At 53.9% G+C, this 215,382-nt stretch carries 181 protein-coding genes, 5 tRNA genes, 1 other RNA gene, 1 pseudogene and 1 riboswitch; of the genes and pseudogenes, 89 read left to right on the top strand and 99 right to left on the bottom strand.

The window, feature by feature from the left end; all coding sequences use genetic code 11:
* Positions 1–2,186: 2,186 nt before the first annotated feature.
* Positions 2,187–3,194 carry a medium chain dehydrogenase/reductase family protein gene (locus tag WHS46_10235; GenBank protein ID MEJ5349050.1) on the top strand — a complete coding sequence of 336 codons (1,008 nt, stop codon included), beginning with the start codon at positions 2,187–2,189 and terminating at the stop codon, positions 3,192–3,194.
* Between the two features lie 79 nt (positions 3,195–3,273).
* A complete protein-coding gene (locus WHS46_10230; protein MEJ5349049.1) occupies positions 3,274–4,143 on the top strand; it encodes a DUF6544 family protein in 870 nt (289 codons plus the stop codon).
* 317 nt (positions 4,144–4,460) lie between these two features.
* Here WHS46_10230 and WHS46_10225 read toward each other — a convergent pair whose 3' ends face one another.
* Positions 4,461–4,925, bottom strand: coding sequence for a hypothetical protein (locus tag WHS46_10225; GenBank protein ID MEJ5349048.1), 465 nt, complete (start codon positions 4,923–4,925; stop codon positions 4,461–4,463).
* A gap of 622 nt (positions 4,926–5,547) precedes the next feature.
* Positions 5,548–6,519, bottom strand: coding sequence for a biotin synthase BioB (bioB, locus tag WHS46_10220; GenBank protein ID MEJ5349047.1), 972 nt, complete (start codon positions 6,517–6,519; stop codon positions 5,548–5,550).
* A gap of 289 nt (positions 6,520–6,808) precedes the next feature.
* On the opposite strand from bioB, the gene WHS46_10215 reads away from it, so the two are divergent.
* On the top strand, positions 6,809–7,102 hold the full coding sequence (locus tag WHS46_10215) for a hypothetical protein (GenBank protein MEJ5349046.1): 294 nt from the start codon (positions 6,809–6,811) through the stop codon (positions 7,100–7,102).
* A 212-nt stretch (positions 7,103–7,314) separates the two neighbouring features.
* Here the strand turns inward: WHS46_10215 and WHS46_10210 are convergent, their stop codons facing one another.
* The 3 genes from WHS46_10210 to WHS46_10200 form a co-directional block, all read right to left on the bottom strand.
* The gene (locus WHS46_10210) at positions 7,315–8,079 is read right to left on the bottom strand and encodes a class I SAM-dependent methyltransferase (protein ID MEJ5349045.1); all 765 of its coding nucleotides are present in this window, start codon (positions 8,077–8,079) and stop codon (positions 7,315–7,317) included.
* A gap of 1,079 nt (positions 8,080–9,158) precedes the next feature.
* Complete coding sequence (locus WHS46_10205; GenBank protein ID MEJ5349044.1) at positions 9,159–9,563, bottom strand: hypothetical protein; 405 nt, start codon at positions 9,561–9,563, stop codon at positions 9,159–9,161.
* Between the two features lie 1,348 nt (positions 9,564–10,911).
* Positions 10,912–11,061, bottom strand: a complete 150-nt coding sequence (locus WHS46_10200; protein MEJ5349043.1) for a hypothetical protein — start codon at positions 11,059–11,061, stop codon at positions 10,912–10,914.
* Between the two features lie 1,029 nt (positions 11,062–12,090).
* Here WHS46_10200 and WHS46_10195 point away from each other — a divergent pair.
* From WHS46_10195 to WHS46_10175, 5 genes are all read left to right on the top strand, one after another.
* The gene (locus WHS46_10195; protein ID MEJ5349042.1) at positions 12,091–12,411 is read left to right on the top strand and encodes a hypothetical protein; all 321 of its coding nucleotides are present in this window, start codon (positions 12,091–12,093) and stop codon (positions 12,409–12,411) included.
* 1,824 nt (positions 12,412–14,235) lie between these two features.
* On the top strand, positions 14,236–14,880 hold the full coding sequence (locus WHS46_10190) for an RDD family protein (protein MEJ5349041.1): 645 nt from the start codon (positions 14,236–14,238) through the stop codon (positions 14,878–14,880).
* Positions 14,881–15,421: 541 nt separating this feature from the next.
* A complete protein-coding gene (locus tag WHS46_10185; GenBank protein ID MEJ5349040.1) occupies positions 15,422–15,661 on the top strand; it encodes a hypothetical protein in 240 nt (79 codons plus the stop codon).
* Between the two features lie 96 nt (positions 15,662–15,757).
* Positions 15,758–16,393, top strand: a complete 636-nt coding sequence (locus tag WHS46_10180; GenBank protein MEJ5349039.1) for a hypothetical protein — start codon at positions 15,758–15,760, stop codon at positions 16,391–16,393.
* 102 nt (positions 16,394–16,495) lie between these two features.
* Complete coding sequence (locus WHS46_10175) at positions 16,496–16,765, top strand: hypothetical protein (protein ID MEJ5349038.1); 270 nt, start codon at positions 16,496–16,498, stop codon at positions 16,763–16,765.
* 1 nt (position 16,766) lies between these two features.
* Here WHS46_10175 and WHS46_10170 read toward each other — a convergent pair whose 3' ends face one another.
* Together WHS46_10170 and WHS46_10165 are read right to left on the bottom strand one after the other, a co-directional pair.
* Entirely contained in the window at positions 16,767–16,988 is a 222-nt protein-coding gene (locus WHS46_10170) for a hypothetical protein (GenBank protein ID MEJ5349037.1), read from the bottom strand.
* A 1,142-nt stretch (positions 16,989–18,130) separates the two neighbouring features.
* On the bottom strand, positions 18,131–18,691 hold the full coding sequence (locus WHS46_10165; GenBank protein ID MEJ5349036.1) for a hypothetical protein: 561 nt from the start codon (positions 18,689–18,691) through the stop codon (positions 18,131–18,133).
* A 385-nt stretch (positions 18,692–19,076) separates the two neighbouring features.
* On the opposite strand from WHS46_10165, the gene WHS46_10160 reads away from it, so the two are divergent.
* Positions 19,077–19,382, top strand: coding sequence for a hypothetical protein (locus tag WHS46_10160; GenBank protein ID MEJ5349035.1), 306 nt, complete (start codon positions 19,077–19,079; stop codon positions 19,380–19,382).
* 668 nt (positions 19,383–20,050) lie between these two features.
* On the opposite strand, the gene WHS46_10155 is transcribed toward WHS46_10160, so the two are convergent.
* The 25 genes and pseudogenes from WHS46_10155 to tadA form a co-directional block, all read right to left on the bottom strand.
* The gene (locus WHS46_10155; GenBank protein MEJ5349034.1) at positions 20,051–23,269 is read right to left on the bottom strand and encodes a type I restriction endonuclease subunit R; all 3,219 of its coding nucleotides are present in this window, start codon (positions 23,267–23,269) and stop codon (positions 20,051–20,053) included.
* Positions 23,257–23,826, bottom strand: a pseudogene (locus WHS46_10150) (transposase). Before WHS46_10150 ends, WHS46_10155 begins: the two are co-directional and overlap by 13 nt.
* Positions 23,827–23,906: 80 nt before the next feature.
* Positions 23,907–24,146: a hypothetical protein gene (locus WHS46_10145; protein ID MEJ5349033.1), complete on the bottom strand. Its 240-nt coding sequence runs from the start codon at positions 24,144–24,146 to the stop codon at positions 23,907–23,909.
* On the bottom strand, positions 24,143–25,039 hold the full coding sequence (locus WHS46_10140) for a DUF3800 domain-containing protein (GenBank protein MEJ5349032.1): 897 nt from the start codon (positions 25,037–25,039) through the stop codon (positions 24,143–24,145). The genes WHS46_10145 and WHS46_10140 overlap by 4 nt, the downstream gene beginning before the upstream one ends.
* Positions 25,036–26,364 carry a restriction endonuclease subunit S gene (locus tag WHS46_10135; GenBank protein MEJ5349031.1) on the bottom strand — a complete coding sequence of 443 codons (1,329 nt, stop codon included), beginning with the start codon at positions 26,362–26,364 and terminating at the stop codon, positions 25,036–25,038. Before WHS46_10135 ends, WHS46_10140 begins: the two co-directional genes overlap by 4 nt.
* Before the next feature lie 84 nt (positions 26,365–26,448).
* Positions 26,449–26,790, bottom strand: a complete 342-nt coding sequence (locus WHS46_10130) for a DUF86 domain-containing protein (GenBank protein ID MEJ5349030.1) — start codon at positions 26,788–26,790, stop codon at positions 26,449–26,451.
* On the bottom strand, positions 26,787–27,077 hold the full coding sequence (locus tag WHS46_10125; GenBank protein ID MEJ5349029.1) for a nucleotidyltransferase family protein: 291 nt from the start codon (positions 27,075–27,077) through the stop codon (positions 26,787–26,789). Before WHS46_10125 ends, WHS46_10130 begins: the two co-directional genes overlap by 4 nt.
* Positions 27,078–27,153: 76 nt before the next feature.
* Complete coding sequence (locus WHS46_10120; protein MEJ5349028.1) at positions 27,154–27,492, bottom strand: DUF86 domain-containing protein; 339 nt, start codon at positions 27,490–27,492, stop codon at positions 27,154–27,156.
* Complete coding sequence (locus tag WHS46_10115; protein ID MEJ5349027.1) at positions 27,489–27,776, bottom strand: nucleotidyltransferase family protein; 288 nt, start codon at positions 27,774–27,776, stop codon at positions 27,489–27,491. The genes WHS46_10120 and WHS46_10115 overlap by 4 nt, the downstream gene beginning before the upstream one ends.
* Positions 27,766–27,951 (bottom strand): hypothetical protein, encoded by a 186-nt coding sequence (locus WHS46_10110; GenBank protein MEJ5349026.1) that lies wholly within the window; start codon positions 27,949–27,951, stop codon positions 27,766–27,768. Before WHS46_10110 ends, WHS46_10115 begins: the two co-directional genes overlap by 11 nt.
* Positions 27,948–28,637, bottom strand: a complete 690-nt coding sequence (locus WHS46_10105) for an ATP-binding protein (protein ID MEJ5349025.1) — start codon at positions 28,635–28,637, stop codon at positions 27,948–27,950. The genes WHS46_10110 and WHS46_10105 overlap by 4 nt, the downstream gene beginning before the upstream one ends.
* A 9-nt stretch (positions 28,638–28,646) precedes the next feature.
* Positions 28,647–29,645 carry an RNA-binding domain-containing protein gene (locus WHS46_10100; protein MEJ5349024.1) on the bottom strand — a complete coding sequence of 333 codons (999 nt, stop codon included), beginning with the start codon at positions 29,643–29,645 and terminating at the stop codon, positions 28,647–28,649.
* Positions 29,642–31,198, bottom strand: a complete 1,557-nt coding sequence (locus tag WHS46_10095; protein MEJ5349023.1) for a class I SAM-dependent DNA methyltransferase — start codon at positions 31,196–31,198, stop codon at positions 29,642–29,644. Before WHS46_10095 ends, WHS46_10100 begins: the two co-directional genes overlap by 4 nt.
* A gap of 470 nt (positions 31,199–31,668) precedes the next feature.
* Positions 31,669–32,094 (bottom strand): gamma-glutamylcyclotransferase family protein, encoded by a 426-nt coding sequence (locus WHS46_10090; protein MEJ5349022.1) that lies wholly within the window; start codon positions 32,092–32,094, stop codon positions 31,669–31,671.
* A 532-nt stretch (positions 32,095–32,626) separates the two neighbouring features.
* Positions 32,627–32,702: transfer RNA gene (locus tag WHS46_10085), tRNA-Asn, on the bottom strand.
* Between the two features lie 309 nt (positions 32,703–33,011).
* Complete coding sequence (porB, locus tag WHS46_10080) at positions 33,012–34,001, bottom strand: pyruvate synthase subunit PorB (GenBank protein MEJ5349021.1); 990 nt, start codon at positions 33,999–34,001, stop codon at positions 33,012–33,014.
* Positions 34,002–35,177, bottom strand: a complete 1,176-nt coding sequence (locus tag WHS46_10075) for a transketolase C-terminal domain-containing protein (GenBank protein ID MEJ5349020.1) — start codon at positions 35,175–35,177, stop codon at positions 34,002–34,004.
* Between the two features lies 1 nt (position 35,178).
* On the bottom strand, positions 35,179–35,451 hold the full coding sequence (locus WHS46_10070; GenBank protein ID MEJ5349019.1) for a 4Fe-4S binding protein: 273 nt from the start codon (positions 35,449–35,451) through the stop codon (positions 35,179–35,181).
* Between the two features lie 24 nt (positions 35,452–35,475).
* Complete coding sequence (locus tag WHS46_10065) at positions 35,476–36,024, bottom strand: pyruvate ferredoxin oxidoreductase subunit gamma (protein MEJ5349018.1); 549 nt, start codon at positions 36,022–36,024, stop codon at positions 35,476–35,478.
* A gap of 170 nt (positions 36,025–36,194) precedes the next feature.
* Complete coding sequence (gene recR, locus WHS46_10060; protein ID MEJ5349017.1) at positions 36,195–36,803, bottom strand: recombination mediator RecR; 609 nt, start codon at positions 36,801–36,803, stop codon at positions 36,195–36,197.
* A gap of 47 nt (positions 36,804–36,850) precedes the next feature.
* A complete protein-coding gene (locus tag WHS46_10055) occupies positions 36,851–37,177 on the bottom strand; it encodes a YbaB/EbfC family nucleoid-associated protein (GenBank protein MEJ5349016.1) in 327 nt (108 codons plus the stop codon).
* A 16-nt stretch (positions 37,178–37,193) separates the two neighbouring features.
* Positions 37,194–39,092, bottom strand: a complete 1,899-nt coding sequence (gene dnaX, locus WHS46_10050) for a DNA polymerase III subunit gamma/tau (GenBank protein MEJ5349015.1) — start codon at positions 39,090–39,092, stop codon at positions 37,194–37,196.
* Positions 39,093–39,129: 37 nt separating this feature from the next.
* Positions 39,130–39,223, bottom strand: a tRNA-Ser gene (locus WHS46_10045).
* Between the two features lie 68 nt (positions 39,224–39,291).
* A tRNA-Ser gene (locus WHS46_10040) sits at positions 39,292–39,387 on the bottom strand.
* The gene (tadA, locus tag WHS46_10035; GenBank protein ID MEJ5349014.1) at positions 39,364–39,867 is read right to left on the bottom strand and encodes a tRNA adenosine(34) deaminase TadA; all 504 of its coding nucleotides are present in this window, start codon (positions 39,865–39,867) and stop codon (positions 39,364–39,366) included. The genes WHS46_10040 and tadA overlap by 24 nt, the downstream gene beginning before the upstream one ends.
* A 712-nt stretch (positions 39,868–40,579) precedes the next feature.
* Between tadA and WHS46_10030 the strand changes: the two genes are divergently transcribed.
* The 5 genes from WHS46_10030 (at position 40,580) to queF (ending at position 47,011) form a co-directional block, all read left to right on the top strand.
* A complete protein-coding gene (locus tag WHS46_10030) occupies positions 40,580–42,397 on the top strand; it encodes a penicillin-insensitive murein endopeptidase (protein MEJ5349013.1) in 1,818 nt (605 codons plus the stop codon).
* A gap of 317 nt (positions 42,398–42,714) precedes the next feature.
* Entirely contained in the window at positions 42,715–44,799 is a 2,085-nt protein-coding gene (gene fusA / locus WHS46_10025) for an elongation factor G (GenBank protein MEJ5349012.1), read from the top strand.
* 112 nt (positions 44,800–44,911) lie between these two features.
* The gene (locus WHS46_10020) at positions 44,912–45,649 is read left to right on the top strand and encodes a hypothetical protein (GenBank protein MEJ5349011.1); all 738 of its coding nucleotides are present in this window, start codon (positions 44,912–44,914) and stop codon (positions 45,647–45,649) included.
* A gap of 71 nt (positions 45,650–45,720) precedes the next feature.
* Positions 45,721–46,464 (top strand): hypothetical protein, encoded by a 744-nt coding sequence (locus WHS46_10015; GenBank protein MEJ5349010.1) that lies wholly within the window; start codon positions 45,721–45,723, stop codon positions 46,462–46,464.
* Between the two features lie 79 nt (positions 46,465–46,543).
* Complete coding sequence (queF, locus tag WHS46_10010) at positions 46,544–47,011, top strand: preQ(1) synthase (protein ID MEJ5349009.1); 468 nt, start codon at positions 46,544–46,546, stop codon at positions 47,009–47,011.
* Between the two features lie 24 nt (positions 47,012–47,035).
* Here the strand turns inward: queF and WHS46_10005 are convergent, their stop codons facing one another.
* From WHS46_10005 to WHS46_09945, 13 genes are all read right to left on the bottom strand, one after another.
* Positions 47,036–48,394, bottom strand: a complete 1,359-nt coding sequence (locus tag WHS46_10005; protein MEJ5349008.1) for a DUF4340 domain-containing protein — start codon at positions 48,392–48,394, stop codon at positions 47,036–47,038.
* Positions 48,391–49,848 (bottom strand): Gldg family protein, encoded by a 1,458-nt coding sequence (locus WHS46_10000; GenBank protein MEJ5349007.1) that lies wholly within the window; start codon positions 49,846–49,848, stop codon positions 48,391–48,393. Before WHS46_10000 ends, WHS46_10005 begins: the two co-directional genes overlap by 4 nt.
* A 38-nt stretch (positions 49,849–49,886) precedes the next feature.
* A complete protein-coding gene (locus WHS46_09995; protein MEJ5349006.1) occupies positions 49,887–50,657 on the bottom strand; it encodes an ABC transporter permease in 771 nt (256 codons plus the stop codon).
* Complete coding sequence (locus tag WHS46_09990; GenBank protein ID MEJ5349005.1) at positions 50,654–51,649, bottom strand: ATP-binding cassette domain-containing protein; 996 nt, start codon at positions 51,647–51,649, stop codon at positions 50,654–50,656. Before WHS46_09990 ends, WHS46_09995 begins: the two co-directional genes overlap by 4 nt.
* A gap of 63 nt (positions 51,650–51,712) precedes the next feature.
* Positions 51,713–51,925: a hypothetical protein gene (locus WHS46_09985; GenBank protein MEJ5349004.1), complete on the bottom strand. Its 213-nt coding sequence runs from the start codon at positions 51,923–51,925 to the stop codon at positions 51,713–51,715.
* Between the two features lie 43 nt (positions 51,926–51,968).
* On the bottom strand, positions 51,969–52,214 hold the full coding sequence (locus tag WHS46_09980; GenBank protein ID MEJ5349003.1) for a hypothetical protein: 246 nt from the start codon (positions 52,212–52,214) through the stop codon (positions 51,969–51,971).
* Between the two features lie 109 nt (positions 52,215–52,323).
* Positions 52,324–53,469: a molecular chaperone DnaJ gene (gene dnaJ, locus WHS46_09975; protein ID MEJ5349002.1), complete on the bottom strand. Its 1,146-nt coding sequence runs from the start codon at positions 53,467–53,469 to the stop codon at positions 52,324–52,326.
* 91 nt (positions 53,470–53,560) lie between these two features.
* Positions 53,561–53,896 carry a hypothetical protein gene (locus tag WHS46_09970; GenBank protein MEJ5349001.1) on the bottom strand — a complete coding sequence of 112 codons (336 nt, stop codon included), beginning with the start codon at positions 53,894–53,896 and terminating at the stop codon, positions 53,561–53,563.
* Positions 53,897–53,931: 35 nt separating this feature from the next.
* Positions 53,932–54,300, bottom strand: coding sequence for a DNA-directed RNA polymerase subunit omega (gene rpoZ / locus WHS46_09965; protein MEJ5349000.1), 369 nt, complete (start codon positions 54,298–54,300; stop codon positions 53,932–53,934).
* A 142-nt stretch (positions 54,301–54,442) separates the two neighbouring features.
* Positions 54,443–56,062: a chaperonin GroEL gene (groL, locus tag WHS46_09960; protein MEJ5348999.1), complete on the bottom strand. Its 1,620-nt coding sequence runs from the start codon at positions 56,060–56,062 to the stop codon at positions 54,443–54,445.
* 24 nt (positions 56,063–56,086) lie between these two features.
* A complete protein-coding gene (gene groES, locus WHS46_09955) occupies positions 56,087–56,374 on the bottom strand; it encodes a co-chaperone GroES (protein MEJ5348998.1) in 288 nt (95 codons plus the stop codon).
* Positions 56,375–56,611: 237 nt separating this feature from the next.
* The gene (locus tag WHS46_09950) at positions 56,612–57,130 is read right to left on the bottom strand and encodes a cob(I)yrinic acid a,c-diamide adenosyltransferase (protein ID MEJ5348997.1); all 519 of its coding nucleotides are present in this window, start codon (positions 57,128–57,130) and stop codon (positions 56,612–56,614) included.
* An 86-nt stretch (positions 57,131–57,216) separates the two neighbouring features.
* Positions 57,217–59,799 carry a PAS domain S-box protein gene (locus tag WHS46_09945; protein MEJ5348996.1) on the bottom strand — a complete coding sequence of 861 codons (2,583 nt, stop codon included), beginning with the start codon at positions 59,797–59,799 and terminating at the stop codon, positions 57,217–57,219.
* 103 nt (positions 59,800–59,902) lie between these two features.
* On the opposite strand from WHS46_09945, the gene WHS46_09940 reads away from it, so the two are divergent.
* Positions 59,903–61,240, top strand: a complete 1,338-nt coding sequence (locus WHS46_09940) for a UDP-glucose/GDP-mannose dehydrogenase family protein (protein MEJ5348995.1) — start codon at positions 59,903–59,905, stop codon at positions 61,238–61,240.
* 36 nt (positions 61,241–61,276) lie between these two features.
* Here WHS46_09940 and mraY read toward each other — a convergent pair whose 3' ends face one another.
* The 13 genes from mraY to WHS46_09875 all read right to left on the bottom strand — a co-directional run bounded on the left by mraY (position 61,277) and on the right by WHS46_09875 (position 74,539).
* Positions 61,277–62,383 (bottom strand): phospho-N-acetylmuramoyl-pentapeptide-transferase, encoded by a 1,107-nt coding sequence (gene mraY / locus WHS46_09935; GenBank protein MEJ5348994.1) that lies wholly within the window; start codon positions 62,381–62,383, stop codon positions 61,277–61,279.
* Entirely contained in the window at positions 62,380–64,545 is a 2,166-nt protein-coding gene (locus WHS46_09930; GenBank protein ID MEJ5348993.1) for a glycosyltransferase, read from the bottom strand. The genes mraY and WHS46_09930 overlap by 4 nt, the downstream gene beginning before the upstream one ends.
* A complete protein-coding gene (locus tag WHS46_09925; GenBank protein ID MEJ5348992.1) occupies positions 64,542–65,213 on the bottom strand; it encodes an L-threonylcarbamoyladenylate synthase in 672 nt (223 codons plus the stop codon). The genes WHS46_09930 and WHS46_09925 overlap by 4 nt, the downstream gene beginning before the upstream one ends.
* Positions 65,210–65,734, bottom strand: coding sequence for a 5-(carboxyamino)imidazole ribonucleotide mutase (purE, locus tag WHS46_09920; protein ID MEJ5348991.1), 525 nt, complete (start codon positions 65,732–65,734; stop codon positions 65,210–65,212). Before purE ends, WHS46_09925 begins: the two co-directional genes overlap by 4 nt.
* Before the next feature lie 52 nt (positions 65,735–65,786).
* Entirely contained in the window at positions 65,787–67,082 is a 1,296-nt protein-coding gene (purD, locus tag WHS46_09915; protein MEJ5348990.1) for a phosphoribosylamine--glycine ligase, read from the bottom strand.
* A gap of 88 nt (positions 67,083–67,170) precedes the next feature.
* Complete coding sequence (locus WHS46_09910) at positions 67,171–67,761, bottom strand: IMP cyclohydrolase (protein ID MEJ5348989.1); 591 nt, start codon at positions 67,759–67,761, stop codon at positions 67,171–67,173.
* Positions 67,762–67,811: 50 nt separating this feature from the next.
* Positions 67,812–68,570: an AAA family ATPase gene (locus WHS46_09905; protein MEJ5348988.1), complete on the bottom strand. Its 759-nt coding sequence runs from the start codon at positions 68,568–68,570 to the stop codon at positions 67,812–67,814.
* A gap of 184 nt (positions 68,571–68,754) precedes the next feature.
* The gene (locus tag WHS46_09900; GenBank protein MEJ5348987.1) at positions 68,755–69,681 is read right to left on the bottom strand and encodes a methylenetetrahydrofolate reductase; all 927 of its coding nucleotides are present in this window, start codon (positions 69,679–69,681) and stop codon (positions 68,755–68,757) included.
* Entirely contained in the window at positions 69,678–70,349 is a 672-nt protein-coding gene (locus WHS46_09895) for a methylenetetrahydrofolate reductase C-terminal domain-containing protein (GenBank protein MEJ5348986.1), read from the bottom strand. Before WHS46_09895 ends, WHS46_09900 begins: the two co-directional genes overlap by 4 nt.
* A gap of 131 nt (positions 70,350–70,480) precedes the next feature.
* Positions 70,481–70,924 (bottom strand): hydrogenase iron-sulfur subunit, encoded by a 444-nt coding sequence (locus tag WHS46_09890; protein ID MEJ5348985.1) that lies wholly within the window; start codon positions 70,922–70,924, stop codon positions 70,481–70,483.
* Between the two features lie 155 nt (positions 70,925–71,079).
* Positions 71,080–71,685: an archaemetzincin family Zn-dependent metalloprotease gene (locus WHS46_09885; GenBank protein ID MEJ5348984.1), complete on the bottom strand. Its 606-nt coding sequence runs from the start codon at positions 71,683–71,685 to the stop codon at positions 71,080–71,082.
* A complete protein-coding gene (locus tag WHS46_09880; protein ID MEJ5348983.1) occupies positions 71,682–73,031 on the bottom strand; it encodes a sigma-54 dependent transcriptional regulator in 1,350 nt (449 codons plus the stop codon). Before WHS46_09880 ends, WHS46_09885 begins: the two co-directional genes overlap by 4 nt.
* Entirely contained in the window at positions 73,031–74,539 is a 1,509-nt protein-coding gene (locus WHS46_09875) for an ATP-binding protein (GenBank protein ID MEJ5348982.1), read from the bottom strand. Before WHS46_09875 ends, WHS46_09880 begins: the two co-directional genes overlap by 1 nt.
* A 298-nt stretch (positions 74,540–74,837) precedes the next feature.
* Here WHS46_09875 and WHS46_09870 point away from each other — a divergent pair, with 298 nt between their 5' ends.
* The 6 genes from WHS46_09870 (at position 74,838) to WHS46_09845 (ending at position 85,371) form a co-directional block, all read left to right on the top strand.
* Positions 74,838–75,746 carry a glycine cleavage system protein H gene (locus WHS46_09870; GenBank protein MEJ5348981.1) on the top strand — a complete coding sequence of 303 codons (909 nt, stop codon included), beginning with the start codon at positions 74,838–74,840 and terminating at the stop codon, positions 75,744–75,746.
* Between the two features lie 104 nt (positions 75,747–75,850).
* A complete protein-coding gene (locus tag WHS46_09865; protein MEJ5348980.1) occupies positions 75,851–76,471 on the top strand; it encodes a 4Fe-4S dicluster domain-containing protein in 621 nt (206 codons plus the stop codon).
* 20 nt (positions 76,472–76,491) lie between these two features.
* Positions 76,492–77,346 (top strand): CoB--CoM heterodisulfide reductase iron-sulfur subunit B family protein, encoded by an 855-nt coding sequence (locus WHS46_09860; protein MEJ5348979.1) that lies wholly within the window; start codon positions 76,492–76,494, stop codon positions 77,344–77,346.
* Between the two features lie 61 nt (positions 77,347–77,407).
* Positions 77,408–81,889: an NAD(P)-binding protein gene (locus WHS46_09855; GenBank protein ID MEJ5348978.1), complete on the top strand. Its 4,482-nt coding sequence runs from the start codon at positions 77,408–77,410 to the stop codon at positions 81,887–81,889.
* Positions 81,890–82,148: 259 nt separating this feature from the next.
* Complete coding sequence (locus WHS46_09850; protein ID MEJ5348977.1) at positions 82,149–84,914, top strand: FAD-dependent oxidoreductase; 2,766 nt, start codon at positions 82,149–82,151, stop codon at positions 84,912–84,914.
* A 46-nt stretch (positions 84,915–84,960) separates the two neighbouring features.
* Entirely contained in the window at positions 84,961–85,371 is a 411-nt protein-coding gene (locus WHS46_09845; GenBank protein MEJ5348976.1) for a hydrogenase iron-sulfur subunit, read from the top strand.
* 524 nt (positions 85,372–85,895) lie between these two features.
* Here the strand turns inward: WHS46_09845 and WHS46_09840 are convergent.
* Both WHS46_09840 and WHS46_09835 read right to left on the bottom strand, forming a co-directional pair.
* On the bottom strand, positions 85,896–86,786 hold the full coding sequence (locus WHS46_09840; GenBank protein MEJ5348975.1) for a tetrahydrofolate dehydrogenase/cyclohydrolase catalytic domain-containing protein: 891 nt from the start codon (positions 86,784–86,786) through the stop codon (positions 85,896–85,898).
* A gap of 74 nt (positions 86,787–86,860) precedes the next feature.
* Positions 86,861–88,624: a formate--tetrahydrofolate ligase gene (locus WHS46_09835; protein MEJ5348974.1), complete on the bottom strand. Its 1,764-nt coding sequence runs from the start codon at positions 88,622–88,624 to the stop codon at positions 86,861–86,863.
* A 546-nt stretch (positions 88,625–89,170) separates the two neighbouring features.
* Here WHS46_09835 and dnaN point away from each other — a divergent pair.
* The 5 genes from dnaN to WHS46_09810 all read left to right on the top strand — a co-directional run bounded on the left by dnaN (position 89,171) and on the right by WHS46_09810 (position 97,938).
* Positions 89,171–90,283 (top strand): DNA polymerase III subunit beta, encoded by a 1,113-nt coding sequence (gene dnaN / locus WHS46_09830; protein ID MEJ5348973.1) that lies wholly within the window; start codon positions 89,171–89,173, stop codon positions 90,281–90,283.
* 253 nt (positions 90,284–90,536) lie between these two features.
* On the top strand, positions 90,537–92,978 hold the full coding sequence (gene gyrB, locus WHS46_09825; protein MEJ5348972.1) for a DNA topoisomerase (ATP-hydrolyzing) subunit B: 2,442 nt from the start codon (positions 90,537–90,539) through the stop codon (positions 92,976–92,978).
* 80 nt (positions 92,979–93,058) lie between these two features.
* Complete coding sequence (gene gyrA, locus WHS46_09820) at positions 93,059–95,482, top strand: DNA gyrase subunit A (protein ID MEJ5348971.1); 2,424 nt, start codon at positions 93,059–93,061, stop codon at positions 95,480–95,482.
* Complete coding sequence (locus WHS46_09815; protein MEJ5348970.1) at positions 95,479–96,504, top strand: NAD(P)H-dependent glycerol-3-phosphate dehydrogenase; 1,026 nt, start codon at positions 95,479–95,481, stop codon at positions 96,502–96,504. The genes gyrA and WHS46_09815 overlap by 4 nt, the downstream gene beginning before the upstream one ends.
* 36 nt (positions 96,505–96,540) lie before the next feature.
* Positions 96,541–97,938, top strand: coding sequence for a HAMP domain-containing sensor histidine kinase (locus tag WHS46_09810; GenBank protein ID MEJ5348969.1), 1,398 nt, complete (start codon positions 96,541–96,543; stop codon positions 97,936–97,938).
* A gap of 26 nt (positions 97,939–97,964) precedes the next feature.
* Here WHS46_09810 and WHS46_09805 read toward each other — a convergent pair whose 3' ends face one another.
* Positions 97,965–102,671: a hypothetical protein gene (locus WHS46_09805; protein MEJ5348968.1), complete on the bottom strand. Its 4,707-nt coding sequence runs from the start codon at positions 102,669–102,671 to the stop codon at positions 97,965–97,967.
* Positions 102,672–102,766: 95 nt separating this feature from the next.
* On the opposite strand from WHS46_09805, the gene WHS46_09800 reads away from it, so the two are divergent.
* Positions 102,767–103,249: a phosphatidylglycerophosphatase A gene (locus tag WHS46_09800; GenBank protein MEJ5348967.1), complete on the top strand. Its 483-nt coding sequence runs from the start codon at positions 102,767–102,769 to the stop codon at positions 103,247–103,249.
* Here WHS46_09800 and WHS46_09795 read toward each other — a convergent pair.
* Positions 103,207–103,938, bottom strand: coding sequence for a VanZ family protein (locus WHS46_09795; GenBank protein ID MEJ5348966.1), 732 nt, complete (start codon positions 103,936–103,938; stop codon positions 103,207–103,209). The genes WHS46_09800 and WHS46_09795 overlap by 43 nt on opposite strands.
* Before the next feature lie 502 nt (positions 103,939–104,440).
* Between WHS46_09795 and WHS46_09790 the strand changes: the two genes are divergently transcribed.
* The 10 genes from WHS46_09790 (at position 104,441) to WHS46_09745 (ending at position 115,347) form a co-directional block, all read left to right on the top strand.
* Positions 104,441–105,529 (top strand): trypsin-like peptidase domain-containing protein, encoded by a 1,089-nt coding sequence (locus tag WHS46_09790; GenBank protein ID MEJ5348965.1) that lies wholly within the window; start codon positions 104,441–104,443, stop codon positions 105,527–105,529.
* A gap of 126 nt (positions 105,530–105,655) precedes the next feature.
* Positions 105,656–106,435 (top strand): enoyl-CoA hydratase-related protein, encoded by a 780-nt coding sequence (locus tag WHS46_09785; protein MEJ5348964.1) that lies wholly within the window; start codon positions 105,656–105,658, stop codon positions 106,433–106,435.
* A gap of 92 nt (positions 106,436–106,527) precedes the next feature.
* Positions 106,528–108,186, top strand: coding sequence for a 2,3-bisphosphoglycerate-independent phosphoglycerate mutase (gpmI, locus tag WHS46_09780; protein ID MEJ5348963.1), 1,659 nt, complete (start codon positions 106,528–106,530; stop codon positions 108,184–108,186).
* Positions 108,187–108,249: 63 nt separating this feature from the next.
* Positions 108,250–110,478, top strand: a complete 2,229-nt coding sequence (gene malQ, locus WHS46_09775) for a 4-alpha-glucanotransferase (protein ID MEJ5348962.1) — start codon at positions 108,250–108,252, stop codon at positions 110,476–110,478.
* A 168-nt stretch (positions 110,479–110,646) separates the two neighbouring features.
* A complete protein-coding gene (locus WHS46_09770; protein ID MEJ5348961.1) occupies positions 110,647–111,102 on the top strand; it encodes a phosphate-starvation-inducible PsiE family protein in 456 nt (151 codons plus the stop codon).
* A 168-nt stretch (positions 111,103–111,270) separates the two neighbouring features.
* Positions 111,271–111,654 (top strand): hypothetical protein, encoded by a 384-nt coding sequence (locus tag WHS46_09765; protein ID MEJ5348960.1) that lies wholly within the window; start codon positions 111,271–111,273, stop codon positions 111,652–111,654.
* Positions 111,651–112,856: a hypothetical protein gene (locus WHS46_09760; protein MEJ5348959.1), complete on the top strand. Its 1,206-nt coding sequence runs from the start codon at positions 111,651–111,653 to the stop codon at positions 112,854–112,856. Before WHS46_09765 ends, WHS46_09760 begins: the two co-directional genes overlap by 4 nt.
* Before the next feature lie 137 nt (positions 112,857–112,993).
* Entirely contained in the window at positions 112,994–113,449 is a 456-nt protein-coding gene (locus tag WHS46_09755) for a hypothetical protein (GenBank protein ID MEJ5348958.1), read from the top strand.
* Positions 113,427–114,530, top strand: coding sequence for an AAA family ATPase (locus WHS46_09750; GenBank protein ID MEJ5348957.1), 1,104 nt, complete (start codon positions 113,427–113,429; stop codon positions 114,528–114,530). The genes WHS46_09755 and WHS46_09750 overlap by 23 nt, the downstream gene beginning before the upstream one ends.
* Before the next feature lie 16 nt (positions 114,531–114,546).
* Positions 114,547–115,347: a hypothetical protein gene (locus WHS46_09745; GenBank protein ID MEJ5348956.1), complete on the top strand. Its 801-nt coding sequence runs from the start codon at positions 114,547–114,549 to the stop codon at positions 115,345–115,347.
* A gap of 386 nt (positions 115,348–115,733) precedes the next feature.
* Here WHS46_09745 and WHS46_09740 read toward each other — a convergent pair whose 3' ends face one another.
* Entirely contained in the window at positions 115,734–116,153 is a 420-nt protein-coding gene (locus tag WHS46_09740) for a secondary thiamine-phosphate synthase enzyme YjbQ (GenBank protein MEJ5348955.1), read from the bottom strand.
* Positions 116,154–116,517: 364 nt separating this feature from the next.
* On the opposite strand from WHS46_09740, the gene WHS46_09735 reads away from it, so the two are divergent.
* The 8 genes from WHS46_09735 to rsmG all read left to right on the top strand — a co-directional run bounded on the left by WHS46_09735 (position 116,518) and on the right by rsmG (position 122,923).
* A complete protein-coding gene (locus WHS46_09735; protein ID MEJ5348954.1) occupies positions 116,518–117,378 on the top strand; it encodes an SDR family oxidoreductase in 861 nt (286 codons plus the stop codon).
* Between the two features lie 146 nt (positions 117,379–117,524).
* Positions 117,525–117,659 (top strand): 50S ribosomal protein L34, encoded by a 135-nt coding sequence (rpmH, locus tag WHS46_09730; protein MEJ5348953.1) that lies wholly within the window; start codon positions 117,525–117,527, stop codon positions 117,657–117,659.
* A 23-nt stretch (positions 117,660–117,682) separates the two neighbouring features.
* Positions 117,683–118,057: a ribonuclease P protein component gene (rnpA, locus tag WHS46_09725; GenBank protein MEJ5348952.1), complete on the top strand. Its 375-nt coding sequence runs from the start codon at positions 117,683–117,685 to the stop codon at positions 118,055–118,057.
* On the top strand, positions 118,054–118,290 hold the full coding sequence (yidD, locus tag WHS46_09720; protein MEJ5348951.1) for a membrane protein insertion efficiency factor YidD: 237 nt from the start codon (positions 118,054–118,056) through the stop codon (positions 118,288–118,290). The genes rnpA and yidD overlap by 4 nt, the downstream gene beginning before the upstream one ends.
* A 5-nt stretch (positions 118,291–118,295) precedes the next feature.
* The gene (yidC, locus tag WHS46_09715; protein ID MEJ5348950.1) at positions 118,296–119,972 is read left to right on the top strand and encodes a membrane protein insertase YidC; all 1,677 of its coding nucleotides are present in this window, start codon (positions 118,296–118,298) and stop codon (positions 119,970–119,972) included.
* 65 nt (positions 119,973–120,037) lie between these two features.
* Positions 120,038–120,721: an RNA-binding cell elongation regulator Jag/EloR gene (gene jag, locus WHS46_09710; GenBank protein MEJ5348949.1), complete on the top strand. Its 684-nt coding sequence runs from the start codon at positions 120,038–120,040 to the stop codon at positions 120,719–120,721.
* A gap of 22 nt (positions 120,722–120,743) precedes the next feature.
* Positions 120,744–122,147, top strand: a complete 1,404-nt coding sequence (mnmE, locus tag WHS46_09705; protein ID MEJ5348948.1) for a tRNA uridine-5-carboxymethylaminomethyl(34) synthesis GTPase MnmE — start codon at positions 120,744–120,746, stop codon at positions 122,145–122,147.
* Between the two features lie 20 nt (positions 122,148–122,167).
* Positions 122,168–122,923: a 16S rRNA (guanine(527)-N(7))-methyltransferase RsmG gene (gene rsmG, locus WHS46_09700; GenBank protein ID MEJ5348947.1), complete on the top strand. Its 756-nt coding sequence runs from the start codon at positions 122,168–122,170 to the stop codon at positions 122,921–122,923.
* Here rsmG and WHS46_09695 read toward each other — a convergent pair.
* On the bottom strand, positions 122,918–124,285 hold the full coding sequence (locus WHS46_09695; GenBank protein ID MEJ5348946.1) for a nicotinate phosphoribosyltransferase: 1,368 nt from the start codon (positions 124,283–124,285) through the stop codon (positions 122,918–122,920). The genes rsmG and WHS46_09695 overlap by 6 nt on opposite strands.
* A 36-nt stretch (positions 124,286–124,321) precedes the next feature.
* The gene (locus WHS46_09690; GenBank protein ID MEJ5348945.1) at positions 124,322–124,843 is read right to left on the bottom strand and encodes an isochorismatase family cysteine hydrolase; all 522 of its coding nucleotides are present in this window, start codon (positions 124,841–124,843) and stop codon (positions 124,322–124,324) included.
* Between the two features lie 98 nt (positions 124,844–124,941).
* On the opposite strand from WHS46_09690, the gene WHS46_09685 reads away from it, so the two are divergent.
* The 6 genes from WHS46_09685 to WHS46_09660 are packed head-to-tail and all read left to right on the top strand — an operon-like array spanning position 124,942 to position 129,208.
* Positions 124,942–125,205, top strand: a complete 264-nt coding sequence (locus tag WHS46_09685) for a hypothetical protein (GenBank protein MEJ5348944.1) — start codon at positions 124,942–124,944, stop codon at positions 125,203–125,205.
* A complete protein-coding gene (locus WHS46_09680) occupies positions 125,202–125,972 on the top strand; it encodes a ParA family protein (GenBank protein MEJ5348943.1) in 771 nt (256 codons plus the stop codon). Before WHS46_09685 ends, WHS46_09680 begins: the two co-directional genes overlap by 4 nt.
* Complete coding sequence (locus WHS46_09675; protein MEJ5348942.1) at positions 125,965–126,852, top strand: ParB/RepB/Spo0J family partition protein; 888 nt, start codon at positions 125,965–125,967, stop codon at positions 126,850–126,852. The genes WHS46_09680 and WHS46_09675 overlap by 8 nt, the downstream gene beginning before the upstream one ends.
* Positions 126,849–127,379, top strand: coding sequence for a bifunctional adenosylcobinamide kinase/adenosylcobinamide-phosphate guanylyltransferase (gene cobU / locus WHS46_09670; GenBank protein ID MEJ5348941.1), 531 nt, complete (start codon positions 126,849–126,851; stop codon positions 127,377–127,379). The genes WHS46_09675 and cobU overlap by 4 nt, the downstream gene beginning before the upstream one ends.
* A gap of 12 nt (positions 127,380–127,391) precedes the next feature.
* Positions 127,392–128,153: an adenosylcobinamide-GDP ribazoletransferase gene (gene cobS / locus WHS46_09665; protein MEJ5348940.1), complete on the top strand. Its 762-nt coding sequence runs from the start codon at positions 127,392–127,394 to the stop codon at positions 128,151–128,153.
* Positions 128,150–129,208 carry a biotin--[acetyl-CoA-carboxylase] ligase gene (locus tag WHS46_09660; protein ID MEJ5348939.1) on the top strand — a complete coding sequence of 353 codons (1,059 nt, stop codon included), beginning with the start codon at positions 128,150–128,152 and terminating at the stop codon, positions 129,206–129,208. Before cobS ends, WHS46_09660 begins: the two co-directional genes overlap by 4 nt.
* On the opposite strand, the gene dksA is transcribed toward WHS46_09660, so the two are convergent.
* From dksA to WHS46_09640, 4 genes are all read right to left on the bottom strand, one after another.
* Positions 129,205–129,567 carry an RNA polymerase-binding protein DksA gene (gene dksA / locus WHS46_09655; GenBank protein MEJ5348938.1) on the bottom strand — a complete coding sequence of 121 codons (363 nt, stop codon included), beginning with the start codon at positions 129,565–129,567 and terminating at the stop codon, positions 129,205–129,207. The genes WHS46_09660 and dksA overlap by 4 nt on opposite strands.
* A gap of 121 nt (positions 129,568–129,688) precedes the next feature.
* Positions 129,689–130,198: a cyclic pyranopterin monophosphate synthase MoaC gene (gene moaC, locus WHS46_09650; protein MEJ5348937.1), complete on the bottom strand. Its 510-nt coding sequence runs from the start codon at positions 130,196–130,198 to the stop codon at positions 129,689–129,691.
* Between the two features lie 115 nt (positions 130,199–130,313).
* Positions 130,314–130,406 (bottom strand) — tRNA-Ser (locus WHS46_09645).
* A gap of 15 nt (positions 130,407–130,421) precedes the next feature.
* Positions 130,422–130,514: transfer RNA gene (locus tag WHS46_09640), tRNA-Ser, on the bottom strand.
* 256 nt (positions 130,515–130,770) lie between these two features.
* On the opposite strand from WHS46_09640, the gene lon reads away from it, so the two are divergent.
* From lon to WHS46_09600, 8 genes are all read left to right on the top strand, one after another.
* Positions 130,771–133,125, top strand: a complete 2,355-nt coding sequence (lon, locus tag WHS46_09635) for an endopeptidase La (protein ID MEJ5348936.1) — start codon at positions 130,771–130,773, stop codon at positions 133,123–133,125.
* Positions 133,116–134,312: a nickel pincer cofactor biosynthesis protein LarC gene (gene larC / locus WHS46_09630; GenBank protein MEJ5348935.1), complete on the top strand. Its 1,197-nt coding sequence runs from the start codon at positions 133,116–133,118 to the stop codon at positions 134,310–134,312. The genes lon and larC overlap by 10 nt, the downstream gene beginning before the upstream one ends.
* Positions 134,312–135,574 carry a nicotinamide-nucleotide amidohydrolase family protein gene (locus tag WHS46_09625; GenBank protein ID MEJ5348934.1) on the top strand — a complete coding sequence of 421 codons (1,263 nt, stop codon included), beginning with the start codon at positions 134,312–134,314 and terminating at the stop codon, positions 135,572–135,574. Before larC ends, WHS46_09625 begins: the two co-directional genes overlap by 1 nt.
* Positions 135,571–136,152, top strand: a complete 582-nt coding sequence (gene thpR, locus WHS46_09620; protein ID MEJ5348933.1) for an RNA 2',3'-cyclic phosphodiesterase — start codon at positions 135,571–135,573, stop codon at positions 136,150–136,152. Before WHS46_09625 ends, thpR begins: the two co-directional genes overlap by 4 nt.
* 32 nt (positions 136,153–136,184) lie before the next feature.
* The gene (gene recA / locus WHS46_09615) at positions 136,185–137,219 is read left to right on the top strand and encodes a recombinase RecA (GenBank protein ID MEJ5348932.1); all 1,035 of its coding nucleotides are present in this window, start codon (positions 136,185–136,187) and stop codon (positions 137,217–137,219) included.
* Positions 137,220–137,514: 295 nt separating this feature from the next.
* Positions 137,515–140,178 carry an alanine--tRNA ligase gene (alaS, locus tag WHS46_09610; protein ID MEJ5348931.1) on the top strand — a complete coding sequence of 888 codons (2,664 nt, stop codon included), beginning with the start codon at positions 137,515–137,517 and terminating at the stop codon, positions 140,176–140,178.
* Between the two features lie 382 nt (positions 140,179–140,560).
* Positions 140,561–141,547, top strand: coding sequence for a GTPase (locus WHS46_09605; GenBank protein MEJ5348930.1), 987 nt, complete (start codon positions 140,561–140,563; stop codon positions 141,545–141,547).
* Between the two features lie 280 nt (positions 141,548–141,827).
* Positions 141,828–143,156, top strand: a complete 1,329-nt coding sequence (locus WHS46_09600; protein MEJ5348929.1) for a sigma-70 family RNA polymerase sigma factor — start codon at positions 141,828–141,830, stop codon at positions 143,154–143,156.
* A 149-nt stretch (positions 143,157–143,305) separates the two neighbouring features.
* Here WHS46_09600 and WHS46_09595 read toward each other — a convergent pair whose 3' ends face one another.
* The 3 genes from WHS46_09595 to WHS46_09585 all read right to left on the bottom strand — a co-directional run bounded on the left by WHS46_09595 (position 143,306) and on the right by WHS46_09585 (position 145,708).
* Positions 143,306–143,794: an NAD(P)H-dependent oxidoreductase gene (locus WHS46_09595; GenBank protein ID MEJ5348928.1), complete on the bottom strand. Its 489-nt coding sequence runs from the start codon at positions 143,792–143,794 to the stop codon at positions 143,306–143,308.
* 22 nt (positions 143,795–143,816) lie between these two features.
* Complete coding sequence (locus WHS46_09590; GenBank protein MEJ5348927.1) at positions 143,817–144,602, bottom strand: AMP nucleosidase; 786 nt, start codon at positions 144,600–144,602, stop codon at positions 143,817–143,819.
* 74 nt (positions 144,603–144,676) lie between these two features.
* Positions 144,677–145,708, bottom strand: coding sequence for a peptidoglycan-binding domain-containing protein (locus tag WHS46_09585; GenBank protein ID MEJ5348926.1), 1,032 nt, complete (start codon positions 145,706–145,708; stop codon positions 144,677–144,679).
* 276 nt (positions 145,709–145,984) lie between these two features.
* Here WHS46_09585 and WHS46_09580 point away from each other — a divergent pair, with 276 nt between their 5' ends.
* Positions 145,985–146,209, top strand: a complete 225-nt coding sequence (locus WHS46_09580; protein ID MEJ5348925.1) for a hypothetical protein — start codon at positions 145,985–145,987, stop codon at positions 146,207–146,209.
* A gap of 632 nt (positions 146,210–146,841) precedes the next feature.
* On the opposite strand, the gene WHS46_09575 is transcribed toward WHS46_09580, so the two are convergent.
* Positions 146,842–148,128 carry a TIGR04013 family B12-binding domain/radical SAM domain-containing protein gene (locus WHS46_09575; protein MEJ5348924.1) on the bottom strand — a complete coding sequence of 429 codons (1,287 nt, stop codon included), beginning with the start codon at positions 148,126–148,128 and terminating at the stop codon, positions 146,842–146,844.
* A gap of 50 nt (positions 148,129–148,178) precedes the next feature.
* On the opposite strand from WHS46_09575, the gene WHS46_09570 reads away from it, so the two are divergent.
* From WHS46_09570 to WHS46_09560, 3 genes are read left to right on the top strand one after another with little or no spacing between them, the layout of a single operon-like run.
* Positions 148,179–149,603 carry a CDP-archaeol synthase gene (locus tag WHS46_09570; GenBank protein ID MEJ5348923.1) on the top strand — a complete coding sequence of 475 codons (1,425 nt, stop codon included), beginning with the start codon at positions 148,179–148,181 and terminating at the stop codon, positions 149,601–149,603.
* 28 nt (positions 149,604–149,631) lie between these two features.
* Positions 149,632–155,001: an excinuclease ABC subunit UvrA gene (gene uvrA / locus WHS46_09565; GenBank protein MEJ5348922.1), complete on the top strand. Its 5,370-nt coding sequence runs from the start codon at positions 149,632–149,634 to the stop codon at positions 154,999–155,001.
* 14 nt (positions 155,002–155,015) lie between these two features.
* On the top strand, positions 155,016–155,897 hold the full coding sequence (locus tag WHS46_09560; GenBank protein ID MEJ5348921.1) for a hypothetical protein: 882 nt from the start codon (positions 155,016–155,018) through the stop codon (positions 155,895–155,897).
* On the opposite strand, the gene WHS46_09555 is transcribed toward WHS46_09560, so the two are convergent.
* The 12 genes from WHS46_09555 to WHS46_09500 all read right to left on the bottom strand — a co-directional run bounded on the left by WHS46_09555 (position 155,849) and on the right by WHS46_09500 (position 168,891).
* The gene (locus tag WHS46_09555; GenBank protein MEJ5348920.1) at positions 155,849–156,088 is read right to left on the bottom strand and encodes a MoaD/ThiS family protein; all 240 of its coding nucleotides are present in this window, start codon (positions 156,086–156,088) and stop codon (positions 155,849–155,851) included. The genes WHS46_09560 and WHS46_09555 overlap by 49 nt on opposite strands.
* A gap of 71 nt (positions 156,089–156,159) precedes the next feature.
* Positions 156,160–156,429, bottom strand: a complete 270-nt coding sequence (minE, locus tag WHS46_09550; protein ID MEJ5348919.1) for a cell division topological specificity factor MinE — start codon at positions 156,427–156,429, stop codon at positions 156,160–156,162.
* Positions 156,430–156,443: 14 nt separating this feature from the next.
* Positions 156,444–157,235, bottom strand: coding sequence for a septum site-determining protein MinD (gene minD / locus WHS46_09545; GenBank protein MEJ5348918.1), 792 nt, complete (start codon positions 157,233–157,235; stop codon positions 156,444–156,446).
* 34 nt (positions 157,236–157,269) lie between these two features.
* Positions 157,270–157,986: a septum site-determining protein MinC gene (gene minC / locus WHS46_09540; GenBank protein MEJ5348917.1), complete on the bottom strand. Its 717-nt coding sequence runs from the start codon at positions 157,984–157,986 to the stop codon at positions 157,270–157,272.
* A gap of 4 nt (positions 157,987–157,990) precedes the next feature.
* The gene (locus tag WHS46_09535; protein MEJ5348916.1) at positions 157,991–158,611 is read right to left on the bottom strand and encodes a hypothetical protein; all 621 of its coding nucleotides are present in this window, start codon (positions 158,609–158,611) and stop codon (positions 157,991–157,993) included.
* 107 nt (positions 158,612–158,718) lie between these two features.
* Positions 158,719–160,614, bottom strand: a complete 1,896-nt coding sequence (locus tag WHS46_09530) for a GNAT family N-acetyltransferase (protein MEJ5348915.1) — start codon at positions 160,612–160,614, stop codon at positions 158,719–158,721.
* Between the two features lie 94 nt (positions 160,615–160,708).
* On the bottom strand, positions 160,709–161,614 hold the full coding sequence (locus tag WHS46_09525) for a formate dehydrogenase accessory protein FdhE (protein ID MEJ5348914.1): 906 nt from the start codon (positions 161,612–161,614) through the stop codon (positions 160,709–160,711).
* A 100-nt stretch (positions 161,615–161,714) separates the two neighbouring features.
* Positions 161,715–162,446, bottom strand: a complete 732-nt coding sequence (locus WHS46_09520) for a 4Fe-4S dicluster domain-containing protein (protein MEJ5348913.1) — start codon at positions 162,444–162,446, stop codon at positions 161,715–161,717.
* A gap of 3 nt (positions 162,447–162,449) precedes the next feature.
* A complete protein-coding gene (gene fdnG, locus WHS46_09515) occupies positions 162,450–165,533 on the bottom strand; it encodes a formate dehydrogenase-N subunit alpha (GenBank protein MEJ5348912.1) in 3,084 nt (1,027 codons plus the stop codon).
* Between the two features lie 533 nt (positions 165,534–166,066).
* On the bottom strand, positions 166,067–167,362 hold the full coding sequence (locus tag WHS46_09510) for an adenylosuccinate synthase (protein ID MEJ5348911.1): 1,296 nt from the start codon (positions 167,360–167,362) through the stop codon (positions 166,067–166,069).
* A gap of 200 nt (positions 167,363–167,562) precedes the next feature.
* Positions 167,563–168,420 (bottom strand): zinc metalloprotease HtpX, encoded by an 858-nt coding sequence (gene htpX / locus WHS46_09505; GenBank protein ID MEJ5348910.1) that lies wholly within the window; start codon positions 168,418–168,420, stop codon positions 167,563–167,565.
* Between the two features lie 21 nt (positions 168,421–168,441).
* Positions 168,442–168,891, bottom strand: a complete 450-nt coding sequence (locus tag WHS46_09500) for an Hsp20/alpha crystallin family protein (GenBank protein ID MEJ5348909.1) — start codon at positions 168,889–168,891, stop codon at positions 168,442–168,444.
* A gap of 343 nt (positions 168,892–169,234) precedes the next feature.
* Here WHS46_09500 and WHS46_09495 point away from each other — a divergent pair, with 343 nt between their 5' ends.
* A complete protein-coding gene (locus tag WHS46_09495; protein ID MEJ5348908.1) occupies positions 169,235–170,089 on the top strand; it encodes a DUF3786 domain-containing protein in 855 nt (284 codons plus the stop codon).
* Positions 170,090–170,224: 135 nt separating this feature from the next.
* Here WHS46_09495 and WHS46_09490 read toward each other — a convergent pair whose 3' ends face one another.
* The gene (locus tag WHS46_09490) at positions 170,225–171,106 is read right to left on the bottom strand and encodes a hypothetical protein (GenBank protein MEJ5348907.1); all 882 of its coding nucleotides are present in this window, start codon (positions 171,104–171,106) and stop codon (positions 170,225–170,227) included.
* A gap of 329 nt (positions 171,107–171,435) precedes the next feature.
* Between WHS46_09490 and WHS46_09485 the strand changes: the two genes are divergently transcribed.
* Entirely contained in the window at positions 171,436–171,687 is a 252-nt protein-coding gene (locus tag WHS46_09485) for a zinc ribbon domain-containing protein (GenBank protein ID MEJ5348906.1), read from the top strand.
* A gap of 47 nt (positions 171,688–171,734) precedes the next feature.
* On the opposite strand, the gene WHS46_09480 is transcribed toward WHS46_09485, so the two are convergent.
* Entirely contained in the window at positions 171,735–172,913 is a 1,179-nt protein-coding gene (locus WHS46_09480) for a CaiB/BaiF CoA-transferase family protein (protein ID MEJ5348905.1), read from the bottom strand.
* Positions 172,914–173,016: 103 nt separating this feature from the next.
* On the bottom strand, positions 173,017–174,069 hold the full coding sequence (gene ftsY, locus WHS46_09475) for a signal recognition particle-docking protein FtsY (GenBank protein ID MEJ5348904.1): 1,053 nt from the start codon (positions 174,067–174,069) through the stop codon (positions 173,017–173,019).
* Between the two features lie 123 nt (positions 174,070–174,192).
* Between ftsY and WHS46_09470 the strand changes: the two genes are divergently transcribed.
* Positions 174,193–174,831: a class II aldolase/adducin family protein gene (locus WHS46_09470; GenBank protein ID MEJ5348903.1), complete on the top strand. Its 639-nt coding sequence runs from the start codon at positions 174,193–174,195 to the stop codon at positions 174,829–174,831.
* Here WHS46_09470 and WHS46_09465 read toward each other — a convergent pair.
* A complete protein-coding gene (locus WHS46_09465; protein MEJ5348902.1) occupies positions 174,826–176,841 on the bottom strand; it encodes an acetate--CoA ligase family protein in 2,016 nt (671 codons plus the stop codon). The genes WHS46_09470 and WHS46_09465 overlap by 6 nt on opposite strands.
* 19 nt (positions 176,842–176,860) lie before the next feature.
* Positions 176,861–177,271 (bottom strand): thioesterase family protein, encoded by a 411-nt coding sequence (locus tag WHS46_09460; GenBank protein ID MEJ5348901.1) that lies wholly within the window; start codon positions 177,269–177,271, stop codon positions 176,861–176,863.
* Positions 177,272–177,692: 421 nt separating this feature from the next.
* On the opposite strand from WHS46_09460, the gene WHS46_09455 reads away from it, so the two are divergent.
* The gene (locus tag WHS46_09455) at positions 177,693–178,187 is read left to right on the top strand and encodes a rubrerythrin family protein (protein MEJ5348900.1); all 495 of its coding nucleotides are present in this window, start codon (positions 177,693–177,695) and stop codon (positions 178,185–178,187) included.
* A 162-nt stretch (positions 178,188–178,349) separates the two neighbouring features.
* Here WHS46_09455 and WHS46_09450 read toward each other — a convergent pair whose 3' ends face one another.
* The 8 genes from WHS46_09450 to WHS46_09415 form a co-directional block, all read right to left on the bottom strand.
* Positions 178,350–179,264 carry a beta-1,6-N-acetylglucosaminyltransferase gene (locus WHS46_09450; GenBank protein MEJ5348899.1) on the bottom strand — a complete coding sequence of 305 codons (915 nt, stop codon included), beginning with the start codon at positions 179,262–179,264 and terminating at the stop codon, positions 178,350–178,352.
* 373 nt (positions 179,265–179,637) lie between these two features.
* The gene (locus tag WHS46_09445) at positions 179,638–180,465 is read right to left on the bottom strand and encodes a CoA-transferase (GenBank protein ID MEJ5348898.1); all 828 of its coding nucleotides are present in this window, start codon (positions 180,463–180,465) and stop codon (positions 179,638–179,640) included.
* 13 nt (positions 180,466–180,478) lie between these two features.
* The gene (locus tag WHS46_09440; GenBank protein MEJ5348897.1) at positions 180,479–181,456 is read right to left on the bottom strand and encodes a CoA transferase; all 978 of its coding nucleotides are present in this window, start codon (positions 181,454–181,456) and stop codon (positions 180,479–180,481) included.
* A 189-nt stretch (positions 181,457–181,645) separates the two neighbouring features.
* The gene (locus WHS46_09435) at positions 181,646–182,089 is read right to left on the bottom strand and encodes a DUF4442 domain-containing protein (protein MEJ5348896.1); all 444 of its coding nucleotides are present in this window, start codon (positions 182,087–182,089) and stop codon (positions 181,646–181,648) included.
* An 84-nt stretch (positions 182,090–182,173) separates the two neighbouring features.
* Positions 182,174–183,145, bottom strand: coding sequence for a universal stress protein (locus WHS46_09430; protein ID MEJ5348895.1), 972 nt, complete (start codon positions 183,143–183,145; stop codon positions 182,174–182,176).
* Positions 183,146–183,453: 308 nt separating this feature from the next.
* On the bottom strand, positions 183,454–185,460 hold the full coding sequence (locus WHS46_09425; protein ID MEJ5348894.1) for an ATP-dependent DNA helicase: 2,007 nt from the start codon (positions 185,458–185,460) through the stop codon (positions 183,454–183,456).
* An 8-nt stretch (positions 185,461–185,468) separates the two neighbouring features.
* Positions 185,469–187,886, bottom strand: a complete 2,418-nt coding sequence (locus WHS46_09420) for a PBP1A family penicillin-binding protein (GenBank protein MEJ5348893.1) — start codon at positions 187,884–187,886, stop codon at positions 185,469–185,471.
* Between the two features lie 100 nt (positions 187,887–187,986).
* Complete coding sequence (locus WHS46_09415) at positions 187,987–189,516, bottom strand: YifB family Mg chelatase-like AAA ATPase (protein ID MEJ5348892.1); 1,530 nt, start codon at positions 189,514–189,516, stop codon at positions 187,987–187,989.
* Positions 189,517–189,652: 136 nt separating this feature from the next.
* Between WHS46_09415 and WHS46_09410 the strand changes: the two genes are divergently transcribed.
* The 6 genes from WHS46_09410 (at position 189,653) to WHS46_09385 (ending at position 195,696) form a co-directional block, all read left to right on the top strand.
* Positions 189,653–190,297 carry a DnaJ domain-containing protein gene (locus WHS46_09410; GenBank protein ID MEJ5348891.1) on the top strand — a complete coding sequence of 215 codons (645 nt, stop codon included), beginning with the start codon at positions 189,653–189,655 and terminating at the stop codon, positions 190,295–190,297.
* A 71-nt stretch (positions 190,298–190,368) separates the two neighbouring features.
* Positions 190,369–190,944 (top strand): NUDIX hydrolase, encoded by a 576-nt coding sequence (locus WHS46_09405; protein ID MEJ5348890.1) that lies wholly within the window; start codon positions 190,369–190,371, stop codon positions 190,942–190,944.
* Between the two features lie 7 nt (positions 190,945–190,951).
* On the top strand, positions 190,952–192,673 hold the full coding sequence (locus tag WHS46_09400; GenBank protein ID MEJ5348889.1) for a glutamine--tRNA ligase/YqeY domain fusion protein: 1,722 nt from the start codon (positions 190,952–190,954) through the stop codon (positions 192,671–192,673).
* Positions 192,670–193,362 (top strand): DUF166 family (seleno)protein DfsP, encoded by a 693-nt coding sequence (gene dfsP / locus WHS46_09395; protein MEJ5348888.1) that lies wholly within the window; start codon positions 192,670–192,672, stop codon positions 193,360–193,362. Before WHS46_09400 ends, dfsP begins: the two co-directional genes overlap by 4 nt.
* 29 nt (positions 193,363–193,391) lie before the next feature.
* Positions 193,392–193,493: riboswitch (TPP riboswitch) on the top strand.
* 108 nt (positions 193,494–193,601) lie between these two features.
* On the top strand, positions 193,602–194,912 hold the full coding sequence (gene thiC, locus WHS46_09390; GenBank protein ID MEJ5348887.1) for a phosphomethylpyrimidine synthase ThiC: 1,311 nt from the start codon (positions 193,602–193,604) through the stop codon (positions 194,910–194,912).
* Positions 194,899–195,696 (top strand): sulfide-dependent adenosine diphosphate thiazole synthase, encoded by a 798-nt coding sequence (locus WHS46_09385; protein ID MEJ5348886.1) that lies wholly within the window; start codon positions 194,899–194,901, stop codon positions 195,694–195,696. The genes thiC and WHS46_09385 overlap by 14 nt, the downstream gene beginning before the upstream one ends.
* Positions 195,697–195,775: 79 nt before the next feature.
* Here WHS46_09385 and WHS46_09380 read toward each other — a convergent pair whose 3' ends face one another.
* Positions 195,776–197,680: a radical SAM protein gene (locus WHS46_09380; GenBank protein ID MEJ5348885.1), complete on the bottom strand. Its 1,905-nt coding sequence runs from the start codon at positions 197,678–197,680 to the stop codon at positions 195,776–195,778.
* Between the two features lie 98 nt (positions 197,681–197,778).
* Between WHS46_09380 and WHS46_09375 the strand changes: the two genes are divergently transcribed.
* The 16 genes from WHS46_09375 to tyrS all read left to right on the top strand — a co-directional run bounded on the left by WHS46_09375 (position 197,779) and on the right by tyrS (position 215,215).
* On the top strand, positions 197,779–198,810 hold the full coding sequence (locus WHS46_09375; protein ID MEJ5348884.1) for a rod shape-determining protein: 1,032 nt from the start codon (positions 197,779–197,781) through the stop codon (positions 198,808–198,810).
* A gap of 95 nt (positions 198,811–198,905) precedes the next feature.
* Positions 198,906–199,763 carry a rod shape-determining protein MreC gene (mreC, locus tag WHS46_09370; protein MEJ5348883.1) on the top strand — a complete coding sequence of 286 codons (858 nt, stop codon included), beginning with the start codon at positions 198,906–198,908 and terminating at the stop codon, positions 199,761–199,763.
* Between the two features lie 5 nt (positions 199,764–199,768).
* Complete coding sequence (locus WHS46_09365; GenBank protein MEJ5348882.1) at positions 199,769–200,287, top strand: hypothetical protein; 519 nt, start codon at positions 199,769–199,771, stop codon at positions 200,285–200,287.
* 11 nt (positions 200,288–200,298) lie between these two features.
* Positions 200,299–202,281 (top strand): penicillin-binding protein 2, encoded by a 1,983-nt coding sequence (gene mrdA / locus WHS46_09360; GenBank protein ID MEJ5348881.1) that lies wholly within the window; start codon positions 200,299–200,301, stop codon positions 202,279–202,281.
* A 4-nt stretch (positions 202,282–202,285) separates the two neighbouring features.
* The gene (gene rodA, locus WHS46_09355) at positions 202,286–203,401 is read left to right on the top strand and encodes a rod shape-determining protein RodA (protein MEJ5348880.1); all 1,116 of its coding nucleotides are present in this window, start codon (positions 202,286–202,288) and stop codon (positions 203,399–203,401) included.
* 242 nt (positions 203,402–203,643) lie between these two features.
* Positions 203,644–204,069, top strand: coding sequence for a hypothetical protein (locus tag WHS46_09350; protein MEJ5348879.1), 426 nt, complete (start codon positions 203,644–203,646; stop codon positions 204,067–204,069).
* 45 nt (positions 204,070–204,114) lie between these two features.
* Positions 204,115–204,693, top strand: coding sequence for a F0F1 ATP synthase subunit B (gene atpF, locus WHS46_09345; protein MEJ5348878.1), 579 nt, complete (start codon positions 204,115–204,117; stop codon positions 204,691–204,693).
* Positions 204,690–205,241, top strand: coding sequence for an ATP synthase F1 subunit delta (gene atpH / locus WHS46_09340; GenBank protein ID MEJ5348877.1), 552 nt, complete (start codon positions 204,690–204,692; stop codon positions 205,239–205,241). The genes atpF and atpH overlap by 4 nt, the downstream gene beginning before the upstream one ends.
* The gene (gene atpA / locus WHS46_09335) at positions 205,241–206,758 is read left to right on the top strand and encodes a F0F1 ATP synthase subunit alpha (GenBank protein MEJ5348876.1); all 1,518 of its coding nucleotides are present in this window, start codon (positions 205,241–205,243) and stop codon (positions 206,756–206,758) included. The genes atpH and atpA overlap by 1 nt, the downstream gene beginning before the upstream one ends.
* 34 nt (positions 206,759–206,792) lie before the next feature.
* Positions 206,793–207,662, top strand: coding sequence for an ATP synthase F1 subunit gamma (atpG, locus tag WHS46_09330; GenBank protein MEJ5348875.1), 870 nt, complete (start codon positions 206,793–206,795; stop codon positions 207,660–207,662).
* 39 nt (positions 207,663–207,701) lie between these two features.
* On the top strand, positions 207,702–209,111 hold the full coding sequence (atpD, locus tag WHS46_09325) for a F0F1 ATP synthase subunit beta (protein ID MEJ5348874.1): 1,410 nt from the start codon (positions 207,702–207,704) through the stop codon (positions 209,109–209,111).
* Between the two features lie 24 nt (positions 209,112–209,135).
* Entirely contained in the window at positions 209,136–209,540 is a 405-nt protein-coding gene (locus WHS46_09320; GenBank protein MEJ5348873.1) for a F0F1 ATP synthase subunit epsilon, read from the top strand.
* Between the two features lie 132 nt (positions 209,541–209,672).
* Positions 209,673–211,505 carry a glutamine--fructose-6-phosphate transaminase (isomerizing) gene (gene glmS, locus WHS46_09315; protein MEJ5348872.1) on the top strand — a complete coding sequence of 611 codons (1,833 nt, stop codon included), beginning with the start codon at positions 209,673–209,675 and terminating at the stop codon, positions 211,503–211,505.
* Positions 211,506–211,908: 403 nt separating this feature from the next.
* Positions 211,909–212,087: non-coding RNA, 6S RNA (gene ssrS, locus WHS46_09310), on the top strand.
* Between the two features lie 240 nt (positions 212,088–212,327).
* Positions 212,328–213,890, top strand: coding sequence for a ribonuclease Y (gene rny, locus WHS46_09305; GenBank protein MEJ5348871.1), 1,563 nt, complete (start codon positions 212,328–212,330; stop codon positions 213,888–213,890).
* A 38-nt stretch (positions 213,891–213,928) separates the two neighbouring features.
* Entirely contained in the window at positions 213,929–215,215 is a 1,287-nt protein-coding gene (gene tyrS, locus WHS46_09300; protein MEJ5348870.1) for a tyrosine--tRNA ligase, read from the top strand.
* The last annotated feature ends 167 nt before the right edge of the window (positions 215,216–215,382 follow it).

Here is a 215,382-nt window from a genome sequence, read left to right as displayed (position 1 = left end):
GCTGTCGCCTAGCCCACAACTTAGGTCGCTCCACCACACGTCACGGATTCAGGTAAGAGAGAATTCTTCTGCAAGACTATTCAACAATTCTTGGAGAGAATGCTCGTTTCCATCACTAAAAAAACGTAATAGTGGAAGCATAATTGTTTGAAAATCAGGAACTGCCATCTTTTCCTCAACTTTCTCACGGCTGACTAAGATGATAGGAATCTGCTTTCAGACAAATTATAAATAGCATATAGCGTAATTGTGTGTCAAAAAAAACAGATTCAAGATGTTGGGTGTGCCTGGGCCGGGGTAAGGAGGCGTGGAGGCTGGGTGGACATGTTACGGACAAGTCGGATGCGAGAACGAGAAGAGCACGCCAATTCCCCGGAAAAGAGAAAGACGGGTGCGGCAGGAGGAGAAGGCACGTTCCGCCCGCCGGAGTGGCTCAAGAGTCCAAGTAGGTTGAAGGGGCCTGAGAGTCGTCCTCTTCCTCCAGAGCCGGCAGTTGGGAACAGGACTCCTTCTAGAAATCCTCGGGTAACGGCCGCAGCCCGGGAGGCGAATGGGCCCTGGGTTGAGGTCTCGCATTAGCGAGCCAGAGGCCCAAGTGTTCGAAGATCTTTCGGATCGTAAGGCCAACAAAAAGTTCCGGCTGCATGTCTGGCGGAAAAGGGGGCAAACCTCCCTGCAGCTCGCCACACTCGAGATACCCTCATATCACCTCCTTAAGATACGGTCGCCGGAAGCCGTACCGCTTACACCTACAGGGTAGCGATCAGTAACGGCAGGACCATTTTCACGGAGAGGGAAGAAGTAAGATTCATCTACAGGGACTACAGTGCGATGTTTTGCCGAAAAAGTCATAGGCAAATCATACCGACACTGAGGCGCTACCAGGATAGGAGCCAAAAAAAGTAGTGAACTTTATGAAAAGTCAGAATACTGATAAAATGGAAAGTAAAGGATGGCTTCGGCTTTTATTCTGCCCTGCGCTGCAAGACTGATATTCACCATAATCAGGGTTTTTACTCGAACCGATCGTTCAAGCTGAAAACAGGCACGACATTGCCTTTTGAGTTCCTCCGCTTCGAAGACGCTCTATGGAGATACAAACAGGGGAAACTCCGAATGCCGGTTTCAGCTCAATTCAGGCGTTTAGGGGTAGACTAATGATAATCAGGAGTTAGAGCTCTCCAATGTTCCAACCCCAAGGGAGCCCTCGTTCACGAGGCTTTGGCGAGACCGCGGCCAGGTAGGCGGATCGAGGCGAGGTAGAGCCAGCTTTCGGAGTGACGTGGGTTATGGTCATACTGACGGCTCAACGGGTGGTTGCCGCTCAGCCAGGCATGAGTCCGCTCGACGACCCAGCGCTTCTGCTGCACCGCAAAGCCACGTTGGCCCTGCAGTCGCTCCACAATCTCCAACTCGCCCATGCCGCTGGTTGCCAACCATGGCCCAATACGCCACGAGAGGTCTGGTCCGCCCACACCTTCTTCAAGCTGATGCTGCGCGCTTTGTTCATCGCAAACCTCTGCTCGGCGCCGACGCCGTCGTACAGCTGTGCCGAATGAACCATGGCAGTAATAAGAAGCCCAGGGTGTCGGTCAGCAGATGCCGCTTGCGCCCACAGTCCTTTTTGCCACCGTCGAAGCCTCGCTCTGGCCCGTCCGCAACGCTATTCTTGGCACCCTGGGTGTCGATCACCCCTCAGGTCACCTCGACGTACTCCCAAGCCTCGACCTCGACCCGAACCCCCGCCGGCGCAATGCGTCTTTGATGTGCGCCCAGATCCCTTGCTTGGTCCATCTCTGGAAGTCATAGTGGACCGTGCTCTTGGCCGAGAACGAGCGCGGCAGCAACGGCCACCGGCACCCTCTCTTCAGTTTGTAGAGCCACCCGTTGAGCATCACACGCAGGTTCACGCGCCGCTTCGGTCCCGTCTTGGTTTGCACCTCGACATAGGATCGGATCACCCCCACTGCGCATCGGTCAGGTCGGTCGAATCGGTTTCGGGCTGGACAGCCGGTGTCGTCGGCGCTAACATGGCGCCACCCCTTCCTACTGGCTAGACTGTCGGCCTCAGGAACCACAGTTGACCATCGGTGGAAAGACATTGCCGCATTAGGACGGGCTAGGCGCCTCCTTGAATGGAACCCTTGACCTCCACTGTTCGAACATAGGAGAGCTTCCAAAAACGCATGAGTTACAAACGAGTAATAATTACGAGCTTTGGAGGACCCGATGTCCTCAAACTGGAGGATGTGTCGGCTTTGCCGGTTCCCAAGCCCGGTGAAGTGCGCGTCAAGGTGATGGTCGTCGGTGCCAATTTCACTGACGTGATGATTCGCAGAGGGATGTATCCCGATGTCAAAGAGAAGCCACCCTTTTCACCGGGATACGATATGGTCGGCGTCGTGGACAAACTGGGTGAAGGCGTCACTCGAGTCAGGGTCGGGCAGACCGTAGCAGACCTTACAGTCATCGGCGCCTATTCCGAGTACATCTGTTTGCCCGAGAGCAGATTGATCCCAGTTCCGGAAGGTCTCGATCCTGCGGAAGCGGTCAGCCTCGTCTTGTCTTATATGACCGCCTATCAATTGTTGCATAGAATCGCCAAGATCAAGGAAGGGCAGCGTATTCTGGTGCACGGTGCGGCCGGAGCGGTCGGAACAGCGATGCTGCAGTTGGGAAAGTTGCTTGACTTGGAAATGTACGGAACGGCTTCTAGACCAAAGCAGGATTTGGTTGCGGCGTTAGGTGCAACACCGATCGACTACAAAAGAGGGAATTGGCTCGACCGCATACGTGCTTTGGCGGAAGATGGAGTCGACGCCGTTTTTGATCCCATAGGCGGAGAGAGTTTCCGGAAATCCTTCCATGCTCTTCGGCGGGAGGGGATACTGGCGGCATACGGCTTCTATAACGCTGTGATGGGCAGAGGCGGCAGCATACCACTTGATTTCATCCGTCTCAAATTGTGGAACCTTCTTCCCAACGGCCGCTCTACGGTGTTCTATTCCATCGGCGCCTTGCGGAAAAAGCACCCGAAATGGTTCATCGAAGATTTGACCAATCTGTTCAATTTGCTGGCGCAGGGCAAGATCAAGCCGGTGATCGCTGCACGCCTGCCGTTGACCGAGGTCAAACGTGCTCACGAACTCATCGAAACGGCAGCGGTTCAAGGCAAGATCGTGCTGACCATGTAGAAAAAAGGCGTGCTTCATGTAAGAAATCAGCAGGGGTGCCTTCGTTCAGTTCATTCGTCAATCAGCGAAAGAGTCGGACATGTTGGGGAAAGTAGTTGTCGTTGGATTCGCTGCCCTACTCCTTATGATGGCCGCGGCAATTCTTTACGGTATCCGTCGGTGGGAATCGGAGACGAAAGAGCTTTATGCGAAAATGGAGGCGGTCCGGGTGCCGATCGTCCAGGCGTACTTTGATCCAGGCGAATTGGAGGGGCTGCCTGCGCCGGTTCAGCGCTATTTTCGTATCGTCTTGAAAAAAGGACAGCCGTTGATTAGGGCCGTCAACGTAGAACACGCCGGAACCTTCAACATGAGTGAGACCGGCGAGCAATGGAAGTCCTTCCGATCATCCCAGCGCGTCATTGTCCGGCGACCCGGTTTCGTTTGGGACGCCCGTATTCGTATGACGCCGGGAATAAACGTGCACGTCCACGATGCCTATGTTGCAGGCGAGGGTGTACTGACCGCCAAGCTGTTCGGGCTTGTAACCGTGATGAAACAGCCCGGCTCTTCGGAACTGGCACGAGGAGAGTTGATGCGGTTTTTCGCTGAAGCCGCATGGTATCCGACGGCTCTGCTGCCCAGTCAAGGAGTGTGTTGGGAGGAAGTCGATGCTGGCTCAGCGCGAGCGACGCTTGTCGATGGTGAGCTCAGCCTTACGATGCTGTTTACCTTCAGCAATGAAGGGTTGATCGAAACGGTGCGAACTGAGGATCGTGGGCGCATCAGCGGCGATCAAATCATTTTCACGCCTTGGCAAGGACGCTTTTGGGATTATCACGACTATAACGGAATGCTGATTCCCCTCGATGGCGAGGCGGCTTGGCTGATGCCGGAAGGAGCCAAACCCTACTGGCGCGGACGGATTCAGCGGATCGAGCATGAAATGAGTCATAGCAAATCCCAGTGAACGCGTCGCTCACTTCTATGAGGTCCATGTCAAAGAAAAAGATGGCGGCGCCATCGATCATCGTAGGGGCGACCGGCCGGTCGCCCCTACAGGATAGGTCCGCCTTCCATGAGGTACGAGGTTGGTGATCATCACCGCACCTCCCCAAAATTCACCACGACCGCACCGAATGCGAAAATAGCGTCCCAATTGGGGTCGACCCCTACCGCCGTCGGGTTTTCGTGATCCAGATGCCAGCGCAGGGGGTTTTCGGCGATGTATCGGCGGATGCGAATCAGGGATTCGTCATCACGGATGATGTGTTCGTAATAATTGCGTTACCAGACGGGAATACCCGGGGTAGCGCGAAGGTGATTGATACGTTTAGCGACAACGGATTTGAAACCGGCCATGAACGATGCCAAAGACCGTGGTGCCGGTCCCTTCGGCGCTAGGGACGATCCGCATCGTAGGGGCGCCCCACATGGTAGGGGCGACCGGCCGGTCGCCCCTACAAGGCTGGTCGCCCCTACCATATCGTGTATCCACACAATACCGTGAATGTGGTTGGGCATGACCACAAATTCAGCCGGGTTCAATTTCATTTCACGGCGAATTTCCGCTGACCGGAACCATTCTTCGCGAACAATTTGTCCCAAATCATTCAGCCGCATTTCGCCCTTCACCACTTCGCCAAACAAACATTCACGGTTGTGAGTGCAAAGGGTTACGAAATACGCGCCGGGTTGGGCGTAATCGTGTCCCTTCAACCGGATGCTGCGACGGTCGTGTTCTTTGACCATGGCTTTTCTCTCCTAAAAGCCTTTCCAAAAACGGCCCCTTCGGCGCTACGAACGATCCGCATCGTAGGGGCGCCCCACATGGTAGGGGCGACCGGCCGGTCGCCCCTACAAGGCTGGTCGCCCCTACTTCCGGGTTCGGGAGGTAGCCAGGCTGATGGCATGCCCGACACACCAGGAAAGGGATTCGCTCGCTGTCGCGAAGTTCCAAGGCCGGCTATCACTCCCATCGCACCCGTCTTATCGTCACCGGTCGGCTTCCAACACGACGCGAAGCGAGGCGGGCAGGGCGTCGAATTTGTAAATCCTCTTCGAACAGCTCGCAGTTCTTCTTGCCTAGATTCCCGCATACGGGCTTGTACTACTGCGTGACTGCGTGTGCGTGGAGGGTCGATGAGCTGCACGCGGCCTTTGGAAGGCTTGAACTCCGACTTCGATCCTATCTATGGATAAATCAATAAAATCCGGTCTGTCGTACGTTCCCTTAGACGCACTAACGTCTCCGGCAATACAGCCTCGATGTCATAAAACGGCACATTGCGCCGGGCGTCCGAGATGTGCCTGCCGGAAAACCATGCACGCATCCTTGCACTGAAAAGGTCTTAACCAGACATGCCGCATGCCCCTATACAGACAAACCCAGGTCATGCACCATCTGAAGGTCGGCTTCCGGGTCGAGTCCTGCCCTCGTAAGATAGTTGCCGATCATAAAACCGTCTGCGCCTGCCATCAATATCATTGGATGGAGTTGCCTCAAGGCGGTCGAACGTCCCGCGCAGACTCTTATCTCTTTGTCAGGCAGGATAAACCGGAACAAGGCTATGGAATGGAGCGCCTCGAGCGGAGATATTTCTCTGACGTTCTCGAGAGGTGTGCCCTTTATGGGCATGAGAAAATTGATCGGCACGGAATCGACGCCGATCTCCTTCAGGGTAAAGGCCATGCTTATGCGGTCCTTCATACTCTCGCCCATACCGAGAATGCCCCCACTGCAAGTCGAAAGACCGATAGAACGCGCATTGTCCAGTACCTCGAGCCTCTCCTCGAACGAATGCGTCGTGCAAACATTTGAAAAGAATTCGCGGGACGTCTCTATATTATGGTGATAACGTTGAAGACCTGCGTCCCTGAGGTATGCAAGCTGCTCTCTTCTCAGCGTGCCGAGTGAGGCACACGGTGTGAGCCCGATTTCTTTGACACGCCTTATGCCGTCGGCGATCATTCTGAGGTCGCGATCCGAGTTTATACCCCTACCGCTCGTTACGAGGCTAAACCGTTGCGCCATATTCTTCTTTGCACCTTCTGCCGCACGCGCCATGTCATCGACGCTGATGAGAGGATACACCGGCGCACCCGTCCTGTAATGTGCAGACTGAGCGCAGAAGGCGCAGTCCTCGCTGCATGCCCCGGACTTTGCGTTGACTATCGAGCAGAGCTCGACCCTGTTTCCCCTGAATGCCTCACGAATCTTCTGCGCGGCAGCAAAAAGAAACGTCCTGTCCGCATCAGAAACGACTGAAAGCTCTACCGCCGTGTCGTGGTCTATCGCCTCTCCAGAAAGAACTCTGTCCATTGCCCTGATGATTCTGTCGCCCATGGCGTCTCCTTTCGAGACACCCTTTTATGCTTGACGGGCCTGAAAAGTCAACCTCGTGATTTATGTTGGGTTGACAATGCAAAATAGCCTTCGAGTGGAAGCCTTGATAATCAGGAAGCAATGCACATCCGCAGCAGTGGACTCAGGTATTCTAAGGATAATGAAGGCTGCTCTAAAGGATGAGCGTTTTCACGGAAGTTGCAAAACTTCGTATCCGGCTCGTCTTTCAGAACGTGGGCGTTTTGTTGAAAAGGGTCGAAGGCTTGAGGCCGCCCTCACGATGATGTAGGTGATCTGGTTCGAGAAAATCCCGCTCAAGCTCGCCTCGGTGATCCTCACGCCGCCATATTTTATGTTCCCTGGAGAAAGCGCCGATGCCGCGCCATGGGCTCACCCGCTCGGCAAGGCACTGCGCTTTGGCCGCCTCCCATTCGGCGGTGAACTCACCGTTGAAGGCGCTTTTTGCTGGACTTGCAAAAGTCGATTTTGTCTCTCGAAAGGCAAGAGCGTATTTTGGGCGCACTTCATAAAGCTGTCTAGCCTGCTTAACGAAATGATCCTGATTCCTCAGGGGTGGAACTGAATAACCAACTTGTGCTGGGTTCGATGTCTTAAGCAACCACTGGCCTGCGCTTGTATGAAAGCATTCTGATTCTGTTTCTGAAATTTTATGGATTTCCTGTATCGGCCTTTGATTCGTAAGGCTTGGATATTTAACGAGTTATCAAAGAACAAGCCGTTCCCGGTGGACACGAAGCGGCGTTGAATCATGTTTCCCCGGCACTCTGGGTTCCCTCACTCCACCCGACGCGCGACAAAGAACTCATAGGCATAGAAGTCCGAAGACCTTCGGTGCATTTCAGGCTCTTGTGCAAGTAGGTCAAGAGCCGCCAGCGCTTCGACGTCGGCTTCATATTTAGCGCGCAGTTCCTCGATGCGAATTTCCATCGGTGTATAGAAATCTTCCCACCAGGCCTCGTCCGGCAAGGTGAAGTGGCCGATGAGCGAAAAGCCGCCTCTTTCGATTGCCGCCAGGACATCCGAAATCCGGCCCATGGCCGGATAGTCGGCATCGAAGCTCGCTTTGACCTCGGGGGGAGGGTCGTCCTTGCGCCAGACCGGCTCGGTGAAAGCGAGGTAGGCTCTGGGTCGCAGCAGCCGGCTGCAAACTCCAAGGGCTTTATCTATGCCGATGTTGTAGAGCGCTCCCTCGGACCAGACGAGGTCGAAGCTTGCAGGCGGCAGCATGGGTTCAGCCATGTCACCGACCATAGGCTGAATCCGCTCTGCCAGGCCTCTCTGAGTGACCGTCACGCGCAGACGCTCGATGCTCGGAGCATGGCAGTCCAGGGCCACGATGGACCCGGATGTTAGCTCTGCGAGCTGGAGTGTCTGCCCGCCGACGCCGCAGCCCAGATCGAGGACCGCCGGCGTGGGCGGCAGATCGCGACAAAGAGCAAGAGCCCTAGCGGCGCAGGCGCGGTTGCCCGGACCCTGGCGGGGGAGCGACTCGAAAACTTCAAAGAATATTCGCCGGAAACGTGGCATCAGCTCACTCATGTCTTAGCCCCTTTACCCGTAATCCTGCTGATGGAACACGCGTAATCGCTCCGCCGGCTCCAGTGCGTCCACAGGCCGAAAACACTCGGGCCGAGGATGGCGCACATTCGGCTGTCCCGCTGCAAGACGGCAATCGAGCAGGAATTGGCTCCAAATTGTAGATGACCACCTGTCCAAGGACCTGGTTCTTTGCGGTTTCCTCGGCACGGTTGACCGGATCCGCTTTTATGTCGTGCTTGCTCACCTTTCTGGATGCCTTTACCTCTCCTCATCCTTGGAAAGCTTCTGAACCCCGCAAGGAAACGAGTGGATGATTTTACGAAAAAACCGTTTTTAATGACAGTAGAAACGGCAAGTCTTTTTGGATGCTCAAAAGTGATGAAACTTTTCGCAACGAGTTTTTCGGTCGTTATCAGATTCGACCTTATCGAACGAACCTTTAATAGACAACTTTCGAAGCTTTACAAGATGCTGACACAGCTTGAGGCTTCCTCTCGAAGTCTCGTGCACGAGGTCGAATTTCCGGTCGTCAGAAGAGACCAGACCATCGCTGAGGCCGGTCGTATTAGCGAACGGAAAAGCTGACGCGACATCCGGAAGCATAACCTTTTCCGCCCCTAGTTCCCCGCCTGCTCCTACAAACCATCGCGGAGTTTACCTGGGCTTTTGCCGATACTTCCTGAAAACTCGCGGTGGGAATTTTCCATGGGTTTTATACGCAAGTCCGAAAGACCGCAAAACCTTTCAAAAACTAAGAGCTCCCGAGGGATGCTCCGAAGCGATCGAGCAGATTGACCTTCGCCTCGCCGTCATGGCCAAGATCCGTGAACACGAAGATAAATTGGCTCATCGTTTCAACCGTGCAACCAGTTTGTTACAGGCTATTGTCGTCCGCACGCCCTAAAGCTCTCTCCAGTGCCTTGAAGATTCCCTAAGCTATTCCGGCGATATCCGCTTCCGAAGTTGTTCCCGGTGCTGTAAAGGTCTGCTGTATACCTGGAGGAAGCCAAAACAACAACCGCAAAGACCGCCACAACGATTAATGTGCTAATTGTCTGGATAGCCGAGTACCACCCTTTTTACTCCCGATCATCTCCATGCGAATGCTTCCATCCCTTCGGCGAGATGTCGAAAGCCACGGATACCGCAAATCCTATCGGACCGCACGCGAATCCACCGAAGTTGATCGTAAGACAAAACACGGATTCTTTCCCTTTGAAGAGTTTTAAAGCCTTCTTCACCCAGTTTGAGGGGTCAGCCCTTGCAGTGATTTTTTCAAGGGCTTCCCGATACGCCGACGCCATTGTAGAAAACTCGTCGGCCTCGGAAACATAGCTGAAAAGAACATGCTCACACGTGTTCTCCTGGTCGTTACCGAGGATCAGGGTGCCACAGACAGGGCAATAGATGGACGGAGGATCCTGGCCGAAGTCTTGGCTTATGACGACGTGAGGTATGGGCTTTTCGCGTCTTGCCGATTTCATGGATTGTTCCTTTCTCTATAGGTTTGGATTCGCATCACACTTTGTGCGAACATTATAGTTTTGGCATTGTTTTACGAATGGATCTCTCCACTCCACGATCCAGATTTAAACGGAAGAGCCGCACCGTCAGCAAGGTTCCGGTGTTTCGCGCAGACCTCTATGACTTAGGTTCTTGCCCTGCATCTATAAGTTCGTTGATCGTCTCCAACGGACGGGGTCTTAGGTTGGGCCATTTTTGGTGCCTAATCCTTTTTGGTCATGAGGATTCGGTTGGTTGAATTACTGCCTAAAACCTAAACAGCGAATGTGCTTGGAAATCAGTCGCTTCAATGATGCACCTCAGTTAAACGGCCGTCAGAATGTGGTTCCGACAGAAAAGAGAGCATCAGCTCCGTGCCCATTACGGTTCTTCCCCTGCGGACGGGCGGCCAGTATTCACGTATCGTAAAGTCGTAGACCAGGGGATCCCGACGCGCCGTAAACAGGAAAAGCAGTTCCGTGAAAACACGCCCCGGCAGTCCTGACCAAGCACATTTTGAAGAATCCGCGCCGGTTTGTCGCTGGGTTGTGGGAAACGCGGTGCGAAAACTCTCCTTACGACGTCGCGTGTTCTGTAGGCGGTGGAGTTGGCAAGCAGTCCTTCGGTCTGAAGCCTGCGCGTGAAGTCATCGAGCGGTTCACCGGGACGCCAGTGTTCGAAGAGACGCCGAGTCTCTTCAATCATTCCGGCACCTTTGCTGATCGCGGTCGAGTCTTTCCGTTGCACTTCTTCATCCCTGGTCATGGTCATTCACGGCCTCCCTACGTCTCGGCCATGAAATAGGGGAAGCCGGGCTTATGCCTCGCAAACGCCGTATGGTAGACAGCGGCGGTTTTCCTGATCCCCGCTGCTGTCATCATGTCCTTGTCGGCGCCGATCCTTCTGGCTCCCGCAGCGGCTTAGCTCACGGCAAGTCGCCGGGCCAGCTCTTCCTGGCTCAAGGAAAACCGACGTCGTCTCTCATAAAAACGTTGAAAGGCTTCGACCTTCTGTGTCCATTCGCTGCACCTCTTGTTTGGACGGCAGACAGCGGTTTTTGCTCGAATATTAGAATATCTCAGATGAAAAGCAAGCGAAATCCACGGGTTGACAGAGACTGGTTTCAGGAGCGCCACCTGCCGGACTGAAGCCGTTGGAATCTGCGATTACTTTTCACTTCAACAACACAAAGCCGAGATGGGAAGCTGGGTTCCTTCGGACCCCGCCGAAACGGGGACGCGGCGGAAGAGGCAATGGGCACTGGGAACGGTGCCGTCCGTGGTGTGCCTCCATGTCCAATCCGCCAACTTCCGCTTCGAGCTGAGGAAGTTAGTTATGGACTTGGGCCGCTTTTCCGGCGAAGGCTTCTGCGGCGGCCGCCTCGGCCTCAGCATGGAGTGCCCCGAAATCCAGTTCCAGGGCGGCGTCCGGCTCCAGAAGGAACGCCAGTCTGTAACGGTCGGTTGCAAAAAGCTCCATTCGGTTCTCCCGTCATGTCGCGACAACTCCGGTTGATGCCGGGAAAACAGACGGCCGGTATTCGGGCGCGAACCTCGAACTCAGGCGGATAACCCTTTGGTTGGAATAACGACCGGAGACCCTCAAAAAGTGTCGAAGGGGAGCCATTTCGAAGAGGGGTGGACGAAACTAATATCAGATTTGACAAAATCATCTTGTGTGAAGAAAATTACTCGAACTCAAAATACGTTACTCGATAGACGAACGGACCTTTCGGAAAGAGATTTCTGAAACCAAGTGACTGACAGTCATCGAAGCGGCGTGGTACCTGAGGAGGGGTAGATTGATCGCCTTAGAAGGCGGCTCAGGAAGGGTAGCTACCCACCCACAAGGTCGGACGGTAGCGGCGGTTCGATGTGAGGGAAATCGATAAACGGTTGAAATCGGGGAAGCCGGCCTGGACCGAGGATAAGACCCCATGGCATCTTTGCCCGGACCGAGGTGATCGTTCGAGACGACAAGGGTGTGAAGGATCCTATCAGCATGCCGCCGAACTCCCTCAAAGCCCCCTGCAGAAGCGCACCAAGCGTGTCAAGGCGATTTACGAGCGCGATCCCGCCGACGGCTGGGTTCGGATTCCGATGCCTAACGCACTGGACCGCCGAAACCCGAACGCACCAAAGGAGAGGAGGGGGCGCGGGTTTATCTACAGGAACCGGCCGTCCGCTCGAAGGCGGCTACGACATTCGCTCCATACGGGAACCGCCAGGCCGTAACCATGTGAAGACGACCGTGACCCACACTCAAGTTCTGAACCTCGGGCCGGCGGGGGGCTGCAGCCCGGTTGACACGCTTGTCGAGGGAGCTTCTTATGCCGATCCGTACTAGACACCGAGTTCAATTCAGTTCTTGCCCGAAACCTGCGACCATGCCCAGAGTTTTTGGCTTTTTGCGCTATGTTTCGGGCGCGTATTGAGCGGACACCACGAGTCATGTTGGGGGTTTTATACGGCTCGGTTTAAACAACATTAGGCGAGAAGAGGGATAACATTGAAATGGCTCATTGTGATCATCATGATTTCGGCGTTTCTATGTCTTCCGTCAATTGCGCTGGCCGTAAAGGGTGTGGTGGTCTATGTCAAGAGCGGTTGCAGCTACTACATTGTTGAAACACCTTTGGGGTACACCCTGCTTCAGTGGTTCGGCGGTAGTATTCCATCACGGGGGGATGTTCTCGTTGGCGACTATGAATCCTATGGCATGAAGGATATTTACAACATTACTCAGGATTCTGAAACAAAAGTCTGGGTCGATAGTTTTTGGATGTCAAAAGACCATGTCATTGAGCGCTTTTTTGAGAAATGTCATTGAACCTTCTCACTCACAACTTGCTGTTCACTCCAGCGGCTGTCTGGTTTGCACGGCCAAAGCGGATGAGTAAAAGGTGCATGTGTGACGATAATTCCTGGTGTACTTTGGTACATCCAGGCTGGCAAAAACAAGGACATCTCTGGTCGTTGCCCGTTTGTCACAGTTGAGTCTTGTCCCCGATATTACCAGAGCGTTTCTCTGCTTGGGGAGGCGGGGAGTACGAAGATTGAACTCCACGAGGACGCGAGATCTTTTTGCATATCTGCACGCAAGCGATCTATGGCCGAGAACGGATGAGTATGCGACATCGGTCTCTGGGCCAGGGGACGATTCGCACCGGTTTATTAACTTCTGCCCCGAGGTGGCCTTTGACCGATTCGGGTACTTTGGCAGCTTCCTTGCGTCTTACAGTGATGAGGTTCACGCTAGTGTAGCACACACTCAACTCTCCAAAGAGCATGCACCTGGAAAGGATTGGCGGTGTGGGCCGCTGTGTCACCAGAACACCACACTGATTGTGGCCTCTATTCCGTTTTCACTTACTGGTCGAGCAATGTTACCCATTCTTCGTCAAGTGCTGAGCTACCTTGGTGGAGAAAGAACCTTGTCGAGCTTATAGTCGGACTTATGGTGACCATCATCGGTGGCCTGCTTCTCAAACTATGATGTGATCGTTCGAGATGGCAAGGGTCTGAAGGACCTTATCAAAATGCTGTCGACCTTCCTTAAGGCTCCTTTGCAGAAGCACCTCAAGCGTGTTAAGGCGCTTTACAAGCGCGATCCAGCCGACGGCTAGGTTCGGATTCAGATGCCTAACGCACTGGACCGCCGAAACCCGAACGCACCAAACGTCAGTAGGTGGCGCGGGTTTATCCGCAGGAGAACCTCTGGAAGAATAGCAGGAGGGATGAATATGGACGACATCACTAGAGGAATCACTCGTTCAGAGGGGGGTTCGTAAGACTGGCACAAGAATTTGACTGGGCAATCGGGTCACATGCCGCACTTTTCGACACCTTTTCGCTGGTCGTCGGCTCGAAGGCGGCTGCGACATTTGCTTCCGTTAGAAACAGCCAGTCCATTGCGAAGTCAAGACAAACCTGACCTACACTCACATTCTAAGCCTCCGGTCAGCGGGAGTCCGTAGCTTGGTTGACTCGCTTGTCTAAAGAGGTTGTTATGCCCATGCGTATTAAGACACAAAAATAAACCCAGTGTTTGCCCGGAACCTGAGACCATGCCATGAGTTTCTCCGCTTTTTGCGCTACGTTCCGGGCGCTTATTAGAAATGAGTAGTACGAGTCATGTTGGCAGTGTAATTAAGGATCCGCTTAAACATTTTTAGACATATTCCACGGGAAGCGAGCATGAAATTAAAAAGATTGGCGTTTTCATTGACAATCATAACTATGTTCGCTGCATCGGCAGCGTCGGCACAGGTTATGTGCCCAGACGGAAGTTTTGTGTCGCGAGGGCCATGCGTGATGTGTCCCGACGGTAGTTTCATCGGCGGTGGAGAGCGTTGCCAGATGGCGCCGAATGGACGGTTCGTTCCTCAAACACGGCAGGGGCCTCAAATGGCCCCTGATGGAACTTTCCTACCCGGGGGCCGCGGAATGACCATGTGTCCTGACGGTTCCTTTGTCGCAGGCTCACGTTGCGTCATGACACCGAACGGAAAGTTCGTTGGTCAATAAAGGTCAGGGGCGGCGCGACGGCGTTGGTCGTCGCGGCGCATTGTCTAACGATGCATTCCTAAAAAAGCTAGCGATAAAGTCGCGCAGCGCCCCTAAACTTTGACGTCAGACATTTTGGGGAGAAAGAATGTACTGCACTCAGTGTGGCTCGCCCGTACCGAATGGCGCAAGGTTTTGTGGCTCATGCGGTGCCCCACTGCAGCATGCATCCGCGGCCTTCAGTTCCGTTACGCCTGCGTCAATAACACCGTCTAAAAAGGTAGTACCACAAATTCGCCCTTGGGTACGGTATTGGGCGCGGATGCTCGACTTAGACCTGTTTTCTCTTGTCGGTGGCTATGTTATTGGCATATTTGCGCCGCAAGCTTACCTGGCAAAGAGGAGTGAATATCTAATTGGATTAACATTGCTCTTTATTTGGACATTTGTGGAATCGGCCTTGATAACAACCTTTGGGACTACCCCCGGAAAATGGCTGTTGAAGGTCCGGCTGACACGGGCGGACGGCTTGCCTATCTCATACTCAGAAGCGTTGTCCCGTAGCATTAAAGTCTGGTGGCGCGGCTTGGGAACGGGTTTCCCCATTGCCGTCTTGATCACGCTCATCATCGCGCATAGACGGCTTAAACGTAATGGTGTCACTTCTTGGGACAAGGAAGGTGGGTTCGTTGTAATGCATGAAAAAATAGGGGTAGGTAGGGCTCTTGCAACAATCGTACTCATCATTGCCTTCACTGTCCTCTGGGTGCTTGGAAGTATTGAAAATGTCTAACACCATGTTGGAGCTGGCGTCCCCCACTTCGCGGGGCCATGGCTAGACTTGGGCGCTAACCAGATCTCATCTTCACCTGTTTCTCCTTTTCGGCCAGTTTCCCAATTTGGGTTGCAGCTTGATCCTCATCGATGGAAAGAGGCGTCCGTCAACCCTCCAGCGTGCTATCGGGCTGGATCAGCCTATGTCACTTGGCATCCGAGATGCTCTCGGTGCCCCGGATCACCAGCCACAGCCGAGAACTTTTCCCTCCATAGTGTCGTGTCACCTAGGTGCTTAAGATCGCCACTTTCTTGCCGGGCCGGGCCTGCGTCACACGGCCGTCCCTGAAGGCCCGATCACGCCAAGAAAGGTGGTCCGCCCCGCGTGGATTCCATTGGATGATGCAGTTCACCTTAGGGTGTCGGCGAAGCTTCAGAAGCGTTTCCAGAGCATCGTGAGCCGAGTCGGTTCGCACCAGCAGGGGCTTTCGGGTAACCTTAAAAAGGGTGACTGCCAGGACATAGAATTAATCGGCAAATTCGGCGCGGACAGGACCATCATGGACCAGACCGTGCAGAACCTTTGCGCCAAGGGCAAGACCCCCATCGTTGACGCCCTGACTCAGGCCGGGGAGTTGCTGGCCAAAAACGAAAACGATACCACTGTGGTCCTTGTGAGCGACGGCCTGGAAACTTGCGGCGGCGACCCCTGCCAAGTGGCCGCTGACCTACGGGCCAGGGGCCTGAGGCTGGTCATCCACGTGGTGGGGTTTGACGTGAACCAGACCGAGGCTTCCTAACTCAAGTGCATCGCCACCGCCGGAGGCGGCCAGTATTTTCAGGCTGATAGCCTTGCCCAGCTCAGGGAGGCCCTAGGCAAGATCAAGGTCTCGGTGGTGGAACAGAAGCCCCTGCCTCCGGCTCTCGAGGCCGCGGAAGCTCCCTCGGTCCAGGCCAAGTCAAAGATCGTCAAGATCGCTGGGCCTGGCACCGTCAAATTGAACCTGGCCTCCTGGGCCAGGTTGCCCCGTTCCTGGAGCCTGGTGGAAGCGGAATCAGGCCAGGAGGTAGCCCAGGGCAACCTCGACCAGCTGAAGGGGAAAGCCGGCGAGTACCAGATCATATGGTTGCAAAGCGAGCACAAGCACAAACCGGTGCTGCTTACCGAGGTGGTGCGGGTGGAGAGTGGCAAAACCGTCGAGGCGGCCATCGACACCGGCATCAGAATCATCGCTCCCAAGGAGGTCAAGCCTTCCAAGCTCTGGTATCTGACCGAACCCGACGCAAAGGACAAAGTGTATTCGGTAGCAGAGAGCCTGGAACCCCAGGTAGCTCCGGCCGGAGTCTATGATCTTTGGTGGTGGCAGGACGAGCACAAGGCCACCCCGATGCGCCTGGCCCGGATCACGGTGGAAAGCGGCAAACTCAACGATCTGCTGGTGGATCATGGCATCAACCTGCAGCCGGCTGATTGGCTCAAGGAGCCTTACTTCTATGCCTTGGAGGATGACAAGGTTCTGCGCTTCACCTAAAAATGGAGCTCTTTCGGCCCCCAGATCGCGCCGCCTGGCAAATGCCGGCTGGTGTTGAGGCCCTCCGAGCATGGCAATGATGACTTGGTATGGGGAGAGATCGTGGTGCCTGATCACGGCTTTGCAGCCGTTCCCATCAACTCCGGGGTCAGGTTTCTGCACCGGAAGGATGCCAAGCCCCCCTATCGGATCATCTTCGTCAATCTAGAGAACAATCGGGAGTACATCGCCAAGGAGACCTGGGCCCCTCTGCCCCTACCGCCCGGGCGCTACCGTTTGGACTGGTGGGAAAAGGAACACGGCAGCAAGCGGCAGACATTGGCCGAGGATATGACGGTCGAGGCCGGAGTCATGCTCGAAGTAGAAATATAGGTCATCTCAACAGACCAGAAGGGGATGCGTCTGAGCCCAACGCAGAGGCGGCCCGCGCGTCGGGTGCCTTGATTTCTTCCACTCGTTGCCGCAAGCTGGTCGTCCCGCTCGATAAACCTTTAAGCTCTGCGCGCAGGGTATCCAGACGAAAGGAAGCGGCTGGTTCAGACGCGCCGGAACCGCGCCAACCCGGCCCTCCATGAGCACCGGCGGTACCGCTCATGTCTTTCCTCCTTCATAAGCATCATAGAAGACTAGGAAATAGGCACAAAGATTCTCAGGCACCTGGGTTTACGACGCATAGAGTCCCGGCCCCCGCCCAAAGCCACCGGCCCAACAAAGATCGAGAAATACGGCACCGACTATTCAGTGCCCCAGCTCGCCGCTTTCCAGAAGGGCTTTATGTCGCCCCGAGCCTGCCAATACATAACGGGAGCTGAATATCCGGAGGTTTTACCCGCCTTAGGCGTAGGGTACACATCTCTGGAGGGCCACGCGTTCGCCCTTGAACCTCTCGAAAGATCTTCGGGATTTTTCAAAAGGGGAGGCGAATTAAGGGAAGATGAAAATCATCAGCCTGATTGATGCCCCCCTCTGTCATAGAACGCATGCTCCGCCGTCTCGGGCTCTGCAAACCGCAAACAGTCCCATTCGGCAGCAAACCAAAAACACCGGAACATGGGCCGGTTGTCAGCGAACACTTCGACGACGGTCGGCCCGAATATGAAGAGCCCGCCATTGTTTGCCACTAGGCTTCGGCAGTGAAGACAGTCCCTGCAAGCCCTTACAGGAGCAGTTTGCCTGCGTTTCCGCCGGGTCCACGAATCCGAAGGCCCGCGCCGACACCTTGCCGTCCCCTTCGCACAAACAAGCGATTCCCGTAAACCACTTGCTTCATGTTTGGTGCATATTCGCCTCGACCCTGTCAAAGAATCGAGACTCGATTGCGCTTGACCCACCTCAGTACGCCTGCTACACAACAACGGTCAAAAAGCAATTTCCTATGACCATACCTTACGGCGAGGCCCGAAAAGGCTTTTCGCCCGGCGCTTTACCTGAACAACAAGTGCGAGCTGGACGGGCGCGACCCGAGCGGGTTTGCGAGTGGCGTGTGGTGCTTCGGGAAGCACGATCGCCTCTGGGGGAAAGGCCCGTTTTCGTTTCGGTGAGATCCATAAACGAAAACGGGTTTCGGCACATATTCGATGCCCGCTCTTACGTTCCGAAGATACAACATCTTGTAAAAGGCCGGTCTTAAAAGGAAGGAATCCATGCCAAGCCTGAAATCGTTCTTCACCAATATGTCCGCACCCATGCCCTGGCCTACCAAGATTCGGCTTCTCCTGCGGAATAACTTTATCAAGTTCAAGACACGCAAGAACTGCTGCGGGCATCACGGTGAGCCGGGATGCTGAGAAACCCGCAAATGATCTCCCGTGACGGAGTGAACAGCTGAAGATAGCCTGCCGGAGTTCTTTCATCGACAAACTGATGAACCGGCACCACAGCGGCCTCAGTGGGCATGAGTGAAACCCGATTACCCGTGACGGCTGCGACTTTGAAAGAGCGCCGGCCGAAGACATCCTGGGTAACGCCTTCTCTGGACCACGGTTTCCCATTTTCCTTACTGCTTTTCAGCTTGAGATCGAACTGTTTCCAAACGGCTCCTTGGAACACGCGAAGCAAAGCGGCATGCCAGCTTCTCATCTCCTCGGAAAGGCTAAAAGGAAAATGTCGGCCATGGAGCCGTTCTTTAATCCTTCGGGCCAAAATCGCAAGCTCTTTGGAGTCGAGATCCAGCTTTCCCAAATTAAAGAGGATTCTGTGCTTGGATCCTTTGGAAGTCCGGTAGGACTCGACCAATTCATGATAGAAATAGGTGGACCCTGATCGGGGATCTTTTCCTATGGTTTTTCGAATGAACATAGTCCTCGACGATTACCGTAACGTGTATCTCGACAGCAGTAGTGCCTTAATCCTTGAGATTGCGTCTATACATACAAGTATCGTTCCGGATGTATCATATTGAATTTCATTCGCTTTTGCGCTCTAGGGTCTCCTGTCCCAATTTCACTCGGCAGCTGCCCTCATAAAAAGCATCGAGATCAAACAATCTTCGAAGAGCTTCTCCAGCGGCCACTCGGCCCTGGTTCTTGTGGGCCATCGGATCAACAGGTGCACGGACCTCTACCAATAGGTGGAAACGCTTGTGGAGCTTCGCCGACACCCTAAGGTGAACTTCATCATCCAATGGAATCCACGCGGGGCGGACCGCCTTTCTTGGCGTGATCGGGCCTTCAGGGAGGGCCGTGTGACGGAGCCCCGGCCCGGCAAGAAAGTAGCGATCCTCAGCACATGGGTGACACGACACTATGGAGGGAATAGTTCTCGGTTTCGCCTGATGATCCGGGTCACCGAGAGCATCTCGGATGCCAAGGGGCATAGGCTGATCCAGCCCGATATCACGCTGGAGGGTTGGTGGACGTCCCTTTCCATCGATGAGGATCAAGGGATTCGGTTGTATGAAAAGCTGGGTCTGAGCGAACAGTTTCCCAGTGAGATCAAGACTTGGAGCGATTGCCCTCTGGAAGGTTTGCGACCAATACTCTGGTGTTGACCCTGGGCGGACTGGCTGACAACATCTTGCGCATTCTGAGGCAAAACGGGCTCCTTTCCCGTTTTTCGCCCGCTCGAATCGGGCCAAGCGGCGTCCCATAAAAACCGTGATCCAGAAACGGATCTCGCTAGCAGGACGCGTGATCCGAAGCGGTCGTCGGCTGAAGCTCCCGTTTGGTCGCCATTGTCCCGCCTTTCAAGCATTTCGGAACGTCTTTCTTAATTTTCGCCCAGGGCAAGACAATAACAAGTCTCTGCAAGTTCATGACTTAATGACTCAATGACTTAATGACCTAATGACTCAATGACTTAATGACTTAGTGACTCATTTTTCCCCTGGGTGAGGCAAGAGGGAGTCGATGCAAGAGCCTGGATCTATTCAATGCTCACGTTGAACGGGGACTCGGTATGCCCGAAAACAGCTCAATGATCCCAGTCATGACCACTTTTCTGCCACTGAAGAGTCGATGATTCGGGCCATCGGCTGAAACAGGGCATCGTCGACTGCTCAAAACGCGGTCATCATGCCCAAAGCTCAGTTAGCTCCACCACACCTCACGGATTCAGGGACGAGGCATTTGTCGCCCTGCCAGATAAGGTGCTCCTGGTTCCGCGAGCAGTGCCTCTGCTGCTGGGCGGTTTCGAAGCAGACGGATGAGAGAAGGCGTTTCAAATTGGGCATCGGGGTTGCCCCGAATGTGGGGCCGCGCGTAATGGAAGAATCTGGCTATTCCTTCGTTGGTCATTCTTTTCCGTCCAATCCTTGCAGAGGACTTCCGCCTGTTCCAAAACGAGCTCCGTGGCGCGAGCCTGCTTGTCCGGCGGATAGCCGTATTTTCGAAGAATGCGCTTGATGATCACCCGCATCTGGGCGCGGACGTTTTCCCTGACGGTCCAGTCGATGGTGATGTTGTTTCGCACCGCTTTGACAAGTTCTTGAGCGATCAGCCGCAGTGTCTTATCGCCGAGGACGGCTACCGCGCTATCGTTGGCCTCCAGCGCGTCGTAGAAGGCTACCTCGTCCTCGGTGAGCCCCAACTTCTCGCCTCGCCGGTCCGCCTCGCGCAGTTCCTTCGCCAACGCGATTAATTCTTCGATCACCTGTGCTGTCTCAATGGCCCGGTTCTGGTATTTCTTAATGGCATTCTCAAGGAGCTCTGCGAACGACCGGGCCTGGACGACGTTCTTTCTTCCGCGTGCCTTGATCTCGCCTTCCAAAAACTTGCGCAGCAACTCGACCGCCAAGTTCCTTTGCGGCATGCCGCGCACTTCCGCCAGGAACTCATCGGACAGGATCGAGATGTCCGGCTTCTTTAGTCCAGCGGCAGCGAAGATATCGATAACCTCATCCGAAGACACCGCCTTTGAGATGATCTGCCGGATAGCGTGTTCAATTTCTTCCGGGCTCCGTCGATCGTCTCTTGTGCTCTTGGTCAGCACGGACTTCACCGCCTGGAAGAAGGCCACATCGTCCCGAATCTCCAACGCCTTCTCATGCGGAACGGCCAGCGCAAACGCTTTCGACAATTCGCCAACCGCCCTCACCAGCCGGTTCTTGCCGTCATCTTGGGCCAGGACGTGCTCCTGCGCTGCCGGAAGCACCGAGAGCCGGTCCTGAGGCCCGCTGGTTTTCCAAATCGACCAGTCGAAACCAAAGAAAATGCCGCAGCAGATCTCGTACTTCTCCAGCATGACGGCCACAGCCTCTTCCTGATCGATGGCTGTCCGGCCCTTGCCGCCGCTCTCCGTATAGGTAGCCAATGCCTGTTTCAGCTCGTGCGCAAGGCCAAGGTAATCCACCACGAGCCCGCCCGGCTTGTCCTTGAACACACGGTTCACCCGCGCAATCGCCTGCATCAGGCCGTGGCCGCGCATCGGCTTGTCTACATACATCGTGTGCAGGCAGGGGGCGTCAAACCCGGTCAACCACATGTCGCGGACGATAACCACCTTGAAGGGATCCTTCGGGTCCTTGAAGCGCTTTGCCAGCTCCTCGCGGCGCGACTTGTTGCGGATGTGCGGCTGCCATTCAACAGGGTCCGATGCCGAGCCGGTCATTACGATTTTAAGGGTTCCTTTGCGATCGTCATCATCGTGCCAGTCCGGACGGATCGCCGTAATGGCCTTGTAGAGTTCGACACAGATGCGACGGCTCATGCAGACAATCATCGCCTTGCCATCCATCGCCTCCAGCCGTCGCTCGAAATGCTTTACCAAATCCTTGGCAATCAGCTTCAGTCGCTTCTCCGTGCCCACCAATGCCTCGAGTTGCGCCCACTTGGTCTTGAGCTTCTCCTTGTGCTCGATTTCCTCACCTTCGGTAACTTCTTCGAATTCCTCGTCGATACGCGGCTTCAGTTCCTCGGGCAGATCTAATTTTGCGAGTCGGCTTTCGTAGTAGATGGGCACCGTCGCTCCGTCTTTTACTGCGCGCTCGATATCATAGATGCTGATGTAGTCGCCGAAGACGGCACGGGTGTTTTTGTCGTTAAGTTCGATGGGGGTGCCGGTGAACCCGATGAACGAGGCGTTCGGCAATGCCTCGCGCATATGCCGCGCGAACCCATCGATGAAGTCGTATTGGCTGCGATGCGCTTCGTCAGCGATTACGACGATGTTACGGCGGTCCGATAGCAGCGGGTGTCGATCTTCACTATCGGTCGGGAAGAACTTGTGAACCGTCGTGAAAATGACGCCTCCTGAAGCGGTCTTCAGCAACTCCCGCAGGTGTGCCCTGCTTGCGGCCTGCACGGGCTGCTGTCGAAGCAATTCGTGACAGCGAGCGAACGTGGCGTAAAGTTGGTCGTCCAGGTCGTTGCGGTCAGTGATCACCACCAGCGTTGGGTTTTCCATCGCTGGATGCAGTACGATTTTGCCGGCGTAGAACGCCATCGTCAGGCTCTTGCCCGATCCCTGAGTGTGCCACACAACACCGACACGGCGGTCACCGAGCTTGGCGTCTTTCGGACTCTTGGAAAAATAGGTTCCTTCGCTCTCTCGCACCTCCCAAGGGGAAGTGGGAGGCACACAGGCGCGAATCGTCTCCTGCACCGCCACATTCACGGCATGGTACTGGTGATACCCGGCCATCTTCTTGACCAGAATACCGCCGCCCACATCCTCGAACACAATAAAGTGCCGGATCAAGTCCAGAAACCTGCGCTTCTCGAACACGCCCTCAATCACGACCTGAAGCTGAGGCAACCGGTTGTCTGCCAGTTCTTCGCCTTCAATAGTCCGCCAAGGCATGAACCATTCGCCGGTGGCCGTAAGCGTACCGATTCGCGCCTCCACGCCGTCTGAAATCACCATCGCCTCATTGAACACAAACAGCGAAGGAATCTGCATTTTATAGGTCTGAAGTTGGTTGAAGGCCGACCAGATTGTGGCGTTTTCGGTGGCGGCGTTCTTAAGTTCCATCACCGCAATGGGCAGGCCGTTGATGAACAGTACCAAGTCTGGCCGTCGTTCGTGTTGGTTCTCGACCACGGTGAACTGATTCACGGCGAGAAATTCGTTGTTCTCAGGATCATCATAATCGAGCACGCGGACCAGATCGCCGCCGATCGAGCCGTCTTTTCTCTGATACTCGACCGGCACACCCTCGACCAGGTACTTGTGGATGGCGTGGTTGTTCGCCACGAGCGACGGCGAGTCGGGGCTGGTCAGCTTGCGGAAGGCTTCCTCCAACGCATCTGCCGGCACCTGCGGGTTGAGCCGCTGGAGCGCCTGCCGCAGCCGATATTCAAGCACGACTTGGTGGTAATTCTCGCGCTCCGCTGCGGGCATGCCGGGGGCGATGTCCGGACCGAAGAGGGTTTCCCACCCCATGGCTTTCAGCCAATCAAGGGCAGCGGATTCGATGGTGGATTCGGTCATTGCGCCCATACGTTCTCCGGTTCTGGTGCGAGGGATTGGGGATTCTCCCGATCGAATGCCCAGCGGGCAGGGTTGTCGAGAATGTATTGCGGGATACGGTTCAGCGCATCCTCGGTGCGGATAACGTGTTCGTAATAATTGCGTTGCCATAGGCGGCCGTTTACGGGCAGCCAACCCGATGTTTTAACGCCGGGGATATACCCATTGGTCGTCATCGTTTTAAACCATTGGACGATTTCCGGTAGGGGCGCACACGTTGGGGCAGACCTACGTGTCTGCCCTAATGACGGGACGGTCGCGCCCCCAACGGGTGCACCCGGTAGGGGCGCACCTGCGTGTGCGCCCAAATTATTGGGGCAGACACACAGGTCTGCCCCTACGGGGGTTATCACGATAATACCGTGGAAATGGTTGGGCATAACAATGTATTCATCGGTTTGTACGTTTGGAAATTTGCGATTCAATTCCGCCCACCATTTTTTTACCATCCGCCCCGCCTCGTTCAACCGCATGTTTCCATCCACCACCTCGCCGAACAGGCACGACCGATCCTGGGTGCATATGGTAACGAAATACGCGCTCGGGTGCGAATAATCTTATCCCTGCAGGCGGATAGAACGGCCATGATGTTTCTGCGGATCATATTTCATAACCCGCGCTCCTTCAGAAACCGCTCCGCATCCTTCACCCGCAACTTGCCGGAGATCAGCTTGGGCAGCAGCGCATCGCGCAACCGCTGCGCCAGCACCACCTCACCGTAGTCGCGCCGCTCGGGTCCCGGTGCATCGGGGGCGATGTCGCGGCCATGCACGGCCCGCCAGCCGATAGCCTGCAGCCAGGCGAGGGCGGCGGATTCGACGTCGGATTCGGTAAACAATGTTTTCATCGTTGCACCTTTGTAGGAGCCTTATCTTCTGGGTGCTGCGGCTCGTACATCCAGAAGTTGATGGGATTCTTCGGGTCGGGAGTCCACAGGCCCCGCTTTCGCCTTAGGCTCACCCCAAGTTTGCGCTTCTTGCAGCCTTCGTCGAGATGTTGCAACACCAAAAACCTCTCCATAGAGCTAGGCGACGCATCCGATGACTCGTTGCAATCGTCAAAAAGCCGAAGTTGCGGTTCCCTCACAACCAGCCACTTCTGATAAGCATCGAACTGATATCTTGAGAACACTGCCATGCCCGCGAAAAGGTCTGCTAGCTGAAGCAGTGGTTGTTCTTGAGACGAAACCGAGCTTATCTCTTCCAAGCCGAACTCACGGCGGAGTCCGATACGAAACTGACCTGCGGTGAAAACCGATCGTTCGACTTCCAGGCGATCAGCGACATTATCAAGGCAGTCCTGTAGGGTCTTCCAGTCCATCGCGGTGTGTTCGTCGGGATGAAGCCGCCACACTGCGTCGTCTGGCCATCGGCTCCGCAGAACGTTACGAAAGAGGTGATAGTACATCCGCTGAAGGTTGGCGATATCGTCGCGGCCGGGTATGTCATGGCGGCTATCTTGGATATCCCATATCATGACATCTACCCGGAGTCTTCGATTAAGCGCATGTTTTATCGTGAAGTCACACATCCTCTGGGCGCAGAACCGCTCTCTCGCCTGGCGAAGCTTCGCCCATTTGAACTCGCTAATAGTTGATTGGACAAGAACATCATTTAACTCCCTGTTAAGATCATCCAAGGCATCAACCGGTACCGTTACCAATCCCAGGCTTCTGAAGCGCCCCTTGTTCCAATTGGACTCGTCGCTGAAACCGACGTGCGTGACGCCTAGGCTAGTCATAACCCGCGCTCCTTCAAAAACCGCTCCGCATCCTTCACCCGCAGCTCGCCGGAGATGAGCTTGGGCAGCAGCGCATCGCGCAGGGTGGCGAGGGTGCGGGATTCGCGCTCGTTGGCGACAATGCGCTCATACAATGGACGCGTTTGGGTGTCAAATGCTTGCATCACAGCGACAGGTGGCAGCACAAAAGGTATCGGTCGAAAACTCGCCTTGCTGATTTCTTGGAAGGTCGAGCCGTTTGCTCGACTCACAATGTCATCGTAAGCGAAGCTAGCCCAGAGCAGGAGAAATAGATTCGACACACCTTTTCTGGGTTTCATAGCGATGAACCCTTGGTTAATAGCGACTGGCACTTCTGCAATTGCGAGGTAACCAATAGGCGCACGTGAGGAAAGCAGAACGGTGCCTCGCGGTAACAAGCCGGAGCTGATTTGGGCAAGGCCGGCGTCTGTGATCTTGCGCTCCGTTTCAAGCAAAACAGGCACTGACAGCCTCGATAAGTCTTTGGGAGTGGCCCAGTAATGGGTTCCGCCTTCCCAGTATGCAGGTTCCTTTGTGCTCGGCGTACTACCGCCGACCACATCCGCAACCTCCCCGATTGTCCGCACCCCCCACCCCTCCGGAATCTCCCCCAGCTCCGAATCCACCAGCCGGTCGGGGAAGAGGTCGGCGTAGGGGCGGGTTGAGAACCCGCCCGTACCGGGGAGGCCGGGGTCGCGGCCTTCCATCTTGGCGCGCACGGGCTCGAAGTCCACGAACCACGCCTTGAACAGCGCCCGGGCCATCGCCTCCAGCGTCTCGCTCATCCGCCGGTTCAACTCGATCTTGTCGTCCAGCGTGCCGAGGATGTGGGCGATGGCGCGTTGTTCGGGGAGGGGGGGAATAGGGATCATCCAGTGCTCAAATGTTTGGGTAGTGATCGTCTCAAAGACGGTACCATAGCTAAGCGCCCGCATCTCTGCTAATGTGCCCTTCAAGGCATAGAATAGAAAATCATTATCTAGACCTTCCCCTGGAAGAAGGGCATAGCAAGTCTGATTAAATGCCATCGCTTGGCCGAGTTGGGCAAGGGCGCCAACTGTGCCGCGAGCCGTTATGACCACAGTACCCTTGGGCATTAGCTTCGCCGCGCTTCTATTCAAGCCCTCTTCGCTGATAAACTCTTGAGCATGAAATAGGTAACGGCCCGAAACTGCCGCAACATCTTTAGCCGTGGCCCACGGGATGCTCCCATTCCAGTATTCAGGCACATAACGGCTCGGTGTTCCGCCTATAACCGGGGTTGCGACCTTGGAGACCGAAGCCCTTTTCCACTCACCCGCCATACCCAAGCTCCTCCATGTTCCTGACGATCGCCGCATCCAGCTCTGCCGCCTCGGACTGCTGCTTGCCAGCGGTCCGGACCGGATTCATTCCTGCCCCTCCAGCTGCCGCAGGAGCCCCTCGACATGCGGCCTGAGCGCAGGAGCGTCGCGGCTCGCGGCTTGCCAGACAATCTCGGTGTCGATTTCGAAGTATCCATGCACTAAGACGTTGCGCATCCCGATCATCTTCGTCCACTCGATGTCCGGAGCGAGCGCGCGCACGTCCTCCGGCAGGGCACGGGCCGCCTCGCCAATGATCTGTAGGTTGCGTATGAACCATCCCTGCAGCAACTCGTCGCTCTCGAACTCTGCCCTGCCCCGGAGGTGGCGCTCGATGGCGGCAATAGCTTCCAGAATGTCCCGCAGGCGCTCCTTCGGGTCTCTCATAGGGGCACAGCCTCCTTGAGCACCCGGTCGCGGACGCGCGCCTTGAGGCCGCGCTCGGTCACCACGTCCACCCGGCGTCCCACCAGGCGCTCCAGTTCGTATTGGAGCCCCCCAAGATCGAACAGGCTGCGTCCCGGTTCGAATTCGACAACCAGGTCGATGTCGCTTTCCTCGTCCGCTTCGCCGCGGGCTACAGAGCCAAACACGCGCACGTTGTGGGCGCCGTGCTTGGCGGCAATCTGCAGGATCTCGTCCCGTTTCTCCTTCAGCAACTGCTCAAGGGTCATAGCCCAGCTCCTTAAGGTTCTTGACAATGGCGGCGTCTGACCTGTCAGCCACCAGCGCACGCGACGGATCTCATGTCTACTCCTCCAGCTGCCGCAGGAGCGCCTCGACGGCGCCCTTGAAAGCGGGCAGATCGCGCTCCACGGTCTTCCAGACCTCCCCGAGGTCTACTCCGAAGTACTCGTGAACCAGCACGTTGCGCATGGCGACGATCTGAGACCAGGGAACCTCAGGGTGCGCCTCGTGAAAGGTCCGGCCCAGGTTGGCCGCCGCCTCACCGATGATCTGAATGTGGTGGAAGATCCAGACCTGGATGAGCTCGTCCTGCTCGAAGGCCTCGCGGCCTCGGGAGGCGTAGCGCTCGATCCGAGCGATGGCATCCAGGATGTCCCGCAGGCGCTCCTTCGGGTCTCTCATAGGGGCACGGCCTCCTTGAGCACCCGATCCCGGATGCGGGGCTTGATGCCGCGATCGCTCACCACGTCCACCTTGCGGCCGAGCAGCTCCTGCAGTTCGAGCCAGAGCGCCGCGTGGTCGAGCAGGCTGCGTCCGGGCTCGAATTCGACAATGAGATCGATGTCGCTTTCCTCGTCCGCTTCGCCGCGGGCCACAGAGCCAAACACGCGCACGTTGCGGGCGCCGTGCTTGGCGGCGATCCGCAGGATCTCCTCCCGTCTCTCCATTAGCTGCTCAAAGGTCATAGCCCAGCTCCTTGAGGTTCCTAGCGATGGCCGCATCCAGCCGCGCGGCCTCGGCCTGCTGCCACCCCGTACCTGCCGAGAAACACACGCACCGCACAAATAAACGCACACGTGCATTTTTATCGACGGCGCTCAAATATATGAGCGGTTCTCCAAAACTTATGAGCGCGCTCATATTTTTTGCCCCCGCTCATATCTGGCCGCCTTTCGCTCGCCGTGACGGATGAGGCGTCCATCCTCAACGAGCCTGGCTAGCAAACGCGTCGCTTGGTACGGGCCGATCCGGCACAGCTCCGCCGCCACCTTGCGCGTGATACGCCTGTGCTTTTCCACATACTGCAGTACCATCTGCTCCTGCTGCAGCGGTTCGAAGCCCCGCTGGCGCACATAAGCCGCAGGCTTGCCTAGGCGGCGGTAGGTGGTGGCCGAAAGGTGCCAAGAGCGCCCCTTGCGCTCGCCCCGCGCCTCAATAAGACCCATTTCCACGAGGCGGTTGAGCACAGCCCTGACTTCGGCTGCCGGTTTCTGGGTGAAACACACAGCTTCCTCGGTGGTCAGACGCCGGTCCTGCCAAAGGGCATTCAGGATGAGCAGGTCATCCAGTCCAAGTCCACGTCCGGCTCGGGATTCCTCAACTACCAGACGAACAAAATCGAGATTGGCCTCGCCGCCTGGGAGAAGGAGCACCACCCCGCTTTCATTGCTGCGTTCATAAGACGGCACGGGCCGGCCATTGCGTAGCTGCTCGTAAAAGATGGTATCGATGCCCCGGGCGGTGCGCTCGACGATGCACGCCCGCTTGAATGCGTCGGCGAGCAAGGGGTTACGCGGCCGAGGCTGCGTCACCAGCAAGTTGTCCAACCTGACACCCTAGGGGAATCCGCCTGGGTTTGAGATTTCCATGTGGTCAGGGTGCCATTGCACGTGCACAGCCCCAAGACGAGTATAGTCGCGATGCACCAGCGCATTGGCCAATCCCTCTCGAAAAGCCGCCGGAGAATAATCCGGAACACCGATCCGGAAAAGTCCTACCTGGATTTCCTCTTCTCGGTTCCGAGCGGCAAAGCGCTGTTCGAACTCTTCCAGGACGCGCAGGAGCGGCCAGCGGAAAAAGTCGTTGACCTCCACTTTTTGCCCCTTGAGAACTTGGAAGGCAACTTCGTGGGTAGGGAGGAGCCGTCGCAGCGCCTCTTCCTTGCCAAAGAGCAAAAGGCCTAGCACCCGAATGGCGTGGACTTGGTCGTTGGCTTCCACCGCTCCCAGCGCCTTGGCTAGATCTAAGTCGGAGAGCTGGAGGAGCGTCACGTCGCCGTTTCGGCGTTCGCGGATACTCCGGCGAAAGCGCTCAAATGCCAGCGGATCTAAATCCCCCCAGCGGGCCTCGGGTATCACCAGAGCCGAGTAGTCCTCAACGCCCCGGTCTGCTTGCCGCGCGTGCATTTCGTGGAAGTACATCGGGACGCAGCAGGGTTTGCCATCACTGCCCAAGGCGCGGCGGAGATACTTCCCGCCTGTGGTAGCCACGGGGGTTGGAGATGTAGGCACTTCGATGGCTAAAACCTCTTTGTCTTCCCAAGGCACGACGAAAACACGAACGCTCAGCGATGGACGCGTGCGATTGGCGATGAGTGCAGCAAGCCGTAAGGGATCGGTGCGACCAGATTCTTGTCTGGGGCGGGCACCGGTCACGCGCCCGTCATCCTCGACCCCAATGAGGAGCCAGCCGGGGGTGCTGGCCGAACGGTTCGCTAGGCACACAATGGCTTCCACCAACTCGTTGTCCGAGAGAGCATTGCGCTCTTCTCCTTTGAACTCAACGTCCAGCGCCTCGCCACACTGAAGAAGCTCTTGAAGCTGTTCCGGCGTCATCGTCCCAGATTCCAAAATCCAAGTTTTTTTAAATTTGCCTCAATCGCTGCCTCCAACCGCGTCGCCTCGACCTGTTGATCGCGCAGTTGGGCCACGAGCCGTTGCATCTTTTCCTCGAAGGGCTCATCGTCGTCCTTGACCGCTTCGGTTCCGACGTAGCGGCCCGGCGTGAGCACATAGCCGTGCTTGCGGATCTCCTCCAACGTGGCGCTCTTGCAAAAGCCGGGCACGTCCTTGTACTCACCCACCGCCTTCTCCCCTCTCCAGGCGTGGTAGGTGCCGGTTATCCTTGCGATGTCCTCATCGGTGAGTTCGCGGTGGGTGCGGTCCACCATGCGGCCCATTTTGCGCGCATCAATGAAAAGTACCTCGCCGCGCCGGTCCCGGAAGCGGCCGTTCTTCTTATCCCGGGCCAGAAACCACAGACAGGCAGGGATCTGCGTTGAGTAAAAGAGCTGCCCCGGCAGCGCCACCATACAATCCACCAGATCGGCCTCGATGATGTTCTTGCGGATTTCGCCCTCGCCCGATTGGTTGGAGGACATCGAGCCGTTGGCGAGTACAAAGCCAGCCACGCCGGTTGGGGCGAGATGATGGATGATGTGCTGCACCCAAGCAAAGTTGGCGTTGCCCGCAGGCGGTATGCCGTATTTCCAGCGTTTGTCGTCCTTGAGGTATTCGAGCCCCCAATCGGACATGTTAAAAGGCGGATTGGCAAGGATGAAATCGGCTTTGAGGTCGGGGTGCAGGTCGCGGCGAAAGGTGTCGGCGTGTTCCTTGCCGAGATTGCCGTCGATGCCGCGAATGGCCAGGTTCATCTTGGCCAGTCGCCATGTGGTATGGTTGGACTCTTGGCCGTAGATGCTGATGTCACCGATTTTGCCGCCGTGGGATTCGACGAACTTTTCTGACTGGACGAACATGCCGCCTGAGCCGCAACAGGGGTCATACACGCGGCCTTTGTAGGGACTGAGCATCTCGACAAGGAGTCGAACGACGCAGCGGGGCGTGTAGAACTGACCACCCTTTTTCCCCTCGGCACTGGCGAACTGAGAAAGGAAGTACTCGTACACCCGGCCGAGAATATCCTTTGACCGATTTGCCTTGTCGCCCAATCCGATGTTGCCGATCAAGTCAATCAGTTGGCCGAGCCGCTGCTTGTCGAGACGCGGGTGGGCGTAGTCCTTGGGCAGCACGCCCTTGAGTGAGGGGTTTTCGCGTTCGATGGCGAGCATGGCGTCGTCGATGACCTTGCCGATGGTCGGCTGCTTGGCGTTGGCCTTGAGGTTCGACCAGCGCGCCTCTTTGGGCACCCAAAATATGTTGACGGCGCGGTACTCGTCGGGATCTTCCGGGTCGGCTCCCTGGGCTCGTTCCGCTTCCAACCTGGCGCGTTGTTCCTCGAAGGCGTCTGAGATGTATTTGAGGAAGATCAAACCGAGCACGACATGCTTGTACTCGGCGGCGTCCATGTTGGAGCGCAGCGCATCGGCGGCACGCCAAAGCTCAGACTCAAAGCCGAGATTCGCGCCGTTGTTCGTGTCTTTGGCCATGTCAGCTCTCCTCTCCGGGGAAGAATTCCTGTAAGAGGCACTTGCCCCGCTCGCCCAGAGCCCGGGCCAATTCCTCAATCTGTTTAAGTGCCAGCGGTGGTTTATGTTTTTCGAGTTCGCTCGTCATCTGTGCTCACCCTCCGGAAACGTCAACTTGCCCTGACCGGATATCTTCTTACAAAAGCTCTACAGTTGGGTCTTTGCGAGCTTGGCAGGCTCGGATAGACCGTTCTCCCATCGGTTGACGGTCGCTTAACTGACGCCGAGCTGCCGCGCCAGGTCTTCCTGGCTCAAGGAAAGCTCACGTCGTATCTCTTTTACCAATGCCGAAAGACTTCGACCGTCTGTGTCCGTTCGCTGCACCTCTCGTCTGAATAACAGACTACGGCTCCTGCTCGAATTTAATGACGTATGTTATATCGTTGGCAAGAGAAAAGCAAAGGAAATCCGTGGGTTGATCGAGTCGGCTTTCACGATCGCCATTTGCCTGACGGAAGCGGATTGAAACCGAGATATTCAGTTACATCAGCAACATAGAGCCATGCCGGAACCACGATTCCGTGGACCTGCGCCGAAGTCAGGATGCGCCGGTACAGGCAGGGGCCGTCGGGATGAAATCCCTCCAGTCGGTCAATGGCCGGAAGGCGGGTCTCTGGGTCGTCGAAGCTCAGAAGCTCCCCGTACACGGGCCCCCAGGGCGGGCCTGTGCCCTTCTTCGGAGGCCGGTTGGGGATTAACTCGGGATTGGGCGTGTGGGCCACGACGCGCGCTTGCGTGGCCGCGTCGGCGGGCGGATTGTTGGTCCCGACGGTGAGGATGTCCTCCTCCGGAACAATCAGGACGGGGATTCCGGAGGGTGTCTCGAAGAGGCGGCCGCGGACCACGACGTCATCCACGGTCAAGACGCCTCGGCAGAAGCGGTCGTGGTTCCAGAAACCGTGCTTCGGTATGCCGTGGACGAAGAGTCTTAGCATTCCGTTTGTGTTTGCGTTCGAGGGTTCTGTTGGATTCATTGCTAGGTGTCAGGTTCCGGATGATGAAAGCGAACCTCTTCAACGGCCTCCTTGTGCACCCCTAAAATCAGATTGTGCCCCCTTCAGCGACGTGTTTTGAGGGACTTACTGGACTAAAATCGGTCAGTGTGGGCTCTTTTACGACAAACTTCCGCTAACTCGCGAATGAAGGCTTCGCGCGGGCACGGAGCAGTAAAGCTTCTTTCCGTAAACGCCTCAGGGTCTTCAACTAGCGCTACATTGCAGCGGCTCGGTATGCGATTGGCGCAAATCGGCGGGAAGTCATGTCGAATCGGGTCAATGAGCTCGCGGGCGTCAGGCGGCACGGTCATGCCGGAAACGACAAGACCCCGAAGGGATCACCCCACGGGGTCTTACGTTCGCGAAAAACCGCTGAAATTCACGGATGAATTCTTGGCTCCCCGGGACGGACTCGAACCGCCAACCTAGTGGTTAACAGCCACCCGCTCTGCCGATTGAGCTACCGGGGAATGGAGGCGCTTTCAAAAAGGTCTTCCCGAAAGCGCCGCGCATCAGTAGCAAAGGCAGGGCTTTTTGTCAAGGGCAAACCCAACCGCTACCACAAGATGTCCGAAATCCTCTCAAACCGCTGCATCGAAGACCGTTTCGAACCAGGGGCGAGGCGATACATCGCCCCGCCAAACTGGAACCTGGAGTTTTTTCCGGAACGTCGGCTTTCGGCCGGCAAGTCGTGCAACCTGAAGGCCCTCGCTTCCAGGAAGACAACCGCTTTCGAACACCGTTCCGGGACGCCGAAAACCACATGCGCCCTTCAACACTCAGTCTTCCTTGGCTTCCTCGGCTTCCTTCTTTTCGGGCTCACCGCTCATGGCACAGCGTCGCAGCAGCTCTTCGTATTCTTCGTCCACGCGACGCTGAATCTCTTCAATGTCCTTTTCCGTCAGGTGCCGAAAGCGGCGCTGCACCTTGAAGTATTCACTGACCGGCTTGGGTTTCGCGATCTTTCGTGACAAAATCCATTTGCCGTCAATGACTTCATAAAGCGGAAAGACTTTGCTTTGCACCGCCAACCGAGCCACCTCGATGGCCAAATCCGTTTCATGACGCCATCCCGTCGGGCACGGTGAATAGATGTGCAAATACGCCGGTCCCGGAATCATGGCCGCCTTTTTGACCTTGTTCATGAGATCCAGAGCAAAGGCGGGTGACGCGGTGGCCACGTACGGAATGCCGTGAGCCGCCGCAATGTAGGCCACGTTCTTTTTCCAGGTGCGCTGCCCGATGCTTTTCTTACCCGGAGGTGACGTGGTGGTCATGGCTCCGTAAGGGGTCGACGAAGAACGCTGAATTCCCGTGTTCATGTAGGCTTCGTTGTCCAAACAAACATAGATGAAATTATGTCCCCGTTCCAGAGCCCCGCTCAAGGCCTGCAAGCCGATGTCCGCCGTGCCGCCGTCCCCCCCGTAGGCCAAAAAGACCACATCGGGTTGATTGATTCTCCCCTTGCGGTTCAGCGCCTTGTAAGCCGATTCCACACCGCTTATAACCGCTGCGGCGTTTTCAAAGGCCACATGAATCCAAGGCACCCGCCACGCCGTCTGCGGAAAGGGCGAGGTGACGATTTCCATGCACCCTGTGGCACTGGCTACAATGACGTTTTCTCCCAAAGCCTTAAGCACTTGACGCAGCGCCAGAATCTCGCCGCACCCCTGACAGGCTCGATGGCCGGGAGAAAGCGGTTCCACTTCGGGGAGCTTCTTCGGGTTGAAGCCCTTGAAATCCTTGAGTGCTTCCGCTGCGATGCCCATTTATTCCCTCACATTCACGATTTCGTATCCCATGGGAAGGCCCTTGGCGAGTCCATCACTCGTCTTGGCCGCCATCATCTCAAAGTCTTCTACCGTCACATCCCGACCGCCCAAGCCGGCAATATAATTCTGCACATAGGGCGATACTCCGTGATCGTAAAGAGCCGCTTTGACTTCCGTGCACAGAGGGCCGCTTCGCGTGCTGAAGGCCATGGCACGATCCACCACGGCCACCGCTTTGGCCGTCTTCAAAACATTGACCAGTTCTTTGGCCGGAAAAGGCCGCCATAGTCTCAAACGCACCAGCCCCACATTCCGGCCTTGGGCGCGCATCTTGTCCACGGCCGTCATGGCCGTCTCGGACACGCTGCCTACGGTCAAAAGCAGAATCTCGGCACCTTCGGTCTTATAGGTTTCCACCGGGTGATACGACCGCCCGAACTGCTTTTCAAATTCCTGCCACGCTTCCACAATCACGGGCAAGGCCCCGTTCATGGCCTCATCCTGAGCCTTCTTGGCTTCCGTGTAAACCTCCGGCATGCCCACAGGCCCGAAGGTCATGGGATTTCGAGGATCCAGCCGAATTTGCGGCTTATACGGCGGAAGATACCGTTGCACTTCGTCCTTGTCCGGAAGCCAGATAGGCTCGATCATGTGCGTCAAGGTAAAACCGTCCAGATTCACCATCACAGGAAGAAGCACGCGAGGATCTTCAGCCACACGGTAAGCGTGCAACAAAAGGTCCACCACTTCCTGACCGTTTTCGGCCACCGTTTGAATCCAGCCCGTATCCCGGGCCATCATCATGTCCGAATGGTCGTTCCAGATGTTGATGGGGGCGCTCAAAGCCCGGTTCGCCACCGCCATGACGATGGGCAGTCGAAGGCTCGAAGCAATGTAGCAGATTTCGGCCATCAGAGCGTAACCCTGAGAGCTCGTGGACGTGAAGGTGCGCGCGCCGGCCGCCGCCGCTCCCACACAGGTGCTCATGGCACTGTGCTCCGATTCCACGGGCACAAATTCCGCATCCAGATGTCCGTCCGCCACCAATTCCGAAAGGTGTTCCACAATGTGCGTCTGCGGCGTGATGGGATACGCCGCGATCACGTCCACATCGCATAACCCGACCACTTCGGCCGCGGCGATGGAGACTTCCATTCCCACTCTCTTGCCCATCTTACTTTTCCTCCTGTACCATTTGGATGGCGTCCTTGGGACATTCTCGAGCACAAATGCCGCAGCCCTTACAGTAGAAATAATTCGCCTCGTAATATCCCTCGGCCGTCCGAGAGTACACCATATCCGGGCAAAAGATGTAACACTGGCCGCATTTATTGCACAGCTCGTAATTGGTCACAGGGCGCATGGAGCGCCAGTCTCCCGTTCTGAGCCGAGCCGCCGTGCCGGGCTCCGTCAAGGTGCACCCTAACGCCAGGTCCTTCCAACTCACGATTCCCGTTTCCTTGGCCACCGTTTATCCCTCCACCACCGTCTCTTCGTAGGCTCTTTGACAGGCTTTGAGATTCTTTTCCGCAATGGGTCCGAAACGCTTTTCCATAGGGCTCCTGAGAGCCTCCATGGAAATCACTTGTGTGGCCTTGATGAGCGCCCCCAGCATGGTTGTGTTGGTGATAGGCACCCTGAGGGTTTCCACGGCGATGGTACTGGCATCCACCACGGCCAGACGTCTTTTCAAACCCAGGGATTGCCGAATGTCTGCGGGACTGAATTTGGTGTTGACAATAACGATGCCGTCCTCGGGAACCCCGGCTTCCACATCGACGATCTGTAACAAGGTCGGATCCAACACCACCACGATATTGGGGCTGTAGACCTTTTCCCGTGTTCGAATCTGCTGATCGCTCACCCTCACAAAAGCCATGACGGGAGCCCCTCGACGCTCCGGGCCGAAACTGGGAAAAGCCTGGGCAAATTTGCCCTGTTCAATGGCAGCCAGGGCTGTCAGCTCCGCAGACGTCACGCCTCCCTGTCCGCCTCGACCGTGAAATCGAATCTCCACCATAGACATACTCCATATTCTTCGCTGGTTCAGGGCAGGACCGCTTACGCGGCGGTGTCTTGTGGGGGGAGCGGCGAAACGGCCCCGAACGCGTCTTTTCGTTCCCGCTCACCCCACGACCACTCAGGCCTTTATATCGAGTCGATTCCTTGAGGGTCAAGCCATTTTGTGCTTCATTGCACGTGCCGACGCCCCTGCAGGGCTCTTTCCAAAGTGACCTTATCTGCGTATTTGACATCCCCTCCCATGGGAATGCCGGAAGCGATACGAGAAACCCGCACGGGAACCTTTTCGAGCAGCTTCATCAGATAATGCGCCGTCGCTTCCCCTTCACCCGTGGGGTTGGTGGCCAGAATGACCTCCTGAACCTTTTCCTGTTCCAAGCGTTTGAGAAGTTCAGGAATACGCAGATCATCGGGGCCGATTCCGTCCAGGGGGGCCAAAGCCCCTTGCAGCACATGATAACGCCCTTTAAAGGCTCCCGATTCTTCAATGGCCAAAAGGTCGGCGCTGGTTTCCACGACACAGATTTCCCCCGTTTGACGGGAAGCATCGGCGCATATACCGCACAAGGATCCGTCCGTGAAATGGAAACACACGGGGCAGGTGCGAATCTCCCTCTTCAAACGTTGCAGATTTTCCGCCAACCCATGCACGTAGTCGTCGGATGCCTTCAAAAGAAACATGGCCATCCGTGTGGCGCTCTTTTCCCCTATCCCCGGCAACTTCGTCAGCCTCTGGACCAGTTCCCGCAACACGGGCGGATGGGCCTTGGTCACCATACACACAAACCCTTTCTTGATACCGGCACTGTGACTTTTTCAAAAAGCTAGAACAAGCCGGGAATGTTCAGCCCCGGTGGCAGATTGACGCCTCCGGCCAGTTTGCCGATTTCTTCGGCCATCATCTGCTGTGATCTTTTCAAAGCCTCGTTGACCGCGGCCGTGACAAGATCTTCCAGCATTTCCACATCCTGAGGGTCCACCACCTGAGGATCGATCCGGATCTTCAAAATTTCCTGACGCCCATTGGCCACCGCCGTCACCATGCCCCCTCCGGAAGACGCTTCCACCGTGCGATGAGACAATTCCTCTTGGACTTCGGCAAGTCGTTTTTGAAAATTTTTGAGCTGTTGTAACGGATTGAATCCTTTCATCCTCTGTTTCGCCTCCTTACGTCTTTTGGTCGCCCGGCTCGGGGCGGCGTCGAGCGGACTTGTGCGGCCGAACCGGTCGTATTTCGACCAGTTCCCCCCCCAAGATTTCCAAAGCCTGTTGCACCACCGGATGACGCAACACCGAAGCCGCCGTATGGGGGGATTCCTTTCGAGTCCGCGCACTTGTCTGGGGTCGAGTTTTCTTTATGGAAAACTTGATCCGCCAATTCGGCCGTCTCCCTTGAAAGTACTGGGTCAAATACCGTAGAAGCACCTGCTCCGTTTCGCCGTTCTTCACGCTTTCTTCGTAGATTTCCAAAACCTCCACCGTCATCTGGTTCGGCGATGAGACCCTCGCCGTGCTCTGGGTAAGCTTCGCCCCGATGACGGGATCCCTCTGCGACAGCCATCGGCAAAAATCTTCCCAACTCTGAACCGCCTCTTCCAGAACCGGGCCCGCACCTCCCTCCAACAAGCCTTCCTCAAACTTTTCTTGATCCATGATCTCGTTCAAGGGCTCAGAAAAGGGACTTTCAACGGGTGGCAGGGAAGTCTCGACGGAGTCCCTGGAAGGCTGTTCAAGAACGTGAGAAAGTGATGGTTTTTCCGGGAGCATGGGCTTCCGGGATGGTGTTTGTGCGGGCTCAACGGTCGCGCTTCCAGGAAGAAATCCCTCCTCAGACACGCTGCTGGGTTCCCGCAGGCTTTCGAAACCCTTTTCTCGGCTCAAAGCTGAATCGGCCAGCGAAGGTTCCGGCTTTCGATGGGGACCTTCTCGATCGCCTTCTTCCAGCCGCCTTAAAATGTTTTCCAGAGTTTCCGCTTTCGGAAGACAGGCCAGCCGAAGAAGCAACATTTCCAGGGTGACTCGAGGAAGCGAGGCCCTTCGAATATCCTCTTCTCCGGATACGAGAACTTGAAAATACTGGAAGAGATCTTCCACCGTGGTGCGATCCACCAGGCGTTGCAGTCTTTCTTGTTCCCGAGTCAAGCTTTGCGGCGAAGTTTTCGAGGCTTTCGATCCAAAAGACAGCACCAAAAGATCTCGAAACACTTCGCACAGCCTCTGACAAAACCGACGGCTGTCCATCCCACGCCGATAGATACGCTCCACCACATCCAAACACGCCAGGGGATCTCGACCCACAACAGCCTCGGCCGCTTCCAGAACGCTTTCTCGATCCACAATGCCTAAAAGATCCAGAAGTTCCCCGTCTTCCTGATCTTCCCCTTTGAGGGCCAGAAGCTGCTCCATGAGGCTCTGAGCATCCCGCATGCTGCCGTCGGCTTCTCGAGCCACCGCATCCAGAACCGAGGGCGATAAATCCACACCTTCTTGCTGCGCGATTTTGAGCAAATGAGCGAGGATTTCCTCGGTGGTGATCCTTCGAAAATCATATCGCTGACAGCGGCTGAGAATGGTGGCCGGTATTTTGTGCGGTTCCGTGGTGGCAAAGATGAAAACCACGTGGGACGGCGGTTCTTCAAGAGTTTTCAACAAGGCATTGAAGGCTTCCGGCGTGAGCATGTGGACTTCGTCAATGATGTAAACCTTGTAGGCGCTCTTGGCCGGCCGGTATCGAACCGTTTCCCTCAGCTCTCGAATGGAATCGATACCCCGGTTGCTGGCCCCGTCGATTTCCAGCACATCCACCGCTTTGCCTTGAGCGATTTCCAGGCAGTTGGAACAGCGGTTACACGGAACCGGAGTCACCCCAGTTTCGCAATTCAAGGCTTTGGCAAGAATGCGGGCCACCGAGGTTTTGCCGACGCCTCGAGCTCCCGTGAAAAGGTAGGCATGGGCAATGCGACCAGATTGGACGGCATTTTTGAGGGTTCGGGTCACATGGGGTTGCCCGACCACTTCCTCAAAGGTTTGAGGCCGCCATTTTCGGGCCAGAACCAAATAGGACATGGGGATGTCGGGGGCATGGGTTCGTGGAACACAAAAGTGGCGGAGAGAGAGGGATTCGAACCCTCGGTTCCGCTTTTGACGGAACACACGATTTCCAGTCGTGCCCCTTCGGCCAGCTCGGGCATCTCTCCGCAGCGCACTCCATCACATGATGGCAAAGAACAATGGAACCTTCGCAAGCTTTATCGATCCGCGAAACTGGCGGAGAGGGTGGGATTCGAACCCACGTGCCCTGCTCTTCACAGGACAAGTCGATTTCGAGTCGACCCCGTTACGGCCACTTCGGTACCTCTCCGCATCCACGGCGGCTGTCTTTCCGCCGCTGCTGAAAAAACCGGGCAAGGCGTTGCGCACATTCCTCGCTTCGAACCCCACCCAAAGCCGAAACACTATGCTGGAAACACCCTGGCCTTGTCAAGTCCACAACACCACCGGCAGCTCCCGCCTTGGAATCCGAGGCTCCAAAGACCACCGCATCCACCCGTGCCTGGATCAAAGCCCCAAGACACATGGGACAGGGTTCCAGGGTCACGTACAGAATTGTGCCTGAAAGTCGGTAGTTGCGTAGCAAGGCCGAGGCTCGCCGGAGCACCACCATTTCCGCATGGGCCGTGGCATCCCTTAGAGTCACCGTGAGGTTATGGCCACGCGCCCACACCACCCCGTCCCTCCCCACCAAAACGGCCCCCACCGGCACTTCCCCACAGGCCGCCGCTCGATCCGCTTCCTGAAGACTTAAGCCCATGAAATACTCATGATCCAAAACGTCCTGCACCCGTCTTGCCCTTTTCAACCCCGCCCCGTTCTCTTGGAAATATTCCGAAACATTCCCGCTCGCTTGCTTTGGGTCGCCTTGCTTCTTAGTGTAGCTTCAAGACAGGAGCAACTCAAACGCCGGAGGTTCCCCATGACTTTCAAAGATGCCGATCGCGTCCTGCCTTTTTCCCATCGCTGCGGTCTGTCCCAGGTGTATCAGCCCACTCACGCCCATGAAACCCCTAAGAAAAATCCTTGTCCCGACTGCCATTTCTGCCAGCAATGTTCTGAAACTCGCTGCCACGCGTGCCGGAGAAAGGGCTCCCCGAAACGGCGTTTGAGCTTTTCCGAACAAATCGCCCTCTACGAGAGCCTTAACGCTCAACATTCTTCTAAAAAATCCTCCTAAAAACACCCGCTTCATGGAACGGGACAAGGAAAATCTTGAAAACGCAGGAGGGCTTTCAAATTAGGCCAAGCTTACTTTTTCCATGTGATGGAGCGGACTTGCATTTTTTCTTTGACAGATCCTTTCGCCTTTTTTAAGTAAGGAATTGTTTTCACGAACTGTGGCGCGCCGCAGGATGTTCCGTGGGAAGGTGCGCCCATCGAGGTTTCACCGTGGTGGACATGGGTTCCGCCATACGATAAGAGGCGACTCGACGCGTAGATAGGTAAACCCCGAGTCAAGGAGGGACATCCTGGAACGGTCAGCCCACTTTAGGAAAGGCATGAGTTCCGCCGGCCAACACCCATTTCAGGCGCGCCGGCGTTGGTTTGTCAACCTCTTTGCAACCGCGGCCACCCTGTGCACCTGTCTCGCATGGACTTCCTGCTCAGAAGCCCTCACCGTTTCCATCGGAGAACCTTATCGCGGTCGTCTGGTTAACGGTATCCCCTTCCCCTTGGACATGGGGGGATACAAGGTTCGGGATCCGGAGTTATCCTACGCCACCCCTGAACTGATCGGGAGCCTTTTGGACGCCATTGAAGTTGTTCGGGAGAGGTATCCCAACACTGTAGATCTTTTCATCGGTGATTTCTCGGCCGCCGATGGAGGACGTCTGAAGGGCCACAAGTCCCATCAAAACGGGCGGGATGTGGACCTGGGCATGTATGCTCTCGGAAACCAGCCTCTAGACCAGTTCATTCCCATGCATGCCGGGAACCTGGATGTGCCCAAGACATGGACACTCATCGAAGGCCTGATCCGCACGGGACGGGTTCAGTACCTTTTCGTGGATCGAAGAATTCAGAAAATGCTCTTTGAATATGCTCTATCCCGAGGGTTTGACGAGGATCTTCTGAACCGGCTGTTCAACGATGTGGGTCACGGTTCGGCGGACGCCGCCATTCGCCATGAGCCTCGTCACAACGACCATATTCACGTGCGCTTTGATGCTCCGTGGTCTTCTTTGGCAGCCCAGATAGACCCTTCAGACATCGAAAAAAGAAATATTATCGAACTGGCTCAGGCCGGCTTTCTTCCCAAGAAGGTTCTCTATTATGTAGACAAGCACCAGAGCGATCTGCCGACTCTGGCTCAAAGTTTCGGAGTGCGTCCGGAAGACCTCGCCCGCTGGAATCATCTTCCTGCCCATGCCCGTCTGGCCCCTGGAACACCGTTAGTCTATTATCGTCGTGCCTTTGAACTGGAACCGGTGCACCTTGCGGAAAGCTTAAGACTCCGTCACCTTATCCCTCTTGAACCCGTGCGGGTCGCTTCGGTAGCTTCCTTGCCTCCCGTCGATGTCAGTTCCTGGGTGCGTTCCGAAGTTCCAAAGTCCTATGAAAAGACACACACGGTCCGTCGTGGAGAAACCCTGCAGTCCGTCGCTCGCCTCCATGGGCTTACCCGCGCTCAACTGGCTCGCATGAACAACCTTAACGAAAAGCAGGCTCTGCGACCAGGATCAAAACTCATTGTGGCCCGAACCCACTCCGGCGTGGATAACCTTAACAAATGGGCGTCGTCACCCAGCTCTCGGACTCTGCAAGGCAACCCAAGTGCCGCGGCATCTTCCGAAAAGAGCCTGCAAAAGAGTGCCCGCACCCATGTCGTTCAAAAGGGGGACACGCTTGCTGCCATTGCCAAGAAGTATGGCGTAACTGTGAGCGATCTTCTGGAATGGAACAAGCTTTCCAGCAAAATCAAGCTTACCACCGGCATGTCTCTAACGGTTTCCCCGCCTGAAAAGGAAACCAAGGTCGCACCGCAGCCAGCGTCAAAGACTGCCTCGCAAAAGGAAAATTCCAACACAGCCAAAGAAAAGGCAGCCCCACAAAAAGCTCCCCAGGCGGTCCCCCTGCAGAAAACGACAACGGAAAAAGGAACCTCTTCAAGAGATGCTGCGCAAAACCCCGACACCAAAGCTTCCAACGTCAAGAAAAACCAACCGGCGGTGCATACGGTGGCTCCCGGTGACACCCTCAATGCCATCAGTCGAAAATACAACGTTGAGATGAAAGACATCCTTTCTGCGAACAAAATCAGCGATGCAAAGAAGCTCAAACCCGGACTCAAATTAAAAATTCCCGAACGCTCCTAGCCTAACCTGTCCGGGAACCGGCCCCCAAGGTCTCTAAAGCCGTTTCAGGGTAGGGGCGAGGCGGCGCCTTAGCCCTTCAATCCTGAAACCGTGTTTTTTCTTGGATCGCGGTCGTCCGGTGCGTGATGTGTGGGCGGCATGCCGCACTCCAGTGGGGAAATTCGTTTTTAGACAACCTGATAGGGCTCGACTTTTTTCTTCCCTTTCCGATTAAATTTTGATACCCACGGTCTCCCCCGGCGGGCACGAAGCCTTGTGTGCCCGTTTTTGTTTTCTTTGGGGCGGGAAACCTTTGAAAGGCTTGTCTGGAGAGATTGATGATGAAGGATCTGACGAAGCTAAGAAACATCGGCATCAGCGCTCACATTGATTCGGGAAAAACCACCTTGACGGAGCGTATTCTCTTTTACACTCGGAAAATTCACGCCATTCATGAGGTCAAGGGCAAAGACGGCGTGGGCGCCACCATGGATTCCATGGAACTGGAAAAAGAGCGCGGTATCACCATTCAGTCTGCAGCCACGCATTGCCTGTGGAAAGACCATGCCATCAATATCATCGATACGCCTGGGCATGTGGATTTTACCATTGAAGTGGAACGGGCCTTGAGGGTCTTGGATGGAGCCGTTCTGGTGCTGTGCGGCGTGGGCGGCGTGCAAAGTCAGTCCGTAACTGTAGACCGGCAGATGAGACGTTACAATGTGCCAAGGATCGCCTTTGTGAACAAGTGTGACCGCGCCGGCGCCAACCCGCTCAAGGTGGCTGACCAGCTTCGAGAAAAACTTGGGCATGTGCCTGTTCTGTTGCAGATTCCCTTGGGTTTGGAAGCGGAGCATCAAGGTGTTGTGGACCTGATTCGCATGAAGGCCGTGACTTTTGAAGGTCCCAACGGTGAAGACGTTCGCGAACACGATATCCCTTCAGAATTGCAGGCTCTGGCCCTGGAAAAGCGCGAGGAGATGCTGGACACTCTGTCGCTCTTTTCCGATGAACTCACAGAAGCCATTCTGGAAGAAACGGTTACCGAAGACATCATTCACCAGGCCGTGCGCCAGGCGACTTTGAATCTTCGAATCACCCCCGTTCTTATGGGTTCCGCTTACAAGAACAAGGGTGTGCAGCCGCTGCTGGATGCGGTGCTGCGTTATTTGCCCGGTCCAGCCGATGTGCAGAACACGGCTCTGGACGCGGACCGGGACAACGAAGAAGTCCCCTTGAAATCCAGCCCGGATCTGCCTCTTGTCATGTTGGCCTTTAAACTGGAAGTCACCCGCTACGGTCAATTGACCTATGTGCGTCTTTATCAGGGATCCATCGAGAAAGGTTCCACCATTGTCAACACCCGCACCGGCAAGGTGTCCAAGGTCGGGCGCCTTTGTCGCATGCATGCCGATGAAATGGAAGATATTGAATCCGCTTCCGCCGGCGACATTGTCGCCCTTTTCGGCATCGACTGCGCTTCAGGGGACACCTTTACGGACGGAAGCCGACGTCTGACCATGACTTCCATCTACGTTCCGGAGCCCGTCATTTCCTTGGCTATCAAGCCCAAAGACAAAAAGGCCGAAATGAACCTGAGCAAGGCTCTCACGCGTTTCACCAAGGAAGATCCCACTTTTCGTTCCTATCTGGACGAAGAAACGGGAGAAACCCTCATTTGCGGCATGGGGGAACTGCATCTGGACGTGTATGTGGAGCGCATGCGACGGGAGTACGGGGCCGAGGTGTCCACCGGTCAGCCCAAGGTAGCTTATCGTGAAACCATTACCCAAAAGGCGGATTTCGATTACACCCACAAGAAACAGACGGGAGGTGCAGGGCAATACGGTCGTGTGGCCGGATTCATTGAACCTTTGGAAGAAGGCGATTATGAATTCGTCAACCGCATCACCGGGGGCGTGATTCCTCAGGAATTTATTCCGTCCTGTGACAAGGGATTCCGCGCCTGCCTTAAAAAGGGGTCTCTTGGAGGCTTTCCCGTCACGGGGGTTCGAGTGACGATTCATGACGGCAACACCCATCCTGTGGATTCTTCGGACCTGGCTTTTCAGCAGGCAGCCATCGGAGCCTTCCGCCAAGCGTATGAAAAGGCCAAGCCGCAACTCATGGAACCCCTCATGCGCGTCGTGGTGGAAACCCCTTCCGAATTCCAAGGCGCGGTTCTGGGCACCTTGAACCAACGCCGAGGCATGATTATCAGCACGGCGGAAGACGGCACTTTTTCAAGTATCGAAGCCGAAGTGCCTCTTTCGGAAATGTTCGGCTATTCCACCGTGCTTCGGTCCGCAACCCAAGGCAAGGCGGAATTCACCATGGAATTTGCTCGCTACAGCCCTGTGCCTAAAGGCATCGCCGAGGAGATCATACGAGCACGGAAAGAGGAACTGGGCCGGAAAAACTAACCTGCTTTCTTGACTACCCTTTAACCGGTCTTGTGGGGTAATATGGATTGGCTGGGCCGACATGCAGGGACATGGACCCGTCTCCTCAGACATTATCAAAGGAGTGTTTTTCATGACAGCTTTTGACGGATCATCGTCTTTTCCGGCAGGACTGATTCACTCTTGCCTTGGAGATTCACTGCGTTCCGGGCAAATGGGCGTGCTTCTCGCCCGGGCGGGTGTGGGCAAAACCGCCTGTCTGACCCTTATCGCCCTGGAAGGGCTTGCTCGGAACGAAAAGGTCTTGCACATCTGCATTGACGAACTGCCTGACAAAATCAAGATTTGGTATGAAGAGTTGTATCGAAACTTCAGGAGCACCGTGAAGGACGAAACACTGCTGAAGAACCTCAAAGAAAACATGGTTTCTTCAAGGTTTATCATGTCGTATCTGCATCACACGTTCACTCCGGCCAAGCTGGAGGAAAGTATTCAGAATTTGCGGGACCAGGTGATGTTTCATCCGACTCTGATCGTTTTGGATGGGCTGGACTTTGAGCGGGTTTCCCGCAAGCAACTGGAATCCATTCAACAGACGGCCGAAAACCATGGTGCCGCGGTCTGGTTTTCATGCCGTATTCACCGGCACATCGACATCACCAACGACAAGGGCGTGCCGTACCCGTGCCATGAACTGGATGATCTTTTTCAGGCCATTGTTCTTCTGGAACCGAAAGCGCACGGCATTTCCATGGTTGTTCTGAAACACGGTGAGGACTACCAACCGGCGCATCCGGCTCTGACCATCAACCCTCGGACTTTTCTCGTCACTCAAGCGCAGGAAGGCACGATGGCTCAACGCTCCCTGTAAGCCCGACGTCTTTTTTCTCCTCATGCGTTCATCCAGTCCCTACACAGCCGCCAATCGGGGTGGGAACCAGGATGACACACAGGGGCCCGGGAGGTATTTTGGTGGAAGACGATCTCATCACATGTCTCACGCGACAGGTCAAAGAGGAAGTTCTTGAAAACTACCTGACCCAAAGACGCCTCATCGAGCTGGAAACGGAAGACCTGGAGGCTCAAGCGGAAAAAGTGCGCGCTTTGGCCCAGGAAGTGGGCAAACGCTTCACGCGCCTCGGTTACCTGACCATGGATTCCGAATTGCTGGAACACCTTGCAGGTCTTCTGGAAATCCCTCGGAATTCATACTGGCATGAATGCCTGCAAAAACCTTTTGCCCCCGGTGTGCGATTCATCAAGGTGATCGCCCTGACTCACAAGGGTAAGTTTCGAAAACTGTATTTGGAATCCTACAACCGATTGCTCACCTGGATGGGCAAATACCGGGATGCTTTTAACGACCTGGAGTTGGAAGTGCGGGCTTTGAACATTAATATTCAGGCTTTCCAATCCAATTTCGACCTTTTGACGATTCTCAACTTTCTCAAAAGCCTGGATGTGTGCGGCCTGGAACACAAGCATTTTCTGGGAAGCAACTTTACCGCGGAAGAAATCATGTCCGTAGAGAAAAAACTTTACATTCATCCTCAAAAAATCGAACGATTCCAGCTGCCGTCTCCTCTCGATCTTCCACCGGCATCACTGGTTCAAGAAGATTTAAGCAAGCTGGCCGAAGAGGTGTTTCGCAGGCACCATAACCAAATCAAACGCCTGATACGATGAAGCTTCCGTCTTCAGAAGTCGGGACGCACAGAAACTCGATGCATGGTCAAACTCTTCAAAAAGGCTGAGAGATTCAGAGATGCCTCAAGACGATCTGGACCAACTGACCCTTCTGGGACGCCCCTCACCACTTCCAAAACATCCCGACGAAGCGGTTTTGGAAACCTTTGCCAACCCGCATCCAGACGTGGACTACGTGGTGCGGCTTACAGCCCCCGAATTCACAACCTTATGCCCACTGACGGGTCAACCTGACTTTGCCGTGATCATCGTCGACTATGTGCCTCGAGAAAGGCTCGTGGAAAGCAAATCCTACAAGCTCTTTCTCGGAAGTTTTCGCAATTACGGAACATTTCATGAAGCCTGCACGGTGACCATTCTCAAGAGATTGCAACAGGCCATGAATCCCAAGTATTTGCGTGTGGTGGGCCTTTGGTATGCTCGCGGAGGGATTCCCATCGACGTTGTGGTGGAAACAGGACAGATTCCTCAAGGATGCCGTCCCCTGCCGCTGGAAAAAACCAGCTACAGGGGAGGTCGTGAATAGCCTTTAGCTTTTTTGAACCTTTCTTTATGGGCTTTTCAAGACTTCTCGAAATTTTCTTTCGATTTCTTTGATTTTTTCAGCTTTGACAAGAAAAGCCGTGCCGGAATCGACACAGAGCGGCAGGGTGTCATCCTTGTCATTCGGCTGTCTTTGGAGCCAGGTCAACACGCCGAGCCCCTTGTCCTTTTGGAAAAAGGCCATGCGGTTCATGTCCTGACTTTGTCCGCAAGCTTCCTCAGTGGGAACCTTTTCCTCGTATTCCAAATCCTCCCATTCCCAAAACAGGGGACGAACACGCCAGGATTCCTTGAATCGGCGCCGGGTACCATCGGCTTTCACCTGGACCCACGTGCCGCCGTCTTCAAGGATCAGTTCACCTTTTTCTTCACCCACGTTGTATTCCACACGTGTGACGTCTTTGGAGTTCAAAGCCACGAGGGATCGATCTTCCACATCGCGCACCGTCTTAGGCAGTTCCTTGAAGATGGAGGCATCGACGGTCACCGGAGTCTTGAGCTGGGAACTCAGGGCCACATAGGTTTCCGGTTGATCTTTTTTGCGTCCCAGCTGAATGGATTGTTCGGAACCATCGAAGCCTCGCAGAATCACCTGGACCTCGAAAGCCTCCCCTTGCCATGGAGCCTCTTGACCGGCAGAATCCAAAAAGGTTTTGGCCCGTAACCACCGTAACTGGTTCAGAACGTTTTCCACCTTGGTGTTCTTCACACGCCTTTCAGGCTCTTCCACACAGCGCCATGTCTCTTTATTTTTTTCCTCTCGAACCAGCTCCACACGGCGTCCGTCAGCCCAAGACACTTTGAGGCCTTCAATGTTATCATCGTCAAAGGTCAAAAGATCTCGACGACGAAGATCTTCCGGCGTTTTACTTAAACCCTGTACCTGGCCTGCAGCCACAAGAAAAACAGCATTTTCGTCTTCTTTAACGGCATAGCGGCTTTCCCCTGAAGGGTTTTGGGACCCGAACCGCAGACGATGCCACGTGTCTGCGGAACGAAACCGCACTGTAAGGTGAGGGGCCGCAAGCCCGTAAAGGGCCACGTCCTTGGCGGCTGTGTCCACCTCACGGCTTTTTTCCAATTCCACCAGAACATGAACCAAGGTGTCTACAGCGCCTTGATCGGCTTCGGTGTCGAGGGGCTCTTCCAAAACCCATGTCCCGTCCTTTTTGACCAGGTGCACCCTCGGCTTGCCTTCGGCCTCGAGGAAGAGTTCCTCCACGTTTTCCGCTTTCACCGTATAAAGTTTGTTCTTAACCCTCTCCGCCTCGTCCTTTTCCCGCTTTTTGACGACTTCAAACCAATAATAGTAGCCGCCCAGAACAATCAACACGAGCAGGTAAATGATCGAATGACGCCACTTCATCGCTGCGACCTCCGCACACGGTAAACCCCGAATCCTGCAAGCAACACCATCATAGGAACCGCGACCACGGATGTCCAAAAAACCATTCGAGCTTGGTTTGCCGTGAGCATCAAGGTCTGAGCTTTTTGCTTTCTTGGTTCTATCGTGATGAGGGTTTCCTCATCGGCCAGAAAATGCATCATGTTGAGGAACAAATCCGCATTGCCGGAAACACCGAAATGAGTGTTGTCCACAAAGTCCGAATCCCCAAATGCGACCAGGTATCCCAAGGTCGGCTTGGACTTTAGGGGGTCTTTGTCGCCGGTTTCTTTGTCGAAACCCTGAGTGCCTTCTTCAGCTTTGAAGGATGCCGTCTCTTTGCCGCCAAATTGGCTGATGTCCACGGCCGCCAACACGCCAAGGGACACGGGACCGGGTTTGTCTATGCCTTGTTCAAAACTCGCCTCCCCTCGATAGAGCCGTTCCAGATCCGTTTCCGCCCATGCATTTTCCGATGTGGAGGCTAGGGTCACCAGGGTCACGCCGTTCGGGGGAGGATCGGCGGCGGACACGGACCGTGCCTCGGAGTAAAAGGTAGCCACATTGAACCCTTGTGTGATCTTGTGCGCCCCATAGTGGGTCACGACGGGCATAAGGTAACTGCCTCCAAAGACGCGACTGAGTTTATCGATGATCATGTCGTTTCCGAGAACAATACCGTATTTTTCCAGCAGAGAGCGCACACCGCCGTCTTTTTCGGGATCGAGAAAGAAAACCGCCTTGCCGCCTCGCAGCACATACTCTTCCAAGGACGCCACCTCTTCGGGAAACAGGGTTTTTTCAGGACCCGCCACGATCACCACAGCGGCATCCTCGGGCACCCGAGGCTGCTGCATCAAGTTGAGCGGCTTCACCTGAAAGTTTTCCTTCAGCAATGCTGATTTGGCTGAAGAATATCCCCCTTTGTGCATTTCCTCCGGGGATCGCTCCCCATGCCCCGTGAGAAAATAAATGACCTTGTCCTCGTCCCGGCTAAGTTTAAAAAGCGCGTTGGTCAAAGCCTCTTCATCGGCGCGAGGGGCGATTTCCTTACGTCCCTGACCTTCAACCACCAACACCCCGTAGTCGCGAATTTCGTATTGGCGGGCCAGTTGTGGTTCTCTGTCGGGATCGATGAATTCATAGTGAAGGTTCTTGTTGTAGTAACGGTAGGTTTCCAGCAGGTCCTTAGCACGTGAGGCGTCGGAAGCACCGGAGGCAAAAAAAGCCTTGATGGTCACAGGCTCTTTGATGGACGCCACCACTTTTCGGCTCTGTTCCGATAAACTGAACTGTCCGGTTTCCGTAAGGTCCGCTCGAAGAGGATGTCTTTCGGCAATAAGAGCGACCAGCACCAAAATGGCCAAAAAAACCAAGGTGGAAAAAACCGCGCTGGATCCGTAATGCAGCCGCCGCGATTTTATAGTCTTCGGCATCTTTCAAGGCCTCCATCGTGTCTTGTGGGTTCTTTCGATCAACCACGCCACCGGTAGGATTCGATCTGGCGCACGGTGAGAAAAAGGAAAAAGCTTATAAAGATCCCGTAATAGAGCAGGTCTCGAGAATCCAGCACCCCTTTGGAAAAATTGTCGAAATGGCGAATGATGGAAAGATACTCCGCCAGCCGCACGGATGTGGGCCCCATGATGGAACTCAGCCAGCCGATCACCCAAAAAAGCAACAAGGCGCCGAAGGAGATTACCGCCGCCACGATCTGGTTTCTGGTCAAAGCCGATGAGAACATACCCAACGACAGAAAAGCCGCTCCCATCAAAAACAAACCTGCATAGGCGCATAGCATCACTTTCCAATTGGGATCAGCCAAAAACCCCAACAAGGCCATGGACGGCAGGGTTCCCAGAAGCAAAAGGAACAAGGTCGTGAGCACTCCCGCAAATTTGGCCGCCAACACTCCCTTGTCAGTGACGGGCAGAGTGAAAAGTAGTTCCATGGTGCCTGAACGCCTCTCTTCAGCGTAGGTTCGCATGGTGAGCAAAGGCGCCGTGAGCAAAAGAACGACGGCAAGATCCATCAGCACGGGACGCACCACCATATCCATCAGGTTCATCTGGTGGGCCATAAAAGGGTTTTGGGCGGCTTGAAAGCTCACCATGCTGTAATAAGCCAAAGCCGTATAGAAAAAGTAGCCGTTCAACACGAGAAAGATAAAGGCCACCACGTAAAAGATAGGGGAGGCAAAAAGCACATATAGTTCCTTGCGATAAACGGCCCAAATACCTCTCATGATTCCATCGCCTCCTCATGCTGGGATACCCGAGTTGTTTCGGCGACCACACCCTGTTCCTGCGAGGGTTCTTCTGTCACCAAATGCATAAAGATATCTTCAAGGCTCAAATCCACGGTTTTCAATTCCAAAAGATCCGCGCCGTGCTGCACCACCGTGCGCGCCAAAGCAGGTCGAAGGTCGGCGTGACGATCCGTTTCCACAATGAGCCGTGACGGTTCGCCCCCTTCCACGACAACGTTCAGCACTCCGTCCAAACGACGTAAGGATTCGGCCAATCCCGTGCCATCCCCACAAACCGTCAGATGAACCGTGGCCGACTTTTGCAATTGGGACGTGAGGGCTTGCGGAGCATCCGTGGCCACGATGCGGCCCTTGTTGATAATGAGCACCCTTTGGCAAATTTGAGCCACTTCAGGCAAAATATGGCTGCTCAGCAGCACCGTGTGGTCTTGTCCCAAATCCTGAATGAGTTTTCGAATTTCCACGATCTGGGTGGGATCCAACCCAATGGTGGGTTCATCTAAGATGAGCACCGGGGGGTTTCCCACCAACGCCTGGGCCAATCCCACCCTTTGTCGGTAGCCTTTGGAAAGATTTCCGATGATCCGGTTGCGGACTGCTTCCAAGCCGCACACGGCCACGACCCGTTCCACTTCCTTTGTCATGCTTTTCCAAGGAACCCCTTTGACTTGGGCTACAAAGGAAAGGAACCGACACACCGTCATTTCGTTATATAAAGGAACGTTTTCTGGCAGATATCCAATGCGCCGGCGGACTTCCAAAGAGTTTTCCAGGCAGTCCAAGCCGTCCACCTTGGCGGATCCGGCTGTAGGCGGCATGAAACACGTGAGAATGCGAATGGTGGTGGATTTACCGGCACCATTGGGACCCAAAAACCCTACCACCTCGCCCTTGGCGATTTCAAAACTCACATCCTGAATGGCCGGAACCGTTCCATACCACTTGGTCAAACCTTGGGCTTCAATCATCCTTGTTCACCTCTTTGCACATTCAGGCTCATGAAATGATTCGAGCTATTTAACGCGGCTTGATTAGGCCACATAGATGCGAGCTTCACGCTCTTGTCTGACAGTCTTCGTGCCTACGGAAGTAGCACACACCGCACACAAGTATTCGTGAAGTTCCCCGTCAGGAAGAATCAAAAGAAGGCGACTTCGCACCGGCATGGCCTGCCGACATCGCGGACAATAGAGGGCTGTGGCATGAAAATCTCGGTATTGGGCGGATTGACGGTCACCCCACACGATCGGCACTCCTTACCTCTTGGCCCATAAGCAGCCGCCGGTTTCAGCGGCACACCAAGGACTTGCTGTGGCACCATAAGATCTTATCCGCCAAAACGACACCAAAATCGACGTCTTCAGATTCTTTGGAACCCGTCAAGGCGCAACAATATAGCCACCCAAAATCATTGCCCTGTAGGGACGGATCCATGGATCCGCCCAAAACCAACACCCTGTAGGGGCGAACCATGAGTCCGCCCCACAACTTTTCAGAAAAGCCGCACCCTCTTTTTCCGTCAATCGTCCCCACAGATTCCGCCTCTCACTGTCCTTACCCTTCGGCAACCCGAACGGACGCTCCTACGCGTCCCCCTAGGAAAGGCGGCATCCTCAGCATCGATCTTAACGGTACTCGAACCTTAGCGGGCGGCTTCCCCTGCGACTCGGTTCTTGTCTTGATGTCGCTTGGTCCACGGCCACTTACGACCTTTTTTTTCGGCCTTTTCTTCCTCAATGGCCAGAAATTCCTGAAGAAGCTCTTTTTGGCGGGGCGTGATTTTGGAGGGAATGGTGACATCCACTTGGACAAAGAGGTCGCCTCGTCCGTAACCTCGAAGAGAAGGCACCCCTTCCCCATGAAACTTAAGCACTGTTCCGGGCTGTGTGCCCGGTTCAATCTTGATGATCTTTTCGCCATCCAAAGTCTTCAAGAGAACCTGGTCGCCCAGGATGGCTTGCACGAAAGAGACGGAGATCTTGGCATAGAGGTCGTTGCCGTCCCGTTCAAAAATTTCGTGAGGCCGTACTTTCAGCCGCACGTACAGATCCCCCGCCATACCCCCGCGATAACCGCTTTCGCCTTCACCACGCAAACGGAGCCGTGTTCCGGAATCCACACCCGGCGGCACTTTTACATGCACTTTTTTCACGCATCGGAGTCGTCCTTGCCCGCCACAATCGCGACAAGGGGTTGTGATCACACGGCCGGCGCCATGGCAGCGCGTGCATGTGGTGGCAATACGGAAAAACCCTTGACTTTGCACCACCTGTCCCCGCCCTCGACACAAGGGGCATGTGCTTTCCGAAGATCCCGGCTCCGATCCGTTGCCTCCGCAGCGTTCGCACTGCCGGTACGTATCGATTTCCAAATCCTTTTCGGTGCCAAAAACAGCTTCTTCAAAGGAAATTTCCAGCTCGTAAAGGAGATCGTTTCCAGGTCGAGCGCTGGTTCTCGGCCTTTGAGACGTCCCAAAATTGAAGGAAAAAAACTCCTGAAAGATGTCCCCGAAGGAACTGAAAATATCCTCAAATCCTTGAAAACCTTGAAAGCCGGCCCCACGTAGTCCTTCATGACCGAATTGGTCGTATAATTGACGTTTTTGAGGATCTCGAAGCACTTCGTAAGCTTCCGCCGCTTCCTTGAACCGTTCCTCCGCTTCCTTGTCCCCCGGATTGCGATCGGGGTGGTATTGAAGGGCCAGCTTTCGATAAGCCTTCTTGATTTCTTCTTCGCTGGCGTTGCGAGAAACACCAAGGATCTCGTAATAGTCCCGGGTCGATGCCATCGTCGCCATCACCTGTGTTTGAAAAGCTCTTTAGGGTTTCTTTCAAAGGACGGCAAAACCGAAGGTTCCATAAGCATGGTGGGGCCGCTTGTCAAGCAAGGTGCTGCCGTGCACGCTGTGCATAAAGGTTTTTTCCCAGTGCTTCCGCCCGTTGCGCCAGGATTTCCCACTGTTCAGGGGAAGGATCCTTTTTCAGAAGCCGGTGCAGGCGAACAAAAAGAAAAGCATCCCCTTCCTCTAGGGCCAAGGGCAACAGTCGTTCCAGTTCACTCCTCGCCTGAGCCTTTTCATAAAAATCCACGGCATCGTGAATCAGCCCCGCTTCTTCCAGAGCTCGACCCCGGGAGAGAAGATCGTCCAAAGCCACCGCCGTTCGATTGAGCCATTCCCGCTTTTCCAAACAAGTCATGACGCTCCGGTTTCCCATTCCAGCTTCACTCCATGGGCTTTGACGGCGACGCTTCAATCGAGCTCTTCGTCCTGTTTTCGACTTTCCTCGGCTACGGCCTCTTCCATGGTCTCTTCCAACGACCCGCTCTGAGCCGACTCTTCCAGGACTTCCTGAATCTCTTCGGAACTGGAAGCAATGCGACGACGCCGAGCAAGCTCACCGGTTTGGTCTTCTTGAGCTTCAAGTTCCAGAATGTTCTGGGGTGTCACTTTTCCGGCGGCAATCTCGCGAAGGGCGATGACCACTTCTTTGTTTTTCGGGGCATCGATAAGGGGGGGCGCCCCTTTGCGAAGCTGAAGAACGCGACGGACCGCCAAATGCACCAAGGCGAACCGATTTTCTACTTGTTTGAGGCAATCTTCTACTGTGACGCGAGCCATGGCGGCTCCTCCTTTCATGCTTTTCAGCACGGATTTGGGTGTGCAGCGTTCCGTTGCTTAGCAAAATCGACGCCGAAGGTGCAACAAAAAAGAACCCGGACAGAGTCCGGGTTCTTGGGAGTGCCCAGGAATAGCCCTGGGATTAATACATGTCATCCATGGGCGGGGTCGGGCTTTCCTTCTTTTCCTTGGGTTTTTCGGCGATCATCGCTTCGGTGGTGAGCAGCAGGGACGCGACGCTGGCGGCATTTTGCAGAGCAAAACGCACCACTTTGGTGGGATCGATAACCCCGGCTGCAATCAGGTCTTCATAAATTTCTTTTTCTGCATTGAAGCCAAAGGCTCCTTCACCTTCGCGCACCCTTTCCACCACCACGGAACCTTCATGGCCGGCATTGTCGGCAATCTGGCGCAACGGCGCCTCCAAAGCCTTGCGCACGATGTCCAGGCCGAATTTTTCCTCACCCTCGAGCTTCAGATCTTCCAAGGCCTTTTGGCAGCGCAGCAAGGCCACACCACCACCCGGCACGATGCCTTCTTCCACGGCGGCGCGGGTGGCGTTCAGAGCGTCTTCCACACGGGCCTTCTTTTCCTTCATCTCCGTTTCCGTAGCCGCCCCCACACGAATCACGGCCACGCCACCCACCAGCTTGGCCAAGCGTTCCTGGAGTTTTTCGCGATCATAATCGCTGGTGGTTTCTTCGATCTGCACACGGATCTGCTTGACCCGCGCCTCGATAGCTTCCTTGGATCCAGCCCCATCCACAATCGTGGTGTTGTCTTTGTCCACCACCACACGTTTGGCGGATCCCAAATCCTTCAAGGTCACATTTTCCAACTTGACGCCCAGGTCTTCGGACACCACCTGACCGCCGGTCAAAATGGCAATGTCCTGCAACATGGCCTTGCGACGATCCCCAAAGCCTGGAGCCTTCACGGCGCATACCTTTAAGGTGCCGCGCAGTTTGTTCACCACCAAGGTGGCCAGGGCTTCGCCTTCCACATCCTCGGCAATAATGAGCAGCGGCTTGCCCATCTTGGCGATCTGCTCCAGAATGGGCAGCAAATCCTTCATGCCGCTGATCTTCTTTTCATGGCAGAGGATGTAAGCATCTTCCAGGATCACTTCCATCTTTTCGGGATCGGTGACAAAGTACGGGGAAATATAGCCCCGGTCGAACTGCATACCTTCCACCACATCCAGAGTGGTTTCCATGCCCTTGGCTTCTTCCACCGTGATGACACCTTCTTTGCCGACCTTGTTCATGGCTTCGGCAATGATGTCTCCGATGGTGGCGTCATTGTTGGCGGAAATGGTCCCTACCTGAGCGATTTCCCTCTGGTCCTTGGTGGGCTTGCTCATTTCCTTGAGGGCCTCAACGGCTTTGGCCACCGCCTTTTCAATGCCGCGCTTTAAAGCCATGGGATTATGGCCGGCCGCCACCAACTTGAAACCTTCATGCGCAATGGCCTGCGCCAAAATGGTGGCCGTGGTGGTACCATCTCCCGCCACATCACTGGTCTTGCTGGCCACTTCTTTGACCATTTGCGCGCCCATGTTGAGGAACTTGTCCTCAAGCTCGATTTCCTTGGCGACCGTGACACCATCCTTCGTTACCGTGGGCGATCCAAAGGTTTTCTCAATGACCACATTACGGCCCTTGGGACCCAAAGTCACCTTGACCGCATCGGCCAAGATGTCAACGCCCTTTAAAATCTTGGAACGGGCTTCACCGTAGTATTTGATTTCCTTCGCTGCCATGATGCCTCCTCCTCATCCATGCGATCAGTCGAGAATGGCCAGAATGTCGTCTTCACGCATAATGAGAAGCTCTTCGCCTTCCACCTTGACTTCCGTGCCGGCATACTTGGAAAAGAGCACTCGGTCACCTTCCTTGACCATCAAGGGAACCACATCGCCCTTGTCCAAGAGCTTCCCTTTACCCACGGCCAAAACCTTGCCTTGCTGAGGCTTTTCCTTGGCCGTGTCAGGGATGATGATACCGCCTTGGGTCCGTTCCTCTTCCTCCAAACGTTTGACGATCACTCGGTCATGCAGTGGACGTAACTTCATGGCTTCTCACTCCTTGTAAACCTTGAAATGATGTTAGCACTCGCTTCCGCCGAGTGCTAACATTTCATAAAGATCTTTGAGCCGTATGGCAAGTTCGAAAAAGGAAAATTTCGGGGAAGGAAAAGGAATTTATGAAAAAAGAGGGAAAACGTCGGCCTTTGATCTCTTGGTTTTTTTCGTTTTTTTTCTCTTTCTTTTATGATTTTTTGTGGCACAAGCTTTCATGAACCGGGGCACTCAAGGATGTTTTTCGGCGTATCGGGCCAAGGTGAACAACAGGTCGGCCAAGCGGTTCAGGTAAGCCTGGACGAGCGGGTCTTCCAGCATGCCGGCTTCCTTCATGCCTGCTGCACGGCGTTCGGCGCGCCGCACAACGGTCCGCGCCATGTCCAGAGCGGCGCTGACGGCGTTGGTTCCTGGCAGCACGAAATGCCGCGGAAGAGGCACTTCTCGCTGCAGGTCTTCGATCCATTGTTCCAGCCGATGCACATGGTGGTTTTCCACCTTCCACTTACAGCGTTCTTCGGCGCTGCAGGCCAGTTGAGCTCCAAGAAGGATCAAATCCTCCTGAATGGTGTGCACCAGATGGCGCACCGTGTCATTGGTGCTCAAAGCCTTGGCCAGTCCCAAAACGGAACTGGCCTCATCCAAGGTGCCGTAGGTCTCTGGTCTTAGACTTGCCTTGGAAACCCTTTCCCCGGTCAACAGGCTTGTCTCTCCACCGTCGCCTTTCTTGGAAAATGTAAAAATTTCCACCGTCAACTCCCTTCCCTCATGAGCTACATGATGTGCCCTTGAACCGCACCCGGTCGAACCAATCATCCTGAAGTTCTCACGACGTTTCACGACGATGTCTGGTTCCGGTCATTCTGAGAATCCCCCAGCACGGGAAAAGTGATGGCAAAGATGCTTCCTACACCCAGGGTGCTTTGTACATCCAGCTGGGCGTTATGCAGATGCACCAATTCCTTCACCACAGCCAACCCGATACCGGAACCCCTCACAACCGATCCGCTTGCGTCCACGCGGTAAAAGTCGTCAAAAATGCGCCGCAAATCTTCTTGGGGAATGCCGATCCCCGTATCTTCCACAGCCACACGAAAACGTTCAAGACCTTCCCACGTGCCTCGAACCGTCACATGGCCTCCCGGTCGGTTGTATTTGACCGCGTTGGAAAAGAGATTATGAAAAATGCGCAGCAACTTGTTGTAATCCCCCAGGATTGGAACGGGCTCCAAAGGGATGTCCACGGCAATGGTCAGGCGATTGGTTTGGGCCAAGATTTTGAGAAGGAAAAGGCTTGTTCGAAGAACTTCCTGTAGGTCCACCCTTTCTTGACGCAGGGTCAATTTTCCCGATTTCAGTCGCGTGTAGTCCAGCAATTCATCCACAAGGATCATTTCTCGACTCACGCCGATCAAACAGTAACGAAGGAACTCTTCCTGCCTAGGTGTCAACGGTCCCCATTTGCCTTGAAGCAACTTTTCGAGAAAAGCCCTTACAGGAATGAGGGGTGTGCGTAGATCGTGACTGACTCCGGCCAAAAACTTATCCTTCAACTCATCCAAACTCTTAAGATCCTGGTAGGCCCTTTCCAATTTTTCCAAAAAGCCTTCTCGTTCGCTAACGTCGCGAATCACGCGCACATAGCCGAGCCAATGATCCTTGGCATTTTTGAGGGTGCTTAAGGTGGCCTCGCCTTGAAAGAGGGATCCATCTTTGCGACGCCATTTGACGGTAACGCGGTCTGCTTCTTTCGTGGCCTCCGGAAAAGGCGCCGTTGAAGCTCTGGATTCTTCGGCCATGAGATCAATGATGGAACGCCCCAGAATTTCTTGGCGTGTGTATCCGAAAATACAGGGAAAAGCGGGCTCGTTGACATCCACAATGATTTCTGAAGGATCGGTCACCACAATGGCATCGCGGCTGGTTCGAAACAGGGTTCGGTAGTATTCTTCAGCCGTGCGCAAAGCTTCTTCCGTCGCCTTTCGATCGGTAATATCCCGAATGATGGCGTAGACAAAATTAGGTTCACCGGTGCCTTCGGGAACCACTCCTGCTCGAAGCCATCCCACCTGAACTTTTCCATCCTGACGACAAAAATGGACTTCCCCTTCCCATGGCCCTTGAAGCATGAGCGGCCAGACGGTGTTTTCAAATCGTTCTCGATCCACGGTGCAGACTCGGTCGTGAAGTCTCGTGAGGACGATGTCTTCTCGACGTTGAAAACCGAAAAACTCGTAAGCCGAGGGGTTCGCATAAACGAAGCTTCCTTTTGAAGAACACAGAACCACGGCATCCTGAGCATGATGCACCACGGTTTGAAATCTCTTGAGCTTTCGGTGCTGGGTGTTCAGAAACACCACCCCTTGGTTGAACCCGTCGGTCAATTCGGCGATTTCGTCCCCGGACGTCACCGGCACTTGAACATTCCAATGTCCTTGGCTGAATTCGTGAAAAGCCTCCTGAAGACGTCGAAGAGGTTGCATGAGGCGCGAAGCGGCAAGCCAGGCCACCACCAGGGAAAGCAGGACACTCAAGGAGCAAGCCCAGGCCACACCCGAAAGCAGGGCCGAGGAAGGAAGGCCGGCATGGGATGAGGGCACGGCCATGGCAAGAGGCCACCGAACCTTGGGCAAGTGGCTGAATGCCACCAAGATTTCTTGGGCTTCAACCGTTATGGAACCGGGATCCGGCTTTCGAGCGCCCAGAAAGATCTGTCCGAGCCTCACAGCCAAATCCTCTTGAAGTTTCTTGTCCGCCCATGATGCTGACTTGACCACCAGGGTGTCGGCACGGCCCAGTTTGCCTAAAACCACCACGAGGTCGTTGAAAAGTCTTTGAGGCACAGGAGCCGTTTCCGTCAAGGATGACATATCCACAACAAAGGTCCAAGGGCTCCCCCCTTCAATTCGGCTCAACCCCAGCTCCACATACACCTTTCCCGCATCCGCCTGTTCAAAAGCTCGAATGAAACAACCTTTGGGAAAAAGAGCCAAAGGCTCGCATGCCTCTAAAGACGTCGCAAGAAGGCGTTCATCACCATGGCTGAGAAGGATTTGTCCGTTGGTATCTCGATACGCCGTCGCCACGATCCAGGGGAAAGTGTGAAAAAGATGACGGGAAACCGCCAAAAACGACGGCTTTAGGGAGACATCTGTGCCTTGTTCAGGATTTGTCTCTGTATCTGAACGTTTTTGCAAGCCAGGCGCGGCGCATGTTTCCAGCTGACGCAAAGCGTCTTCCAGATTATGTTCCACAAAATGAGCCACGGTAGCGGATGCCGTGGAGAGTTCGTCGATGGTTTTCGACCGAACCAACCGGGTTGCATGCCGAAAGAGAAAGCCGGCCGTGATCGTGAGGCTCACCGCGGTGACGCCCACGATGGCCGCAAAGATTTTCGTCCTTAAAGACCACCGGCGCATGGCTTCGCTCTTCACTTCTCAAACGGCTGTGCTAAAGTGGCGCACGCTAATGTTTGTTAGTTTCTTTCATAAAAAGCTTACAGCATTCGAAGACGAGGAGACAATGAAAATAGCGGTCATCGGGACGGGCTACGTGGGCTTGGTAAGCGGGACCTGTTTTGCGGAATTTGGACATCAGGTCTCCTGCATCGATATTGACATCCAGAAAATTCAGCGACTACGCGAAGGCCAGGTGCCCATCTACGAACCGGGGCTTCAACCCATGGTGGAAAAAAACAGCGCCGCCGGAAGGCTAACCTTTGACTTTGAGTTCGATCCCTATATCGGGGAGGCCGATGTGATCTTTATTGCCGTGGGTACTCCGGCTTCGCGTCGAGGCGACGGCTATGCGGATCTGAGCTATGTGTTCGAGGCAGCTCGAGCCATCGCCCCGCGCCTGAGGGATTACACCGTGGTGGTCAACAAAAGCACGGTGCCCGTGGGAACCGCTCGGCAAGTGGCACGCATCATTGCTCAGGAAAACCCCAAGGCCGATTTCGATGTGGCCAGTAATCCTGAGTTCTTGAGGGAAGGAGCGGCCATCGCTGATTTTATGCGCCCCGACAGGGTTGTTCTCGGCGTGGAAAGCCCTCGAGCCGAGGAAAGGCTTCGAGCCATCTATCGGCCGCTTTATCTGATTGAAACCCCTTTTGTGATCACCACCATTGAAACAGCGGAACTCATCAAATACGCTTCCAACGCCTTTTTGGCCACCAAGATCAGTTTCATTAATGAAATGGCCAACCTATGCGAAGAAGTGGGAGCCGACGTGCATGCCGTGGCCAAAGGCATGGGCCTGGACGGAAGGATCGGGAAAAAGTTCCTGCATCCCGGTCCCGGTTACGGTGGATCCTGTTTTCCAAAGGACACTTTGGCGCTTCTAAGAATTGCGCAGGAACATGGCGTGGCCTGTCGCATCGTAGAAGCGGTGGTGGAAGTCAACGCGGCGCAAAAAGCGCGTATGGTTCGAAAGATTCGTGCCGCTCTGGGCGGCTCGGAGGCAGGAAAAGTCATCGCGGTTCTGGGATTGGCCTTTAAACCGGAAACCGACGACATGCGAGAAGCCCCCGCCTTGACCATTATTCCGGCGCTCATGGAACACGGAGCCATCGTGCGTGCTCACGATCCCCAGGCCATGAAGGAAGCCGCCAAACTGCTTCCGGAAGTCATCTATTGTTCATCCCCATATGAGGCCTGCAAGGGAGCCCACTGTGTGGTTTTATTGACGGAGTGGAACGAGTATCGGGCTTTGGATCTGCCTCGCCTGAAGTCTCTTTTGGCCGAACCCGTTTTTGTGGATCTACGCAACGTGTATGAACCCGACCAGATGAAGGCTCTGGGATTCCGCTATGATTGCGTGGGCCGAAGAGTGCCGGAGTCAAGAAACCCTGGTAGGCATTGAAATCATGCTCGAGTCCCAAGTCTCCTAAGTGGTTTTTCAGCGGATCTTTAGGGTGGCTAAAGCCACAAGGGCCAGAAGACCGGAGATGATCCAAAGTCGAATAACCACTTTGGTTTCTGCGATCCCTCGGTGTTGCAAATCATGGTGAAGAGGCGCTCTGTAAAAAATACGGCGCCCCAGCCATCGAACCCCAATCTTGTCCTGAATCTGACTACTTAAAGCTTCAGCAACGAAAAGCCCCCCGAGAATGGGAAAGAGGAATTCCTGTTTCAGCAGCACCGAAACGACCGCCATCGTCCCTCCGATGGCCAAAGATCCTGTATCCCCCATGAAAATCTGGGCCGGATAGGCGTTGTACCAAAGAAATCCCAAACCCGCTCCGATGAAAGCCGCTCCGAAAACCGTAAGTTCCCCCACACCTTTGAGATAAGGATAAAAAAGGTAGGCGGAATAGATGGTGTTGCCCTGCACGTAAGCAAACACGCCAAGCACGCCCATGACGAACAAGGACGGTGTGATGGCCAACCCGTCCAGGCCGTCGGTGATATTGACGGCATTGGAAACGAAAATGACGAACAGAAAAATGAACAACGCGTAGACGAGAGGATGCAGGGTGAAGAGAGGAACCTTGACAAAAGGAACATAGAGGCGCACAGCCATGTCCTGTCCCACGGGAGATAGGGGACCGACCATGATCCAAGCGAAACCTCCACTGAAAAGGCTCTGCAACGCCAGTTTCGTGCGCTCCGATAATCCTCTGTTTCCGCTTTTTTTGACGATTTTTCGGTAATCATCGGCAAAACCCATGAGAGCATGCCAGAGCATGGCCAGCATAGGCCATTGCAGAAAAGGATTCCGCCAATTACCCCATAGGCCCATGGAAAAGACCACGGCCCCCACAATCAAGACGCCGCCCATGGTGGGCGTACCGCTCTTGTCGTGAGTGGCCAGGCCCGTTTCCCGATGCTGATCCTGAAAACCCTTTCTATGCATGTGCAGGATAAAAGGTCGGCTGAAAACGAACACGAAAGCCGCTCCGGTCAGGGCCGCCATGATCGCCCGAAAGGTAAGGTAATTGATCAGCCTTAAAAAGGAAAAGACCTGCCATGATTCCAGAATCGCATTAGCCAGTTCGTAAATCATGTCTTTTTCCTGACAACAATTCCGGGTTCGGTCTCGTCGGCGGCCCGGCTCATGGAACCGCGACGACGGCACAGCTGCATCACCGCATTGAAGTTTTCTCGAATGACGAAATGGGGACGAAAGTCAGGAGCGGTCAAAATAAATCGGCTCAATTTTTGAGAAAGCTCTTCGCACGGCCAAATCACCTGCCTTTCCATAAGTCGGCGTACGCCCATCAAAGCGGCATTACGCACTTGCCAATGGAAGGCCTCCCCGAGCTTCAAAAGCGCTTCCAGAGCTCGGCCGTCGGTTCCCACTTCCCCCAAAGCCCGTGCCGCTTCCACCTTGACTTCAAAACATCGATCGTCAAGCTTTTTCAGGAGGACCTTGAGCCAGGGTTCCTTCCCCGCCAAATACCTGCCGAAATGAGAAACGGCACGGCACGCCTGAGCCCTCACTTCATAGTAGGGATCTTCCATGGCGGTCATAAGCGCCTGCTCCACCGAAGGGTCCAGACGGTTCAACACCATCAGGGCAGCGATCACGTTGCGGCGAATGAAGCCCACCTGTTTGAAATCACCGCCGAACCAGCGTTCCAGCCTTGAAGCCGGTGTACGATCCAAAAGCATATGAAGCAGTGTGCCTGTTTTTTCTTGATATCGAGTCAATCCGATGAGTTTCACACCCAGGTTGCGCACGGCCCAAGACGGATGCACCAGCAAGGCTGCAGCTCTGTAACGATAATAGGCCAGGTCTTCCGAAATTCCTGAAAGATGCTCGGGATCATAACCCGTGGGATCGGCTTCGTAAACTTTCTGTAAGCGGCGTAAGAGCTGATTGTTGGTGAGGAGAGGGGATAAGGTCTCCAAAGGCTGCGTGCTCCAGCCGTTGTCAAAAGTGCGATCGCCGTAAAGTTCACTCAAAATTCTGGCCGCCGCCTGTTTTCTGAAGAATTGACGGGATTTTTCGGACATTTCCTTGAGGCCGGCCTCATCATCAAGAAGCTCCAAAATCTTGGCCGCCAAAACCTCTCCGTCAATCCGGTCCTGAAGTTCTCCCTTTTCCACCACCGTGTCTTCAAAAAGCACTTCGGCAGCTCGAGCTCGCTTCATAGCTCTCGCATTCATGACCTGATGGTCCCCTGGCAGATTCGCTTTGGGAATCAGCAGGGAGGGCTTGCCCAGCCTGGCCAGTTCATTGAGGCTTCCTGCGCCGCTGCGACAAACGATAAGATCACTCACGGCATAAACTTCGGCGATATTATGAAAGTAGTCCTGGCGATAGTAAAAATCGCCGAAAGAGGCGAGAGTTTCTTCGTCGTAGCGCGCCTTAAGCAGGGCTTCGGTGTCTTGGACGGCGTGGTAGTCTTCCGAAGCGGCCAAGCCCATGCCATGGATCACGAAAATCTTGTCGCGATGCTGGGACAAAACAGCCAAGGCATCCACCACGGCCCGGTTGATGGTGCGGGCTCCTTGAGACCCGCCAAAAATAAAGACCACCTTCCGTCCTTGGGGCAGGGAAAAAGACAGTCTTTGACGAGCTTCCTCCCTCGGAATTTCCAGAATGGAATGGCGTACGGGGTATCCCACCACGCAACCGTTTTTGGGAAAATAGGCGAGGGTTTGAGGAAAAGTGAGGAACACAAGGTCCGCGTAGCGACCGAGAAGCAGGTTCATTTGGCCTGGGACACTGTTCTGTTCATGAAGAAAGATCTTGACCGGCCCGATGCCCAGGGCTTTGAGCACAAGGCCTGCCATCACAATGGGCGCGCTCACGTACCCTCCTGTGGCGATGATCCAATGGGGTCGAAACGTCGCGAGAATCCACAGAGACTGGACAAGCCCCAGTGCCAAGGCCACACCAAAACGCACCAAGGTCAAAGAAGGTCGAAGCCCTGGAAGACCCCGTGAAGACACGAACCGTAAAGGCATGCCCGCCCTTTTCACAATGACGGCTTCCGCCTTGCCCGCCACACCCACGTAGAGAAAACGGGCGTCCGGTTCCCGCTTCTTGACCGCTTCCGCAATGGCCAAAGCCGGATTTACATGGCCTCCAGTCCCGCCGCCCGTGAGCACAACCCGTCTAGGCCCCTGAAGGTCTTTTCGCCACTGTCGAGCGCACCACCATGCAGGGACGGCGAAACCCGTACACAACCCCAATATGGAAATCACCCAATAAATCAAAGTTCCTCCATCGGGCTCACCACAAGCTCACCGTGAAAAAATTCCCGCAGAGCCTCTATGGAAACGGCTCCTTTCCGCAGCACTTGCACAGAATAACGAGTCCCTTCAAAGGCTACGGCCAGGATGGTAGAAGGAGGGGAAGGAGGCAAAGGCCCAATGTCCACAAGACCGTCCACCTCGGTCAGTAAACCGGATGAAAGTTCCGCCGGATTCGATACCACAGCCTCACCGGAAAGGTTCGCGCTGGTGGCTACCACCATCCCCCCACAGGCTTCGGCCAGCAAGAGCGCCACCGGATGGGCACTCACACGCACAGCCAGCGTTCCTTCTTTTGACGTCAGGTGCTGCGGCACGTTCATGGAAGCTTGCAGCACCAAAGTCAGAGGCCCGGGCCAGAAGCGTTTGGCGATGCGATCTAAAGGATTCGACCGCCACTGAACCCATTTTTGAACCGTCTCCACATTGGAGGCAATCAGCGGCAGGGGTTTGTGGAGCGGTCGACCCTTCAACGCATAGATCCTTTCAAGAACAGCGGCGTTACGGGGATCGCCACCCAAACCGTAGACCGTCTCCGTCGGATAAATCACCACGCCGCCACGGCGCAAAAGCTCTTCCAAATCCCTAGGGAGTTCATCAAACGGAGCCATCCATCGCCGCAGCGATTTCATAGAAGTCCCTGAACCCTTACGGAGGCGTCGATCTTTTCGTTTTTGGCCAGAACATCCGCCGCCATGTCCGCCTTGTGGTGTCTCAAAGCTTCCGCCAAGTTTTCGTAGGAAAGAGCCAAAATCTGGACTGCAAACAGAGCGGCGTTTCTAGCCCCGCCTTTCCCGATGGCCATTGTGGCCACAGGAATGCCCGGGGGCATCTGCACCGTGGATAACAAGGCGTCCATGCCTTGAAGAGGGGAAGAGTCCACCGGAACTCCTATAACCGGAAGGATGGTCTTGGAGGCTAAAACGCCTGCCAAATGAGCGGCCCAACCCGCCGCCGCAATGATCACCTTGAGGCCCCTTTCGGCCGCCGTGGCGGCATAGTGCGCCGCACGTTCCGGAGTTCGGTGTGCCGAAAGTACGGCCGCTTCAAAGGGCACATCAAATTTTCGAAGCACCTCAAAAGCCCCTTCCATCACCGGAAGATCTGAATCACTTCCCATCAAGACGCCCACAAGAGGTTTTCTGTCTTCCATGTTTCCCCCAAACAGAATTTGGTAAATCTTTTGTGTCTTCAACCTGTTTTTTTCAATCTCTGCCGATGTCTTTGCGATAATAGATGCCTTCAAATTGAATTTTTTCCATTTCACGATAGGCCACAGCTCTGGCTTCGGCCAAGGTCTCACCAGAACTCACAATACCTAAAACTCTACCGCCCGTGGTGACCAAAGTTCCATCCTCGCTCCATCCTGTGCCTGAGTGGAACACCAGACACCGGGAATCTACCATTTCAAGACCCTGAATGGGCACACCGATTTTGTAGCGATCCGGATAACCCTTATACCAACCTTTCTTACCCTTGGTGCGACCGCTGACAGCTATCAAACATAGGCGGTAATGAGGATCCCACTGCAAGGGCACATTCTGAAGCCGTCCGGCCAGAATGGCTTCGCAGACATCCACCAAATCCGTTTTCAAGCGAGGAAGGATGACCTGAGCTTCAGGATCCCCTAGGCGAATGTTGATTTCCAGGACGTAAGGCGTGATGCTTGAGCCTTCCTGCACCAGCATGAGACCTAGATAGAGGATGCCACGATAAAGGATGCCGTGCTTTTCCCGAATGCCGTGAATCAAAGGCCTGGCAACCCGGCTCATGATGATTTCCACGAGTGCGTCATTCAGCCACGGATGAGGCGAATAGGAACCCATGCCGCCTGTGTTTTTTCCCTGGTCGTCATCATAGGCGCGCTTGTAGTCCTGAGCGGCCACCATGGGAACAAGGCTGTACCCGTCGGAAAAACAGAAAAAGGACAGTTCTCGGCCATAGAGGCGCTTTTCAATGTCCACCCGGGATCCGGCGTCCCCAAAAATTCTAGCTTCCATGATGTCGTGAACGGCCGCTTCCGCTTCAGCCACATCGTTACAGACCAAAGATCCCTTGCCGGCCGCCAACCCGTCGGCCTTGACCACCACCGGGTATCCGACGGAACGCACATAGGCACGGGCTGCGTCAGGATCGGAAAAAACGGCAAATTCCGGCACGGGAATCCCCAAGTCTCGAAGCATAATCTTGGTGTCGCATTTGCTGGACTCCAGCCGACTCGCTCTTCTATTGGGCCCGATAATGGCTAAACCCCGACTTTCAAAAAGGTCCACGATTCCGGCTGAAAGAGGCTTCTCTGGGCCGACAAAGGTCAAATCGATCCCTTCCTTTTGGGCAAAATTCGCAATCTCTTCCGGCTCCTGGGCATCCACGCATTGAGCGATCTGCGAAATGCCGGCGTTGCCATGGGCGACATAAACCTTTTTGACCCGATCGCTTTGCGTAAATTTCCAAGCAATGGCATGATCCCTACCGCCGCTTCCCACCACAAGTATCTTCATAAATCCCTTCCTCACGCGCTCAGGCATCAAGAACACGAAAGCGGGGAAATCCCCGCTTTCGGCACCACGTCTACAGTATGGCTATCCCTTACCGGCTCTCGAGATATCGACAGATCGCCCCATCATAACGGTGGGTTAGACAAAAAGCCTTGGCGGCCAATCGAAGCCGTGTGGCCGCCGATACCTTACCACCCGTGGCATCCATTTCCTGAAGGACAGCTCCGTAATCTTCGGGATCCGTGACCACCACCACATGGGCATGGTTTTTTGCCGCTGCGCGAATAAGCGCCGGCCCCCCGATATCGATGTTTTCAATGGCATCTTCAAAGCGACATTGGGGATTCGCAATGGTCTTTTCAAAAGCGTACAGATTCACCACCACCATGTCGATGGGTTCGATGCCGTGCGCCGCCAATGTCTCCATGTGCTCACGCCGATCCCTCATGGCCAAAATCCCACCGTGGATTTTGGGCTGCAGAGTCTTGACACGACCGTCCAACATCTCCGGAAAACCCGTGTAATCCGACACCTCTCGAAGAGGAACACCGGCTTCCAGAAGAACCTTGGCCGTGCCGCCCGTCGAAAGCAGCCGAACCCCATGCCGGACCAAGCCCTGAGCGAAAGGCACCAAACCTGTCTTGTCTGTCACGCTCAACAACGCCTGTCCAACGGCCACCATAAACTCCCCCTCCCCTCTGTCTCCATTGACCGAAAAGGGCTTTCTTCGCCTCAAGCCGGCTTTTGCTCTTGAAGCACTTTGTCAAACAGAGCCCAAGCCGCCTGCACCACTTTGGAATCCTTGGGAAGCCGGCTGGTGGGTTTCCCTTCCATGTCGAACTGAACCAACAGTGGATCCGCAGGTATGGTATAAATATTTCCGTTGGAAAAGACTTTCACCACTTCTTCGGGCCACGCTATGGGTTCCTGAACTTGGTTGACCACAAGAATCTTCTTACCCACCCTCATGGGCAAGGAATCCACCAGTTCCGAAATGCGACAAGCAGCCGTTAAGCCTCGACGGCTGGGATCGGAAACCAGCATCAGTACATCCACATCCTTTTGGGTGAGACGACTGAAATGTTCCATGCCGGCTTCGTTGTCAATAACCAGGTACTGGTAGTTTTTCATCAGGCGGTCAAGAAGGCTCGCCAACAGATTATTGGCTGCGCAATAACAGCCGGGTCCTTCAGGCTGGCCCATGGCGATGAGGTCGAACCCGTCACCTTCCACCAAGGCTTGTTCCACTTTCATTTCCATGAAGATGTCCTTGGTCATACCCGTAGGCACATCCTTTTTCATCATCTCCCTGGCTTGGGATAGGGTTTCCTCCAGACGAACCCCCAAGACCTCATTGAGGTTTGCGTTGGAATCCGCATCCACCGCCAAGACGGGCTTCATTCCTTTTTCAATCAGATATCGAATCAAGAGGCCGGCGAGGGTTGTCTTGCCCGTACCCCCTTTGCCTCCAAACGCCACCGTTAAACCCATGGAAGACTCCTCCTTCTTGTGCGCCCATGTTTTCCCTTTTTGGATCCAGAGAAACATCCTATTCGCCAGCCTACCCTTGTGTCAACCACAGCTCCGCGCCCTGGCTTGGTGTCGTGGTCCGGGCCAAAAAAAAGAGGTGGAACATGGGTTCCACCTCTTGAGTTTTCGATTCCCGAGGAATGTTTCAGTTCACGGAAGGCCTTGGCAGCAGTCCGGCCGCCTGCAAGATCTCGGGCACCTTGTGTTCCCATTCGATGGCCATCAGGTGAATGCCCTTGACTCCTGGGATTTCCCGAACCTCCTGAATCTGCTCCACAGCAATCTTGATGCCTTCATCCGCCTGCTTCTTCTTGTCCACGCCCTTCAGACGATTGATGTAATATTCGGGCACATCCAGACCGGGCACGAAATTGGCCATATAACGAGCCATACCGACGGATTTCAAAGGAGTGATCCCCGCCATGATGTAGCACTTTTCGGTGAGCCCTTCTTCATGAGCTATGTGCATGTATTTTTTGAATTTTTCCATGTTGTAGATGCACTGGGTTTGAATGAAGTCCGCTCCGGCATCGATTTTCTTGGCCAACCGAGTCACTCGAAATTCAAAAGGATCCCCAAAGGGGTTGGCGGCCGCTCCGATGAAAAATTTGGGCACCCCTTCCAATTCCTGCCCGCTCAGCATCTTGCCTTCATCCCGAAGTTTTTTCACGATGCTGATCAGTTGCATGGAATCCACGTCAAAGACGTTTTTGGATTGCGGATGATCCCCGAAGCGGTTGTGGTCTCCGGAAAGACACAGGACGTTTCGAATGCCCAGCGCATAGGCTCCAAGAAGATCACTTTGCATGGCGATGCGGTTGCGGTCCCGACACACCATCTGCAGGTTGGGTTCCAGGCCCATGTCCACCAGCAGCTTGCAAACCGCCACGCTGGACATACGCACCACCGAGGTTTGGTTGTCCGTCACGTTGATGGAATCCACCACACCGCGCAAATAACCAGCCTTCTTTTCAATGACTTCGACTGAAGCGCCGCGAGGAGGACCCAACTCACCAGTGACTGCGAAATGCCCTTGAGTAAAAACTTTCTCCAGGTTGCTTCCGGCTTTCATAGTTTCAAATCCTCCCTCACGATCTTACGAGGACCACCATCGCGGCTCGTGGACCAATCCTTGATGGGAAACACGGGGCGGAGCTTCTCCAATTGTCCGAGTTCCACCATGCGGTCGTAGATCAAATGCCAAATACAGTCGATCTCCGGGCTCACTTCACATTTCTTGTTGGCGGATCCTCCGCACGGCCCGTTCATGAGGCTCTTGGAGCAACGCGCAATGGGACACAAGCCGCCGAAGTTGTGGATAATACAGTTGCCACAGGATTGACAGAATTCCGCCCAGACACCGTGTTCCAGAGCACCGCCGATGAAGGTGGTGTTCAACATGGGGTACACGGGAATGGTGTACCTCTTGGCGATGAACTGAGGGCCGACGCTGCAGGCCATGGACAAAACCGCATCAAAACCATTGTCCTTGAGCATAGGAGCCAGCTGATCCACATACTCGGGATCACACTGACGCTCCAACGTGTGTTCTACAACCTCCAACGGACGCCCTTCTTTTTTCCTGGCAATCCGAAGCGCGGATCCCAAGATGCCCACTTCCTTGGTGCCTCCGGCACAACAGACCGTCACGCACCCCTTGCAGCCGACCAGCAACACCTTCTTAAAGTCGGCTACCATCGCAAGGATTTCCTCGATGGGTTTCCTTTCGGCAACAACCATAAATCCTTCCCTCCCTTGGCGCGTCCTCGGATGCCGTACACCCGCGGACTGGTCCGTCACCCGTGATGCGGGCCGGCTCGGTCCGCACCCCCACTGCGCGTTGGCTTATAGCAGTCCCAAAAATTCACCGATCACACGGCTTCCATCCACGACACACATTCCTCGGACCCCCGCAAAGGGCTGGGGCCGAGGGCTCGAATCCGCTCCGTCATCTCACGCGCTATGGCCGCAAACCTTGGGCCATCGGACGCCGATACGTTAAACATTTCCACACGTTCCGGCTCCAGTCCAATGTCCTGCAAAATCTTTTTGACCGCCATCACTCTCCGCTTGGCTTTGATATTGCCATTGCGGAAATGGCATTCCCCCTCCATGCAGCCGGCCACATACACCCCGTCGGCTCCCGTCTCGATGGCTTTCAACAAATGAATCATGTCCACGCGCCCCGTACACGGCACATTCACGATGCGCACGTTGGGCGGATAATTGAGCCTCATCGAACCTGCCAGGTCCGCTGCCGTGTAGGCTCAGTACATGCAACAAAAAGCCACGATTCTCGGTTGAAAGTCACTCATCGGTAACTCGCTGTGGCATGTGACCCTTGGGCCTCCTCACGAACCCGGAAGCCTCCATGGCATGTGTGGCGCGGATAATGAGACAATTTTCACAGAGAGACGTATATCTAATGGGCTTTTTATTGTCAAGGTGCCTGACGCGTTCCGTCATGTTTTCATTCGGGATGCGCTAAGATCAGGTTTTTACGGGTCTCTTTCCACAAAAAATCACAGCGGGAACAAAAAAAAAGCCGAATTCGGTCCAGGCGTTCCACAGTGGGGGCAAAATGCATGAGGCACCGTGAATCATCACAGTGAAAAAGGGAAAAGGTATGTCCCGTTTCATGAAGGGCCACCTTGGCCAGTCTTTCATAGTAATGGTCCAGGCTCACATCTGTGCCGTCCGGATTGCGGCGCAGTCGAAACCCGGAAACTACGGCGCAGCGTCCCCCCACCTGGGCTTCCCCGAAAACATACCGTAAAATGGGAACTCCCAAGTCCACGGACAAAACGGCAAGGATTTTCCTGTACGGCAGGGGCGCACTCCATTCCTGAAGGTGGGCGATGAGCTTGGAGGCATCGTATTGACGGCGCTCAACAACGTAACAAGCCTCAGGGACGGCTTGACGCTCCAGCCTCGTGACCGCTAACCCGAGCACCGCCTGAAGATTGGCGGCCACCATACGCACCGCCGCTTCCCCCACGTCTCCTATGGGCACAATGCCAACGGCGGCCTCAGACCGCCTCTGGGCAAAACCCTCAAGGTCCTCGGCGGCCTTCACGTGTTCCCCTGCAGCCCGTATTTTCTGATTTTATGGTGCAGCGTCGTGCGGTTGATCTTGAGAATGCGTGCCGCTTGGCTGATGTTTCCGCGGCACTGGTTCAAGATCCTCTGAATATGAAACTTTTCCATCTCTTCCAAGGACCTGGGTTCCACACCCCCCGTTGTTTTTTTCAAGAAGGCGAAATCCTCTTCGGTGAGAATCCTTCCCTGAGCCAGCACCACAGCCCTTTCCACCGCGTTTTCCAGTTCTCGTACATTGCCGGGCCAATCATAAGAACACAGTAGATCCACGGCTTTCTTATCCAGGCCTTCCACAGGCTTATTGGTTTCTTTTCGAAAGCGGCGCAGGAAAAAATCAGCGAGAATGGGAATATCTTCTCGGCGCGCTCGAAGCGGAGGCACTTCCAGCTCCACCACGTTGAGCCGAAAGTAAAAATCGCGACGAAAAGAGCCTTCCTCGATGGCCTTGACCAGGTCCCGATGGGTTGCGGAAATGAGGCGAAAATCCACGGGAATGTCACGAGTCCCTCCGACTCGATGCATTCGATGTTCTTCCAACACGCGCAACAGATCCACCTGCATTTTCATGGGAATCTCGCCCACCTCATCCAGAAAAAGGGTGCCGCCGCGCACCAGTTCCAGCCGTCCCTTTTTCGCCTTGACGGCTCCCGTAAAGGAGCCCACCTCATGTCCGAAAAGTTCGCTTTCCAAAAGGGTTTCCGTGAAGGCGCCGCAATTGATGGCGATAAAGGGAGCGTAACGGCGCGGGCTGCGCGCATGAATGGCCTTGGCCACCAGTTCCTTTCCGGTTCCTGTTTCGCCCTTGATGAGCACCGGAGAATCCACGGAGGCAACTCTTTCGAGCATATCAAACAGGGCCTGCATGGCCGGGGACACGCCGATCATGTCCTGGTAACGTTCCACAGCCGCCGTCGCGATTTGTTCTCGAAGGAGAATGTTTTCGTCGATGAGCTTTTTGTGCTGCAGCAGCTTTTCCACCAATAGGGCCAGCTGTTCCGGTTCAAAGGGTTTCATGAGGTAATCGTTGGCACCCAGCTTCATGGCTTCCACCGCACTTTCCACAGAACCATAGGCGGTGATCATGACCACCATTGTGCCGGGGTAACGTTGCTTGATTTCTTTGAGGACGTCGATGCCGTTCATATCCGGCATCTTGATGTCCAAGAAGATCAAATCATAGGCGGCTCTTTCCACACTCTCCAAGGCTTCGCGACCTCCCGAGGCGGCCGCCACCTGGTATCCTCCCTTTTTGAGCCAGGCTACCAGAGATTCCCGAACAATCAGTTCGTCATCCACCACAAGGATTTTGAAACGCCCTGCCATTAGGCTTCCCGCCCTTGTCCCGAGGTTTTCGATGGAATGGGAAAGCGCACCGTAAAGCACGAACCTTTTCCCACCTCACTCTTGACGTAAATAGAGCCAAGATGTTCTTTCACGATACCATAGACCACGGAAAGACCAAGCCCCACACCTTTGTCCTGGCTCTTGGTGCTGAAGAAAGGTTCAAAAATCTGCGACAAAAGTTCCTTGGGAATACCCACACCGGTGTCTTCCACGTCCACACGCACTTCGCGGCGCTTGGTATCCAAGGCCGTCCTGACGGCCAGGCGCCCTCCTTCCGGCATGGCTTCCAAGGCATTGAAAACCAGATTGATAAAACATTGTTGAATCTGCCCGGGATCCCCCTCGATTTCCGGCAAGGTATCGTCCAGTTCCAGGACCAAATTCACATGCTGCAATTCCATGCGATGTCGGCTCAGCAACACCACGTTTTCTAGGACTCGGTTGATGTCAAAGGAACGCCGCTCCAACTTGCATTGGCGGGCAAAAGAGAGAAGATTGGACACAATGGTGCTGCAGCGAGCCGATTCCGTATCGATGAGCTGGAGATAATACTTGAACTGTTCCAGATCCGAGGGCGAAAGGCCTTCATCCAGCTGGCGGCGCATGAGCCTCGCCAGAGCATGAATCCCCGATAGAGGATTGTTGATTTCGTGAACGGCACTGGCCACCAGTTTCCCAAGAGCAATCATCTTGTCTTCGTGAATGAGCCGCGCCAAATCCCTTTTGAGGTCTTGGGTCTTTTGCTCCAGCTTTTTTTGAAGCTCGTTGGTGATGTCCCTTTGGACTTCCAGGATTAGGTCCACAGCGCCGTTTCGGCCCTTGAGGGGCAGAGTGGTCACCTCACAATAACGCATTTCATTGTTTCGGTCGTAATGTTCGTGAATGGCATGCCCGACACAGCCCGTCTGCAAGCATTCCTCTAATGGGCAAGGTGAGCTCAACTGAACACACGGCTCTAGGGATCGGTGCGAAATCTGATGGCAAAACTTGCCAAGAAGCTCCTCTTTACGGATCCCAACCCAGTCAAGAAAGGCCTGGTTGGCATCCACGATCTTTCGATCCGGCTGAAGAATCAGCACCCGGTCTCGAATGCTGGAAAACATGCTTTCCACGATCTGTTCCACCAGTTCCAGCTGACGTTCACGCAAGAGGAATTCTTCTTGAAACCGAATAATGTCGCCAAAAAGGCGTGAAATGGCGGATTCCAGCACGCGCACCTTGGCGGGGCTGTGCTTGATGAAATCATCGAGAAGCTCTTCTTTTCCCGTGAGCTGAATGACCAGATCCAGGTCGGGAATCTTGTAAAAATCCTTGTAATCGGTCGTGACCATAATGCCCATGGCCTTGGCCCGCTGCACACCCACCGCTTCCTGATTGGGATCCGCTACGGCCACAATCTGAGCCTTCAGCCTCGGAAAGCGTCGCTCATCCATCATTTCCAGCAACGCCTTGCACCGCCGGCCCCCTCCAATGACCGCAATGCGCATGGGTCGATCCTTGTCTCGGCCTGGCATCCTTGTCCCTCCCCACTCCCTTCCAGCCTTTTCACAAAGCCTTGAATCCCAACCAAATCTGGTCCCTGCTGAAAATAACAACAGGCTGTTGTTTCTTTCACCATACCCTGCAAGAAACCGCAAGGTCAAAGGCGTGTCCGCTTTTTAAAAAATGACTCGGAATTATTTATGCTTTCGAAGAGTTAAGCCTTTCTTTTTGTTTCAGGACCGTTTGGCATACTTGATGCTCTTCCAATGGGTAACCTATGACCCTTGAAAGGAGGTTATCCCCATGAAGGTGACATCGATTCACGACAAAAAAGCCAGGGTTCGGGTTTTCGGTCTTGAGGGGGACCATCCCTGTGTGTGGATGAAGGCCGGTGTGATCAACTTCAAGCTGTGTGACAACGCTTATGATTGCCTCACGTGTTCCTTTGACAAGGCCATGTCCCGAAGGTTGGAAACCCTTGAGCCTCAGTTTCAATCATGGCGCTCCGAATATCAAGAAAAAGTTTATGCCCAGAAGGAATGTCGGCACATGATCACGGGGCGGGTACCGGTGCGTTCCTGCGGGAATGCCTATGAATGCGCCACCTGTGAATTTGATCAGATCCTGGAACACCGCACCATGACCGAGGTGCTTGGGGTGCCTAAGTTGGAGCGCGTTTCGGGATTCTTGATGGCTGACGGCTACTATTACCATCCACGCCACACGTGGGCTCGCGTCGAACATGGAGGATTGGTGCGTTTTGGGGTTGATGATTTCACCATGCACTTGTTAGGATATATTACCCATGTTCGGTTACCCAAGTTAGGCGTTCATGTGGAAAGGAATGTTACGGCATGGACGTTCCGGCGAGAAGAAAAGATTGCGCCTTTTGTAGCCCCTTTGGACGGCGTGGTCGTTGCAGTGAACCACAAAGCCGTGGAGAACCCTCGGATTGTTAAGGAGGATCCCTACGGGGATGGGTGGCTCGTGGTTGTGGAGCCGCGCCATCTTAAGAAAGAACTGACGGAACTGTACGCCGACCAGGCTGCTCGAACCTGGCTCAGCGCCGAAGTGCACCGGTTGGAAGCCCTGGTGGCTCCGGAAAGCGAGCTGCCTTTGGCGGCCACCGGTGGTGAGGTGGTTGAGGACATTTATGGCAGCGTGCCGCACCTCAAGTGGGATCAACTGGTGGCGGAGTTTCTTGCGCCTTAGAAAAAACGTTCCTGCGAGCCTAGGCGTCTTTGAAAGCGCTGAAGTGTTCCCCTGACGAGAACGGAACGTGTGTTCCGTTCTCTTTTTTTTGCCTGGAGGTGGCTATGGAGCACGTGGTGGAAGAAACCTTTTTGGAACCCAACTACGATGCGACGCAGCGGGTGTCGGCTTTAAGCGGCATACAGCCGGAATTGTGTTACCAGTGCCGCAAATGCACCAGCGGGTGTCCTCTGACCTTTGCCATGGACTATTATCCGGATCAGATTGTGCGCTATCTGCTTTTGGGTCTGGAAGAAAAAGTTCTTTCCAGCGCCACCATCTGGGTCTGTTCCTCCTGTGAAACCTGCACCACACGATGCCCGAACGATATCGACATCGCCGGCCTTATGGACTACCTCAAACAACAGGCCCATGCCAGAGGTCTCGTGGACCCGAGGGCTAACCTGACCTATGCCTTTCACGAAGCTTTTCTCAGCGACATCGGTCGACGCGGTCGCATCTTTGAAACCGGGCTTCTACAACGCTACATGCTTTCCAGCGGTGCCTGGAAAGCCAAACTTAAAGAAGGCACCTTCTGGGATGAAATTCGCTTGGGTCTCGCCTTATGGCGTCGAGGCCGACTGCCTTTGCGAGCCCACGGCATACGCCGAATGTCGGATTTGCAGCGCCATTTTCAAAAACCTATGCAATCCCCCGAAGCAAAGAACTCTTCGGTATCTTCCTGATCCCTCACAAAGGAGTGGTTATGTTTTCCGTGGGTTACTATCCCGGATGTTCTTTGGAAGGAACGGCGCGCGATTATGCCGAATCCATTGAGGGCGTTTGTCGCGTGCTGGGCATTCAACTTATCGAGCTGGACGATTGGAACTGTTGTGGAGCTACGGCGGCTCACAGTCTAGACCAAGAACTTTCGGTGGCGTTACCGGCACGAAATCTTCTTCTGGCCCAAGAGCAGGGACTGAGTGATCTTACGGCACCGTGCGCCCTTTGCTATAACCGATTGAAAACAGCCGAAAAAGCCTTGAAGAAAAAGGCATCTCGGGATCCTTTGGCCGAAGGGGAAGTTCCGGTTCGTGTTTGGGATCTGGTGGAGTATTTCTGTCAGCCTTCCATCCTGGAAGAATTGGCGCGGAAAGTCGTTCGTCCCCTAACGGGTCTTCGGGCGGTATGTTATTATGGATGTATGGTGAACCGACCACCCAAAATCACCGATGCGCAAGCATGGGAAAACCCGACGAATATGGATCGTCTGTTGGAAACCGTGGGGGTGGAGGTTCTCGATTGGCCATACAAGACCGACTGTTGCGGCGCCAGCCACGCGGTGGCTCGGCAGGACCTGGTCATAGCCTTGGTGGGCAAGCTTCTCAAAAGGGCTTCCGACCAGGGCGCTCATTGCATCGTGGTTTCTTGCCAAATGTGCCATGCCAATCTGGACATGTACCAAAACCGCATTCTCCATCAACAGGGGCTCACCATGCCCATACCCGTGTTTTACTTCACAGACCTCATCGGCCTTGCACTTGGAGAACGCAGCGCTCGAGACTGGCTCAAACGCCATATAGTGGATGGTGAGCCCGTACTCACTTCCGTTGGGCTTTGACAAAAACGCAACCATCGACTTGAGTTGAAACACGGTACCTGAAAGACGACAGGGAGGCGTCATGAGCGCGCAATCGACATTCTCGGGGTCCGTCAACGGTTCGGTTATGGTCATTGGAGGCGGCATTGCGGGTATGCAGGCAAGCCTGGATTTGGCCAACAGCGGTTTTCGTGTCCTGCTGGTGGAAAAGGATATCAGTATCGGCGGCAACATGGCCAAACTGGATAAGACCTTTCCCACCAACGATTGTTCCACCTGTATGATTTCGCCAAAACTTATCGAAGTGGCCAGCCATCCCAATATCGATATTCTCACACGCACCAACGTCATCCGTTTGGAAGGTGAACCAGGGCGGTTTCAGGTGACATTGCGGCGTGAACCTCGCTATGTGCTGGAAGACCGCTGCACAGCCTGCGGAGAATGTTTGCGCGTATGTCCCGTGGAAATTCCGGCCGAATTCAATCAGGGGCTCAACACCCGCAAAGCCATTTATCGTCATTTTCCTCAGGCCATCCCTTCCACCTTCGCCATTGACAAAAAAGGCATGGCGCCTTGCAAAGCGGCCTGTCCCGCGGGGATCAGTGTCCAGGGCTATATCGCCCTCATTGCTCAAGGCCGGTACCAGGAAGCTTTGGATCTTATTCGCAAAGATAATCCTTTGCCGGCGGTGTGCGGCCGTGTGTGCCATCATCCATGCGAAACCGTGTGTAATCGAGGATCCGTGGATGAACCCGTCGCCATCGATTTTCTGAAAAGGTTTGTGGCTGACTGGGAAGCCAAAACAGGCCCGGGGCCTTTGCCTCCACGAAAGGAACCCAACGGACGACGTGTGGCTATCATCGGAGCTGGCCCCGCCGGATTGACGGCCGCCTACTATCTGGCCTTGGAAGGCTATAGTGTGACCATCTTTGAGGCCATGCCGGAGCCTGGAGGATGGTTACGCTACGGAATTCCCGAGTACCGCCTGCCCCGCCATGTGCTCCGGGCGGAGATCGAATACATTCAAAGGCTCGGAGTGACCATTCGTACCAATACCGCTCTGGGAAAAGACTTTCAGCTGGAAGACCTTCGCCGAGAAGGCTACGAAGCGTTCTTTCTGGCCATCGGCACTCAAACAGACCTGAAACTCAATATACCCGGCGAAAATCTTCGCGAAGTTTACACCGGAACAAGCTTTCTCAAATTACTCAATAGCGGCCAAAGGCCGCCCGTCGGCCGTAAGGTGGCGGTGATCGGAGGCGGCAACTGCGCTATGGATGTGGCTCGATCCTGTTTACGATTGGGAGTGGACGAAGTCCATCTCTTTTACCGCAGAAGCCGTGAAGAAATGCCGGCCAATCCGGAAGAAGTGGAAGAGGCCCTGCACGAAGGGGTCCAGATGCATTTTCTGGCGGCTCCGGTGGCCGTCCATGGGGATGCGGAAGGGCATGTGAAAGCCATTGAATGCATTCGTATGGAATTGGGAGAGCCGGACGAAAGTGGAAGACGCCGTCCGATTCCCGTGGCGGGATCTGAATACCAGGTACAGATCGATAGTGTCATCGCCGCTGTGGGGCTCATGACCGATCCCGCGGTCATCGAGGCTATGGATCCGGAAAGCCGCCCCTTGGTCAGTCGCTGGGGAACCTTTGTGGTGGATCCTGTGACCTATGAAACGAATCGACCGGGTGTTTTTGCCGGTGGAGATGTGACATCGGGACCCGCCACCGTGGTACAGGCCATCGCCGCCGGCAAAGAGGTGGCCGTATCGATCGATCGATATCTTCGAGGCGTGGATTTGAGGGAAGGCCGATGGACTCCAAGCCGCACGGCACCATGCCCGGAAAAACCCGTTCGAAAAGTGCCTCGATTCGAGATGCCTCGCTTGGACGCCAAGGAACGAATTCATTCTTTTCAGGAAGTCCAGTTGGGCTTTGATGAAGAAACAGCTCGGGCCGAAGCGCAAAGGTGCCTTCAGTGCGGAGTGTGCAGCGAATGCTACCGCTGTGTGGATGCGTGTCTGCCGCAGGCCATCGATCACAACATGATGCCCCGAGATGAAACCGTGGAAGTTGGGGCTATTCTTTACGCGTGCGGCTTCAGCCCCTTTGATGCGGCTCAAAAAGCCGAATACGGCTACGGGCGTTATCCTAATGTCATCACCAGTTTGGAATATGAACGCATTCTCGCCGCTTCGGGTCCCACGGGCGGGCATGTGCGGCGACCCAGCGACGGCGAGGTGCCTCAAAGGATCGCATGGATTCAGTGTGTGGGATCCCGGGATGCGTCCATCGGCAAGGATTACTGTTCCAGTGTTTGCTGCATGTACGCCACCAAACAGGCTATCGTGACCAAGGATCATGAGCCCGACGTGGAAACCACCATTTTCTATATCGACCTGAGGGCCATGGGAAAAGGTTTCGAAAGGTACTGGCAAAGAGCTGAATCGCAGCATGGTGTGCGCTATGTGCGGTGCCAAATCAGCCGATTGGTGGAAACCGTCGACGGCCACAATCTGGAAATTTCCTACGTGGACGAAAACAACACTCTACAAAAGGAAATTTTTGACATGGTGGTTCTGTCCGTGGGGCTCTCGGTGACAAACGAGGCCAAAGAAACGGCTCAGTGTCTCCAAACCGCCGTGGATCGATTCGGGTTCATCGTTTCGGAACCGCTGGATCCCATCCAGACTTCGCAGCCCGGCGTGTTTTCCTGCGGCGTGAGCACCGACCCCAAGGACATTCCGGAAACCGTGGCTCAGGCCAGCGCAGCGGCCGCTTCAGCCCAATGCTTACTTGCGTCAGCCCGTCACACTCGAACCACACCTCCCATGAACGTCCAAGAACGTTCCATGCCCGGAGATATTCCACGCATTGGGGTTTTCGTGTGTCATTGCGGTATCAATATTGCCGGTGTGGTGAATGTGAAAGCCGTGGCCGACTATGCCGCTACTTTGCCCAACGTGGTTCATGCAGAAGACCTGCTTTTCACCTGTTCGACGGATTCCACGGAAAAAATCAAAAAGATCATTCAGGAAAAAAACCTCAACCGTGTCGTGGTGGCCTCCTGCTCACCTCGAACCCATGAACCCTTGTTCCAGGAATGCCTGCGGGAAGCCGGAGTCAACAAATATCTGTTTGAAATGGCCAATATTCGAGATCAGTGTTCATGGGTTCACGGCACGACGCCGGAAGAAGCCACAAGAAAATCCAAAGACCTGGTGCGCATGGCCGTGGCTAAAGCACTCTTTCTTGAACCCCTGCATGAAATGCCGGTGCCGGTGACCCAAAAAGCTCTGGTGCTCGGCGGCGGTATGGCGGGAATGACGGCCGCGCGTTATTTGGCCGACCAGGGGTTTTTTACCTTCCTGGTGGAACGGGAACCGGAACTTGGAGGACAGGCACGGGCCTGGATGCGTTTTCATCCAAGCGGCGTCGATGTCACCAAAGCCGTGGCCCAAGCCGTGGAAACCGTGCTCAACCATCCCAACATCCAGGTTCTCACGGCCTCGGAAATCACTTCCTTTGAAGGCCATGCCGGGCACTTTATCAGCCGAGCCAAGACTCCTCAAGGCGAGAAGATCCTGGAGTACGGGGCTTTGGTGGTCGCGACAGGCGCCGAAGAATACCAACCGAAGGAATACGGTTACGGGGCGGATCCTCGAGTGGTCACCCAGTTGCAATTGCAAAAAATTCTCGCTGAACACCCGGACACCATAGAGAAAAGCTCCCACGTGGTCATGATTCAATGTGTGGGGTCTCGAGACGAAGAGCGACCCTACTGCAGTCGTGTGTGCTGTACAGCGGCTGTGGCCAACGCTTTGAGGATCAAAGAAAAGAATCCTAAAGCTCATGTCTCCATTCTTTACCGAGACATTCGAACCTTTGGCACTCGAGAACTTCTATACCGAAAGGCGCGGGAAGCCGGGGTTCGATTTCTAAGGTATCAGCCGGAACAAAAGCCTCAGGTGACTTTTGAAGAAGACGCCGTGCACATTCGCGTGTTTGACCAAAACCTGAAGGAAAACATACAGCTTCGATGCGATCTTCTGGTTCTGAGCGCCGCGATCGTGCCCAGGGCTTCCAATTCGGAGGTGGCCGGATTGTTTAAGCTCAGCACAGACGCCGACGGCTTTTTCATGGAAGCCCACGTGAAACTTCGACCCTTGGATTTCGCCGCTCCGGGGCTCTACCTCTGCGGCTTAGCTCACAGTCCCAAATTCCTCGAGGAATCCATCGCCCAGGCCAAGGGAGCGGCGGCTCGAGCCGCTACCGTGCTCAGTAAAGAACAGCTTTTCGTAGGCGGTCGCGTCGCTGTGGTGGATTCGGCCAAATGCGCCGTCTGCCTTACCTGTGTGCGTACCTGTCCTTATGAAGTCCCTGTGGTGGTGACCCCTACCACATCGGTTCGCCGCTCAGCTTACATTGACCCGGCCAAATGCCAGGGATGCGGTGCTTGTGTCGCTGAATGCCCGGGGAAAGCCATTCAGCTGCAGCACTTTACGGATGTTCAGTTGATCCATAAAGCCGTCGCCGCCGTCTGCCAGGATTCCCAGGGCGCTTAAAAAAGAAAAGAGAAAGCCGTCTGTTTTCCCGGTCCACAACAAGAATGAAACTTGACGTTGCCTCTTTTTTCACATAGAAGGAACGTGTCTTGTGGATCATTTACCCGCAACATGGAGCATCGAACCTTCAACCATAGGCCGGAACAAGAGCCTTTTTCTTCGCCAGCCGCCTTAGGGTGATAGGCGTCGCATGGGTATGCCGCCCCGAAGGGGGGGTGTTTTTTGTCCGTTGAGCCATCAAAGAGTTGAGGGGAACCGTATGACACAAACACAAGAAAAAAAGAACAAAGGCAATGTCCTGGTAGTTGGAGGCGGGGTTGCTGGAATGAACGCCGCTTTGGACCTGGCGGCCCAAGGCTACCACGTGGATCTGGTGGAAAAGGAAAGAGAGCTGGGAGGCACAGTCGCCAAACTCCATCGGCTTTATCCTCTGTGCAGCTGCTGTAAGGCTGCCAATCGGGCAATCCTCTGCAAACTCGATCCCAACATTCGTGCCTGGACGGAATCCAGTGTCGCCAGTATTTCAGGTTCCACCGGGGCTTTTCAGGCCGTCATCAAAGGGCCTGCCGGAGAAACGCCCATTCAGGCGCAGGCGGTGATTTTGGCCTTAGGTGTGGAACCATTCGATCCTCAGGCCTATGACACCTATGCTTACGCGGCCTTTGAAAACGTGGTGACCAGCATCGAGCTGGAATGGCTTCAAAAACCCGTAGGGCCTTTTCAGGGTGTTCCCAAACGGCCTTCCGACGGACAACCTCCCAAAAAGGTGGCATGGCTGCAGTGTGTGGGATCCCGTGAAATCAATAAATGTGATGCTCCCTATTGTTCCTCCGTTTGCTGCATGTACGCTTTGAAAGAAGCCGTGCAGCTCAAGGATGCCCTTCCAGACGCCGAAACCACCATCTTCTACATGGACATGCGCACTCACGGTAAAGGCTACGAGCGGTACTTCGATCAGGCCAAGGAAAAGGGCGTACGCTTAGTGCGCAGCCGCATTCACAGCATTGAAAGGGCAGCCGGCACCGAGGATCTTGTTTTGGAATACGTGGACGAAAACGGGCTTAAACAGACGGAGACTTTCGACCTTGTCGTGCTTTCCGTAGGTCTGCGTCCTTCCGCGGAATTGGAAGGGCTGGCCAAGATGTTGGGGGTGTCCCTTTCGGAAGATCATTATGTGGCTTCGGAAACCTTTAAACCCTGTGAAACCAATGTACCCGGCGTCTTTGTTTGCGGCGGTGCCGGGGGACCACGAGACGTCCATCAAAGCGTGGTGGAAGCTGCCGCCGCCGCCGGCAAAGCATCGGCCATGCTCAAAGGTGTCTCCGGAAACGGAGCCGTCCCGGAATTTCGTGATGTGCGAGGAGAAACACCGGCTGTGGGCGTGGTGTTGAGCCTGTGCCCGTCCAAGCTGCCTGAATTTGAAGCCCTTCTGAATCCCTTGGCCGATTTCGTCAAGGGTCTTCCTGGAGTTTCGTTTGTGGAGCGTTTGGACCTTCAGGACGCAGCGGCCCTCGGACGCCTTGCCGAACGCATCAAATCCGGAGGGGTTAACCGTCTCGTGTATGCCAGCTGCACCCCCATCATGCACCAGGAACTTATTGAAGGCGCCATGAAGGAAGCAGGTCTGAATCCGAGCCTTTACGAATTCGTGGACCTGCGCGCCCTCGGCACAACGGCTGTGGAGATGCCTCGACTGGAAAACCTCTTTCGAACCGCCGTGCTCAAAGCTCGCATGCTGGAACCTTTGACCTATACAAAAGTTCCGGTAAAGAAGTCTGCTTTGGTCGTCGGAGGCGGGCTGGCCGGCATGCAAGCGGCTTTAGCCTTTGCGGAACTGGACGTCCCGGTGACCTTGGTGGAAAAGAAGGAACGCTTGGGAGGCCACGCACACAAAGTGCGATCCGCTTGGAAAGGGGAATCGGTCCAGGACCTGCTCAAAGCCACCATCGACAAGGTTTCTCAAAATCCAAAAATCACTGTGCTGACCTCCGCTGAGGTAGTGGGGGCTCGAGGCTTTGCCGGCAATTACATCACCACTGTGTTGCAGGGTGGCCAGAAGAAAGAAGTGGAACATGGCGTTGTGGTTTTGGCCACGGGAGCCCATTCTCTGAAGCCGCAAGAATATGCCTACGGACAGCATCCGGAAATCTATCGCTGGAGTGATTTTACCAAGAAAACCATCGATGATCCCAACGCCTTTGCTTCCGCCAAATGCGGCGTCTTTATCCAGTGCGTGGGAAGCCGAGAACCGGAACGTCCCTATTGCAGCCGACTCTGTTGCACCTTTGCGGTCCGCTCCGCCATCGATCTCAAGGCCAAAAATCCGGACATGGACATTTACGTCCTGTACCGCGAAGTGCGCACCTTTGGTGAAAGGGAAAGAATCTATAAAGAAGCCCGAGAAAAAGGTGTCTTTTTTATTCGATACGACCTGGATTCCAAGCCTCAAGTCAGTGTGGAAAACGGACAACTCAAAGTTGTGGTCACGGATCCTATTCTTGGCCGTCCCATCGCGCTGACGCCCGATTTCATTTCCCTGCAGACGGCCATCATCCCTGCAGAAGCATCGAATCTAGCCGCCATTTATAAAGTTTCTTTGGACACGGACGGCTTCTTTGCTGAATCCCCTGCCAAGATGCGACCTGTGGACGGCGAGACGGAGGGTGTCTTTTTTGCCGGCCTGGCTCTGGCTCCAAAGCCGGTGGAAGAAAGCCTTGCGGAAGGCTGGGCGGCGGCGGCGCGCGCCATGCGTCTTCTCAGCCAAGATATGATGCTCGTTGGAGGTGCCGTGGCGGAAGTGGATCCAGACAAATGCGCCGTATGCCTCACTTGTGTGCGCACGTGCCCGTTCCATATCCCCTTTATCGACAGCCCTCAAGGCCATGCCTTCATCGACCCAGGATTGTGCCAGGGATGCGGCATGTGTGTCAGTGAATGCCCAGGCAAGGCGATTTCCTATCGACGGTTAAGTGATGACCACATTGCTGCCATGGCCCGGAGCCTTTTGGGATCCGCCGTGCAGTGAGGACCGGGTTCGCGGCTTGAAGAAACAGATGACAAGGAGTGGTCCAATGAGCGCCTTTGAACCGCAAATCATCGCGTATTGCTGTGCTAACTGTGCCTCGTCGGCCGCCCAGATTTCTGAAAAAATGGGGCTGACCCTTCCTGACAACGTTAAGGTTATTCAGCTCCCGTGCACGGGTCGGCTGGACAGCCTACACCTTCTGAAAGCTTTGGAAGCCGGGGCCGACGGCGTCTATGTGGCGGGATGCCAGACGGACAGTTGCCAGTATAAACACGGCGTTGAAAAAGCCCAGAAGAAGGTGAAGTACGTTCAGGACATGCTAGGAAAGCTCGGCCTGGAAGCCGATCGAGTCGCCCTTTTTCACATGATGGCCGGAAAAGGCCAGGAATTTGTGGACGCAGCGAAGACCATGGTGGAAAAGGTTCGTGCTTTAGGGCCGAGCCCGCTTAAGGATTAAGGAAATGCCGCCGGCTTGACGCCGAGTAGCGGTGCAATGGAAAAGGGGGTGATGGGCCGAAGCCCATCGCCCCCTTTTTTTGGAGCGGACACGTGTCGGTCCGCCCCTCCAAAGGCACAGGCGCCTACAGGAGATCGTCCTTGCAAAATCTTCAATCATGAATCTTGGCCGTATCCGGATGCCACAGCCCAAGACCAATGGCTGCACCCATAGCATCAAAACTCTGGAAGGGCGCATCGGTGTGTGCGCCCCAAAAAACCTCCGGCACCCGGACGTTTTCGGCGCAGACACTTCTCCCCGCCTCTACAAGAACCTGGAGCCTTGGGCCGCAGACGCCTTGAAATCCCCAGGGCTGCGTTCCATCCTGCCATTATTTCTTTGGGGCGGACACGTCGGTCCGCCCCACCAGTGTGATCATGGAAGGCCCGATGGTCAAAGAGAGGAGATGCTCAGGGTGTCCTGAGCTTCGGTTAGGAAACCGGCTGTTCGAAGTTTTTGAGGTGGCTTGATGCCGTTCGGGCCTTTTAGTCCTTGATGTTGTGATGGACTTTGCAGGCTCGCACCGTGTTTTTCATGAGCATGGTAATGGTCATGGGGCCTACGCCTCCGGGAACAGGCGTGATGGCGCTCGCCACTTCCTTGGCTTCGTCAAAAGCCACATCGCCTTTGAGGATTCGTTTACCGTCGGCCGTCTGGCCCACTTCGTTGACACCTACGTCAATGACCACAGCGCCCGGTTTGATCCAATCGCCTTTGACGTATTCCGTGACCCCTGCGGCCACAATGAGAATGTCAGCCCGTTTCGTGTGGAACTGCACATCCTTCGTGCGAGTATGGCACACAGTGACCGTGGCGTTGGCGCCCTTACCCTTTTGCATCATCATGACGGCAATGGGTTTCCCCACAATGTTGGAACGACCGATGACCACCACTTCGGCACCGGAGGTTTCCGTTCCTGAGCGGATCAGGAGTTCCTGAATGCCTGCGGGTGTGCAAGGGAGATAATCGGGTTGACCGATCATGAGTTTGCCGACGTTAAAGGGGTGAAAGGCGTCCACATCTTTGCCGGGATCGATGGCGTAGAGCACTTTGTTTTCATCGATATGCTTGGGCAAAGGCAACTGCACCAGGATTCCGTCGATCTTAGGATCCTTGTTGTATTTGTCGATAAGGGCCAAAAGGGCATCCTCGGAAATATCCGCCGGCTGATTGTCCTGGACCGAATAGAAGCCCAGTTCATGGGCCGCTTTTTGCTTGGCCCTCACATAGCTCTGAGACGCCGGGTTTTCCCCTACCAAGATGGTGACAAGGCCCGGTTCGACACCGTACTTTTCTTTTATGCGTTTGACCTCTTCGGCCAGTTCTTCTCGAATCTGTTTGGCGACTTCCGCCCCTTTAATGAGTTTCGCGGACATGTTGCCCTCCTTTTCGATTCAAAAAGGACAGCGGGGGGCATGAATCCCCCCGCCGTCATCAGGTCGGTTTAGGGTTAGAACAGGCCCATGACCTTTCCGGTCTTGACATCCACATCAATGCGGCGGAACGCCGGATCGGAGGAAGTGCCGGGCATGAGGCTGATGGTTCCAGCGCACGGGCAGAGGAACTTCGCTCCCGAGTAGATCAAAACGTCGCGGATCGGCAGAATCCAGCCTTTGGGAACACCCTTGAGCGACGGGTCGTGGGTCAAGCTCAGGTGGGTTTTCACCATCATGGTGGCGAAGTCGGCGTACATGGGATCGGATTCCAGCATCTTCGCTTTGGCTTCCGCTTCAGGCTGCCAAGCCACACCATCGGCACCGTACACTTCCTTGGCAATGAGTTCCACGCGGTCACGCAGCTTCATTTCCAACGGATAGAGGAACTTGAATTCGCTGGGCTGTTCGCAGGCCTCGATGACCGCATCGGCCAATTCCAGCGCCCCTTCGCCGCCCTTGAGCCAATGCTCGGAAAGGGCACACCGGGCTCCAGCCGCTTCGGCCGCTTTGCGCACCACCGCGATCTCGTCCTTGGTGTCGGTATGAAACGCATTGATACAGACCACCGGGTTCATACCCGACTTGCGAATGGTGTTGATGTGGTGCACCATGTTGGCCACACCTTTTTCCACCAAGGCCACGTTTTCCTTGGTGTACTCTTCCGGCAGCGGAAGACCCGCCACAACCTTCGGGCCGCCGCCGTGCATCTTCAAGGCGCGAATGGTGGTGGTCAAAACGGAAACATGAGGTTTCAAGCCGCTGAAACGGCATTTCACGTTCCAGAATTTCTCAAAGCCGATGTCCGCCGCAAAGCCGCTTTCTGTGACATGGTAGTCAAACAGTTTGAGGCCCACTCGGTCGCCGATGATGGAGGACTGGCCTACGGCGATGTTGGCAAACGGTCCGGCATGAACCATGCAAGGTTGGTATTCGGCGGTGCTGCACAGGGTCGGGTTGATGGATTCCACCATGAAAGCCGTCATGGCTCCGGCCACTTCCAAATCACCGGTAGTTACGGGATTGCCTCGCTTGTCAAAGGCCACCGTGATTTTACCCATCCTATCGCGAAGATCAGCCAGGTCCGTGACGATGGACAAGATCGCCATAATCTCAGAACTGACGGCAATGCCGAACTTGGATTGCATCGTGTAGCCGTCGTAACGACCGCCTAAACCGATGACGATATTGCGCAGCGCTTGAGCACAAAAATCGATGACCCAGCCCATTTCCACGCGGGTGGGATCGATGTCCAAACGGCGCATACGGGTCAGTCTTTGCAGCTGTTCATCCGTGTAGTTGCGCTCATGCTGCATACGAGCCGTCAAGGCCACCATGGCCAGGTTATGGGCGTTCATGATGTTATTGATATCGCCGGTGAGGCCCATGGAAAATTCCGTCATGGGAATGAGCAAGGCGTTGCCGCCGCCGGCTGCCGTGCCTTTGACGTTCATGGTGGGACCACCGGAAGGTTGCCGTAAGCAGCCGCCTACATTCTTACCTCGCTTTCCCAGACCTTCTATAAGACCCAAAGACGTGGTGCTTTTGCCTTCGCCAAGCGGCGTCGGCGTGATGGCCGTCACTTCGATGTATTTGCCGTCCGGCTTGTCTTTAAGCCTCTCGATGATCTTCATGAAGTTCAGCCGGCACAAACGGCCGATGGGAATGACCTCATCCTTTTGCAAGCCCAATTTTTCCCGCCATTGGTCAGGCGTGGGCATGTTCTTTTCCGCTTCCTCAGAAATCTGCCAATCTGCCATCTTGGTCGGATCGTACGGCATAGCTTCCTCCTTCATGTACTCGTTAAAGATCAGCCTTTGGGCTTGCCCTCAGAGGCTTACGCGCCCTTTGAGGCGCCCACTATTCACCACGGTCCAAACAGGCGATATGCCTGTTGACACGCCGTGAGCAATCTGCCTATTCCAAACCTTGCAATGACGAGAGCGAAGATGGGGAACGGTCATTCCTACAAGAACTATTTTTCACATTCCAAAGCACCGTACTGAACCTGAGGGTGGTTGTCAAGGGGAAAAGTCACGAGAAGCCTTGAGCTCCAAGTCATTTGGCTCGACAAATCACCGGTGCTGAAACGGCAAAATCCTGGCTGAAATCCTGAAACATTTGTTCAAAATTGTGCATAATTTTCCGGAACCCCTTTCGTCAGGTGCACAACGGACTTGAAAAGATCGAGAAAAGGTTCAAGAAATTTGGCAGAAAAATGAAGTTCTTAGAGCGTCTTTTGACAATTGAACAAGGTTTGATTTATGATGATCACTCTCCTTAAGCATAAAACAAAGTAGAACCAAAAACAGGGTTGGATCGACACCATGAAGTGGACAGCGCATCGTGAAACATTAGTGGCCGGATTACAAAAGGTTGTGGGAGTTACCGAACAAAGGCGTGCAGCCATGCAAGTTTTAACCCATGTGATGCTGGATGCCGTTGCGGATGGCCAACTGTATCTTTCGGCAACAGATCTGAATCTCAGTATCCGAACCCGCATCGATGCGGACGTGGAATTTGCAGGACAAACAACCGTTTCGGCCAGAAAGTTTCTGGAAAGTCTCAAGGAGCTTCGTCAGGATAGGATACGGTGCGAGCTGCTTGAGAACGATCGATTGAGTGTGACGGCAGGAACCGTCAACTACATGTTAGCGACCATTCCTGCCGTGGATTTTCCCCATTTTGAAACGACGGTACCGGCTCAGACCCATCCGCTGGATCCAGCCGGGCTTCGCCGTGGTTTGGAAAGTACGCTGCATGCGGTTCCTGAAAGTGAAGATGCCATCAGTGTATTGGGTATGTTCTGGCATCCTGTTGCACCCGATCGGTTACGTTTGGTTAGTTCGGACGGACATCGCTTGGCCTTGAATGAGATCGCCTTTCCCTCTGAATCCTTTTTTTCGGATGCCCAAGGGGTCGTGGTGCCTCGGAAAGGGGTTCAGGAAATCTTGAGATTTTTGGAAAAAACAGAGACCGTCGAGGGAGCCCTTCAGGAAAACCGCCTCATTTTTCAGACGCAGGACACATATTTGTCCGTACATCTTTTGGAGGAAGCTTTTCCCAAATACGAGGTGATCATTCCCCAGACGGTTCAAGGGCGTCTGGAGGTCCCCAGAGCTGAACTGCAGGCCGCCTTGCGCCGTATGGCCGTGGTGAGTGACACTTCGGCGATGCATGTTCGATTCCTTATTTCGCAGAACCAATTGAGCTTGGAAGCCGGCAGTGTCGATTACGGCTCAGCTTATGAGGAAATTCCCTTGGAATACTCTGGGGAAAACTTTTCCATCGCCTTTAATATTCGCTATGTCATGGACGTGCTTCAAGTATTGACCGGGTCTCATGTTTGGTTTGAGTGGGTGGACGAATACCATGGGGGCGTCTTTAGAGATCCGCAAGAGCCGGGCATCTTCGCCCTCATCATGCCCCTGATGATATAAAATCCTTCGCGATTTGCACGGTCAAGAGCGCGCCGCGCCGTCGGCAACATCCTGACCGTCCCCCCCATCGCATGTATCATAAAAATTTGGAATTCCATCAAAAATTCTTTTTTTACAGCCAACCTTTCGTTGAAACCGCCGCAAAAAGAGAGTATAAAGGAGTGTTTTAAATCCTTGCCTTGCAACCCAACTCGCCAAAAAGGTGGTCGGTTGGGGTTCAAGGACATTCGATGGTGTGAGAAAGAGGCTCACTATGGAGCATAACACGCAACAATGGCCGAATGTGCCGCAAGACACGATTCACGACCCAGCTTCTGAGGAATACACGGGCGACCGCATCACGGTTTTGGAAGGTCTGGAGCCGGTACGCAAGCGCCCTTCCATGTACATCGGCAATGTTTCCACGGAAGGGTTGCATCAGCTCGTCTATGAAGTGGTGGACAACAGTATAGACGAAGCCTTGGCGGGCTATTGCGACCACATTCAGGTAACGGTGCATCTGGACGGCAGCGTGACCGTGGAGGACAACGGGCGGGGTATTCCTGTGGATATTCACGAAAAGGAAGGTCTGCCCGCTGTGGAAGTGGTCATGACCAGGCTGCATGCCGGCGGCAAGTTCGATGATGCTGTCTACAAAGTTTCAGGAGGCCTTCACGGGGTGGGGGTGTCGGTGGTGAACGCTCTCAGCGAATTTCTTGAGGTGGAAATTCGCCGTGGAGGTCGAATCTATTTTCAGAGGTATGAACGGGGTCAGACCAAGACGCCCTTGGAACAGATCGGGGAAACACGCCGAAGAGGCACCCGTGTCACCTTTAAGCCCGATCCAGAAATCTTCACCGATACGGATTTAAGTTTCGATATTTTATCCCAAAGAATGCGGGAGTTGGCTTTCCTTAATAAAGGGCTTCGCATTGACCTTATCGATGAGCGCACGTCCAAGGAAAAAAAGTTCCATTACGAAGGGGGTCTCATTCAGTTTGTTGAATATTTGAACCGAAATAAGGAGCCCCTGCATCCGGAAGTCATTTACATTGAAGGTAAACGCCAGGATGTCGTGATTGAAATAGCACTCCAGTACAATCGTACCTATAACGAAAAAATTTTCACCTTCGCCAATAACATCAATACGCGAGAAGGTGGATCGCATCTTGTGGGTTTTAAGGCGGGGTTGACTCGAAGTATCAAGCAGTATGCCTTGCAAAACAAGGTTCCCAAGCCCGACGTGGAACGCATGACCGGCGACGATGTTCGTGAAGGCCTTTCGGCGGTGGTGAGTGTCAAGCTTCGAGAACCTCAGTTTGAAGGGCAAACCAAGACCAAGCTGGGCAACAGTGACGTCAAGGGCATGGTGGAAACCTTGAGCTATGAGAAGCTCAGCGCCTTTTTTGAGGAAAACCCGAAGGTCATTCGCGCCGTCTTGGACAAGGTTCTGGAAGCCATGCGCGCTCGCGAAGCCGCTCGAAAGGCCAAGGAACTGACCCGGCGCAAAGGCATTCTCAGTGACCATTCCCTGCCTGGAAAACTGGCCGATTGTCAAGAAAGGGATCCGGAAAAAAGCGAAATTTTCATTGTGGAAGGGGATTCCGCAGGAGGATCCGCCAAGCAGGGGCGGGATCGAAGGTTTCAGGCGGTGCTTCCTTTGCGTGGCAAGATTCTCAACGTGGAAAAGGCCAGGTTTGATAAGATGCTGGAAAACCAGGAAATTCGCACCATGATTTCGGCTCTGGGAACCGGCATCGGGCAGGATGAATTTGATCCGGCAAAGCTCCGTTACCATAAAATCATTATCATGACAGACGCCGATGTGGACGGTGCTCACATCCGCACACTGCTTCTCACCTTCTTTTTCCGTATGATGCCGGACCTCATCGAGCGAGGCCATCTCTTCATCGCGCAGCCCCCTCTGTACCGTGTGGCCGCCGGCAAGAAAGAACTCTACCTCAAGGACGACTCGGAGCTGGAGGCCTTTTTGATGACGCGTGCTGCGGAAAAGCACCAGGTGTTCTTAGGGCGGCGGGAGGAGGCCTTAAGCCCGGATCGACTGGTGAAACTGCGAAAGACTTATGCCCAGTACGAAGAATGTCTGGAACGTCTGGCTCGAAAGGGGATTCGCCGTGCCTTGCTGGGATTTCTGGCTCAAAGCCTGGCCCACGAAGATTTCGTTCCCGAGGACCAATCCTGCATGGAAAGACTTCGAGAAGCTTTGGATGCGGCCGGGTATGCCGTGTCTCACATTGAGATGGAAGAGGAACACCGCGGTTATGATCTGGAGATCTGGCAACCCACAAACGGCCAGGAAAGGTTTCGGTTAAGCTATAGCTTTCTGAAATCTGTGGAATTTCGAAAGCTTTTGGAGCTTTCCAAGGAACTGGCTGTTTTGGATGAACGACCCTATCGAGTGGTCACCGCGGGTGGAGAGATAACGCTTCATGAGCCCGAGGCTTTGTTCCAGTACCTCAAGGAAGAGGCTTATAAAGGCATCACGGTGCAGCGTTACAAAGGTCTTGGGGAAATGAACCCGGAACAGCTTTGGGAAACAACCATGAACCCTGAAAGTCGCACCCTTTTGAAAGTGCGTATCGATGATGAGTACATGGCCGACGAGCTGTTTACGACGCTCATGGGAGATCGTGTGGAGCCCCGTCGCGAGTTTATTCAGGTGAACGCTTTAGACTTTCGAGAGTTGGATATCTGATGGGGGAGCCTAGCATAGGGCCCATGGGTCCACTCTTGACGTTTCGAAAGATATGGCATTGATTGCCAAAGAGGATTCGTATGAGTTTACCGACTGTCAATATCGAGGATGAAATCAAACTCTCGTACCTTGATTACGCCATGAGCGTGATCATCGGCCGGGCTTTGCCTGATGTGCGCGACGGCCTGAAGCCTGTCCATCGGCGCGTCCTTTACGCCATGTACGAACTCAAAAACGATTACAACAAGCCTTACAAAAAATCCGCGCGCATCGTCGGGGATGTCATCGGTAAATACCATCCTCATGGTGACGCGGCGGTCTACGACACCATCGTGCGCATGGCTCAAGACTTTTCCATGCGCTATCCTTTGGTGGACGGACAAGGCAACTTTGGATCCATTGACGGGGATCCTCCAGCCGCCATGCGTTACACCGAAATCCGTATGGCTCGTCTCGCCCACGAGTTTCTCCAGGACATTGAAAAAGAAACCGTGGACTTTCTGCCCAACTACGATAATTCCCTGAAGGAACCCTCGGTTCTTCCCACTCGAGTGCCCAATCTTCTCCTCAATGGAGCTTCCGGCATTGCCGTGGGGATGGCCACCAACATTCCCCCCCATAACATTACGGAACTGTGCCGCGCTCTTCAGTGGCTTCTCAAAAACCCCGAAGCCGGCGTTCGGGACCTGATGCGTTACATTCCCGGGCCTGATTTCCCTACAGGCGGCTTTATCGTGGGAACCGAGGGCATTCGGGAAGCCTATGAGACGGGCCGCGGTCTCATTCGCGTCCGTGGACGAGTGGAAATTGAGGAAACAGGCAAAAGACGCCAGATCCTTATCACGGAATTGCCTTTTCAAGTGAACAAAGCCAGGCTCTTGGAACGCATCGCCGAGCTGGTGAAAGAAAAAAGGATTCAGGGGATTCAAGACATTCGCGACGAATCCAGTCGCGAAGGCATGCGTATTGTCCTTTCGCTCAAGGCTGGAGAAAACCCTCAGGTGGTTGAGAACCAGCTTTATAAGTTCACGGCCGTGGAATCCACCTTTGGAGTCACCTTGTTGGCCGTGGTCAATAATCGTCCGGAACTTCTGGATCTAAAAAGCCTTCTGGAACACTTTTTAAATTTTCGTCGTGACGTGGTGGTGCGAAGGACCCGTTACGAACTGCAGCAGGCGGAAAAAAGGGCCCATGTTTTGGAAGGCTTAAAGAAGGCTTTGGATCATTTGGACCAGGTCATTCAATGGATTCGATCGGCTCCCAACCCTGCAGCGGCCAAGGAAAGATTGATGACCTTTTTGGAGCTCAGCGAGGTCCAGGCCCAGGCTATTCTGGATATGCGCTTGCAGAGATTGACGGCTCTGGAAAGAGAAAAAATCTTGAACGAATACGAACAATTGCTCAAGGATATTGAACGGTTTCGAGCCATTTTGGCGTCTTCGGCCTTGGTGGACGAGTTGATCCATCAGGAGCTTCAGGAGATCATGGAAACGTACGGAGATGCCCGCCGAACGGAAATCCTGGGCGAGGCCCGGGATGTTTCCTTGGAAGATCTTATTCACGAAAAAGAGGTGGTCGTCACCATTTCCCATGCAGGCTATGTGAAAAGAACGCCGGTGGACACCTACCGAAGTCAGAGGCGCGGAGGCAAAGGCCGAACCGGCATGAGTATTCGCGAACAAGACTTTGTGCGGGCTCTGTTTACCGCTTCAACCCACGACTACCTGTTGGTCTTTACGTCCCAAGGGCGTGTCTATTGGCTGAAAGTGTATGCCATACCCGAAGTGGGGCCGGCATCCATGGGAAAGGCCATTGTGAACCTGTTGCCATTGCAGGAAGGCGAAAGGGTGGCAACGGTCATGCCGGTGAAGAATTTCGACCAGGACGGCTTCGTGGTTATGGCCACGAGAAACGGCGTGGTCAAGAAAACGGAACTGAGAGCTTTTGCCAATCCGCGCAGCACTGGCATACGTGCCATAGGTATCGATGAAGGGGATGAACTGATTGCAGCCTGCATGACGGACGGCAAGAAGGATCTCTTCTTCATGACGCGCGCCGGAAAATGCATTCGTATTTCTGAGGAGACTGTGCGGCCTATGGGCAGGGAGGCTCGAGGAGTCAAGGCCATGGAACTGGCAGGAAGCACGTTGGTGGGCATGGACACCATCGAAGAAGGCTCCTCCATGCTGGTTGTGACGCGCAAGGGTTTTGGAAAAAGAACCTCCTCTTCGGAGTACAGGGTGCAGGGTCGAGGGGGTCAGGGGGTCTTGAATCTGCGCATCACCGAGAAGAACGGTGAAGTGGTGGCGTTTCGTCAGGTTCGAGAAGAGGATGAGGTGCTCCTGATCACCAACACGGGCCGACTGATTCGCCTGAGAGTCCAGGACATTCGAGAGATGGGTCGATCCACCCAAGGTGTCAAGCTCATGGACTTGGACGCTTCGGAAGAAATTGTGGACGTAGCGGTGGTGGCGGAAGCGGATGAGGAGGAGACATCTCTGTGAGCCGCATAAATCGCATAGGGGTTATTGGAGCTGGAAGCTGGGGGACCACTCTGGCTCATCTTTTAGCCGAAAAAGGTTACGCGGTGTCCTTGTGGGTCTTTGAAAAGGACCTGGTTAAAGCCATTCAAAAAACCAGGGAAAACACACTATATCTTTCCGGGTTTACTTTGAGTGAACGGATTGATGCGTCGGGAGATATCGAGGAAGTCACGCGAGGGCGGCGTTTGCTGGTGATGGTGGTGCCTTCCCATGTTTATCGATCGGTGGCGGTTCAAATGATCCCCTATCTGGAAAAGAACGCGGTAATTGTTTCCGCCACCAAAGGCATCGAAAACGAAACGCTTCTGACCATGTCCGGAATCTGGAAAGAACTTCTGCCGGAATCCTTGGGAGTCCGTGTGGTCACTCTGGCAGGGCCTTCCTTTGCCCGTGAAGTGATGGAAAAGACGCCGACGGCTGTCACCGTGGCCGCCGAAGATTTGGAAACGGCTAAAGAGGTTCAGCACGTTTTTCACACGCCTTATTTTCGAGTGTACACAAGTCCGGACAAAGTGGGTGTAGAACTGGCCGGTGCTTTGAAAAACGTTATCGCCATTGCCGCAGGAGTCTGCGATGGCTTAGGTTACGGCCTCAATACTCGAGCGGCTCTTATCACACGAGGTCTGGCGGAGATTACTCGGCTGGGGGTCCGTTTGGGGGCACATCCCCTGACCTTTGCGGGCCTTTCAGGCATCGGGGATCTGCTTCTCACCTGCACCGGGGACTTAAGCCGTAACCGCACGGTGGGATTTCGCTTGGGACGTGGGGAATCGCTTGAGGAAATTTTGGCGGACATGACAATGGTGGCGGAAGGGATTCGAACCTGCACCTCCGTCTATGCGCTGGCCAAAAAGATGAACGTGGAAATGCCCATCTGCGAACAAATGTATAAGATCCTACAGGAAAAGAAAGATCCTCGCCAGGCCGTCTGGGACCTTATGGAAAGGGACCTCAAATCGGAGCTGGAATTTCCTCTCTCTTGAAAAGCTTAAAAGGCACACAAAGGAGCCGTAAAAACGATGGGCAGCGAAGTCCTTGAGCACATGGCGGCGCGGGTTCGTGAAAAAAAAGAAGCCTACGAACGCTACAATTTTGAAAGACTTCAGGAAGAAGCCTTCGCCACTTTTTTTGACTTGGCTCAAGAATTCACCAGCTTGGAAAACCTTTACCTGATCTGCATCACGGTGCCCAAAGAATTTTTCGGCTTGGAAAGCCGTCTCTATGTGTTGGATCACAAGACAGGTCGACTGGAAAAAGTCTGCACCAGTGAAGAGGGCCTCATCGAGGGAAGGGAACGAACCCGAGGTGTCCCGACTTTATCCGAAAACATTGCGGAAACGGACCATTCCTATATTCTTCCCATTCGCGGCAATGTGGCTCTAACCCAATGGCTTCCCTTAACCGGTCAAAGCCCCATTCTCGGGCTCTTTGAAATCTACCCCAAAGAACGCATTGATGAAAAAGAGCTTTTTTTTCTGGAAAAATTCAGCAACCGCATAGGGTATAACCTGCATCAAAAACTGCTGTTTCAACAAAACATTCAGCACATAAAATTCATCAATCAACTGGTCGCGGATATTGAGCACAATGTCATTTCTCCGAATCTTTATTACAAACTTTTTCTGATCCGCCTGAAGAAATCCCTAGAAGATTATCGAAAGGTCCAGGAAGAGCTTCGAGACCTTATTATGTTCATTCAAACGGATGACAGCAGCCTTTGTCGAGAACTATGCGAGCTGTATCACAGTTTGGCCACCCACAACGACGTTTTGGAGGAAGAGTATCAGGCCTTAAAGAAGCATTATGAACATTCCAGTCTTTTTCTGGAAACCTTGCTGCGGCGGGATCATTTTGAGAAAGGCACCTATGTTTTGCGTCGACAGCCATGCAATTTTAGAACGGAGATCATTCAGCCTATTTTGGAGCGTTACCAGCCGCTGTTTGCCAAGGCAGGCATCATGGTGGACAACAAGCTGGAAGATATTCCCGACGAAGAGGTGACGCTCCTTGTGGATAAGGGGCTGATTTCTCAGGTATTTGAAAATCTTTTTTCCAACGCCCTCAAGTACACTCGGGAAGTGGAAGACTCTCGAGGGCAAAAGATCAAGTTTGTTTCCTATCACCGAAAAATTTTGAAGAACCATTTCGGTGAAGGGGTGCACGGGGTTCAATTCAGCATCTTTACCACCGGTCAGCCTCTTTCTGCCGAGGAGGCGAAGAGGCTCTTTGATGAAGGGTTTCGAGCCTCCAATGTGGGTCGTGAAAGAGGCACGGGTCATGGTCTTCATTTCGTCAAAAACGTGGTCGAGATTCACGGTGGTGAAGTGGGGTGCGAACCGAAAAAGTACGGCAACACCATCTATTTCATTTTACCGCTTAAGGAACCTCAAGAAGTTCCCTCTTCCGAAAGCCCGTAACGAGGTTGTTCGACGGGGAGCAGTGCCTAGGATGATGGGCTTTGAAGCTGCGTGTCGATATACGAAGCGATCATGGCTTCGTATTCCTTGCCCACATAATGTCGGAATCGAAAAAGTTCTGTTTTCACCGAATTCCAGTAGGCCGTGAGAGATCTCGGGTCTTTCAGCGCGTAAACCTTTTCCGCCACCTTTGTTAGGAATTCGTCTCGAAGTCGGCTTCGATGATGATCCAGCATTTCTTCGATAAGAAAATGATCCTCTTCGGAAAGGACCGCTCTGGATAAGGATTCGGATAAACGCGTGCGAAAGTGATCCAGTTCTTCAAAGGAAGTAAGGCCTGCCAAAGCCTTTTGAATATCGAAAAGGAGCTCTCGGCTGATTTCCTCCATACGTTGATGATAGACAACCTTAAGATGCTCCAGCTGTTCCGGTGTCATAAAAGGAGAGGAGTGCATTTTTTTCATCTGTTCTCGGTACATTTGGCGAAGATCTTCGTGAGTTTTGGCGCTGGAGATGGCGTGGAGCAGGGATTCTACCTGAAGGCTTCCGCGAAGACTGAGTCGGACTCCCGGCCCGAATGGGCTGGTTTCGACCAGAAGGAAATAAGTGACGGTTTCCCAGCAGGCTGTTTCTGATATCCATGTGGACGGGTTTTCAAGAATAAGATCTCGAAGATAGTCTTCCAGGACTTCGTGACGATAGCGAACCATCTGGCTTAAGGGGCGAAAACTTACAAGCCCGCCGCGGGGCATGCTCGTGAGGTGTCGGTGGTAGGCCATGAAACCGATGGCCAGCAGCTTCAGGCAGGCTGGGACGGAAAGGAATGGAGGAAAATGCTGGAAGTCGTAGATACGAAAAGAGCCCCCTAAAGGGTCCAGGCTGAAGAGAATGTAGGTTCGAAGGGATGAGTCCATGTGCTGGAGTGTTTCTAGGATTTCCAGGGCCTTGGCAAAGTCCTTGTTGAAGTGTTGCAATCCGAGGCTTCGAAGTCCCTTTTGATGATGAATGAAGGCTATGGGGACATTCATGGAAGCCATTTGCAGGTCTTGAAAGTCTACCCAGGCGATGCCCATAAGGCGCAGGAGTCTCTCAAAGGCTTCGATTTGGCGCCCGCACCAGAGAGCTTCATCGTCGTCTTCTATTTCTTGGGAATAGACAGGGGGCAGATCCTTTCTTGAGCTGGAAAAAGCCAGGAGTCTGGGAACGGATTCCGATCCGTGAAGAAAGGCCTGACCTTTTTCGCGGATTTTTTCAAGGCGGTCTTGGTGCCAGGAACCACCCGTTTTGATCACATGAAGACATTGGTGGCGGTATTCCAAAAAGAGATCCAGAAGATCCTCGGTCAAAAGCCCTTCTTCCACGGAAGCGGCTGCAAGAACGGCGTGAAGCACGAAAGCGTCCAGAAGATCCTTGTCTTTGTTTTGGACCAGGAGTTCCAAAGCTGTTACGGGTTCCGAACCCTGAATGACATGGCCCATGAGGCCGTGATGGCGGATAAGTTCAAAGGTCAGGTCTCGTACTTCTTGGGAGAGATTGTATTGATTGAGAATGCCGCGCAGTTGAAGAATACGGGCACTGCGTTCGGCATGGGTCCAGACACGTCCGAGAATCTTGTACTGTTCTGTATAGATTTCAAGCTTGCCCAGATCTTGAAACAGCAAGGCTAAGGTCAAGGCCTGGATCAGAGCCGGCCGCTCTCGATGAAGACGTTCCAGAAAGTGTTCAAGCGTTTCCAGTTGATGGTGTTTGGCTCCGATATCTTCAGTCGCCAAAGGACCGAATTCCTGTTTGGCCTTTTGGTAGAAAGTGTTGAGGTCTTGAAAGCTGTCCCTGTCTTTATGGATAAGGGATTGAAATTTTTCAAGGCAACGCATGATGTACGCACCGACGGACTGGCGTTTCCGTGCCGGCCGGTGTTCCATAAGCTGACCGAGATGATGCAGGTCAGGCATGACAAAACGCAGCACATTGGGGCAGTGTTCGACCAAAAGACGAACGGTATCGAAGACTTCTTCCGGAACAAGTATCTGAGAAAGAAAAACCCGACGAAGACGATCTTCGATGCTCGCCAGCCGCAGACCCATGACAGGCGGGCTGGGGGGGCCTTCCTGATGCACGTCGGCTTCCTTCCCCCCTTCCTCCGACAAGTACTGCTTGTAGCTTGAAATTTCGGAAAAAAGTCGTTCCAGGTGAGCCACATCCGTGAAAGTCACATCCTTGAGTTTACGGGATTCAAACTGGCTCAATAGATTTTCCATAAGTTCAATGTTTTCTTGAACATCCACGTAAGAAACTTCGAGAGCTTTGGTCACCGAATCATAGGTGAGTCGTAAACCTGAATCGTGCAAAAAGGCGGGATTGCCTCGAAGCAGGGTTTTTCGAACTCCGTCCAATTCCCGCCAATGCATGGTTTCAACGGGAAGGTTTTCCAGAGCCTGCCGAATCTTTTGCAGACGGACCTCCTGTTTATCTCGTGGAAGGGATCCCAGTAAAGGATTGAAATTCACAATACGATGCGGGCTCACCTGTACCGCCACCCACAGCAGCTTGAATCCGCATTCAGGACCCAAGGAGGGGAAAAGATGGCCTGTGCCGTGAAATTCTGTCTGCAAAAATTGCCGGAAAAAAAAGGTTTGTCTGGGTATGGAGCTGTCCTGAAACCGGGATCGAAACCGGTCCACCATTCCGGCCAATTGAACCATCTGTTCAACTTTCCTGATTCTTTCCGGGTCGTAGTCGCACAGGACCTCCCTTTCCAAGGGACCTTTGTCCAGAAGTTCGTGCCAAGAATTGAGGAAATCAAACAGATTGAAAAATTTGAGCATTTCGCGAAGAGCCTTGTACTGAACGCCGCCCATTTCGCTGATACGCTGATCTTCCAGGGTGTCCCAGTCCAGTTGAGGGTTTGTGGCTACGCGAACGGCGTCGTGATAGATGCGAAACACCTCATCGATCTGCACGGAGGAGAGCGGATGTCCGAAAGAGGCTGCTATTTCGGCCACGCTCATGAGACGGCAAATCCGCAGTTGATCCACAACCTCATGGAGTTTGGCTTCAGCGGCTGCATCGGTAAGAGGTTTCAGGTTGCGGGCGGGCATCTTGCCGAGCACAATGCGGCTCATGGCGCTGTGTCCTGTGACGATCAGGACCATTTCCCGAAGCTGGGCAGGGGTGAAGCCGTGAAGGGATAGTTTTTCCAAGTTTTCAAGAACGGGTGTCAAGGACCCTTCCAGAAAATCCGGGTTCAGGGTTTCCTCGATGGCCTGCAGTTTATCCATTTGCCTTAAAAGTTGTCGAACCGGCAAAAACCCGTGTTCGCTCAGTTCCGTGCGCCGAAACGGGTTGATCAACCGATCCCTTTCCACTTCGCCCACATGAACCCATCGCCCGTCACGTATATGGGCCAGAGCGTGCAACACCTCGAGCACATAACGAAAAGAATTGCGGTAGGAAGCCGTCAGGGTAGGGTGGCATCCCATCATCCCGCTTTTCTTGGCGCTCTCTTCCACATCTTTTCGAGATACCGGTACTTGGCGAGGCGTGCCGGTAAAGACTCCCACCTGGTTCGGCGACGCGTCCAGCAATCTCAGGCGCTTGTGCCAATTTTCCCGCGCAACCCAGGTGCCCACGGTGTCCACCAGATGGAGATCAAAATAGGGAGCGAAGGCCTTTTCCCAGAGCATGGCCCGGGATTTTCTGTAGGGAAACGGCAGAGGGTGATCCAGGTACGGCATTCGGTCGATATCTAGGAGAGAAAGTTTAAGAATGTTGGAGACATTAAATGTTTCCTGAATGAAATGGTCCGTCATAGGGTCATGGTGCACATAGCACTGAAAATCCAAAGGGTGGACCGTAAAGGGATGATCCTGTGAGGTGTAACGCTTGTGCGTCTTGAAGGCGTGCGTAAAGAGCAGGAATTTTTTGAATTCCTTCTCCGAGAGGAATTCCACATGGTAGTCCTTGGCTTCGGTTTCGCATTTTGAATAGTCGACCAGAACAAGAATCTTTCCGGAAGGTTCCAAAAGGTCGTAAATTTTTCCCGCCATATAGCCGGCGTAGCGAAAAAGACGTCTTCTTTTCCGCATGGGTCGTTTGGGTTTTGGAAGCGGTTGTCCGATAAGGTATTCATAAGGATCACGCGGAAAGATGGCGACGTCGAAAAGAGTGCGCCAGGCGCGAAGTTTTCGAATGTCGTCCAGGATTACAAGCCTGTGATTAGACAGCCGGGCGGTCAAATCGTGAGCGATAAGGTCTTTAGTTGTGGTAAAGAGCGCCACATCCAGTTTTTCGGAACCCGTGGCTTGTACGTGGTCGAGGATGACCTTTTCCACGGCTTCCGCCTTGAATCTCACGTCCTGAACGGACTGAGCCACCAGGTTGATGGGGATAAGGTAATAGCGTGTCCCCTGCCTTGAAAAGCGCATAAGAAGTCCGAGCTTCTTGTAAATCTCGTTCAGCCGATCCGCGTGGCGAATGATGTTTTGACGGTCGTTCAAGTCGATGCGTTCAAGAAAGTCGTAGTCGTCGTTGCTCAGTTTGTCTTGTTCCACCAGACCGAAACCGTACGCGTTGCCGCCATAACGGCTCATGAGAAAAGACGGATGGTCCTGAGCCGCAAAGGTTCCCATGGGAATGTCTTGCGGGTTGATGCCGTAGGAGGCATACTCGTGTGGATGAATGATTTGAAACGTAGACGGCGGATTCTTCGCATCAGAACTTCGGTTGTCGTTCATGGAAAACCTCAAGCCGCACAAGCCATTCTGACCCCGTGCCCACCTTAGAGGGCTTTATTCCGGATGAATCGCCCCGGCAAGAGCAAGGAGTCTTCATGACCTCTCAAAAGAAAAAACCTTCGCAGTCCTTGGCCTTGAAAGTGGCTCGGCTGGGTGTTCTTGGCAAAGCCTTCGTAGCTCCAGGAACCGTGGCCACCATCGGTGCCGGCGTTCCTATGGCGTACGTGCTTTCCTTGGTGCCCTATGGATGGGCTTGCGCGTTTCTTGGCATTTTCTTTCTTGGAGCCTGTTGGGTGGCCGAAGAGGCGGAAAAGGGTCTGGGGCGCAGGGATCCTCAGGAGGTGGTCATTGATGAGCTTGTAGGGTTTCTGTTCACCACCATTGGAATTCCGATGACACCTCTTTCCATGATCCTTGCAGTCCTTTATTTTCGAACCATGGACATCCTGAAACCCTGGCCGGTTTCTGAGATCGATCGGCACCTGAGGGGTGGGCTTGGTATCGTGGCCGATGATGTGGCTGCCGGGCTTTATGCTCATGGACTTCTCGCACTGACCTTAACGTTTGTCCATTCTTGAACGGGCTTTTCCAATCGAGAGGGGTGCCATAACGGGGCCCATTGAAGAAAGGCAAGCAAGCCCGCCGAACCGATGCAAAGCCCGATCACATCGAGAAAAACATCCAATAAGCTGCAAGACCTTCCGGGCACCCAAGACTGATGCCACTCATCGCTTAAGGCAAAAAGGATTCCTGGAATAAGGATTCCCAACACAAAACGCAAAAGGCTTCGGGTTTGAACACTCGGAAGTCGAAACCATCCCCAAAGGAAAGCGAAGCAGGCGTAGAGGACAGGATGAAAAGCATTGCCCGAGACCGGTAAGGACACACCTTTGAAAGGTTGATGGGACATGGCAACAATGAAAAAGGCATAAAGCCCCACGGGAACCGCACGCATGAAAGTCGAACCCTTGGCTTTTGAATCATGCCGTGAAGCCCAAAGACAAAAAACACAGCCCAAGGCAAGCACAAAAAAAGGAACCAAACGTTCCAAATGGCGAAAGGTAAGATAGCCCTTGAGAAGAAAGGCGCCGAAAAAATGCATGGCAAAAAGGACCGCCAGCAGGGTCCAGGGTTTGATGTCACGTAAGCGCCGGAGGCAGGCAAGAAAAAAACCTTTGATCACGAACAAGGCGGACAGCCCAACGGAAGACTTCGGCGTTTGCCTAACGGAAGTGTTTCTGTTAGTTTGCAGGCGAATCGTTGGCATAGAAAAACTCCATTAAGAGCCGTGTAAGAAATGAAAGATACCCTTGTTGGCAGGTGGGATCAAAGCATTTGTGAGGGAACGTCGCGAAGAATCGTCTGGATGCGTCAACACCGCTTTTGGGTTCCGTCTGCGCGAGAATGTTGAGGGGATTTTCTCGGCTTCCAGAGTCTTGCTTCAGGGGAAGGCCAAAACAAACAAAAGAAGAGTCAGGTGAAAGTGCAACGGTTAAGTTGCGAGTGTCACTGACATCGTTAAGTCATTGAGTCATTAAGTCATTGAGTCACTGAGTCATGAGAAAGTGCAACGATTAAGTTCCGAGGATCACTGACATCGTTAAGTCATTAAGTCATTGAGTCGTTAAGTCATTGAGTCACTGAGTCATGAGAACGTGCAACGGTTAAGTTGCGAGGGTCGCTGACGTCATTAAGTCATTAAGTTAGTGAGTCATGAGAAAGTGCAACGGTTAAGTTCCGAGGATCGTTGGCAAGGGAGGTGCTCAGGGATGCGGAAACGACAGTGGTGGACCTGGGTCTTGGGGCTCGGGGCGGTGTTGATGCTTCTTCCAGGCATGGCGTGGAGCCTCACGGAGGATGAAAGGAACAACATTGAACTTTACGAGAGGCTATCTCGAGGCGTGGTGAACATTACGAGTACGGTGTTGGAACGAGACTTTTTTCTCAACATCATTCCTCGCCAAGGGGCAGGATCCGGGTCAGTGATCGATGACCGAGGCTATATTCTCACAAATCATCATGTCATTGAAGATGCGAGAAAACTTGAGGTGACCTTGTACAGTGGAAAAAAGTATGCTGCAAAATTTATCGGTTCGGATCCTAACAGTGACATTGCCGTATTAAAAATCGATGCGCCCAAGAAAGAGTTGACGGTCATTCCCATGGGTAGCTCCAAAGATTTAAGAGTGGGGCAGAAAGTTCTGGCTATCGGAAACCCCTTTGGCTTAGGCCAAACCCTCACCACAGGCGTGGTCAGTTCCGTGGGAAGAACTCTGAGAGCTCCAGGAGGCGCACTTGTCGAAGATGTCATTCAAACCGATGCCTCCATCAATCCCGGCAATTCGGGAGGACCTCTCATTGATTCTTCCGGTTACATGATCGGTGTCAATACGGCCATCTTTAGTCCCACAGGAGCCAATGTGGGCATAGGTTTTGCCATTCCCATCGACACCGTAAAACAGGTGGTTCATGAGCTTATTGAAAAGGGCTATTACAGCTATCCATGGATCGGGGCTACCCTCATGACGCTTCACCCCAATTTTGCCGAAGCGCTTCAACTGAAAGTCTCCACGGGAGCCATGATTGTGGAGCTTGTCCCGGGAGGCCCGGCGGACAGAGCAGGACTGCGCGGCGGGAAGACGCGGGCTCAGGTGGGCAACACGATCATCATCGTCGGTGGGGACATTATCGTAGCGATTGATGGACAACCTGTTGAAAATACGGAAGATTTTATGAGGTCCATGCGGCGCTATCGACCTGGGGACAAGGTGGTCCTCGACGTGGTCCATTGGGAAGGAGATCGGGATCGTGTCAAGGTGGTGTTGGGCGAAAGACCCCAAAGTTTACGCATGAGATAAGAAAATTTGCATGGGTTCGGTAGAGCGTGTCTTCCAAAAGGTTCTGGAACCCAGGTCTGTGAAGCCTGCTCTTGGCGGGCTTAGCCACATGAGGGAGTTATCAAACACTAAGGGAAGGAGACGGCCATGAGTTATGAGACCTTGCTTGTGGACATTGGTTCGGATCATGTGGCGACCATCACGTTGAATCGCCCCAATCAATTGAACACATTCACCACTCCATTGGCGGATGAACTAACCCAAGCCTTAAGAGCTCTTGACGCCGATGCCAAGGTGCGAGTGGTCATCATCAAGGGTGCCGGAAAACACTTTTGTGCGGGGATCGATGTCAGTGAAATGAGTGGAAAATCGGCCATGGAACTGCGGGCCTGGATCGAACGCATGGAAACACCTTTGGTGACCATCGGTGAAATGAACAAGCCCGTCATCGCTCAGGTGCACGGGGTGGCTGCGGCCAACGGAGCCGGCCTTGTGGCGGCATGCGATTTGGCCATCGCCGCAGAGACGGCTCGCATTGGGTTGACCGCCATCAACGTAGGTTTGAATTGTGTGGGTCCTGTCATCCCCGTTTCCAAATCCGTAGGACGAAAAACGGCACTGGAAATGCTCCTCTACGGTGAGCTCTTGGGCGCGAAGGAAGCCCAGGCTCGAGGTCTCATCAACCGGGTTGTTTCTGCGGAGGAGTTGGACAAGGCGGCCCATGAATGGGCGGCGGTGTTGGCACAAAAAAGCCCGATAGCCGTCCAGATCGCCAAGAGAGGCTTTTATGTGGCTGCGGACATGGAATACCACAAAGCCTTTCAGTACATGAACGAGGTCTTTGCTCGGTTGTGCACGACGGAAGATGCCAAAGAAGGGGTGGCGGCTTTTATGGAAAAACGCTCACCTGTATGGAAGGAACGCTAAGAGCCTGGTCGCAGCAGGCAGGGTCATCATTTGCCAAGAACTTCCCGTTTAGGTGTGGGAACGGGTGTTTGCAAACGTCAAGGAAGGAGCCCATGAAACCGAGTCGTCTTTTGCCGAAAAACGGGCCTCGCCCCCTGGTGTTGGTGATCATGGACGGCATCGCCTACGCGTCCAATACGGAAGGAAACGCTGTGGCCAATGCCTATACACCACACCTGGACTGGCTTTTGAGTCACTGTCCTTACACCCTGCTCAAGGCCCATGGGACCGCTGTGGGACTTCCCAGCGACGGAGATATGGGAAATTCCGAAGTCGGACACAACGCTTTGGGAGCGGGCCGAGTCTATGCTCAGGGGGCTCGGCTTGTCAATGAAGCCCTTGCGACAGGCCGCCTGTTTGAGGGCAAGACATGGCGAAGGCTCATGGATTTCTGCCGAGAAAACCAAGGAACGCTCCATTTCATCGGGCTCTTTTCCGACGGCAATGTGCATAGCCATCTGGACCATCTTAAAAAGATGCTGGAACACGCCGCTCACGCGGAAAAGATTCCGCGATGTCGATTGCACATTCTTTTGGACGGACGCGATGTGGGGGAAACATCGGCCCTGGAATATGTGGTGCCTTTTGAAAAGTTTCTGGAAAACCTGAACCGCTCGGCCGGCGTGGACTATCGTATTGCCAGTGGTGGCGGGCGCATGGTCATCACCATGGACCGCTATGAGGCCAACTGGGATATGGTGGCTCGAGGCTGGAAAACCCATGTGGCAGGGGAAGGCCGGTTCTTTGCTTCGGCGGTGGAAGCCATCGAAACCTACCGCAAGGAAATTCCTGGAGTGATTGACCAAGACCTACCGCCTTTCGTCATTGCCGATTCCACGGGCCCCATAGGGCCCATCAGGGATGGTGATTCGGTGATCTTTTTTAATTTTCGAGGAGACCGGGCCATTGAAATCAGCCGGGCTTTTGAAGAGGAAGATTTTGACAAGTTTCCGAGAGTTCCCTATCCCAAAGTGGCTTATGCGGGAATGATGGAATACGACGGCGATTTGCATATTCCCAAAAGCTATTTGGTGGAACCGCCTCATATTGAAAAAACGGTCAGCGAATTTCTTTGTGCAGAAGGACTGAAGCAGCTCGCCATCAGCGAAACCCAAAAATTCGGCCATGTCACCTATTTTTGGAACGGAAACCGCTCTGGAAAATTCAACGAGACGCTGGAAACCTATGTGGAGATTCCATCGGACCGTGTGCCTTTTGAGCAAAGACCCTGGATGAAAGCCGCGGAAATCACTGATAAGGTTGTAAGGGAGATCGTGTCCGGAAATTTTGATTTCATTCGCCTTAACTTTGCCAATGGTGACATGGTGGGGCACACAGGAAATTATCAGGCGGCGATTGTTGCGGTGGAAACGGTGGATCTGTGTCTCGGAAGGATCATGAAAGCCGTGAAAGAGGCGAATGGCCTTCTTCTGGTTACGGCGGATCACGGCAATGCCGACGAGATGTATGAAATGGACAAAAAAACAGGGCGAGCCAAACGGGACGCCCAAGGTGTTCCCAAAGCCAAGACGGCCCATACGCTTAACCCCGTATGGTTCATCGTCTACAGCCCCTTGGAAGGGCTGAAAATCCAGTTGGATCCTTCCGTGAAAAACCCCGGCCTCACAAACGTTGCTGCGACCCTCATGCAACTGCTTGGTGTGAAACCACCCGAGTTTTACGACCCGGCGCTCCTTGTTTTTGAAGAGTGAACATAGAAGCTGAACATTGGCAGCTCCCGAGAGGGGGCTTTGAGAATAAGGACGGAGGCGGTCTTGGAACAAACGTCCAAAGGGAAACGAGCGCTTTTGAAGTTACTGGCGGTCTTGTGCGGCATTGAAACCTGCTACGAAGACGCCTGGGGAAAGCGCCATGAAGTGGAGGACGACACGCTCAAGGCCCTGCTGGCGGCGTTCGGGTATGAGGTGGAAACATCAGAGGATTTTCTAGACATTTTTCATGATCTTCAAAAACGATCCTGTCGACGCCTGTTAGAGCCTGTCCAAGTGGTCCCTGGAGCGATTAGTCCTGTATCCGTCATTGTGAATGTGCCGGAATCCTTTGTGTATGGTCGATACCGATGGCTTCTTCGCTTCGAAGACGGCTCGGAAGCCCAGGGAGAAGGAACCCTGGCGGCCTTGCAGCATCTGGATGAGTACGGTTTTCAAGAAAGCCGATACGTGCGCAAGCGTCTTGATCTTTGCGTTCCTTTAGCCTGTGGGTACCACGACCTCGAACTGCACGTGCAGGGGAGTTTCGGGGAGAGAATGGGCAGGCAGCGATTGATTCTAACACCGTCCCGTGCGTATGTTCCGCCGTCCCTGCGTTCCGGAAGAAAGCTATGGGGTCTGACGGGCCAGCTCTATAGTGTTCGGTCGCATACCAACTGGGGTATCGGTTCCTTTTCCGACCTGGAGGCGCTTATCGATTGGGCCGCCGAGGTCGGAGCCTCGTTTGTGGGGATCAATCCTTTATGCCTTTTATTCCCGGAAGATGCCTCCAAGGTAAGCCCGTATGGACCGTCCAGCCGCCGATTTCTGCAGCCATGGTACGTGGATGTCGAGGCTGTTACGGAATTTTGGGAATGCGAAGAGGTTCGGCGTTGGTATGCGGAAAAGAACATTGAGGAGAAACGGCGAAAGTGTCAAGAATGTTCCTTTGTGGATTACGATGGTGTCTGGGCCTTGAAACGGGAGGCGCTCCAGAAACTCTTTGCTTTTTTCCTCGAACATCACCTGAGAAGGGGATCCGATCGAGCCCAAGCTTTTCAGAGCTTTGTCACCCAAGGGGGTGAAGATCTTCAGAACTACGGAGTGTTTCACGCTCTGGACGCCCATTTTCGCCGTCAAGATGCATCCCTTTGGGGATGGCATCTTTGGCCGAAACCCTATCAGGATAAGAACGATCCGGCGGTCCGTGACTTTGCCGACGAACACAAGGAATCGATCACCTTTGCCCAGTATGTGGCATGGATTGCTCGAGAACAATTGGCCCGGTGCGGCCATCGATCCTGGGAACGAAACCTTGCGGTGGGGATCTATGGAGATTTGCCTGTAGGGGTGGACCCTGCCGGCCTGGACACATGGCTGGATCCTGAGATTTACGCCTTGAAGGTACGTCTTGGAGCCCCTCCGGATGACTTCAATCCCAAAGGACAGGAATGGGGAGTGTGTCCCTTTCTGCCTCACGTGCTCAGAGAAAAGGCCTATGAACCCTTTGTGGCCCTGCTTCGCGCCAATATGCGCGAATTCGGTGCACTGCGCATCGATCATGTGATGGGGCTTATGCGTCAGTTTTGGGTTCCGGGAGGACAGGAGGCTCGTTTCGGGGCCTATGTGCGTTATCCTTTGGAAGATTTGCTGGGTGTTGTTCTTCTTGAAAGTCAACGGAACCAGTGCGCCGTCGTGGGGGAAGACTTGGGAACGGTTCCACGACGCATTCGAGAGGCCATGGAAATGGCCGAGGTGTTTGGGTGTCGTCTCGGCCTTTTTGAAAGGATGAAAGACGGATCCTTTCCTCCACCGCACCATTATCCCCGTCACTCCTTAGCCTCCTTTGCCACACATGATCTTCCGACCCTGGAAGGCTTTTGGAATGGGACGGACCTTCGGGTTCGAAGGCAACTCAACCTCTTTCCTAATCCTCAGGTGCGAAAGGCCATGGTTCGAGGCCGCGTCTCGGATAAAAAAGCTTTGCTTTCGCACCTAAGCTCCTGGGGCTACCGAGAGGAGTCATCAAAGCTAAAGACAAAAAATCCCGAGGAAAAAGAAGGTCGATCCCAGGCTCGAGCGGCCGCGTTCTACCGTTATCTGGCTGCGAGCGAATCCAAGCTTTTGGCGGTTTCCTTGGAAGACCTGTGCGGCATGGTGGAGCAAGTGAATGTTCCGGGAACAGTTCATGAACATCCCAACTGGCGCCGCAAACTCCCCTGGGACCTGAACAGCCTCAAAGAGCACCCCAGGGTTCGTGCCATCATCTCAGCCATTGTTGAAGAGAGACCCTGAAAGTCTAACAACGAAACATGGCTGGAGGACAAAAGAAAGGCCGTGGGTTGTGGGGTCTCCTTCTGCGGCCGATCATGGTCCAAGCGATTCTTTTGGCTTGGCGAAAAGCTTGCACAAGTCGAGGACCATGGCTGAACGTCAAAGAATATTTCGTAAGGATAGAGTCCTATGATCAAGGACAAAGAGTACGAGGGCTTATTTGTTAAGCCGGGTGAAGACCGTCTGGTCAGTGTTCTGAACATTGCCATTCGTTTCGGCATACGCGTCCTGTCGGTCTTGATGACCTTGGTCATTTTCTGGGGAATTGCGGACGTCGTATGGGTGATTTATCAGCACGTGATGAGACCTCCGTTTTTAATCCTGAAAATCGAAGACATTTTGGAAACCTTTGGCGCCTTTTTGGCGGTCCTCATTGCCGTTGAAATTTTTCTTAATATCGTCCTCTACTTGAAAGAAGACGTCATTCACGTCAAGCTTGTGGTCGCCACCGCCCTGATGGCCATCGCTCGAAAGGTGATCGTACTGGATTTCGGTAAAGTCGGTCCGGAACACCTTATGGCCACGGGCGTCGTCATTATCGCTCTGGGCATCACGTACTGGCTCATCGCCAAGCAAAGGAATTGACAATAATTCATGTCACTCTCATAGAGACTTCGGTCTGCTTCCTCCCCTTTTTTCCTTTGATGATGGCACCATAACCCGGCATCGGAGTTTCGTTGATGTTGGGTGTTTTGACTTCTCAAAAATCCATGTCAAAATACCAGAAAAATCCCGAAACTTTTGGGGTGCGTCATGAAACTTCATGTGATGGAAGACGAAGACAAGAAAATTCGAAAACTGCCGGTCCCTTTGGTGGTCGAGGTGCTTCCGGGTCAGGCGGCGGAAGGAATCCTGGAAGTCTTTGAACCCGGAACCTATGAAGGCCGAACTCTTCAGGAACTGATCAACGTGGTTCTTTCCCGCGAAGATCTTTCGGTGGAAGAACGGGAAATTCTGGAAGAGATTCTGTTTCACATGGAAAACGGCGTGCTTTTGTGCGGCGGACGACCTGCGGAAGGTGATCCTCTGGAACGGGCGCGAGTCGAAGAAACAGAAGAAGGGGAAAAATACTACTACGTGGCCGTAAGGGCGCTTCGACCTCAAGAAGGAGGGCACCCGGGGGATAGGATCCCATGAAAGCCTGTTCCGTGAAAGGGAAAGGTGAGCGTTTTTTCGAAAGAATCGGCGGTGAGGATTTTTTTGTCTCTCAAGAACATCTGTACCTTGCGTGTCCTTTGGATCCCCAGATCCATGCGGAGCTGAGGGTCCACGAGCCGTGGAATACAGAGGCCCAGGCTTTCGAAAAGAGGGAACCGAAACCAAAAATCGTCTTTCACGAAGGCGTGGCCTATGTGGAGACGGTCTCGTGGAACAGTCTGATCCAACATGCCGAAATTCTCTTTCCACACACGGCTCAGAAGATTCGCAAACAAAGTGTGCGAGATTTTCGAATAAGGCCGAAGTGGCTGGGTCGTCACCCGTGCTTGGAACACGTGGAGATGGTTGTTTTACAGGTGCTGCCTCGGTTTGTGCGGGTGCCTCGAAGCGTCAAGGGTGCGAAAGATCGGCCCGCGGCTTTGGCGGCTTGGTTGGCGAAAAGAGTTTCGCTTCCGATTCGGTATCGACGATGGGCCGAGGAGATGGAACACGAAAAGAAAGGAGTGTCGGCGAAAGGCTTCGATGGGCTTCAAGAGGCTCGGGATGGGGATGGACCTCGAAGGGTTTCAGTGCAAGAACTCAGAGAAGCCGTGGAAGCTGCCTTGACCGGAAGGTATCGGGACTCCGTCTTGAAGGAGGAAAGTCGGCTTCGAGAGAGAATGCAGCACTTTGGCCATTGGCCGACAGAGGCGCGGGCTTTCATGCTTTATGTTTTCACCCGAGGTGCGTTGGAAGTGGATGGATTCGGGTTTTTTCACAGAGCTTTTGATGGAGCCTTGATCGTCTACAAAAGAACGGGCCGTTACGCGCTCATGGACTATTATCATCGGCTCTACCTTTTTCCCGATTGCCGTGTGGCGGTCTCCCCGCTGGACCTTTGGCCGGTTGTGGTGGAAAAGTACAAACATCCCCTTTTGGCACGGCATCAGCCGTGGCAGAGAATATGTCTCGGACATGCACCCCAGGAACGATCATGGACCGCCGCAAACATTTTTCGATCGATCGAAGATGGCCTCAACGCTCTCTATTACGGCTACGACGCCAGAAAAAGGAACGGTTATCACAGCCTGGACCAGCTTTCTGGAAGCGATCGGGAAGTCCACTTTGAGGACCTGAGGATTTCTGCAGACGATACAAGCCGTCTCCTGAAAAACATTCCCGTGACCAACGCCTGGACGTAGAAAGGTTGAGCGTTATTGGAAAAGTTTTTGGTACCCGGCGACAGGGAGAAGGTGGGCTGCAAAGTTCGCCGGCCCATGCGCCAAAAAGCGAAAGTGCTCGAGGTATCGGGCCAAGAACCGCGTGCGAGCCGTTGTGCATGGAACTCAGGGATCGTCTCAGACAAAGAAGAGCGCGCAACCAGAGCGAGGCTGAGTTTGAGCCGGACATTTTCACCCGGGTTGTGGCCATTCTGGATCACTATGGAATGCGCGCCGAGGATTTGGCGTTCCATCGAGAACCTATAGACGGCATCGTGTGCCGGGTTTTGACGCGAGGAGAGATTCGAAAGAAGAAATTGCCCCCTATCCTTTTCGGGTTTGCCCATGCGAAGAGTTTTAGCGCCGTAAAGGATCTTTTGGATCGTCTGGAAAGTCCTTATCTTCGATGGGCGGGATCGCCCGAAGACCTCTTGCTCAGTCGACCCCTTTTCGCCCTTCACTCCCAGTTGCCGGCGCATCTTCTTTCTCGATACAGTTTTGCATTCCTTTATCGGTTTTATGCCGAAAAGCGTCGTGGGAAGGAGGACCTCCGTGGCGGAACCTTTAGCCCCTGAAAGCCGGTGGAAAATACAGGAAAAATTGGATGGTGTGCGGGACCGCAAAACCTATCAGACGGTGGAGCACATTACGGGCTTTGATAAGACGCCGTCGCAGCTGAAAGCGGAAATGGACCGCTATGTCATCGGGCAGGAACGAGGAAAAAAGATCCTGGCGACAGCCATTGCTTACCATTACCGAAGGCTTGGAGCGGCATTGCGGGAAGCGGCCGGTCAGGTTGGAGGAGATGTGGAAAAGGCCCTGCAGCGGGTCAAGACGCCGAAGGCCAATATTCTGATTGTCGGTCCGACCGGCTGTGGCAAGACCTATACCTGTGAAGTGGCTTCCCGGTTGGTGGGTGTCCCTTTTGTGGTGGAAGATCTAACGAAGTTCAGCGAAACCGGGTATGTGGGCCAAAGTGCTTCCGACATTTTAGTCGACCTTTTGGTTTCGGCCGGTGGGCACACTTTAACGGCTCAGACGGGCATGGTGTATTTGGATGAAATCGACAAAATCGCTTCCGAAAAAACCTTGACCAAAGACGTATCCGGCAAAGGGGTTCAGAAGGGGCTTTTGAAGATTCTCGAAGGGATGGAAAACACCATTGAATGGGGACGGGATAGGCTGACGTTGTCCACACGACATGTGCTTTTCATTGCCGGAGGCGCTTTTGAAGGTTTGGAAGACACCGTGCGCCAGCGTATGGAACGTCAAGGACTCAAGGGACTATGGCGGGAATTTCTTCTGCCGGATGATTTGGTCCGCTACGGAATGGAAAGGCAGCTCATGGCCCGATTGCCGGTCCGGGTGGTTTACAATTCGCTGACCACGTCGAATTTGAAAGATATCCTGATCAAAAGCGAGGATAGCCCTCTGCAGGCTTTTGTGAAGGACTTTGAAGCTTGGGGAATTCGGCTGCGTCTCACGGAGGAGGCGGTTCTGGAAGTGGCGCGGCGTGCCGAGCAAGAAGGGGTCGGAGCGCGTGGACTGACAAGTATCCTGCATCGCGTGCTTTTGGACCCGATGTTTTCCTTGCCGGGGACCCATACGGGCGACTACGAAGTCAATGCCATGCAGGTGAAGGCGGCTTTGGGTTGAGGAAGGTGATTGTCGAATGCGTCTAAAGAAGCTTTCAGATCTCAAGAGGCCCAGTGTGCTGGAAGTTGCCCTGGGGGAGCTTCCGGCAAGCGTGCGCATGACCGGGTTCGCTCATGCCAAAGCCTTCGCTATTTCCTCGATGGTTCGAGAACTGTACGGGGAAAGTTACGAGTGGTACGGGTTGACTTTAGGTGACGAAAGGAGACCGGAGATCATCACGGATATCGGGCTTCCTCGAAACGCCCGCAATCTTCGCCAGTACACCCAATTGGAGACGGCGGATCTGTTGGCGTTTCAAGAAGAAGTTCCGGCGGGGAGGGTGATCAACGGTTGGATTCATTCCCACGGGGACCTGCAGGTGCATGATTTTTCTCCCGTGGACGAAGTGAATCATCGAACGGTCCTGGAATATGTGGCTTCAAGGTTGCGGTGTCCGGTGGCAAAAAAGGAGATCCGTATCGAAGGCTTGACGGTCCTTCAAGAAAACAGCTGGAGTCCCGAACAGATGAAGGAAGGCAGCGTGACGGTGCTGACCGACGGGCCTCTAGGGAGGGTGCGTCTTCTGGAGACGGTTTACGGGTCCTTTTGTTTTGCTTTGGTCATTGGAGATGCCGGATGGATGCAATCGCGCCTTTTAACCAAAAGGCGCGGGATTTTGACCGGAATTGCAGTTTATGAAGATAGAGACGTGCCTTTTGTTGTGGAAGAGCCCCGTGAAGGGCTCACCGAGGCGCAAAGGGAAAGCTTAAAGGAGGAGATTCAGAGAAAAATTCGCCCGCCGGGATCGGATCCTCCCGAGCTGATCGAGCGGCTCTAGAAGGTGGAGCGAAAAGCGGAGAGACCGTTGCATCGAATGCTGTTTTGCACGGGCGAGGCGACACCTCGGCTCTACAACCCAGAAACGTGGCTGTTTCCCGACGGCGTGGACCCGCCCGGTGAAATTGTGGGTCAGCGGCCCTGACTTCCAGGGAATGAGCGGCATTCAGGTCCGCAAGGATGAGACGTGCCTTCCCCTAGGAAGCCCGAAAGCTTTTTTTCTGGGACTATGGGCCTCTAGCCCGATCATGATACAGGTGTGACGCTCTCACTCTCAGAGAAGCAATGATTTTCGAACAGGGGAGAGAGCCAAAGGAAACCACGGGAAGTCGGGTTCTCGCTCCGGCTGGAGGAAGGCTTTTGGGTGAAGCCTTTTTTGATAGGAAGCTAATCCCCGATGATTTTGATAAGCACGCGTTTTCGACGCCTTCCATCAAATTCGCCGTAAAAGATCTGTTCCCAAGGTCCGAGATCGAGACGCCCGTCGGTGATGGCCACCACCACTTCTCGACCCATGATCTGGCGTTTCAGATGGGCATCCCCGTTGTCTTCACCGGTGCGATTATGCCGGTAGCGGCTGATGGGTTCATGGGGGGCGAGTTTCTCCAGCCACTCCTCGTAATCCTGATGCAGGCCTGGTTCGTCATCGTTGATAAAAACGGAGGCGGTAATATGCATGGCGTTGACAAGGACCAAGCCTTCGCGAACACCGCTTGCACGAACGGCGGCTTGCACGTCGGATGTGATGTTCACAAACCCTCTTCGGGTGGGCAGATGCATCCAGAGCTCTTGACGATGGCTTTTCATGACCAAGTTCTTCTCCTTGAAAACAGTTTCCGGAATTGGACCAGCCTGGCTCTTCCAGAGGAAAATACCACGAGGTTTCAGGCGGGGAAAGGGATAGGCGCATGGGGACCTCCCATGTTCCACGTGGAACATGCCAATGTCCTCTGCGATGAGAGGAACCCTTCGCAGCCGCAGGTCATGGCCCACCATCCTGGCCCTCCCCTGCGAAAAAACCATCCGAAGTCCAGCAAAGAGGCTCCCGCCGCATTTGGTTCCGCCGGGGATACGACCGCCAGGCAGGTCCCCAACACAGCAGCCGGCAAGAAATGGTCGATGAAGAAAGTTCAAGCGTCATTCAAAACCCTGATGCAAGGATCTCAGTGCCATGACGAAGAGTTCGGCCATGCATGAGATGATAATTCCCCAAGAAGCTCGGCTGGATGGCCAGGTGGCGGTTCTTTCAGGAGCGGGCCGGGGCATTGGACGGGCTGCAGCGCTTCGATTGGCCCAAGTCGGTGCACGAACCGTTCTTCTTGCCCGCACGCCAAGTCAGATTCAGGAGGCCTGCGAGGCACTGCGCGCTCAGGGATGGAAGGCGGACGCTTTTGCCTGTGATGTGTCGCGCTGGCCAGACGTGCACGAACTAGCTGAAAAAGTTATGGCCCTCGTGGGTCCGCCTCATATTGTCGCCGCCAATGCGGGCGTCATTGATCCCGTGGGGGACACCTGGACCCTGGACCCCGAGGAATGGGCTCAAAACCTCGCTGTCAACCTTACAGGAGCCTTTCACTTGGTTCGAGCCTTTCTGCCGGCCATGATGGATGCGGGTCGAGGCGTGTTCATTTTCACTTCCAGTGGGGCCGCCACCCATGCGGTCGGGGGCTGGAGCGCCTATTGCGCCGCCAAAGCCGGATTGGACCTCTTCGCCAAGACCCTTGCGGAAGAAACGCGCAGAATCAACCCGGACCTTCGAATCCACCTATTGTACCCGGGCATTGTGGACACCGCCATGCAGGAGAGGATCCGTCAAATTCCATCCAACCGCTTTCCAGAGGTGGAACGTTTTCAGACCTACAAACGAGAGGGTCTTCTTCGACCCCCCGAAGAACCGGCGGCGCTGATTTGGTGGTTGGCCACTCCGTTTGCCAAGGATTATCATGGTCGCGTTGCGTCCCTGGATGATCCCATGATTCGTCAGCGTCTCGCCTTGGATCTAGGCCTTCCCATGTTCAAGGCTCGATCTTGACGGGGTGCTTGACAAGAAATCAGCCTATTGACTATAAGCAACAATTCGCGTCCAGAGCGCGTCTCGGCAAAATTCCCGAAACGTGACGGTTCCATGAGGACCGTCTTCGGGTCAACCCATAAGAGTGAAAAGGGAAGGAAAGGCTCATGAAACGGACATTTCAACCGCACAATCTGCGCCGAAAACGCACCCATGGATTTCTCGTTCGCATGGCCACCAAGTCGGGTCGAGCCGTGATCAATCGAAGACGGGCCAAGGGACGGAAGCGCCTGTCCGTGTAATGCGTGGAGAACACGGGGCGGCCGTGCCGACCACCAGACGATGTCGCCCATATTCCTTTCGTCCCGAGGAACGCCTGAAAAAGTCCTGGGAATTTCAAAGGGTACGCAAGGAAGGTCGGCGCCTTTCGTGCGGTTCTTTTATCCTCAACCTAGCCCCAAACGGCTTGCCTCACCATCGCCTGGGGCTTGTGGTGCAGAAGAGGTATTGGAAAGCCGCCATGAGGAATCGCATCAAAAGGCGGCTTCGTGAATGGTTTCGGTATGCCAAGCACACCTTGCCGTCACCCTCTTTGGATATTGTGATTGTGGCCCGTCCCGGAGCCGAAAATGTAACTTCAGCGCGCATGGCCGACCTTTTTCGGGAATGCTTGCAAAAAGGCGGTCGACGAATGGCATGATGAAACGCCTGGTCTTGTATGCTCTAAGGTTTTACCAAGTGTGCATCTCACCCTTCCTTGGAGCCCACTGTCGATTTTATCCGTCCTGTTCCGCTTACATGTATCAGGCTGTTGATCGGCATGGCATTGCGGCCGGATTGTTGCTTGGGGTTCGAAGACTTTTCAAGTGTCACCCCTGGCATCCCGGCGGCTTTGATCCCGTGCCGCACACTTTATGGAAGTCTACGGAGTAAACTGCATGGAAAAAAGAGCCCTTTTGGCGTTTGCCCTCTCTATGGCCGTTTTGTTCCTGTGGGAGATGTTTCTATCTCCAAAGCCGGATCGCAAATCCGAGCCGCCTGTTTCCCAAACCGCGACCCAAACCCAGACACAAACCCCTTCGGCGGCTTCAGGTCCTTTTTCCGGTTCCAAAACATCCGCGGATGTGGATTTGAAAAATCTTCCTCAACAGCACACGCCATCCGCTGTGACTTCGGCCAAAACCTGGGTGGTGGACACTCCCCTTTACACGGCTCGCCTTTCGGCGGCAGGGGGACGCATCGAGAGCTTCACGTTAAAGAGGCACCGGCAGCACGTGAACCCTTCATCTCCCCTCATGGATCTCATTCCGTCCAAGGGCTCGGGCTATTATCCCTTGGCGCTGGATTTGCTCCAAAACAGCCGATGGCCTTTGGCCACCATGACTTATGAAAGCGACACTCCGACGGAAATTCGGCTCAGCTCCGGGGATGCTGAAAAAACGGTGGTTTTTTCCGCTGAAATTCCGGGCTCTCTTCGTGTCCAAAAAGTCATGCGCTTTTCGCCGGACACCTACATCGTGGGTGTGGATGCGACCATTGAAAACATTTCGGAAAAGCCCATCACGGACCAGCTGGGCCTCAGTTCCTACGCCATGCCTTTTGAAGGGCTGGAATCATCCTACAATCAGTCCCATATCACCGTGTTCAAGAATGGTTCCCTGGACCATTTCGACCAAAAGGCCCTAAAAAAGGACATCCCCATTCTCAAACCGCCCATGCATTGGGTCGGTTTTGAAAACAATTACTTCATTCAGGCGCTGCTTCCCGGTGCCGAACAGAACTTTCAAGTGGCCGCAAGGCTTTTGGATCCCAATTCCGGCTTGGTGCAGCTCGTCTATTTGACCGATCCGTTCACGTTGGCGCCAGGAGCGGCTTTGACTGTTTCCAATCGATACTATTGGGGCCCAAAGGAACAGGAAGCCCTGAAGCGGGCTGACATTCGTTTGGAACGGGCTTTGGATTTCGGCTGGTTCAGCTTTTTGGCCAAGCCATTGCTCGTCTTTTTAAGGTGGTTGTACCAATACACTCACAATTACGGCGTGGCCATCATCATTCTGACCGTGATCATCAAGATCCTCTTCTGGCCTCTCACGCACAAAAGCTTCAAATCCATGCAGGTCATGAAGAAGATTCAGCCCAAGATGGCTCAAATTCGAGAAAAGTACAAAGACGATCGAGAAAAGCTTAATCAAGAACTCATGATGCTGTACCGCACCTACAAGGTTAATCCACTGGGCGGCTGCCTTCCCATGGTGTTGCAGATTCCGGTGTTTTTCGCTCTTTACCGAATGCTCTACGGGGCCATCGAGTTACGCCATCAGCCTTTCTGGCTTTGGATCAACGATCTGACCGCCCCGGACAGGCTTTTCATCGGCTTTGATCTGCCTTACCTAGGAGGGCTTCCTGTGCTGACCCTGCTCATGGGAGCGAGCATGTTCATTCAGCAGAAGATGACGCCTTCCGCGGGGGATCCCCGACAGGAAAAACTCATGCTCATGATGCCCGTGATTTTTACTGTATTCTTTGTCAACTTTCCGTCGGGACTCGTGCTATATTGGTTTGTGAACAATGTTCTGTCCATCGTGCAGCAGTACTGGATCAACCGTCAGGCTTAACCAGGCGCCTCTCCGCTTCAAATTGGCGATCGCGCGTGCGCTTCGGACGACAAACGGAGGAGAGTATGCCAACGCAGGAATTTGAAGGGAAAACCCTCGACGACGCCATTCGATCGGCCTGCGAGGCGTTCCAGCTGCCTCAAGAAAAGTTGGACATCGAAGTCTTGTCCAAAGGCTCTTCAGGCATTTTCGGCATTGTCGGGGCCCGCAAGGCGCGCATTCGCGCCACCCCCAAGGAGACGCCTCTCGGCAAGGCGTGTGACCGGGCCAAGGAAGTGCTCACGGAAATTCTCAAATATGTGGACGTCCCCACGGTCGTGGAAAGCGAAGTGCGGGAAGAGAGCGTCTATCTGAACATCGTGAGCAACGGGTCCGGATTGCTCATCGGCAAGCGGGGCAAAACCTTGAACGCTTTGCAGTATGTGGTGAGCAAGATCGTCAGCCGAGAGGTGGGCGACAATGTGCCCGTCATCGTGGATACGGAAAACTACCGCTCCAAACGGGAAAGCAACCTCACGGAAATGGCTCTGCAGCTCAGCGAGCGGGTCAAGAAATCCAGACGTCCGGTGACGACGGGTCCCATGAACGCCCAAGACCGGCGCATCATCCACATGGCCCTGAAGGAAGACCAGGGCGTTCGTACCAAGAGCAAAGGCGAAGGCAACCTGCGCCGGGTGGTCATCTATCCGGCCAAGAAAACGAAAAACATTCCAGACTCCATGACCGAAGCGAAATCCAACGCACAGTGAGCGGAGGCTGCATCCGCGCACGATGGACATTGCCTGCCGATCCGAGACAATCTGCGCTATCGCGACTCCCATCGGCATCGGGGGCATCGGGATCATCAAGATCAGTGGACCCGATGCCCTCCCCTTACTTCAAAGAATTTTCCGGCCCGCCCGTACCTCTTCAAAGCCTCCTGCATCCCATAAACTGATCTACGGCTGGATCATTGATCCAGAGACCGATACCCCAGTGGATGAAGTCCTGGCCAGTTATATGGCGGGCCCTCGATCCTACACAGGGGAAGATGTGGTGGAGATCAACTGCCACAGCGGCTACGCGGTCCTGAACCGTATCCTTGAGCTGGTCATGGCGCATGGGGCCCGACTGGCCCGTCCTGGGGAATTTACGCTTCGAGCCTTCTATCACGGGCGCTTGGATCTTTCCCAGGCCGAAGCCGTCGTCGATGTGATCCATGCACGATCCGAAAAGGCTCTGGAGGCTGCTCAAAAACAGTTGCGCAAGGGATTTGGGGAACAGGTGGCTCGCTGGCGGGAAGAATTGCTGGAACTGGAAGCACGGTTGGAAGCCCTGATGGATTTTCCTGAAGAGCTGGAAACCGAAGACGGCTCGGAGCTGGAACCTCTGGCTGACCGACTGGAACACAGTTGTCTTCCTGCATTGCGAAGCATTTTGGATCATTATGAAGAATCCAGGGTGTTGCGAGAAGGGCTGTCCATCGTTTTGGTAGGCAAGCCCAACGTGGGTAAATCCTCCTTGTTAAATGCCTTGGTGGGCCAGGATCGAGCCATTGTCACCCCCATTGCCGGAACGACGCGCGATGTTATCGAGGATGGTTTCCTGGTCGGAGGGCTTTGGGTGCGGGTTCTGGATACAGCGGGCATTCGGGAAAAACCGGATATGATCGAATCTCTTGGCATTGAACGAACCTTGCGTTCTGTGGAAGAGGCGGATCTGGTGGTTTGGATCGTGGACCAAAGCCGACCCTTGGATGCCGACGATGATCGTATCGAAATAAAGACTCGCCATAAGAGAAGACTGGTGGTGCTGAACAAAAGGGACTGCCCAAGAGTCACCTCCGAGGAGGACTTAAGGGTCCGCTACGGCCTTGAAGATTCGATCTTTCACCTGTGCGCGCACTATCCTGAGGATCTGCAGCGGTTCAAAAATTTTGTGGAAACGGACGTGCTTCGAGACGTACTTTTGGGAGCCGAATCCACGTTCGCCGTCAATGTGAGACAAAAAGAATGCCTGGAACGTGCCGCCCTGGCTTTGGGTCGGGCTATTGAAGCGGCGCGCCGCCAGGGACTCCCCGAACTGGTCTCGGAGGATCTGCGAACGGCTCGAAACGCCTTGGAAGAGATTTTGGGCATTCAAGTAGACGACGCCGTTTTGGAGCGTATCTTTTCACGATTTTGCATCGGCAAGTAAACTTCTTGATTTGAAGAAAAGTGAAGGAAGCCAAAGACACAAGGTGTCGAGAAACATTAAAAAGCCTTGCTCTAGCCTACGGACTGGATGTGACGGATAGCCAGGCGGCCCTGTGCTGCCGTCATTTGGAACTTCTGGAATTCTGGAACCGACGTGTGAACCTGACACGCCTCACAGGGTTAGAGGCCGTGGTGAAGCACGTTCTGGACAGCCTGATTCCACGACCTTGGCTGACGCTCAGCGGGTTGGTGCTCGATGTGGGAAGCGGCGCAGGTTTTCCGGGGATTCCGCTTGCTGTCACCAACCCCCGCCTTCATGTGTATCTGCTGGATTCGGACAGAAAAAAAACCAGTTTTCTAAAGGTTTGCGTCGCCGAATTGGGCCTGAAAAATGTAACCGTCATTCAAGGCCGCGTTGAACATGCGCCGTGGATTCCGGGCGGTTTTCATGGGCCAAGCGCTCATGACTTATCGATACCCGCGGACGAAGAGCTCAGGAGATTTGACCTGATAACCGTTCGCGCTGTTCGCATGGATGAAGCCCTCTTGCACTGTCTGGGCGGATTCCTCAAGATGGAAGGCATGGTGGCTTATTGGGCCGGAAAGACACCCTCCGCCGAGGTGTCTCAAAACCTAGGGCTCAAAGCTGGATTCAAAGAAAACACGGCGGACAGAAAGGCACGCCTGGTTTTGAAACGCCTTCCGGATATGAAATACCTGCTTCCAGGTCTGGAAGAGCCCAGACGTCTCCTGCGCTGGAGGCTTCAAGAATCATGATTGAATTTCTTGAACCACGCGCGTTCGACTGACCCGCTCCTGTAAGGCTTGAAGCGGTTCGCTGGGACGCACAGGGTAATGTTTTTCCGGCTTCAAAGCCTTGTACTCTTCCGGGAGTCTTTCCCAATCAGCCTGAAACCGAGTCCGTATTTCCCTAAGGGATTCCTCCGAAGCGGTACGTCGACCTTGGACCACCACCGGTAAAAGAAGAGCCTCGGCACCGGGGTGATTTTCCTGCTTGAGCCCAAGCACATCGTGTTCCATGAATCCTGAAGGGGTATAGGAACGAAACACTTGTTTTTCGCCCACCCAGGTTCTCTTAGCCGGGCTCAGCTTCAGCACCGGACGGCCGTCGTATTCCACCAGTTTGTAAGCCATGTCCAGATAAGGAGCATCTGCGGAGACTCCCAGCCGTGTGCCGATTCCAAAAAGGTCAATGTGGGCTCCAGATTGGAGCAGCTCTTCCACACGGTATTCATCCAAATTGCCGCTGGCCATCACCGCCACGTCCGGAAAGCCGTGCCGGCAAAATAGCTCATGGACCTGGGAGCTCAACCTTTGAAGGTCGCCACTATCGAGCCGTACGCCGCGCAATTTCTTACCTTGAGCCTTTAATTCCTGGGCGATGACAATAGCCTTTTCAGCAGCCCTCAACGTATCGTACGTGTCCAAAAGGAGAACCGTGTTGTCAGGAAAAGCGGCGGCGTAGGCTCGAAAGGCGTCCATTTCATGCAAAAAACTGGTGATGTAGGAATGAGCCATGGTACCAAACACAGGTATTCCATACATTTGGCCCGCAAGGACGTTGCTGGTCCCAATAAAGCCTGTGATGTAGCTGGATCGAGCCGTCTTTAGAGCTGCGTCCACACCGTGCGTGCGGCGTGGAGAAAAATCAATGAGAGGTCTTCCGCGAGCGGCATGCACGCAGCGGGAAGCCTTGGTGGCCACCAAGATTTCCAGATGCATGGTGTTGATAATGACGGTTTCCAGAAGCTGTCCTTCGATAATGGGTGCTGTGACCTCCAGAATCGGTTCATTGGGAAAAAAGATCCGTCCTTCCGGAATGGCGCGCACAGTTCCCGTGAAACGTACGGTTTTCAGATAGTCCAGAAAGCCTTCGGGAAAGCGGCCTAGGGAACGCAGGTAATCTATGGAGCTTGCATCGAAGTGAAAGTCTTCGATGACCTCCAGAATACTTTGCAAACCCGCAGAAACAAAATAGGCGCGATGAGGCGGAAGGTCGCGAATGAAAAGACTGAAAGCGGCCTGTCCATTCATGCCTTCCTTCCAATAACTTGCCGCCATGGTGAACTGGTAGAGGTCGGTGAGCAGTTCCGGTCGATAACCGTGCCATAGCGCCATGGCCCGAGCCCTCCTTGGCTAGCTGTAGGCGAATGTTCAGCGAACGGCCGCGCCGTAGACGCGCTCCATCCGTTTGAGGGCAAATGCATGAAATTCCGGGTCAAAATCAGCGACGGCATGGGAGGGGACGACGACCTTGTAATTGCGGTTACGCAGGTCTCCCACCGTGTCCATGACACAAATGGAGGTGCACACACCCACCACCCAAACCTCTTCTGGATCATATTCTTTAAGAACTCGTTCCAGATCGGTGCCGAAAAAGGCGCTGTAACGCGTCTTTTCCAGCGTTATAGCTTCTCGAGGGATTGGTAGTTCCGGAATCACGGCGCCGCCCCAAGTCCCGCGCACGGCATGAGGTGGGAACATCTGGAATTCGGGATCATCTTCGGTGTGGGCGTCCTTGACCATAACAACCAGGTGACCGTCCCTGACAAATTCTTCCATGAGCTGCCTGACGGCGGGGATGATGGCCCTGGCTGCTTCTCCGCAATAAAGGACCCCCTGAGGATCCACAAAATCGTTGAGCATATCGATGACCAAAAGAGCTTTGCGTGCCATGACAGCACCTCCCTGGAGAAAAGACTGGGAAAAACATTGTATCATAAACTTTCCTGAGTATATTAAGCATTCTTTGCCATCAACGGTAAGGATCTGGCATGAGGTTGGAGCGGATCGAAGTGACCACGCGGAATCATTATAGCGGCGCTCAGGAGCCCATGGAACTGAAGTGGCGCGGACGGCGTTACCGCGTGGTTGCCGTAGAAGATCGTTGGTACGAAGGATATATGGCTTCTCATCGAGTGCCCATGCGCTATTATCGTGTTTTGGTGGATACGGGGGAAAGGTTTCTGGTGCGCTACCACGAACTTTTTGACGCTTGGAGCCTGGTGGTTCCGCAAGGTGAGGGAGCCGCGCCATGACGCTGATCATGGCCATTGCCAATCAGAAAGGAGGTGTGGGAAAGACCACCACGGCCATCAATCTGGGTGCGGCCTTGGCGGCCAAGGGACGTCGTGTGCTCCTTGTGGATTGCGATGCTCAGGGCAACGCTTCCAGCGGATTGGGGGTTCGTGTCTCCAACGCCGACGACACCCTCTACGGGTTCTTGCGCCGCGATATGGCACCTGCCCTGCGTCAACCCGTGGAAGGTCTCTCCCTTTGGCTACTTCCTGCCAATCCCACGCTGGCGGCTGCGGAATGGGAATTGGCCACGCAGGGAGGCGGTGAGACGCTTCTGGCATCCAAAATGGATGGGTTTCGGCGGGACTATGACATGATCCTGTTGGATTGTCCTCCATCCTTGGGGCTTCTGACCGTTAACAGTCTCTGTGCCGCCCAGAGTGTTCTGATTCCCCTTCAGTGTGAATATTTTGCCATGGAAGGGCTTACCTTGTTGCTGGAAACCATTCGCAAAATCAAGATGCGATGGAATCCGGACCTGCGGCTTCGAGGCATTCTGTTGACCATGTTTGATCGGCGTAACAACTTGTGCCATCAAGTGGCCATGGAAGTTCGACGTCACCTGGGAAGACGAGTGCTCAAGACATTGATTCCACGCAATGTCCGTTTAAGTGAGTGCCCAAGTCATGGGCTGCCCGTGACGATCTATGACAAGAACTCCGCTGGGGCTCGAGCCTACATGGCCCTGGCTGACGAATTGCTGGAAACGGAACGAAACGGTGGCTGAAAAGAAAAAAGGGCTGGGTCGAGGACTTCAAGATTTACTGCCTTCCACCGATTGGTTGAAGAGTGAGGAGGTGCAGGTCTTTTACTGTTCTGTGGACCGTCTGAGCCCCAATCCATTTCAGCCTCGACAAAAGGTGGAGGATGAGAGTTTTCGAGAATTGGTCGACTCTGTTCGAGAAAACGGTATCCTTCAGCCTATTTTGGTGACCCGCGGTCCGGAACAAGGAACCTACACCATTCTTGCCGGGGAAAGGCGTTGGCAGGCGGCCCGTGCGGCCGGCCTCACCGAAGTGCCTGTGGTCGTTCGAGAAGCGACACCTCGACAAGCCCTTGAACTGGCTCTCGTGGAAAACCTTCAACGACAGGATCTCAATTGTATCGAGCAGGCGGCGGCCTATCGACGACTTCACGACGAGTTCGGTTTAACCCAAGCTGAAATCGCCCAGCGTGTGGGCAAGGATCGATCCACCGTTGCCAACATCATGCGTTTGACCCAACTGCCCCTTGAAGTCCAACAAGATCTTTTGGACGGTCGCTTAACCATGGGGCATGCTCGAGCCCTTTTAGCTTTGCCCGACGAGGAGGCTCGCTTATCCATGCGAGAGATCATCTTGCGTGGAGACCTTTCCGTGCGCCAGACGGAAAAACGGATCAACCTTCTTCTCAATGCTAAAAAACCTGCCGAGACCGTGCCCTCAAAATCTCGCTGGCAGGAAATGGAACAACGCCTGCGTAGGCATCTGGATTTGCCCGTTACGGTAAGAAGGCGAGGTGATGGAGGGACGGTGACCATTGCCTACCGAGATTCCCAGCAACTTCAAAAACTTTTGCAGCAGTTGGGTTTGTCCGAGCTGGGCGTCGAGGATGATGCGGGCTCATGAAACGGCCTGACACCCCTCATCTCATCCTGGGTGGAGCGAGAAGCGGCAAGAGCACGTATGCTGAATCACTGGTGCAGGCCTTGACCCCACCTTATCGCTACGTGGCCACAGCGCAAATCCTGGATGATGAAATGGCCAAGCGGGTGCAGGAACACCAAAGCCGACGCGGGCCTTCGTGGCGGACCATTGAATGTCCTGTTCATCTTTCGGAAATTCTCCAGAAACTGGATACTGAGCCCGCTCCAATTCTGGTGGATTGTCTTACTTTATGGTATTCGAACCTTCTCCTTTCCTTGAGAGATCAAGAGGCCAAAGCCCACGTGATTTTTTTGTGTGAGGTGCTTCATTCGGCCCGTTCCCCCGTGTTTCTGGTTGCCAACGAAGTGGGTTGCGGTATCGTGCCGGCCAATGCCCTGGCTCGATCCTATCGGGATTTGGCCGGCTGGGCCAATCAGAGAATTGCCGAAGTTTGTCGATCGGTCACCTATGTCATTGCCGGCATTCCTATCCTCCTGAAACCCCGGTAGGGAGCCGACGCCATGTGGAATCATTTTGGCATGGCCTTGGGGTTTCTGACGCGGCTGCGTCTTCCGGGTCAAGGCTCCAGGGTCTATAGCGATGAAGAGGTGGTGAAATCCCTTGCGGCCTTCCCCTTGGTGGGGCTCATTGTCGGCGCTTTTCAGGCGGTGACGGGCTGGGGCTTGGAGGTTTGCTTTTCTCCTCAGTTGAGCGCCTGCTGGGTGGTGGCTTTAGGAGCCTGGCTAACGCGAGGCCTGCACTTGGACGGATTGGCGGATGTGGCCGACGGTATGGGAGGATCCCACAAGATCGAGCGGCGCCTCGAGATCATGAAAGACAGCCGTGTCGGATCTTTTGGAGTTCTTGCCTTGGTTTTTGGGATCGGTCTCAAGGTCTTTTCTGTTTCCGGCCTTCTTGAGGCGCACCGATGGTCGGCGCTGGTGCTTGTGCCTGCTCTCAGCCGCTATGCCATGGTGCTGTCCATGCACAAGGTGGCGTATGCTCGATCCGAAGGCGGCTTGGGCAGAGTCTTTGTGGAAGGCATGGGGCGTTCCGAATGGCTTTGGGCTTCTGTGTGGGCTTTCCTGAGTGCCGCTGTGCTTGAAGGTCTGTGGGCCATCGTCATGGTGACCACAACCGTGGCGTCGGCCCTTGTTTTTCAAAAGATTGCGAAACGATGGCTCGGAGGCATGACAGGGGATATGTTGGGGACGGTGAATGAAGTGACGGAAATCCTTCTCTACCACGCGGCTCTGATAACGGTTCAAGGAGTCGGCCCATGAAGGATCGTTCGGACACGTATCTTGCCGTGTTGGCTGAACTGAAGAGGCGCTGCCATGAAACCGTTTCCGGAAATGAACTGGCCGCGTCCTTGGGAATATCACGCACGGCGGTTTGGAAACACATACGCACGCTTCGATCTCGAGGTTACCAGATCGAAAGCCAGACCAAAAAAGGTTACCGCCTAAAATCCGTCAGTCATTCTTTGATGCCCGAAGAAGTGATACCTCTTTTGCAAACTCGATGGCTCGGCCGTGCTTACGAATACCATGAAAAGCTGGCATCGACCAATGATCGTGCCATGGAGTTGGCTCGTTCCCAGGCTGTGCATGGAACCACGGTGGTGGCTGAAGAGCAGACGGCGGGTCGAGGGCGACTTCGAAGGTCGTGGGTTTCGCCGAAAGGTCTAGGCCTTTATGTGTCCATGATCTTGAGGCCTGAGTTGCCGCCACGTCACGGCCCTGAAATAACCCTCGTGGCCGCTTTGAGCCTAGCCAAATTTTTCCAAGATCATTACGCTCTGAATGCCCGCGTCAAGTGGCCTAACGATGTGTTGATCTCAGGGAAAAAAGTTGCAGGGATTCTCACGGAAATGCACTCGGATCCCGACTGCATTCAGTTTTTGGTGGTGGGCGTCGGTGTCAATGTTCTACACCGTCAAGAGGATTTTCCTGAGGACATTCTCTATCCCGCAACGTCCGTAGCCATGGAGTGTGAAAAGATCTTGGTGGAGGGGGCTGGCAAGGCATCCCTGCCGTGGAGCCGAGCCCAGGTCTTGGCAGGTTTTCTGAACACCTTCGAAAAAATTTATGATTTTTATATGACGGAGGGCCTAAAAGGGCTTCGACCGAACCTGTTGGAGTTTTCGGCCGTCTTGGGAAAAAAGGTTCGACTTCAGGGAGCGGAAGGCATCCTGGAAGGCGTGGCACGAGACCTGACGGACCGCGGTGCCTTGGTGCTGGAAACCTTGGAAGGGCGTCAAGAAACGGTTTGGGTCGGCGACATCCTGCATCTTCGTGAGGTTGAGCAGGATGAGGCCGAACCGTCCGCATCTTAAGCTTCTCGAATCTTTTCCAAAGCTTCTTGCCGGCGTTTGCAGTCAATACACAAGGTGGTCACCGGGCGAGCCTTAAGCCGCTCGACACCGATATCATCCCCGCAGGCCTCGCAGATGCCGTAAGAGCCATCTTCAATGCGCTGAAGAGCCTCACGAATTTTGGTGATGAGCTTGCGTTCTCGATCGCGAATGCGCAGCATGAAGTTGCGGTCCGATTCCAGAGAGGCCCTGTCGGTGGGGTCTGGAAAAGTCTCCCCTTCATCGGTCATGCCGGTTACCGTCTTTTCCGCTTCTTCGATAAGCTCGCGCAGTCGCTGTTCAAGAATTTCTTTGAAATAAGCCAGAGTCTCTTGGTCCATGGCGAATCCTCCGCGCGCTGTCATGAAGGGATGTTCGCTAGCATGAGGCATGCCGGTTTGTAAAGTCTAAAATCATCACGGTCTCTCGAGCGGAAGCGAACTCAGATGCTCGGTTCATTTGTCAAAGCGTGGACACGGTGGAACCTTGCAGCTCAAAAGTCCCGCTTCGTCCTCCGGCCTTGTAAGTCAGCCGAATATTTTCCAGGACCATGGATCGATCCAGCGCCTTGCACATATCGTAAATGGTCAAGGCGGCATGGGTGACAGCCACCAGGGCTTCCATTTCCACACCCGTACGATCAAAGGTTTTGGTTCGAGCTTCCAAACGCACGCCGGGCAGATCAGGATCCGGTTCCACGAAAACGTCTATGGAGGTTAAAGGCAGAGGATGGCACAGTGGGATGAGATCCCAGGTTTTTTTTGCCGCCATAATTCCGGCCAGACGAGCCGTGTCCAGCACATTGCCCTTGACCACGGTGCCTTCCAGAATACGCTGGAGCGTGGATGCGGCCATGCGCACCTGACCTTGGGCTCGAGCTTCACGCCAAGTGGGGGCCTTATCGCTGACATCCACCATTTTGGCATGGCCTTGACTGTCCAGGTGCGTCCATTGTTTCGATTCTTCTTGCATGATCCTCTCCTCCGAGTGATGCCACGCTTTCCTAGAAACAGGGCGGCATAGGGGGCTTGTAGCGCCATACAACAGCAAAAGCCCATCCCCACGGGGATGGGCTATGTTTTTGGAATGGCGGAGAGAGAGGGATTCGAACCCTCGGTACCCCTTTCGGAGTACACTCGCTTAGCAGGCGAGCGCCTTCAGCCGACTCGGCCATCTCTCCAGACAACGCACTTTTTGGCGGAGGGAGTAGGATTCGAACCCACGGGCCGGCTGCTAACCGACCAACGGTTTTCAAGACCGCCGCCTTAAACCACTCGGCCATCCCTCCACGGGGTGAATCTGGGTTGCGTCTAACTACCATTCACCCCTTTCAGTGTCAAGAGACGGCGGCGCCTTTCATGCGTCCTTAGGGGACCCAGAAACCCAGAAGGCCGTAAACCAGTAGGACGGATGGAGGGAAGCGAAATCCGCCTAAAAACAAAGGTAAACCTTGAGAGTCTTCGAAAATTTTGTTTCAAGACGCTCGTGTGTTGACAAGGATGGGAAGGCGCTGTTAAGGGGATGCGGGAGGACGACACCGCACCATGACCACACCCTCATGGCCTACGGATTTACCGGTACTACCTCTACGTCACACAATGCTTTTTCCCGCCATGATCCTTCCCTTGTTCCTTTCGGAACCTGCGGAGAAGGCTGCTTTATCTGAAGCGGAAAAGACCGGTCGATACATTTTTTTGGCGGCGTGCTGCGGTGACAACGGCGTGTGCGATCTCGAGACTTCCGGCGCATCTTCCTGGGACGGGGTCTTGGGTTGTGTGGCCTTGATTTTGAAAAACACACCCTTGGAAGACGGTCGAGTGAAAATTCTCGTTCAAGGAATTGCCAAGGCTCGCGTGCATCATGTGATTTCGCGATCCTTTGGACTTATGGTTCACGTGGAACCTCTGATGGACTTGGACGTGCTTTTCGATGAAACCCTTTTCCCTTTGCTCTCCAAAGTCCGTCAAATGGGATTGAAGCTTTTCACGCTGCGAGGCATGCACGCAGCGGATGCGGAAGCCGTGCTGCAGAGCGCTTCTTCTCCCGGTCGATTGGCCGATTTGCTGGCCATGAACCTGCACTTGGAGCCTCATGTGTGTTGCCGCCTGATGGGGATTGCGGATCCCTTGGAGCGTCTGAGCACAGTGGCCGAGGCTTTGGCCGAAGAACTGCAGAAAGCCGAAGTGCAGCAAGAAATCGAGTCCGAAGCCGAAAGGGCCCTTCTTCGACGTCAAAGGGAACGCTATCTTCGAGAGCAACTCAAAACCATTCGTCGAGAACTGGGTGAATGGGATGAAGACAAGGAAGAGAGGATTTACAGGGAAAAAATCCAAGCGGCGGGCATGAGTTCTGAAGCTTACCAGGTGGCCATGCGTGAATTGGATCGGCTTGGGATGATGCAAAGCGATGCTGCGGAAGCTTCCTTGGTCCGCACGTATCTCGACTGGCTCATCGAGATGCCTTGGCAGCGTAGGACCGACGACCGTTTGGATCTTGCGGAGGCGGCTCGTGTCTTGGATGCCGATCATCACGACATGGAAGCCATCAAAGAACACATCCTGGATTTTCTCGCCGCCTGCAGCCTGAAAGGCAGTCTCAAAGGCTCCATTCTCTGCCTCGTGGGTCCACCGGGTGTTGGCAAGACATCATTGGGGCGATCCATCGCCCGAGCCATGGGACGCCGATTTGTGCGTGTTTCTTTGGGGGGTCTACGAGACGAGGCGGAAATTCGAGGACATCGACGCACCTACCTTGGCGCGTTGCCTGGGCGCATCATTCAGGGACTGCGACAGGCCGGAACGAAGAACCCCGTTTTCATGCTGGATGAGATCGACAAGATCGGATCCGATGCTCGAGGGGATCCGGCCGCGGCGCTTCTCGAAGTGCTGGATCCAGAACAAAACAAAGCCTTTTCCGATCATTACCTGAATGTGGCTTTTGATCTGTCCCAAGTGTTGTTCATCGCCACGGCCAACAGTTTGGAGCATGTACCGGCGGCCTTGGCGGACCGAATGGAGGTGCTGACCCTTTCCGGCTATACGGACAGGGACAAGCTGGTGATTGCCCGATCCTATCTGTTGCCTCGACAGATGAAGGAACATGGCTTAACCCCTGGAGATGTCTCCATCAGCGACTCGGTGCTTGTGGAACTCATACGCTGTTACACACGGGAATCGGGTGTGCGGCAACTGGAACGGGTCTTGGGCACCCTATGCCGTAAGGCTGCGAGAAATCGTGCCGCTGGTGGGCGTGCTCCATTTCGAGTTTCCAAAAAAGGCTTGGAACGCTTTCTGGGACCTCCTCTCAAGGATTTTTCCTCGCACCAGCTTCCCAGTGTGCCCGGAATTGCCTTGGCTTTAGCTTGGACACCGCACGGCGGTGAGGTGCTACGTATCGAAGCAGCCGTCATGCCGGGCAAAGGTGCCGTGGTTCTCACGGGACATTTGGGAACCGTCATGAAGGAATCGGCGCAGGCGGCTTTGAGCTTTCTTCGCACTCGAGCCCATCGATGGGGGTTGCCTGCGGATTTTCATGAAAAGATGGATGTGCATATTCATGTGCCGGCCGGGGCCGTGCCCAAGGATGGACCTTCGGCAGGCATGGCTCTGGGTGCCGCTTTGGCCTCCGCGTTGCTCCAAAAGCCTTTGGGACAACGGTGCGCCATGACAGGAGAGATTTCACTGTTGGGGGACGTGCTTCCAGTGGGAGGATTTCGAGAAAAAGCTCTGGCTGCGGCGCGTTCAGGCATCGATCTGGTTTTCATCCCTCGAGGCAACATGGATGATGTTCAACAGTTACCGGCGTATGTGACACGCGCCGTCCAGTTCATCTCCTTGACCCATATGGACGAGCTCTTGGAAAGACTGTTCGGCATGAATAAAGGAACGGCATGCGCCTAGCCTATTTTGATGCCTTTTCCGGAGCGAGCGGGGACATGATCCTCGGTGCCTTGATCGATGCCGGGCTTGCCGAAAAAGCCCTGACTGAGGCTTTGGCCGCTTTGAATCTACCAGGATGGCATCTGGAGACCCGTAAGGAATCTCGAGGAGCCATCACAGGCACGCGGGTTCTCATCCATGAGGAAGACTCGCCGCCTCTGCGACACTTTCGGGATATTCGTCAACTTGTTTCAGCGTCTTCCCTGCCCGGCACGGTTAAAGACAAAGCCCTGTATGTTTTTGAACGGCTGGCGCGTGCGGAAGCCAGAGTGCACGGTGTAGCGCTGGAAGACGTGCATTTTCATGAAATCGGTGCGGTGGACACCGTGGTGGACGTGGTGGGCGCCGTGGTAGGGCTGGATCTGTTGGGTATTGAAAGGCTATATGCTTCCCCGTTGCCTCTTGGGCGAGGACGTGTTCTGTCAAGCCATGGGGTGCTTCCTGTGCCGGCACCGGCGACGGTGGCTTTGTTGGAAGGGGTTCCTGTTCGAGACGGAGGCGTGGAGCGGGAATTGGTGACACCTACGGGAGCTGCTATTCTCAGTAGTTTATGCCAAGATTTTGGACCTCTTCCCGAAATGGTCCTGAAGACGGTAGGCTATGGGGTGGGGGCTCATGAAGCAGAAAACCCGCCCAATGTGTTACGGCTCATGGTGGGCGAATCCCATTCCGCACTCGTGAGCCGACGGCTGATGATCATGGAAACGCAGATCGATGACATGAATCCGGAATTTTATGAACATCTCATGGCAGCCTGTTTTGCCGAAGGAGCCCTGGATGTGGTGTTTGTTCCCGTGTTCATGAAAAAGAACAGGCCGGCTACCTTGGTCCGTATTCTCATGGAACCGCCGCTCAAGGATCGTATCGCGGCACGCGTTTTTTCGGAGAGCAGCACGTTAGGGGTGCGTTTTCATGAGGTGGATCGAGTGGAATTGCCGCGGGCTTTCATGCACGTGGATACTCCTTGGGGAGAGCTAAAGGTCAAAACGGCCACGCTTCCGGACGGGACGCTACGATGTCAGCCGGAATACGAAGATTGCAAGGAAGCCGCCCGGCGTAGTGGTCTGCCTTTACCTCACATCTACGAAGAAGTGCGGCGCCTGGGTTGGGAAAAACTGACCAAGAAAGCTTGTGAGTCGAAGGGGTGATGGGTCAAAAAATATGCCCGGATATTCGAGGCTCGCTTCTCACCATCGGGGATGAGATTCTCCTGGGCGAGATCCTCAACACTAACGCGCATCACATCGCTGGCGTGTTGAAAGCGCATGGGTTTCGTTTGCAAAAAGTGGTGGTGGTTGAAGACGTCGAAGAGGCCATTGCCATGCAGCTGGAACAGCTGACGGCCCAGAGCCGGTTTGTGATCGTCACAGGAGGTTTAGGGCCGACGGATGACGATCGGACCAAATCGGCCGTAACCCAAGCCTTTGCCCTTCCTATGGCGGTGGATGAAACGGATTTGAAAAGTTTGATGGACCGTGTGGAAGCTCGAGGTGGTGTCTGGACTGAAAGATTAAGCCGTCTGGCCCAACTGCCTCAAGGGGCGATTCGGTTGGCTCCGGGACGCCCCATGGCTGGTTTTTCCCTGGAGCATCAAGGAGTTCCCTTATATTTTCTTCCCGGGGTGCCTCATGAGATGGAAATCCTTCTTCAAGAAGTTGTCCTGCCCGACCTCATGCGCCGATTCCCCGAAAGACCTGTGTGTGGGCAGCGTTTTCTTCGTATCTACGGCCTGATGGAAACGGAAATCAACGAGCGATTGAGCGCCTTTGACGCCGTCTCCTATGGGGTCAAAGTGGGGTACCTGCCGCAGATGGGTGAAAACTGGGTGACTTTTTTGGTTACCGCTGAAGATCAAGTGCAGGCCAGGGAGCGCCTGGAGGCGGCCGAAAAGGAACTGAGGATTCTTTTGGGTGAAGAACATGTTATCGGCCGCGATGATGAAACCTTGGAAAAGGTGGTGGGTGAGTTGCTGCGCCGAAGGTCCTGGAAACTGGCGGTGGCCGAATCCTGCACGGGAGGCCTTCTGGCGGCGCGGATCGCGTCCGTCCCCGGTGCTTCAGACTATTTCGATAGAGGCTTTGTGACGTACAGCAACCAAGCGAAAAAGGAGCTGCTTGGTGTGCCGGAAGACCTTTTGGTCACCCATGGGGCTGTAAGTCGTCCTGTGTGTGAAGCCATGGCTCAAGGAGCCTTAAACCGGTCAAAGGCCCAGGCGGCCTTGGCGGTTACCGGGATTGCCGGACCTACGGGAGGGTCGGCCCTAAAACCGGTGGGGACCGTATTCATCGGATGTGTCTTTGAAAATCGCACTTTGGTGGAACGCCACCATTTTCATGGCAGTCGTCGCATTGTCCAAGAACAATCAGTACAACATGCCCTGGCCCTTTTGTGGAGGATGTTACGTTCATGATCAGGACCTTCGTGGCTCTGGATCTTCCGACCAATGTTCAGCACGATCTAGCTGAATTTTGCGCTCCATTGCAAAAGCTGGATGTGCCGGTCAGTTGGATTCCTCCTCATCGTGTGCATTTGACCTTGAAATTCCTCGGCAATGTGGATCCCACACGTATCGAAGCCATAGAAGAGGCCTTGCGGTCTGTGACGGCCCAGACGTTTCCATTTGCTTTACGTCCGGCGGGGTGCGGCGCGTTTCCTTCTTTGCGTGAGATGCGAGTGGTGTGGGTCGGTGTTCAAGGAGATGTGAGCCCGCTGAGAAGCCTTCAACAGAGGGTGGAAGGGGTGCTGGAACCTTTGGGATTTGCCAGGGAAAATCGTCCTTTTCGAGCGCACTTGACGATAGGAAGGGTCAAAGGGCGGCGTCATCTCAAATCCCTTCAGGATATGTTGGTGGCTCGACAAGGGTATCAAGGGGTTGTTTTTGACGTCTCGGAACTCGTATTGTATAAAAGCGATCTCAAACCCGACGGAGCACAATACACCCCTTTGAAAAGATTGGCCTTTCAAGGCGGGCTCGAACGTTTGCGCTAAGGTTTTTTTTGAATCATGAGGAGGACCGTGCCATGACGGCACCGGCAGTCAATGATCGTCAAAAAGCAATCGACATGGCCGTGGCGCAGATCGAGCGCCAGTGCGGCAAGGGATCCATTATGCGCCTGGGCGAGGGGGCTCAGACCGTGCAGGTTCCCGTCATCTCCACAGGCTGTCTTTCTTTGGACTTGGCCTTGGGTATCGGTGGGATTCCTCGAGGTCGTATTGTGGAAATTTACGGTCCGGAATCGTCGGGAAAGACCACCTTGGCTTTGCATGTGATTGCCGAAGCGCAGAAAAAGGGAGGGTTAGCCGCGTTTATTGATGCCGAGCATGCGCTGGATGTGCACTATGCCCGCAAGCTTGGGGTTAAGGTGGATGATCTTCTGATCAGCCAACCGGATTATGGCGAACAGGCCCTTGAAATTGCTGAGATATTGGTACGCAGCAATGCCATTGACGTAATCGTCATCGATTCGGTGGCGGCTTTGGTGCCCAAGGCGGAAATCGACGGTGAGATGGGCGACCCTCACGTCGGGCTTCAAGCGCGGCTCATGAGTCAAGCCTTACGCAAACTGACGGCCGCTATCAGCAAATCACAAACCTCGGTGATTTTCATCAACCAGATTCGCATGAAAATCGGGGTCATGTACGGATCTCCAGAAACCACCACGGGCGGCAACGCGCTCAAGTTTTATGCCACCATGCGTTTGGAAATACGCCGCGTGGGTCCCATCAAAGAAGGACAGGAAGAAGTGGGCAATCGCACACGTGTCAAGGTGGTCAAGAACAAGATTGCGCCGCCTTTTCGACAAGTGGAATTTGATGTCATTTACGGACGAGGTATTTCCCGAGAAGGTGACGTCTTGGATTTGGCTGTGGCTGCCAATATCGTGGAGCGGTCGGGAACCTGGTACTCCTACAATGGGGAACGCCTGGGGCAAGGAAGGGAAAACGTCAAGAACTTTTTGCGAGAACATCCTGATCTGCTTTTGGAAATCGAAAACAAGGTTCGAGAACGCCATGTGTTGCCTATGGTCAGCTCGGATGAAGCCGCCGAGGTCTAAAAACTTGTTGGAAAACTCGCAATACCAAGACATCGAAGGTTATCTCCTTGGAGGGGCGAGGCGCCGCCTCGCCCCTCCACAAGACCGAAACCGTGGTTTTTCCTGGCAGCCCGGGCTTCTAGCCGGCAACGCGTCCGTGCGGAAGGCGCTTCCAGAGAAAAATCCGTTCTCGGCCAACTTCCTGACATGAGCGTCTTTGGAGTCCCCGTATAAACGGGGTTGGAGTCCCCAAGAGCCGTTGTCCGTTACCGTGGGGATCGGTACCGCCCTGAGTTTGAAAGACAGGAGACCTTTCATGAGGGCCAGTGAAATTCGTCAGAAATTTTTGGATTACTTCCGCGATAAAGGCCATACCATTGTCAAGAGTTCTTCCCTCATTCCCCATGACGATCCCTCTTTGCTCTTTACCAATGCGGGTATGAACCAGTTCAAGCGGTGTTTTCTTGGGGAGGAAAAGCGGGATTACAGTCGAGCCGCTTCCAGCCAAAAATGTATGAGGGCTGGAGGCAAGCATAACGATTTGGAAAACGTAGGCTATACCGCGCGTCATCACACCTTCTTTGAAATGCTCGGCAACTTTTCTTTCGGCGATTATTTCAAGAAGGAAGCGATTGAATTCGCCTGGGAATTTCTTACGGATCACATGGGCTTGCCTCAAGATAAACTCTACGCCACCATTCACGAAGGCGATCCCGGCATGTCTCTGGGACGCGATGAAGAGGCTCGAAGCTACTGGAAGAACTATCTTCCCGAAGAGAGGATTCTTGCCTTTTCCACCAAAGATAATTTTTGGGCCATGGGAGATACCGGACCGTGCGGGCCCTGTTCTGAAATCCTCATCGATCAGGGAGAAGCCATGGGGTGCGGCCGCCCGGACTGTCGACCGGGATGCGACTGCGATCGCTTTTTGGAATTGTGGAACCTGGTCTTTATGCAATTTAACCGCAAGGAAGACGGAACCCTGGAGCCTTTGCCCAAGCCGAGCATTGACACGGGAATGGGTTTGGAACGTATCACGGCGGTTATCCAAAAAGTACCGTCCAATTATGATACAGACCTTTTTGCTCCCATGATGGAGGCTATCGGAGCGCAAGCGGGACTGCGTTACGGGGAGGATGCGGAAAAAGACGTCTCCTTTAAGGTCATTGCCGACCATGGGCGTGCGGCGGCTTTTCTCATCGGGGATGGTGTGCTCCCTAGCAATGAAGGTCGAGGTTACGTCCTTCGGCGAGTGATTCGTCGTGCTTTGCGCCACGGCCGTTTCCTCGGTTTGAACCGCCCCTTTCTTCACAGCGTCGTGGAAGCGGTGATGCATGCCATGGCGGACGTCTATCCAGAACTGCTGGAAAATCGAAGCTATATTTCTCGAGTGATTCTGCATGAAGAAGAACGATTCAGTGAAACCTTGGACCATGGATTGAAGCTGCTTCACAATGAAATGGCCCGCCTTCAGGATGAAGGGGCTACCCTTGTTCCAGGGTCTCTTGTGTTCAAACTCTACGACACTTACGGATTTCCCATCGACATTGTCACGGACATGGCCAAAAAGATGGGTATGCAAGTGGATCAGGCGGGTTTTGACACCCTCATGGAGAGACAAAGGGAGCAATCCCGCCGTCACTGGAAAGGGAGCGGAGAAAGAGAAATCTCGGAAGCGTACCGCAGACTGGCCGCTCAAGGAGTGCGCACGGCATTTGTTGGATACGAAAGGCTGGAGACGGAAAGCCTGGTCGTGGCTTTGATTCAGGAAGGCGCCTTGATCGAGGCGGCAGGGCCGGAGAGCCGGGTCGAAGTGGTAGTGGATCAGACACCTTTTTACGGTGAAGCCGGCGGCCAGGTGGGGGATCAGGGTCGTCTTTGGGGTCCTGGAGTAACGGCCGTTGTGGAGGATACCGTGCGGCTGCCCGGGGATCTTTGGGTTCATGTGGTAAGAGTCGAAAACGGCGAATTGCGCGCCGGGGATCGTGTGACCCTCAAAGTGGATGAACAAAAACGTAAAGACACAGCACGCAATCACACGGCCACGCACATCTTGCATCGCGTCCTTCGTGACGTTTTGGGGGATCACGTCAAACAATCCGGCTCTTTGGTGGCTCCCGAAAGACTTCGATTTGACTTCACACACTTCGCGGCTGTGACCCCGGAAGAATTGCAGGAAATCGAGCGGCGCGTAAACGAGGCGATCCTGGAAAATCGACCGCTTCATGTGCATGTCATGGCCTTTGACGAAGCCATACGAGCTGGAGCCGTCGCCCTCTTTGAAGAAAAATACGGGGAAACAGTTCGACTTGTGGAAATCGCCGACTTTAGCAAAGAACTCTGTGGCGGCACCCATGCGGAACGCAGCGGCGATATCGGATCCTTTGTTATCGTGCAGGAATCCAGTGTGGCGGCGGGAGTTCGCCGTATTGAGGCCCTTACGGGCCGTCACGCTCTGCACTTTTGGCAGGAACAGCGCCGGTTGCTGGAAACGGCGGCCCGCCGTTTGAAAGCTTCACCGCAAGAGGTGCCGGAACGCGTTGAAAAGCTCCTTATCCAGATCAGGGAATTGGAAAAGAACCTGGAATCTGTGAAAAGTTCCATGACGGCCCGGAAATCTTTGGACCTGTTTGAAGAAGCCAAGGAGACGGCCGGGGTGAAAGTCCTGGTTCGGCGTGTGGAAGTGACGGATCCCAAAGCTTTGCGGGAGATGAACGACCGATTCAAGGAACGCGTCAGCTCGGGGGTGATGGTTCTGGGAGCCGTTCACGACGAAAAGGTCTTCCTTTTGGTCGGCGTGACCAAGGACCTTACGGAGCGTATTCATGCGGGCCATCTTATTCGAGAAGTGGCTCAAGTGGTGGGGGGAAGCGGCGGAGGGCGCCCGGACATGGCTCAGGCAGGAGGACATCTGCCTCAAAAACTCGAAGAGGCGTTGAAACTCGCAGAAAACCTGATCGAGGCCAAGCTGGCCTCCTGAAGCATCGAAGGCTCAGCCCGATTTTCCGACCTTTCCTTGAAACAAGACCGCAGACCCTGTTTCAGGGTGTGCGGTCACAATCTGTCCACTCGAACGGCTCCCAAAAGCTCCTCAAGTTCGTCATCCATCAAAGCGGCAAGAGACTCCAAGGTGTAGTCCCGGCGGCACACCGTGCAACGCCAAAGCTGACGCCTTCATTGTCGAATCCACTGAAGAGGTTGGCCGCACTGAGGGCATGAGATCATGGCGTGTCCTTCCTTGTTGATAGACGAGGAATCGTTCATACCCTTTTGCGAGCCCATTGACAAGAAGAGGTGGGCAATGCCATTTTATAAGTCCAGAATTGCTGAAACAATGGTGATTTGGCGAGGAGGTGTGAAGCATGCCGGCGAATCTCCCCCCGCCCTATTTCGAAGCTGAAAAACGTTACCGCGAAGCCAAGACGCCTGAAGCTAAAATCGAAGCGCTGGAAGAAATGCTCACCATCATGCCCAAGCACAAGGGCACGGACAAGCTGCGCGCCGACCTGCGCCGTAAAATCGCCAAATTCAAATCAGAAGCTCAGCAGAGAAAGGGAGCGGGGCGAAAGGGGGTTGCTTACGTCATTGACAAGGAAGGAGCCGCCCAGGTCGTGGTGGTTGGCGCACCCAACGTGGGGAAATCCTCTCTGGTAGGGGTTTTAAGCAACGCATCACCTGAAGTGGCCGAATTTCCTCATACCACATGGAAACCTACGCCGGGCATGGTGCCTTACGAAAACATTCAATTCCAGCTTATTGACACACCGCCGATCAGCAAGAACTTTATTGACCCATGGATGGCGGATCTGATTCGTAAAGCTGATTTGGTCATGATCATGGTGGACCTTAAGGCGGATCCTTTGCAACAGTTGGAGGATACTCTGGAGGTGCTTCAGGGCTTGAGAGTCTTTCCGGAAGGAAACCCCTTGCCCCCTGATTTGCAAAAGAAACCTTTCTTGAAAAAAATGATTGTGGTTGTCAATAAGGTGGATACGGATGCGGATCTGGAGGATTTTCTTGCCTTTCAGGAACTGAGCCAATGCCGCCTGCCGTGTGTGGCGGTTTCTTCAGCGACCGGTCGCGGCTTGCACACGTTACTGGACACTGTTTTTGCGCTTTCCGATGTCATTCGCGTCTACACCAAAGCCCCGGGTAAAGAACCCGACAAATCCGCTCCTTTTGTTCTTCCTAAAAAGAGCACACTTCAGGATCTTGCAGAAAAAATTCACAAGGACTTTGTGGAGAAGCTCAAATTCGCTAGAATATGGGGGAATGCGGTCTTCGACGGCCAGATGGTTCAAAAGGACTATGAACTTCAAGACGGCGATGTGGTCGAATTTCGCATCTAAAACCGAAGAAGAATTCCAGCGGGATCGAAAAGACGACTTGTACTCCATGTCATAAAGTTTCTTCTCCTTTCAAAGGGCTTTGGAAATTCCCGTTTCTTCATGCCATTTTGATGAATTCCATTGACGGGGCGTTCTCTCGAACTTACCGTATATTTGGTTTGTCTCCTAAGTGTGCCGTTTTTGGTGTGCCGTGAACTCAAAAAAAGAGGAGGGTCGCGGAGAGAAGATTAAGAAAGATCATGGAGGAAGACCTAGGGTGTCCCGAGAAAGGAGGATCGCCATGAAGAGTTTGCATGGGCAAAGATTGGATCCTCTTGAGCGCCTGCGCTTCAATAGCGAGGCAGAGGACGACGAGTACGAGCACCTCCTGGACGTGGGAATCCTGGGATCCGAAGAGAATCTTTTCGCTGCCCAGCTAGAAGAGGAAGAATCCGTGGAGGACAATCAGAGCGGGTTGCTTCAAAGTGAAAACAAGGATCTTCGTTATGATGAATTCTCGCTCGCCCCCTCTTCGGCGGTCGAGGAATCAGAGCTGGACGAGGAAGCGAACGTGGAATTCGACGAAGATCATGTCACGTGCTATCTTCGCGAGGTATCATCTTTTCCATTATTGACTCCTGAGATGGAAATCGAGCTGGCCAAAAGGATCCGGGATGGCCAAGACCGGCTGGTGCGATTGGTGGAAAGCCACAAGGAAGACCATCCGGTGGTCAAGGACCTTCATGGAAAAGTTCGAAACCTACTCGGTCAGGCCAAGACATTTCCAGGGGTTCGGGACAAGGTGCTCAAAGTCATTTCCCGAACCTTGCATCAGGCCGTGGCGGATGAGCCTCAGGATTCGATCCTTTCGGCCATGAAGGAGGAGTGTGATCGAACCATTGCTGAGATCGACGAAGCCAAGCACGCCATGGTGAAGGCCAATTTGCGTTTGGTCCTGAGCATTGCCAAACGGTATCGAGGCCGCGGCATGAGTTTTGACGACCTTATTCAGGAAGGGAACCTGGGGTTGCTCAAGGCCGTCGGGCGTTATGATCATACAAAAGGGAACAGGTTCAGCACGTATGCCACCTGGTGGGTGCGGCAAAGCATCATTAGAGGGATTTACGACAAAACGCGCACCATTCGTTTGCCGGTCCACTTCATCGAATTGAAGAACCTTTTTTTTAAAGTCTTTCATGAACTGGTGAAGGAGTTGGGTCGTGAACCCACGGCGGAAGAAATCAGTCAGAGGGCCAATATTCCGCCGGACAAAGTGGAAATGGTGCTCAGTTTGGTAAGTCAGCCTTTGTCCTTGGAAATGCCCGTAGGGGATGATGAACAACGTCTGAGTGATTTCATTGAGGATGTGGACTGTGCCTCTCCGGCTGAAGGATGTGAGAGCAACGAACTGAGTGAGGTGACTCGGGAGCTTTTGGCCAGCTTGCAACCCAGGGAGGAAAAGATTCTGCGGCTAAGGTTCGGCTTAGGCGGACAGCCTGGGGAAACTCTGGAAAAAATCGGCAAGACCTTTAAGGTATCCAAGGAAAGAATCCGTCAGATCGAAAAGAAGGCTCTGCGCAAGCTGCGTCATCCCAGCAGGCAGGAGCTGCTGAAACCTTATCTGGATTAACCAGGATGGGCGGACCGACGGGTCCACCCAAGAGGAAACATGGTTGGGCCGACTGATAAGTCGGCCCCTAAATTTTTCAGAAACGATGAATCACTTGGGGTCCAGTGCTTTTCCCGATCGTGACGGCCTTAATGACCCACCCGCTCTGTTCAAGAAGCTCCGTGAAGTTTCAAACACAGTTCTGCCACTCGGCGACCTAATTTGCGTGCATTTTCCGCCGTCTTTTCATCGGGCGCTCCGACGCATGCAACGCCATAATGCCCTGTAGCCGACAGGGGATCGCCCACCACGATCATGCCGTAGATCAAGAAGCATTGCAGAATCGACAATATGGTGGTTTCCTTACCGCCCGTGGGATCTCCGGAGGTGGCAAAAGCCGCTCCCACTTTATTTTCCATCTTCTTGCGAACACCGACGAAGTCATCAAACACCCGTTTGAGGTCGGTGGCCATGACGCCGAAATAAACCGGAGATCCCGCGATGATCCCTGCCGCCCTCACGAAATCGTCCTGAGTGACTTCCTTTGTGGAGCGCAACACGGCCGACACACCATTCACCGCTTGAACCCCTTCGGTGACGTATTCGGCGAGCTTTTTGGTATTGCCGCTGCGCGAATAGTACAAGACAAGAACTTCCATAGGTTCTTCTCCTTTTTGCCTACTACCATTCACTGCTTAAACGACGTGAAACATCAGGCCAGTTGGCCTCCAGGGACTTTACAGCTTCAAGTCCCAGTTCCAGATGCAAAGGCATGTAGTCGGCGTAGATTTTTTCTTGCAATTCTTTGCTCTTGATACCCTTACGTTGCAAAGGCATATCGGAGACCAGCATGATGGCCCCGATAGGCACTTCATAATGATAGGAAACGGAAAACAGGGTGGCCAGTTCCATTTCAATGGCCAGGATCCTTAGTTTCCTCAGGTACTCCACGAAATCCTCATCGAATTCCCATAACCGCCGGTCTGTCGTGTACACAATGCCACATTTGGGCTGAAGCCCCACCTTTTTGACGGCCCCGATACAGAAAAGATTGACCGAAGATGCGGGAATGGCCGGAAATTCGGGAGGAAGATAGTGTCGGCTGGTACCTTCACCGCGAATGGCGGCGGACGGAACGACAAATTGGCCGATTTCCAGAGTGTCGTCAATTCCGCCGCACATTCCAAGCATGATGACCGATTTCAACCGATCCAAGTAGGCTAGGCAGTGAATGAGCAAGGCTGCCTGAGGAGAGCCGATGCCGAAATCGATTAGGGTACAATTGAGATCTGGAGCGTTGACCAGCCTAAAGTTGCCCTCACTGGTTTCACCTCCTGTCTTTTTCTGAAACCAGTCCGCATATTTTTTGAAATTCGTGATCAGGATATGCTCGCACATTCGATCCAAGGGAAAGTTGGTGTAACGCTCCAAGGTCTGTCGAACATATTCATGTTCTTTAAGTCCCATGGTCTATGTATCCCGCAGCAAGAGGCAAGACAGACGGTTTTCGGAAAAGTTTCAAGAAAATCTAGGCATGGAGGCTATTTAGCCAATTCAGCGGCCGTGGCCGCATCCAGTCGTCCAGTCACGGGAAGCCCCCTATCCTGTTGAAATTGCATCAAGGCTTCTTTGGTTGCTTGACCCATCTTGCCGTCCGGCGTTCCGGCTTCATAGCCCAAAGCATTGAGCTTTCTTTGGGCCTCTTTCAAGGAAAGCGTTGCTCCTTGATAACCACCACTTTGACTGCTTCCCTCCACACCCAGGCGACCTCCCGTTCCCAGTTGACGGTCGCCCATGGTTTGAGGGGTGTAGTTTCTGACCACGCGCACAAGCTGGTTATAGGCGTCTAAGAAAGCTCCGGCGATGACTTTTCCTTGCGGTGTGTTGGTATAGCCGCCAAGACCACCGCCGGCGCTGCCTCCAAAGATGGCGCCACCTAGACCCCAATCAAAATTCTTGGAGCTTCCTTCGGCAACCCCTACTTGAACACCGGATCGATTGTCTACAAGCATGAGCATAACGGCCGCTTCATTGGTTTTAACGCCTCCTAAAACCGCTCCCGCTACAGCACCTCCAACACCAAAGGCTCCCAGGGCTCCTCCGAGACCTCCAGTTCCTTTCTGACTGATCATGACTTCCGGCGTGAGTGTGTAGTCCGCACTCACCATTTGGCCCTTGCCAAAATTGCTTCCAGCTCGAAGTTCTCCTGTCTGCTGTAAGGCTCTTTCGCCCATCATGGTTTTCATGGCTCGGCCTCGGTCCACTACGACGAAGCAATTGGACTGTTGAATCAAAAGCCTGAGCACAGGGACTGTGGAGGTCAGTTTGTATTGACCTGTAATGTAGTGATACCAATCCGAATTTTGGTCTTCCTCCACAGCGATGGTGCCCAGAGGCCGGTCACAACGTTCCAAGGAAGCATTCACATTGTCACTGGTGGCTCCGCCGGCGCTCCCCGTGGCTACGGTCTTGGCCGAGGAGTCCCCCACCTGGACGGGCATGCTGCCACATGCAGCAAGAAAGGCACTTCCAACGATGAAAACAAGCATGATCGCCCAAGGTTCCCTACGCATGCTCCATCTCCTTCTTTTTAATTCATAGACTTGACATGGCCACGGTTTTACTTTTCAGCATAAACCTTTGAATGTTTTTAAATTTGAACCCCTTGTGAGACTTGCAATCACCTCCTTTCCTCATGTCTTGTTGCTTCTCAGTCCTTTTGGGGGCTGCATCCGGACAGTGTCATCAGCCCTTAGTTCGCCTTCTTGGGATTTTTGGGATGCCTTTTCCCGCTGCAATTTTTCGTAGACATCCGGGTAAAGTTTTTTCATGCATTCGGGACAGATACCATGAGTAAAGAGAATCTCGCTATGCTTTTGAAAATAGCTTTCCAACTGCTCCCAATAACCTTGGTCGTCCCGTATTTTTTTGCAGGAGCTACAGATGGGAAGAAGCCCGCTCAGCGTTTTTACCTCGGAAAGCGCTTTTTGAAGTTCCTTGATCAGTTGTTCCCTCTCTTGTTGCAAGCGTTTCAGGAAGGTGATGTCCGTGATGAAACCCTCAACAGCCGTTAGGCTTCCTTGCCATGACTAGAGACCATGGTCTTTCTTCTACTTCCCTTTTTCTTCATTGGCCTTTGTCCGAATTTGTTCAAGCAAAAAATCGTAGGAAGAGCCTCCCTAGCAGTTTGCCTGACGAGATCGCGATCTTCAGAGTAAATCCACTTTAGGTAGTTCACAGACTTTGTTGACAATAAGACTCTTTGGCTCTGCGTCCGGTAAGCTCTGCTGCTCCTTTACTGATGAACTCGATAATTCAATAAAGATCGTTTCGTTAACGGGGTCTTGATGTAGTGGTATTGGAAGGTCAAAAAGGACGCGGATATGCGGGAGCTGACTGTTCTGGAATGGGTTTGGAAGATTATTCACCGGAAGAATATCTTCAGTTTTCCAAGATCCTAGGGTCAGTACGATCGTCTCTTGCTGGTCCATTGCCCATGGACGGCATGGGATCCAAAGAAGGATGGATATGGAAAGGAAGATGCGCAGAGAGATCCTGGGCTCCCAATGAGGAGGAGACAAGGGCCACGCCATACAGATTCCTCCACGGATCGAAGAAGGGGATGAAAGCGAAAGAGGCCGGTCGTTCAGTCGTTTCCCATAAACCTAGCAGAATGTAAAGGCTGAGGCTAGGGAAAAGAAATGGCTTAAAGAGAAAGGTTTTGTGCCAATCGCGCTTGGGTTTTCCACTGTCCGAAGAGTTTTCCCTGTGAGATAAGCCTTTCCAGGCGTAATCGAATGTCACCTGGGATGGGTTGAGGTCTCCTCGCCGCCCAGGGCGATCCAGGAAGAGGCATAAAGGTGTGGGCATGGATTCTCGCACCCTGCTCGGCCAGTTCTTCCATAAAGTCCACAGATCGAGTCATTTGTTCAGGGGTTTCATCCGGCAAGCCAAGAATAAAGTCCACCACGGGCCGAATCCCGAAACTTTTGGCCAAGGTGCAAGCTTTTCGCACATCCTCGACGCTGTGACCTCGATCCATACGCCGCAGCATAGACGGATCCCCGCTTTGAGCTCCCATGACGATCTCCTGGTTATCGGCGTAGCGCGCGACCAGCTCCATAACGGCCGGCTGGACCCAGTCGGGCCGAACTTCTGAAGGAAAAGTGCCGAAAAAGATGCGTCCGCGATCCGACACACGGCGGCGTAAGCCTTCAAAAAGTGTTTTCAATGCGGTCACATTCAGGGACCTTCCGTCTTGGGAACCGTAAGCAAAGGCATTGGGGGAAATGAAGCGAAGATCGGTGCGGCCCGCTTCCACCATGGCTTCCACAGCACGAAAAATAGCACTTGGGCTCCGATGCCGAACGATGCGCCCTTTAAGTCTCGGAGTCTGACAATAACGGCACCCATAAGGGCATCCGCGCGTGATTTCGATGGGTCCATATTTTCCGTAAGCTATAGGAAGGGCCGGAACATCGTCCAGAGAGGCTTTTAAAGGGTGTCCCGTAAACACGACACCGGTCGAGGAGTTGATGTACAACCCGGGGATCACATTCAGGGAAGCCCCTTGAGCCCACCGCTGAACCAGTTCGGCAAAGACCGGTTCGCCATCTCCACGGCAGACCACATCAAACCCGGCTCGCAGCACAGAGCGCGGATCCGCCGAGGGATGAGCTCCTCCGGCGGCAAGCATCACCCGGCCTCCTTGTTTAAGGATCTGAAGAGACTGCACCTCCCGTTGAACTTCCACCCATTGGCATGTCATGAAAGAATAGACCAAAAGAAGCTGCTCGTAAGTTTTCAGCCATGATGCCATTACAGAAACGGGTTCGGCCTTTGCCCTGGCATCCAGCCAAAGAATCGGTGTATGATGCGTCTCCTGTCGGGTTTCCATGGACGCCAGAAGGGCCAGAAAACTGTATCGGTTCCATGGATGATACCGAAAGACGACAGCATACGGTTTACGTTCGTTGGGAAAACTTAAACCCATAATATCATGCGCGACCGGGTGTCTTCAGAGCCTTATCTAGGATAACCGCCATGCACTTGCAGAATTTTTTGAGCACTCTCGTGCTTCTGTGGTTCATTAACTTTGCACCTCCTTTGCTAGCCTTTTTATTAGACACACGCTGGTCCATACCCTTGGACCGAGGTCGTCTCTTTTTGGATGGCAAGCCTCTTTTTGGACCCCACAAGACGATTCGAGGTATTTTCAGTGCCGTGGTTACGGGGTTCGTGGTCGCGCCACTTGTGGGCTTACCCTGGTTTGTGGGGGGCGGAGCGGCGGTGTTGAGCATGGCCGGAGACCTTTTTTCCAGCTTTATCAAACGGCGACTCGATCTGCCTAGCGGCAGTGCGGTGCCTGTTTTGGACCAGCTCTTTGAAGGCGCGTTTCCCCTCATCATCCTTTCTTCTTGGGTAGGCACCCATCCCGCGACGCTTTTGAGCTTGGTTGTGATCTTTTGCGTGGGTGCCTATGCGGGTTCCCATTTTTTCAAAAAGATTTTGTTGCAGCAACCTTTTGAAGGTTATCCTCGACCTGTCAAGTCGCGTGTTCGCTTTCGGGAACTTACAAGCTGCCAGATTCGTTCAGCACCTTGGGCACACATGTTTCATTTTGAAGACGTGGTCATGTATCGCCTGGTCATGAACTCCGTCTTTCGGTGGCTCGGGCTCTTGGAGCCGGGCAAAATCAATGCGCTGAACATCAGAATCCAACGCTTGAACCTGAGTTTCTCTGATCTTCCCGAAGCTTTTGACAACTACAAGCTGTTGCTCATGACAGATTTGCATCTGGATGGACTGGACGGATTGGTGGAGCGGCTGCAGGGCTTCCTGGCCGAAGAACCTGTGGATTTGTGCCTCCTGGGAGGCGATTATCGCATGGAAAATTACGGCCCCAGTGATCAAGCCGTCGAACGTCTGCGACGCCTCGTGCCGCATATTCGTGCTCAGGATGGTATTCTAGCCGTCCTGGGCAATCACGACTGTCCCGAAATGGTGGCCGCTTTGAAAGAGGACAGGATTCGCTTCCTTGTCAATGAAGCCCATTGTGTTCATCGGAACTCAGAACGGTTATGCGTTGTCGGCTTAGACGATCCGCACTACTTTCGTGCCGACGATATGGAGCAAGCCCTAAGCCAAGTTCCTCCCGAATCCTTCATGATTCTCTTGGTTCATTCTCCTGAAGTCGCCGATGAGGCTGCTCGTTATGGTGTGCGTCTTTATCTATGCGGTCATACCCACGCCGGCCAGATTCAGCTTCCACGGATCGGGCCTCTTTTCACCCACAGTCGTTCTCCGCGCTCCCTGGTCCAGGGACTCTGGAAACATAACAATATGATCGGTTATACCAGTGCGGGCGTCGGTGTTTCCGGGTCTCCTGTGCGATTTCGCACCCGTGGAGAGATTGTTTTCATTACCCTCAAAAAAGCGTTTGAACCATCAAGCCACACTTCTGCGTGAAAGGCGGATTCCTGCATAGAAAAAAGCTATGGATCTGAAACAGTTTGCCGAAGAAGCCGCGGCTATTCGCCTGCGCGGCGTGCGCCAGCATAACCTTAAGAATCTGAATCTTGACATTCCCTTGTATCATCTCATTGCCATAAGCGGTGTCAGCGGCTCCGGAAAATCCAGCCTTGCTCTGCACACCTTGTACGCCGAAGGCCAACGGCGCTATATAGAGACCTTTTCACCCTATGCCCGTCAGTTTCTGGAGAGAATGGATCGGCCCGACGCGGATGCCATTGAAGGCATTCCTCCATCCATTGCCATCGAATCGGCCGTCACGGTGCGCAGTTCCCGTTCCACTGTAGGAACCATGACCGAAATTACCGATCATTTGAAGTACTTATACGCCTTGGCAGCCGTACCCCATTGTCCCAAGTGCGGTGATCCCATTCGTCAAGAAGACCCCGAATCGGTTTTGGAACGCCTTAAAGATCTTCCAGCAACGGCCCGAGTTCTTGTGGCTTTTCCGTATCGCTCCACGGGAAAAAAATGGGTGCAGGACCTGGTGTCTCAAGGTTTCTTGCGCGTCTATGTCTCAAACACCGTCCTCGACCTGGAAACCCTTTCCCGAAAAGAAATAGCCGAAACGTCCGAAAAAGAAATCTTCGTTGTGGTAGACCGTCTGGCATGGGCCAAAGCGGAACCACCCCGAGTGCTGGACTCGCTCCGAACCGCTTTCATGATGGGGCGTGGGGAAGCGGCGGTCGTGGTGATGGAAGGCGAAACCTTCAGATTTTCCCAAGACTTGAGATGTGCCAGGTGCGGTGTAGGTGTGGAGCCACCATCTCCGAATCTTTTTTCATTCAACAGCCCCTTGGGGGCATGCCCCCAATGCCGAGGGTTCGGGCGCATTATTGATGTGGATTTGGATTTGGTGATTCCGGACCAGAAGCTTTCCCTGAAACAGGGAGCGATTCGTCCCTGGACACCGGACCGCATGGAATATGAAGAGCTTCTGGATTTTTGCCGCAAGGAAAACATTCCAATCCATGTGCCCTTTCGGGAATTGTCCGAAGAGGATCGTCGGAAAATCATAGAAGGCCACAAAGATTGGTATGGCATTCGCGGTTTTTTTCAATGGTTGGAATCCAAAACTTACAAGATGCATGTGCGGGTGTTTCTATCTCGGTATCGAGCTTATGTGCCGTGTTCCTTGTGTGGAGGCAGGCGGTATCGAGACGCCGCGCGAGTGTATCGGCTTCATGGTGTGACCATTGATGAGCTGTGTTCCTGGTCCGTAAAGCGCTGTTTAGCTTTTTTCGTGGACCTGGCCGAGACCTACCCAAAAGAATCGGCTCCAGCCTTGCTGGTCTCCGAAATTCACCATCGGCTTCAGTTCCTTTCTGATGTGGGCCTGGATTATCTGACCCTGGACCGCCAGTCGCGAACCCTTTCCGGCGGCGAAGTTCAGCGTGTCCATTTGACTCGAGCCTTGGGCTCAGCCCTTACCAACGTCCTGTATGTCCTTGATGAGCCCAGCGTTGGGCTGCATGCCAGGGATCAGGAGCGGTTGATGGGTCCGTTGCGCCGGCTGGTGTCCTTGGGAAATACCGTCATTTTTGTGGAACATGATCCGGACATGCTCCGCAAGGCCGATGTGGTGATCGATATGGGGCCCGGAGGAGGTGACCAGGGCGGTGAGATCCTCTACACGGGCTCACCCCAAGGGCTTGCGCATGTGCCTCAGAGCCTGACGGGACGCTATCTTCAAGCAGCGGAAAACTTTTCCGATCCAGGTCAAAAACGCCGTCCTGTGTCGAGATTCGGGAGATCGATCATCGTCAAGGGCGCTACGGAAAACAATCTCAAGAACCTTACTGTTTCCTTCCCTCTGGGCTGTCTGATCGGCGTGAGCGGGGTTTCCGGTTCCGGGAAAAGCACGCTTGTGGAAACCGTTTTGTACAATGGTTGGCGACGTCTTCGAGGGCTTCCTGGTGAGCCCGCCGGCCGATTTGAGTCCATGAAAGGGATTCATGCCGTGTCCGACATGATTTTGGTGGATCAAAAACCCGTGGGACGGTCTCCTCGAGCGAATCTGCTCACCTACACGAAGGTCCTGGATCCTCTAAGAAAGCTTTTTGCAGCCACTCCCGAGGCACGGCTTCGAGGCTACGGAGAGGGACATTTTTCATTTAATGTTCCCGGAGGCCGTTGTGATCAATGCAAGGGAGAAGGATTTCTCAAGGTAGAGATGCAGTTCCTTGCGGATGTTTACGTGAGATGTCCGGTCTGCGATGGCCGCCGTTTTCGTCGCGAGGTGCTGGATGTTCGTCTCAGAGGCTTATCCATAGCCGATGTTTTGGAGAAAACAGCTCGGGAACTTCTTGAAGTCTTTGACGACGTGGATTCCATTAGAAAGGCTCTGGAACCGGTCACCGCTATCGGGTTGGACTACCTTCGACTGGGACAACCCTTGACGATGCTCTCGGGAGGAGAAGCTCAACGTGTCAAACTTCTTCGCTATTTAAGTGGTCATGAACCTGTTTCGAAAAACAAAGGCATTTTTTTTATCCTGGATGAACCTACGGTAGGTCTCCACCCTCACGATCTCCAGAAACTCATCACCATTCTCCACCAGCTGGTGGAAAAGGGACATACGGTCCTGGTTGTGGAACACAATCTGGAACTGTTAAGGGCATGCGATTGGATCATCGATCTGGGGCCCGAAGGAGGCGAGGACGGAGGGCGTCTGGTGGTTTGCGGGACCCCGGAACAGGTAGCGACCCATGAAGGCAGCCATACCGGGCGATATCTTCGAGAACGCGGGTTTGTCAAAGGGGACGCGATCACCTCCAAAACTGAAAATTATAATTATAGCCCCATTTCCAAACCGCAGCATGGGGAAAAGCCCAGCCATATCATTGTTCGAGGAGCCCGTGAGCACAATCTCAAGGTTCAGGAACTGCAACTCCCTCTCAACCGAATGACCGTTTTAACGGGACTCAGCGGTTCCGGGAAATCGTCTCTGGCTTTCGACATCCTTTTTGCCGAAGGCCAAAGGCGGTACCTGGAATGCTTATCCACCTTCGTTCGTCAGTATTTCAAAATTATGGAAAAGCCGGATGTGGATCAAATTCTGGGCCTTCCTCCCACGGTGGCCATTGAACAGAGAACATCGCAGCTGGGTCGAAAATCCACTGTGGGAACCATCACAGAAATTTACCATTTCCTCCGTCTGGCCTTTGCCCGATTAGGCCATCAACACTGTGTTGTGTGCGGTCTACCTCTCCAAGCCATGAACCCGGAAACCATTGTGCATAGGGTGGAAATGGTCTTGAAGGAACGTCCAGGGCTTTTGCTTGCTCCTTTGGTGCGAGGCCGAAAAGGTATCTACAAGGATCTTTTTCTTCGATTACGCACGATGGGTTTTAAAAAAGTGCGCATCGACGGTGTGGTGCAGCCTCTGGCACCTCTGGTTCCCACGATCGCTCGACATCGAGAACATGACATTGAAGTCGTCGTACTGGACACGGAGGCCGGCCCCAGGTCCAGTGATGGGTCTTGGCAGAGACTTATTCGGGAGGCGCTCAGGCTGGGGGGAGGCACCATCATCGTCTCGAGTGCCGAGGATTTTTTCTTCAGCCAACACTTAATGTGTCCCAAATGCGAAAAGAGTTATGCTCCGCTGGATCCGCGACTTTTTTCGTTTAACAGCCGTCACGGCATGTGCATGCGGTGTGAAGGGACCGGTTTGGACGGAGAACGTCCATGCCCGGAATGCGATGGCAGCCGCCTCAATGCTCAAGCACGTGCCGTGCGGTTGAAAGGCTTTTCCATCACCGAACTCGCGGACCTTCCTCTGGGCGTCTTTCAGAATACGTGGAACAATCTTTCCTTTGAAGGGATCGAAAGGCCCGTGGCGGATCCAATATCTCGGGAAATAAATGAAAGAGTCGGCTTTCTCATGAATGTCGGATTGGACTATCTCACACTGAACCGATCCGGAGAAACCCTGTCAGGAGGGGAGGCCCAACGTATTCGTTTGGCGGCCCAGCTGGGATCCAATCTTCGCGGTGTATGTTACATCCTCGATGAACCTACCATCGGCCTGCATCCCGTGGATCATCAGAAGCTTTTGAAAAATTTAAGAAGATTGACAGATAAAGGAAACACGGTCCTTGTGGTGGAACATGACGAGGACAGCATGCGGGCGGCGGACCATGTGGTGGAACTGGGCCCTGGGGCCGGCGGCGATGGAGGTCGTGTGGTGGCGCAGGGGCGTTTTCTGGATCTGGTGCAAAGTTCGGATACTCTCACTGGCACATGGTTCGGGAGATCCTCCTTTTCATGGATTTCGACACCCAAACGTTCAATTCCTGGGCTGGACGGATGGCTTGTGCTTCGAGGTGCTCATGCCAACAACCTCAAAAACATTGATGTTCGCATTCCTCTAGGAGCCTTTGTCTGTGTCACCGGAGTTTCGGGATCGGGAAAAAGTTCTTTGGTCTATGATGTCCTCAAAGAGGCTCTAAAAGCCGTTCGAACCACCGGGCGCCTGAGCGAAAAGATTCCTTTGAATTCCCTCGAGGGCTACGAGGTAGTTCGGCGTCTGGTGGAAGTGGATCACACACCCATCGGTAGAACACCTCGATCCACACCTGCGACCTATGTAGGCATATGGGATGAAATCCGAAAACTTTTTGCCGCCGTGCCTGAAAGCCGGTCACGTGGATTTCGACCGGGCCGTTTTTCTTTTAACGTCAAAGGGGGGCGCTGTGAGGTTTGTCAGGGGCAAGGACGCACCCGTGTCGCTATGAGTTTTCTTCCGGACGTGACCGTATCCTGTGAGGCTTGCGGTGGGCGGCGTTTCAACAGGGAAACCCTGGGGATTCTTTATCGAGGAGTCACCATTGCCGATGTCTTGCAAATGACCATTGCTGAAGCCCGCCGTTTCTTTTCTTCGGTTCCCTCCATTGTGCGCCCTTTGGTGGTGTTGGATGATCTGGGTCTCGGGTATTTGACTTTGGGACAGCCGAGCCCGACCCTTTCCGGAGGGGAAGCTCAACGCATCAAACTGGCCGCGGAATTGACCAATCACCGAGCCCATACGCTCTATTTGTTGGATGAGCCCACCACCGGATTGCATCGCGCTGATATCGGCAAACTCTTGGGGGTGCTCCGTGCCCTGAGCCATCAAGGTCATACCCTTGTGGTTATCGAACATAATTTGGATGTGGTGGCCGCCTGCGATTATGTGGTGGATCTAGGACCGGGCAGCGGGGACCGTGGAGGGCGTGTGGTGTTCAGCGGTACCCCCGAGGAGATGATGCAGGGTGCCAATGGGTCCTTGACCGCGCAGGCCCTTCGACGTCACATGAACAAGGCTCAAGAAATGAGCGACGATGATGCGTGAGAGGAGGAAAGGGTGTGGTTCTTTCCTATCATCCGGTTATTGAAGGGCATGTGAACCGACTGTGCGCTGGTCGTAAACCGGACGATGAAGACCGTCGATGGATACAGCGAGCTTCAGCGGTAATTTTGCCTCAAGGGTGTTCGGAAGCCCTGTACCGTATGGCCGCTCGATATTGCCGTCATGTCTTTCCCGATTACCGAACACGTTTCCTTTACCCTGGAAAAATCGGAGACATTCGCCTCTTTCGGGCTCTCGGATTTCCCCACCCTTCAAGTCACCTTTTCCTCTCCGTAAAGCATTGCCCAGCGTCTTTTTGGCAAACGTTACGCTATCCATTGGTCCTCAAAAGTGCGTGCGGAGGCGAAGGATCCTTGGTTTTCAAAGTCCATAACGCACAGGAAGCATTGGAAATCCTAAAGATTTTTGAAGGAATGGAGCGTAGTGGGTTTGGGGGTTTTCTCGTGCAGCGATTTGTGGAAAACGACGGTCGAGACCTGAGAGTGGTGGTTGTAGGAAAGACGGTGATCAGTTATTGGAGGGTTCAAAGAGATGCATCGAACTTTCTCCACAACACGTCCCAAGGAGCTGTCATCGATCATGAAAGCGACCCGCAACTTCAGGAGAAAGGCCGAGAATGGGTGCGGCATTTATGTCGAGAAACAGGAATAAATCTGGCGGGCATCGATCTGCTGTTTCCAGCCCGGGCCTCAGAAAGGCAGGCCCCCCCTTTCTTTGTAGAAATCAATTACTATTTCGGCCGCAAAGGGCTTGGTGGAAGTCAAAGCTTCTACGAACTTCTTGAACAAGAAGTCGTCAGATGGCTTAAGGATCTGGGATCGGCCGGAATTCAGCCGCCTCCCACGGGCGGAAAAAAGGCTACCCGTTCATCGCCCTGAAGGATTGTATTCCATGAGGAGGCCACACCGTTAACCATGATCAGCTTCACATCTTCTTCGGGCAGACCCAACTGCTGCGCCAAAGCTTTCACGGTGATTCCTTCAGGAACGCTCACCGTTAAACCCGTCATGGGGTCATAGTCACGAACATGCTGTCGCAGTGTAGCGGCAAGAAGCACCAGCAGAGGCATAACTTTCCGTCCTCGAAAAGGAAATGCTCCCTTAGTTTCCGACGTAGAGCCGTCTTTAAGGGAGATACGGTTCAGGTTGCCGGGACATTCCGGTACACCCGCTTGACCTGCACATTGGAAACCAGGGCCGTGTAGTCTTTACCCTTCTCGAAGTCCACCTTGATGCTTCCTCGGTCGATTTCCATGTACCGGGACAAGACATCAATAATATCGTTTTTGATGGCTTCCATAAGTTGCGGAGAAATGTCAAGCCTGTCGTGCATGAGGACGACACCCAGGCGCTGTTTGGCCGTATCGGCGCTTCCCCTATGCCGGAAGAAATTCTGGATCGCTTTTAACATGACACCAACTCCTTTCAGCCGCCGAAAATCCGCTTGAATCGACTCAGAAATCCGCTCTCCTCTTCCTCATCCAAGGGGACATTTTCGCCGTTCAGTCTGGCGGCGATTTTTTGAAAAGCTTGCCCAGCTCGACTGCCTCGCTCATGCACCAGAGGAACACCCCTATTGGTGGACACCACCACTTCACTACTTTCCGGAATGACGCCGATAAGCGGAATGGAAAGCAAGGAGACGATATCTGCCGTAGACATCATGTCCCCTTTCTTGACCATCTTGGCGTTGAGGCGGTTGATGATGAGATGAATATCCTTGAGCATATTGGCTTCCAGAAGACCGATAACTCGGTCCGCATCTCGAATGGCGGAAACTTCCGGTGTCGTCACCACCAGAGCCTTTTGCGCTCCGGCAACAGCGTTTTTAAAACCGCGTTCAATCCCGGCGGGACAGTCCACAATGACATAGTCATTTTCCGCCGCCAGCTGCTCACACAAGGTTTTCATCTGTTCTGGCGTCACAGCATCTTTTTCTCGAGTCTGCGCGGCAGGAATGACATGGAGCGTCTTCAGCTTGCGGTCCCGAATCATGGCCTGTTCGATACGACATTTTCCTTCCACAATATCCACCAGATTGTAAACGATTCTATTTTCCAAACCCATGACCACATCGAGGTTACGCAGACCAATGTCCGCATCGATGAGGACGACTTTGTAGCCCTTTTGTGCCAGGGCTGTCCCCAAATTGGCGACGGTCGTGGTCTTGCCGACGCCCCCCTTTCCTGATGTGACAACCAACGTCTGTCCTGCCATGGTCCTTCCTTCCTTAACCGTCCATTTGACGATTTTAATAACGGGTCACCTGAATCCGGTCCCCCTGGATTTCCGCCACCTCGTATCGCTTGGGCTTTATGGTTCGTTCTCGAGGAGGAACCGCCACCACGTCGGCGATGCGTAATTGCTGAGGTTCTATGTGAAGTCCCCAGATCTTGGCGGATCGATCACCGTAGATACCCGCATGAGCAATCCCTCTCAATGTGCCGAAAACAATGATATCTCGAGCCGCGAGAATTTCGGCTCCAGGATTGACGTCGCCAAGAATGATCAGTTCGGCTGGAGATTCAATGCGAGTTCCCGAGCGGCATGTCTGACGCACCACCAGAGGAGCCTCCGCAGTCTCTGTTGCCTTCTCCAATTTATTTTCATGAAAGATCTTTCCTATTTCGGAATTCGTTTCGGGAACCTTGACCGAAATGCCTAGGAGCCCCGAGACCCATGTGAGAAAGGGATGCAAGTTCTTGCCGAGACGAATTTCATGGAGCTGAATTCCTCCCACGTCTTCCAAAAGGGTTCGAATGACCTGAACTTCGTCCACGTGAAAATCCCGTTCCCTTAGGTCTAGAATCATGCGAGCTTTTTGAAAAAAGCCTCGGGACTCCATCACTTTTTTACGCAGTTCACCCAACAGATTCTCAAAAGGCACTTGTGCGGGCAGGAGGAGCACAAAGCCGTCACGGTCCGCCTTGATCTGAAAAGTCGGCTGTGGAGGGATGCGTGTGAGCATAGCTTCACCCTTTGGACTGGCTTGCAGAGACTTCTTTCGAAAGCTTTGGAGCGACAGGGTCCAAGTGCAATAGACTCTTCAGTTCCTTCCAGGTGGAGACCCTTGGAAACGGAGCCGGCTGTCGATTCCATGGCTGGTCGAAAAGAATGGGCTGAATACCGTTTTGCGCCAGAAGATGGCAAGTTTCCAGGCGGTCTTCCACAAAATGCCGCACCTTCAGCTCATGCAAGATAGAATGTTTTCGGTCGGGATCGCCAGTGGCAATCACCATGATGGAATCGCGATCGACGGCGGGCAAAAGCTCATGGAGCCAGCGTTTGATGGAATCCGGCCAGACACGGGCGGTCACAAACCGCAATGGCCCCAACTGAGCCAATTGTTCCAACACTTGGGCGGCACCGTCCATGGCGGGAACTCTGGCGGTATGCTCATCGTCCAGCGTCAGACAAATCAGTTCGTCGATCACATGGGAGGGTGCGGCTACACAACGTCGGAGATCATAAGTGATCAGGTGCTCTTTGGTGAGATACCGAAGGCCGTAACGTTCTCGTGCCAAGTCCACAAAAACCTTCATGGTGTCCGCCACCACGCCGTCGATGTCAAAAGCGAGGTGACGAGGATCCACGCATCCTTTTAGGGACATGCAAGGCTTCGAAGGCGGTAGTCTCGATATTCCACGGGCGGCATGGAGCCAATTCATAGGGCCTAAGATTCCTCCGGTGTGCCTTCCGATCACTCTGTCAAGCATACTTGAGACGGCTGGTCAAAGCGAAAAGAAATTTCATAGATGCCGTCTTCCAAGGTGCTGTGAACCACATAGCCGACTTTATGAAAAACAGAGAGCATTTTTCTGTTGGAGGCTAGCACGTAGGCCGTAAAGCCTGTAATCCCTTTGGTCTTGGCGATTTCGCATAAGTAGTGAAGTAGAAAGGTTCCGATACCTTTGCGTTGCCATTCCGCACGCACCGCAAAGTCTACTTCAGCCATGTTAGTCTTTTGGTCCAGAATATAGCGGCCCAGAGCAATAATCGTCTCGGCCCCTATTTCTCCGATCACCCCCACAATGGCCATTTCCTGTTGGTAGTCGATATTGCACATGGCCTGGGTGTCCCGATGAGGAAAGACCCGCATGGCCGAAAGGAATCGATAATAAATGTCTTGGTCCGGCAGGGAATAGAAAAATTCCTGAAGCGCTCTTTCATCTGTGGGTTTGATGGGCCTGAAAAAGACCTTTTCGTTTTCCGGAAAGATCTGATGTGTTTCCCACTGTCCGGGATAAAGAGGCTCAAAGATGGGAGGAAGAATCTGATCTTGGTAGACATAGCGAAGTTGTTTAGCTTCCTCCAAGAGTCTTTCCCGGAATTTTGGATGCGCGATGTTAATCAAGGCAAGAGCTCTTTCTCGAATGGTCTTGCCATGGAGCGAGGCGATACCGAATTCGGTGACCACGTATTGCACCGCACTGCGGGAACTCACCACCCCGGCACCGTCTGTCAAACGACTCACGATGCGGGACTTTCTTCCATCAGGGCTGGTGGAAGGTAAGACGATGATGGATTTTCCGCGGTATGCGCTGGAAGCCCCGAGCATAAAATCCACATACCCGCCAATACCGCTGTAGATCTTTTGTCCTATGGAATCGGCGCAAACCTGGCCTGTGAGGTCGATTTCCAGAGCGGAATTGATGGCCGTCATGTAGTCGTTTTGGCTGATGACGCGACTGTCGTTGACATAGTCAATAGGGTGAAATTCAACTTGTGGGTTGTTGTGAACAAAGTCGTAAAGCTGACGGGATCCGACACAAAAACTGGTGATCACCTTGCCGCGGTGAAGGGATTTACGACGGCCCGTGATGACCCCTTTGCGAATGAGTTCCAAATGGGCGTCGGTGATCATTTCCGAATGAACGCCCAGGTCTCTCTTGTCCACGAGAAGGCGAAGCACCGCATTGGTAATCCGTCCCAAGCCCACTTGAATGGTAGCGCCGTCTTCAATCAGGCTGGAGACATAGCGCGCCATGCGTTCAGCCATGGCGCTCTTTTCCCCGTAGGTCAGTTCCAAAAGGGGTTCTTCATATTCCACAAAATGATGAATGCGGCTGACATGCAGAAAACTGTCCCCCAGCGTTCGAGGCATGCAAGGGTTTACTTGAGCGATGACCACCTGGGAATGTTCCGCGGCAATCTTGGCAATGTCGACCCCGATACCCAAGGAACAAAAACCATGGTCGTCGGGCGGGGACACTTGAATGAGACTTACATCTCGTCCCAAAGCACTTTCTTCCCGAAGAAGCTTGGGCACCTGGCTGAAATAAAGAGGAATGTAGTCCGCAAGCCCTGAATTGGCCGCCTTACGGCTCTTGGGCCCAAGGAAAAAGGTACGCAATCGAGCGTGCTTGGAAAGATCGGACCAATCTTCAGGAAGAGCTCCCATGGACAGAGCCTGAAAGATTTCCACGTCTCGATACCCGGGAAGCACCTTGAGCATGGCCCGGACAAGATGCTGCGGTTCGGCCGCCGCTGACCCCACAAAAACTCGGCAACCATCTTGCAGCACTTTGGTAAGAATCTGTGCAGCGTCCCCTATTCGTTGGCGATAAAGAGTCTGCCAGTGACGCGTCCAGACCATTGCATCCTTGTTCCTTGAGTATGGGGCCTATCCATCGTTGCCTGTTTCAACAATCGCACCCGTTGCGGCATAATGAAGGTTAGGTTCTGATCAGTCAAGACGGAACGCTGGACGTGTCGATATCATAGACGGCTGGAGCCGGTGAGGGCGGTGTTTTCCATCGGGCGCGTTGGGCCACCAGATCCAGGTGCAACGTGGTCCATTCTTCCAAAAGGATCCATAAAGGCCAAAGTCGTTCTCGAGCGTCGATGGTTTTAAAGTAGTGGCGGCATTGGTTACAGTAGTCAATGCGGTAACCGGGTTCTTCATCTGAATACAGGTAGCCTAGAGATTCATGGCGGCGATTGTTGCATACGGGACACTGAAATCGAGCCAGGCGCCACGGTGTGCCGCACCAAGAACAGTGGCCGCGTCGAAATCCCTCTCCTTCAAGGGTGATCAGGGAAGGTAAAGACCCACACACCGGGCAGTACCCCTCTTGCCAAAGATCATCGGGGGACACGGTTTTGAGCAATTCTTCCGCGGTTTTTTCCAGGCTGGGACGAAGGCAACTGCGTGCCACGTAGAGCAAAGAAGGTAAGTCCACTCCGAAGGTTTCCACCCATTCCTCCCATGGGTTCCATTCATGGTGCAAAAAACTTTCCCAGATGGCGTCTTTGGCCGAAGGGTTCCTGGTCAAGGCTTGCGAAAGGGCTGCACATGCCCCTGAAAGTTCCCGATTGTCTGCCGGCACTGCCTGGGTGATCCCGTCAAGGACCTCTTCAGCGGCTTCGATATCCAAGGGGAATTCCCAACGGCGTATCAAGGGGCGACCCGCATGCCACTGAGCATGAATGGTTTGGAGCTTTATGGGTTTAAGGGAAACCTTGCATCGGGGTTTGACCTTTAATTGAGATGCGAAAACACTCTCGAGAAAATCGTACAGTTCGTGATAGGCTGGTTTCGTGCTGCGGGCAAGGTTTACCGCCTTTCGCATTGTCGTTTCAGCGTCCAGGGACATAAGGGCATCCTTTGCACGGAAAAAAGAGGGACGGGCCACCCCGTCCCTCGCGAAAAAGTTCATGGTTCTATGGAGTTAACACCTTCCTTCAAACAGACCGTTACACCAATCGAAAGCTCTGGGCCAAGGTCTTGGCCGGACGGAACAGTCGGCGCAGAGCCAACTTGCGATCAATGCCCGAGCCCAGACTGGCCACGGCATGGCTGTGGTATTTGGCCGGATCATCCACCACCAGGTAAATGACGCGCACCTCGTCCGGATCCAGGAGCTGCGCCTTGGGGTATTTGGCTTTGAGATAGGCAAGGCGCTTTTGAGCCAATTCCAACATGCTTTCCCGAGTGCCGAAGTTCATGGCTTCCGTGGGACAAACCTTGACGCATGCAGGAATCAGCCCGTTCTTCACTCGATCCAGGCACATGGTGCATTTGACGATGCGACCGTCTTGTCGAGCCCGAGGGATATCGTAGGGGCATGCCCCCCGCACGTCATCAATGGGAGCTTCCTTAGATTTTTCCGTGTAGACCACAGCTCCTGTTTCCTCATCGTGAATCACGCCACCGTCCACATACCCGGCGATGGCGTCCTTGCACGGAGGTTCCAGGCAGTGACGGCATTGGTCGGCAAAGAAATACCAGACCGGTTTTCCGTTGACCTCCGATTCACTGAACCGCACCAGTTTAAAGGTGTTTTCGTCCAAGTCCGGAGGATTTTGATGGCTTCCCAGGTTTTTTGTCATTCCGGCGCCGTTTTGGTTCCAGTTTTTGCAAGCAATCTGGCACCCACGGCAGGCCGTACATCGGGTCGTGTCGATGAAAAAGCTCATTCCTGCCATGGCCTAGGCTCCCTTCTTACGCACGTTGACCATAAACGCTTTGGTTTCAGGAATTCGAGTATTGGGATCCGCCGCTGAAGGCGTGAGCAAATTAGCGCTATCTCCTCCCTGCGGCGGCCAGACCCATCCGTAATGCCACGGCAGTCCCACTTGGTGAATTTCCTGCCCATGGACAAGCAAAGGCCGAAAACGCTTGGTCACAATGGCTACCGCTTCCAAGGAACCCCGAGCCGATTCCACAATAACCGTCTCCCCGTTTTTGATCCCTCGCAGCTTGGACAGCTCTTCGCTCATTTCCACAAACACCTGAGGTTCCGTCTCGAGAAGCCAGGGCTGCCATCGTGTGAGCACGCCCGTTTGCCAATGTTCGGTCACCCGGTACGTGGTGCCTACAAAAGGATACCGAGGATCGCACGTTCTGTAGATATCTTTGTCTGTGCCGAACATGGCCGCCACGGGATTGGTGAATTGAGAGCTGAACAGGTTCTTTTCCACAGGGCACTCTATGGGTTCATAGTGTTCCGGGAAAGGACCGTCGGCAAGGCCTGGGCCGAAAATATCCGCAAAGCCGTGTGGCTTCATGATAAACGGGTATTTGCTGTCGGAGCGCGGAGTGCCGTCCGGATTCATCATGGGATACCAGGCACCGTCCGGAACATCGCCGACCCATTTGGAAGAGACGTACTTGCCTTCCTTCACTTCACCCGCAAAGCTGATCACCGGTCGATTTGGGTTCCACGGTCGGCCCATGAGATCTACGGAGGCTCGATTGTAGAGGATGCGTCGATTTAGAGGCCAACACCAAGCCCAGTTGGAATAGAGCCCAATGCCGCTGGTATCCTTGTTGTCTCGACGGGCCATCTTGTTGCCGTCTTCCGTGTAACTCTGGCAATAGATCCAGCAGCCGCTGCTGGTGGAGCCATCATCACGCAGGAGCGCAAAAGACGGCACCGATTGGCCTTTTTTGTAGGTTTTGTCACCGATAGTGACCTCTTTGGTGAATTCACCGTTGATGGTTCGAGCCACTTTATGGGGATCGAAATGGCCGTTGGTTGTGTAGTCCCATTTGAGTTTGAGAATCGGATCAGGAAAGGCCCCGCCCTCCTTGGCGTACAGCTTGCGGATTTCTCCAAAGAGTTCCACGATAATGTCCCCGTCGGGTTTGGCTTCTCCCGGAGGATCCTGGGCCTTGTAACGCCATTGAGCCCATCGGCCGGAATTGGTGACAGAGCCTTCCTTTTCCATAAAGGCGGCGCAAGGCAAGAAGAACACTTCCGTTTTGATCTTCTTGGGATCCACACCCGGAGCGTGCCAAAAAGAGGCTGTCTCATTCTGGAACAGGTTCACATTGACCATCCAGTCCAGTTTCGCCAAGGCTTCGCGTGTTTTCACGGAATTCGCGCCGCTGCAGGCAGGGTTCTGCCCCCAAGCGAAAAAGCCGGTGAACTGACCTTGATACATGGCATCAAAAAGATCCAGCCAACTGTAAGCCTTGCCGTCATCCAGCTTCGGCATCCAAGCGTAACCGAAGTCGTTGGAGGCATCGGCGGCGTCGCCAAACATGGCTTTCAGAAAACTGACCACGTATTTGGGCCGGTTCTGCCACCAGTTGGCGCTCAAGGGATCTTTTGACACCGGAGTGTACTTCTTGATGTAGTCGGCCAGAGTGGGAACCGAGCCAGTCGGCACAGGGTTATAACCCGGCCAAATGTGATACAGCAGGGCATGGTCCGTGGAGCCCTGCACGTTGGATTCCCCACGCAAAGCGTTCACACCACCCCCGGCGATGCCCATGTTGCCCAAGAGGATCTGAATGATCGCCATAGCTCGAATGTTCTGAGCAGCTACAGTGTGCTGCGTCCAGCCCATGGCGTAAAGAATCGTCCCAGCTTTGTCCGACTTTCCGGTGGCACTGTAAAGTTCGTAAACCTTTTTGAGATCTTCTTTGGGTGTGCCTGTGACTTTGGAAACCTTATCCAAAGTGTATCGAGAATAGTGTTTTTTCAGTAATTGGAAAACACAACGGGGATGTTTCAACGTAAGATCTTTTTTGGGAACTCCGTTTTCGTCCAGTTCGTAAGCCCATGTACTCTTGTCATACTTTCGAGTGACAGGATCGAATCCCGAAAACAAGCCGTCCTTGAAGTCGTATTTCGGTCCCACGATGAAGCTGGCGTTGGAATAGTGGATGACGTAATCCTTGAAGTAGAGATTATTAGAAAGGATGTAGTTGATCATGCCGCCAAGGAAGGCAATATCCGTGCCGGAACGCAATGCCGTGTAGAAATCAGCTTTTGCCGAGGTGCGTGTGTAGCGAGGATCCACATGGATAAGGATGGCTCCTCGCTCTTTGGCCTTCATGATCCAGCGAAAGGAGATCGGATGATTCTCCGCTGCGTTGCTTCCCATGATAAGGATGCAATCGCTGTTTTGTAGATCATTCCAATGATTGGTCATTGCGCCGCGTCCGAACGACTCTGCCAGAGCCGCTACCGTGGGGCTGTGTCAAATACGGGCCTGATGCTCAATATAGACCAGTCCCAGGGCACGCAGCATGGCTTGGTAGATCCAGCATTCTTCGTTATCCAGAGCGGCGCTGCCCACTGAAGCAATCCCCTCGCATCGGTTGACCACTTCTCCCTTGGCGTTCTGAACCTTAAAACTTTTGTCCCGGCTGGTTTTGACGCGAGCCGCGATTTCTTTGATGGCCCAATCCCACGACTTTTCTTCCCATTTGTCGCTGTAGGGGGCTCGGTAGAGGACTTTGGTAACCCGCCTGTCGTTGATGGCTAATTGATAAGAAGAAGCCCCCTTGGCACACAAAGATCCTTGATTGATGGGACTGTCGGCATCACCTTCCGTGTAGATCACCTTGCCCGTCTGTCGGTCTGTGTGGCAAATGATGCCGCAGCCCACACCGCAATAGCAGCACACGGAAGGCGTTTCTTTGGCGTCTTTGGTCCTGAGCTTCCAGGCTTGCTCTTCCACAGGCTTTTTTTGGTAGCCCATGGTCGTACAGCCGCTCAAGGCCAAACCCGCCGTCGCCGCTCCAGAAATCTTTAGAAAATCTCTACGCGACAGCTTCATCTTTGACCTCCTGTGAAAAAAGACACATATCACCCCATGAGCCATCACTTCACATGATCTCTGTTCAGCCCAAAAGGAAAGGCTGAGTGCTCAGAGATCCCTTGCGAACCTTCCATAACCTATCACCCCCTTCAAGACTTCTGGGGTTTGGAAACTCGCCACCACCACACGGAGATTACTCTTCAGGGAAGGGAAAATGAGGTTCTAGGCCTCTGATTCGATGTGGGATATTCATGAGGAACGGTCGATGGAAAGGCACGGCCATTCGGACGGGCTTTGTGGCATGGTCAAATTCCCTCTTCCCCATGGTCAACCCCTCCTTGGGGATTCTTTCTCGCCCGGTTACCGTCAGAGATTGTGGATAAGTGAACTGTAGACATATTTACTTTATCGGAAAAATCCCACCGCTGTCAACTTGAACCCGAATCGGCGTCCTTGAGCGATGATTGGGAAAGGATGCATCCTTTGGCCGAAAAGCCCCGCCTCCTTACCCGGCACTTTTCGGCCATGAAGAGTTAGGTTCGGTGAACCCTCTAACGAGAAAAAGGATCTTGAAGGATGATGGTTTCTTCTCGGCCTGGTCCTACCGAGATAATGGAGAAAGGTATTCCCACATGGTCTTGAACGGCTTCCAGGTAACGTCGCGCCGCTGCCGGCAGGTCCTCAAAACGACGCACCTGCCTCAAGTCGGTTTCCCAGCCCTCAAGGTCTTCATAGATGGGTTCACATTGTTCGATGCGTTCCAGTTCGGGGGGTCTTCCGTCCAGCACGGTTCCTGCGCAACGGTATCCCACCGCCATACGCAGCCGTGGCAGCCCGGTGAGCACGTCCAGCTTTGTGACGGCCAGACTCGCCAAACCGTTCAAGCGCACTGCGTCCTTGACCACACACAAATCCAACCAGCCACAACGTCGAGGACGCCCTGTGGTGGAACCGAATTCTCCGCCACAGGTACGAATGTGTTCCCCGGTCGGGTCGTTCAGTTCTGTAGGAAAAGGCCCTCCACCGACCCGCGTTGTGTAGGCCTTCATGATACCCACCACGTGACCGATGGCTGTCGGGCCGACTCCGGCACCGCAACAGGCATTGCCTGCCACCGTGCTGGATGAGGTGACGAAAGGATAGGTTCCATGGTCCACATCCAGATGGGTTCCTTGAGCCCCTTCAAAAAGAATGGTCTTTTGAGAATCGAGCGCTTTCTTGAGACGCAGGGAGACATCGGCCACAAAGGGAGCGATTCTTTGTCCGTAATGAAGGTATTCTTCAAGGACGGTTTCCAACGCTACAGGAGGCTGCCCGTAATATTGGGTTAGAAGGAAGTTCTTTTCTTCCAAAATCTCTTCCAATCGTCTTCTTAGAGTCTCTTCGTCCAATAAGTGGTGGATTCGCACGCCCGTGCGAGCCACCTTATCTTCGTAGCAAGGCCCGATGCCTCGCCCTGTGGTTCCGATCTTGCCGTGCCCTTTTCGAGCTTCCCGCGCCACATCTAAAAGACGATGATAAGGCATGATCACATGGGCGTAAGAACTGAGCACCAGTCTTTCCGGGGTGACGTCGACCCCGAAATCCTTGAGCCGTTCCAGTTCCTCAAGAAGGACCTTGGGATCCACCACCACGCCGTTACCGATGATGCACACTTTGTCTGGATGCAAAATTCCCGACGGGGTTAAATGAAGGATGATCTTGCGGCCACCCACCACCAGGGTATGCCCGGCGTTGTTCCCGCCCTGAAAACGCACCACATAATCGGCACGCGCCGTCAAAAGATCCACGACTTTGCCTTTGCCTTCATCGCCCCATTGGGTTCCGATCACCACAACGGTCTTCATGGCCACCATGTCCTCAAAACGGCACCCTTTCCGTGGAAGGCGCCCTCATAAGCGTTCATGATGTGAAACATGGAACACACACCGAAGGGGAGCTTTATTGAAAAAGGTAGGATCTGTCAAAACGAAAAAACGTGATTTGTTTTTAGGACGTGCCCCGGAGACGGCTCGTGGCCGTCTCCGGAATCGTTCGGTGTTCGAGCTTAGCGGGCCATGGCACGCAGTCGGCGAATACGCTCTTCAATGGGTGGATGCGTGCTGAACAGGCTGGCGAGGCTTCGGCCCGAGAGGGGATTGACAATGAAAAGATGGGCCGTCGCGGGCTTGGCTTCCACCATAGGAATCCTTTCGGATGCAATGGCCAGCTTTTCCAAAGCGCCGGCAAGTCCCAAAGGATTTTGGGCGATGCTTGCTCCGGTGGCATCGGCTAAATATTCGCGAGACCTGGAAATTGCCATCTGGATCAGCATGGCGGCCAACGGTGCCACAATGGCAAGAACCATAGCGCCCACAATGCCCACACCCCCGCCGTCTTCATCGTCACTGCCTCGAAAACCGCCGAAGATGGCTCCCCATCGCAACATATCTGCAATGAACATGATGGCGCCGGCAAGGGACGCTGCGATGGTTCCTACCAAAATGTCGCGATTCTTGATGTGAGCCAATTCATGGGCCAAGACACCTCGCAGCTCGTTGGGGCTGAGCAGACGCAGAATCCCATGGGTGACCGCTACCACGGCGTTGCTTGGATTTCGACCCGTGGCAAACGCATTGGGGGTTTCCGACGGAATAATAGCAACCCTGGGCATGGGAAGCCCCGCCATCATGGCCAGTTCTCGAACCATGCGGTACAATTCGGGTGCTTCATGTTCTGAAACAACCTGTGCTCGGTACATGGCCAAGACGATCTTGTCCGAAAACCAGTAAGTGCCGAAATTCATTACCAGAGCGAAGATGAGAGCGATAACCATGCCTTGGCTGCCGCCGAGAAGTTTGCCCATAAACACAATGAGTAAGGTCAACGCCGTAAGAAGCACAAGGGTGCGGAACTGATTTCCCATAGTTGATCCTCCTTAAAGGTTTCAGGTTTCAGCACGCACAGGCACTTTGCGTGAGGCCACAGGAGTTTTGGGAACAACGATGGTCAAAACACCGTCACGATAGTCTGCCGAAACCTTTTCCTGTTCAATGTTTTCTGGAAGCGACCACTGCCTTTTAAAAGGACCGCTCGGTCTCTCACGCAGGATCGTTTCGTAGCTTTTGTCCATCCCCTCAGGTCTCGTTCCGGAAAGGACCAGGGTATCTTGAACCAACTCTAAAGAGAAATCGGCCTTTGAGACACCCGGAAGATCCACCACAGCCGTCCATTTTTCTTCGTTTTCAAAGACATCTGCTACAGGTTCCCATACCGGCATCGCTTCTGCCATGTCCGTGTCGGGCTGCACAGCTTGAACGGTATCCTGATACAAAGCGTCCATGCGCTCTTTCATGGAAAAGAGTTCGTTGATCCATCCCTCGCTAGCTAACCTCATTCTACCCAGCCTCCTTCCAACGCCTGTGGCCTGTGCGTACGACGCACGGCTAATCTGGCGCCTATTCATCATATAAGTTAGAAAAGCTTCAAGGGACCGTCAAGTTAAACCAGTCAGCCATGAAACGTGTCACGATGATGAAGCTCCTGGGAGCCCAAACCATTATCTTTAAAGGGTTCCTCGGTATTTGTCTGCCAATAAAAAAGGCGATATTTTCCCTAGGAGCGCAGACCTCCAGCTCAATCGATGTGCTGGCGGGACGATGTCGCTTAGGGGAAAAGAGAGTGCCGGGATGCGCTTTTGGCCAAAGTAGATTTTTTCGGGTTTGGAGAAAGGATGGATTGTGGACGAGAAAAGAGAGCTTCTCAAGAACCGCCTTGTTCCCTTAGACATCTATAAAGCCACCCCCAAGACAAACTGCGGGGATTGCGGCCAGCCCACCTGCTTGGCCTTTGCCACTCAGGCTGCGGTGGGAGAAATTCCCTTGGACGCATGCCCCCATATGGCTGAAGAAGCCAGGGAAAAATTTAGAGAACGTCTGCAACGCCAATTGGATAAGGGTATCGGTAAAAAGAGAGAAAGTTTCGAAAAAACGCTCGAGTTTTTGCGTGCATCGCTTGGTCCATGGATGACTGTGGAAAATGCTGTGGCCCTCGGGGCTTCATGGAATCCAGGTCCTGATGGAAAACCTGCTTTGCGTATGCCGTATTTGGATGACGAGGTGCTTGTAACGGAAGAAGATGTGCAGTCTGTGAACGGGCGCCCCTTGAGCCCCTGGGAAAAGATCTTCTTGTACAATTACGTTATTGGTGGTGCCGTGGAACCTTCTGGGCGATGGGTAGGGATGGAAAGCCTTCCCAATTCTGTTTCCAAGATCAAGAGTCTTCGAGCCCACTGCGAGGAGCCTTTGGCCAAAGCTTTTCCTTGTCATCCTGAGTCTTTACGGCAAGCTGTCGCGCCTCTCTTTGAGGAATTGTCTGCCAAGAGCGGCGAAGCCGACTGGACCGGTGAATGTGGGCTTTTGCCCAAGGTGCGCCTTCGATTGCTGTGGTGGCCTGAGGATGAAGAGGAAGGCTTTCCATCGAGAGTGAAATTTCTTTTTGACTCCCGCGTCTTGGAAACCTTGGATCTGGAATCGCTGCTTTTCGCCTGTGAACAGGTGACCGAGAGAATCCTCGAAAACCGTCAAGGACGGTAAGACCTCGCTCTTTTATAGGAGCCTCCACGCCGATGGGGGGGCCTTATTGAGGTAGCGACGAGAGCGACATGGTTTCAATGGCACCCTTCTGCAAAGCCGGGAAGGCACACCATCTGCTCAGGGCGAGAAATCCGCTCAGGGCTGAAAATCCCAGACGGATTTCAATGCCATGACGGCTTTTTTCTTGATGATAGGCAATGTCTCGGGGTCTATTTGACGAAAGCCGTGAACCAATCGCAGATAGTCCGCAAAGGCTTCCCCAAGACCCAGCTGATGCACGTAGAAGCTGCCCGAGTCATATCGCGTGCCATGCAGACCGATAAATTCGGTACAAAGGGTTGCATGAATCTTTCGAACGACGGCTTCAATCTTTTGATTTTCCCAGAAAATAGGATCATGAAATCGGGTGATCACGCTTTCAAACAGGAATCTGAATCCTCGAGGGGATAACTCTTTGCGGATCAAAAATGGGTATGCGTAGATGATTTCTGTGACAGAAAGATCCTGAGTCAGAGCGAATTGAGCGATTTTTTCCAAAATGATTGGGCCCCACAAAAGAACGTGAAAAAGTGGGTTGGCCCGAGGGCTTGAATAGTAAAAGGAACAGAGTCCTGCCGCGAGGCCGAGCCAAAAGGTCTGTGTCGGTGCTGTCAGGCTGTGGAAATGTTTGGCTTGGAGACAAAATTCCCTGGCACATTTTTCTTCGTAGCCCGTAAGGTGCCGCAGATCCCGACCCTCGTTTCGAGCGGGATGGAGCAAACATCCGATAAGTTGGCCTTTGGCGTCCAGGTATCCCAAGGCCCAACAGGAAAATCCCACAATGGATCTTGAGGAGAAAATGTTCTTTGAAATGGCGTCGCGGTTTTCGCGGAATTCACGCTTCAAGGAAGACACCCAGTTCAAAGGATCGTAGCCATGGGGCCGTATAGGGGGACAGCAGCCGAAGCAGCTTCGGTCGGCATCGGGAGCGCACAGGCTCAAAGGGCATTTCGATGAAACAGCTTGGCTCATCACCATAGGGCCCCCGTACAAATCCATTCCCGGTCGAAAGATTGCGTGTGGAGCTTTGTCTGGGGCGTCGCATGCGAGGCTGAACACACCGGTCTCAACGTTGAAGGAAGAACGGGTTCACGATTCGGGGGTGAAAGCTTGAGGGATTGAGGGATCATGAAACGGAGCCGCTGATCCAGCACAGCTTGACAGTCAGTCGAGCATTCACGGAAAAGGATTGAAGGCAGTCCCGTTAAGGAACCCGAAGAAGGCTCGAGGCATTGGTTGACTTGCCTTGAGAGCTTTGTTAGGGTTCGCAATGAGCTACGCATAAATTTTTCATTTGAGGGAAAAAGATGCCAATTTACGAATTTCGATGTGTCCGCTGCGGCCATATACAGGAAGTGCTTACCTCCAGCTCACAGAACCAGGTGCAGCTCGTGTGTGAAAAGTGCCAGGGGGAAGAGATGGAGCGAGTGCTCAGCCGTGTCAGTTACGTTATGGGGCATTCCTCTTCTTCCGTCCAGGATGCGCCGAGGGTCACGTCCAAGAGCTGCTCTCCGGGAAGCAGCTGTACCACCATTGAACTTCCAGGCCACACGCGCTGAGGTAAATAACGCACGCGCGGCCTTCGTGAAATAAAAGCGCTGTAGACTCACACCACGCCTTGGGATCGAAGCTGATCGATGGTTTCCGGGCTGAGGCCCACTTCGGCGAGCACTTCCTGAGTGTGCTCGCCCAGTTCCGGAGCGTGGCGGCCAAGATGTGAAGGGCTTTCGGAAAATTTAGGGGCACAGCCTAATTGGCGATACGTTCCCCACAGTTCGTGATGCAGTTCCACCACCATTTGACGAGCCTTCATGGCCGGATCAGCCATGACTTCCTCAAGGTTCAGGACCGGTTCGCAGCAACAATCCGTGCCTTGAAAAAGAGCGACCCATTCGGTTTGAGTTTTTTGTTCAAAGACGCTGGCGATGTCTTGGAACAGTTGGCTTTGATGAGGCCCAGGGTCGAAATAATCCGGCCGATCCCAATCGGGTCTGTTCATCGTCTGACAAAAAGCCTTCCAAAATTGAGGTTCCAGAGCTCCCAAGCTCATGAAACGACCGTCCTTGGTGCGGTAAATGTTGTAGCAGGCCAGGCCGTGATTCAGAAGATCATCCCCGGGTGTCGGCGCTTTGCCGTCAGCCAGAAATTTTCCCCAACGCAGGCAATTCCACATGGTTGCGCCGTCGGTCATGGAAATGTCGATCATTTGCCCAAGTCCTGTACGTTCTCGAGCGAACAGGGCCGCCGCGATGCTGAAGGCCGCCATCAGAGCCCCTCCGCCCAGATCCCCGATTTGAACTCCAGGCAAAGCCGGTGCCGGTCCTGGACCGCAGTAGGATAAGACCCCGCTTAAAGCCAGGTAATTGATGTCGTGCCCGGCGCGTTGCGCCCGCTCGCCTTCTTGCCCGTATCCTGTGATGGCACAGTAGATGATCCCAGGGCGAATCTGTCGAAGGGAGGCGTAATCAAGCCCAAGCCGCTTCATCACCCCTGGGCGAAATCCTTCCAGCACCACGTCCGCCGTTTTGACCAGCCGACGAAAGATGTCTTGGCCTCGACGATCTTTAAGGTTAAGAGTTACGGAGCGTTTATTGCGATTGAGGACCACATGAAAGCCGCTGTTACGCCCGATTTTGGGAGGCCACCAGCGGATGTAGTCACCCACCTTGGGATCCTCAATCTTGAGCACGTCCGCACCGAGATCCGCCAAGAGCATGGAGCAAAAAGGTCCGGGAAGAAGTCGAGAAAGATCTAAGATCCTCACACCTTCAAAAGGTCCTGCCACGGTTGCCTCCTGACCACATAACGCCTGAATGATCGCATCCTACCTTTTCTTTTATCTTGACGGGTTGCGCGAAAGATCGTTGGTCGACATGACGGCATAAAGGTTAGAGCACGGCTCGAGCGAAAGCCGAGGGATCAAAAGGTCGTAGATCTTCCAAGGCTTCACCGATACCGATGTATCGCACGGGCAATTTTAATTCATGACAAATGGGAACAATAACCCCTCCTTTGGCTGTTCCATCCAGTTTGGTCAAAATCAAACCCGTGACCCCTAAAGCTTCTCGAAAAAGACGGGCTTGACTCACGGCATTTTGACCTGTGGTGGCATCCAAAACGAGAAGAATCTCGTGAGGAGCTTCGGGCATTTTTCTTTGAATGATTCGGTGAACCTTTTTTAATTCTTCCATGAGGTTCACCTTGGTGTGCATACGTCCCGCCGTGTCGATCAAGACAATGTCTACATGTCGCGCCAGTGCCGCATCCAGGGCGTCAAAGACCACAGCGCTTGGGTCTGCGCCGCTTTGCTGACGAACAATGGGAACCTGAACACGCTCCGCCCATCGTTCCAGTTGTTCTGCGGCTGCGGCACGAAACGTGTCGGCAGCAACCAGCATGGGGGTCAATCCGTCTTGGCGGAAATGATGGGCCAGTTTGCCGATGGTGGTGGTCTTACCCACTCCATTGACGCCGATCATCATGATCACAAAAGGCTTAGCTCGAGAGGGATCCAAGGGAGCTGCGTTCACCGTGAGGATGGCTTCGATTTCTTCTCTGAGAGCGTCGCGAAGTTTTTCCGGATTCTGCAATTCCTTTCTCTTGACCCTTTCCCGCACACGCTCCAAGAGCAGCTGTGTTGTCTGGACCCCCAGATCGGCCGTAATCAGGATTTCTTCGAGATCTTCCAACAACTCGGCATCAATTTGTTTCTTCCCCAGAATCAAACGATCCACACGGTCCGCCAGCCGCTCTCGGCTCTTCGCCAACCGATCCCGAAGACGCGCCAATAACCCCCGTTGCGTGTCTTGAGGCTCCGAGACGCTTAGTTCAGCTTGAACTTCCGAAGACCCTTCCGTGACAGGCTCGGTTTGAGCTCCATTCGATGGTCTGTCCTCGCCATCTTTCTTTCGAAACCATTTAAGCATAAAAGGCCTTTCCATGTTCTTCGTGTTCCATCATCGGCGACTGATTTTTCTAGCCGTTGCGAAAAAGACTTTCATAACGTAGCATAGGCGCTGGAAAAATTAAAGAATATGCGCACACGCTTTTTCGGGAGGCTCACCATGGAACCAAGGGAAGCAAGTGCTCGAGAGGAGATGGTCTGGGCTTGCCAAAAACTTGCCGCGGCTGGTTTGATAGCGGCTAGTGATGGGAATGTGAGTTGCCGACTGGATAAGGGAAGGTACCTCATCACCCCGAGCGGTGTTCCTAAGGTGGAAGCCAAAAGCGAGGATTTTCTTGTCATCGATGAGACAGGTGCTGTGATTTCAGGGGATGGAAAACCTTCCAGCGAATGGCGGATGCATCTTCTCGTGTACGAAAGGCGATCGGATGTGCACGCGGTGGTTCATGCGCACCCTCCCCTGCTCACGGCCATGACCTTGGCTGGAGTTGATTTTCCCGCAGACGTTTTTCCGGAAGTGTGGGTTACCGTTGGACTTGTTCCCACGGTCCCTTACGCCACTCCATCGACCGAGGAGGTTCCCCGATCCATCATGCCCTTTGTGGAGGCTCACCAAGCCGTATTGCTTGCTCGACATGGATCGCTTACCATGGGCAGGGATATACGCCAAGCTTATTACCGACTGGAGAAATTGGAACACGCCGCCAAAAGTCTTCTGGCGGCGTGTATCTTTGGAGGACGTTTACCCGAGCCGCTTCCTGTTGACCAATTGGAAAAGCTTACCCTCCTCTTTTCATGATTTCCAGATGATGCGAGCGTCGGCAACCAGGACGCCTTCCGAATAGGCAAACACAGGATTAAGGTCGATTTCCACAAGGTTTTCGTAGGACTCGGCCAATTCGGCCAACTTCAAGATGGCATCCACCAATGCGTTTTTATCAACCGGCGGAGCTCCACGGTAGCCGTTGAGGAGTGGAGCCCCTTGAATTTCTTCCAGCATGGCAAAGGCATCCTCTCGACGAATGGGAAGGAGCCTCAAGGTAACATCTCGAAACAGTTCCACCGTCACACCACCCAAGCCGAACATGAGAATGGGCCCGAACTGGGGATCCCGATTCATGCCTAGAATAACTTCCAGGCCTGAAGCCACCATGCTGGTGACCACGACCCCGCGAATGCGAGCCTGTGGCATCATCTGACGGGCTCGGCTCATGATGCCTTCGTAAGCCGCTCGAACATCCTGTCCGGATCGAAGATTTAACCGCACACCTCCTACGTCCGATTTGTGAAGAATGTCCGGTGAATCGATCTTGAGGGCCACGGGAAAACCCAATTGATGCGCCACATGGACAGCTTTGCCGGGACTTTCGGCAAAACGATGGCAAATACACTCAAAGCCGTGTTTTTCAAGAAAAGCAAGGGATTCGCTGAGACTGGACGCCCGGCCTTGCACATGGCCTTCCACAAAGGTGGTCCGAGCCGGCTTGATACGCTTTGCTTTGGGAAGACGCTGTGCCAGGGCTCGAACACCCCGTTCGGGGGTGGGAAAAACCGGAACACCCTTGTGATGCATCTTTCGGCGTTCCGCTTTTTCCACTTCAGCGCCCCCCAAAAAAATCACCAATTCATCCGCCTGCGGTGTGACCACATCGGCCGCGTTTTCAACGGGATCCCCGAAGATCACCCCCAAAATGTCGTAATAGGGCCGAGCCCGTTCCATCACGGCTTGATACATGGCGGCGTTGGCGTCCCCTGTAAGGTCCAAGGGATTGGCGCGAATGGCGTGAGCCGGAATCACGCCTTCCAGAGCTTCGGCCAAATCGGGTGGAAGCGGTGCCACATCAAGCCCTTCCTTTTCCGCACAGTCCGTAGCCAGAATCCCTGCGCCTCCCGATGTGGTGATAAACAAGATACGGTTTCCCGCAGGTTCCTTCAGATAGGCAAAGGCTTTTGCGAAATCATAAAATTCCTGAATATTTTCCGCACGGACCACACCGTGACTTTGAAAGAGTGCCCCATAGACGCCATCAACTCCGGCTAAGGATTTGGTATGAGACTCGGCGGCCACTCTTCCTTTGGGAGTCCTCCCTGCTTTCAGAACGACCATGGGCTTGGATGACATCTGGAGCGTTTTTCGAAAGGCATCGGGCCTTTTGATACCTTCTACGTAGAGAGCGATGACCCGTGTGTTGGGATCGTTTTCGAAGTACTCAATCAGATCCGTCTCATCCACGTCAGCACGGTTGCCCAGGCTTACAAAACACGAAACCCCCAGTTCTTCATCGGAAAACCAGTCCATCATGGCGGCACCTACCGTGCCGCTCTGACTGATCACGGCCACGTGTCCTTGTGTCTGAAGCAAGGGCCAAGAAGCACACAAGGGGTGATAAGGATTGTTGACCCCTTGACAGTTGGGACCAATAAGACGCAGATTGCCGGCTCGAGCGATGTCCGCGACCTGCCTTTGCAGGGCTTCTCCCTCCGGTCCAGCCTCACCGAATCCTCCCGTGATGATGATCGCCCCTTTGACAGCTTTCTCGACGCATTCAGTGATGGCCTGAGGCACCAGACGTGCCGGAATGATCACCACTGCCAAATCCACCGTATCCGGAATATCCTTGACACTTCGAAAACACTGTAGCCCCAGAATGGTCTCACTTTTGGGATTGATAGGATACACAGCGCCTCGAAACCCACCGTTCAAGATGTTTCTTAGAATAATGTTTCCGTATTTTTCAGGGCTTTCTGAGGCTCCAATGACGGCCACACTGCGTGGCCGAAAAAAAGCGTCCATCTGATGAGATCCCATGGCGCCCTCCGTTTTTTGTTCATGAGGAGGAAATCTTCTGGGCTTTTTCCTGGACTCGAACGTTGAACTTATCGGCCTTGATGATGAATCTTTCGTGGGTTGCTTCTCCAATTTTTTCCACTTCGTCAAAGGCTTCTAAACTAAAAATCACTTTTCGGCCTTCAATGGCCGTGATCTCGGCCACCACCTTGACCTCCATGCCCAAAGGGGTAGGAGCCAGGTGCTTGAGATTCATGGACATGCCCACCGACTGCATGCCAGGTTCTAGATGTTCATCGATCAATTCGGCGCAGACTTGTTCCATCAAACCTCCCAAAAACGGCGTAGCGAAAACATCCGGCAAGTTGTGAAAGAAACGTTGCGCGGAGTGTTCCGGGCGCGTTTTCAAAGTTAGTTCCCTCTTCATTCCCACAGTCAGATCTTTGCCCATGAATCTTTCCTCCCCTTTGTGGACATGAAGGTTTTCTTCTTCAGGCAGCGTTTTTCACTGCAAAAGACGCTGCACCAACGCACCATGAGAAAACGATGTCACAAGACAAAGCTGCTGGAATGAGCGTTCATACGAATATGGCGAGACTTCAGCGCTGGAAGAGGAACACTAAGATCTTTTCAAATCTTGACGGCCCTGTCAAGAAAGCTCGCACCGCCTGAGCCCGCACTCGGTGGCACCACGAATGTTATAAGGTTTTTCGGCTGCTGAAAACACTGAGATGCTTGCCCGTTTTTTCGCAACTTGCTGCACATTGACAGGGTATGGGGGGGTTCCTAACTTTAAGCATGTTGATCTTTGAACCCTATGAAGGCACACATTAAAACGCTTGATTCACTCAAAACGCCAGAAGGAGGCCCAAATGTCCAAAACCGAAAAGCATCTCAAGGAAGCTTTCGCCGGCGAATCCCAGGCCAACCGCAAGTATTTAGCCTTTGCTGAAAAGGCTCGAGAAGAAGGTTACCCGGGAGTAGCCAAGCTCTTTGAAGCGGCGGCTGCCGCCGAAACCGTGCATGCCCATAAACATCTGCGGGTTCTCAAAGGCATTCGAAGCACACGGGAGAACCTGCAAGAGGCCATCGCCGGGGAAACCCACGAGTTCAAGAGCATGTACCCTCAAATGATCGAAGACGCCAAGGCCGAGGGAGAGCGCCAAGCTGAGATCAGTTTCACCTATGCCAACGAGGTGGAGAAAATACATGCGCAGCTTTACGAAGATGCTTTGAAGGATCCTGAAAATTTTCCGGTCAAGGACTGGTTTGTCTGCCGCATCTGCGGTTACACCATCGCTGATGAGCCTCCGGAACGATGCCCCGTCTGCGGTGCCAACAAGAAAAACTTTTTCAAAGTGGAATAGGCAAACAGGCCCGAAACGATGTGACTCCATAGAGTCGCAAAGGGCCGAGCTTTATGAGCCGGCGGGTAAGTGGTGCTTGTAAGTCGAGGAAGGGGGAGAGACCCGAAGGCCTCCTTCCCCCGCCGCGTTTTCCTCCCCGACGACTCTTTCCCTCACAAGGGTTCACGCCTTTGCCTCCAAGGCTTCCCTTTCGACGATGATTTGATCCAATTCTCGAACCAAATCGTCGGCATTCTCGGAAAACTTGCGTGCAAAAAGAATCTCTCCGGGCCCATAGGGATCATCGTCTGGAAACCGTGTCGTGGACCTGAAAAATTCCAGATGTTTCCTCTGTATCCATTCCGGGCTGCGACCACGGGCACTCCAATCGGCATAGGTAAGGTTCCTTTGGGTCCGTGCGGCGAAGGGAGAATTACCAAGAATGGTCTGTAACATCATCTCGTCCGGACAATAGGTGTGTCTATAAAATTCAAAGAAATCCGGGCGTCGATTCAAAAAATCCACAAGATACTGCGCGGCTTCACGGGTCAAAGCCCAAAACATGGACCCTCCGTAAGGCTGAAAATTTCCAAGAACTTTTCTGTAATTGCGTCGCGGCCATAGGCCGAGCTTCATGAGTGCTTTGGCTGCAAAGAGAATCCAGGACGGAGTGGTTGGTTTCGGCCGATAATAAGTGAGACGGGTCAAAGGTTTTCCAAGGGATTTGGAAGGCATGGGCACAAGATTCATGTATTCGGTATCCGGGTGTTTTTCAAAGAATTGTTCGATCCACTGAGCCGAACGGATAGGATAATCGGAGCCGCTCAGTAGCACGAACCTTTGGAATCCTTGCGGGTTTTCCAAAGCTTCTTGAAGGACGATCAAAATGGCTTCCACGGTGCTGAAATCTCCCCAATAGACGGGGACACGCTTTTGAGAAAAGATGACATCGGATTTTGAAACCGCCTTGTAAGGGCTAATGTCATATTTCTTGTCGATGTGCACGAAAAAGGCGCAGTTGGGCCTATCAAGGGCCCTGATAAGACGTGGAAAATGTCGTGGATTGTTGTAGGCCACAATCAGGTAGGCGATCCTCATGGTTTTTCCCCTTTCCTCAAACACCGACTCTGTGGGGTGCGTCATACTTCCTTCAAGGGGGTGCAGCGCTACCTATGATCTTTTTTCAAGCGGCCGTTCTTACAGACTGGATTTTGTCATGGAGGGAATCTTAGGGCAAAGGAAGTTTTTCGGCCGCAAGCATGTCCGAAAACCGATTTTTTTCATGGAAGCGCCGACGTCCGGCCTGAAGAGTGAGCGTGCCAAAGACCAGCGTTTTCAGGAAAACCTCGACTGCCCTTATTGTCGGAAAGCCGAAAGTGAGGCTGCTAAAAAGCAAGAGCTTTCCCGGCCGGATCGGGCCGAAGGAAAGCTCTTTCTGTTTCGAGTCCATGTACTTTTGTACCTGAAAGGATCAATCCTTTCGAGGTTTAGCCAAAAAAATTTCTTCGGGATCCAAAACGTTGTGAATAAGATGAATTTCTTCGTAAGTCGGGGGCACCGTTTCTCCGTTCACACGGGAAATGTCCAGGTCAAACTCGCACATTTCCTGTATCTTTTCGGGGCTCATGCCTGGATGGTAAGTATCAAGGTACATGCGGCCTGTTTGTTCATCAAAGCGAAAAACGCCGGCCGTGCTGATGACCGCACTGGGTCCGCCTCGAAAGGCCGCACCGTAGAGTTCCCGGCGATGCACCCATTCACCGGAGGGCCACTTCTTGACACGCCATCCTGGACTGGTGATGTAGCTTACCTTCTTGGGAAAGCGCCGTTTTTCATGCACCATGATATAGACGGTGCGTTTCGCGAAAGAGTTGATGTCGGGATTGCCACCGCTTCCTGTGAGCCGAAGCAGCGGATTCAAATAATCGCCGATGGCGGTGGTGTTGACGTTCCCATACTCATCGATTTCGGCGCCGCCTAAAAAACCCAGATCCACGTAGCCCCTCTGGGCGATACTGAAAGCTTCATAGAGACCCGAAGCCACGGAGGCTCCCACCTCACACCGTGGGTCTCCCACCGACGTGGGCAATTCTTTGGGACGGCCGTCTAAAGTCCCGGCTTCGAAAATAAGCTTAAGACGCGGAGCATGGGTTCTTTGGGCCAGCATAATAGCGATCATGGGCATGCCGGTGCCGGCGAAAACCACTTCGTTGTCTTTGACTTCCCGTGCCGCAGCCACAGTCATAAGATCCCCAAGGGTATATTCGCCGGGCTGGGCCAGCTGCTTCATATCTTTCATAGCAGATTCCCCCTTACTTTCGTCCCCGTTCAACGCGTGTGCTGTAGTTGAGAACCGTATTGGCTTTCAGGCGGGCGAGTCGAGGCACCCCGAGTTTGTTCAGGTAGCCGTCGTGGTTCATGCCAAAGATCCACTCCTTGGCAAATTCGTTGAACCCTTCCTGGCTTCGTGTCTGCACGTAAAAGTTGCGCAAAAACTCTCCGTCCACATCGTAGAAGCGAAACATACCTGTTGGATGAGCACACCAAGGGCATTCCACGATGTAGTCCACCTGAAAGCTGGGAATCTTGTTGAGATGAGATTCATGACGCAGGTACTCTTCGGGGACGATTTCTTCGGCGATGGCAATGGTAACGTCCGCCGCACGGGCCACTTCAGGGTCCGTAAAGAATTGACCTGCAATGCGCACCGTGCCTTCATCTCCCACTTGTTGAACAGCCAGGACGGCCACGTCCACTTTGGCTGCAGGAACCAAGATTTGTTGGCCGTCACCAAAAAAGGGATCGTCGATCACATGGTATTTCTGACGGGGAATCTTGGGATTTTTACCGTTTCTCAGACCGGCTCGTCCCAGCATGTCATAGTCGGGATTATGAATGTCGGTCCCGAGGGAAGTTTGGGTAGCCATGAAGGGCATGCCGGCAGCGGCGGCCTGAAATCGAAAGGTCATTTCGGCATGACTGTAATCTTCGTAAATAATTTCCTTTTGACGAACCCGCCTAGCAAGGTTGGCTCCGTACTTACCGTAAATCTCGTGGCCGATCCAGCAGGATTCCCACACATCCACGCACCCTGCACCGATAAGAAACTCCGAGTGCGGGCCGCTATTGACCTCGATCAAATGGAGATGTCGACGTTTTTGGCGAATGAGTTCATAGACCAGCGCGCAAGGGCGACGCCAAATGGTGAAGCCGGAAAAGGTCAGAAGTGTGCCGTCTTTGATGATTTCGGCGGCTTCGCTGAGACGAATCCTTTTGGTTCTGCTTGTCATGGATTTTCCACTCCAGATTGAGCATGAGCTGTCGCACGGAAGACTTGTCCCGATGAGAAAACGAACGGCCGCATTCACAAGAAAATCTGCTTGAAACCAAAACCGACGCTTGTCCCCTCCTTTCCTTGATGCACGCTGCGGAGGACCGGCGGTTCGAGGGGCCCTTCCCTCCCACAGGTCCTTCGAGCCTTAGGTTTTTTTTCTCACATACAGAACTTTTTCCACACGAGCCACCACATCGCCTTGGCTGTCCAAAACCTGGACCGTAAAGGTGGGTTGATACTTTCCACCATCTTTGACTTTTTCTTTTATTTCTTCCAAAACCTTTTCCTCAAGCTTAAAATGCGCTCGCACGGTTCCTCGGCCGGGTTTGACAAAATCGATGGTGGCGGCTTTGTCCCACACGATGTAGTTGGGACCAAGGTTTTTCATGAGCATGAGCATGTAAAAAGGATCGACCATGGCATAAAGGCTGCCGCCGAAATGCGTGCCCACGTAATTGCGATTGAAAAACCGAAGCGGCATTTCCACAAAGATTTCTCGAAAATCCTGTGAAACACGTCGCACACGGACGCCGGCTCCAAGATAGGGTGGATAGAGATTGAGCAACCAGCGGAACATACGATGATTCACGACGATCCCCTCCTTAGTAAGCATGCGCAGTCTCGGGCATTATGAGCACTGAAGCCTTCTTGTCAAGGACCGATCCTAAAGCCTTCAGCACGCCCTGCCCACAAGGGAAAGATGCACCCCTCGAGCATGCTGAAGCACCTTGTTGGCGTGGCTGCCCACAAGAAAGGGTTTTTTCTCGCGAAGACTACGTTTGCCCATCACCACGACTTCATATTGGCCGCTGTCGATATGGGCGAGCAGATCGCGGGCCACACCTTTTTGCAAAGGAACGACACGGCACTCAATAGCGTTTTCCGAAATACCCTGCGAACGCAAAACCTCTCGAGCTTCATCCATGAATTGATCCACCTGACCCCGTCTTTCTTCCTCCCAATGACGTTTCCATGTTAGCCGTGCCGCCCGCTCTTGCTCATCCAAAATATGCCCGTCATCCCAAAGAGCTGGCGGAACAGGCGGCAGAATGTGCAAGAAGGTGTAACGCTTATTGGGTATGGGAGCGATCCACTCGCCGACGTAATAAGTCAAGGCTCGGCATTCAGGATGCGATTCTACAGCGATCAGTACATGGCCTGTGGAAGGGGCATCCGGGTCCATAATCCAAATCGTTCGGTGTTCTTCATAGTGTACTACGCGGGAAGAGACGCTTCCGATAAGAATGTTTTCAGCAGGGGACAAGCCTCGACGACCGACCGCGATCGACGAAAATTTTCTCTCTCCCGCCACTTTGATGATTTCCTGGGCTGGATCCCAAGTGTCCAGTCGGCACAGAGTCTCAATGTTCGCCTCGTCAAACCCGAGTTCCACAAAGGCTTCTCGGTACCGATTGGTGATGCTTTGACAAATCTTTTCCTGAGTTGTTTTGGCAATCCGTAGGGAAGTTTCGGCATCCCAGAGTTCGCCCGGATACAACATGAGGTGCTGTTGGACGCAGTGGAGAATCGTCCAATGACAATCCCTTCGATCCTTGAAAAATTGGCCGAAGCGCTTGGCCGCTCCAAAACAGCGCTCCGATGCGTCCACGGCCAGAAGGAAACATCTGTGATTGTAAGCCGCCATAAGATCCCCTCCTTTCCACCCAATGCATACCTGAGAGCCGAATTGTTTCTGGCGTCTTCGGTAAGGCTTTTGACAAAAGTATAACCAATACTCAGTGGCAAGGATAGGCGGTAGGAGCGTGTTCGAGAACTCGCCATACCAAGGTCTTTAATGCCATTCCAAGGTAGGGGGCGAGGCGCCGCCTCGCCCCTGACAAACCTGTAACTGTGTCTTTTCTTGGAGACGCCTCTTGGCCGCTCATTGTGGGGGCTGGGCGCCCACGATCCCATGGACAAATCCCTTCAGAAAAGGGCTTCCGGATAAACAGTTCAAAACGGCAAGGATGAAGGGCGAAAGGTGGCCTCATTGGCATCCTCCAGGGACAGAAGACGCTCTGGAATGGCATCGAGTCGATGGACAAGAGGCATGGCAGGAAGACTATCCAGAAAGATGCGCCCGTACGGTTTGTTTAAAATTCTCGTGTCAAAGAGAACCAGAATACCTTTGTCACGCCGAGTTCGAATAAGACGGCCGAAGCCCTGTTTAAGCTGCAGCACGGCTCGAGGAACCTGGTAGCGATAGAATGCATTGTGACCGGCTAGGGTAAGGCGTTCCACCCTTGATGCAGTGATAGGGTCGTTCGGAGCCTCAAAGGGAAGCTTGTCGATCAGAACGCAGCTGAGACTAGGCCCTGGCACGTCGATTCCTTCCCAAAAGGAATAGGTTGCCAAGAGAACCGAGTGGGTATCCTCTATGAACTGAGAAAGCAGTTTTCTCTTGGGTCTTTCTCCTTGGCACAAAAGCGTGAAAGGGATTCGGTCCACAAGAAGGTCGTGTGTATCATGCATGTTTCGGTAGCTGGTAAACAGAAAAAGAGCACGACCCTGTGTTTTTTGCAGAATTTTAAGAGCTTCTTCGGCCATAGCCTGGCAAAAGCGGTCTTCATGAGGCAAAGGAAACGGTTTGGGAATGTAAAGTGCCGCCTGGTTTTCAAAGTCAAAGGGAGATGGTGCGAAAAGCTCGCGGGCCTCTTCAGGAACCCCCAAACGTTCCCGAGCGTAGCGAAAGTTGGGATGTTGGTTTTCCACGGTCGCCAGTGTCGCGGAGGTCAGCACGACGTTTTTCTTTTGGCTAAAAACCTTTTCAAAGAGAAGGGGGGCCACCTCCAAGGGTGTGGCCCGCAAGGTGAACCCTGAGACATGACCGTAGATTTCAAACCAGTAAACAAGGCCGGGATCTTCCTGAGTGAGGAATTGACCCAGTTTCCATGCTAGAGCCGTGCACCTCGATTCAAGAGAAGCCCAAAGGGGGGATGCATTGGCTGGCTGCTGGACCAGAGGGACAAGATTTTCCAAAGCATCCCGAAGAGCCCCCGCACTTTTTGGAAAAGCGGACTTGGAATCGGAGAGATTGAGGCTCTGTCGGACATTGAGGTTTGTGGCGACGGAACTCAGGCTTTTGGCGATTTCCTTAGTGTGGTGCGCGAGCCTCTCACATGCCGAGGCGACCTCCTTTCGAAGCTGTGTGGAGATTTTAGAATGTGCGGCGGCTCGAAGGAGATCTCGAGTGAATTCCGTGATAGTCCAGCTGGAAAATTCATGTCCAAAAAACAATGCAGCCACATCTTCCACATGATGGGCTTCATCAAAAATCACAGCGGAAAACGATGAGAGCAAATCCACGGAACCGCGTTCTTCGAGGTTCATCATGGCGAAAAACAGGTGATGGTTGACAATGAGAAGGTCGGCTTTGGCCGCTTGCATCCGGCTTTTTTGAACGAAGCACTGTGCGTAATGAGGGCATTGCTGATTCAGGCACTGTTCCCCTCCTGAAGTGATCTCGTTCCAGGCTTGGTAATGATCCGGAAGCCAATCCAGTTCGGAGCGATCACCGGTTTTGGTTTGAGCCGCCCATTGGTGCAAGGCCCCGAACAGGCTGGCTTCTTGAGGATTCAAAAAGGACGGCTGGTAAGCAAATTCTTTGAACCGACGAAGGCACAGATAGTTCTTGCGGCCTTTGAGGGAACACACACGGGCTTTTGGGAAAAAATGCCGCTTTAGAAGAGGAACATCTTTGTCCAAAATCTGGTCTTGAAGAGATTTAGTGGCTGTGGAAACCACGGTTTTGCGGCCGCTCAAAAGCGCCGGAATAAGGTACGCAAAGGTTTTACCGGTACCGGTCCCGGCTTCCACCACCAAAGGAACACCCTCCATAAAGCTTTGCCATACGGCTTCTGCCATAGCCACCTGGCTGGGTCTGGATTCATAGCGAGGCAACGCTTTGGAAAGCACGCCGCTCGGGGCGAAAAAAGACTCCAGGGAAAGGTTTTCCAACATAGTTGATTTTAATTGTTGCCCCAAAAGAGATCGGATTTAAAGAAAGAACCGGAAGTGGTTTCGCCGGCTTTCTCGTCGTAGGACCCTTGCGTCGATGACATGTCCCTGGAGACCGACGGTTGCGTGCCCTCGACAAAGGCGGCAAAGGCCTCACGGTTTCCCGGGGCTTGAGAATCGTCGTTTCTTCTCGGTACTTTGGCAAAAACGATGTTTTCAGGAACAAGAAAGTTTTCCACAGGCGTGTCTCGCAGATATTCCTGCATAAAAGAAAGCCAGATGGGCGCGGCGGCTCTGCCTCCGGTTTCTTTGGGTCCCAAAGAAAGGCGGTGATCGTCATGGCCCACCCACACCCCGGTCAACAGCTCCGGTGTATAACCCACGAACCATGCATCTTTCAGTTCATTGGTGGTTCCTGTTTTTCCCGCAGCAGGTCTATTGATGCTCTGAACAGAACGCCCGGTGCCTTCACGGATCACCCCCTGCAAAATATCCGTGAGAATGTAAGCCGTTTGCGGCGACAAGGCCCGTTCCTGCCGGACCTGGTGTTTTTCCAGAAGCCGGCCGTCTCGGTCGTAGACCGCTTCCACCAAATAAGGTTCCACTCGCATGCCCTGAGCGGCAAAAGCCGAATAGGCAGTGACCAGTTCCCACAAACTGACCCCTGAAGAACCCAAAGCTAGGGACAGGGTTGGGGTGAGTGGGGAACGTATCCCCAAGCGCCGTGCAGTTTCATGGACATCATGAATGCCCACATTTTCCAAGAGCTTGATGGCCACAACGTTGCGTGAATGAATCAAAGCGTCACGAAGCGTGATGGGGCCCCAAAAAGCGTTGTCGTAGTTGGCGGGTTTCCACGGACCAATCAAGCTCGGGTCCTCTTTGACGATGGGTGAATCAATGAGCATGGAGGCCGCCGTATAACCTTTTTCCAAGGCTGTGGCATAAATGATGGGTTTAAACGCCGATCCCGGTTGCCGATAGGCTTGTGTCGCTCGGTTGAATTGGCTCCTGGAAAAATCCTTCCCGCCGACCATGCACACCACTTGTCCCGTCTGAGGATTCATAGCCAGCAAGGCACCTTCGGCCTGAGGTTCTTGTTCCAAGGAAACTGTCCATGGTGTGGTGTCAGAGCCTTGAGCTTCCACACGAACCCACAGGAGATCCCCTTTGGAAAAAAGCTGCTTGCGGGAAGCAAAATATCCGGAGGCCCATTTTGCAGTTTTAAGTGGGAGCACAGCTTCTCGTTGAGGTCCGAGATGGACGCGACAAGTGCGCTCCTTCGCGTCACAGCCCACAACAACGGCTTCCACCACATCCCCCGGTTTCGGCTGCGGGTACTTTTTATTCAAACCTTGGGAAAACTCAGCCATTTCGGCCTCTGCCACCCTCCCGTGAGGACCTCTATAGCCATGTCTTTTGTCCAGCTGGCGAAGCCCTTCCAAGAGAGCTTTTTCAGCAAGGCGCTGGGCTCGTACATCCATGGTGGTGTGTATGGATAGGCCTTCTCGGTAAAGCATTCGAGCGCCGTATTTTTGTTCCAAGAGCCGCCTAACTTCCTCGGTAAAGCTGTTCATGGGGTAAGAGGACTCCTGGGAGGATTCCACGAGATGCAAAGGTTCCTGACGCACTCGCAAGGCATCTTCTTGGGACAGGAACCCCACTTCCACCATACGATCCAGGACGTATTGCTGACGTTCCAAGGCCTTGCCCATGTTCTGAAAAGGGTTGTACCGGCTTGGGGCTTTGGGCAATCCTGCCAGCAGGGCCGCTTGAGCGAGGGTCAATTCGTGAGCGCTTACACCGAAATAGGTACGTGCTGCAGCTTCCACACCGTAAGCTCCTGAGCCCAGATAGATTTGGTTCAGGTAAAGGTAAAGAATTTCGTCCTTAGTCATGGAACGGTCAATGCGGTAGGCCAAAATGGCCTCCTTGATTTTCCGCACCCATGTGCGTTCCGGGGATAGCAGCAGCGTTTTCACGACCTGCTGCGTAATGGTGCTACCGCCTTGAACGATGCCTCCCGCCTCGATATTTTTGATCATGGCACGCAGGATGCTCCCGAAATCCAAACCCTTATGTTCGTAAAACTTGGCATCTTCAGCGGCGAGAAAGGCTAAGATGACGTGCCGGGGAATTTCTCCAAGAGATCGAACATATCGACGTTCAGCGGCAAATTCGCCGATCACCGTGCCGTCCGCGGCATACATGGTGGTGACGATTGCCGGACGGTAATCGCGCAAAGACTGAATGCTGGGCAGAGATCGTTCCAATTGAAAGTAGGCTGCGGCTCCCGCAAGTGCGCCCAAGATGCCGAGAATCAGCAGAACGGCGACGGCGCCGAGGATTTTTCCTGCCCGAGGCGGTCGTTTTACCGAAGACAATCCATGCTTGGCATGCTTGGTGGAACTTCTATTACGGTGCTCCATGGTCGAATCGCTTTCAATTTCTTAAGCTCTTTTCAAGGTTCCTCTTGCAACTCTCTACACTAGCCAACTTCCGCTTCAGGGGAAAGCAGGAATCTTTCGTTTATATCCAAAAGGTCCGATCCAGGGTTCGATATTGGACGGCTTCAAGAAGATGATGGGTGTACACGGTGTCGCTTCCTTCCAGGTCCGCGATGGTTCGAGCGACCTTGAGAATCCTATGGTAAGCTCGAGCGCTCAGGTGCAGGGTGTCCATCGCTTCGTGAAGGAGTCGTTTGCCCTTGGAATCGATGGCACAATAGCGTTCTACGTCCTTAGGGCCCATAGCGGCGTTGGCATAAATGCCGGTCTTGCCAAACCGAGCCCTTTGTCTTTCTCGAGCCGCCATCACCCTTTGGCGTACCACTCGTGACGGCTCGGCCCTATCGGATCCATGTAAATCTTCCACCGCCACAGCGGGAACATCTACATGCAAGTCGATGCGGTCGAGAATAGGCCCCGAGATGCGGCTACGATAACGCTGAACTTCCAATGACGAACACCGACAAGGTTTTTTGGTATCTCCGGCAAACCCGCATGGGCAAGGGTTCATGGCGGCCACAAGAGTGAACCGAGCCGGATAGGTCAGGGTCATGGAGGCTCGTGCGATGGTTACTTGGCCGTCTTCCAAAGGTTGGCGTAACAAGTCCAAAATGTTTCGACGAAATTCAGGAAATTCATCCAAAAAAAGAACGCCATGGTGAGCCAAGCTCACCTCTCCGGGACGAGGCACATGACCCCCACCGATGAGTCCTGCGTCGGAGATGGTATGGTGAGGATGACGAAAGGGGCGGCGTGCAATCAAAGGCTGATCACGAAGAAGTCCTGCCACGCTGTAGATCTGGGATGTTTCCAAGGATTCTTCCAAACTTAAAGGGGGAAGAATCGTCGGAAGACGTTGCGCCAACATCGTCTTGCCGGAACCCGGAGGGCCGATCAACAAAAGATTGTGTGAACCCGCCGCAGCCACTTCTAAAGCTCTTTTGGCATACTCTTGCCCCTTGACGTCCGCCAGATCCAGAGATTCTTCATCGTGCGTAGAGAAAAAATCGGTCGCGGATACTTCCATTTTGGCCAGAGGCCGAGCGTTTCGAAAATGCTCCACCACCTCGGCCAGATGATTGACAGGAAAAACCTCTATTCCATCAACGATAGCGGCTTCCGGGGCGTTCTCGGCGGGAACGATCATCGCCTCTCGGCACACCTCTCGGGCTCGAATGGCCATGGGAAGGCATCCCGTGACAGCCTTGATACGACCATCCAAGGAAAGCTCCCCAAGAAATATGGGCCGAGCCACCGCGACAGGATCCAGAAAGCCTGAAGCCGCCAGAACCCCTACGGCGATGGGTAGATCAAAGGCGGCTCCTTCCTTGCGCAAGTGGGCGGGGGCCAGATTCACCGTGACTCGGTCCATGGGAAAAGGATAGCCGCAATTAAGCAAGGCACTCTTTACCCGCTCTTTGCTTTCCCGAACAATGCTGTCGGGAAGCCCTACCACGGTGAAAGAGGGAAGCCCGGAGGCCACATCCACCTCCACTTCTACCAAAAAGGCTTGAATTCCTACGACTCCAAAGGCATAGGTCTTGGCCACCATCGACTCAGCGTATCCTTTCCATGAGTTGCGGCTTGTCTTCGTGAATCAGCCGCACTATGATCCTTCCGCTTGGCGGTGTCGACTACTGAAGGGCTTACGACAGGCCCGCACAGGCGCGACGAAGGATAAGAGATTTATGGAACGCTGCTATTATAGCATTCTAGGCGTGTCGACCAAGGCGTCCCTGGAGGAGATCAAAGGAGCCTTTCGTCGTCAAGCTCTGCGCTGGCATCCTGATGTGAACCCCGGATGTGCCGACGTTGCGGAAAAGTTTCGGCGTCTACGTGATGCTTACGAGGTGCTTTCAGATCCGGAAAAGCGGCGGCTCTATGATCTTCGTTGCGGTTACGGGGACCGAAACAATGGCTCAAAAAAGTACGTGTTTCAGTGGTCATGCGGAGTCGGTGAAGCCGTCTTTGAAGCCTTGCATGACCTTGTGGGGGGAGTCCCTCGGCATGAAATGTGTCAACCCCGTGTGGACCTTCGCTTTGATCTGGAGATTCCGAGAAACAAAGCCGTCTCGGGAACGCATGAAAAAATATCTTATGAGCGCAGTGTCTTCTGTCCGAATTGTGCCCAAAACGGCCATAGAGCGGCCGCTCATTCGTGTGAACGCTGCGGCGGGACCGGAGAGATTTTGGAATTGTGCAGCGTGACCGTGGTGATCCCGCCGGGATGTGTCCATGAAATGCGGGTGAGAATTCCTGCGGCGGGGGATTGCCTTCGCCCGGGTTTTCCGCCGGGTGATTTGGTGGTGGTCTGCCACGTGGTTGAGATCTGAGCCGTGAAAAGCTTTTTAACTTTCATGGGTTCCACATAACTTCGGCGGCTAAACAAAACGGGAGGAGTGGGATGGGAGTGCGGCCGTGGAAGGTGTTAGGCAGTGAACGCCTTGACGGCACATCCCTTTTCGGCTTTCGCAGGGACCATGTGGTTTCCCCAAGAACCGGAAAGGAACATCCCGTGTACGTTCTAGAAGCTCCCGATTGGGTGAATGTCATACCCATTACACCTCAAAAAGATGTGGTTTTCGTACGCCAATGGCGCCACGGTGTTCGAGAAGTGACCTTGGAAATTCCGGGGGGTGTGGTAGAGGCGGGAGACAGCGTGGAACAGGCGGCACGACGCGAATTGATTGAAGAAACGGGTTATACCGCTCAATCTTTCGTGGATCTCGGCTACACTTTTCCCAATCCGGCCATTCAAAACAACCGGTGTTACACCTTTGTCGCTTTGCATGCCGTTCCTCACACAGACCCTGATCTCGATGCCATGGAAGATATCGAGGTGGTGGTGCATGCTTTGAAGGATGTTCCCGGCTTGGTTAAGGAAGGGAAGATTTCTCATGCCTTGATTGTGGCAGCTTTTTGGAAATTTTTTCTATGGTCTGGAGACTCTAATCTCTTAGAGGCGGTTTGTTCTTCATGAGGGCATTATGAATAAAGGCAAAGAGATTCCGACTGTTTCCAACTTTATCAAAGAAATTATTGAAGAAGACCTGAGAACGGGTAAATACGGTGGACGTGTCCATACGCGATTTCCTCCCGAACCCAACGGATATCTGCATATCGGTCACGCCAAGTCCATCTGCCTGAATTTCGGATTGGCCTTGGAATACAAGGGGTTGTGTAACCTGCGCTTTGACGATACCAATCCCGCCAAGGAAGATGTGGAATACGTCGAATCCATTCAAGAAGATGTGCGCTGGCTGGGATTCGACTGGGGGGATCGTCTGTATTACGCATCGGATTACTTTGAGCAGCTCTATGAATACGCGGTGCAACTTATCCGTCTCGGAAAAGCTTATGTGGATAGCTTGAGCACCGAGGAAATTCGTCAGTATCGAGGAACCCTCACCGAACCGGGAAAAAACAGCCCTTACAGGAACCGATCGGTGGAAGAAAACCTGGATCTTTTTCAGCGCATGCGGGCCGGTGAGTTCGACGAGGGACAGCATGTTTTGAGAGCCAAGATTGATATGGCTTCACCGAACATCAATATGCGTGATCCTGTGATCTATCGTATTAAGAAAGCGTCCCATCACAGGACGGGGGATACATGGTGTATTTATCCCATGTACGATTTCGCCCACTGCCTATGTGACTCCATCGAGGGTATCACCCATTCCATCTGCACCCTGGAATTTGAAGATCATCGTCCTCTGTACGATTGGTTCTTAGATGTATTGGGGGTTTACCACCCTCAGCAGATAGAGTTCGCTCGCCTTAATTTGAGCTACACGGTTCTGAGTAAGCGCAAACTGATTCAGCTGGTCCAGGAAGGCGTGGTGGAAGGTTGGGACGACCCACGCATGCCCACTATTTCCGGCTTACGGCGCCGGGGGTACACGCCGGAGTCCATTCGTAGGTTTTGCGAACTTATCGGTGTGGCGAAAAGGGACAGTGTGGTGGATGTGGCATTGTTGGAACATTGCGTGCGCGAGGATCTTAATAAAAGGGCGCCACGAGTGATGGCGGTTCTGCGCCCTCTTAAGATGGTTATCGTGAACTACCCTGAAGACAAAACCGAAGAACTGGAAGCCTTAAACAATCCTGAAGATCCTTCCATGGGGGTTCGAACCGTTCCTTTTTGCCGAGAACTTTACATTGAACGCGACGATTTTAGAGAAGATCCGCCGAAACAGTATTTTCGCCTGGCTCCAGGCCGGGAAGTTCGGCTGCGTTACGGCTACTACGTGACCTGTGTGGACGTGGTGAAGGATTCTCACACGGGAGAGGTTAAGGAAATTCACTGCACGTACGATCCAGCCACACGTGGCGGATGGTCTCCTGACGGCCGCAAGGTAAAAGGAACCATTCACTGGGTTTCGGCACGCCACGCCTTGACGGCTCAAGTGCGCCTTTACGACCGTCTTTTCACCAAAGAAAACCCTAGTGATACAGAACCGGGAAAAACCTTTTTGGATTACCTTAATTCAAATTCCCTTGAAGTGCTTGAAGATTGTCGTGTGGAGCCCAGCCTACGTAACGCCTCTTTGGGAAAACAGTACCAGTTTGAGAGACTTGGCTATTTTTGTGTCGATACGCGAAGCTCCAATCCTGACCGTTTGGTGTTCAATCGTATTGTTTCCTTAAAAGATACCTGGGCCAAGATTGAAAAATCCCTGAACAAGGGGCACGGGACGGAGGTGTCATGAAAAGGCCGCAAAAAATTCTGGTTTTCCAGCAAAAGGGCAGCGGGGAACCTAAGATCGCAGGCGTTCGGAGATACGGCGACGGCCTTTACGAGATTCAGATCGTCAATATCGATGAAATGCTTCCCTCGGTCCTGGATGATACCCAGCCCTATTTGCCCGAGGTCTTGGATGCGGATCTGGTCTTGGACTATCTCAAACACCCGGATTTGTCCGAGGATCTAGCCAAGAAATGTGCGGCGCTTCATATTCCCGTAGTCGCCTCCGGAAAGAAGGTTAAAGCAGCTGGAGTTTACACACCTCCCACCTGCTGCGGCCTTTCTCGGCCGGGTCGGCTGGGGGTATACGAAGAACGTTTCGGAGCTCCGGAAATTGAGGTGGTTTTGGAAAACGGGCGCATCCAAAGAGTTTTGGTGCGTCGTGGAGCACCGTGTGGCGCCACGTGGGAAGCTGCGCGAAAAATGCAAGGGTGCCGCGTGGAGGAGGCTCCTGTCCGTTATGGACTGGAAGTTCAGTATTTCTGCGTAGCCGATCCTTCTGGATGGGACCCTCTGTATGGAAAGAGTCCCGTCCACTTCGCGGGTCACGTTCACAAAAAGGCTATGGCCAGAGCTCTCAAGGACGCCGGTGTTGCTTTGGCATCTTGCGAAGATCAGAAAGATACGGCGATCCAGGAAGAAGTTTGTATTTGATTCATTCCATTTAATTTGTTAGTTAACTCATGATCGCCAGGGGGCGTCCTCGAGAAAGGTGAGGGCTGAGAAGGTACCCCTTGAACCTGATCCAGGTCATGCTGGCGGAGGGATTGGCGAACGGAGCTCCTCATCGGAATCCCGCCGGCCGCCGTTCAGGCGGCTTTCTTTATGCTGCTCCGTATTCCAGGGTCTCCGACGTACTGCCTCCCCTCCTCCACCGCCCAGAGGAGGAGACTATGGTGACACAACTTGATTATGCAAAGGCCGGAATCGTCACGGATGCCATGCGACGTGCCGCGGAAGCCGAACCGGTCACTGCGGAAGAACTTCGAGATTTGATCGCCAAAGGCCTTGCCGTTTTGCCTAAAAACATCCATCACGAATTCAAAACGGTGCGCGCCATTGGTCAAGGTTTGTTCACAAAGGTCAACGCCAACTTGGGGGCCAGCGGAGAATGCGCGGACATGGAGCTGGAACGTCGTAAGCTGGCTGCGGCGATTGGGGCTGGAGCGGATTCGGTCATGGACCTATCCACGGGAGGGGATTTGGATGCCTTGCGAGCCATGTATCTTCAGGAGGCGGGGACCATGGTTGGGGCCGTGCCCATCTATGCTGTGGCCACGGAGATGGTTCGGCATGGTATGCCTTTGGAAAAAATGGACCCGGACGATCTCTTTGCCGGTATTGAAAGCCAATGCCGCCAGGGCGTGGACTACATCACGGTTCATTGCGGCGTGACGAGGGCTTCGGCCAAGAAATTGGAGCATTTTGAAAGAATCATGCCTTGTGTCAGTCGTGGAGGCTCCATTCTTCTGTTTTGGATGCGCCGCAATCGGAAGGAGAACCCACTCTTCGAAGATTTTGACACCCTGCTGGATATTGCCCATGCGCACGATGTGACCCTGAGCCTCGGCGACGGGTTTCGTCCTGGAGCCATCGCGGATGCCATCGATGGCCCTCAAATTGAAGAACTTTTAATCCTGGCCGAGTTGGCCCAAAGGGCTCGTGCCAGAGGGGTGCAGGTTATGATCGAAGGGCCGGGTCATGTCCCCTTGGAACACATTCAGTCGCACGTCCAGCTGGAGAAGAAACTGTGTCAGGGGGCTCCGTTCTATGTCCTTGGTCCACTACCGACAGATATCGCTGCGGGCTACGATCATATCACCGCGGCCATCGGCGGAGCTTTGGCTGGAGCGGCGGGAGCGGATTTCCTGTGCTATGTCACACCGGCGGAACACTTGGGACTGCCCAATGAGGACGATGTGTACCAAGGTGTCATGGCGGCGCGCATCGCTGCCCATATCGCCGATTTGGCCAAGGGTCTTCCGCAGGCTTTGGCACGAGATAAAGCGATGTCCCAATGCCGTCGCACTTTAGATTGGGAAGGAATGATCACTCTGGCACTGGACCCCGATATGGTCAAACGTCGCTTGCGAGTGACGAAGGATCGACAAGCGTGCACCATGTGTGGAAAGTTGTGTGCCGTGAAATTGGCGGTTTCCGCAACAGAGGAACCAAGAGAGGGAGAGAGCCATGCCTTTGGATGAAAGGATTATCACGAAAGCCATCATCGACCGATACTTCGAAAAGATCAAAAGCATTTTGGACTTGGATGTTGCCATCGTGGGAGCGGGACCGTCAGGTCTCGTGGCCGGCTATTGTCTGGCTTCCGCAGGAAGAAAGGTGGCCGTCTTTGAAAGGAAGCTCAGCGTAGGTGGGGGTATGTGGGGAGGAGGCATGCTTTTCAACGAAATTGTGGTGCAGGAAGAAGCCCGTCATGTGCTGGAAGAACTGGGGGTCAGCACGCGCCTTTATGAGGAAGGATATTACACGGCGGATGCCGTGGAAACCGCTTCAACCCTCACCTCACGATGCTTAAAGGCAGGGGCGCCTATCTTCAACGCAGTGACGGTCGAAGACGTGGTGATGCGCCCGGAGGGTATCGTCGGTCTTGTCATCAATTGGACGGCGGTAGAAATGGCCGGCTTGCATGTGGACCCCCTGGCGATTCGTGCGCGGGCTGTGATCGACGCTACAGGGCATGACACGGAGGTGGTCAAAGTGGTGCAGAAAAAAGTACCCGGAAAGCTGAAGACTCCCAGCGGCGCCATTGAAGGGGAAAAATCCATGTGGTCCGATGAGGCCGAAAGGTTGACCATTGAAAACACTCGCGAAGTGTTTCCCGGCCTTTTCGTGGCGGGAATGGCCGCCAACGCAACCTTTGGTGGACCTCGCATGGGACCGATCTTTGGAGGCATGCTTCTTTCAGGGAAAAAAGTAGCGGAATTGGTTTTTGGCTTTCTCGAAACAGCATCCAAGAAAATCCCGTAAGATTACGGCGCTTGCTCGGGAAGAACCGAGCAAGCTTTCAGAGCCCCTATTGAAGGGGGAATTCTTTTTCCACATGCTGCTAAGAGCCAGTTGCCGCATCTCCTAGACGCATGCGCTGAATATGCGGAGGACACCAGGGCCAGATGGCCTCCAACCATAACGTTTCCTCTTCACGTGACATGTTTTCGGGGACCGCCACCCATGCCTGATCGGCTGTCGGTGCCGTGGCAGCGAGATGACCCTCTATGACCGATGGGGCGACCACGGGAAAGCGCACGAGGGTTCTTTGAGAAGCACGAACCGGCAGAAGGGCGAAGATTTGAACGGACTTCACAGGATCCAATGTGGAAAAGTCCTCCCGGTCCATCACATGGTTTCGAACGTTGAGCACCTGGTAGGCCAGGCTAAACACGGCGGCCCAAGGGAAATTGGAGGTGTCGACTGAAATCATTAAGCTTAAGAGGCTCCACGGATTTTTCTCAAAAATTTCGGCAAAAATTCTTTTTATGCTGGATTCTTCCAAAAAGTGCGCCGTGTGCCGGCTGACGTACACCGTAAGGGCTTGGCCTACCAAACCGAAAGGGTCCTGGACAGGATTGTGAGGCACGGGGTGGGACCGGAGGAAAAGCTCTTGGGTTTTTTCCACAGGAAAAGCTGTGATATAGGGGCCATGACGATGGATTTCCGGTGGATCCAGAAAAGGGGGCAGGTCTGGAGGGAAAAAATCGACACCAGTTGCTTCTTCTGCATATTCGTAGGCACGCCGAATGTCTGTCGGGCTCATATGCGGCGTTTGCAACACATGGTACGGAGGTGCCGGGTGATAGACGATGCCGAGGTTTTCGGCTTGTCGACGCAACTCTGTACCCGGAAGAAGGCTCAACGTGTAGACACTCAGTTCATCGTAAAGATCTTGGTCTACGACAAAATCGATGGTTTTCTTGACATCGTCTAGGGAATCTTCCGGAAGTGCCAGCATAATGTCCACCATGACTTGAATCCCCGCTAGGCGAAGCGCTCGAACTCCATCCACGAAACGCTTTCGATTGAAGGGGCGGCGAATTCTGGCCAAGGCTTTGGGGTTTATGGTTTGCAGTCCCACCTCCATTTGGGTGAGCCCTGCTTGAGCTAGAGCATCGGCAAGGGCCGGGGATATATCTTCCGCATTGCCTTCGCATTGGAAGGTAAATGCGTGAAGGTGACGAGCCTTTTGAATGGCTTCCAGAAGGGCGTCAAAATCTTTTCTTCGTGTAAAGCAGGGGTCGACAAAGTAGATTTCCGAGACGCCCTGATGTGCGGCCCAGAGCAGTTCTTCTTGCAGACGCCTGAGAGAAAAGGGGCGCACCTGAGGGAATCGTTTATGGTAGTAGCAATAGGTGCACCGATTGGGGCAGCCGCGGACGGTTTCCAAAAGGATGGTGCCTGCATCGGAAGGATATAGGGCACCGCATAAGTAAGGGGATGGAATGGAATCCAACTTCTTGATGGGGGGGCGAGGTTTTGTGACGCGCCATCCTTCAGGGCATGGAAGAAGCAGTCCAGGAAGGTTTTCCAAAGGCAAATCACAACGGGAAAGAGACGCAAGGACGGCCACAAAGGTTTCTTCGCCTTCTCCAAGAACGCCTACATCGAAGCCGCCGGCCTTTGTCAGAAAATCATTTTCAGGAGTGACTTCCGGTCCTCCTAACACGATGCGTACATGAGGACTCCGGGCTCGAAGGCGTCGAGCGAGGGCCAGGGATCGTTCCACGTTCCACACATAGCAACTGAATCCGACCACGTCTGGATTCTGGGAAAGAATCCAATCCACCAAGGCCTGGTCGCCGCCGTAATTGACAAGAGCTTTCGGCCCGAGCACAATGCGCACTTCGGGCAAGACGGACTCTGCGTAGGCTTTGAGATAACCGACGCCCAGGGCCATATTCTCGCGCGGATAGGTATAATCATGGGACTGAACGGGCAATTGCAACAAAACGACGTTCACGGATGCTACGAAGCCTCCCTTAGGAATTGATTGCGGAAAAATGGACAAAGTGATACTGAACACCGGTTCGAGCGCATCTTAGCATAGAGAGGAAGACCATGTTTTTGAATCGTATTTTGGGATGGTTCTCTAATGATTTGGCCATTGACCTAGGAACGGCCAACACCCTCGTCTACGTCAAGGGCAAAGGAATCGTTCTCTGTGAACCTTCTGTGGTGGCGGTCAAACGCAGTGCCGGTCAAAACACGCAGGTGGTGGCCGTGGGAAAAGACGCCAAGCTGATGCTTGGAAAAACACCGGGAACCATTGAAGCCATTCGGCCCATGAAGGATGGCGTCATTGCCGATTTTGAAGTGGCGGAAGCGATGCTGCGCTACTTCATTCGAAAGGTGCATAATCGACGCAGTTTGGTGCGTCCAAGGATCATCGTGGCGGTTCCGTCCGGGGTCACTCAGGTGGAGCGGCGTGCCGTGCGTGAGTCGGCGGAATCGGCGGGGGCTCGTGAGGTGTACCTTATCGAAGAACCTATGGCGGCGGCCATCGGGGCAGGATTGCCTATTACGGAGCCGGTTTGTAATATGATTGTGGATATCGGCGGCGGGACCACAGAAGTCGCGGTCATCTCCCTTGCCGGTATCGTCTATAGTCGCTCGGTGCGTGTAGGCGGGGACAAGATGGATGTGGCCATTCTGCAGCACATCAAACGCAAATATAATTTGCTCATCGGGGAGAGAACCGCCGAGCTAATCAAGACGACCTTGGGCAATGCCTACCCCTCTGGGCAGCTGGAAACCATGTCCATCAAGGGGCGGGATCTGGTCAGTGGCATTCCCAAAACGATTGAAATCAATTCGGACGAGGTGAGAGAATCCATTCAGGAACAAATTGATACCATCGTGGAAACGGTGAAAACGGCCTTGGAACAAACACCGCCTGAGCTCGCAGCGGACATTGTGGATCGAGGGATCGTGTTGACGGGAGGAGGCGCCCTCTTGCGCAACCTGGACCATCTGTTGCGTCTCGAAACCGGCCTTCCGGTTGTGCTCACTGAAGATCCCCTGGCGACGGTGGTGCTGGGGTCTGGTAAGGCCTTGGAAGACATCGAAATCCTCAAAGAGGTTCTCAGCTAAAGGTTCGAAGAGGCCTAAAAAGGTTCATCGGTCCTTGTCGGGAAATCTTCCCGATTCTTCCATTTCCGCGATCTTGCACTGTAGGTGATCTGCATATGCCGGAATGGCTGCGCCGAATGCGGCGGCTGGCGCTTCTCGTGGTGATAGGAGGAGCCATGCTCTATGTCCTGTCGCTCAATGTTCGACCTCCTGCCCGGATGGACATACTGCAAAGAACCGTGATGGAGACGCTCGCTCCGCTTTTGCACGCTTCTCGAAGAGCGCTTCAGACGACGGAACAATGGGTCCAAAGGTATGTCGCCTTGCGCCGTGTGCAGGAAGAGAACGAAAGGCTCAAAAAACAGAGGGCCTCCCTGGAAAGTGAACTGGTTCGTTATCAGGAAGCTTTTCTAGAAAATCAGAGGTTACGACGCCTTTTGGATTTTCGAGATGCCCTTCGTGTGGAAACCCTGGCCGCCGAAGTTGTCGTCCAAAACGGTGCGGGATGGTCGAGAACTATTATCATCAACAAAGGGATGCGTGACGGCGTGAAGACCGACATGCCCGTTGTGAACGATGAGGGGGTTGTGGGGTATGTCTTGGATGTGTCCGATCGCTATGCGAGGGTTCTTCTTTTGACGGATCGAGATTGCGCCGTGGACGCCTTGGTCCAGCGCAACCGAGTTCGAGGGGTTCTTGGAGGGCTGGATTCAGAGGCGTGTGAACTGCGCTATGTGCGAAGCAATCAAGAGGTGAGGCCTGGAGATCTTCTGATAACCTCCGGTAAGGATGGGCTTTTCCCTGCCGGTCTGAGGTTAGGAATCGTTAAACAAGTCAGAAAGGATCCTTCGGCTCTCTTTCAGCAGATTGAGGTGGTGCCGACGGTGCAATTCGGTGTGCTTCAGGAAGTCCTGATCCTCAGAAGCTTACGTGATTTTCCAGCTCAATGGATGGAAGGGGCCGCAAAAGATTGAAATCCATGCCCACGATGGGGTTCAATCAAAGGGAACGAGAGCCTCTTGGCGCTTTGATCCTCGTTCTCTTTGCATATTCCCTGCTCATCTTTGTGGTGGATGCAGTGCTGGTGGCGGGCTTGCCATGGAGGTGGACACGGGCAGATTTGATGATGGCCGTCTGTGTCGAAGTCGCCGCTCGGTTTCCTTTTTGGGGGGCGATCGTTTGGAGTTTCCTTTGGGGCTACGTCAGTGATGTTTTTCAAGGGCGGCTTTGGGGGGTCCATGTCGTTTCTTATGTCTTTGTCGTCATCCTGCACCGACTGTGGAGTGCTCAAATGGACACAGCCTCCATGGCCTACCGCATGTTGCTGGTGGGTTTGGGAGTCCTCGTGCAAAGCCTTATGTCGGCTTTGATTGTGGGAGGTCTGGGTGCAGCGACCGCGGTTTTTCCTGCGACGGGGACACAAGCGGTCTTTTCCATACTGGCCGCACCCTTTGTCATGCTTCCCATACAATGGATCATGGCTGAAAGAGAGCGGTAGGGGCGTTCAGAATGGGTCGCATCGGGATGAACGGTGCCCGCAGCGAGAACGGTCAAAAGAAGACTCAACCCTTGATGCAACCCGACGCGCAAGGGCTGCAATTGATTGCCTGGGAAGCCAAGGAGCGTGCCGTTTTTGAACGCCAATTTCGGCTCGTGGTGCTTTTTGCTTTGGCGGTTTTCTGCATCTACGTTTTTCAGCTCTGGTACCTCCAAGTTGCCAAAGGGCATTATTACCGAGAAAGGTCTGAAAACAATCGAATCCGCACCGTAACCATTCGCTCGCCTCGAGGCATCGTCTTTGATCGAAACGGAATGCCTCTGGTGGAAAACCGCCCGGCGTTCCATTTGATGCTCGTTCGAGAGGATATTAAAGACAGTGAAACCCTTGAAAATGTCTTGCAAGCTGTAGGCAGTTTAACTGGCAAAGGCGTTGAAGAATTAAAAGCTGTCCTTGAAGCCAACAAGAGCAAAAGGCGATTTGAACCCGTTCGACTCGTTGCCGATATCGATCGAGACACACTGGCACGAGTGGAAGCTCGGCGGCTTCGGCTCCCTGGAGTATACGTGGATGTGGAACCTTGCCGCGGCTACAAGTTCAGCGGAACGGCCGCCCATCTCGTGGGTTACCTCGGAGAAATCTCGGAAGAAGAGCTGAAAAAGGACACTTATCAAGGGTATCAGGCCGGAGAATTCATTGGCAAGGGAGGTATAGAGAAATCCTTTGAAAAGTTTCTTCGAGGTGAAAGCGGATGGCGGCAGGTGGAGGTGGACGCCGTTGGTCGACAGATTCGCTCCTTGCAAGAAAGATTGCCCATTTCGGGCAGGGATATGTGGTTAACCATCGATTTGGACTTGCAAAGGGTGGCGGAGGAATGCCTACGCGGGAAAGTAGGAAGCATCGTGGCTGTGGATCCCAACTCCGGAGAGATTCTGGCCATGGCCAGCAGCCCCACCTTTGATCAAGAACGGTTCGTTCGTGGCATGAGTCTTGACGAATGGAAGAAATTCATCTCGGATGCCAGCCATCCTCTTTTGAACCGTGCCGTTTCTTCGGCCTATCCTCCAGGCTCCATCTACAAACCCTTTGTGGCCGTAGCGGCTTTGGAAGAAGGTGTGATGACGCCCAAGAGTGTGGTTTCTTGTCCAGGGTATTATTTCTTTGCAGACCGGCGATACCGATGTTGGCGAGATACGGGACATGGGGCGGTGGATGTCCATCGTGCCATTGTGGAATCGTGTGATGTGTATTTTTACACGGTGGGCATGAAACTCGGCGTGGATACCATTGCAGCCTATGCCAAAATGTTTGGTTTCGGGGAATTAAGCGGCATTGAACTACCCTCGGAGCGTCCGGGGCTCATTCCCACTCGGGACTGGAAACTGAAAGCCACAGGCATCCCTTGGCAAAAAGGGGAGACCATCTCCATTTCAATCGGGCAAGGTTTTGATCAAGTAACACCTCTTCAGGCGGCCATGGCCTATGCGGCACTCGTCAACGGAGGAATCCTGTGGACCCCTAAGCTGGTCAACCGCCTTGAGGCGGCGGATGACGGGGAGCAGGACCTGGTAAAACCTAAGATACGAAGAAAGGTTTCAGTGCGCAGGGAAACCCTGGATCTTGTGAAAAAAGGGCTCGTTGGTGTCGTGAACGAAGGTCGCGGCACAGCCCATGCCATTGCGCTTAAAGAGGTGATTCTGGGTGGTAAAACGGGTACGGCTCAGGTGGTGAGAATGGGTGAGAACATCGATCGGAAAGCCCACCAAAGATCCCTGGCGGACCATCACAAGGATCATGCATGGTTTGTAGGTTTTGGGCCGGCCGAAAAACCAGAAATTGTGGTTGCGGTCATTGTGGAGCACGGAGGGCATGGCTCCTCGGGAGCTGCCCCATTGGCGCAGAGGGTAATACGGAAATATTTGGAAAAGACTCATCCCGAACTTCGAGGCCGTGAAGACAGCACGGTTCAAACCGTCGAGGATGACGGAGATTGAAACCATGATGGATCGACGGCTTGTGGAGAACTTTGATTGGTCCATTGTTTTTCTGTTTTTCGCCATTTCATGCCTGGGACTGGCGGCTCTTTATAGTGCTCTGTATACCCAGATTCAAATGTCCCCGACCCGTAACTTATTCATAAAACAGCTGATCTGGTTTTCCTTGGGATGTCTGGTTTTCCTGGGCAGTCTCTTTGTGGATTACCAGAAACTCAAAAAGTTTGCTCCATGGTTCTATATCGTCACCCTCGTGGCTCTTGCCGTGGTTTTGATTGTCGGTGACGGGATCAAAGGATCCAGACGATGGCTTAATATCGGCGGGTTTCATCTGCAGCCTTCAGAATTCATGAAATTGGCGCTGGTGCTCCAACTGGCTCGATCGTTTTCGGCACAGGACATGGATCCCTACCCAAGTTTGAAACAACTGCTCCGGCCGATCGGGTTGGTTGTTCCCCCTGCCCTTCTCATCGTCGTAGAGCCCGATCTGGGTACCAGCTTGTGTCTATTGGCTGTGTCCTTTACCATGATCTTTGTGCTTGGAATCCGATGGCGATACCTTATTGTCATCGGCGTGATCGGAATCCTTAGTGTGTATCCCATGTGGCATTATGGCCTGAAGGAATACCAAAGGGAACGGATCCGTACCCTCATTGCTCCAGAAAGAGATCCCATGGGAAGCGGGTACCATACGATCCAGTCCAGGGTGGCTGTCGGGTCCGGAATGCTTTGGGGAAAAGGTTTTTTGAAGGGGACCCAGAACAAGCTCAGGTTCTTGCCTGAGAAACATACGGACTTTATTTTCTCGGTTTGGGCCGAAGAGTGGGGTTTTTGGGGATGCAGCCTGATGATCGCTTTGTATTTCCTCTTTGTCTGTGCGTGCTTTCGTGTAGGTGTGCGTGCCAAAGACCGTTTCGGCATGTTTCTTGTCGTCGGTTTGACCGCCTTGATCCTATGGCAGAGCCTGATCAATCTGGGCATGGTCATTGGTTTGCTTCCTGTTGTGGGTATTACTTTGCCCTTCGTGAGCTATGGAGGCTCGTCACTTTTGAGCCTGTGTGCCGCAGTGGGACTGGTTGAAAACGTGGCCATGCGTCGCTACGGCTTTCGCCCCAAATGAACATGATCCAGCACCGTTAAAGGGTGCCCTCGGCATTGTGATTTTTTTTACTTTTTCCCTTGCCAACCCCTTCGAGGTGTGCTATGCACTGCGCCATGGGAAGGCTCCGGATTCGAATCCGGTCGGAAAAATAGGCAAAACCCACTGCAGCGAGTTTGTGACAGCGAGGTCATGGCGGTCGAAGGCCGAGCCCCGAGCGGTCGCCGACAGAGGAACCACAAGAGTGTGAGGGTGGGGGGATTATGATCAACGTCGATGTAACACTTTTCATTCAGATGGCCAATTTCCTCTTGTTGCTGGTGCTCATGAATCTGGTGCTTTACAGGCCGATTCGGCGGCTCGTGGCCCAAAGAAACGAATTGGTCAGCAAGCAGAGGGCCGGGATCGACAAAGCGGAAAGCGAAGCTCAAAAGGCACTTCAGGAATTTGAACAGCGTCTTAGGGCCGCTCGAGCCGCAGGTCGAGAAAAGGTTCAGGAGCTCAAAGAAGCGGCGTATCGCATGGAGAAAGACCTTCTGGCTCGAGCCGCGGAAGAGGCCGCTAAGGAAGTGCAGACCGTGCGCGAGCGCATTCAAACGGAGATCGGTCAGGTGCGGGCGCAACTTCAGGCTCAAATTCAGGTGTTTTCCAAGGATATGGCCCAACGAATCCTTGGTCGCAGTCTTTGATTGTTTGAGGAAAGCTGAGGCATATTACGAGGTAAGGGGCGATCGATGAAGGGATGGAAAACGACGTCGGCGGCACTTGTAGTGGCGGGGTTGGGTGTGGCGACCGTAGCTTATGCTTCGGGGGGTGGAGGGCATGAGGCGGGGCTGCCATGGAAGGATTTTTTTCTAAGATTAATGAACTTTGCCATCATGGTGGCAATCCTCGTCAAGCTGCTCAAGAAACCCGTGGCCAACTTCTTTTCGTCTCGCCGGGAAAATATTCAGCGCCTGCTGAGTGAGCTGGAAGAGAAGAAGAAGGAAGTGGAGGCCAAAGCGGCGGAGTACCAGGCCAAACTGGCGGCTCTCGACAAGGAAACCGAGCAGATTGTGGCTGAGTACATTCAAGAAGGGGAAGCTGAAAAGCAGAAGATCATTCAGGCTGCGGAAAAACAAGCCCAATACATCAGGGAACAGGCTCGATTGGCCATTCAACAAGAGATCAAGGCCGCCAAAGAAAGCCTGCAAGAGGAGATTGCCGAGCTGTCAGTCAGCGCTGCGGAGGATCTTCTCAAAAAGAATATCAGGCCCGAGGACCAGGATCGCTTGATTGACGAATTTATCACAAAGGCGGTGGAGGCAAAGTGAAGAACTTAATTGTCGCCAAACGATACGCCAAGGCCCTGTTCAATCTCGCCTTAGAGGACGGGAAGCTGAACGAGTACGGTCAAGAGCTGCAGTCCCTGGCGCAGCTCCTCGATCAGCAGCCGGTGCTCATGGACGCTCTGGCCAACCCCCTCTACCCGGAGGATGTGAAGAAATCCGTCTTTCGCACTCTGGCGCAAAAGGCTGAGATGAGTCCCGTCATGCGCAGTTTTGGGACGCTGTTGGTGGAAAAGAGAAGGGTTCGGCATCTACCCGAGATCTCCCAATATTTCCAACGGCTGACCGACGAGCATTTCAATGTGGCGCGTGCGAAGCTCAGTGCCGCCGTCAAGCTGGATGAGAGTGCCATCGCCAAGATTGCGGAGACATTGAGTAAGCTGACGGGTAAAAAGATCGTCATCGAGTTCCAGCAGGACCCGAGTCTCATTGGTGGGGCTGTGGCTCGCATCGGCGATCTGGTCATAGATGGCAGCGTGCGAACGCAGTTACAGGCAATCAAAGAATCTTTGAAAAGGGGTGAGCTGGGTTAATGGAAATCAGAGCCGAAGAAATCAGCCAAATTATTCGCGAGCAGATCAAGGACTATGAGAAGAAGGTTGAGCTCAGCGAAACCGGGCGTGTCCTCTCCGTCGGTGACGGTATCGCGCGCGTCTACGGCGTCGAGAAGTGCATGTCCATGGAATTGCTTGAGTTCCCTACCGATCACGGCCCCATTTACGGCCTGGCCCTGAACCTGGAAGAGGACAACGTGGGTGTCGCCATCATGGGTGAAGACATCCACATTAAAGAGGGGGCTGAGGTTCGCCGAACCGGGCGTATCGCCGAAGTTCCAGTGGGTGATGCGGTCATCGGGCGAATTGTGGACCCCGTTGGGAACCCCTTGGATGGAAAGGGCCCCATTGAGGCTAAGGAGTTCTCGCGCATCGAGCGCATTGCACCGGGCGTCATCGCGCGTCAACCGGTGAATGAGCCGATGTATACGGGCTTGAAGGCCATCGACGCTATGACCCCCGTGGGACGAGGTCAGCGAGAGCTCATCATCGGCGACCGGCAGATCGGGAAAACGGCCATCGCCGTGGATGCCATCATCAATCAAAAGGACAGCGGCATCATCTGTATCTATGTTGCGGTCGGTCAGAAAAAATCCACGGTGGCTCAGGTGGTGGAGACGCTGCGACGTCATGGGGCCATGGAATACACGGTTGTCGTTGCGGCCTGCGCCAGCGATCCTGCGCCACTGCAATACATTGCACCCTATGCCGGTTGCGCCATGGGTGAGTATTACCGAGACACGGGTCGGCACGCTCTCATTATTTATGACGACCTGTCCAAGCAAGCGGCCGCCTACCGGCAGGTCTCGCTTCTCCTTCGTCGACCTCCGGCACGTGAAGCCTATCCCGGTGACATCTTCTACAACCACTCTCGATTGCTGGAGCGTGCCGCCAAGCTGAACGATAAGCTTGGAGGAGGTTCCCTAACGGCCCTGCCTATTATCGAAACCCAAGCAGGTGACGTGTCCGCGTACATTCCTACCAACGTGATCTCCATTACCGACGGACAGATCTACCTGGAACCTGGGTTGTTCTTTGCCGGTGTGCGGCCGGCCATCAACGTGGGTCTTTCGGTGTCGCGCGTCGGTGGTGCTGCTCAGACAAAGGCCATGAAGCAGGTGGCCGGGCGTCTGCGCCTGGATTTGGCCCAGTACCGCGAACTCGAAGCCTTCGCCAAATTTGGAAGCGATCTGGACAAGGCGACGCAGCAGCAGTTGAACCGCGGTATGCGGCTTGTGGAACTACTTAAGCAACCCCAATACCAGCCCATGCCCGCAGAAAAACAGGTCATGGCCTTGTATGCTGGAACGCGTGGCTATCTGGACAAGATTCCGGTTGAGAAGGTGGGAGCTTACGAAAGCCAAATGCTCGCCTTCATCGAGAGAAAGTACCCGGAAATTCTTCAGGAGATTAAGGAGAAGAAGGTCATCAGCGAGGAACTGGACAAGAAGATGGCCGGGGCCCTCGAAGAGTTTGCTGGAGTGTTTCAAGGATAATTCGAGGCATTGGCCTTGCTGAAAAGAGGCGGGTATGGCGACCCTTCGGGACATCAAGCGTAAGATTGAGGCCGTAAAAAAGACCTCGCAGATCACCAAAGCCATGAACATGGTAGCGGCGGCGAAGCTGCGAGGGGCTCAAGAGAACATGGAACGCTTCCGAAATTATGCCGAAAAATTTCGGGAGGTGATCGGGCGGCTTGCGGCAGGCGTCGAGCAGGACGGAACCTTTCAGCTCATGACGCCGCGGGAAGAGGTCAAAAAGATTGAGCTGGTGCTGCTTACGGCAGATCGAGGGTTGTGTGGAAGCTTTAACAACAACCTGATCGTTATGGCCGAGCGGTTCATCACTCAAAAGCGCCGTGAAGGTTTAGAGGTTTCTTTGACGGCAGGCGGACGAAAGGGAAGGGATTACTTCCGGCGCCGCCGCTATGCCATGCGTGCCGAGCTGACTGGATTGCTGAACAAGCCGAATTACGATGACGCTTATCGACTTGGGCGAGAACTGATCGACCTCTTTCTGGACGGTGACGCCGACGAGGTCTATGTGATCTACAGCCATTTTCGAAGCATGGTAAAGCAAGAACCGCGACTGATTCGGCTTTTGCCCATTGTCCCTGAGAGTCAGGGGGAAGGGGAAGCGAAGGAATATTTGTTCGAGCCGTCGCATGAAGAGCTTCTCAACGACTTGTTACCCAACTACGTCTACAATCAGCTCCTGGACTGCTTCTATCTGACGGCGGTCAGTGAACATGCGGCCCGGATGACGGCGATGGAAAATGCCACCAACAACTGTAAGGAAATGGTGCGCAGCTTGACGCTCACATACAATAAGGCACGCCAGGCTTCGATCACCAAGGAACTTATGGACATCGTCGGTGGCGCGGAAGCTCTCAAGAAGTAGGTGACGGGTCGAAATATAACAAAGGAGGTATCGGGCCACATGAATATTGGAAAGATAGTGCAAGTTATCGGCAACGTGGTGGACGTTGAGTTCGAAGAAGGGAAGTTACCGCCTATTTTGACCGCCCTACTCGTGAGCAATCCCGGACTCAGCGACGAAGAAGACAACCTGGTCTTAGAAGTTGCTCAGCATTTGGGCGACAACGTGGTACGCACCATTGCTATGGACCTGACAGACGGTTTGGTGCGTGGGATGCCGGTTAAAGACACCGGAAAACCCATTCAGATGCCGGTTGGAAAGAAAGTTTTAGGTCGCGTGCTGAACGTGGTCGGGCGCCCTGTGGATGGACTAGGTCCTGTGGACGCCGATCAATACATGCCCATTCACCGGTCCGCACCCACGTTCACAGAACAGGACACATCGGTAAACGTTCTTGAAACAGGGGTGAAGGTTATCGACCTTCTGGTGCCCTTCCCTCGCGGTGGAAAGATGGGCATGTTTGGTGGTGCGGGCGTGGGAAAAACCGTCGTCATGATGGAAATGATCCACAACATCGCCATGCAGCACGGTGGTATTTCGGTGTTTGCCGGCGTGGGCGAGCGCACCCGGGAAGGCAATGACCTTTACCTTGAAATGAAGGAATCCGGAGTTCTTCCACGGGCCGGCCTTGTCTACGGGCAGATGACGGAACCGCCTGGAGCGCGGGCTCGTGTGGCCTTGTCGGCTCTTACGGTGGCGGAGTACTTCCGGGATGTGGAAGGACAGGACGTGCTTTTGTTCATCGATAACATCTTTCGGTTTACCCAAGCGGGCGCGGAAGTTTCGGCCCTTCTCGGGCGCATGCCTTCCGCCGTGGGTTACCAGCCGACTTTAGGAACGGACCTCGGTGAATTGCAGGAGCGCATCACGTCGACAACGAAGGGCTCCATTACGTCGGTGCAGTGTGTGTACGTTCCCGCCGACGACTTGACCGACCCGGCGCCGGCAACCACCTTCGCCCACTTGGATGGAACGGTGGTGCTTTCGCGTCAGATCGCAGAATTAGGTATTTACCCTGCGGTGGACCCGCTGGACTCCACATCGCGCATTCTGGATCCCAACGTCTTGGGGTTGGAACATTACCAGACGGCTCGAAATGTGCAGCAGATCTTGCAAAAGTATAAAGACCTGCAAGACATTATCGCGATTCTTGGTATGGATGAATTGTCCGATGAGGATAAGATCATCGTCGGTCGTGCGCGAAAGATTCAGCGTTTCTTGTCCCAGCCTTTCCACGTGGCAGCCCAGTTCACAGGTGTGGAAGGCAAATACGTGAAACTGGAAGACACCATTCGAGGCTTCAAAGAGATCGTGGAAGGCAAGCACGACGATCTCCCGGAACAGGCGTTTTATATGGTCGGGACGATCGAAGAGGCCATCGAGAAGGCGAAACAGATGGCCGCAGCGTAACCTTCTAGCGAACGGTGGACAATCATGGCGGGAAAACTGTTGTTGGAGATCGTCACGCCGGTCCGAAAGGTCTTGAGCGAGGAAGTGGACATGGTGGTGGCTCCTGGAGAACTTGGGGAGTTTGGAGTCTTAGTGAACCATATCCCCTTTTTGACTAAGTTGAAAATCGGGGAGCTGCGATTCAAGGTTGGAGCCAGCACGCGCTATGTGGCCATCATGGGCGGTTATGCTGAGGTCCTTCCGGACAAGGTGACCATCTTGGCTACGGCTGCTGAAGAAGCCACGGACATCGATGTCATTCGCGCTCAGGCTGCAAAAGAACGTGCCGAACGGCGGCTGCGTGAAGCCAAAGATCGAGTGGAATTCGCCAGGGCTCAGGCGGCGCTTCAAAGGGCTCTAGCGCGGCTCAAGGTGGCTGAGCGTCGATAACCCTAGCGCAACTTTGACGCGAACAACCCCGTCGCGAACGCGGCGGGGTTTTTTGTTAAGGATGACAAGGATACCTCCGAATTGTATAGTGACAGCCTCTTGGTGATGAGGGCACACGGAAGGAGACCTTGCATGTGTGGAATCGTCGGCTACATCGGGAACGAAGATTGCGTGGAAAAGATCGTCGAAGGCCTGAGAAGGCTCGAATACAGGGGCTACGACAGTGCTGGAATCGCCGTCCTTCAAGGTGGGTTGGGCATCCAAACGGTGCGATGCGCTGGAAAGATCCACCAGTTGGAAAAAAGGTTACAGGAGAACCCGCTTAAAGGAGCGGTAGGGATTGGACATACCCGATGGGCGACTCACGGGGCTCCCAGCGATGAAAACGCGCATCCCCATCGTTCGGGGCCTTTTGCCGTGGTCCATAACGGCATCATTGAGAATTATGCGGACATCAAAGAACGGCTGCTGGCTAAGGGATATGAATTTACTTCGGAAACAGACACGGAAGTGATTGTTAAGCTTTTGGAAGATGAATGGAAACGCTGCGGGGATTATGTGGAGAGCGTCCGTGTGACATTGCGGCAGCTGAGGGGAAGTTTCGCGGTCGTTTTTCTCAATGAAAAGGCTCCTGATGTCTTGATTGGAGCGCGTCGGGAAAGCCCTCTTATTCTCGGAATAGGCGACGGAGCCTACTATTTTGCGTCGGACATTCCCGCCATTCTTCATGAAACGCAAAAGATCGTCCTTCTGGAAGACGATGATCTTGTGGTGGTGCGTTTAGACGGCTTTCACATAGAGACTTTGGACGGAAAGACCCGTTCTTTCAGCGTGCAAACCGTGGATTGGAATCCAGTGGCTGCTGAAAAGGCGGGGTACAAGCACTTCATGCAAAAGGAGATTTTTGAGCAGCCAAGGGCGATCATCGATACGTTGCGAAGCGTTGTTGACTTTAATCGAGAAAGGCTGCGGTTTTCCGACCTCAACCTGACCGAATCCATGGTCAAGGCGGTGACGCGCATCTATTTAGTGGCTTGTGGCACTTCTTATCATGCATGCCTTGTGGGTAAATACCTGCTGGAACAAATGTGTCGCATTTCCGTAGAGGTTGATCTTGGATCTGAATTCCGTTACAGGGCTCCTCTCCTCGATGAAAAAACACTTCTTATCGTGGTCAGCCAGTCTGGTGAAACGGCGGACACTCGAGCCGCTCTTAAAGAGGGTTTGGAAAAAGGAGCGCCCTGCCGAGCCATCGTCAATGTGGTCGGAAGCAGCCTCGCCCGTATGGCTCAGGGTGTCCTCTATACTCATGCAGGGCCGGAAATCGGGGTGGCGTCCACCAAAGCCTTCACCACGCAGCTGGTGGCTTTGTTCCTGTTCGCTCTGCATTGGGCTGAACTGGTTGGAAAACTCAAAGCTGGAGAACTCTCATACCACATTCAAGGGCTTAGGGAACTGCCTGGAAAGATTGAGGCAGTGTTGGACGGGGAACAAACCCTTCGAGAATGGGCGCGGCTGTTTATGGACCGAGAGCATTTCTTTTACCTGGGGCGAGGTCTGCTTTATCCCATAGCTCTGGAAGGAGCGCTTAAAATGAAAGAAATCTCGTACATTCATGCAGAAGGGTATGCCGCCGGGGAAATGAAACACGGGCCCATCGCACTTATAGACGAAAAGATGCCGGTGGTGGTTTTGCTGCAAAAGGGCCCTCTGTATGAGAAGATGCTGTCCAACGTCCAAGAGGTGAAAGCTCGAGGGGGAAAGGTCTTGGCCTTTGTAGAAGGAGACAAAGACGCACGCCTCGGTGAAGATGTTCTCCAGTTTCCCGTGCCCCAAACCAACGCCTGGTTGGCTCCTGTCGTTTTTACCGTGCCTCTTCAGTTGCTGGCGTACCATATGGCGGACCTTCGGGGCACGGACGTGGATCAGCCCAGAAACCTGGCGAAAAGCGTCACGGTGGAATGATGCCACCCTTGCTGTGGCGAGTTTAATCTTGACTTCCACAGGATCTTACGCATAGAATCCCTTGGAGCCAAGAAATGTTTTGTAAATCAAGTGGCTTAGAAAAGACGGAGTCGCAGGATAAGATCCAGCGGAGGGCGCGACACGTGGCGGCCCCCAGAGGTTAAGCAAGCAGCAGGAAGGCGGCGAAGCCGAGATTTATTTCGATGTTTTTGCCAGGCCAAAGCTTTTTAAGGGCAGGACAGAGAAATTCGGGCGTGGCAAATCGAGATATGAGGAACAAGGGTAGGGTCCGATGTCCGACGACCAGGGACAGCGCAGGAACCGAACGGAGCCAAAGGAGCTGGGGTGCAAAATATCATGATGTGGGGCTTCGAAGGATCCAGCCCGGAAGAGGTTGTTTCATGAGCCCCTGCGGTGCTCGTGATTGGTAGAGCGTTCCTGAGCCAACACCAACAAACGGGGAGTTCCCTCTCGTTCCGGTGTGCGCGTTGCAGGGTCGACGTGCCTAAAGGAACGACGGAACACCCACTTCGCTGAATCGGTTCAAGACCGACTGCCGACACGGCACAAGGCGGGGGCGTCCCCTTTTTTATCGAGTCCTCACAAAGGCTAAACCTGCCGACTGCTCGCCTGCCGGTGCCTCTGGCGCTCAGGATGAGCCCAAAGGTCTTCCTCAAAGAAACTTTTGTCTTACGTCTGCGTCTCACCGTCTCCATAAGCCCCTTCAAAAATGGCAACACGCGGTGCTTCGAGTGCCGTTCATGATGCCGACGTTCCACGACTCTCTAGCCTTGGAGCGTCATAAAGGAAAGGATGAGCCCTATGGGACAGATGGGAATGGTGATGGTGGGCTTAGTGGCTCTTGTGGTGGGTATCGGCGCGGGAGCGCTAGGATGGCGCCTGATGCTCCAACGCAAAAGCCAAAGGGAGAAGCGCGAGTCGGAACTCCTTTTGGAAGAGGCTCGCAAGGAGGCCGAAACCCTCAAAAAGGAGGCCATTCTTCAAGCCAAGGACAATATTTTTCGGCTCAAGGCTGATTTTGAAAAGGAAACCAAGGAGACGCGAAAGGAGCTTCAAAATCTCGAAAAGCGTCTTCTGCAAAAGGAGGAAAACCTCGACAAGAAATCCGAAGCCCTGGACAAAAGGGAAAGCGCCATTGCGAAAAAGGAAAAGCAGCTGCAGGACAAGGAAAAGGAGCTGGAACTTCGGTCCAAGGAGCTTGAGGATCTCATTGACGCCCAGAGGGTGAAGTTGGAGTCCCTGTCAGGAATTTCGGCTCAGGAAGCCAAGGAAATGCTGATCAAAAGCATCGAGGACGAGGCTCGACACGAGGCCGCTTTGACGGTCAAGCGTCTGGAAGCCGAAGCCCGCGAACAGGCGGACAAGAAGGCCAAGGAAATCATCGCCCTGGCCATTCAAAGGTACGCCGGGGATTATGTGGTGGAAAAAACGGTCTCCGTGGTCAATCTTCCTAATGACGAGATGAAAGGCCGCATCATCGGGCGGGAAGGTCGAAACATACGTGCCCTTGAGGCGACCACGGGGATTGATTTAATCATTGACGACACACCGGAGGCGGTGATCCTTTCGGGATTCAACCCCATTCGTCGAGAAGTGGCGAGACTCTCCTTGGAACGTCTCATTTCCGATGGACGCATTCATCCAGCACGCATTGAAGAAATTGTTGAAAAGGTGGGCCAAGAGATTGACATAGCCATTCGGGATGCCGGGGAACAAGCGGCCTTTGACGTAGGGGTGCACGGTATTGATCCGGAGCTTATCAAGTTGGTGGGGAAATTGAAATACCGCACGAGCTATGCGCAAAACGTTCTGCAGCATTCCCGTGAGGTGGCCTTCCTGTGCGGCGTGATGGCCGCAGAACTTGGACTCAACGAAAAACAGGCCAAGAGGGCGGGGCTTCTGCATGATATCGGCAAGGCGGTGGATCACGAAGTGGAGGGTCCGCATGCCCTCATTGGAGCGGATTTGGCGAAAAAGTATGGAGAGTCTCCGGAAATTGTCAACGCCATTGCCGCGCATCACGAAGATGTGCCTGCGGAGAGTGTCTTAGCCATTTTGGTCCAGGCCGCCGATGCCCTTTCGGGAGCGCGTCCAGGAGCTCGAAAGGAACTCTTGGAATCCTATGTGCGCCGTCTCGAAAATCTTGAAAAGATCGCCATGTCCTTTAAGGGTGTGTCCAAGGCCTATGCCATTCAAGCCGGACGAGAGCTGCGCATCATTGTGGAAAACGAGTCGGTGGGCGACGCAGACACGGTGCTATTGAGCAAAGACATCGCCAAACGCATTGAGAGTGAACTGACCTATCCTGGACAAATCAAGGTGACTGTTATTCGAGAAACGCGCGCCGTGGAATATGCACGATAAGACGTGGAAAAGGGTTTGGACGAAAAAGGGGAATCGGGGTGGCCGCTGAAAAGAATACTTTGGATATCCTGACGGAACGGGGTTTTGTGGAACAGGTCACGGACCGCGAAGCCTTGCATGAAAAGCTTCGTGAGCCCGTGACGTGCTATATCGGGTTTGATCCTACAGCCGACAGTTTGCATGTGGGAAGTCTGGTGCCCATTATGGCTTTAGTGCACATGCAGAGATCGGGTCATCGTCCCATCGTGCTTGTGGGGGGTGGAACCGGGATGGTGGGGGATCCCAGCGGTCGCACGGAAATGCGCCAGATGCTTTCAAAAGAGCAAATCGAGCACAATGTGCAAGCCCTGAAAGCCCAGTTGTCGCGGTTCCTGGATTTTGGCGAAGGCAAGGCCCTCATTTTGAACAACGCCGATTGGCTGTTGGACCTGAAATACATTGAGTTTCTGAGGGACATCGGACGCCATTTCAGTGTCAACCGCATGCTTGCTGCAGAAAGTTACCGTATTCGACTGGAAACGGGCCTCAATTTCATTGAATTCAATTACATGCTTCTGCAAGCTTACGATTTTTACTACTTGGCCAAGACCTATGGGTGCCTTCTCCAAATGGGTGGAAATGACCAGTGGGGAAACATCGTGGCGGGTGTCGATTTGATACGCAAAAAGCTTCATAAGGAAGCTTACGGCGTCACTTTTCCCCTGCTGACTACGGCCACAGGGGCGAAGATGGGCAAGACGGCGGCGGGAGCGGTATGGCTCAGTGCCGAAAAGACAACACCCTACGATTTCTATCAATACTGGATCAATGTGGATGATCGCGATGTGGTGCGGTTTCTGAAGCTCTACACCTTGCTGCCGGTGAGAGAAATTGAGGCGGTGAGCCGATTGCAGGGAGAGGAGCTGAACGCCGCCAAATCGGTTTTGGCTTACGAAGTGACCCGACTGGTTCACGGTGAGGAAGCGGCCTTGAATGCGTACCGAGCGGCTTCAAGGCTTTTTGGACGGCGACGAATTCCTCAGGATCTTTTGCCATCCAGTGAGGTTTTGCGAGATGGTGACGGCGATGAAGGTTCGGTGCCGACCTTTTTTGTTGAGCGTTCTCGGCTTGAGACGGGGGTGCCGGCTTTTGAACTTTTTGCCGAAACGGGCCTCAGTGAAAGCCGAAGTGCGGCACGGCGCCTTATTCAGCAGGGCGGCGCCTATGTGAACGGAAAAAGATTGGATCGCTTTGATGCCCTTCTTTCTCTGGACTGGCTTGAAAACGGAGCCATCACCTTGCGGGCGGGAAAGAAGAAAGTAAGCCGCGTTTGTGTGGCCCCCTGATTTTTTTCTTGACCCGGCATCGGCCTTTTGCTACATAGGCCGAGCCTTTCGGGGGGGCAAAAAAACTCTTGACTCCGCGACGGCAAAAGGATATACAACTAAAAAAATCTGCTCTTTGAAAACTAAATAGTGAGAAGCGTGCTGGGCCTTAAGAGAAAGGGGCAGCC

It is taken from the genome of Desulfosoma sp. (assembly GCA_037481875.1).
GTDB lineage: Bacteria > Desulfobacterota > Syntrophobacteria > Syntrophobacterales > DSM-9756 > Desulfosoma.
This window is presented reverse-complemented; position numbering and strand designations above follow the sequence as displayed.

Coding starts and splice junctions, on each gene's coding strand:
- WHS46_10235 (MEJ5349050.1), top strand. CDS start 2,187: ATGAGTTACAAACGAGTAATAATTACGAGCTTTGGAGGACCCGATGTC.
- WHS46_10230 (MEJ5349049.1), top strand. CDS start 3,274: ATGTTGGGGAAAGTAGTTGTCGTTGGATTCGCTGCCCTACTCCTTATG.
- WHS46_10225 (MEJ5349048.1), bottom strand. CDS start 4,925: ATGGTCAAAGAACACGACCGTCGCAGCATCCGGTTGAAGGGACACGAT.
- bioB (MEJ5349047.1), bottom strand. CDS start 6,519: ATGGGCGACAGAATCATCAGGGCAATGGACAGAGTTCTTTCTGGAGAG.
- WHS46_10210 (MEJ5349045.1), bottom strand. CDS start 8,079: ATGAGTGAGCTGATGCCACGTTTCCGGCGAATATTCTTTGAAGTTTTC.
- WHS46_10205 (MEJ5349044.1), bottom strand. CDS start 9,563: ATGAAATCGGCAAGACGCGAAAAGCCCATACCTCACGTCGTCATAAGC.
- WHS46_10200 (MEJ5349043.1), bottom strand. CDS start 11,061: ATGGAGCTTTTTGCAACCGACCGTTACAGACTGGCGTTCCTTCTGGAG.
- WHS46_10190 (MEJ5349041.1), top strand. CDS start 14,236: ATGTACTGCACTCAGTGTGGCTCGCCCGTACCGAATGGCGCAAGGTTT.
- WHS46_10185 (MEJ5349040.1), top strand. CDS start 15,422: ATGGACCAGACCGTGCAGAACCTTTGCGCCAAGGGCAAGACCCCCATC.
- WHS46_10170 (MEJ5349037.1), bottom strand. CDS start 16,988: ATGAGCGGTACCGCCGGTGCTCATGGAGGGCCGGGTTGGCGCGGTTCC.
- WHS46_10165 (MEJ5349036.1), bottom strand. CDS start 18,691: ATGTTCATTCGAAAAACCATAGGAAAAGATCCCCGATCAGGGTCCACC.
- WHS46_10155 (MEJ5349034.1), bottom strand. CDS start 23,269: ATGGGCGCAATGACCGAATCCACCATCGAATCCGCTGCCCTTGATTGG.
- WHS46_10145 (MEJ5349033.1), bottom strand. CDS start 24,146: ATGAAAACATTGTTTACCGAATCCGACGTCGAATCCGCCGCCCTCGCC.
- WHS46_10140 (MEJ5349032.1), bottom strand. CDS start 25,039: ATGACTAGCCTAGGCGTCACGCACGTCGGTTTCAGCGACGAGTCCAAT.
- WHS46_10135 (MEJ5349031.1), bottom strand. CDS start 26,364: ATGGCGGGTGAGTGGAAAAGGGCTTCGGTCTCCAAGGTCGCAACCCCG.
- WHS46_10130 (MEJ5349030.1), bottom strand. CDS start 26,790: ATGAGAGACCCGAAGGAGCGCCTGCGGGACATTCTGGAAGCTATTGCC.
- WHS46_10125 (MEJ5349029.1), bottom strand. CDS start 27,077: ATGACCCTTGAGCAGTTGCTGAAGGAGAAACGGGACGAGATCCTGCAG.
- WHS46_10120 (MEJ5349028.1), bottom strand. CDS start 27,492: ATGAGAGACCCGAAGGAGCGCCTGCGGGACATCCTGGATGCCATCGCT.
- WHS46_10115 (MEJ5349027.1), bottom strand. CDS start 27,776: ATGACCTTTGAGCAGCTAATGGAGAGACGGGAGGAGATCCTGCGGATC.
- WHS46_10110 (MEJ5349026.1), bottom strand. CDS start 27,951: ATGAGCGCGCTCATAAGTTTTGGAGAACCGCTCATATATTTGAGCGCC.
- WHS46_10100 (MEJ5349024.1), bottom strand. CDS start 29,645: ATGACGCCGGAACAGCTTCAAGAGCTTCTTCAGTGTGGCGAGGCGCTG.
- WHS46_10095 (MEJ5349023.1), bottom strand. CDS start 31,198: ATGGCCAAAGACACGAACAACGGCGCGAATCTCGGCTTTGAGTCTGAG.
- porB (MEJ5349021.1), bottom strand. CDS start 34,001: ATGGGCATCGCAGCGGAAGCACTCAAGGATTTCAAGGGCTTCAACCCG.
- WHS46_10075 (MEJ5349020.1), bottom strand. CDS start 35,177: ATGGGCAAGAGAGTGGGAATGGAAGTCTCCATCGCCGCGGCCGAAGTG.
- WHS46_10065 (MEJ5349018.1), bottom strand. CDS start 36,024: ATGGTGGAGATTCGATTTCACGGTCGAGGCGGACAGGGAGGCGTGACG.
- recR (MEJ5349017.1), bottom strand. CDS start 36,803: ATGGTGACCAAGGCCCATCCGCCCGTGTTGCGGGAACTGGTCCAGAGG.
- WHS46_10055 (MEJ5349016.1), bottom strand. CDS start 37,177: ATGAAAGGATTCAATCCGTTACAACAGCTCAAAAATTTTCAAAAACGA.
- dnaX (MEJ5349015.1), bottom strand. CDS start 39,092: ATGTCCTATTTGGTTCTGGCCCGAAAATGGCGGCCTCAAACCTTTGAG.
- WHS46_10030 (MEJ5349013.1), top strand. CDS start 40,580: ATGAGTTCCGCCGGCCAACACCCATTTCAGGCGCGCCGGCGTTGGTTT.
- fusA (MEJ5349012.1), top strand. CDS start 42,715: ATGATGAAGGATCTGACGAAGCTAAGAAACATCGGCATCAGCGCTCAC.
- WHS46_10020 (MEJ5349011.1), top strand. CDS start 44,912: ATGACAGCTTTTGACGGATCATCGTCTTTTCCGGCAGGACTGATTCAC.
- WHS46_10015 (MEJ5349010.1), top strand. CDS start 45,721: ATGACACACAGGGGCCCGGGAGGTATTTTGGTGGAAGACGATCTCATC.
- queF (MEJ5349009.1), top strand. CDS start 46,544: ATGCCTCAAGACGATCTGGACCAACTGACCCTTCTGGGACGCCCCTCA.
- WHS46_10005 (MEJ5349008.1), bottom strand. CDS start 48,394: ATGAAGTGGCGTCATTCGATCATTTACCTGCTCGTGTTGATTGTTCTG.
- WHS46_10000 (MEJ5349007.1), bottom strand. CDS start 49,848: ATGCCGAAGACTATAAAATCGCGGCGGCTGCATTACGGATCCAGCGCG.
- WHS46_09995 (MEJ5349006.1), bottom strand. CDS start 50,657: ATGAGAGGTATTTGGGCCGTTTATCGCAAGGAACTATATGTGCTTTTT.
- WHS46_09990 (MEJ5349005.1), bottom strand. CDS start 51,649: ATGATTGAAGCCCAAGGTTTGACCAAGTGGTATGGAACGGTTCCGGCC.
- dnaJ (MEJ5349002.1), bottom strand. CDS start 53,469: ATGGCATCGACCCGGGACTATTACGAGATCCTTGGTGTTTCTCGCAAC.
- WHS46_09970 (MEJ5349001.1), bottom strand. CDS start 53,896: ATGGGAAACCGGAGCGTCATGACTTGTTTGGAAAAGCGGGAATGGCTC.
- rpoZ (MEJ5349000.1), bottom strand. CDS start 54,300: ATGGCTCGCGTCACAGTAGAAGATTGCCTCAAACAAGTAGAAAATCGG.
- groL (MEJ5348999.1), bottom strand. CDS start 56,062: ATGGCAGCGAAGGAAATCAAATACTACGGTGAAGCCCGTTCCAAGATT.
- groES (MEJ5348998.1), bottom strand. CDS start 56,374: ATGAAGTTACGTCCACTGCATGACCGAGTGATCGTCAAACGTTTGGAG.
- WHS46_09945 (MEJ5348996.1), bottom strand. CDS start 59,799: ATGCGCCGGTGGTCTTTAAGGACGAAAATCTTTGCGGCCATCGTGGGC.
- WHS46_09940 (MEJ5348995.1), top strand. CDS start 59,903: ATGAAAATAGCGGTCATCGGGACGGGCTACGTGGGCTTGGTAAGCGGG.
- mraY (MEJ5348994.1), bottom strand. CDS start 62,383: ATGATTTACGAACTGGCTAATGCGATTCTGGAATCATGGCAGGTCTTT.
- WHS46_09925 (MEJ5348992.1), bottom strand. CDS start 65,213: ATGAAATCGCTGCGGCGATGGATGGCTCCGTTTGATGAACTCCCTAGG.
- purE (MEJ5348991.1), bottom strand. CDS start 65,734: ATGGAAGACAGAAAACCTCTTGTGGGCGTCTTGATGGGAAGTGATTCA.
- purD (MEJ5348990.1), bottom strand. CDS start 67,082: ATGAAGATACTTGTGGTGGGAAGCGGCGGTAGGGATCATGCCATTGCT.
- WHS46_09910 (MEJ5348989.1), bottom strand. CDS start 67,761: ATGGTGGCCGTTGGACAGGCGTTGTTGAGCGTGACAGACAAGACAGGT.
- WHS46_09905 (MEJ5348988.1), bottom strand. CDS start 68,570: ATGGGTTTAACGGTGGCGTTTGGAGGCAAAGGGGGTACGGGCAAGACA.
- WHS46_09900 (MEJ5348987.1), bottom strand. CDS start 69,681: ATGAAAGCCGGAAGCAACCTGGAGAAAGTTTTTACTCAAGGGCATTTC.
- WHS46_09895 (MEJ5348986.1), bottom strand. CDS start 70,349: ATGGTTGTTGCCGAAAGGAAACCCATCGAGGAAATCCTTGCGATGGTA.
- WHS46_09880 (MEJ5348983.1), bottom strand. CDS start 73,031: ATGGCAGGGCGTTTCAAAATCCTTGTGGTGGATGACGAACTGATTGTT.
- WHS46_09875 (MEJ5348982.1), bottom strand. CDS start 74,539: ATGCGCATTGCGGTCATTGGAGGGGGCCGGCGGTGCAAGGCGTTGCTG.
- WHS46_09870 (MEJ5348981.1), top strand. CDS start 74,838: ATGAAGGTGACATCGATTCACGACAAAAAAGCCAGGGTTCGGGTTTTC.
- WHS46_09865 (MEJ5348980.1), top strand. CDS start 75,851: ATGGAGCACGTGGTGGAAGAAACCTTTTTGGAACCCAACTACGATGCG.
- WHS46_09860 (MEJ5348979.1), top strand. CDS start 76,492: ATGTTTTCCGTGGGTTACTATCCCGGATGTTCTTTGGAAGGAACGGCG.
- WHS46_09855 (MEJ5348978.1), top strand. CDS start 77,408: ATGAGCGCGCAATCGACATTCTCGGGGTCCGTCAACGGTTCGGTTATG.
- WHS46_09850 (MEJ5348977.1), top strand. CDS start 82,149: ATGACACAAACACAAGAAAAAAAGAACAAAGGCAATGTCCTGGTAGTT.
- WHS46_09845 (MEJ5348976.1), top strand. CDS start 84,961: ATGAGCGCCTTTGAACCGCAAATCATCGCGTATTGCTGTGCTAACTGT.
- WHS46_09840 (MEJ5348975.1), bottom strand. CDS start 86,786: ATGTCCGCGAAACTCATTAAAGGGGCGGAAGTCGCCAAACAGATTCGA.
- WHS46_09835 (MEJ5348974.1), bottom strand. CDS start 88,624: ATGCCGTACGATCCGACCAAGATGGCAGATTGGCAGATTTCTGAGGAA.
- dnaN (MEJ5348973.1), top strand. CDS start 89,171: ATGAAGTGGACAGCGCATCGTGAAACATTAGTGGCCGGATTACAAAAG.
- gyrB (MEJ5348972.1), top strand. CDS start 90,537: ATGGAGCATAACACGCAACAATGGCCGAATGTGCCGCAAGACACGATT.
- gyrA (MEJ5348971.1), top strand. CDS start 93,059: ATGAGTTTACCGACTGTCAATATCGAGGATGAAATCAAACTCTCGTAC.
- WHS46_09810 (MEJ5348969.1), top strand. CDS start 96,541: ATGGGCAGCGAAGTCCTTGAGCACATGGCGGCGCGGGTTCGTGAAAAA.
- WHS46_09805 (MEJ5348968.1), bottom strand. CDS start 102,671: ATGAACGACAACCGAAGTTCTGATGCGAAGAATCCGCCGTCTACGTTT.
- WHS46_09800 (MEJ5348967.1), top strand. CDS start 102,767: ATGACCTCTCAAAAGAAAAAACCTTCGCAGTCCTTGGCCTTGAAAGTG.
- WHS46_09795 (MEJ5348966.1), bottom strand. CDS start 103,938: ATGCCAACGATTCGCCTGCAAACTAACAGAAACACTTCCGTTAGGCAA.
- WHS46_09790 (MEJ5348965.1), top strand. CDS start 104,441: ATGCGGAAACGACAGTGGTGGACCTGGGTCTTGGGGCTCGGGGCGGTG.
- WHS46_09785 (MEJ5348964.1), top strand. CDS start 105,656: ATGAGTTATGAGACCTTGCTTGTGGACATTGGTTCGGATCATGTGGCG.
- gpmI (MEJ5348963.1), top strand. CDS start 106,528: ATGAAACCGAGTCGTCTTTTGCCGAAAAACGGGCCTCGCCCCCTGGTG.
- WHS46_09770 (MEJ5348961.1), top strand. CDS start 110,647: ATGATCAAGGACAAAGAGTACGAGGGCTTATTTGTTAAGCCGGGTGAA.
- WHS46_09765 (MEJ5348960.1), top strand. CDS start 111,271: ATGAAACTTCATGTGATGGAAGACGAAGACAAGAAAATTCGAAAACTG.
- WHS46_09760 (MEJ5348959.1), top strand. CDS start 111,651: ATGAAAGCCTGTTCCGTGAAAGGGAAAGGTGAGCGTTTTTTCGAAAGA.
- WHS46_09755 (MEJ5348958.1), top strand. CDS start 112,994: ATGGAACTCAGGGATCGTCTCAGACAAAGAAGAGCGCGCAACCAGAGC.
- WHS46_09745 (MEJ5348956.1), top strand. CDS start 114,547: ATGCGTCTAAAGAAGCTTTCAGATCTCAAGAGGCCCAGTGTGCTGGAA.
- WHS46_09740 (MEJ5348955.1), bottom strand. CDS start 116,153: ATGAAAAGCCATCGTCAAGAGCTCTGGATGCATCTGCCCACCCGAAGA.
- WHS46_09735 (MEJ5348954.1), top strand. CDS start 116,518: ATGACGAAGAGTTCGGCCATGCATGAGATGATAATTCCCCAAGAAGCT.
- rpmH (MEJ5348953.1), top strand. CDS start 117,525: ATGAAACGGACATTTCAACCGCACAATCTGCGCCGAAAACGCACCCAT.
- yidD (MEJ5348951.1), top strand. CDS start 118,054: ATGATGAAACGCCTGGTCTTGTATGCTCTAAGGTTTTACCAAGTGTGC.
- yidC (MEJ5348950.1), top strand. CDS start 118,296: ATGGAAAAAAGAGCCCTTTTGGCGTTTGCCCTCTCTATGGCCGTTTTG.
- jag (MEJ5348949.1), top strand. CDS start 120,038: ATGCCAACGCAGGAATTTGAAGGGAAAACCCTCGACGACGCCATTCGA.
- mnmE (MEJ5348948.1), top strand. CDS start 120,744: ATGGACATTGCCTGCCGATCCGAGACAATCTGCGCTATCGCGACTCCC.
- WHS46_09695 (MEJ5348946.1), bottom strand. CDS start 124,285: ATGGCGCTATGGCACGGTTATCGACCGGAACTGCTCACCGACCTCTAC.
- WHS46_09690 (MEJ5348945.1), bottom strand. CDS start 124,843: ATGGCACGCAAAGCTCTTTTGGTCATCGATATGCTCAACGATTTTGTG.
- WHS46_09685 (MEJ5348944.1), top strand. CDS start 124,942: ATGAGGTTGGAGCGGATCGAAGTGACCACGCGGAATCATTATAGCGGC.
- WHS46_09680 (MEJ5348943.1), top strand. CDS start 125,202: ATGACGCTGATCATGGCCATTGCCAATCAGAAAGGAGGTGTGGGAAAG.
- cobU (MEJ5348941.1), top strand. CDS start 126,849: ATGAAACGGCCTGACACCCCTCATCTCATCCTGGGTGGAGCGAGAAGC.
- cobS (MEJ5348940.1), top strand. CDS start 127,392: ATGTGGAATCATTTTGGCATGGCCTTGGGGTTTCTGACGCGGCTGCGT.
- WHS46_09660 (MEJ5348939.1), top strand. CDS start 128,150: ATGAAGGATCGTTCGGACACGTATCTTGCCGTGTTGGCTGAACTGAAG.
- dksA (MEJ5348938.1), bottom strand. CDS start 129,567: ATGGACCAAGAGACTCTGGCTTATTTCAAAGAAATTCTTGAACAGCGA.
- moaC (MEJ5348937.1), bottom strand. CDS start 130,198: ATGCAAGAAGAATCGAAACAATGGACGCACCTGGACAGTCAAGGCCAT.
- lon (MEJ5348936.1), top strand. CDS start 130,771: ATGACCACACCCTCATGGCCTACGGATTTACCGGTACTACCTCTACGT.
- larC (MEJ5348935.1), top strand. CDS start 133,116: ATGCGCCTAGCCTATTTTGATGCCTTTTCCGGAGCGAGCGGGGACATG.
- WHS46_09625 (MEJ5348934.1), top strand. CDS start 134,312: ATGGGTCAAAAAATATGCCCGGATATTCGAGGCTCGCTTCTCACCATC.
- thpR (MEJ5348933.1), top strand. CDS start 135,571: ATGATCAGGACCTTCGTGGCTCTGGATCTTCCGACCAATGTTCAGCAC.
- recA (MEJ5348932.1), top strand. CDS start 136,185: ATGACGGCACCGGCAGTCAATGATCGTCAAAAAGCAATCGACATGGCC.
- alaS (MEJ5348931.1), top strand. CDS start 137,515: ATGAGGGCCAGTGAAATTCGTCAGAAATTTTTGGATTACTTCCGCGAT.
- WHS46_09605 (MEJ5348930.1), top strand. CDS start 140,561: ATGCCGGCGAATCTCCCCCCGCCCTATTTCGAAGCTGAAAAACGTTAC.
- WHS46_09600 (MEJ5348929.1), top strand. CDS start 141,828: ATGAAGAGTTTGCATGGGCAAAGATTGGATCCTCTTGAGCGCCTGCGC.
- WHS46_09595 (MEJ5348928.1), bottom strand. CDS start 143,794: ATGGAAGTTCTTGTCTTGTACTATTCGCGCAGCGGCAATACCAAAAAG.
- WHS46_09590 (MEJ5348927.1), bottom strand. CDS start 144,602: ATGGGACTTAAAGAACATGAATATGTTCGACAGACCTTGGAGCGTTAC.
- WHS46_09585 (MEJ5348926.1), bottom strand. CDS start 145,708: ATGCGTAGGGAACCTTGGGCGATCATGCTTGTTTTCATCGTTGGAAGT.
- WHS46_09580 (MEJ5348925.1), top strand. CDS start 145,985: ATGAGTAAAGAGAATCTCGCTATGCTTTTGAAAATAGCTTTCCAACTG.
- WHS46_09575 (MEJ5348924.1), bottom strand. CDS start 148,128: ATGGGTTTAAGTTTTCCCAACGAACGTAAACCGTATGCTGTCGTCTTT.
- WHS46_09570 (MEJ5348923.1), top strand. CDS start 148,179: ATGCACTTGCAGAATTTTTTGAGCACTCTCGTGCTTCTGTGGTTCATT.
- uvrA (MEJ5348922.1), top strand. CDS start 149,632: ATGGATCTGAAACAGTTTGCCGAAGAAGCCGCGGCTATTCGCCTGCGC.
- WHS46_09555 (MEJ5348920.1), bottom strand. CDS start 156,088: ATGCCTCTGCTGGTGCTTCTTGCCGCTACACTGCGACAGCATGTTCGT.
- minE (MEJ5348919.1), bottom strand. CDS start 156,429: ATGTTAAAAGCGATCCAGAATTTCTTCCGGCATAGGGGAAGCGCCGAT.
- minD (MEJ5348918.1), bottom strand. CDS start 157,235: ATGGCAGGACAGACGTTGGTTGTCACATCAGGAAAGGGGGGCGTCGGC.
- minC (MEJ5348917.1), bottom strand. CDS start 157,986: ATGCTCACACGCATCCCTCCACAGCCGACTTTTCAGATCAAGGCGGAC.
- WHS46_09530 (MEJ5348915.1), bottom strand. CDS start 160,614: ATGGTCTGGACGCGTCACTGGCAGACTCTTTATCGCCAACGAATAGGG.
- WHS46_09525 (MEJ5348914.1), bottom strand. CDS start 161,614: ATGTCCCTGGACGCTGAAACGACAATGCGAAAGGCGGTAAACCTTGCC.
- WHS46_09520 (MEJ5348913.1), bottom strand. CDS start 162,446: ATGGCAGGAATGAGCTTTTTCATCGACACGACCCGATGTACGGCCTGC.
- WHS46_09510 (MEJ5348911.1), bottom strand. CDS start 167,362: ATGAAGACCGTTGTGGTGATCGGAACCCAATGGGGCGATGAAGGCAAA.
- htpX (MEJ5348910.1), bottom strand. CDS start 168,420: ATGGGAAATCAGTTCCGCACCCTTGTGCTTCTTACGGCGTTGACCTTA.
- WHS46_09500 (MEJ5348909.1), bottom strand. CDS start 168,891: ATGAGGTTAGCTAGCGAGGGATGGATCAACGAACTCTTTTCCATGAAA.
- WHS46_09490 (MEJ5348907.1), bottom strand. CDS start 171,106: ATGGTGATGAGCCAAGCTGTTTCATCGAAATGCCCTTTGAGCCTGTGC.
- WHS46_09485 (MEJ5348906.1), top strand. CDS start 171,436: ATGCCAATTTACGAATTTCGATGTGTCCGCTGCGGCCATATACAGGAA.
- ftsY (MEJ5348904.1), bottom strand. CDS start 174,069: ATGGAAAGGCCTTTTATGCTTAAATGGTTTCGAAAGAAAGATGGCGAG.
- WHS46_09470 (MEJ5348903.1), top strand. CDS start 174,193: ATGGAACCAAGGGAAGCAAGTGCTCGAGAGGAGATGGTCTGGGCTTGC.
- WHS46_09465 (MEJ5348902.1), bottom strand. CDS start 176,841: ATGGGATCTCATCAGATGGACGCTTTTTTTCGGCCACGCAGTGTGGCC.
- WHS46_09460 (MEJ5348901.1), bottom strand. CDS start 177,271: ATGGGCAAAGATCTGACTGTGGGAATGAAGAGGGAACTAACTTTGAAA.
- WHS46_09455 (MEJ5348900.1), top strand. CDS start 177,693: ATGTCCAAAACCGAAAAGCATCTCAAGGAAGCTTTCGCCGGCGAATCC.
- WHS46_09450 (MEJ5348899.1), bottom strand. CDS start 179,264: ATGAGGATCGCCTACCTGATTGTGGCCTACAACAATCCACGACATTTT.
- WHS46_09445 (MEJ5348898.1), bottom strand. CDS start 180,465: ATGAAAGATATGAAGCAGCTGGCCCAGCCCGGCGAATATACCCTTGGG.
- WHS46_09440 (MEJ5348897.1), bottom strand. CDS start 181,456: ATGACAAGCAGAACCAAAAGGATTCGTCTCAGCGAAGCCGCCGAAATC.
- WHS46_09430 (MEJ5348895.1), bottom strand. CDS start 183,145: ATGGCGGCTTACAATCACAGATGTTTCCTTCTGGCCGTGGACGCATCG.
- WHS46_09425 (MEJ5348894.1), bottom strand. CDS start 185,460: ATGTTGGAAAACCTTTCCCTGGAGTCTTTTTTCGCCCCGAGCGGCGTG.
- WHS46_09420 (MEJ5348893.1), bottom strand. CDS start 187,886: ATGGAGCACCGTAATAGAAGTTCCACCAAGCATGCCAAGCATGGATTG.
- WHS46_09415 (MEJ5348892.1), bottom strand. CDS start 189,516: ATGGTGGCCAAGACCTATGCCTTTGGAGTCGTAGGAATTCAAGCCTTT.
- WHS46_09410 (MEJ5348891.1), top strand. CDS start 189,653: ATGGAACGCTGCTATTATAGCATTCTAGGCGTGTCGACCAAGGCGTCC.
- WHS46_09405 (MEJ5348890.1), top strand. CDS start 190,369: ATGGGAGTGCGGCCGTGGAAGGTGTTAGGCAGTGAACGCCTTGACGGC.
- WHS46_09400 (MEJ5348889.1), top strand. CDS start 190,952: ATGAATAAAGGCAAAGAGATTCCGACTGTTTCCAACTTTATCAAAGAA.
- dfsP (MEJ5348888.1), top strand. CDS start 192,670: ATGAAAAGGCCGCAAAAAATTCTGGTTTTCCAGCAAAAGGGCAGCGGG.
- thiC (MEJ5348887.1), top strand. CDS start 193,602: ATGGTGACACAACTTGATTATGCAAAGGCCGGAATCGTCACGGATGCC.
- WHS46_09385 (MEJ5348886.1), top strand. CDS start 194,899: ATGCCTTTGGATGAAAGGATTATCACGAAAGCCATCATCGACCGATAC.
- WHS46_09375 (MEJ5348884.1), top strand. CDS start 197,779: ATGTTTTTGAATCGTATTTTGGGATGGTTCTCTAATGATTTGGCCATT.
- mreC (MEJ5348883.1), top strand. CDS start 198,906: ATGCCGGAATGGCTGCGCCGAATGCGGCGGCTGGCGCTTCTCGTGGTG.
- WHS46_09365 (MEJ5348882.1), top strand. CDS start 199,769: ATGCCCACGATGGGGTTCAATCAAAGGGAACGAGAGCCTCTTGGCGCT.
- mrdA (MEJ5348881.1), top strand. CDS start 200,299: ATGGGTCGCATCGGGATGAACGGTGCCCGCAGCGAGAACGGTCAAAAG.
- rodA (MEJ5348880.1), top strand. CDS start 202,286: ATGATGGATCGACGGCTTGTGGAGAACTTTGATTGGTCCATTGTTTTT.
- WHS46_09350 (MEJ5348879.1), top strand. CDS start 203,644: ATGATCAACGTCGATGTAACACTTTTCATTCAGATGGCCAATTTCCTC.
- atpF (MEJ5348878.1), top strand. CDS start 204,115: ATGAAGGGATGGAAAACGACGTCGGCGGCACTTGTAGTGGCGGGGTTG.
- atpA (MEJ5348876.1), top strand. CDS start 205,241: ATGGAAATCAGAGCCGAAGAAATCAGCCAAATTATTCGCGAGCAGATC.
- atpG (MEJ5348875.1), top strand. CDS start 206,793: ATGGCGACCCTTCGGGACATCAAGCGTAAGATTGAGGCCGTAAAAAAG.
- atpD (MEJ5348874.1), top strand. CDS start 207,702: ATGAATATTGGAAAGATAGTGCAAGTTATCGGCAACGTGGTGGACGTT.
- WHS46_09320 (MEJ5348873.1), top strand. CDS start 209,136: ATGGCGGGAAAACTGTTGTTGGAGATCGTCACGCCGGTCCGAAAGGTC.
- glmS (MEJ5348872.1), top strand. CDS start 209,673: ATGTGTGGAATCGTCGGCTACATCGGGAACGAAGATTGCGTGGAAAAG.
- rny (MEJ5348871.1), top strand. CDS start 212,328: ATGGGACAGATGGGAATGGTGATGGTGGGCTTAGTGGCTCTTGTGGTG.